Here is a 227,431-nt window from a genome sequence, read left to right on the forward strand (position 1 = left end):
GGCAGCAGCGCGGCCAACGCGGCGAGGGCGCCGCGCGCCTGCCCGATCGCCTTCATCTCCTGCCAGTGCCCGAGCAGCATGATGGTGACCAGGGCGGCCAGCTCCCACCAGAAATCCAGGTCGAAGGCGCCCAGGCTGGTCGCCAGCGAGGCGGCGTAGGCGACCGTGATCGCCATGGCGACCAGCAGCATCATCCCCGGCGCCCGATCGCGCACCTCCCGCACGGCGCCGACCAGGAACGGCCAGCCGCCCCACCAGAAGACCACCGAGCCGAGCACCGGGCCCACCCAGGACCGGCCGGGAAAGTCCAGCGAGTAGCCCAGCCAGTCCATCAGCAGGTGGCTGGTGGCCACCACCGGCAGGGTGAGCAGCAGGCAGAGCCAGAACCGGCGGCGGAACATCTCCGGGTCGTGCCCGGCGTGCTTGTCGTGCCCCCCGTGCCCGCCGCCGTGCCCGCTCTGCCCGCCAGCGTGCCCGCCCTGCCCGCCGTGCCCGCCGGCGTGCTCGTCGTGCTCCTCCCGCCCGCCGCCGTGGGGCGGGGTCTGCTCAGCCATGCCCCCAACATCCCCGACCGGGGGTCGCCCGCGCGGGCCAACCGCCGGGTCCGGTCCCGACGGACCCCGGCCGCGGGCCGACCGCCGCGTCCCGACCCACCCCCACCCGCGGGCCGACCGCCGGGTCCGGTAACCGACCGAGCCCGCCCGCGGGCCGACCGTGGGGTCCCGACACCCCCGCCCGCGGGCCGAGCGCCGGGTCCGGTGCCCGACACCACCCCGCGCGACCAGCGTCCGGATGCCGGGATGGCTACGATTCGGCACGATGGCCCTTCGGATCGCGCACCAGCCGACCCGCCGCCGGGCACCGGCGTCACCCGGCCGGCCGGCCGCCGGGCCGACGGTACGTGGTCGCGTCGCCACCCTCGGCCGATCCCACCCACTATTCCGGCCGGTCCGAGGGGGCCACTGAACCGACCGGCCCGCCGACACGTACCACGCCCCGGATTCGTTGGGAGACACTCAATGGGCGCCGACCACAACCGTCCCGCTCCGTCCACCCCGCCCCGGGTGCGGCGGATCCTCGTCGCGACGGTGGTCCCGCTCGTCGTGCTCACCGTGGTCGCCGCCCTGCTGCTCTGGCCCCGCGACACCCCCGGGGTCGACCAGGCCACCGACCCGCCCCGCTACCACGGCACGGTGACCCGCGTGGTGACCGAGTCCTGTCCGCCGACCCCGGAGACGCCGGAGGGGGGCGGCGCCGAGGGACCGTGCGGCACGGTCACCGTCAAGGTGGCCGACGGCCCGGACGCCGGCCAGGAGGTGCAGACGCCGGTGCCGACCGGTCCGGGCGCACCGACGGTCGCGGTGGGCGACGAGATCATCCTGGTCGAGCTGACAGACCCGGCCGACCCGACGGCGAGCAGCTACAACATCGCCGAGCACCAGCGCGGCAAGCCGCTGGTCTGGCTGGTCGTGCTCTTCGCCGCGGCCATCGTGGCGTTCGGCCGGTGGCGCGGGCTGGCCGCACTGGCCGGCCTGGCGGCCAGCTTCGCGATCCTGCTCGCCTTCGTGCTGCCGGGGATCAGCGGCGGCGGGTCGCCCCTGCTGGTCGCGATCGTCGGCGCCGCACTGATCATGTTCGTGGTGCTGTACCTGACCCACGGGGTGACCGCGCAGACCTCCGTGGCGGTGCTCGGCACGCTCGGCAGCCTGGTGCTCACCGGGGTCCTGGGCACCCTCGCCACCGCCGCCACCCACCTCACCGGCTACGGCTCCGAGGACGCCACCACGCTGTCGATGTTCCAGGCCGACGTCGACCTGCACGGACTGCTGCTGGCCGGGATCATCATCGGCTCGCTCGGCGTGCTCGACGACGTCACGGTGACCCAGGCCGCCACGGTGACCGAACTGGCGCACGCCAACCCCGGCCTGTCCCGACTCCAGCTCTACCGCGCGGCGACCCGGGTCGGCCGGGCGCACATCGCGTCGACGGTGAACACCATCGTGCTGGCGTACGCGGGCGCCTCGCTGCCGCTGCTGCTCCTGCTCACCGCGGATTCGCGGTCGGTGACCCAGATCCTGACCAGCGAGTTCCTCGCCCAGGAGATCGTCCGCAGCGCGGTCGCCACGCTCGGGCTGATCGCCGCCGTGCCGCTGACCACCGCGCTGGCCGCGCTGGTGACCACGGCCGGCCGGGCCACCGCCCGTACCGGCGACGGCGACAGCGACGCGCCGGCGCGTACCCCTGAAGGTTCCCGGCCGGCCACGGACCGGGCCGAGGCGCTGCGGGCGCTCACCGCGCCGCGCGCCGGAAACACGTCCCCCGCCACCTCCACCGGGTGGCCCGATCCGGACAGGAGCACGGACGCCGCATGGTGAGACTCCGCAGTGTGACCGTCCAGGCCGGCGAGCTTGATAAACGCGTCACTGATCACCCTCCGCCATTACGAAATGACGCATTTAGTCGGCTTAGGGACGTAGATCCACCGGTGGCCTCTCGGGTAACCTCGCTGCCGGTCACCGCCGAAGGCGCGCAGCGGCGCCTGCGGTGCCGCCGCCCAATCGCCGCCAGGCGAGCCGGGGACCCAGGTACGTGGGGTGAGTCCGCGACAGCGGTAGGGGCCACTTCCGCCCCGAACCCGTCAGCTAACCCGGTCGGCGGTCGACGGAAGGGAACACTGTGACGGCACCCCTACGCCGCTGGTTGACACCTGTGGTGGCCGTGTTCGCCGCCTTGGCCGTGCTCGCCGGACCCCTCCCGGCGTCGGCCGCACCCAACACCCCCAAGCCCTCGGGACACGAGGACGGCGACTCGAAGCTGATCACGGATGTGATCGAGTCGACCAACCGGAACTACTCGCAGGCGAAGTCCCGGCTGGAGAAGTCCAAGAAGCGCCAGCTGGAACTCGCGCTGGAGGTCGACCGGGCCCAGGCCGAGCTGGACGCCCTCGCGCCACAGGTCAGCCAGCTCGCCACCCAGTCGTACCGGACGGGACGCATCGGCGCGGTGGCCATGCTGCTGGAGGCCAACAACCCCGACACGTTCGTCAAGCGGGCCACCGCCCTGGACGAGCTGAACATGGTCAACGCCAAGAAGCTCGCCGAGATCAACGAGGTGAAGACCCGCGCCGAGCAGGCGAAGCTGGCGCTCGAGGCGGAGATCCGCGAGCAGCAGAAGCAGACCAACCTGATGGCCAAGAACAAGCGCGACGCGGAGAAGGCGCTGGCGCTGGTCGGCGGGATGGGCTTCACCGGCGGCCTGGTGTCGGCCACCTCGCCGGTCGCCCGGATCGCCCCGGGCCGCACCGCCGACGGCGACTGGAAGGCCGAGTCGTGCAGCGAGAACGACCCGACCACCTCCGGCTGCGTGACGCCTCGGACCTTGCACATGTACAAGGAGGTCAAGCGGGCCGGCTTCAACCGGTTCGTCGGCTGCTACCGCCCCGGTGGCCCGTGGGAGCACCCGAAGGGCCGGGCCTGCGACTGGTCGCTGCAGAAGAGCGGCTTCTCCCCCTGGCACAACCGGGACACCCGGATGTACGGCAACAACCTCGCCGCGTTCCTGATCCGGAACGCCGACCGGCTGGGCATCTACTACGTGATCTGGAACCGCCAGATCTGGTTCCCGGCCACCGGCTGGAAGTCGTACAGCGGGCCGTCGAACCACACCGACCACGTGCACGTCTCGCTGCTGTAGCGACAGCCGAGACCACGCGAAGCGAGGGCCGTTCCCGGTGGGACGGCCCTCGCGGCGTTTCCGGCGCTACCTCGGGATGCGCTCAGGCGACGGCCGCGGTCTGGTCCGCCGCCGCGCCGGCCAGGTCGCCGGCCGGCACCGCGGCCACCGTCCGCACCTCGCCGGCGGCCAGCCGGTACGACATCCCGACCACCGCGCAACGCCCGGCGGCCACCTCGGCGGCCAGTACTGGCGAGCCGTCCAGCATCGCCTCGACGGTGTGCGCGATGTGGATGTCGACGATCCCGTTCACGTCGGTCACCCCCTCGGCCGCGGCCCGCCGCAGGCTGGGCATCATGGCGTCCACCACCGCCCGCAGGTGACCGGCCGGGGAGGTGTCGGTCTCCACCGCCGTCTTCGCCGCCTGCACCGCACCGCACGAGTCGTGCCCGAGCACGACCACCAGCGGCGTGCCGAGCACGGTCACCGCGTACTCGACGCTGCCCAGCACCTCGGGGCCGGTGGTGTGCCCGGCGGTCCGGACCACGAAGAGGTCGCCCAGGCCCCGGTCGAAGATGATCTCGGCGGCCAGCCGGGAATCGGAGCAGCCCACGATCACCGCGAAGGGGTGCTGCCCGTCGGCGACCGCGGCGCGGTGCCCGGCGTCCTGGTTGGGATGGCGCGGGATACCGGTGACGAATCTCCGGTTGCCGGCCGACAACTCGGCCAGCGCCTGCGCCGGAGTGGCCGGCGCGACCGCCGGCACGGACTCCCGTGACGGACCCGGCTGGGCGCCGGGCGAACCGGGGCTGCTCATCCCCTCACCTCGTCCCTCGACGTACCTGACCTGGGCAATCCCGGCCGACGGCGGACGCGGGCTGCCACCACGGTCACACTGAGCGAAAGATACGTCAAGATATGCGTGATATGCATTTCATGTATTCCAGAACGCTTGCGCGCGGCCGGCGACCCCGTCGGAGCACCCCCGGCGACGTCAGCGGCCCGGCGCTGGCCGGGCGAGGGCGTGCCCGGTGGAGCCGCGCCGCGGGAAATACCATGGCGGGCATGGCGACCACGAGTGGCGAGAACGGGAGCGGCCGGAACTGGACGTTCCTCACCAACCACGGGCACGTGCTGCTCGCCATCGCCCGCAACCCCACCGCCCGGCTGCGTGACGTCGCCGACGAGGTGGGCGTCACCGAGCGGGCCGCCCAGGCGATCGTCGCCGACCTGGAGGCGGGCGGCTACCTGCACCGCACCCGGGTGGGTCGGCGCAACGAGTACACCCTCAACCCGGCCGGGCGGTTCCGCCACCCGGCCGAGGCGGACCGTCAGGTCGGTGCCCTGCTGGCGCTCTTCACCGAGGAACCGGTGGCCGGCGGCGCCGACCATCCCTGACCACCGCCTGCCCGCCCGGCGGCGCCGACCGCCCCTGACCACCGCCTGCCCGCCCGGCGGCGCCGACCGCCCCTGACGCCGCCTGCCCGGCCCGGCACGTGCCCGCCGGCACCGGGTTTCCCGGATCGGCGGTACCGGGGTGCTCCCGTCACCGCACCGCGGGCGGCGCGGCGGTAGTCTCAGCCCGTGCGCGAGAGCTTCCGACCGGATGGGACAGCGCCGGTCCGCCGTACCGGGCGCGCGGTCCGCGCCCTCCTCAGTGGAGCGGCCGCGGCGCTGCTCGCCACCCTGGTCGTACCGCCGGCTCCGGCCGCCGCGGCGCCGCGCTGCGGTCCGGCCGGGCAGGCCGCCCCCGCCGGGGTGCCCTGGCCGCTGCGGCGGCTGGAGCCGTCGTCGGCCTGGCGGCTCTCCCGCGGCGCCGGCGTCACGGTCGCGGTCATCGACTCCGGCGTCTCGGCCATCCACCCCGTCCTCAAGGGACAGGTCCGCCAGGGCCGGGACTTCAACGGGCTGGCGCAGCAGCAGGGCCAGTGCGACCTGGCCGGACACGGCACGATGGTGGCCGGCATCATCGCCGGCCGCGACGGCACCGGGCAGCCGTTCAGCGGCATCGCGCCGCAGGCGCGGATCCTTCCGGTGCGGGTGCTGCCGGACACCCGGCAGACCAACGACGAGGCCCTGCCCGGGGAGATCGCCCAGGCGATCCGGTGGGCGGTGGACAACGGCGCCGACGTGGTGAACCTGTCGTTGGTGACGCTGCCCCGGCCCGAACTGGCCCAGGCCATCGAGTACGCCCTGGACAAGAAGGTCGTCGTGGTGGCCGCCGCCGGCAACCGGCAGGAGCAGCAGCAGGATCTGCCGGCGTACCCGGCCGCGTATCCCGGGGTCATCGCGGTGGCCGGGGTGGACGAGCAGGGCGCCCACGTGGGCAGTTCGGTGAGCGGCGACTACGTCGACATCGCCGCCCCGGGGCTGAACATCATCGGCCCGGCTCCGGGCGGTGAGGGCTGGCTGGCCGAGCCGCAGGGCGGCACCAGCTTCGCCGCCGCGTACGTCTCGGGGGCCGCCGCGCTGGTCCGCGCCGCCTACCCGGACCTGACCCCGGAGCAGGTCACCGAGCGGCTGATCCGCACCGCGGACAGCCCGCCGGACGGCCACAACGCCCAGGTGGGCTACGGGGTGGTCAACCCGTACCGGGCGGTGGCGAGCCTGCTGGGCACCCGGAGCGACCCGCCGCCCGGCGCGCTGCCGGCTCCGCCGCCCACCGACGATCCGCTCGGCTGGCAGCGCACGGTGGCGATCTGGGTGGCCGCGATCGGGGCGCTGCTGGCCGCCGTGCTGCTCGCGGTGAAGCCGATCCTGGTCCGCGGCCGGCGCCGCGGCTGGCGCCCGGGCCGTCGGCCGGCCGGCGCCGACCCGGCCGCGACCGGCTGACGCTCCGCCAGCCGCCCGGCTGCCGGCCCGGATCGCCGGCCCGTCCCGAAACGCCGAGCGCCGCCCAGCCGCCGGGGGGCGGTGGACGGCGCTCGGGTGGAGGTCAGCGCAGCACGCCGGGCGCGCCGTCGCCGTCCGCGCCCCAGACGTCCTCGTCCTCTTCCAGCCAACTGTTGCGCGGGGCCTCTTCCTCGCCGTAACCGGCACCGCCGGCGCCGCCCATTCCGGCGACCCCGCCGCCCCGGACGCCCGCGCCGCGCGCGCCCGCACCGGCCGCGCCGGCGGCACCGGCCCGACCGCCGCCGCGCGCGCCGCCAGCCATGCCGCCGCCCATGGCGGGCGCCATACCGCCGGCGAGCCGACCACCGCGGCCACCGCCCCGGCCGGCGCCACCCGCGCCGCCGCCCATCATCGGCGGCATGCCGGCCGCGACCGGACGGCCGAGCGCACCGCCGCCCGGGATCATGCCGCCGCCGGCCAGGCCGGCGCCGCCGCCGCCCAGGCCGCCGCCGCCCGCGCCGAGGCCGGACGTGCCGGGCAGGCCGCCGCCCAGGCCGCCACCACCGAGGCCGGGAGCGCCACCGCCACCGGCACCCGCCAGCCCGCTGCCGTAGTCGTCGGCGAGGCTGCCGGAGCCGGGGTAGCTCCCGGCGCCCCCGGAGCCGTACCCGCCGGAGAGGTCGGGGTGCGCGCCGGAACCGATCCCCGGCGAGCCGGTGTCGGGCATGCCGCTGGCGCTCAGCGACGGGCTGCCACCGATGCCGCCGGTCGACGGCGAGCCGCCGAGGCCCGGCACGCTGCCGGTTTTGCCGGCGCCGGGGCCGCCATCCAGATTCGGCGTGGTGACCGTCGGGTCGGTCGAGGTGAACGGGCCGGTCTGGCCCGGAGTGCCCGAGTCGATCGTGGTGTAGTCGCCACTGACCTGGTTGTAGACCTTCGCCGCTTCCTCGGACTTGTCGTTGATCCAGTCGGCGAGCGAGGTGATCGGGTCGAGGAAGCCGAGGAAGTCCGGCTTCACCTTCATCTCGAAGAAGCCGGTGTCGATCACCAGCCGGCCGTTGCGGGCCTCGAGCACGTCGTTGACGCAGCTGGCCGGGATCGGGAACTCCCGCTGCGCGGCGGTGAGCTTGTCAGCGGCGTCGTTCAGCGACCGGACGATGCCGTTGTGGTTCTCGGCGTCCTCGACGAGCTGACCGGCCCGCTTGGCGAGCCCGGTGATGTGGGTCTTGAAGGCCTCGTACGCCGGCCCCTTCCACACCTCGCCCAGGTCCTTGACGTTGGTCTCCAGGCTCTCCTTGACCGTGGTCAGGTTCTTCAGCAGCTGCTCCCAGCCGAGCGCGGCGCTGGCCACGTCGCCCGGTCGACCGTCGATGACGATCTGCTTGCACATCTCTTCCCAGCTCGGCACGGCCACCCTCCCCGTTTACGCCTTGCCCCGGTTGCTGGACGCGGTGTTGAAGGCGTTCTGCATCTCCGCCGCCGACATCGCGTTGGCACCCTCGGCCGTCTCGTAGTTCTCCTTGACCTTCTGCAACGCGTTCGCCGCCTTGTAGAGATCCTGGGCGAGCTGACGCATGCCCTGCTGGGTGCTGGTGAACAGGCCGCTGTGCTTGCGCGCCAGGTCACCGGCGCGGTCGAAGCTGCCGAGCGGGCTGGTGCCACCGCCCATCCCGGCGCCACCGGCCCCCGCCGCGGTGCCGCCCATCTTGTCGGAGATCTCCACCATCTCGTACGACTGGCTGTGGATGAAGTCGGCGGTCTCCTCCAGCCACTTCTTGGCCTTCTCCAGGCTGGAGGCGTCCCACTCGGTCTTGGCGCCGGCGTCGTCCGACCCCGGCACCAGCCCGGACGGCACCTCGGCCCGGTTGACGTTGTCCATGGTGACGGCGTCCAGCGTCACGAACGGCGGCACCATGTGCGGCGGCCCGATCGGTACGTTCGGTACGTCGATCCGGACGTCGTCCGGCTGCTCGGTCCTGTCCTTCGTCATCGGTTCCTCCCCGTCGCCGACTGAAGATCTGGCTTACTGCTGGTGCCCGCCCGGCGGGGGCGGGGGTGGCCCGGCCGGCCCCGGCGGCGGCCAGGCGGTGCCGGGCGCCGCTCCGGGCGGCGGAGGGTAGCCACCGGGCACCGGGGGCGGCGGGTAGCCGCCCGGCGCCGGTGCGCCCTGCGGTGGCACGTACGGACCGCCGGGCTGCCCGGGCGGGCGGGCGCCGAACTGCGGCGCACCGGGCGCGCCGGGCGGCGGGAAGCCGTGCGGCGCCGCGCCGGGTGGCGGGAAGCCGGGTGGTGGCCCGGCCGGGGTGGTGGCCGCGCGGCGCCGGGACCGGCGCACCAGCACGATCACCACGATCAGCACCACCAGCGGTACGGCGAGGCAGAGCGCCACCTGGATGATCGCGCCGGTCTTGTTGGTGACGCTGATCGAGACCGCCGGGTCGTCGTCCTCCGCGCCGGTGGCCGCCGGCCCGGCCGAGGCGCCCGCCGGGGCACCCTCGCCGGACAGCAGCGGATGCGCCGTGACGGCCGGCACCGTGTTGCTCAGCGCGGCGACCGGATCGACGGAACCGAAGCCGTACTGCTCGTCGCGGCCGGACGGGCCCTCGTCGCGGGCGGTGCGGATCAGCCGGTTCACCACGTTGGCGGCGTCGAGGTCGGGGTGCTTCGCCCGCACCAGGGCCACCACGCCCGCCACGATCGCGGCCGACTCGCTGGTGCCGCTGCCGACGCTGTAGCCGTTGGACGAGACCGACGTCGGCCGCGGAGTGATGATCTCCTCCATCGGCGCGGCCAGCACGGCCTCCGGCCCGGCCACGCTGCCGCTGAAGAAGTCGCCGTTCTTGGCCAGCCCGGTCACGGCGATGACGCCGGGAATGCTGGCCGGGTTGAGGACGCTGGTGTCGCCCTGCTCGCGGTTGCCCGCCGAGGCGACCAGCACCACGTTCTTGTCGAGGGCGTAGCGGACGGCGGCCTGCTCGTCGGGGCCCGGTCGGCCGCGGGCGCCGAGCGACATGCTGATCACGTCGGCGCCGTTGTCGGCGGCCCAGCGGATGCCGGCGGCCAACTCGTCGGCCTCCGTCCGGCTGCCGAGCGAGATCGGCAGGATCTTCGCCTCCGGGGCGATGCCGAGCTGGCGCATGCTGCCGCCGCCCCGGCCGGCGATCAGGCCGGCCATGCCGGTGCCGTGGCTGATCTTGTCGTCGGTGCCGCGCCCGTCGGCGGTCGCGTCGGCGCCGAACCCCTTGCCGGGCAGCACCTGGCCGCGCAGGTCGGGAACGTTCGGGTCGACGCCGGCGTCGATGACGGCCACCGTCACGCCGCGGCCCTTGCTGACCTTGTGGGCCTGGGGGATCTTCAAGCTGTCGAGGTACCACTGGAGGCCGCGTACCGTGTCGGCGGCGTGCGCCGGTTCGGGGGCCGCGAGCGCTCCCGACCCGGCCAGCGCGGCGAGCGCCAGCGTCGCGACGGCGGACCTCCACAGTGGGCGGAGACGCAGCTCCGTGTTCATCGCTCTCCCAGGACCTCGACGGCTGGTAACGCGCCGCGGCTCCGGCCCGGTCGAACCGGACCGGAGCCGCGTCGATGGTCGCTCAGCCCCACACCTTGGCGTTGCTCATCTCGGTGTTGACGTAGTTCTCGCGGGCGATGCCCACCGCGCCACCGATGTCGTTCAGGATCTTGTTGATGTCCCGAACGGCGGCGTCCCACTGCGCCTGGTGCTGCTCGTAGGCGGCCCGGTCCTGGCCGTCCCACTGGAGCTTGCTCAGCATCGACCGCAGCGTGTCCAGCTTCTCGTCGATCGTCCGCGAGATGGCCAGCATCTGCTGGTTGCTGCTCTCCAGGACTGCGTAATCAACCTTGATGCTCATCGGTTCCTCCCCTGCTCGTCTCGGCGGATCACGGGTTGAGTGCAGAGTGGAACTTGTCCAGCATCTGCTGCTGCTCTTCGTCGTTGACCTGGTGCGTCGTACCCGACTTGTCGAGCAGGTCGGCGATGTTGTCCATCGCCGTCAGCAGCTTGGCCGTGTCCTCGTTCCAGCGCTGCATGAGCTGCTGGAAGCCCGCGGACGCCTGGCCCTTCCAGGCGATGGCCAGGTCGTCGACCACGTTCCACAGCTTCTTCAGCTCGCCGTCGACCTCGCTGCGCGTGGACCGCACGTCACTCGCGGCGGTATGCAGAGTCGCTGCTTCGACCTCGAACGCCATGCTTCACACCCTTCCGTCTCCTTGTGGCGGCGGATCTGCCGCGCCCTCCCCCGCGGCAAGGCAAACACCCCACCGACGGACACTCCTCTGAAGACCGTAGCGGACCGCGTCCAGCGAGCGCAGCCCTGTCTCGCCCACTGTGACGCCAACGCGACCGATCCGGCGCGCCGTCCGGTCACGAGAAGCGTGAATATGATCTCACGTGCAGCACCGCGCCGACCACGAAGGTCACCGCGAGCAGCCCGACCAGGGCCCACCGCAGCGGGCTGGCGCCCGCGGTCGCGGCGAGCGGAGCGGCCAGCGCCGCGACCGCGCTGAGCACGACGATCTCCATCGCCCGCTTCACCCGCGCCGAGCCGCTGAGCTGCGCGACCAGCCCCAGCCCGAGGAAGACGGGAATGGCCGCGAGGGCGTACCCGAACGACCAGACCACCCACACGGCACACCCGCCTCTCACGTGCCCGGTCAGGGCCGCCTGACGCCGGATCAGACCGGCTCGGACCAGGCGGTCTGGATCAGCTGCTGGCCGTCGCGGCGGCGCACCAGGGTGCCCCGGCCCGGCGGCTGCGGGCTCGGCCGCAACGTGCCGAAGACCGCGCCCTCCTCCCGGTTGCCGGACATCAGCAGGCCGGGCGAGTCCAGCTCGCGCAGGCGTTGCAGCACCGGCTCGTAGAGCGCCCGGGCCACGCCGCCGACCCGGCGCGTGATGATCAGGTGCAGGCCGATGTCGCGGGCCTGCGGCAGCAGCTCGTGCAGCGCGCTGAGCGGGTTGCTGCCGCCCGAGGCGACCAGGTCGTAGTCGTCGACCAGGATGTAGAGGTCCGGCCCCTTCCACCAGCTGCGGTCGCGCAGCTGGGCGGTGGTGACGTCCGGCCCGGGGAGCCGGTTGGACAGCGCGCTGCGGATCGAGCCCAGCCCCTGCGCGAACGCCTGGTTGGACGGGGCGTAGTCGAGCAGGTGGTCGCCCTCCACGGCACCGAGCAGGCCGCGCCGGTAGTCCGCGATCACCAGCCGGGCCTCGGCCGGGGTGTACCGCTCGGTGATGCTCCGGGCGATCAGCCGCAGCAGGTTGGTCTTTCCGCACTCGGCGTCGCCGAAGACCGTCAGGTGCGGCTCGTTGGCCAGGTCGAGGTAGACCGGCGCCAGCGCCGACTCGTTGACGCCGATCGGCAGGCCGGGCGCCGACCGGTCGGCCACCCGGGCCAGCTCGGCGACGGGCAGCTTGCGCGGCAGCAGCCGCACCTTCGGCGCCGGGCGGCCGGGCCAGTTGGCCGCCACGTGCGCGGCCAGGGCGGCCGAGGCCTCGGTCAGGTCGTCGATGTCGCGGCGGCCGTCGATCCGCGAGATCGCGGCCAGGAAGTGCAACTTGTCGCGGGTCAGACCGCGGCCCGGGGTCTTCTCCGGGACGTTCGTCGCCGCCCGGCGGTCGATCTCCGACTCGGCCGCGTCGCCGAGCCGCAGCTCCAGCTTGGTGCCGAGCAGGTCGCGCATGTTGATCCGGATCTCCGCCCACCGCACGGCGGTGACCACCACGTGTACGCCGAAACCGAGCCCGCGGTTGGCCAGGTTGGTGATGGTCTGCTCCAGCTCCTCGTACTCCTGGCGCAGCGTGTTCCAGCCGTCCACCACGAGGAAGACGTCGCCGAACGGGTCGTCGGCGAACTCGCCGGCCGCCCGGCGCCGCCGGTAGCTGGCCACCGAGTCGATGCCGTGCTGGGCGAAGCGCGCCTCGCGCTCGTCGATGATGGCCACCACCTCGGCCACCGTCCGGCGCACCGCCTCGGTGTCCCGCCGGCCGGCCACCCCGGACATGTGCGGCAGCCCCTCCAGGCTGCGCAGCGCGCCGCCGCCGAAGTCGAGGCAGAAGAACTGCACCTCGCGCGGCGTGTGGGTGAGCGCCAGCGAGGCGAGCAGCGAACGCAGCATGGTGCTCTTGCCGCTCAGCGAGGCGCCGACGATCACCACGTTGCCGCCCGCGCCGGCCAGCTCGACCATCATCGGGTCGCGCCGCTGCTCGTACGGCCGGTCGACCACGCCCACCGGCACGGTGAGCCGGCCCCGGCCCTGCCAGGTGGCGGTGCACAGCCCGTACGTCGGGTCCGCCTTCAGCGGCGGGAGCAGCTCGCCCAGGCTCGGCGGCTCGGCCAGCGGCGGCAGCCAGACCTGGTGCGCCGGCTTGCCGCGCCCCTTGAGCCGGTCGATCAGCACGTCGAGCATGGCCACGGCCTTGCCGTCGGTCGGCTGCTCCGGCTCCGGTGTGGTCTCCACCGGCACCTGCGGCTGCCGCACCGGCACGAAGTTCACCCCGTACGGCACGATCCGGCGCTGCACCATCGCCTGCGACGCCGACGCCTGCTCGCCCGGCGCCCGGTACGGCCCGGACACGTAGGCGGCCCGGAACCGCAGCATGGTGCTGGTGTCGGTCTTCAGGTAGCCGTGACCCGGCGCGCTCGGCAGCTCGTACGCGTCCGGCACACCGAGCACGATCCGGCTCTCCACCGCCGAGAAGGTGCGCAGACCGATCCGGTACGACAGGTGGGTGTCCAGGCCGCGCAGCTTGCCCTCCTCGAGGCGCTGCGAGGCCAGCAGCAGGTGCACGCCGAGCGACCGGCCCAGCCGGCCGATCATCACGAAGAGGTCGATGAAGTCGGGCTTGGCGGCCAGCAGCTCGCTGAACTCGTCACAGATGATCAGCAGGCTGGGCATCGGGTCCAGCGGCTCGCCGGCGGCCCGGGCCTTCTCGTAGTCGAACCGGGAGACGTAGTTGCCGGCCGCCCGCAGCACCTCCTGCCGGCGGTTCATCTCACCGGCCAGCGCGTCCCGCATCCGGTCGACCAGCGGCAGCTCGTCGGCCAGGTTGGTGATCACGGCGCTGGTGTGCGGCAACGCCTCCAGCGACGCGAAGGTGGCGCCACCCTTGAAGTCGACCAGGACGAAGTTGAGCTCCTCGGAGGAGTGCGTCACCGCCAGCGCGGCGACCACCGTGCGCAGCAGCTCGCTCTTGCCGGAACCGGTCGCGCCGATGACCAGGCCGTGCGGGCCCATGCCCTCGTGCGCGGACTCCTTGAAGTCCAGCTCGACCACGTTGCCGTCCGGGCCCACGCCGAGCGGGATGCGCAGCCGGTCCCGGTGGCTGCGGGGCCGCCAGGTCTGCTGCACGTCGACCGCGGCGGCGTCGCCGACCCCGAGCAGGTCGGGCAGTTCCATGCTGCGGGCCAGCGGCTCGTCGCTGCTGGCCTGCTGCTGGGAGAGCCGGTAGGGGGCGATCTGCCGGGCCAGCCCCTCGGCGGCCGCGGCGCTGAGCCGGTCCGGCCGGCCGAGCCGGGACGTGGACGTCCCGCGGACCAGGTCGAGCGAGCTGCCGTCGCCCGCGTCGAGGCAGAGCAACCAGCGGCCGGCGTCGCGGGGCACGGTGCCGGAGAGGTCGATGACGGTGGCGCCGAGCAGCCCCGGCCCCATCAGCTGGCAGGTCGGCGAGACCTCGCCGCCGTCGATCACCACCACCACGTGCGGCATGGTGGTCAGCGGCTTCGCCTCCGGGGCGAACCGCGGCCGGCCGGTCAGCTCGGCGGCGAGCGCCTCCTCCGCCTCGGCGAGGTGGGCGAAGACCATCCGGCGGGCGCCGGCGGCGTCGGTGCGGGAGCTGTGCTGGGTGTGCGGCAGCCACTTCACCCAGTCCCAGGCGGCCTGCCGGTCCACCGCGGCGACCACCGCGATGACCAGGTCGTCGGGGGCGTGGAAGGTGGCCAGCTGGCCGAGCGCGGCCCGGGTCAGGTCGAGCACCGGCTCGCGCTCGCCGCGCAGCACCACCCGGCTGAACGCGCGCAGCGACAGCGCGGTGGGCAGGTCCGGCACTGTCGAGTGGGCGCGGACGAAGCGCCGCAGCGCGATGGCGCTCATCGGCTCGAGGTCCTCGACCGGCTTGGTCTCCGGCGGCACGATCTCCACCGCGAGGCGCTGCGGGCCGGTGGCGATCCGGGTCTCGCCGAAGTCGTCCTCGGTGATCCGGCGCTCCCAGAGCCGGCGGGACGCGGCGATCGACCAGAGCGCGTCCGGCTCCGGGTGCCGCCAGGCCATCGCGGCGCGCTGCTGCTCGGCCGCGCGCCGGGTGCGCTTGCGCATCTGGGCCAGGTAGCGCATGTAGTCGCGCCGGTCGGCGTTCAGCTCGGCCTTGTCGTTGTTGCCGTGGCTGAGCGAGCCGATCGCCATGCCCAGCATCGAGATGCCGAACAGACCGCCGGCGACGTACGTCATCATGCCGCCGCCGCGCCCGGCGTAGAGGAACGCCATCGCGCCCACGCCGCAGACCATCGGCAGGATCATCAGCAGCTGCCCCATCCCGCGGGGCGTCGGCTCCGGAAGCTCCGGTGGGGACTCCAGCAGCAGCTCACCACGCGGTAGGGCCGGTCCCGGCTGACGCGGGAGCCGGCGGAACACCACCGTGCTCACGGCTGTCTCCTCCCCAGAAGCGGCCTGACGAAGCACCTGCGAACGACCGGAGTCGTCGGGTGGGCATCGTACGTGCCCGCCATCGTAGGTAATCTCCCGTGGGCGTCAGGGACCCACGGGGACGACGTGCCGGCCCCGGGTCATCGTAGAAGAGCGCGAGGAGGCCACAGTGGCGACGAAGACGGCGACCGGCGGCCTGAGCCGGATCACCATCGTGGCTCCGCGGACCCGGATGGACCTCGCGCTCCCGTCCGACGTGCCGCTCGCCGACCTGCTCCCCACCCTGCTGCGCTACGCCGGTGAGGACCTGGCCGACGAGGGCGTGCGGCACGGCGGGTGGAGCCTGTCGCGGCTCGGGGGTCCGCCGCTCAACGGCGGCCGTACCCCCGCCCAGCTGGGCATCCGCGACGGCGAGGTGCTCTACTTCAACCCGCGCGCCGCCGCCGCGCCGGAGATCGTCTTCGACGACGTGGTGGACGCGGTGGCGACCGCCACCAACCAGCGCCCGGGCGCCTGGCAGGTCGGCACCACCCGGTCGTTCGCTGTGCTGTTCGCCGCGGCGGCGCTCGGCGCCGGCGCGCTGGCCGCGCTCTTCCTCGGCCCGCCGCACCTGCCCGGCGCGCTGGCCGCGCTGGTCGTCGCGGTGGCCCTGCTGGTCACCGCCGCGGTGCTGTCCCGGGCGGCCGGCGACAGCGCCACCGGCGCGGTGCTCGGGGCGGTGGGGCTCGGCCACGCCGCCGTCGGCGGCCTGCTGCTGCTCGCCGGCGACCGGCCGCTGTCCGACCTGGCCGCGCCGCACGTGCTGCTGGCCGCCACCGCGGTGGTGGTCTGCGCCGCGGTGGCGGTGCTGGCGGTGGGCGACCGGCTGCCGCTCTTCTTCGGCGCGGTCGGGGTCGGTGCCGCGGTCGCCTTCGGGGCGCTGCTCTCCCTCGCCTTCGGCATCGGCGCGCCGGCCGCCGCGGCGGTGGTCGCCGCTGTCGCGTTCGGCGCCGTGCCGGCGCTGCCGATGGCCGCCTACCGGCTGGCCCGGCTGCCCGTCCCGTCCATCCCCACCGGCCCCGACGACCTGAAGACCGACGCCGAGTCGGTGGACGGGCGCCGGGTGCTCCAGCTCAGCGAGCGGGCCGACGCGTTCCTGACCGGTCTGCTGTGGATGGTGTCGCTGCTGGTGCTCGGCGCCCAGGTGGTGCTCGCCCTCGACGGCGGCCTGGCGGCGGTGCTGCTCTGCCTCGTGCTGGCCCTGCTGTCGCTGCTGCGGGCCCGGCCGTTCCTCGGCCGCGCCCAGCGCACCCCGGTGCTGGTCACCGGCACCGCCGGGCTGGGCCTGGCGGCCGCCGCCGCGTTCGCCGGCGGCTCGCTGGCGGTACGTCTCGGGGTGGTCCTCGGCGGCCTGCTGCTGGCCGCCGTGGTGAGCCTGATCTACGGGCTGACCGTGGCCGGCAAGCGGATCTCCCCGGTCTGGGGCCGGCTGCTGGACATCGTGGAGATCATGCTGATCATCGCGCTGGTGCCGCTGGCCGTCTGGGTCCTCGGCCTCTACGGCTGGATCGTCAACCTCCGCCCCTGACGCCGGGGTCGCTCCCGGCGACCAGGGGGTTCGTGTCGGGAATCCGACTCCGGCGACGCGAACCCCTTGGTCACCGACAGTGCGTGGCGGTCAGCTGGTGGTGGTGACGGTGGCGGCGACCGGGGCGGTGGCGTAGACGCCCGGCGCGTGCTGGCCGTCCAGCAGGCGGCCCGGCGCGCCGCTGCGGCGGGCCACGTCCCGGACCACCTTCACCAGCGCCTCGACGTGGTTGTCCAGCGCCGCCACCCGCAGCAGCGGGGCGGTCCGGCCGCCCGGCAGCACCGCGGCGGCCAGCGTGTGCGACGGCGCGGAGGTCGCGGTCACCGCGTCGACCAGGGCGCCGAACGGGGTGCCGGCGCGGGCCCGCAGGGCGAGGCAGCGCTGCGTCCAGCCGCCGCCGCGCAGGCCGGTCCAGGTCTCCGCGGGCGGCGCCGGGGCGAGGTCCAGCCCGGCCGCCGAGATCACCGCCGCACGCAGTTCGTCCCGGCCGAGCGCGCGGTGGGCCAGCCCGGCGGCGTTCAGCGCCTTGCCGAGCCGGCCGATGCCGGCGGCGAGGGTGCGGTGCACGCCGGGCATCCCGCCGCCCCGGCTGACCGCCTCCACCCGGGCGTCCCGCACCGAGAGCCGCAGCGCCACCCAGACCGTACGGTGGGCCGCCGGCGGCGCGCCCGGCGCCGGGTACCAGACCAGGGTGTGCGAGACCACCTGGGCGAGGGTGACCGGCCCGCTGAAGTCGGCGAGCACCCGCAGCGCGCGGTCGACCACCGACGACTCCACCGATCCGGCCGGCGCGCCCGGCCGGCCCTGTAGCGCGACCGCGGCGAACCAGCCCTGCCCGTCCTGCCCGATGCCGAGCCGGGTGCCCCGGTCTGTGAGTTCGATCACATTAAGTTCGGGAGCGAGGGCGGCCAGCCGCGGATCCCCGCCACCGCCGGCCGCGACCGTGCTGCGGGCCTGCTCCCGCCGGCGGCGCAGCCGGCGCCGCAGCATCAGGTCCTCGTACCACCAGCGGCCGCCCCGGCGGGCGAAGACGGCGATCAGCACCAGCAGGGCCACCGCGATCACCGTGCCGGCCAGCCAGGTGGGCCCGCCCAGCGCCGCCCAGACGGCCACCGCGCACAGCTCCACCACCACCAGCTGGCCGACCACGACCGGGCCGATCCGCCCGCGTTCGCGCCGGTCGGCCGGGCTGACCGGCCGCTCCGCGCCGCCGGACGGGTCCGTGGCCGTACGGCCGGGTGGCGCCTGAACCTGCGTCATCGGTGGCAGTCCCTTCTGGACGGTGCGGCATCCCGTCGTGACCGGGCCCGGGGCGCTGGTCCCGGTGACCCGTCGACGGCCCCTTATCGTAGGGAAGCCCGCGACACGACTCGGACCTGATCGTCGCGGACCCACCCCGCCGGAGGTAAGTCATGCGGACCCGCCGCGATCAGGTGCAGGCGTACCGCTTCGTCACCCGCCGGATCGTCTCGGCGTTGCTGTCGGGCGACCCCGAGACCAGCAACCTGCCGATGCGGCGCCTCGGCATGGCGGTCTTCGGCAGCGTGATCGCGGCGGCGGTGGTGCTCGGCGGCGCCGGCGCGTACGGGCAGCTCACCGGCAACGCCGCGCCGTTGGAGCCGAACACCCTGGTGATCGAGCGGGAGACCGGGGCGACGTACGTCTTCCTCGACGACGGCAAGCTGTACCCGACGCTCAACTACGCCTCCGCCCGGCTGATCCTGAACACCGCGGACCCGCAGATCCGGACCATGTCGCAGGCGTCGATCCGGGACCGCTCGCGCGGGCGCACGGTCGGCATCGTCGGCGCGCCGGACGCGGTGCCCGACCGCAAGTCGCTCACCGGCCTGCCGTGGTCGGTCTGCGACGTCCCCGACCCGGCCGATCCGCGCCGGTCCAGCACCAAGGTGGTGATCGACCGGCCGCTGCCCGGCGGGGCGCCGCTGGGCGACCGCGCGGTGCTGGTGTCGGTCGACGGCCAGCGGCACCTGCTCACCGGCGACGCCCGGCTCCAGGTGGTCGGGGGCGACCCGGCGATCGCCGCGCTGCGGATGGCCGGCGCGGCCACGCTCACCGTCGGCCAGCAACTGGTCAACGCGGTGCCGGCCGGCCCGGCCCTGCGCAAGCCCACCATCGCCGGCGATGACGAGAGCAGCACCGTCGAGGTCGGCGGCGAGCCGGCCCGGATCGGGCAGGTCTTCCGGGCCGCCGGCAAGCACTACGTGCTCACCCGGGAGGGCCTGGCCTCGATCGGCGAGCCCACCGCGCTGCTGCTGCTCAGCGACGGCGGCTCGGTCACCGACATCACCCCGGACCAGGCCGGCCGGCTGCTGACCGAGGAGCGGGTGGAGGAGACCGGGATGCCGCAGGCACTGCCCGCGCTGTACCCGGTCCGCGCCGGCCAGACGGTGCTCTGCGCGACCTACCGGTCGGGGGCGGGCGGCGGGCCGCCCACCACCACGCTGGAGGTCTTCGACCGGGCCCCGGCCGAGCTGACCGCGAGCCAGGCCGGCCCGGTGCCGGTCCGGCAGGGCAGCCGCGACGCGGTCCGCACCGCCGACGCCGTGCTGCTCCCCGGCGGCAAGGGCGTGCTGGTCCAGGCGGCGCCGGGCGCCGGGGAGACCGGCACGGCCGCACCCGGATCGACGGTCTACCTGATCAGCGCGCAGGGCGTCCGCTACCCGCTGGGCACCCGCTCCGGCGACGCGATGACCGCCCTGGGCTACGGCGGTGTCACCCCGCTGGCGGTGCCGGCGTCGCTGCTGGCGCTGATCCCCACCGGGCCGACCCTGGAGCGGGAGGACGCACTGTCCTTCTTCGAGCCCGACGCGAAGGGGGCGCCGGCGCCGGCGGCCCCGGCGCGGCCGACCGCGACCGCCACGCCGGAGGCGTCCGGATCGGCGGTCCCGTCGGGCACGACCGGCACCGCGTCGCCGGCCGCCGGCGGGTGAGCGTCCCGCTGGGCGAACGGCGGGTCGCCCGGCTCGCGGGCGTGGACTAACCTGAGCATCGGCAACGGTTATCGACCAGACGTACGGGGATGCTGCCATGACCGGGCGCACGACAGTCGACCTGATGTCCCTGGAGGACTTCCACCAGCGGTTGGCCGACCGGCTGACCCAGGCGGAGACGGTGTTGCGGAAGCTCAACACCGAGATGCAGTGCCGGCCCCCGGCGCTGGGCACCTTCGCCGACGCCACCAGCAACGCCCGCAAGTACTCCGACATCCACCTGTCCTATGTGGAGAAGGTGGGCCGGCTGCGCGAGGCGGTCGAGGCGGCGCAGACCGCCACCGCGACCATCCTGAACAACTACCGCACGGCGGAGGCCCGCAACGCGGCCAACGCCGCCGACATCGCCGCGGCGTTGACCGGCGTCGACAACGCGCTGAAGCGGCAGGAGGACCCGCGTGTCTGAGTACACCGCGCGCTACCAGGGCGTCAGCCACGAGGAGCTGTACAACGCCGTGATGGCCGGCAAGCCGAGCCAGATCGACGACCTCGCCGCCGACTGGACGTCGCTCAAGGGCATCCTCGACGGCCTCGGCCGGGAGCTCGGTGGCGACCTCGACAAGCTCGCCAACGCCTGGACGGGCGAGGCCGGGCAGGAGTTCCAGCGCCGGCTCGACTTCATCGTCTCCTACGCCGACACGCTCGGCGAGGGGATGGCCGACCTCAGCCGGGCGCTGACCCTGATGGCCGACCAGCTCCGCACCGCGCACCGGGAGGCGGAGAGCCCGGAGAAGACCGACGACCACGACAAGGCGGTCTCCGGTGCGATGAAGGGTGCCGCCTTCGGCCTGCCGGGGGCGATCGTCGGCGGGCTGCTCGGCCACCAGCAGGACAAGGCCGAGCAGGAGAAGGCGCACCAGCGGATGGTCAACGTGGTGGCCGAGCTGGCCGCCGGCTACGACCTCTCGGCGTACGGCCGGATGGTCGCGCCGCCGCCCCCGCCGGTCGACACCCCGCGCCCGATCACCGGTGGCACCACCACGCCGCGCGGCGGCCCCGGCGCGACCACGCCGACGGCCGCGCCGACCAGCACCGGCCTCACCCCGCAGACCGGCGGCCACACCGTGGCCACCCCCGACCAGGTCGGGTCCGGTCCGGGCACCGGTTCCGGAGCGGGCGGCTCCGCCGGCGCGGCTCCCGGCACCATCGGCGGCACCACCGATCCCGACCTCGGCACCTCCCTCGCCGGGGCCGGGCCGCTGACCACCAGCCCGGTGCTCGGCGGCGCGCCCCCGGCCGGCCTGGGCGGCGGCACCGCGACGGCCTCGGCCGGTGGCGGATTCGGCCCGCTGCTCGCCGGTGGTGGCGGGCTGGTCGGCACCGCCGCGCTGGCCGGCTCGGCCAGCAGCGCGCCGACCAGCGTGGCCCGGCCCACCGGCGGCACGGCGGCGGCCGAGACCAGATCCGCCAGCGGCGCCGGGCGCAGCATGGACGGGCGGCGTGGCGACGGCGCGGCCCGCGACGCCGCCACCGCGCGGCAGGGCCGGGCGGCCAACCGGGCCGGCGTCCTCGGCGGCCGCGGGCAGCACGACGACGACACCTCGGACGACCGGCTGACCTGGCTCACCGAGGACGACATGGTCTGGCAGGACGGCGCGGACGCCGCGCCGCCGGTGCTCGGCACCGATCGCTGACCGGCGACATCCGGCACACGACGGCCCATCCGGCGGGCGACCACCGGGTGGGCCGTCGTCGTGTCCGCCGCGGCTGGGTCGCAACCCCCCGGCGGGCTCCCCCACCCGCTCCGGCCGCGCCCTCGTCTCCCCGGTGACCGTCCACACCGCACCCGGGTGGCGTCGGTCACCGTCCCCGTCGCCGTGCTGCGACCACCCGAATCGGGCGATAGGTTGGTCTGGTGCCGTCCGTAGCCTCCGCCCACCCGCTGTGGTCGGTCACGCTGCGCGCGCTACGGACGATGACCCGCCTGGCGGCGACCGCGCTGGTGCTCGTCGTCGGTCTCGGCGGGCTGACCGCCGGCACCGCCACCGAACCGGCCACCACCGCCGCCCAGCTCCGGCCGCTCGCCGTGACGAGCCGGGTCGACGAGCTGCGTCCCGACGCCGCGGCCAGCGCGGCGGCACGGAGCATCGACGCCGACACCACTGAGCCGGGCCCCGCCGAGGCCACCCCGGTCACCGCCGACGTCGTGGCCACCGCCCGGCTCGCGGGCCCGGCCACCGATCCCGGACGCGGGATGCCGGCCCGGCGCGGTCCACCCACCGCCTGACCGTCAGCCCCGTCGCCGCGTAGGTGCCCACCCGGGGCTGAGGGCGCGCGACCCGTCGGAGCGCCGGCCCACCGCCGAGGACGCCCGACCGCCCGCGCATCCGTACCACCGGGCCCGTGACCGTCGACCCCTCTCTCTGCCGCCGTGAGGTGCTGCTGATGCGAACCGTGCTCTCCGCCGTCCTGCCCGACGTCCCCCGGGCCGCCGCGATCTGGCTGAGCCTGCTCGGCGTGGTGGCCGTCATCGTCGCCGGCCTGCTGCTGCGCCCGGGCCGCCTGCGCTTCGACGCCGGCGCCCGGATCCGGCAGGCCGCCATGCCCAGCCAACTCGAACTGGCCGAGGAGGAGCGTGAGCGGGCCCGCTACGCGGCGGAGGTCGCGGTGGCCGCCGAGCGGGCGACCGCCACCGCGCAGCGTCGCCGGGCCGAGTGGGTGGCCGCGCAGGAGGAGGTCGAGCAGGTCTGGCAGGCGTACGAGGCCGCCGAGGCGGACGTGCGACGGTTGGCGGCGGCCGCGGCGCTGCCCCTGCCCCGCACCGCCCGCACGCCCGCCGAGTACGCCGACCGCGAGCGCTTCCTGCATCGCACCGCCCTGGACGCCTACTGGCGCCGGGAACTGTCGGTGGAGCAGCTCAGCGACGTCTTCGCGCACCGCAACGGGTGGGACCCGCGGCTGCACCCGGTGGAGCAGGAACTGGTGCTGCGCCGGGCGGTACGGGACAACCTGCTCGCCCGGCAGCGGACGGCCCGGGAGCGGGAGCAGGCCGCCTGGCGCGCTGCCGAGCTGGCCGCCGCCGCGGCGCGCAGCCTGCGGGAGGAGGCGTTCGCCGCGACCCGCCGCCGCACCGAGGAGGCTCCGTCGGTGCTGCCGCTGGCTGAGCTGCCGCGCGGCTCGGCGAGCGAGCAGACCCGGGAACTGCCCCCGGTCGCCCGGGGCCGGGCGGCGGTGGCCGCGTACTGATCGGGCGGGGCTGGGCGGGCCGGGCTAGCGTGTGGGTATGTCCAGTGAGGCGTGGCTCGTCGTGGCGGTCGTCGGCGTCCTGGTGGCCGCCATGCTCACCGGCGCCGTGCTGCTGGCCGTACGGGTGGTCCGGGCCCGGCGGATGCTCGGCGAACTCGGCGGCGGCGGCAAGGTCGCCTTCTACGGCGCGCTGATCTACGCGATCTTCCCGGTGGACCTGCTCCCGGACCCGATCTACCTCGACGACATCGGCGTGCTGGCCGGCGCGCTGATCTATCTCACCCGGCTGATCAGCAAGCGCCGGGCCGCGAGCCGGCCGCTGCCCGGGCGCCCCGGCCCGCCGCCCGCCGATCCGGGCCGGATCCGCCGTCCCGTCTCCTGAGCCACCACCGGTGCCGCGTGTCATGATCGGTGCCGCACCGGGAGACAGGGGACGGGCATGCCGGACGCGCATCGGTTGGACCTTCGGGACGAGCGCGTCGTGGCGTTCTGCCGGGAACGGCGCCTGGCCACGCTGACCACCCTGCGCGCCGACGGCACCCCGCACGTGGTACCCGTCGGGGTCACCCTCGACCCGGCGGCGGGCCTGGCCCGGGTCATCACCAGCGGCGGCTCGCACAAGGCCCGGCACGTCGCCGTCGCGGGCCCCGACGGCGCCCCGGTGGCCGTCTGCCAGGTGGACGGGCGGCGGTGGCTGACCCTGGAGGGGCGGGCACGGCTGCGGTCGGATCCGGCCGCCGTGGCCGAGGCCGAACGCCGGTACGCCGAGCGCTACCGGACGCCCCGGGCCAACCCGGAACGGGTGGTCATCGAGATCACCGTGACCCGGGTGCTCGGATCGCTCTGAGCCCCGCGTAGCTCAACCGGCCGGGACATGCCGAACCGGTCACCGCCGTTTCCTGCCCGCATGTCGCGGATGACCGGTTCCGCGTCGGAGTCGAGGATTCGGTGCGGCGGGCCGCCGAACCGCCGGAATCCGGCCGCCGCGGCCGCTGTTGGACCTGGTCGGACCGGCGGAACAGGCTGACCGGCCGGGCGGAATGCCGGTCGGAGCAGGACCGTTACATCCCCGGCACGCCCGTGGCCGACGCGGCCCGGGCGATGCGGATTCCCGTTGAGCCGAGCGCCTTTCCCGGTGCTTGCGGCACCGATCCCGGAGCCGACAAACCCCCGATTGGAGCCCGACCCATGAACTCCATCCTGAAGAAGAGTGGTCTGTCCGTCGCCGGGCTGCTGGTGGCCGGCAGCTGCGTCGCGGGCGCCACGACGGCCGCCCAGGCCGCGCCGACCGGCACTCTCCCGGTCGCCGCGCCGCACACCGACAAGGGCGGCCGCGCGGACAAGCGGGCCGAGCGCATGGTCGGCATCGAGTACCAGGCGCAGCCCAACTTCTACTACTGCGGCCCGGCCGCGACCCGGATCGCGCTGTCCGCGCAGGGCAAGGCGCTGTCCCAGGACGAGGTCGCGAAGCGGCTGGGCACCACCGAGGCCGGCACCGACTCGGCGCTGGACACCACCCGGGTGCTCAACGAGCTGACCGGTGGCCGGTACAAGACCACCGAGATCCGGGGCCCGGTCGCCAAGCCGGAGGAGATCGACCGGCTGCGTGCCGATGTACTGGCCGCGCTGGACGCCGGCCGGCCGGTGGTGGCCAACGTCAAGGGCACCGCGGTGGACACCGACGGCAGCCCGCACTCGTACGAGGGTGGCCACTACCTGACCCTGGTGGGCTACCGGGACGGCGCTGACCTGATCCGGGTCGCCGACCCGGCCAGCCCGGTGCCGGAGTACTGGATGACCCTGGAGAAGGTCGCCAACTGGATCGCCGAGCGCGGCTACTCGTCCTGACCGACGGGCATCAGCGGGCCGGTCTCCCCCGTTCGGGGAGGCCGGCCCGGCGCCGTCCGCGGTGCCGGTGCGTGCGACGGGCACGGCGGGACCGGGCCGGCGGGGTCCGGCGCTCCATCCGGCGCCGGGCCGGTGGCCGGCCGGCGAACTCGCCGGCACCGGCCGCCCGGCGGACCAGCCGGTTGGCCTCGTCCGGCTCGCAGCCGGTCGCGCGGAGCAGGTCGCTGGCGGCGGTACGCAGGTCCGTCACCACCGTGTCGCCGAAGCTGCCCACCCCGTCGGCCCAGGCCCGGCCGGCCAGTTCGGCGGCCTCCAGCACCAGTTGCCGGGCGCGTTCGGGCGGTTCGCCGCGCTGGCACTCCCGCCGCAGTTCGCCGATCGCCGCCGCGAGCCGGGCCACCGCGTCGGGCAGCGGCCCCGGCACCGGTTCGCCGTACTGGAGCAGGGTGGCCGACCGGCGGGTCAGCGCCCGGCTGTCGAGCACCATCCGCTCCAGGTGCTCGGCGCTGCGCGCGTAGCGGTGGTATTCCTGGCGCCGGTGCCACCGGGCCGGCGCGATCGTGACCACCTCCTCGGCACCGCTGAGCGACTCGTTCAGCCGCCCGACGTCGGCGTCCAGGCCGCGCAGCCGCTCCAGGGCCCGCACCACCCGGTCCGCGTCCCGCTGGTCCAGGCCGGTGGCGACCTCGTGCAGCCCGTCGGTGACCTGCGCGAAGATCGGCGCGGTGGCCCGGTCCAGCACCCGGATCGGGTTGATCGGCACCAGCAACGCCACCACCAGCAGCCCCACCACGCTGCCGACCACCGCGTCGAGGATCCGGGGCATCTCCAGGTTGCGCTCGGACGGGGAGAGGGTGGCGATCAGCACGGCGGTACCGCCCGCCTGCCCGACCAGGGAGCCGCTGCGCCCGGCGACCAGCAGCGCCGCCGCGATCGCCAGGGCGACCACCAGGCCGGTCTGCCACGGACCGAAGCCGAGCCAGAACAGCAGGACGTCGCCGATGACGATGCCGAGCGCCACACCGACCAGCAGCTCCAACGTCCGCCGGGTGCGCTGGCCGATCGCGGCGGCGATGGTGCCGACGGCGGCGGCCGGGGCGAAGACGTGCGGGCCGGGCCCGAGCAGCTTCTGCGCGATCAGCGCGGCCAGCGCGGCGGCCAGCCCCGCCTGGAGGGCGATCACCAGGGTGACCTCCAACTGCCGCAGCCGCAGCCGGCCCGCCTGCGCACCGCGTTGCCGGGCCCCGGCCACCGCCCGACCGCCCCGGTCCCGCACCGTGTCCAGCGGTGACCGGGGGGAGTCGGTCGTCCGGCGGTTCTCGGCCATGGCGGCGGTTACCCGGCCCGGAGCGGGTGAATCGCCCCCGATCGGGACGGGGCGCTGCCGTACTCCGTCGACACCAACCGGTGCTGGCGGCCACCGCCCGGCACCCGCCGGCCGCGCTCCTCGACGGCCGCCCATGACCGGGCGCGGAGACGGCGGTGGATGCCCGGCCTCCGGTCTGGTGGTTCGCCCGCCCGGCCGGGGGTACCAGGCCCGGCAACCGACCGTTTCCGCAACCGGTAAGGGGCCATCATGACCGAGACACAGACCACCGCCGGCCAGGACGTCGTCGACGTGCTGACCGCCGACCACCGCGAGGTGGAGACGCTCTTCGTCGAGCTGGAGACCCGGCAGGGCACCCCCGAGCACCGCCGGCAGCTGGCCGACGTGGTGATCGCCGAGCTGGTCCGGCACGCCGTCGCCGAGGAGATGTACGTCTACCCGCTGGCCCGCAAGGCGCTGCCGGACGGCGACCAGATCGCCGAACACGAGATCAGCGAGCACTCCGACGCCGAACGGACCATGAAGGAGCTGGAGTCGCTGGACCCCTCCGACCCCCGCTTCGACCCGCTGCTGACCCACCTGACCAGCACGATCCGCCACCACGTGCAGGACGAAGAGAGCGACCTCTTCCCCCGGCTGCGCGCCGCGGTGGCCCGTGAGGAGCTGGTGGAGCTGGCCGGCAAGGTGACCGCGGCGAAGAAGGCCGCGCCGACCCGGCCGCACCCGGCCGCCCCGGACCACCCGCCGGCCAACCGGCTGCTCAACCCGGGCACCGGCCTGGTCGACCGGATGCGCGATGCGCTCAGCGGCCGCCCCACCTCCATGTCGGACCTGCGCGACAAGCAGAGCTGACCGACCGGGCGCCGGTGGCCCCCGGCGGAACCCGTTCGCGACCTCGCGGTTGTCGACCCTTCGGCGACATGGGGTCGACGCGACGGGGCCCGCCGGGGGCCACCGCGTGTTCCCGGCCCACCGTCCCGGTCGGCGCGGGCCACCTCGGGGGCGTCGGCTTGGTAGAGTCGCGCTCCCCCAGCGCTGCGTAACCTCGTGCAGCGCTGACAACGGTCACGGGCGCTCCGGAAAGGACTGTCCCGGGCCACCGCGCGCGGCGACCCGGGACGGCAGGGCAACTCAGCGCACCTGGTCGCCCTCGCCGGTACGCGCCTGGGCCTGGTCCACGCCCTTGTCGATCTGGTCGTCGTACTTGCCGCCGGTGCGCTGGTCGGCCATGTCGCCGCCCTTCTCCAGCCCCTGGTCGACCTGCTTGTCGTGCTTGTCGGCGAAGTCCTTGGCCTTGTCCATGAAGTCGCTCATCACGGTTCTCCTCGCGTCGGGGTCTAGCATCCTGGGTTCCCCGCGACCCTGGGCGCAAACGCCGACCGGCCGGACAGACCGTCACGGACCGGACGCGCCGGCGCACCGGCCGAACCGGGTCGACACCGGCGCCGCGGCGACCGGCTCCCGCCCCCGCGCCACCGTGGACGGTCCTCGGCCCCGCCGCCGGGAACACCGATCCGCTCCCCCGCGCCCGGCGGGCCGCCTAGCGTGGGCACGGGTGTCGGACGGACGCCGGCCGGGTACGGACCACGCCGGAGATCGAGGAGGGCCGACGTGAGTGACGACGGTGCCGGGCGGACGCCCGAGACGACGAGCCGGGACGGCAGTCCCCGGCAGGCGTGGGCGACCCTGCCGTGGCTGGTCCGTACCGCTGTCGTGTGGAGCGCCTGCCTGGTGGTCGTGGCCGCCGGGCTCTACCTGGTCGGCCGGATCGCCGTCCTGCTCGCACCGCTGGCCATCGCGCTGGCTGCCACCGTCTTCCTGACCGCCCTGCTCGACCCGGTGCTGCTCCGGCTGCGCCGGCTCCGGCTGCCCGCCGCGCTGGCCGCCCTGCTCACCGTGCTGCTCCTGCTCGGCATCCTGGTCGGGGTCGGGGTGCTGGTGTGGAACCTGACCGCCAGCCAGTTCAGCGAGTTGAGCGAGGAGCTCCAGCGTGGCCTGGACCGCAGCCGGGACTTCGTCACCTCCACCCTGCCGGTGACCGACCAGCAGCTCGACCGTCTCGTCGAGCAGGGACGCCAGGCGCTCAGCCAGGGCTCGCTGGACCCGGTGGCGGGCGCCCGGACGGTCGGCGAGGTCCTCGGCTCCGCGCTGCTGGCGCTGGTGCTCCTTTTCTTCCTGCTCAAGGACGGCCGGTCGATGTGGCACTGGGTGCTCGACCGGGCGACCGGGCCGAACCGGGCGGTGGCCGCCGAGGCGGGCCGGGTCGGCTGGCGCACGCTGGGCGCGTACAGCCGGGGGACGATGATGATCGCGGCGATCGACGCGATCGGCATCGGTCTGGCCCTGGTGGTGCTCCGCGTCCCGCTGGCGCTGCCGCTCGCGCTGATCACCTTCCTCGGCGGGTTCGTACCGATCATCGGGGCCACCGTGGCCGGCGCGGTGGCGGTGCTGGTGGCGCTCGCGGCCAACGGGCCGGGCACCGCGCTGCTCACCCTGGCCGCCGTCATCGCCGTGCAGCAGATCGAGGGCAACCTGCTGGAACCCCTGATCATGAAGCGCCAGGTACGCCTGCACCCGGCGGTGATCCTGGTCGCGGTCACCGCCGGCACCCTGGTCGCCGGGATCGCCGGCGCCTTCGTCGCGGTGCCGATCACCGCCGTGGTTTGGCGGATCGTGGAGACCGTGCAACAGCACCGCGACGCGCCGTTGGAGCCGGCGGAGTCGAGGTAGGCCAGCGTGCCCCCGGGACCGGTTGACCGCCTCGCGGCGCGTCCCCGGCCGGTCAGGAGGGGATCGGGTGGCGCAGGTGGGTGGTGAACCAGCCGGTGGCGGCGTCGGACACCTCCTCCAGCGTGCCCGGTTCCTCGAACAGGTGGGTGGCGCCGGGGACGATCCGCAGCTCGGCGTTGCCCCGCATGGCGTCACGGGCCTGCTCGTTCAGCGTGATCACCTGCTCGTCCAGGCCGCCGACCAGCAGCAGCGTCGGCGCGCGCACCTGACCCAGGGCCGGGCCGGCCAGGTCCGGCCGGCCACCCCGGGAGACCACCGCGCGCACCAGGTCCGGCCGGGCCGCCGCGGCGACCAGGGCGGCGGCCGCGCCGGTGCTGGCGCCGAAGAGACCGATCGGCGCCGGGCCGAAGGGACGCTCGGTGTCCAGCCAGTCGACGATCGCGGCCAGCCGGTCGGCGAGCAGGCCGATGTCGAAGCGCAGCTCAGCGGTGCGGGCGTCCAGTTGGTCCTCGGTCGCGGTGAGCAGGTCCACCAGCACGGTGCCGAGCGCCTGCCGGTTCAGCACGTGGGCCACCGCGACGTTGCGCGGGCTGTGCCGGGAACTGCCACTGCCGTGCGCGAAGAGCACCACCCCGGCGGGTTCCGCCGGGACGAGCAGGTCGGCGGTGAGCTCGACCGCCCCCGCCGGGATCGTCACCTCGCTGCTGCGCACGTCCATCTCGACCTCCACCCCGCCGGCCGGACCACCGGCTGCGTCACCGGGCTTACCCGGCGCCGCGCGCGGCACGCCGGCGTTTGTCGGCCGGGTGGTCGGGTAGCCGGCGGGTGACCGCAGACCGTACCGGCGCGAGGGCGCCCCGACGGATCGCGAGGATCGCCATGGCGCAGCAGCAGCGAGGGTCCCGACCGCAGACCGCCGAGCAGGAACGGCGGGAACAGGACGAGGAACGCAGCCGGGACTGGGGGGACGAGGCCGCCAAGGCCCGGGTGGCCGACGATCCGCGGGCGATGGCGCCGCGGGACGCCGCGGGCCGACCGTCCCAGGGCAGGTCGCTCTAGACCGACCGCCGCCGGCCCGCCACGTCGCGGGCCGGCGGCGCCGTCCGTCCGGTTCGTCGTGGTACGCCGCCCGCCCGGCGTGGGCTCCTCCCCTACGGCTCGTGCTCCGGCAGCCGCAGCAGCGGTGACCGGCCGGGGGCCTGTTCCGGCGCCGGACCGGAGACCTCCAGCGGCGGCACCGGCACGGTCACCGGCTCGTCGCAGGTGACCCGCACCTTCTCGCCGTGGTGGCGCAGTTCCAGCACGTCGTCCGGGTCGCCGTGGCGCAGCGCGTACGTCACCTGGTGCGGCCGCACGTCGACCCGCAGCCGCATGTCCCGCCACTGCAACGAGAACTCCAGCCGGCTCAGCCGGCTGGAGAGCCGGGGCGAGAAGGACAGCGTGCCGTCGTGGTCGCGCAGCCCGCCGAAGCCGGCCACCAGCGCGATCCACGCCCCGGCCAACGCCGCCATGTGCACCCCGTTGCGGGTGTTCTCGCTCAGGTCGTGCAGGTCCATCAGCGCGGCCTCGCGCAGGTAGCTGTGCGCCAACTCGGGATGGCCCACCTCGGCCGCCAGCACCGCCTGCGTGCAGGCCGACAGCGACGAGTCCCGCACGGTACGGCGCTCGTAGTAGAGGAAGTTGCGCAGCTTCTGCTCCGGGGTGAACGCGTCACCCCGCCAGTGCATGGCCAGCACCAGGTCGGCCTGCTTGACCACCTGCTTGCGGTACAGGTCGAAGTACGGGTAGTGCAGCAGCAGCGGGTACTTCTCCGCCGGGGTGTGCGCGAAGTCCCACTCCTGCAACCGGGTGAAGCCCTCCACCTGCTGGTGGACGCCGAGTTCCTCGTCGTACGGGATGTGCATGTCCACCGCGGCGTCCCGCCAGGAGGCCGCCTCCTCGTCGGTGACTCCGAGGCGGAGCGCCTCGTCCCGGTGCCGCATCACCGCGTCGGCGGCGGTGAGCAGGTTCCGCTGCGCCATCAGGTTGGTGTAGATGTTGTCGTTCTTCACAGCGGTGTACTCGTCCGGGCCGGTGACCCCGTCGATGTGGAACTTTCCGCGCCGGTCGTGGTGGCCGAGCGAGCGCCACAGCCGGGCGGTCTCCACCAGCAGCTCCAGCCCGATCTCCCGTTCCAGCTCGACGTCCCCGGTGACCAGCACGTAGCGCCGCAGCGCGTCGGCGATGCCGGCGGTGACGTGAAAGGCCGCCGTACCCGCCGGCCAGTAGCCCGACGACTCCGGCCCCTCGATGGTCCGCCAGGGGAAGTCCGCACCCTCCAGGTTCAGCGTCCGGGCGTGCTCGCGCGCGTAGGGCAGCGTGCGGTGCCGCCAGTGCAGGGCGTCCCGCACGGCGGCGGGATGGGTGTAGGTGAGCACCGGCAGCACGAACATCTCGGTGTCCCAGAACGCGTGCCCGTCGTATCCGGTACCGGTCAACCCCTTCGCGGGGATCGGTCGGCGCTCGGCCCGCGCGCCGGCCTGCAGCACGTGGAAGAGGCCGAAGCGGACCGCCTGCTGCACCTCCGGGTCGCCCTCCACCACCACGTCGGCGGCGTCCCAGAACTCGTCGAGGTACTCCCGCTGCTCCCGGCGCAGCCCCTCCCAGCCGTCCAGCTTCGCCCCGGCGAGGGCGGCGTTGACCTGGTCGCGCAGCGCCGGCAGCGAGCGCCGGCTGGACCAGCCGTACGCCAGGTACTTGACCACCCGGAGCGTCTGGCCGGGCTCCAGCACGCACGCGGTGGTGGTACGGACCCAGTCCTCGTACCCCTCGGACTCGATGGTGGTGCGGGCCGGCGCCTGCACGTCGTGGTCCATCGCGGCGGCCACCCGCAGTCCGGAGACCTTGGTGCGGTGGATCAGCAGCCCGCCGTCGTCGGTGGTCAGCTCCTCCTCGGCGAGCAGCGGCGATTCGAGGACCGCCGCCACCCGCGGGTCCTTGCTCTGCGCCGGCAGCGTCTCGTTCGCCACCAGTTCCGACTGGACGATCAGCCGCAGCGGCCCGTCGACCGCCTCCACCTCGTAGTTGATCGCGGCGATCGCCCGCTGGGTGAACGAGACCAGCCGGGTGCTGCGCACCTTGACCTCTCGGCCGGCCGGGGAGCGCCAGTGCAGCTCCCGGTGCAGGGTGCCGGCGCGCAGGTCGAGGATCCGCTCGTGGGCGATCAGCTCGCCGTAGCGGACGTCGAGCGGCTCGTCGTCGACCAGCAGCCGGATCAGCTTGCCGTTGGTGACGTTGACGATCGTCTGACCCGACTCGGGGAAGCCGAACCCGGCCTCGGCGTACGGCAGCGGGCGCAGCTCGTAGAAGGAGTTGAGGTAGGTGCCGGGCAGGCCGTGCGGCTCGCCCTCGTCGAGGTTGCCGCGCAGCCCGACGTGGCCGTTGGAGAGCGCGAAGACCGACTCGGACTGGGCGAGCACGTCCATGTCCAGCCGGGTCTCCCGCACGTGCCACGGCTCGACCGGATAGGCCCGTTCCCTGATCATGCGCCCCGCCCCTCGTCGAGCAGTTCGGCGAGGTCGCCGACCACCACGTCCGCGCCGTGTGCCCGCAGTTCGTCGGCCTGCCCGACCCGGTCGACCCCGACCACGTAGCCGAACCCGCCGGCCCGCCCGGCGGCCACCCCGGCCAGCGCGTCCTCGAACACGGCGGCCTGCGCCGGCTCGACGCCGAGCAGCTTCGCGCCGGCCAGGAAGGTGTCCGGGTACGGCTTGCCGCGCAGCGCCTGGGCGCGCGCGACCAGGCCGTCCACCCGGGCCTCCAGCAGCGGCTCCAGGCCGGCGGCGGCGACCACCTCCGCGCCGTTGGCGCTGGCGGTGACCACCGCGCGGCGCAGCCCCGCCGCCGCGGCCGCAGTCAGGTAGTCGACCGAGCCGGGGTAGACGTCCACCCCGTGGGTTCGCAGTTCCTGCAACAGCCGGACGTTCTTCCGGTTGCCGACGCCGTTGACCGTCTCGGCCTCGGGCGGGTCGTCGGGCGTGCCCTCGGGCAGCACCACGCCGCGTGAGGCGAGGAAGGCCCGCACCCCGTCGGCGCGGGGCCGGCCGTCGACGTACCGGTTGTAGTCCGGCCCCGGGTCGAAGGGGCGGTACGGCTGACCGCTGATCGCGGCGTGCCGCTGGAGGAACTCGTCGAAGGTCGCCTTCCAGGCGGCGTTGTGCACCCGGGCGGTCTGCGTCAGCACACCGTCCAGGTCGAAGAGACAGGCGGTCACGTGAGCAGGCAGGCCCAGCACGGTACGAATCTATCCAGACCGCCGCCGGGAGAAACCCGTTTCGGCCCCGTCGGGTCAGTTCGGCCGCAGCGTCCAGACCACTGTCAGCGTGGAGGTGGGCTTGCCCTCCTCGGTGGCGATCTCCACCTGGACCGGGAACTCCGGCCGCTGGCCGGCCTCCAGCTCGGCGATCACCTCGGCCGGCGGGCGGCCGAGCCGGGCGGTGGCCAGCACCGGACCCATCGCCAGCTTCCGGTACGCGATCTCGGCGCGCACCGCGAGCGGCACCGCGCGGTCGAGCAGGTGCCCGAACGCGGCCATCACCACCGTGCCGGAGGCGGTCTCGCCGAGGGTGAACATCGCACCGGCGTGCGGACCGCCGACGTGGTTGTGGGTGGCCGGCGTGTCGGGCAGCCGGACGACCGCCCGCACCCCACCCTCCGCCTCGGGGGCCACCTCGAGGATCTCCAGATTCAACGTACGGGCGAACGGCACGGCCTCGAGCATGGCCGCCGCCACCTGGCGCGAGTCGATGGTCATACCCCGGAACGTTACTCGCCGGTAACTTCCCGGACAAGCGGCTGCGCCCGCCGATCCGGGAGCAGTGCGCCCCGCGATGGCTTCGGGTGCGTCTGTGGTCGTCGGAGCGACCACCGACGCGCCCGGACGACCCGCCACCGACCCGCTCACCGGCGACGCGCCCCGTCCCGGGAGCGGGGGCGGGGGCGTCGGGGTGGTGGCGGGTCAGAGGTTGGCGATGGTGCGGAGGATCTCGGCGTAGAAGTTGCCGTCGATGCTGCGGAACAGCGCGAAGCCCTGGCCCGGGTCGCCGAAGAACGGGCGCAGCGTCCAGGCGAGCTGGGTGCCGACGAAGCCGAAGAGCAGGATCCAGATGTAGAGCAGGGTCATGCTGGCCGGGCGCTGGCCCGGCTCACCGCGCCGGGCCGGCGGGGTGCCCCAGGGCCGCTGCGGGTAGCCGGGCGGCACCATCCCGGCCGGGTAGCCCGCCGGCACGAGCGCCGGCTGCCCGGCGAAGGCCGGCTGCGCCACCAGCACCGGCTGCGCGACCGGGCCGGGCTGCGCCGGGGCCGGCTGGCCGGTGGTCGGCGCGGCGGACCCGTCGCCGGCCGGCGTGCTGCCGTTGGCGGCGACCGGCGCGCCGCCGACCGTCGCACCCGCCGGCACCGGCTCGGCGACCGCCGGGGCGGGCTGCACCGCCTCGGCGGGCACGGCCGGCGCGGGAGCGGCCTGGGCGGGCACCGCCTGGGCGGCGGGGGTGGCGACGTTCGCCGCCTGGCCGGCGGTGGCCGGGGCGAGCAGGCCGTGCTCGTTGAGCACCTGCATGCCACCGGTCAGGAAGCGCAGGCCGACCACCGCGGACAGGGTCAGGATCGCCACGTTCAGCAGCTTGAAGAAGCCGTAGTCGGGGGCGGTGATCAGGAAGAACAGGCTGATCGGCGCGAACGCCACGGCGAGCATCGAGGTCACCGTGATGGCCACCATGACCAGGGCCACCGACTGCCGTACCGAGAGCCGGGCCCCGAAGACCAGGTTGAACAGGTAGAGCGTGGGCAGGCAGATGACCAGCGTGACCAGGAAGAGCAGCGGCAGCTTCACCGCCGAGGTCAGCGCCATCAGTGGGCTGTGGAACGCGCCCAGCACCGCGCCGTAGCAGGCCAGCGCCACGGCCGAGCTGGCCAGCATCCGGCCGGTCAGCGTGTTCAGGTCGCGCTCGGCCACGATCTGCTGCCAGATGCCTTGCCGGTCGCGCAGGATGCGCTCGATGACCAGCGGGCTGGGACGGTCACCCGACACGGGCGCACCCCTTCCGGTTCGATGCTCTGTGGATTGTGGTGCGCTGACGGTAGGGCACCGGGCCGGTCACCGCCACCCCACGTCGATCCGGTCGCCGCGCTCGTCGAAGAAGTGCAGCGCGTCCATGCGTACCGCTACCGAGAGCGGGTGACCGGCGGAGACCGCCGGGTACGGAGCCAGCCGGACGGCCAGCTCGGCCGGGCGCCGGTGGTGCCGGCCGGGGTCGTTGAGCACGCTGGTCCGCGTGCCGACGGACGCGCTCGGCGCCTCCCCCTCCCCGGCCCGCCCGGCGAGCCGCTGCATGACCTGGCCGAACCGGCGCAGCCCGCGCTGGCCGGCGACGTCGGCGGTCTCGCCGCGCGCGCCCATCTCGTCGACCACGATCGCGGTGGCCCCGATGTCCAGGAAGGCCAGCGACTCGTGCCCGTGGTGCTCCAGGTAGCGGATCCGGCCGTGCAGCACGTCGCCCGGGCTGTCCGGGGTGACCGGGGTGAGCGCCTCGGCCCGCATCCCGACCACGATCCGCTCCCCGTGGTAGTGCGCCACCGCCCGGCTGCGGATGTCGTCCCAGGGCAGGTAGAGCGCCTGCTCGCCGAGGGTGAGCGTGACGTAGCGGTCGAGGTGGACGTAGACCGAGGCCTCCAGCAGGTTCATCCGCGGGCTGCCGAGGAACGCGGCCACGTAGAGGGTGGCCGGCCGCCCGTACACCTGGGTGGGGGTGCCGACGTCCTGGAGGACCCCCTTGCGCATGATCGCGACCCGGTCGGCCATGGTCAGTGCCTCGGCCTGGTCGTGGGTGACGTAGATGGTGGTGACGCCCAGCTCGCGGGTGAGGCCGGAGATCTCCGCGCGCAGCTCGGCGCGGAGCCCGCTGTCGAGGTTGGACAGTGGCTCGTCCATCAGGAACAGGCCGGGCCGGCGGACGATCGCCCGCCCCATCGCCACCCGCTGGCGCTGCCCGCCGGAGAGCTGGCTGGGCTTGCGACCGAGCACGTCGCCGATGCCCAGGGCGCTGGCCACGTCGGTGACCCGCTCGCCGCGCGGCACCGGCTCGATCCCGGCCAGCCGCAGCGGGAAGGCGATGTTGTCGCCGACCGTCATGTGCGGGTAGAGCGCGAAGTCCTGGAAGACCATGGCGATCCGCCGGTCCCGGGGCGGCAGGTCGTTGGCCAGCTCCCCGTCGAGCATGATGGCGCCCGAGCTCGGATCCTCCAGCCCGGCGACCATCCGCAGCACTGTGGACTTGCCGCAACCGGACGGGCCGAGCAGCACCATGAACTCGCCGTCGTTGACGTCGAGGCTGACGCTGTCGACGGCGCGCGTGCCGTCATCGAAAACCTTGGTCACATCCTTGAGCGCGACGGTAGTCACCGTCTCCTCCCCCAGCTCATCGACCGAACCCCGAATGACTGTGACGAAACTCATGCGCTCCGCACATCGGGTAAACGTGCCATGTTCAGCCAGTGACAGACCTATTACGCCGTATCGAGCGCCGGCGATCGACCTGAGCGATGGTTCAGCAGGCCGGACGGGTCTCCGGCGACTCGTCGAGGAAGACCCGGCGGACCACCCGCTCGGCGGCGTGACCGTCCTCGAGCGAACAGAACCGGGTCCGGAACTGCTGGCGGGCCTTGCCGGCCGCGTCCGAGCCGTACTCGCCGGAGCGGAACAGGTCGAGCAGGTCGGCGAAGGTGCGGGCCACCGCACCCGGCGGCTCCGCCGTCACGTCGAAGTAGACGCCGCGGGCCAGCCGGTACGCGTCCCAGTCCGGGGCGTAGACGACGATCGGCCGGTCCAGCACCGCGTAGTCGAACATCGCCGACGAGTAGTCGGTGACCAGCACGTCGGCGGCGAGGTAGAGGTCCTCCACCCGGGGATGGCCGCTGACGTCGCGGATCCGGTCCCTCGACAGCGGCCGCCGGGTCCGCCGGTCCCGGTCGTGGAAGTAGTGGCTGCGCATCAGCAACCGGCCGGTCGGGCCGAGCACGTCGAGGAACCGGTCCGGGTCGAACGGCGGCCGGTAGCCGGGCAGGTGCTCCCGGTGCGTCGGCGCGTAGAGCACCACCTGCTCGTCGGGGCCGAGGCCGAGGTCGACGCGGATCCGCCGTACCTCCTCGGCGGTGGCGGTGACCAGCCGGTCGTTGCGCGGGTAGCCGACCTCCAGGGTGGTGTACGCGGCCGGGTAGGCGCGCTCCCACATCTGGGTGGAGAAGCTGTTCGCGCTGACGCTGTAGTCCCAGCGGTCCACCCGGCGCAGCAGCCCGGCGAAGTCCATCCCGACCGCGCCGAGCGGGTAGCGCTGCTGGTCCAGCCCCATCACCTTGACCGGCGTGCCGTGGTGGGTCTGCAGGTGCACCTGCTCGGGTCGCTTGCGGACGAAGTCCGGGAAGTTGACGTTGTTGACCAGCCAGCGGGCCCGGGCCAGCACCCGGTGGTACGCGGGCGTGCCGGCGACGACGTACTCGACGCCGTCGGGCAGCGTGTGCACCCGGTCCCGGCGGACGATCCACACCCCGCGCACCTGCGGCGCCAGCCGCCGCGCCGCCTCGTAGACGGCCGCCGGGTTGCAGGCGTAGCCGCGATACCAGTAGGCCGCGTACACCGCCAGCGTCGGGTCGACCGGTCGGCGCAGCTCGGCCCGGTAGTACTCGCGCAGCAGCGCGTCCCGGGCCGTCCGGGCGGTACGCCGGGCCACCGGCGCGACCCGCCGTTTCGCGCCCCGGGCGGTGCGCCGGGCCGCGTCCCGGGCCTGGCCGGCGGTCCGCAACGCGCTGAAGGTCCGCCAGCGCCCGGCCGCCACCAGCCGGTACTTGAGCCCCTCCACCCCGGCCGGGGTCGGAGGGCGCTCCGGCGGGACCCAGCGGGCGTAGTCGGCGGTGATCTGGCGGAAGAAGCCGGGACGCAGGTCGGGCGCGATCCGCTCGCCGTTGCCGAGCACTGTCAGGTAGTGCCAGATCATCCGCTCGAAGACCGCCGGGCGCAGCTCGTCGACCGCCGGCCCCCAGGAGTCCATCAGCCGGAACACCCGGTGCCACTGCTCGAAGACCTCGAAGTGCCGGTCGCCGCGGGTCCGGGTGATCGCCCCGGCCCGCCGCTGCCGGTAGTTGACACACACCCGGTCCAGCACGGCGATCCGCTCGGCGGCCATCAGCACCGGGTAGCTGAACGAGACGTCCTCGTACCAGCCCGGCGCGAAGCGCAGCCCCAGCTCGACCAGGAACCGCCGGCGGACCAGCCGGTTCCAGGCGGTGTGCAGCAGCCGCAGCGTCTCCGGCCGGTCCCGCAGCCGGAAGGTCCCGGCGCCGGGCGGCTCCGGGAACACCTCGGCCATCGCGCTGCGGGTGGCGGTGTCGTTCCAGTGCGTCCGGACGTGGTCGACCAGCAGCACGTCCGGCCGGTCGGCGCGCAGCCGCTCGGCCACCTCGACCAGGCAGTCCGGCGCCAGCCAGTCGTCACCGTCGACGAACCAGACGTACTCGCCGGCGGCCCGGTCCAGCCCGATGTTGCGGGCCGGACCGAGCCCGACGTTCTCGGTCAGCCGGATCGCCTGCACCCGCTGGTCGCGGGCCGCGTACTCGGCCAGGATCTCGCCGCCGTCGTCGGGCGAGCAGTCGTCGACCCCGATCACCTCGATGTCGGCGACCGGCTGGCCGAGGATGGAGTCCAGGCACTCGCGCAGGTAGCCCTGCACCCGGTAGGCCGGTACGACGAAACTGATCAGGGTCATCCGGCCGGCCCCTCCGTCAGCCCGGCGAGCGCCCTCCCGCACCGACCAGGCCCGCCGTCGCCCGCGCGGCGCGGGCGGGCAGGACGGCCCAGGCGAGGACCACGCTCCCCACAAAAACCACGAGAAGGTACGTACCGAGTGTAGCCATCCCGATACCCGCAATTCCGACGATCGCCGCGAGGGCCAGCAGCGCCGAACGGCCCTCCCAGCCCAGCGTGGCCGGGTGCAGCGGCGGCGCGGCCTGCCGCTTCTCCAGCCGGGCGGTGAGGTCGTAGTGGTGCAGGGTGAGCACGAAGACGTAACCGAAGACCAGCCACGCCGGCACCCCGCCGATCACCCCGACCGCGATGGCGAACAGGTACTCGGCGGCCCGCAGCGCGGCCGGCACCAGCCAGTCCAGCGGCCCGTTGTGCGCCGCGCCGGCGCCGAGGCCGCCGACCAGCAGCACCAGCAGCGCGACCGGCACCACCCAGCGCAGCCCGTCCGGGTCGCCGCCGTCGGCCGCGAGCAGCGCCGCCACCAGCAGCGCCGCCGACCCGAGCGCCGCGACCACCGCCAGGGTGAGCGGCCCCATCGGACGCAGCGCCGGCAGCCGGCGGGCCAGCGGGCCGTCGTCGCGGTGCAGGGTGGCGTCGACCGTGTCCAGCACCGGCACCCACATCCAGCGGGCGCGCAGGGTGCGCAGCGCCCCGGTGTACGCGAACGCCAGCACCCCCCAGGTCAGGACGGCGACCAGGCTGACCAGCGGGCCGAACAGCGCCACGGTCACCGCGATCAGCGCCCACCGCTCGCCGATCGGGAACACCACCGTCCGCTTCAGCCAGTACGACACCGAACCGGTGTCCGCCTGCACCCGGGTGGAGGCGGCGTTGAGCTTCCCGCCGATGCCGCCGGTGGCCCCCGCCGCCGGGCGGGGACGGCGGGCCGCCTCGTCGTGCAGCACGCCGTACCAGGTGTCGGTCATGTGCCGCACGGTCTGCAACGTCATCGCGGCGATCGCCAGCGCCCAGCCGTACCGGAACCCGGCCTGGGTCGCGCCGTAGCCGAGGCCGGCGTAGACCAGGTACTCCTTGGCCCGGTCGGCCATGGTGTCCAGCCAGCCGCCCCAGGCGCTGAAGTGCCGGGTGTAGCGGGCCAGCTGGCCGTCCACGCAGTCGAGGACGAAACCGAGGTAGAGCAGCACCGCCCCGGCGACCAGCGCCGGCCGGCCGCCGACCCCGAACAGCACCGCGGCGGCCACCGCGAAGGCCACCGAGATCATCGTGACCGCGGTCGGGCCGAGCCCGACCCGGGCCGCCGCCTTCGTCACGTACGGCGACCAGGTGCTGACGAAGAAGGTGGTGAAGAAGTCGTCCCGCTCCTTGACCGAGAGCTTCAGCTCGGCCCGGTCCTCGTCGACGGCGGCCACGGCCGCCTCCGCGGCGGCCAGCCCGGCGGCGTCGGTGACCCGGTGCGCGACGAGCAGGCGTACCCGGTGGGCGAAGGTCAGGGTGCCCAGCCCGGCGAGGCCGGCGAAGAGCCGGTCCACGGCGGGCCCGGCGACCGCCGGGGCGGTGCCGGCGGCGACCGCGCGGGCCGCGGCGGCGAGCACCGGCAGGTCGTCGGCGCCGACCCGCAGCGCGCCGCCGAAGATCCCGGTGGCCGCGCCGACCAGCCCCTCCGGCGGCCCGGCGTCGACCACCTGACCGCGCTCCTCGCGCACCGCGACCCACCCGGCGTCCGGCGGGTCGGTGAGCACCAGCGCCACGGTCGGCCCGACCGGGCTGGTGGCCAGGTGCCGCAGCACGGCGGTGTGCGCGACCAGGTCGGCGCCGGTGACGAGCACCGGCCCGGTGGCGGCGTCGGCGAGCGCGGCCAGCTCGTCGAGGTCGGCGGCGAACCGCACCTCGGCCGCCCCGGCCCGGCGCAACTGCGCGGCCAGCCGGTCGGCGAGCGTCCCGCCGGTCGTCGCCGCCGGCAGGCCCGCAGCCGGCGTGGTGGTGGGCAGGCTCGCGGCCGGCGCTCCGGCGGCGAGCACGATCGCGAGGGTCACCGCGGGACCGCGCTGTGGTACGCGTCCAGCGCCTCGGCGATGGTCCCGTCGACGCTCAGCCGGCCGCCGTCGAGGAAGAGCCCCCGACGGCAGAACCGGGTCAGGTCCTTTTCGTTGTGTGACACCAGCACCAGAGTGCGCCCCTCCCCGAGCAGACGGTCGATCGTCGCATAACACTTCTTCCGGAACTCCGCGTCACCGACCGCTGTCACCTCGTCCATCAGCAGGATCGGGTGCGGCAGGTGGGAGATGATCGCGAAGCCGAGCCGGACCTTCATCCCGGACGAGTAGTGCCGGACCGAGGTGTCGATGGCCCGCTCCACCTGCTCACCGGCGAACGAGACGATGTCGTCGAAGTGCCGTTTCAGGTAGCTCGACGACAGCCCGTGCAGCCCGCCCACCAGGTACAGGTTCTCCCGCCCGGTCAGGTCGTTGGAGAACCCGGCGGAGAGCTCCAGCAGCGGCGCGACATCGCCGCGGACCCGGATCCGGCCCTCGTCCGGGATCAGCACGCCGGCGATCAGCCGCAGCAGCGTGCTCTTGCCGGTGCCGTTGCGGCCGACCACACCGACCGTCTCGCCGGCGGAGATCGCGAAGGACACGTCGCGCAGCGGCCAGAACTGCCCGCTCCCCGCGCCCCGGGCGCCGCGGTGGATGAACAGCTCGCGCAGCCGCAACTGCCGCCGGCGGTTGCGGACGAACCGGATGCCGAGGCCCTCGGCCTCGATGATCGGGTCGGCCATTCACAGTTCCTTGAGCACGGCGGGCTCCAGCCGGCGGAACGACCACCAGCCGACGACCAGCACCAGCAGGCTGCCGCCGACCGTGGTGGCGAGCAGCCGGGCGTCCGGGAACTCGGCCGGGTACCAGATCGCGTGGTGCAGCTGGAAGATGCCGACCAGCGGGTTCAGCTCGTAGCCGAGCTTGAGCCAGCCCGGCAGGTCGGAGTCGCGCACCAGGCTCAGCGGATAGATGATCGGCGTGGCGTAGAAGAGCACCCGGATGATCAGCCGCATGAACCGCTCGACGTCGCGCATCAGCACGTTGAACGCCGACAGCAGCAGCGCCAGCCCGACCAGCAGCACCGCCTGCACGACCACCGCCAGCGGCAGGGCGAGCAGCGACCAGCCGAGGGTGACCTTGCCGTGCGCCGCGTACACCACCGCCACCGTGGCCAGGATCGGCAGGCCGGCGGCGTACTCGGCGAACCGGCCGGTGACCCGGCCGATCGGGAAGACCTGACGCGGCACGTTCATCGTGGTGATCAACCGCGACTGGCCGGTCAGCGCGTTGGTCGCCTCGCTCAGCGCGGAGCTGGTCCACATCCAGGCGAAGATCCCGGTGATCAGGAAGAGCGGGTACGAGTCGGCCGCCTCGCCCAGATGCCGGGTGGTGTCCCGGGAGTAGAGCACGCCGAAGACGAACCAGTAGATCGCGCCCATGCCGAGCGGCTCGATGAGCGACCACAGGTAGCCGAGCACGGACTGCTGGTACTTCACCGCGAGGTCGCGTCTGACCAGGATGCGCAGCGAATTGCGGTGCGACCACAACGCGCCGACGCCCGAGGTCACCGCCGCCTCCCGCCTCAGTGAACGGACGACAGGTTAGCAGTCGGTGAACGAACGCCCGCTCAGCACTCGATCACGTTGACGGCCAGGCCGCCGCGTGCCGTCTCCTTGTACTTCACCTTCATGTCCGCGCCGGTCTCCCGCATGGTCTTGATGACCTTGTCCAGCGAGACGGCGTGCACCCCGTCGCCGCGCAGCGCCAGCCGGGCGGCCGTGATCGCCTTGATGCTAGCCACCGCGTTCCGCTCGATGCACGGGATCTGCACCAGGCCACCGACCGGGTCGCAGGTGAGCCCGAGGTTGTGCTCCATGCCGATCTCGGCGGCGTTCTCCACCTGCTCCGGGGTGCCGCCGAGCGCCTCGGCCAGCCCGGCGGCGGCCATCGAGCAGGCCGACCCGACCTCGCCCTGGCAGCCGACCTCGGCCCCCGAGATGGAGGCGTTCTCCTTGAACAACACGCCGATCGCGCCGGCGGCGAGCAGGAAGCGCACCACCCCGTCCTCGGAGGCGCCCGGGGAGAAGCGGTCGTAGTAGTGCAGCACCGCCGGGATGATGCCGGCCGCGCCGTTGGTCGGGGCGGTGACCACCCGGCCGCCGGCCGCGTTCTCCTCGTTGACCGCGAGGGCGAACAGGGTCACCCAGTCCATCGCGCGCAGCGGGTCGGCCGCTCCCCGGCCCGCCGCGCCCGCCGCCGACCGCACCGGGTCCGCGTCCGCCATCAGGCCGCGGTACAGCTCGGCCGCCCGCCGCCGGACCTTCAACCCCCCGGGCAGTACGCCGTCCCGCTCGCAGCCGCGGGTGACGCACTCCCGCATCACCCGCCAGATCTCCAGCAGGCCGGCCCGCACCTCGCGCTCGCTGCGCCAGGACAGCTCGTTGGCGAGCATCACCTCGCTGATCGACAGCCCGGTCTCCCGGGTCACCGCGAGCAACTCCCCGCCTGTGGAGAAGGGGTACCGCACGGCGGTGGTGTCGGGCTTGATGCGGTCCGCCCCGGCCGCCGCCTCGTCGACGACGAACCCGCCGCCCACCGAGTAGTAGGTCCGCGTCCGGAGCGGCTCCCCGGCGGAGTCGTAGGCGGCGAAGGTCATCCCGTTCGGGTGGTACGGCAGCGACCGGCGGCGGTGCAGCACCAGGTCCCGGTCCGGGTCGAAGTCGATCTCGTGCGCGTCGAGCAGGCCGATCCGGCGTTCCGCCCGGATCCGGGCGACCCGCGGCTCCACGGAGTCGGTGTCGACCGTCTCCGGCGCCTCGCCGGCCAGCCCGAGCAGCACCGCACGGTCGCTGCCGTGGCCGTGCCCGGTGGCGCCCAGCGAGCCGAACAGCTCCGCCTGGATCCGGGCCGTGTCGGCGAGCAGCCCGTCGGCCTTGAGCCCGGCGACGAAGGTGCGGGCGGCCCGCATCGGCCCCACCGTGTGCGAGCTGGACGGCCCGATGCCCACGCTGAACAGGTCGAAAACGCTGATCATGCTGCTCTTCCTCGCCGTCGTCCGCCTCGCGCGGGGTGGTGGCCCGGCCCGGTGCCGGCCGCCCCGGTCGGGCGGCGGTCGGGCATCGCAGGGTGTGGACGCCCGACCTGCCAGCCTACCTGCCCAGGTCAGCCGCCGCCCCGGTGCGTCGCCGGCCACCGCCGTCCGGCCGGCGGCCAACGATCCGGATGGCGAGTGCGGCGCGGCGGCGCGGGTGGCCAAGCGCGGCGTGGTGCGGAGGCCGAGTGCGGCGCGGCGGCGCGGATGGCCAAGCGCGGCGTGGTGCGGAGGCCGAGTGCGGCGCGGCGGCGCGGATGGCCAGGCGCGGCGCGGCGCGGATGGCCGAGTGCGGCGCGGCGGCGCGGATGGCCAGGCGCGGCGCGGCGCGGATGGCCGAGTGCGGCGCGGCGGCGCGGATGCCAGGCGCGGCGCGGCGCGGATGGCCGAGTGCGGCGCGGCGGCGCGGGTGGCCGAGTGCGGCGCGGCGTCCGGTCCGGCGGCGGTCCGCGACGGCTGGCGCCGCTGCGGCGGTGCGCGACGGGCGGGTGCGTCGATCGGACCCCGCCGGGTAACCACCTACGGGTGACCGGGTGTCCGATCCTCCCGCAGGCCGAGGGCGGGATCGCCACCCGTTCCTACCGTTGATGACAGACGCGGCGGATCCGCCGCAGAGTGGGAGTACGACGATGAGTCGCAAACTGGTCCGGCCCCGCCAGGGGCGCATGCTCGCCGGTGTCTGCGCCGGCCTGGCCCAGCGGTTCGGCACGTCCGCCAACTTCGTCCGGCTGCTGTTCCTGCTGTCGCTGCTGCTGCCCGGCACCCAGGTGATCGTCTACCTGGTGCTCTGGATCCTGATGCCGAACGAGGACCGCTACCTCGCCACCGCCCGTCACTGACCTCTCCCGGCGCCGAGCGCGCAGCGCGCCGCCAGCACGAACAGGGAAAGAGTGGCCGTTCCAGCGCTGGAGGCCACTCTTTCTCTGTACGTACGACCCGTCGGGGCGGGGTCAGGGGGCGGTGTAGGTGACGGTGACCTTCTCGTAGCCGAGGGAGCGCAGGAGGCCCTCGAGCATCTTGCGGGTGTTCTCCTCGGCCCGCTGGGTCAGGCCGCTGTCCCGGGCGGCGGCGGTGATCCGTTCCTCGGCGAGCTGGTAGACCTGCTGCTGGCGGTTGGGATCGCCGCCGACCAGGTCACCGATCCGGTTGAGCAGGCCGCGCTGCTCGGCGAAGACGTAGCTCTTCTCCAGGTCCAGGTTGGTCTTGCCGAGCTGCGGCGCCGGCAGCTTGATCTCCACCGACTTGCCGTCGGCCGACTCGACCACCGCGCCTTCGGAGATCTTGGTGAAGTCGACGTACGCCTCGACGCTGCCCGCCCCGACGAAGAGCGTCCGCTGGTTGATCAGCCAGTCCGGCACGTTGCGCCGGTCGTTCTCCAGGTCGACGACGACCTGGAAGTTGCCCTCGGCGGCCACGTAGCGGCTGAGATCCTGGATCGACTTGAGCAGCGGCGGCTGGCTGCGGTCGGTCTGCTGCTTGGCGAACGGGTTGCGGAACTCCGGCAGGATGCCGGTCGCCTGCACGCCGAGGAGCACCACCACGGCGAGCGCCGCCGCGCCGAGCACCCAGAGCAGGCCGCGGGCCGGGCCACCGGGTGACGGCGGCACGCCGTCGGCGGGCCCGGTCGGGCCGCCCGACCGGTCGCGCAGGTCGTCGCCGGTGGGATAGCCCGGGAACTCCCTGGTGGGCTCGTTGATGCCAGCGTCGCGCGCCATCGCCCTCACCGTCCTCGTCAGACATGTCGTCCTCAGATGACGGTACGTCCCCGGTACGACACGCGCGCGGCGAGCGGCCAAGCCGCCCGTCTGCCCAGCTCAGCGCCGCTGCGCGGGGGCCGCCCGCCCGGTCGTCGGCGGGGCCGCCGGAGCGCCGGAGCGCCGGAGCGCCGCCGCCGGTCAGGCGAAGGCCGAGATGCCGGTGAGCTGCTGCCCGATCACCAGCTGGTGGATCTCCGAGGTGCCCTCGTAGGTGAGCACGCTCTCCAGGTTGTTGGCGTGCCGCATCACCGGGTACTCACCGGAGACGCCGTTCGCGCCGAGGATGGTGCGGCACTGCCGGGCGATCGCCAGCGCCTCCCGCACGTTGTTCAGCTTGCCCACGCTCACCTGCGCCGGGCGCAGCCGGCCGGCGTCGGCGAGCCGACCCAGGTGCAGCGCCAGCAGGTAGCCCTTGTGCAGCTCGACCGCCATGTCGGCGAGCTTGGCCTGGGTGAGCTGGAAGCCGGCCAGCGGCCGGCCGAACTGGGTGCGGGTGGCGGCGTACGCCAGGGCGGTCTCCAGGCAGTCGCGGGCCGCGCCGAGCGCACCCCAGACGATGCCGAACCGGGCCTCGGTGAGGCAGCTCAGCGGTGCCTTGAGGCCGACCGCCTCGGGCAGCCGCGCGGCGTCCGGGAGCCGGACGTCGTCCAGCGTGATCTCCCCGGTGACCGAGGCGCGCAGCGACATCTTGCGGGTGATCTCCCGCGCCGTGACGCCGGGGGTGTCCATCGGCACGGCGAACCCGCGCACACCGTCCTCGGTGCGGGCCCAGATCACCGCCACGTCGGCGATCGGCGCGTTGGTGATCCACATCTTGCCGCCGGTGAGCACCCAGTCGTCGCCGTCACGGCGGGCCCGGGTGGCCATCGACGCCGGGTCGGAGCCGTGGTCGGGCTCGGTCAGCCCGAAGCAGCCGACTGCCTCGCCGGTGGCCATCGACGGCAGCCAGCGCTGTTTCTGTTCCTCGCTGCCGTAGCGCCAGATGGCGTACATGGCCAGCGAGCCCTGCACCGAGACCAGCGAGCGCAGGCCCGAGTCGCCGGCCTCCAGCTCCAGGCAGGCCAGCCCGTACGCGACCGCGGACGCGCCGGCGCAGCCGTAGCCGTCCAGGTGCATGCCGAGCAGGCCGAGCTTGCCGAACTCGCGGGCCAGCTCCCGGGCGGGCACCCGGCCCTCCTCGTACCAGCCGGCGACGTGCGGGCGGACCCGGTCGTCCACCAGCTGGCGCACGACCGCGCGGATCTGCCGCTCCTCCTCGCTGAGCGACGAGTCCAGGTCGAGCAGGTCGAGCGGGGCGGTAGGGCTCATGGCAGCCACCTTAACGAAGGCTCAGGCGAACTCACTCCACCGGCTCGGAGAGCACCAGCACCCGGGCGTGGATCTGGTTGCGCTGCTGCAGCGCGGCGCGCAGCGCGCGGTGCAGCCCGTCCTCCAGGTAGAGCCCGCCGTTCCACTGCACCACGTGCGGGAAGAGGTCGCCGTAGAAGGTGGAGTCCTCGGCGAGCAGCTTGTCCAGCGCCAGTTCGCGCTTGGTGGTGATCAACTGGTCCAGGCGCAGCGGCCGCGGCGGGATCTCCGCCCACTGCTTGAGCGTCAGGTTGTGCTCCGGGTAGGGACGCCCGTCCCGAACCGCTCTGAAGATCACGACGGCACGCTCCCCTCCCCGTGGCCGGGCCGACCCGCGGCACCGTGCCGGGTCGCGGCGTGGCACCGCGACCTGCGGTACCGATGACCGTGCCAGCCTAGCCGGCCGTACCACACCGCGTTCTGCTCCCTGATGTCAGTTTCGCTACCGCTGGTCCGTTCCTCAACCCGGCGAATCCTCCGCAACCGGTCAGCTCCACCGGCCGCGCCGGACCACTTCGTCGACCGGACGGCGCCCTCGACGCAGCGACGGTGACCGATGGTCGAGCGCCCGGTAACCGATGGTGATGGCGCCGACGGGCTGGTACGCCGCGGGCACCCCGAACGCCTCCCGGTAGGCGTCGAGCCGGTGCGGCGGGATGCCGAAGAAGCACGCCCCCAGCCCCTCGTCCACGGCGGTCAGCAGCATCAGCAGCGCGGCGAAGCCGGCGTCGACGTACCAGTAGGGCACCGGCCAGCGCTCCGGCGAGCGGTCCGTCCAGCCCTTGTCCGGCTCGGCGTACCGGTCCAGGTAGGCGTCGCGGTTCGCGTGCGGGACGACGATCAGCGGCGCCCGGCGCATCCCGGCCAGCCAGCGCTCCCGGCCGCCGCCGGCCGGGGTGGTCGCCGCCCAGAACCGGTCCCGGTCCGCCGGCGTCTCCAGCACCAGGAAGCCCCAGCCCTGGGCGAAACCGGCGGACGGCGCGCGGACCGCGTGGTCGAGCAGGCGGTCGACCACGTCGGGCGGGACGGGGCGGTCCGGGTCGTAGTTGCGCACCATCCGGCGCCGCCGGACCACCTCGGCGAATTCCATTGCCGCCCCCGCTCAGGCCCCCGGCCGGACGCCCCAGGCGCCCCGCCAGGTCTGGCCCGGCGCCAGGGTGATCACGTCGCGGCCGGAGCGGAACGCGTCCGGCGGGCAGGTCATCGGTTCGACCGCCACCGACCGGCGGTGCCGTTCCCCGGTGAGGGTGTCGCCGGTGAACACCTGCCACCAGCCGAACTCCCGGTCGGCCCAGACGCGCACCCCGGCCGAGCCGTCCGGGGCGGCCAGGCTCACCGCGGAGCCGCCGTCGTCGTCGCGGACCACGTCGCCGAAGGTCAGGTCGAGCCGGGCGGCGCCGATCCGGCGCCGGCTGGTCCAGTCGTACGCGGTGCCGGCGACCGGGGTGGCCCCGATCGGCAGCAGCCGGGAGTCCAGCAGCAGCCGGTTGCGGGCCGGCAGCAGCATCGCCAGGTCGTCCACCGCCACCCCGGGCAGCCGCAGGTACGGGTGCACGGCGAAGCCGAACGGCGCGGGCTCGCCGCCGGTGTTGGTCACCTCGTGCTCGGCGCGCAGCCCGTCCGGCCCGACGCTCCACCGGCTGCGCAGCCGCAGCGGCCACGGGTAGCCCGGCTGCGCCGGCAGGTCGTAGCCGAGCGTCACCGCGTCGGCGGCCTGCTCCAGCAACTCCCAGGGCACCCAGTTGACCAGCCCGTGGATGGCCACCCCCCGCTCCGGCTCGGTCAGCGTCAGCTGCAACGACCGGTCGCCGAAGGCGTACCGCCCGTCCCGGATCCGGTTCGGCCAGGGGGCCAGCACCTGGCCGGCGCAGCCCGGGCAGAGCTCGTCCTCGGCGTACCCGTCGAGGTAGTCGACGCCGTCGTGCCGGTACGCCCGCACCCCGCCGCCCACCTCGACGATGACGGCCTCGTGGCCGGCGGCGGCGATGGTCCACTGCGCGCCCGAGAGCGGGCGCTGGTCGGGGCTGTCCATGCGGGGGACCCTAACCGCTCAGTCCCGGTCCCCGCTCGACGCGGTCGCCGCCCGGTAACGCAGCAGGGCCGGGAAGGCCACCGCGAGCAGCACCGCCAGCGCGGCGGAGAGCAGCCCGCCGCTGACCCACGCGACCCCGCCGCCGAGCCCGGCGGCCATCGCGCCGGCGCGCAGGTCGCCCAGGCGCGGGCCGCCGGCGATGACCACCGTGTTGACGCCCTGGAGCCGGCCGCGCATCCGGTCCGGCGCGTAGACCAGCAGCATCGACTGCCGCAGCACCGCGCTGACCAGGTCGGCCGCGCCGGCCACCGCGAGCAGCACCACCATCAGCCAGAGCTGACCGGCCAGCCCGGCCGCCGCCACCGCCAGGCCCCAGGCGATCACCGCCGCCACCAGCGCCAGCCCCTGCCGGTGCAGCCGGCCGATCCAGCCGGAGGTGAGCCCGCCGATCATCGCCCCGATCGCGATCGAGCTGTACAGCCAGCCGACCGCCGCCCCGCCGCCGAACCGCTCGTCGGCGATCTCGGGGAAGAGCGCCCGGGGCATGGCCAGCACCATGGCGATCAGGTCGATGGCGAACGAGAGCAGCAGCACCGGCGTGGTGGAGAGGTAGCGCAGCCCGTCCACGATGCTGGCCAGGCCGGCCTTGCGCGGGGTGCCGTCGCCGTCCGGGTCCGGCTCGGGCGGCAGCGCGGGCAGCCGCAGGGTGGCCCAGAGCGAAACGGTGAAGAGCAGGGCGTCGACGCCGTACGCGATCGGCAGCCCCACCCCGGGGTCCTGCCAGGTGGCGAAGATCAGGCCGGCGGCCAGCGGGCCGAACACCGCTGTCGCGGTGAAGGTGGTGAAGTTCAGCGTGCTGGCCGCCGGCACCAGCTCCAGCGGCACCAACCGGGGCAGGATCGCGTTGCGGGTGGGCGAGCTGATCGCGAACGCGATCGACTGCACGGCGATCAGCGCGAGCAGCAGCACCGGGCTGCCCACCCGCAGCAACGCCTGCAGCAGCAGGCCGAGCGTCGAGACCCAGAGCAGCACCGAGGTGACCAGCAGCACGCTGCGCCGGTCGCGGGCGTCGGCCACCGCGCCGCCCCAGAGCCCGAAGACCAGCAGCGGTACGAACGCCGCGATGCCGATCAACCCGACCCAGAGCGAGTCGCGGGTCAGCTCGTACATCTCCACCGGCACGGCCACGGCGGTGAACTGCATGCCGAACATGGCGATGCCGTTGCCGAGCCAGATCCGCCGGTACGCCGGCACGGCCAGCGGGCGCAGGTCGATGGCGAAGCGCCGCAGCCGACCCGGCCGCGGCTGCCTGACCTGGGTCACGGCGCCAGCCGCTCGACGGTCCAGGCGCCGCTGTCGGTGTCGTCGGTACGCCGGAAGCGCAGCCGGTCGTGCAGCCGGCTGGCCCGCCCCTGCCAGAACTCCACCGAGTCGGGCCGCACCCGCAGCCCGCCCCAGTGCGGCGGGGCCGGGATCGGGTCGACGTCGGCGAAGCGCTCCGCCGCCGCCCGGTAGCCGGCGTCCAGCGCGTCCCGGTCCGGGATCACCCGGGACTGCTCGCTGGCCCAGGCGCCCAGTTGGGAGCTGCGCGGCCGGCTGGCGAAGTACGCCTCGGTCCCGGCCCGGTCGATCCGCTCCACCCGGCCGGCGACCACCACCTGCCGGTGCATGGCGAACCAGGGGAAGACCAGGCTGGCGTACGGGTTGCCGGTCAGCTCGACGCCCTTGCGGGAGCCGTAGTTGGTGAAGAAGACGAAGCCCGCCGGGTCGTACCCCTTGAGCAGCACCGTGCGGGCGCTCGGCCGGCCGGCGGCGTCAGCGGTGCCGACCACCATCGCGTTCGGCTCCGGCAGCCCGGCGGCCACCGCGTCGGCGAACCAGCTGTCGAACTGGGTGTGCCAGTCGTCGGCCAGCTCGGCCTCGGAAAGGCCCAGGTCCCCGTCGTACTCGTTACGCATCGCGGCCGGGGGCACTGTGTCGCCCGTCACGTTCTCTCCCCTCCCCGTGGCGCCTGCCGACGCCACCCGGCGCAGGCCAACCCACGTCACATTGTCTTCCTCGTCCGTCCGGGCCGGATACGGCGGGGGATGTCGCGTGCGGCACAACCGCCGCGGGTCGCGGATCCGGTTACCCAGCAGGCAAGATGTCACGAACACATCCCTGAGGGGTCGCCTGAGGAGCTCGGCCGGCTGGGCCGGAGGAGAGCCCGAGCGGGCGCACCGAGCAGATCCAGGAGAGCGACATGGCCGATTTCAAACCCGGGCTGGAGGGCGTCGTAGCCTTCGAGACCGAGATCGCCGAACCCGACCGGGAGGGCGGTGCCCTGCGCTATCGCGGGGTGGACATCGAGGATCTCATCGGCCAGGTCTCCTTCGGCAACGTGTGGGCGCTGCTGGTGGACGGGCGGTTCGGCCCCGGCCTGCCGCCGGCCGAGCCGTTCCCGGTGCCGGTGCACTCCGGTGACATCCGGGTGGACGTGCAGTCCGCGGTGGCGATGCTGGCCCCGTACTGGGGGCTCAACCAGCTGCTGGACATCTCCGACGAGCAGGCCCGCGAGGACCTCGCCCGGGTCTCGGTGACCGCGCTCTCCTTCGTCGCCCAGTCCGCCCGCGGCCTGGGGCTGCCGGCGGTGCCGCAGAAGGAGATCGACAAGGCCTCCACCATCGTCGAGCGCTTCATGAAGCGCTGGCGGGGTGAGCCCGACCCGCGGCACGTCAAGGCCGTCGACGCGTACTTCATCTCGGCCGCCGAGCACGGCCTGAACGCCTCCACCTTCACCGCCCGGATCGTCGCCTCCACCGGCGCCGACGCCGCGGCCTGCATCTCCTCCGGCATCGGCGCGCTCTCCGGCCCGCTGCACGGCGGCGCCCCGTCCCGGGTGCTCAGCATGCTGGAGGCGGTCGAGCGCAGCGGCGACGCCGAGGGCTACGTCAAGGGCGTGCTCGACCGCGGCGAGCGGCTGATGGGCTTCGGTCACCGGGTCTACCGGGCCGAGGACCCGCGCGCCCGGGTGCTCCGCCGCACCGCCAAGGAGCTGGGCGCGCCGCGCTTCGAGGTCGCCGAGGCGCTGGAGAAGGCCGCGCTGGCCGAGCTCCAGGCCCGCCGCCCGGACCGGGTGCTCGCCACCAACGTCGAGTTCTGGTCGGCCGTGGTGCTCGACTTCGCCGAGGTGCCGGCGCACATGTTCACCTCGATGTTCACCTGCGCCCGGATGGGCGGCTGGAGCGCGCACATCCTGGAGCAGAAGAAGCTCCAGCGGCTGGTCCGCCCGTCCGCCCGGTACGTCGGCCACGGCCCGCGCAAGCCGCAGGAGGTCGACGGCTGGGACGCCATCCCGCACGGCGTCTGACCGCGCACCGCGTACGCCGAGGGCCCCGTCCGCGCCGGACGGGGCCCTCGCGCGTCTCCCGCGCGGCCCGGCCGCCCGTCCCGGCCGCTCCGGGTGCACCTGTGGTCGCCCCAGCGGCCACGGCGGCACCCGGAACCAGGGCACATGTGGTGCAGGACTCAGCCGCGGAGCCGGGACCGACCGGCCGGCGGCCCGCCCGGGATGGGAGGATGAGGTTTCGGCAGTGCCGCCGGACCTTGCTCGGATCCCGGCCGCCGTGTGCCCACACGCCGCCGCCGGTCCGCGCCCCGCCAGCTCACCGGGCCCCGGCCCATGCGGAAGGATCTTGAAAACCGTGGCTGACGCACCGACCATCCGGATTCCCGACGAGATCAAGCCCGCCGACGGGCGGTTCGGCTGCGGGCCGTCCAAGGTCCGTCCGGCGGCGGTGTCCGCCCTCGCCGACGTGGCGACCAGCTACCTGGGCACCTCCCACCGGCAGAAGACGGTCCGCGACCAGGTGGCCCGGCTGCGCCGCGGCATCGCCGAGTTCTTCGCCCTGCCCGAGGGCTACGAGGTGGTCCTCGGCAACGGCGGCACCACCGCGTTCTGGGAGGTGGCGGCGTTCGGGCTGATCCGCGACCGGGCGCAGTTCGCCAGCTTCGGCGAGTTCGGCGCCAAGTTCGCCAAGTCGGTCAAGGACGCCCCGTTCCTCGGCGAGCCGACCATCCGCAAGTCGGACGCGGGCAGCGCCCCCACCCTGGTCGCCGAGGCCGGCGTGGACGTCTACGCCACCCCGCACAACGAGACCTCGACCGGCGTCGCGGTGCCGATCTCCCGGGTGCCCGGGGCGGACGAGGGCTCGCTGCTGCTGGTCGACGCCACCTCCGGCGCCGGCGGGCTGGAGGTCAACGTCGGCGAGACCGACGTCTACTACTTCGCCCCGCAGAAGTGCTTCGGCTCGGACGGCGGCCTCTGGCTGGCGCTGATGTCCCCGGCCGCGCTGGAGCGGGCCGCCGAGATCAAGTCGTCCGGCCGCTACATCCCGGCCTTCCTCGACCTGGTCACCGCGATCGACAACTCGCGGCTGGAGCAGACGTACAACACCCCGGCGCTGGCCACCATCTTCCTGGCCGCCGAGCAGACCGACTGGATGAACGCCCAGGGCGGGCTGGCCTGGGCGGCCAAGCGCACCGCGGAGAGCGCCGCCATCGTCTACGGCTGGGCCGAGCGTTCCGCGGTGGCCACCCCGTACGTCGCCGACCCGGCGCTGCGGTCCAACGTCGTCGCCACCATCGACTTCGCCGACGGGGTGGACGCCTCGGCGATCGCCAAGGCGCTGCGCGCCAACGGCATCGTCGACACCGAGCCCTACCGCAAGCTCGGCCGCAACCAGCTGCGGGTGGCGCTCTTCCCGGCCGTGGAGCCGGCCGACGTGGAGGCTCTCACCGCGTCCATCGACTACGTGGTCGAGCGCCTCTAGGCATCGACACGGTGGGTGACCGCCGGGGCGACGGCGGCCACCCACCGTGATCATCGCCGCAGCTCAGTCGCGACATGCGGGCGTGGCGTCTCCCACCTCGCGGCGGATACGCGTACCGTGGTGCGAGACGCCCGGGTGGCCGACCCGTGGCGTGCGGCCAGCGAAGCGGGACGGAGGCAACGCTAATGCGCCCAGTACGCTTCGTCGCCCTCTCCGAGGACGGCCAGGCCCTGGTGCTCGCCGACGAGGTCGGGCGACTGCTCGCCCTGCCCATCGACGAGCGCGTCGCCGGCGCGCTGCACGCCGAGCCCGGCGCACCGCCGCTCGCGGTGGCGCCGGCCGCCGCCGACCCGGCGCCCTCCCTGTCTCCCCGCGACATCCAGGCCCGGATCCGCTCCGGGGAGTCCGCCGAGGACGTCGCCCGGATCGCCGGCGTGCCGGTCGACCGGGTGCTGCGCTACGCCGGCCCGGTGCTCCAGGAGCGCGCGATGCTCGCCCAGCACGCCCGGCGCACCCGGCTCAAGGGGGCGGAGAAGCCCACCCCGCTGGCCGAGGTGGTCAACGGCCGGCTGGCCCAGCACGGCATCGACACCGAGAAGATCTCCTGGGACGCCTGGCGGCGCGACGACGGCACCTGGCGGATCGTCGCCACCTGGCCGTCCGGCAAGGCCACCGCGCAGGCCGTCTGGGATCTGGACAAGACCCGGCAGGCGGTCACCCCGCACGACGACATGGCGCAGTACCTCTGCGCCGAGCGTCCCACGCCGATCCTCGGCCAGGAGCCGGCGCCGGAGCGGGGCGGGCACGCGCTGCCCGGTCCGTCGCGCGGCGAGCCGAGTCGCGGCGGGCACGGCCTGCCGACGCCGGCCGAGCACAGCCGCCCCGGCCGGGATCCGATCCGGGCCGGGCGGGACGCCCTGCTCGCCTCGCTCGACCGGCCGCTCGGCGCGGCCTCCGGTCGCGGGCTCGACCCGCGCTCACCGGCCGCGCTGGCCGGCCCCTCCGACGCGCCCCGGCAGCGGGCGGTCGGTGGTGGCGCCGCGGCGCTGCTCGGCGGCGGCCAGGGTTCGGCCTTCGACGACGACTCGGACGCGCCGAAGGAAGTGCCGGCCGTGCCGTCCCTGGCGGTGCTCCGGCCCCGCCGCACGGGTGCCGCGGCGGCTGCCGGCGGCGAGTCCACCGAGGCCGGTGGCAAGCCGCGCAAGCGCCTGCCGAGCTGGGACGACGTGCTCTTCGGCAGCGGCCCGGCGGCCCGCGAGTCCTCCTGACCTGCGTCGGCCTGGCGGCCCTCCGGTCGCCGGAGCCGACGCGAGGCACCCCGAAGGGGCCACCGTGGCAGGGTGGGCCGTATGGACTACACGAACCTCGGCCGCACCGGCCTGTCCGTCAGTCGTCTCTGCCTCGGCACCATGAACTTCGGGCCGCAGACCAGCGAACCGGACAGCTTCGCGATCATGGATCGGGCGCTCGACCACGGGATCAACTTCTTCGACACCGCCAACGTCTACGGCTGGCAGACCGGCGAGGGGATCACCGAGCAGATCATCGGGCGCTGGTTCGCCCGGGGCGGCGGCCGGCGGGAGAAGGTCGTGCTGGCCACCAAGGTCTACGGCAAGATGGGCGACTGGCCCAACGAGCGGGGCCTCTCCGCCCGGCACATCGTCCGGGCCTGCGAAGGCTCGCTGCGCCGCCTGCGGATCGACACCATCGACCTCTACCAGATGCACCACATCTCCCGGACCACGCCCTGGGAGGAGATCTGGCAGGCGATGGAGACCCTGGTCGCGCAGGGCAAGGTGCTCTACGTCGGATCGTCCAACTTCGCCGGTTGGCACATCTCGGTCGCCCAGGCGGCGGCCGGCCGGCGCAACTTCCTCGGCCTCGTCTCCGAGCAGTGCATCTACAACCTGCTGACCCGGCACGTCGAGCTGGAGGTGATCCCGGCCGCCCAGCACCACGGGCTGGGCATCATCCCGTGGTCGCCGCTGCACGGGGGGCTGCTCGCCGGGCTGCTCCGCAAGATGGCCGAGGGCGGCGCGGCGCGGGGCACCAGCGGCCGCTCGGCCGAGGCGCTGGCCGCGCACCGGCCGACCATCGAGGCGTACGAGAAGCTCTGCGCCGACCTCGGCCACGACCCGGCCGACGTGGCGCTGGGCTGGTTGCTCTCCCGGCCCGGGGTGACTGCCCCGATCATCGGCCCGCGCACCGTGGAGCAGCTCGACCGCTCCCTCGGCGCCCTGGAAGTCCGCCTCGACGAGCCCACCCTGAACCGCCTCGACGAACTCTTCCCGCCCCTCGGCAACGGCGGCCCCGGTCCCGAAGCCTGGGCCTGGTAACTCCCCCGCACCGGCACGTCGACCAAGGGGTTCGCGTCAGGATCCCGCCCCGGGAGCTGACGTGAACCCCTTGATCACCGGGGGCGGTCGGGGGCCGGGGTCAGAGGGGCCAGGCGGCCAGGCGGTCGTAGGTGGGGTTGGGACCGGGGTGGCTGCGCATCAGGACCATCTCGGTGGCCGGCCAGGCCGGGCCCTGGTAGCCGTGCAGCGTCTCGACGTCGGCCGCGACGTCCTCCGGAGGCACCCGGTCGCCGGGTCGGGCGATGGTCAGGTGCGGGCGGAACGGCTTGTCGTCGTGCGGCAGGCGGGCCTTGCGCAGCCGGGACCGGATCAGCCGGGCGAGCACCACCAGCGCCTCCACCTCGCCCCGCACGTCCACCCAGAGCACGGTGAACCGGCCCTGCCCGAACCGGCCGCCGCCGGCCAGCCGCAGTCGCGGCGTCGCCGCGCGCGCGTCCCGGGACCACTCGGCGGCCAGCCCCAGCGAACTCTCCACGTCGACCAGCCGGGCGGCCTCCACCTCGCCGAGGAAGGCGAGGGTCACGTGCGCCTGGGTCGGGTCGGCGAGCCGGACGTTCGTCCCGGCGGCGGCCGCCGCGCCGATCCGGAGCCGGGCCACCTGCGTGGTCAGATGGTCGACCGCCTCCGGTGGCGGGTAGACCGCGACGAAGAGCCTCAACCGCCGCTCACCGGTGGCGCTGGCGGTCGTCGGCCCGGGCGGCGGGCAGCGTCAGCCCGGCGGCGTGCAGCAGCCCCTCCACCCGGACCCGCTCGATCTCCAGGTCGACGCCGGTCAGCTCGGTGAGGTGCTCGGGGATGTCCAGCGCCTGGCAGGCCCGGCGGAGCCGGTCGTCGTACGCCTGGAGGACCGCGCCGTGCCAGACCATCGAGCGGCCCCCCACGCCGATCCGCTGACTGCCCAGCCGGCGCAGGTCGGCGGCGAGCTGTTCCAGCGGACGCCGGTCGGTACGGTCGAAGTCGCTGAGGTCGATGTCGCGGGTGAGCGAGTCGGCCTCGATCGCCCGGTCCAGCCGGGCGATGGTGCGCCGCTCGCGCCGGCGGTCGCGCCACTCGGCGATGCCGCAGACGATCCGGTCGATGATCTCGTCGGCGCAGAAGAGCAGGGCGATCGCCGCCGGCAGGCTGGCCACCGCGAGGAACGCCAGTGCCAGCAGCAGCACGCGTCCGAGCTCCACACATAGACGCTAGGCCGCATCCTGCCGCCCCGCCACCGGATTGGCGGCATCCGCGTCATCCGTGTATCGGGACGGATCGGCCGGCCGGTGGGCACGTTCCCACCGGCCGGTGGCGCCCCGGGGCCGGCCCGGGCGGCCGGCAGCAACCGGGGTCAGCAGTCCGTCGAGGTGACGTAGAACCGGGGCATCGGCAGCACCCGGAACCGGAGCCGGGCGCCGGAGCGGCGCAGCTGCCAGGTCAGCGCGAGCAGCGCGGTGGCCAGCGAGATCAGCCCGCCGATCCAGATGCTCGCGCCGGCGCCGTAGGTCTCGGCGAGCCAGCCGATCACCGGCGCGCCGACCGGGTTGGTGCCGAGGAACACCAGCACCCAGAGCGCCATCACCCGGCCGCGGAAGGCGGCGTCGGTGCCGAGCTGGATCCGCTGGTTGGCGGCCTGGGCGAAGAACACCATGAAGAACCCGGTGGGCAGCAGCAGCGCCACCACCAGCCAGTACGCCGGCGCGAGCCCGACCAGGGTGCCCAAGGTGGAGCAGGCGACGGCGGCGCCCAGCACCACCCAGACCGACGGCCGGCTGCGCCGCCCGGTACCGGCCAGCGCACCGGCCAGCGCGCCCACCGCGAGCGCGCTGCTGAACAGGCCGAACGAGGCCGCCCCGGTGTTGAAGACGGTCTTGGCCAGCGCGGCCAGGGTGAGCTGGAAGTTGAACAGCGAGGTCGCGATGATCGAGATCATCACCATCGGCAGCAGCAGGTCGGGACGGCGCCGGACGTAGCGCAGCCCGTCGATCACCTTCGCCTGGGCCCGCTCGTCGCGCGGCGGGAGCGCCTCTCGGTGCAGCTCGGAGGTGCGCATCCGGACCACGTTGACCAGCGGCGCGATCGAGCTGAGCGCGGTGACCAGGAAGACCGGCCCGACGTCGAACGCGGCGATGGCCAGGCCGGCGAGGGCCGGCCCGACGATCCGGGCGGAGTTGAAGGTGGCCGCGTTGAGCGAGAGCGCGTTCGGCAGCAGCGAGGTGCCGACCAGTTCGGAGACGAACGCCTGCCGGACCGGGGTCTCCACCGCGTTCGCCGTGCCGAGCAGGGCGGCGAACGCGAAGACGTGCCACAGCTCGACCAGGCCGGTGATCACCAGCAGGCTCATGGCCAGCGCCAACACCGTCCAGAACGCGTTGGCGACGAAGAGCAGCATCCGCTTGTCGTAGCGGTCGGCCAACCGCCCGGAGATCAGCGTGAGCAGCAGCACCGGGGTGAACTGGAGCGCGGTCACCACGCCGAGCGCGGTGGCCGAGTTGTCGGAGAGCTCGAGGACGAGCCAGTCCTGGGCGATGAACATCATCCAGACGCCGATCAGTTTGATCAGCTGCCCGGACGCGAATAGCCGGTAGTTACGGACCTGTAGGGACTGGAACATCGTGCTCAGCTTCGCCTGCACTCTTGGTGCGCCTCCTCGCCGTGGTACGCGTCATCGACGTCGGACGGCGCGGAACCGGTGGCGCGGGGCGCGGTCAGCCGCGGGCGATCTGCTGGAGGATCTCCGCGGCCTGCCGCAACGTGTCCCGTTCGGCTTCGGTCAGTTCGGCCAGCCGGTCGGCCAGCCACGAGTTGCGGGCCCGCTCGAACTGGTCGAGCACCGCCCGTCCCCCCTCGGTCGCCGCCAGGATGACCTGCCGCCCGTCGGTCGGATGGGGGCTGCGCTGCACGAGGCCGCGCTCCTCCAACTTCGCGACGATCTTGGTCATCGTCGGCGGCTGCACCCGCTCTATGTCGGCCAGTTCCCGAGGCGTCAGCGCGCCCGCCAGCTTGAGGCTGGTGAGCGCGGAGAGCTGGGTGACCGTCAGGTCGCCGACCGGCCGGGCCTGGCGGACCCGTCGGTTGAGCCGGGTGATCGCATCACGCAGCTGCGGTGCCAGCTGCGCCGGTGGCACGCGTTTCGCCGTCACCGTCCGCTCCGTCACGATAGTTAGCCTAACTAATGAGCCTGGCTAACGACACCTGATATGACCACGCTCACGAGAAGTTCGCCCTGCTCCGGGCCGGGTGACCGGTTGGTCACCCGGCCCGGAGCGGAGCCTCAGAGCACCACGGACTCGATCGGCCCGCGCAGGAAGTACAGCACGAAGAGTGCGGCCACGCCGTACAGCAGCGGGTGGATCTCCCGCGCCTTGCCCTTGGCCAGCTTGACCACCACGTACGTGATCAGGCCGGCGCCGATGCCGTTGGAGATCGAGTAGGTGAACGGCATGAGCACGATGGTGAGGAACGCCGGGATGGCGATCTCGTAGTCGGACCAGTCGATGGTCCGCACCGCTGTCATCATCAGGAAGCCGACCACCACCAGCGCGGTGGAGGCCGCCTCGAACGGCACCACCACCACCAGCGGCGCCAGGAACATGGCCAGCAGGAAGAGCGCGCCGGTGACCAGGTTGGCCACGCCGGTCCGGGCGCCCTCCGCGACACCGGCGGCGCTCTCGATGTACGAGGTGTTGCTGGAGGTGCTCGCCGCACCACCGGCCGCCGCCGCGATCGAGTCGACCAGCAGGATCTCCTTGGCCCGCGGCGGGGTGCCCCGCTCGTCGAGCATGCCGCCCTCCTGGCCGACCGCGACCATCGTGCCCATGGTGTCGAAGAAGTCCGTGATCAGCAGCGTGAAGACGAACATCAGCACGACCAGCCAGCCGGCCCGGCTCCACGAGTCGAGCACGTTGAAGTTGCCCAGCAGCGACAGGTCGGGCACGTCCATCCAGGTCTTCGGCAGCTCCGGGACGTTCAGCGACCAGCCCGTCGGGTTGGGCTTGCCGTCGACGAACGACGGGCCGATGTTCCCCACCGCCTCGACGATCACCGCCAGCACGGTGGAGGCCAGGATGCCGATCAGGATGGCGCCCTTGACCCGCCGTACCACCAGCACCAGGGTCAGCAGCAGACCCACCACGAAGACCAGCATCGGCCAGCTGACCAGCTTGCCGCCGATGCCCAGGCCGACCGGCACGGTGGTGTTCGCCTCGTCCGGGATGCGCCGGACGAAGCCGGCGTCGACCAGGCCGATGATGGTCAGGAAGAGGCCGATGCCGACGCCGATCGCCGTCTTCATCTGGGTCGGCACCGAGCGGAACACCGCGGTGCGCAGGCCGGTCAGCACCAGCACGGCGATGATCACACCTTCGATCACCACCAGGCCCATCGCGTCCGCCCAGGTCATCTCCGGGGCGATCTCGTACGCGACCAACGCGTTGACGCCGAGGCCGGCGGCGAGCGCCAGCGGGAACCGGCCGACCACCCCCATCAGGATGGTCATCAGGCCGGCGACCAGCGCGGTCACCGCGGCCAGCGCGGGAATGGGCAGGGACTTGCCGTCACCGTCGACGGCACCACCAAGGATGAGCGGGTTGAGCACCACGATGTACGCCATCGTGAAGAAGGTCGCCAGGCCACCGCGTACCTCGCGGCTCATCGTCGAGCCGCGGGCGGAGATCTCGAAGAACCGGTCGAAACCGTTACGCGGATGAGCGGGGTCGGGTGGTGTGCCGTTCTCGGGCGGCTCTACTGCCATCAGGTCCTCGCAGGTGATCTTCCGTTGTCGCGCGCATCGTCCCAGATCACCGGCGGGCAGGGAAAGCCGGTCACGTACGCTTGCCGGGTGCCGAAGCAGCAACCGCCGCGGCCGGAGCCGCTCGATCCGCCGATGGTGCCGTTCGCGCTCGCCGGGATGGCGATCTGGGCGGTCGTCGGGCTGGTGCTGCTGCTCTTCTTCCGCGACTGGCTCACCGAGAGCGGGCGCGAGAACTGGCTCTGGATCTGCCTGGCCGGTTTTCTGTGGGGTATCCCCGGTCTCGCGGTGATGATGCGGCACGACGCCAACCGGCGCCGCCGCCGGGCCGCCGCCCGTTGAGCGGCGGCGTCGGGCGACCCGTCAGGGGTGGCCGTACGGCTCTGCCGGCTCCCCGGCCTCGACCGAACCGGGCGCCCGGCTGACCGACACCGTCTCCACCGCGCTGTCGTCGTAGACCGTGGGCAGCTCGTCGACCGGGGTCTCGGCGGCCTCGACCAGCGTCTCCGAGTGCGCGCCGCAGCCGTGGTCGGCGCTGACCACCCGGCCGTCGTCGGGGGCGTAGAAGTTGCCGCAGACGCCGAAGCACTGCCGCAGGGCGCCGGCGAGCGGCAGGTAGAAGCCGCAGGTCCCGCAGCGGGCCGCGGCCGGCGCGGCGGTGGAGATGGGCGCGGACGGGCCGTGGTCGCCGTCGTACCAGCGCTGGGCGGCGTCGCTGCGCCCCTCCCGGGAGAGCACCCGGGCCCGGCCGAGGCCGAGCTCCCACGCGGTCTCCTCGACCGCCGGGTCGTCGGAGAGCAGGTAGCCGGGCTGGAGCCGCTCGTCGTCGGGCGGGGTGGGCAGCAGGTCACCGGGGCCGAGGTCGCCCGGCTTGAGCCGCTCCTGCCAGGGCAGCCAGCCGGGGGCGAGCAGCGCGTCCGGACCGGGCAGCAGCACCGTCTCGCAGATCGTCACATTCCGGCTGCGGGGCACCCGGGTGACGGTGACCGCCCAGCGCCAGCCCCGGTAGCCGGCGAGCCGGCACTCGAAGTAGTGCGTGACGAGCCGGTCGCCCTCGGCGACGGCCTGGAGGTGGTCGCCGACGTCGGTGGGTTCCACCTCGGTGATGGCGTCGCGCGCCAGCTCGACGGCGGCGGCGCAGACCTGGTCGAGACGGGCGGCACGGGCGGAGGCGGGCCTGGTCACCCCACCATTGTTCCCCATGCGGGCGGCCGGCTGTCAGGCACTCCCCGAGGACGTTCTGGCCAGTGGTGCGGCGTACGCCGGACGGATGGGCGAGGATGGTGCACATGCCGCTGTTCTCCCGCTCCGAGCGGTCCCTCCTCGGGCGGACCGTCGGCACCGGCATCAAGGGCGTACGCCTGCTGCTGCGCGGTTCGTTCAGCAGTGGCCGCTGGATGACCCGGCGGGCCGGCCGGGCCCGGGCCCGGGGTGCGGGCGGCGAGGTCGGCATGGTCCGCCTCTTCGACCTGCACGCGATCTCGTGCGCCGGCGACACGCTGATCGCCATCGGCCTGGCCGGGACGATCTTCTTCAACGTGCCGCTCGGCGAGGCGCGCAGCAAGGTCGCGCTCTACCTGCTGGTCACCATGGTGCCGTTCGCCATGCTGGCCCCGGTGGTCGGGCCGCTGCTCGACCACTTCCGGCACGGCCGCCGGTACGCGCTGGCCGCCACCATGCTCGGCCGGGCCTTCCTGGCCTGGCTGATCTCGGACTACATCCACGGCTTCGGGCTCTATCCGGCGGCCTTCGGGGTGCTGGCGCTCTCCCGCGCGTACGGCGTGGCCCGTTCGGCGGCGGTGCCCCGGCTGCTGCCCGAGGGGCTCGGTCTGTCCCAGGTGGGCGCCCGGGCCAGCGTCTACGGCACGGTGGCCGGCGCGCTGGTCGCCCCGATCGGGCTGGCCGCGTTCTGGTTCGGCCCGCAGTGGCCGCTGCGGGTGGCCTCGGTCATCTTCCTGGTCGGCATGGTGATCTCCCTGCGGCTGCCGCCGAAGGCGGACTCGGAACCGCCGGAGCGGGTGCCCCGCCCGCTGCGGGCGCTGTACGGCCGCTCCGGTGACCGCCCGCTGGGCCGCGGCCGGCCCGCCGGCCGGCTGGTGATCGCCACCCTGGTCGGCGCCGCCGGGCTGCGCGCGATCTACGGCTTCCTGTTGCTCTTCCTCGCCTTCGCGATCAAGGCCGGCGACCTGACCACCGTGGTGTTCGGCCGCGACCTGGGCGCCGAAGGCGCGCTGGGGCTGGTCGGCGGGGCGCTCGCGGTCGGCACCTTCCTGGCCACCGCGGTCGGCACCCGGCTGCGCATCCACCGCCCCGCCGCCATCCAGTCCAGCGGCATGGTCATCGTGGCCGGCGTGGGGGTGCTCACCGCGCTCAAGTTCTCGCTGCCGATGGTGGCCCTGCTCTGCCTGGTGGCGGCCCTGATCAGCGGCATCGCCAAGCTGGCCGTGGACGCCTCGATCCAGGAGCGCATCCCGGAGCGGCTGCGGGCCAGTTCGTTCGCGCACTCGGAGACGGTGCTGATGCTGGCCTTCGTCGCCGGTGGCGGGCTCGGGCTGGTGCCGTTCGAGGGCCGGGTCGGGATCGCGGTGGTGGCCGGGGTGGGTGCGCTGGCCGCCGTCCGGGCCGTGGTGATGGCCGGGCGGCTGCGCGCCGAGCGGCTGGTCGGCCGGCCGCTCGGCGACGACGAGCTGACCGAGGACGAGTCCGACGGCGGCGATCGGAACGGCCAGCCGGCGGAGGCCGCGCCCACCTCACCGGCCCCCACCCAGGGCGGTTTCCTGGACGATCCCGGGCTCGCCCCGCCGGGCTTCCACATCTACCGCCCGTCCTCGGCCGTGGGCGGCCCGGGCGGGACCGACGACGAGACCCGGCGCGAGCCACGGGGGCCGGTGTCGTGACCGGTCTGCTCGTGGTGACCGCGGTACCGGCCGAGGCGGAGGCGGTCCGCGCCGGCCTGCCGGAGGCGGACGTCGTGGTGGTGCCGGTGGGCGTCGGCCCGGCCGTCGCCGGCGCGGCCACCGCCCGGCTGCTGGCGCTCGCCGAGGCCGCCGGACGGCCGTACCAGGGCGTGCTGAGCGCCGGCGTGGCCGGTGGCTTCGCCGGCGCCGTGGCGGTGGGCGGCACCGTGCTGGGCACCCGCAGCGTCGCGGCCGACCTGGGCGCCGAGTCGCCCGCCGGGTTCATCCCGATCGACGAGCTCGGCATGCCGCCGGAGCTGCTCGGCGGCGGCATCGCGGTCGCCGCCGACCCCGACCTGCTGGCCACCCTCCAGTCGGCCCTGCCCGAGGCGACGGTCGGCGCGGTGTTGACGGTCAGCACGGTGACCGGCACGGCGGAGAGCACCGAGGAGCTGCGCCGCCGGCACCCCGACGCGGTCGCCGAGGCCATGGAGGGGTACGGCGTCGCCGTCGCCGCCAGCCACGCCGGGCTGCCCTTCGTCGAGCTGCGTACCATCTCGAACCCGATCGGCCCCCGGGACCGCGACGCCTGGCGGATGCGCGAGGCACTGGCCGCCCTCACCACCGCCGCCGCAGCCCTGGCCTGACCCAGACCGCCACCCGCCCGGCCCGACCTCGGACGGCCCCGGTCAACGGCGCGGCAAATCGAACCGCAAGGCCGACGGCCGGCTCGTCTGCAGTTCCCCAGATCGGTCACGCCCAGGTCGGCTGCCGTCGTCCCCTCTGCCACCCGTCGATGTTCCCCACGCCCGACGGCTTCTTCAACACCCTCCGGGAACCTGTGGACAGTGCTGTGGATAAGCGGTCCAGCAGGGGTCATCGCCTGCCCTTCCGGGCCCTGTAGAGCTGATTCGCCTACGACATCAAGCCCGCTGGGCGGGCCTCGCACCCCACGCCACCACCACTAGCCGTCGCTGAGACATCTGCCGATCCTCGTGCGCAGCGAGAGAAACGCTTCCCTGAGCTCCGCTGGTTCGACGTCGGTGATGTCGGCGTCGAAGGTGAGGAATAGACCTGCCAACCCCGGCCACGACCATGCACCGAGCGTGAGACGGCAACTGTGTTCGGTGTCGTACTCCACCGCCGATCCGCCGGGTGCGAACCGAGCGACGACGGAGGCGGGCAGGGCCAGGATCACCGACCCGCGGCATCGCCATTCCGCTGCGGCGTCACCGCGGTCGGGTGTGGTCATGACGAAGGCGACGGGATCGCCGTGCGGGATGTCGCGTCGAGCGAAAGGCGTACGCATGGGCGTGCGCGGGGTGATGCGGTCGACCCGCATCGCGCGCCACCGGTGCGCGTTCACGTCGAAGGCGATGAGATACCAGCGCGCCGCCCAGACCACGAGCTCGTGCGGTTCCAGCGTGAGCGTGACCGGTTCGTCGTCGCCGGTGTAGTCCACCTGAAGGAGGTGTTGCCGGTTGATCACGCTGCCAAGGGTGTGGACGATCTCGGCGTCGATGGGCGGTGCGGGAAACTCCCAGTAGTTGCGGGCGGCGGAGACGGTGAACGCTTCGGCGTGGATGCGGCTGCGGGCGGGCATCGCCTGGTGCAGCGTGGCGAGGGCGCGGGCGGCGTTCTCGCGAATGCCGGAGAGGATCGTAGGGACGGTCTGGAGGGCGACGGCCGCGGCGACGGCCTGGTCCTCGTCGAAGACGACCGGCGGCAGACGGGTGGCGGGGCCGAGCCGGTATCCGCCCCCCGATCCGCGGACGGCCTGAATCTCGTACCCGAGGTCTCTGAGCGTGTCGATGTCGCGCCGCACGGTACGGACGGACGCCCCGAGTCTGATGGCGAGTTCCCCGGCTGTCAGCGTCATGCCGATTCCGAAGATGGACAGCAGCTTGAGCGCCCGCGCGGAGGTTGTCGCCATGGTCTGGATCATCCCAGCCAAAGCGGCCACTCGGTGGCCGCTATGCCTGCCATCCTCGCCGCCATGAGTGATCTACAAAGCTCGCACGAGGCCACCCGCACATCCGACGCTGCTCCGACACTCATCGCCGGCACCGGCGCGACGACGGCGCTCCTGGTGGTGCTCTTCGGCTCCTTCATGGACCTTCTCGACGCGACGATCGTCACCGTCGCGGCCCCGGCGATAGCTGAGGATCTGGGGGCCAGCGACGCACAGATCCAGTGGACGATCGCCGCCTACGTCCTCGCCCTGGGCGCGGGCCTGATCACCGGCGGACGGCTCGGTGACCAGTTCGGTCGTAAGCGGCTGTTCATGATCGGGCTGACCGGCTTCATGGTCACCTCCATGCTCTGCGCGCTTGCCGTCGATTCCGGAATGCTCATCGGCATGCGCGCGGCGCAGGGACTGGCCGCGGGGATCATGGTTCCACAGGTGTTCGGGATCATCCGAGCGTCGTTCGCTCCGGGCGAGCGCGCCAGGGCGTTCGGCGCTTACGGGGCCGTCCAGGGTCTCGCCGCGGTCGCTGGCCCACTGCTGGGCGGGCTGCTCGTCGACGCCGACCTGTTCGGCCTGGGATGGCGCGCCATCTTCTGGGTCAACGTGCCCGTCTCGATCCTGGCGCTCATCATCGGCACGAAGGTTCTGCCGGAGTCCCGGTCCGCCTCGACCGCACGACTGGACCTCCCGGGCGCGCTGCTGGCGGCCTCAGGCATCCTTCTCCTGCTGCTGCCGATCATCCAGACCGAGACCTGGGGATGGACCTGGGCAAGTTTCGGCGTCCTCGCGGCCGGGATCGTCGTGCTCGCGATGTTCCTCGCTTACGAGCGCCGGCTCGCCGGACGCGGGAACGAACCCGTCTTCGACCCGGCTCTGCTCAGAATCCGCGCCTTCGCGACCGGCCTGGCCGCTTCGGTGCTCTTCTTCGGCGGCATCGGATCGTTCTTCCTCTGCCTGTCCGTCTACCTCCAGAACGGCACCGGCCGAACCGCGTTGGGGACCGGCCTGGTCATCCTGCCCTATGCGATCGGCTCGATCATCACCTCCGGCCTCGGCGTCACGCTGGCCGCCAGGGCGGGCAGAGCCCTGCTGATCACAGGGTCGCTCACCATCGCGGCATCCCAGCTCGTGCTGTGGGCCGTCGTGAAGGACGGCAACGATCCCGGATACTGGCTCCTCGCGCTCGCCCTCTTCATCGGCGGCCTCGGGCTCGGTCTGGCCGCACCCATTCTTGTCAACGTCGTCCTCGCGGGCATCCCAGGACGCAACGCAGGCGCGGCGGGCGGCGTGCTCTCCACCGTCAACCAGATCGGTGCCGCCGTCGGCATCGCCGTTCTCGGCACGATCTTCTTCACCGCGGTCACCGAATCGGCCACCGGCGCGCCGGTCCTGCCCGACTACAGCCACGCGCTCAGCATCGTCCTGGTCGTCTCCGCTGCGCTCTACGTGATCACGGCGCTCGTGATGCTCGCGCTACCCAGAGCCGCAGCCGCACACACCGGGTAGCGAACACCTGCCTGAGTGGCGGATCTCAGCTGGCCCGTGGTCTCCGACATGCGGCCCGCCGCGTAGTGCGCGTGCGAGCAACCGGCACGGCACCGGCTGAGTCGTTCGCGACATCAGCTCTGAAGGACGCGGAACCCTACCGGCGACCGACGAGGAACGAGCGGGTGCGCGTCACAACCGGCAGCCGGGCGGAGAACTGGTCCGGGGGCGGGGCTACGGTGGGGGTGTGGCGCTCTCGCTGGCGATCTCGCCCTGCCCCAACGACACGTTCGTCTTCCACGCCCTGGTGCACGGTCAGGTGCCCGGCGCCCCGCCGGTCGAGGTGACCTACGCCGACGTGGACGTCACCAACACCGCCGCCGAGCGCGGCGCGTTCGACCTGGTCAAGGTGAGTTACGCGGCGCTGCCGTGGCTGCTGGAGGACTACCACCTGCTGCCCTGTGGCGGTGCGCTCGGCCGCGGCTGCGGGCCGCTGGTGCTCACCCGGGGTGACCGTGACCGGGCCGGTGGCCCGGACCGCACCGACCGCACCGACCTCACCGGCGCCACGGTGGCGGTGCCGGGCGACCGGACCACCGCGTACCTGCTCTTCCGGCTCTGGTCGGCCGGCCGTCCGCCGGCCCGGATCGAGGTCGTGCCGTTCCACGAGATCATGCCGGGCGTGGCCGCCGGCCGGTACGACGCGGGCCTGGTGATCCACGAGGCGCGGTTCACCTACCCACGGCACGGCCTGACCGCCCTGGTCGACCTCGGCGAGTGGTGGGAGGCCGACACCGGCCTCCCGATCCCGCTCGGCGCGATCCTGGCCCGGCGCGGCAGCGTCGACCCGGAGGCCGCCGCCGGATGGATCCGCGACTCGGTGCGCCGAGCCTGGGCCGACCCGGCGGCCAGCCGGGACTACGTGCTCGCGCACGCGCAGGAGATGGAGCCCGACGTGGTGGACCGGCACATCGGCCTCTACGTCAACGAGTTCACCGCCGACCTGGGCGACGCCGGGTTCGCGGCCGTGGAGGCGCTGCTCGGCCGGGCCGCCGACGCCGGGCTGGTGCCTCAGACCTCCAGCTCGCGGGCGACCGCGTGGACCAGCTGAGCGATCTTCTGCGCGGTCTTGCGGTCCGGGAACCGGCCCCGACGCAGGTCCGGCTGGACCTTCGCCTCCAGCACCTTGATCATGTCTTCGACCAGGCCGTGCAGCTCCTCCGCCGGCCGGCGGCGCAGCTCGGCCACCGAGGGCGGGGCCTCCAGCAGCTTGACGCCCATCGCCTGGGCGCCCCGGCGGCTGTCCACCACGCTGAAGTCGACCCGCTGACCACCCTTGAGGTCGGTGACACCAGCGGGTAGCGCGCCCTTCGGCAGGAACACGTCGCCACCCTCGTCACTGGTGACGAACCCGTATCCCTTGGCCGCGTCGTACCACTTCACTCGACCCGTAGGCACCTGAGATCCCCTGCTTCGCTTGAACCGTCTACTGCTCCAAGGCTAGCCGGATCATGCCGTCCAGCGCCGCCGGGAATCCGGTGAGATCATCCAGCACCAGTTCCGCCCCGGCCGCGCGCAGCTCGTCGGCCGAGCACGGGCCGGTGGTGACGCCGATCCCGGGCACCTCCGCCGCCCGCGCGGCCACCATGTCGGCCACGTGGTCGCCCACGTAGTGGGTCGCGCCGTGCGCCCGCAGGGCGGTCGCCTTCTCCTCGGCGAACAGGTCGCCGGCCACCTCGTCGACGGTGATCCCGAGGTGGTCGAGGTGCAGCCGGGCCAGCCGGCCCAGCTTGGAGGTGACCACCAGGACCCTGCCGCCGTGGCGGCGTACCGCCTCGATGGCGGCCAGCGCGCCGGGCAGCGGGACGGTGGGCGTGATCGCGTACGCCGGGTAGAGCTCGCGGTACGTGTGGACAGCGGCGTCCACCTGCTCGGGCGGGAACCAGTGGGCGATCTCGGTGCGCAGTGGCGGGCCGAGCCGGGACACCGCCACCTCGGCGTCCACCGGCACGCCGGTGCGGGCGGTCAACGCCCGGAAGGCGGCGGCGATGCCGGGGCGCGAGTCGACCAGGGTCATGTCGAGGTCGAAACCGACCGTTGGTGCGGGCATGCCGAGAAGGTACCCGGTCAGCCCGGGCGAGCCGGACGTCCGAGGGGCGCGACGGCCCCCCGCCGGGCTAGCGTGGAACGACGATGACCACCTCACTCGCCGACCACCTCCGGTCGCTGCCCGACGAGTCGCTCGCCGCCCTGCTCCAGCTGCGGCCGGACCTCGTCGTACCCGTGCCGGCCGACGTCTCCGCGCTCGCCATCCGGGCCCAGTCGCGGGTCTCGGTGGCCCGCGCCCTCGACGGGCTGGACCAGTTCACCCTGCAGATCCTGGACGCCGCCCGGCTGACCCGGGACCCGGCCGACGGCACCACCTCCACCGACGCGGTGCTCGCCATGGCCACCGCCGGCCCGCACCCGCCGGCCCCGACCGCCGTCCGGGCCGCTGTCAACCGGCTGCGCGCGCTCTTCCTGCTGTACGGCCCGGAGAGCAGCCTCCAGATCGTCGGCGGCATCGACGAGGTCTCGCCGTACCCGGCGGGGCTCGGCCGACCGGCGGCGGAGCTGGACCCGCGGACGGCCGCGCTCTGCGCGGACCCGGCGAAGCTGCGGCGCACGCTGCTGGCCGCGCCGCCCTCGGCCCGGGCGATCCTGGACCGGCTGGCCGCCGGCCCGCCGGTGGGCAGCGTGCCGCCCGGCGCGCTCCAGGCGCCGCCGGTCGGCGCGGAGGACGCGCTGCCGCCCGACCCGACCAACGGCGGGGCCCCGACCGGTTCCCCGGTGCGCTGGCTGGTCGACCACCGGCTGCTGGTCCGGATCTCCGGCGGCGCGGGCGGCACCGGCACGGTCGAGCTGCCCCGGGAGATCGGCCTGCTGCTGCGGCGGGACAGCGGCCCGCTCGGCCCGCTGCGCACCAGCCCGCCGCCGGTGACCGCCGCGCCCCGGGAGCCGAAGGCCGCCGACTCCGCCGGCGCCGGCCAGACCATGGAGGTGGTACGCCTCACCGAGGCGCTGCTGGAGAACCTCGCCGCCGAGCCGGTGCCGGTGCTCCGCTCCGGCGGGCTGGGGGTACGCGAGCTGCGCCGGCTGGCCCGGGTCGGCGGGGTGGACGAGCCGACGGCGGCGCTGCTGCTGGAGGTGGCGTACGCGGCCGGGCTGCTCGGCGAGATGGACCTGCCCGGCGCGACCACCGCCCGGCACGGCGCCGACCAGCAGGTGCTGCCGACCGCCGGCTACGAGGTGTGGCGGGCCAGTTCGCTGGCCCAGCGCTGGGAGCAGCTGGCCCGGGCCTGGTTGACCATGACCCGCCAGGTCGGGCTGGTCGGGCAGCGCGACGACCGGGACCGGCCGATCACCGTGCTCTCCGCCGAGGCGGAACGGGCCGGCGCGCCGCTCGCCCGGCGGTCGGTGCTGGGGGTGCTGGCCGACCTGGAGCCGGCCACCGCGCCCACCCCGGAGGAGGTGCAGGAGCTGCTGGACTGGCGGGCGCCGCGGCGCAGCCGGGGCCGGGAGGCCGCGCACCGGGAGGTGCTGGCCGAAGCCGCCACGCTGGGCGTCACCGGTCTCGGCGCGCTCACCTCGTACGGGCGGCTGCTGCTGGCCGACGTCACGGCGGGCGACGAGCGGGGCGCGGACGACCCGCTCGGGCTGCGCATGGAGGCCGAGGAGGGCGAGCCGTCGACGGCGGTACGGGCGCTGGACGCCCTGCTCCCCGCCCCGGTCGACCACTTCCTGGTGCAGGCCGACCTGTCGGTGGTGGTGCCCGGCCCGCCCGACCCGGCGCTCGCCGCCGAACTGGAGGTGGTGGCCGAGCAGGAGTCGGCCGGCGGGGCCAGCGTGTACCGGGTCACCACCGCCAGCGTGCGCCGCGCCCTGGATGCCGGCTACTCGGCCGACGACCTGCACGGGCTGTTCCGGCGGCGCTCCCGCACCCCGGTGCCGCAGGGGTTGACGTACCTGATCGACGACGTGGCCCGCAAGCACGGCGGGTTGCGGGTGGGCTCGGCCGGCGGGTACGTGCGCAGCGACGACGAGGCGCTGCTCACCGAGGTGCTGGCCGACCGGCGGCTGGAGTCGCTGGCACTGCGCCGGCTGGCGCCGACGGTGCTGGTCACGCCGTACCAGGTGAACCGGATGCTGCTCGCGCTCCGCGACGCCGGCTACGCCCCGGTGCCGGAGGACGCCAGCGGGGCGGCCGTGCTGTCCCGGCCGAAGACCCGGCGGGCGCCGGCCCGGGTGTCGGTGGCCGCCCGGACGCTGGACCCGCTGGCCACGCCGAAGCTGTCAATGCCGCGCCTGCTCGGGGTGGTGGAGCAGATCCGGCGCGGCGACGCGGCGGCCCGGGCGGCCCGGCGCGCGCCGGCAGTGGTCCGGGGCGTCGCCGACCGGACCGGTCCGGTGGCGGTGCCGAGCCACAGCGACGCCCTGGCGGTGCTGCAACAGGCGGTGCGCGACAAGGCGCTGGTCTGGGTGGGGTACGTCGACGCGCACGGGGCGACCGCGTCCCGGCTGGTCCGGCCGGTGTCGATCGGGGCCGGCTACCTGCGGGCCGAGGACGAGCGGACGGAGATGCTGCACACCTTCGCGTTGCACCGGATCACCGCGGCGGTGCTCCAGGAGTGAGCCGGGGTCAGCGCCGGCTGCGCCGCACCGTCCCGACCACGGAGACGATCAGCAGCAGCGCGAAGCCGGCGCCGGCCGACTCGCCGATCGAGTCCACGAAGCCCTGCTGGAGCACCAGCCAGCCGAAGAGGAACCACCCGACGAGCACCACCGCGGCGAGCGTGTAGGCGACGACGGTGGCCGTGGAGACCTCGTCGGCGGGCGCGTCGTCGTGCTGGGGGATCACTTCACGGTCGACGGTCATCCTCCGCCCCTCCCCGTCCGGTACGGCCCCTGCCGTCCCAGCGTGTCACTCGCGTGACCGGAGTGACAGGGGATAAAACCCCGATCGGACGTGATGTGCGACCCCGATCCGGTTCAGGGGCGGCGGCTCAGGTGCCGGGGCGGCGACCCATCAGCACCACCTTGCTGCCGACCCTGCCGAGTTCCCAGTACCGGACCGCGTCGGCGTGCAGCAGGTTGACGCAGCCGTGCGAACCGATCGACTTGTTGTGCAGGTAGGTGGTGGTCTCGTGGAAGCCCATCCCCTGGGTGAAGTGCTGCCAGTAGGGCAGCCAGACCTCGTACGGGTTGGACCACTCCTTGATGTTGCGGTAGTTGATGGTGAAGGTGCCGGCCGGCGTCCGGTAGCCGGGCATCCCGGTGCGGGTCACCGTGGGCTTGACGATCACCTTGCCGTTGCGCATCACCCAGGTGGTCTGCCGGGTCAGGTCGATGCAGAAGGTGGTGCCCGAGCCGGCCTTGCACCGGCTGGTGTCGGTGGTGGCCAGCCGCTTCGCCACGTCGTACGTGGTGGGGCCGGCGCGGCCCTCGGCCGGGCGGATGTCGTACCGCTTCTGGAACCTCTTGATGGCGGCGCAGTCGGCGGCGGACTGCCGGCCGTCGGCGGTCAGCGTGCCGAACCCGCCGAGCTGCGCGAGGTACGTCTCCACGGCGCGCTGGTGCTCGCCCTGCGGGCAGCCGGTGAACGACGGCGAGCGGGTGGGCTTGGGCTTCGGCGGGGTGCTCCGGGTCGGTTCCGCCGCGGGCTTCGGCTTCGTGGTCGGCTTCGGCGGCGCCGTGGTGGGCCGGGTCCGCTGGTCCGGCCCGGGCGCACCGCTCGCCCCCGTTACCTGCTCCGCGGCACCGGCCGGCACGGGCTCGCCGCCCCTGCCGGCCTGCGGATCGAACGTGCACGCACCGGCGCCGACCAACGTGACCACTGCCAGGGCGAACAACCGGGTGGTGATCCGGACACGCTTCATGAGCCCTCCCCTGGACAGCCGTCCCCTTGGTAGACGTTCGCGAGTACCGCGACGGTTGCGTGCGGTGAGCATTTTCTTGGCTCACCCCGGTACGTGCAACACTGGATGGTCGGCCTGCGGCGGGTGACCGCCGTTCGTGGCGGCCGGCGAGCAGCCCGAGGAGAGGACGCTGGCGTGAGCGGTGGACCACTGATCGTGCAGTCGGACAAGACCCTGCTGCTGGAGATCGACCACCCCGACGCGCAGGCCTGCCGGATGGCCATCGCGCCCTTCGCCGAGCTGGAGCGCTCCCCGGAGCACGTGCACACCTACCGGCTCACCCCGCTGGGGCTGTGGAACGCCCGGGCCGCCGGCCACGACGCGGAGAGCGTGGTGGACGCGCTCATCAAGTTCTCCCGCTACCCGGTGCCGCACGCGCTGCTGGTCGACGTGGCCGAGACGATGGACCGCTACGGCCGGCTCCAGCTCGCCAACGACCCGGCGCACGGCCTGGTGCTGCGGGCGCTGGACCGGGTGGTGCTGGTCGAGGTCGCCAAGAGCAAGAAGCTCGCCGGGATGCTCGGCAACAAGATCGACGCCGACACCATCGCGGTGCACCCGTCGGAGCGGGGCCGGCTCAAGCAGGCGCTGCTCAAGCTCGGCTGGCCGGCCGAGGACCTGGCCGGCTACGTCGACGGCGAGGCGCACCCGATCGAGCTGGCCGAGGCCGGCAAGGACGGCCGCAAGCCGTGGACGCTGCGGTCGTACCAGCGGGAGGCGGTCGAGGCGTTCTGGGCCGGCGGGTCCGGCGTGGTGGTGCTCCCCTGCGGCGCCGGCAAGACGCTGGTCGGCGCGGCGGCGATGGCCGAGGCGAAGGCGACCACGCTGATCCTGGTCACCAACACGGTGGCCGGCCGGCAGTGGAAGCGCGAGCTGATCGCCCGTACCTCGCTGACCGAGGAGGAGATCGGCGAGTACTCGGGCGAACGCAAGGAGATCCGCCCGGTCACCATCGCCACGTACCAGGTGCTCACCTCACGGCGCGGCGGCGCGTTCACCCACCTGGACCTGTTCGGCGCCCGCGACTGGGGCCTGGTCATCTACGACGAGGTGCACCTGCTGCCCGCGCCGATCTTCCGGTTCACCGCGGACCTCCAGGCCCGCCGCCGGCTCGGCCTCACCGCCACGCTGGTCCGCGAGGACGGCCGGGAGGGTGACGTGTTCAGCCTGATCGGCCCCAAGCGGTACGACGCGCCGTGGAAGGACATCGAGTCGCAGGGCTGGATCGCCCCGGCCGAGTGCATCGAGGTACGCGTGACGCTCACCGACGCGGAGCGGATGGCGTACGCGACGGCGGAGGCCGAGGAGCGCTACCGGATGGCGGCGACCGCCCGCACCAAGCTGCCGGTGGTTCGCGCCTTGGTGCAGCGGCACCCGGAGGAGCAGACGCTGGTGATCGGCGCGTACATCGACCAGCTGCACCAGCTCGGCGAGTACCTGGACGCGCCGATCGTGCAGGGCTCCACCACCAACAAGGAGCGCGAGCGGCTGTTCGACGCGTTCCGCTCGGGCGAGCTGCGCACGCTGGTGATCTCGAAGGTCGGGAACTTCTCGATCGACCTGCCGGAGGCGGCGGTGGCCATCCAGGTGTCGGGGACGTTCGGGTCGCGGCAGGAGGAGGCGCAGCGGCTGGGGCGGGTGCTCCGGCCGAAGGCGGACGGTCGGCAGGCGCACTTCTACACGGTGGTGTCCCGGGACACGATCGACACGGAGTACGCGGCGCACCGGCAGCGCTTCCTGGCCGAGCAGGGGTACGCGTACACGATCGTGGACGCCGATGACGTCCTCGGCCCGAAGCTCCCGAGCGTGGACTGAACCGCGCTGGTCAGGCCGCCTTGAGCTTCCGCAGGATGTACTGGTTGAGGCTCAAGCCATCCTCGGCGGCCTGGATGGCTAGCTCGCGGTGCAGGCTCTCACCGATGCGCAGGTTGAACTTGCCCGAGTAGCTGCGCTCAGCGAACGGCTGCGGCACCTGCTCCCCCTGCTCCTCCATGTCCGCGATCACCTCACGCAGCATGTCCTGCAGCCCCTGCAAAGCCTCGATCTGCGAGGACGCCAGCCAGGAGAGCGACGGAAACTCGGCGCAGGTGGCGAGGAACTCGTCGTCCTGGGCCGACCAGGTGACGCGATAGGTGTAGTGGGACACGTCGGGGTGAGGATCGGTCTGCATCACATGGCCTCCTTCTTGTCGATCGCCTTGAGCACCTGCCGGACCTGGTACACCTTCGCCTCGCCCTTGTCGTTCTGGATGTTGACGCGTGGGTCGCCCGCCCAGGGCATCTTGAACACCGCATGGGACGTGCCGGCTTGGCGCGGCTTCCCGAAGTAGTGCTCGCACACCCGATAGAGATCGTTGTAGGCGATGTTCTGCTGGTTCTTCCGCATCGCCGCGACGAGCTTGTCTATGGACGGCACAGCACCGGTAGTACCGTCAACGGTACCATCGAAACAATGCCCTGCCGGCCGTCCGAGGCCCACGCTGTACGTGGAGACGGCCGAATGTCGCATCCGCATCGCCGCTGAGGGCTGACGTGCAGCGGCCGCGCCCCCGACACGGGACGCGGCCGCTGCCGGACGGTCAGTACTGCGGGGTGATGAAGATGCCCGCCTGGTCGACGATCGCGTGGGTGGTGCCCGAGCTGCCGTTGTAGAGCTTCAACCCGCCACGGGTATCAACGATGGCGAGGTTAGACGCTGTCTCGCCCGGCACGAAGTTGACATTCGACGCCGTCGGGCGCGCCTCATTGCCCGGATGGGCGATGAGGAAGCCGGAGGCGGTCGGCTTGGTGACGGTCAGGTTCGCCACCACCGCGGCGGCGCTCACACAGCAGGCCAGATCGGCGACGTGCGGGCTGACGGTGACCGTCTCCCGCGGCTGAAGCGGCTTGGCGCCCCCGCGGTTGGGGAGGCCGGTGGCATCCCGGCTGTCGGCGATCCGCAGCGGCCCGTTCGGGACGTAGCTGAGCTGGCCGTCGGACCCGAAGTACCCGGCCAGGTCCGCGATCACGTGCGTGCTGCCGGGGCTCTGGTTGTAGATGCTCGCCTTGAGGTCCGTCACCGGCACGATCACCAGGTTCGGGATGGTCTGGCCGGTGACGAAGTTCAGGTTCGACGCGTTCGGCACCGGCGAACCGTGCGGGAAGAGCTTCAGCACGCCGTTGGCCTGCGGCGCGGTGACGGTGACGTTGAGGACGACGGCCGTGGCGCCCGGGGAGACCTTCCGGTCCAGATCGAGCGTCCGGGTGCTGTTCGGCGCAAGCGCGCCACCCTCGGTGCGGGTGTCCAGGACCCGCGTCGGCGTCTGGGTGGCGAAGCCCTGGCCGGTTTCCCCGTACCAGCCCTGCAGGTCAGCGACGACATGCACCGTGCCACTGCCACTGTTCCGGATCCTGATCTTTCCGTTGCTCATCGGGACGGTCACCAGGTTCGGCACCGTCTCCTTGGCCACGAAGTTGACGTTCGAGGCGCCGGGCAGGCTCGTGCCGTCGGGATAGACAGTGAGGAAGCCGGCGGCCGTCGGCTGGGTCACGGTGACGTTCAGCACCACCGCGCTGATGTCCGCCGCCGGTACCCCGCCGATGCTGTTGATCGGCAAAACCACCTCGGAGTTCGGCGCCACCGGGGTGGTGGTGTCCACGCCGATCGCGGACCGGGTGTCCAGCAGGCGGGTCGGCGCCACCGCCGTGTAGTGCGCCCCGAGCGTCGTGCAGGACGGGAAGCTGACACCGGCGCTGGACCGGAAGCCGTTCGAACTCGAGTACACCTGCACACAGGCGCTCCCCGCCCGACGGAACCGGTGGTTCACGTTGATCGACGGCCCGTCGACCCGCCAGAGGGGTGAGTCACTGAACTTGTAGGCGAAGGAGCCGACGGGTCCGTCGGTCGTCCACTGGTTCGAGGTGCTGGCCCGAAGCGTGGTGTCCAGCGGGCCGGCGCCGATGGTGCGGTGGAGAGGCTCGATACGCGAACTGTCCGCCCCGATCCGCTCGACCGCCCCCCGGTCGTGGAAGCCGTTGCCCGTGCCGGTGTTGGCCCACGTCGGATCGTCGGCGTGCGAGTTGCCCAGCATGTCGGTGGCCGGCACCCCGCGCGCGGATGCGTCCGCCGAGTCGACGGCCGGGGAGCTCTGCTTCAGTGCCAGGTAGCCGCGGACGCCGGACCCCTTGCCTTCGAGCAGCGGGTCGGCGGCGATGTCGAACGCGCCCTGCCCCGTGGCCGCCTGGAAGTCGCCCAGCGTGCGGTAGGTGGTCGCGCCCCATCTGTAGAGGGCCCAGCCGGTGGTGGGGTCAATCAGGTTGTGGTGGGCGACCGTGGCCGGCGCCGGATCGGGCACCACCACGATGGCCGTCTTGAGCGTTGGTTCGCCAGCGCATAGATCCTGATCGGCCAAGGGTTTGACGATGTTGTTGGCAACGACGGCCCCGGGTGAGGCGACGAGCATGATTCCCGGTGCGCACCCGGCCTGGATGGTGTTGTTGGTGATGGTCGATTCGAGGGCGTCGCCGAGGTACATCCCGCCGTTCGGGATCTGGTTGGCAACCACCGTCGTGCCCGTCGCGTCCTCGACGACCAGCGCCGTCCTGCCGCGAGAGTGCAACCAGTTCCGGCTCACGGTCACGTCCTGGGAACCGCCGGTGACGTGGATGAGGGGCCGGGCGGCCCCCTGGATGATGGACGTGCCGTCGATGGTGACCCGGGACGAGGCGTCGACCACGACAGCCGAGTCCTGCCGGCCAAAGACGGTGAAGCCCTCGACGACCACATCGTGCACCTGGCGGAGGGTGAAAACGGTGCTGGTGCCGGCGGTCGTGTTGTAGCTGTCCACCTGCACACTGCCGGTGCGGGTGTTGACCGCGCGGAAGGTGATCGGTGCCGCCTCGGTGCCCGACCGGGTGATGGCGACGTTTTCCTGGTAGAACCCTGGCTGCACCAGCACCGTCTGACCGGGCTGCACGACGGTTGCAGCCGCTGAGATCGTGCAGAAGGGTGCCTCTGCGCTGCCGTCACCGTCGGGCGTGCAGCTCGTCTTGCTGACGAACAGCTCCGACCCGGTGGACCCCGCCGAGGCCGGGCCCGGCGCGGGGGCCGCGACGGCGGCGGGAGCCCCCGGCCCGACCAGACCTGCGGCTCCGATCAGTGGTACGAGCGCGAACAGGTAACGGACGGCTTTCCTCATGAGCACCCCGTGAAGATCAATGAGTGACGTGCCGCGGCAGCGTACCCCGGTGGACGGGAGCGCGATGTCCGCCGATCGGCGCATCTCGGCGGGCTTCAGCCTCCGCATCGGACCGGAGGCGCCTGGCAGATCCGCGACCGGTGTTTCAACGTCCGTCGAGGCGGCCTCAACCCGGTCGAGATCCGCGCCTTCCTGCACCAGGTGGCCGACGAACTCACGGTCGCGCAGACCGCCCTGGCCGCGGTGCAGGAGGAGAACGTACGGATCAAGAACGCGCTGCGCTCCTGGCAGAGCGCCCAGTCGGCCCACCACCGCTACCGATGAGCGACCGCTGGGTGATCCACCTGCCGGTCACCGCGCCCGACCTGCACCGGGCCCGGATCTTCGCCCGGTCCGCCGCGCGGTTGCTGGCCGGGCTCACCGCGCGGGTCGAGCCGGGCGGCGTCACCGTCTCGGCCGAGGACCAGCAGGGCGTACGCCACTGGGTCTTCTGCGACCGGCCACTGCCTGGCGGCGCGCGCTGCACCCTGCCGGTCGACCACACCGCGCCCTGCTCCCGCCGGTGAAGCATCGGGTCGCCAGGTCGGCGATATGGCGGTATCCGCATGGCCTGGATACCGCCATATCGGCGAAATGGAGTGGATCAAGCCGGCGACACCGCGTCGATCAAGCCGGCGGCGTGGGGCGTATCAAGCCGGGCACGAGGAGGGGTTGGCGGGCCGCCGAAAGCCGGCCCGCCAACCCCCAACCGAGACCTACTTGCCGCCGCCGGCTCGGAAGGCGACCCAGGCGTCGCTCATCCGGTCCGCCTGACCCGGCGTGAACATGTTCATGCAGGAGTCCTGCGTGTAGTCCATGAAGTTGTGGATCGGGTCCAGCCCGGGAGCGGTGCAGGTGTCCGCGCCCACCGGGCAGTTGAACTGCGGCGCGGCCTCGCGCGGCGTGTCCGCGACGAAGTCGCCGGAGGCGGAGCAGCCGTGCGCGAAGGTGTGCTCCAGCATCAGCCAGTGCCCGACCTCGTGGGTCAGCGTGTCACCGAGGGCGTACTTGCCGGCCGTGCCGCCCGGCATCGACTCGTCGAGCATCACCACGCCGTCGATGTAGTCGCGGCCGTTGTTGTAGCCCTTCGGGAAGTACGCCCAGCCGAGCAGGCCGCCGCCGATGTTCGCCGCGTACACGTTCAGGGTGCGGGCGTCGCCGGTGTGCAGCGCCTTCTTCATGTCCCGCTCGTTCTTGCCCGGCACCACGGTGTACCAGTCGCTGTTCACGGTCCAGGTGGTGTCGACCAGGTCGAACCGGAACGGCGTGTCGGAGGCGTCCGGCGCGGTGCTGCCCGAGAACGAGTCGTTGAGCACCTCCATCTGGTCCGCGATCATGGTGTTCCACCGGGCCGTCTCGGCCGCGGTGAGCGGGTGGTCGGAGATCATGTGGAAGACCGTCGGCACGGTGACGCTGCCGTTCGCCAGCCGCGGCGAATCCTTGATCACGCCGTACGCGTTCGCCTCGTTCTTCGAGTACAGCTCCGGCTCCTGGGCGGTGGCGCCCTCGGCTACCCGGGCCGCGCTGTGCCCGTGCCCATCCGGCTCGCACGCCTCGACACCCGGGGAGGCGGTCACGGGTGCGGCCGTGGCCACCGCCCCGGAGGCCCCACCGGCCGCCAGGAAGGTCGCAGCGGTAGCGGTGAGCACCGCCGCTCGGAAAGTTCGTCTCCTGTGCATCGTTGCACCTTTCAGGGGATGGTAAACGGTGCGGAATCGACGCGGGGTTGCCACGACCAGGTCGATGACGTCGTCGTCCCGGTATCAGACCACGTGGTTGCCGTGCGGCAACAGACCCTCAGCAGACGAAACGCCTGACCAACCCGGTGCGTCCGCGCAGCGGTCCGGCCGATGCTCGCGCATGGCCGCCGCCTCCGGGGGTACGCGAGCCGCGAGACCGGAACCGCCGTCTCCGATCTGGCGTAACCGGGAAGAGAGGCAACCGATGAAGGACAGAATCCTCCGAGGGCTGAAGAAGGGCACCAAGACCATCATGGTGCGCCGCCGGCGCGGAGACGCCATGATCAGCAAGCCGACCCGCTCCAGACGCCCCGGCCGACTGTTCCAGTGAGCCTTCCGCGCCCGGCCGCGTAAGGGGCACGCGCTGTGCCGGCCACCGGACAGGTGGCGGCCGGTGGCGTCAGAGCACCCGGGTGACCTGCTCGGCGGCGATCCGCGCGTCCCGCCGGGCCGGGTCGAGGTTGGCGCAGACCACCACCGACGCGCCCACGCTCAGCGGGGCGAGCAGCCACTTCACCGGCTGCTCGTGCTCGGCGGCGTCGACCAGCAGCCGGTCGCCGGCGCGCAGGTCGAGCTGGTCGGCCAGGCTCAGGGCGAGCTGCCCCCACTCGTCGTAGCTGGTGCCGTCGGGGCTGGCCGGGTCCGTCGCGCGGATGGCGGCGTGGTCGGGCGGGGCGTCGGTGTGCCGCAGCACCTCGGCGGACCAGTCGAGCCAGCCCACCGGCACGTCGGCCAGCCGGCCCGGCCCGGTGCCGACCAGGTAGCGGTGGGTGCCGTCCGGCACGTCCTCCAGCCAGTCGTCCAGCCGTTCCGGGGTCACGAACACCGCGTCGTACGGCCGGTCGGCGCCCGGTTCGAGTACCGGCAGCCCGGCGGTGGCCCGCGGCCGGTACGACACCGCCAGCCCGGCCGCCCACGCGCCGAGCAGCACCGCCGCGGTACGCCAGTGCGGCGGCAGCAGCACCGCGACCCGGTCGCCGGGGCGCAGCCGGCAGCCGTCCCGCAGCAGGCCCGCGCTGCGCGCCGCCCAGTCGCCGAGCTGCGCCGCGGTCAGGTCGACCCGCTCGCCGGTCGCGTCGTCGCACCAGCTGAGCAGCGGACGGTCGGTCGTGCGCAGCGCCTCGGGCGCGACGGTGACGGGCGTACTGGCAGCCATCGGGCGCTCCTCCCTGCCGGTGCGTCCACCCTAACCACCGCCGGCCGTCCGGCCCGCCCCCGGACCGACCAGAGGTGCCCGCGACCGTCGGGTCGCGGACACCCCGTCGCCGTACCGGGCTACTCCCTGACCATGACCACGTCGGTCGGGCGCTTCACCGTCACCTCGACGCCGTAGTCGAAGATTTCCAGGGTCGCGTTGGCCGTGCCGGTGTCGAGCCGGCCCTTCGCCGTGGACTGCCACGTGCTGCTGAGCACCACCGTGGCGATCCGCCCGTCGGCGTCGAGAGTGATGTCGCCGGACGTGCTGGTCGACCCGTCGCGATACTGCGTGCCGTACTGGAAGTGCAGCGTGCCGTCCGGGTTCTCGCTGATCGTCGCGTTCGCGCCCTTCAGCGCCCTGAGCAGGGCCGCCGGGTCGGGTGCGGCGGCACCCAGCACGCCGCTGCCGTCGTCGTACAGCGACAGCCGGTCGTACGTGCCGGGGTACTGGCCGTACCGGCCGTACGTCTCGCCCGGGCCGGTCTTGTCGGCCGGCAGCTCGCCCTGCGGTCGTTCCCCGCCCACGTACCGGGTGCCGTTGATCAGCAACTCGGTCATCACCGAGTCGTCCTGCGGCGCGCGGACGTACCCGGTGCGGGTCTTCGGGTCGAACGCGCCCTCGTACGTCAGCCCTCCGACGTAGCTCAGCCGCATGCGGTAGCTGATGTTCTCGCTGGCGGTGACCGCCGCGACCAGCTTCATCTGCGGCGAGACCGGGGCCGGCCGGGGCGCCTCCTGCGCGGCGGTGCCGGCCGGGCGGCCCGTCCCCGGCAGCGTCGCCACGGTCGCCGCCGTGCCGATCCCCAGCGCCAGCAGCGCGCAGGTCGCGCCGACCATCGTCGTGGTCCGGCGCCGCCGGGCCCGCCGGCCCCGGTCGAGCAGCACCCCCACCGGGGGTACGGAGTCCGGCTCGCCGTCGACCATGTCGTGCATCCGGTGGGCGAGGCGCTCGTCGAGCGTGTCCATCACTGATCACCTGCTTACCTGGTAGGTGGGTTTATCGAGAAGGTGGCGGAGCTTGTCCAACGCCCGGGCGTTCTGGCTCTTGACAGTGCCGAGCGTGCAGCCGAGCACCCGGGCGACCTCGCGCTCGGTCAGGTCCTCGTAGTGGCGGAGCACCACGACCGCGCGCTGCCGGGCCGGTAGCGACATCAGCGCCCGGCGCAGCACGTCCGCGTCCGGGTCGAGGTCACCGGCCGGGGCGGCCCGGTCGGGCACCTCCCCGACGAGGTTCTCCCGGCGACTGCGCCGCCAGCCGGACGTGTTGTTGTTGACCAGGGCCCGGCGCAGGTACGCGTGCGGGTCGTCGAGCCGGGACAGCCGGCGCCACCGCTCGTACACCTTGACCAGGCTGTCCTGCAGCAGCTCCTCGGCCCGCCACCGGTCGCCGGTGAGCAGCATGGCCAGCCGGATGTGGCGTTGCCAGGCCACCTCGACGAACGCCACGTACGACCGGTCCGCACTGGAGAGCCGTTCTGTTTGGTCGGTCACGCCCCTAACACGTGGCGGTGCCGCAGAAGGTTGTCAGCGTTTCTCCTCGGCGGTGCGTCGACTTTGGTTACCGCCCGGCCGGCCCGGTGGCGGTATCGGCGGGCCGGGTGGCCAGGGCAGGGTGCGGGTGGTCCCCACCGCAACGCCGCGAGGAGTGCCGATGCCGGCCGAGCGTCACCCCGACCGCCTTCCCCTGCGTCGCCGGCTGTTGCCGGCCGTGGCGCTGCTGCTGCTCGCGCCCTGGACCGCCGAGTGCTCCTGGGGCGGCTTCACCGCCGACGAGTTCCTGGTGGTGGTGCTCGTGCTCGCCCCGATGTACGGCGGGGCGGCGCTGCTGATCCGGGAGACCGCCCGGCGCCTGGGCGCGGGCTGGCCGGCGATCGTGCTGCTCGCCGCCGCGTTCGGGGTGGTCCAGGCCGGTGTGGTCGACCAGTCGCTGTTCAACCCCGACTTCCTGGACGACACCGAGTTCGCCGACACGCAGGCCGCCGCCGAGGCCACCCGGGTACCGGTGCTCGGCTTCAGCGCCCGGCAGATGGTCGACTACGTGGGCAACCACGTGCTGCTGAGCATCTGCGCGCCGATCGCGCTGGTCGAGTCGTACCTCGGGGCGGGCCGGCGGCTGCGGCCCTGGCTGGGCCGGCCGGGTCTCGCCGTGGTCGCGCTGCTCTACCTGGCCGGCAGCGTGCTGATCTTCTCCGACACGCGCGGCAGTGCGGGCTTCCTGGCCAGCCCGGTCCAGCTGGGCTTCGCCGGCACGCTGGCCCTCACGCTGATCGGCGCGGCCCTGCTGCCCCGCTGGCGGCACCGCCCCCGCCGCACCGACATGCCCGGCTGGCACACACGGCCGCCCACGCCCGTCCACGCGCCGCAGCCGGCCGGCGCTCCGCCGAAGCTGGTCGAGGCGCCAATGGCCACGCCGTCGCCGGGCGCCGGGCGGGCACCGCGACCGGTCCTGGTGGCGCTGCTGGGGCTGGTCGGCTATTCCAGCCTGGGCCTGGTGCCCGGCTGGCCCGGGATCGCCGTCGCGGCCGCGGTCGCCGCCGTCGCCGGCGGATTGGTGGCCCGCTGGTCCGGCCGGGCCGGCTGGGGGCAGCGGCACGTGCTGGCCGCCGCCTCGGCCAGCCTGGTCGTCGCGGCCGGGTTCGCGTACGCCGTGCCGACCTACGCCCCAGCGACGCCGGCGGCGGCCCTGGCCGGCGACGTGGCGATCAGCGTCATCACGCTCAGCCTGGTCGGCGGCGCCTGGTGGCGGCTGCGCCGGCCTGCCGACGATCCCGTGGCCGCCCGCTGACGCACCCTGCGACGCCCGCCTCCGGCCTCGAAGAACCCGGCGGGCCGGGGCGCGGTCTCCGGCGGCCGGGATCCATTGACCGGGGTTGCCAGAATCGGGCCGCACCCCGGCGGTCGGCCCGCCGGGCCGGCTGGTTCTGGGAGGTCCGGGATGCTGGGGTCACGGGAACGGGGCGCAACGGGGCGGCGGTGGCGTACCGGCGCGGCGGTGGTGCTGGCGGCGGTGCTGCTCGGCTCGGCGGCCCGGGTGGCGCCGGCCGCCGCGGATCCGCTGCCCGTGCTCAACCCGACGGTCACCGCCACGGTCTGGGCCAACTCGCCGACCACCGCCGAGTACCGGATCACCGGCGGCTACAGCGCCAACTCCGCCGAAGGCGACATCGTCGTGCGGCGGACCGGCACCGGGGCGTACACGGTGACGCTGGAGGGGGCGGCGACCACCGGCGGGGTGGCACACGCGGTGGCGTACGGCGGCGGGCCGGTGCACTGCACGGTCGCCGGCTGGTACCGCAGCCTGGTCGGCCCGGACCTGCTGATCCAGGTGCGCTGCTTCGCGGCGACCGGCGCGCCGGTGGACAGCCGGTTCGTGGCCACCTTCACCAACCGCAAGCAGATCCACCAGGGCCGGCTGGCCTGGTTCGTCACCGACCAGGCGGCGCCGACCGGGCTGCGTACGCTGCCCGCCACCTACCGGTACGACTCCACCGGCGGCGAGGTCCGGTACGAGCGGCTGGGCACCGGCCGTTACCAGATCCACGTGAACCCGAACCCGCCCAGCGAACTCGGCCACCCGTACTTCCCGATGACCCACGTCACCGCGCTCGGCACCAGCGCGGTGAACTGCCAGATCTCCTGGCCGGACCACTGGCAGGTGCGCTGCGCCAACGCGGCGGGCACCCCGGTCGACGCCCGCTTCGTGGTCACCTACGGCGTCCGCGTCGACCTGCTGGGCCACTCGACCGGCCCGCGCTTCGCCAGCGGCACGCTCTACGGCGAGGAGGCGAGCGGCGGGGTGATCAGCGGCGACTCGTACAACTCGGTGCTGGCCGACTACGGCGGCGCCCACGGCACGCTGCTGGGCACCGGCCGCTACGAGATGACCTTCCGGGGCACCGGCGCGGCGTACGGCACCGCCTTCGTCAACGCGCACGCGCCGCACTTCGACAGCCAGCCCACCCGCGGTCACTGTGTGCTCGCTGGTTGGGGTCGGGTGGGCGCGGACACGGTCGTCCGGGTCAACTGCTACGCCTGGCTCGGCGTGCCGGCGAACCTGAACGCGCGGATCTCGTACACCACCTGGCCGGCGGCCTGACGAGTCGGCCGGCTGACCGGGCCCGGCCCGGGCGGCGTGCGGGCGGGCCGCCCGCCCGTTGGTCAGCGGCGACGGAGCAGGTAGCGGGCCCGCCGGCCGGCGTCGGCGAACCCGAGCCGCCGGTACAGCCCCGCCGCCGGGTTGTTGTCGTTGACGCAGAGCCAGACCTCCCGTGCCCCGTCGCGGGCGAGGCCGCGCAGCGCACAGGCCACCAGGTACGCCCCGACTCGCCGCCCCCGCCACCCGGGCACCACACCCACCTGGTCGACCCAGTTGTCGATGACGTTGACGAAGCCGACGGCGGCACCGTCGGGACCGCGCGCGACGAGCGACAGGTCCCGCCGGTACTCGTCGTCCTCTCCCAGCTCACCCAGCCACTCGTCGGCGGTGGGCGAGGCGAAGCCGGGCCGGTCGGCGAACGACGCCCGGTAGGTCTCGAACAGCTCGGCGTCGAGCGTCACGGGCTCGGTGGTCACGCCGTCGGGGCGAGCGACATCGGGAAGGGAACCGAGGTCGTGCCGCTGCACCCACTCGGTGAACGTCCGCTCGAAGCCGTGCGCCGTGAACAGGGCTTCCGCGCCCGCGCTCCACGTCTCGGTGGTCACCAGCAGGTCGGCGTCGCCCGCCTGCTCGCCCGCCCAGCTCAGCAGCCGCCCGCCGAGGCCCCGCCCCCGCCAGGCCGGGTGCACCAGGCCGGTGCTGGTGGCCGGCCGTCCGCCCAGGCCGACCGCCACGGCCGCGACCAGGCCACCGTCGTGCCAGGCGCCGAGGGTACGGGACTGAAGCAGCCGCGCCCGCACCAACGGCGTACGGGCGAACAGCGGCAGCCCGCCGTCGACGCCCAGGCACGCCTCGGCCAGCCGGGTCAGCTCCGGCAGGTGGTCCTCACCGAACTCTTTCCAGGTCAACCCGCCTGTCCCGGCCATCCCCACCCCTGTCGTCAACGCCCACCGACCGACCGCCAACCATCCGTCAACCGGTGAAGGCCCGGCAGGCAGTAGGCACCGCGCCCCTGGTGGGTGTCAAACAGATTCCACCGCATACCCGCCTCGGAGCGTCAGCGCATGGCGACCTCGAAGCAGAGCGCCTCGTGGATCACGACGTCGACGTGCCTGGCGGGGCGAACCGGTCGACCAGCAGGGCCAGCCGTCGCTCGTGTTCCTCCCGCCGGAGCCGGCCGTTGCGCATCAGCGTGACCAGCCCGTGCAGCCCACTCCAGAAGGTCTCGGTGAACGTCTCCAGGTCGTCGTCACCGGCGAAGGGGCGCAGCGTCTCGGCCAGCTCGGCGAAGGCCCGGGCCAACTCGACCGGGGTGTCCTGGCTGGCGAAGGAGAGGTCGACGGGGAGGGTGAATATCGCGTCGTAGAGCGCGGGCCGGCGTTCGGCGAACGCGGCGTACGCCGTGGCGATGCCGGCCACCGCGTGCCGCGGGTCGGTCGCGGCGGCCCGGGCGGCGGCGAGTTCGACGGCCAGATCGCCGCAGCCTTCCACGGCGACGGCCGCCATGATGGCGTCCTTGCCCTTGAAGTGGCTGTAGAGGACGGGCTGGCTGTATTCGATCTCGGCGGCGAGCCGGCGGGTGGTGACGGCGTCCCAGCCCTCCGACTCGGCCAGCTCCCGGGCGGCGGCGATGATCGCCCGCTCCCGCTCAGCCCGCTCCCGCTCGCGCCGCGCCTGAGTTGACATACCGGAACTCTAGCACCGCTAGCCATTCTGTCGACGCTCTGCTAGCGTCGCTCTCGCATCTAGCACTGCTAGCGTTCGGAGTCAGCCATGCTCAGCACCATCGCCTACGGGCTCGCCGTCGTCCTCAGCCTCTTCTGTGTGCTCATCGGCGCGCGGTTCCTCCTCGCGCCCCAGGCTTCCGCCGCCGGCTACGGGGTCCCGGCCAAACCGGGCGGGGACGCCGCCTACCTGACGATCAAGGGCGTGCGCGACCTCACCTACGGCCTGCTGGGCCTCGCGCTGATCGCCTTCGCCAGCGCCGACGCCGTCGCCTGGTACATGCTGATCGTCGCGATCATCCCGTTGGCGGACACCCTCATCGTGCTGCGGCACGGCGGCGCGAAGGCCGTCGCCTTCGGCATCCACTTCGCCACCGCCGTGGTCATCCTGCTCGACGCCGTCCTGCTCTTCGCCCGCTGAGCCGGCCGCCGTCAGGCGTCGGGGAGTTCGGGCCCGCCCTCCAGCAGCGGGGCCAACAGGTCGCCGGACTTCTCCACCCGCTTGAGCACCTCGGCGGAGGTGTAGGGGCGGGTGGCGGGACGCTTGCCGGCCGCACCGGCGGCGACCTCGTCCCAGGTCAACGGCGTGGACACCGACGGCACCGCCTGGGCGCGCAGCGAGTACGGCGCCACCGTGGTCTTGGCCGCGTTGTTCTGGCTCCAGTCGATGAAGACCTTCCCCGGCCGCAGGTTCTTCGCCATCTTCGACACGATCAGCTTCGGATGGGCCCGCTCCAGCTCCTGGGCGATCCGCTTGGCGTAACCGGAGACGACGTCGGCGTCCTGGGCGCCGGCGATCGGGCAGCAGAGCTGCATGCCCTTCTTGCCCGACGTCTTGGGATAGGACGAGATGCCGTCGGAGGCCAGCCGGTCGCGCATCAGCAGCGCCACCTCGCAGCACTGCTGCAGCGCCGCCGGTGCGCCCGGGTCCAGGTCGACGACCATCATGTCCGGGTGCTCGCCGATCTTCCACTGCGGCGTGTGCAGCTCCAGCGCGGCCAGGTTGGCCAGCCAGACCAGGGTGGGCAGGTCGTCGGCGACCACGTAGTCGATGGTCTCCCGGCCCTTGGTCGACCCGGGCGCGGGCAGCGTCTCCACCCGTACCCAGTCGGGGGTCGAGGCCGGCTTGTTCTTCTCGAAGAAGGACTTGTCGTCCACCCCGTTGGGGAAGCGGATCCGGGTCAGCGCCCGGTCGCTCAGGTGCGGCAGGAGCACCGGGGCGATCCGGGTGTAGTAGTCGATCACCTCGCCCTTGGTGAACCCGGCCGCCGGATAGAGCACCTTGTCCAGGTTGGACAGCTCCAGCGGGCGGCCCTCGACGTCCACCCGGAGCCGGTCAGCCGGCATCGTCGACCTCCTCGGCGGGCTTGTCCGGTCGCAGCCGGAGCACCCGGGGGAACCGCAGTCGCCCGTCCGGGGTGCGCTGGCCGTACTTCACCTCCACCACGACCCGGGGTGTTACCCAGATCGCTCCCCGGGCATCCTCGCGCGGCACGTCTCCGGCGAACGGCGACGCGCCGGTGCGCAGCGGCTCCAGCTCACGCAGCAGTTCCCGCTCCAGGGCCGCGCCGATGCCACCGCCGACCCGGCCCCGGTAGGTGAGCCGGCCGGCCGGGCCGGGCACCCCGACCAGCAGGCCGCCGATCCGGCGGGCGCCCGGCCGCCAGCCACCCACCACGAAGTCGCCGGTGACCTCCAGCTTGACCTTCACCCAGTCCGGCGAGCGCACCCCCGGCCGGTAGACCGAGTCGACCCGCTTGGCCATCACCCCCTCCAGGCCGTGCTCGCCGGCGGCCTCGTAGGTGGCCGGGCCGTCGAGGAAGAGCGGCGACACCGCCCACCGCGCGCCGCCCAGCATCAGGCCGTCCAGGGCCTCCCGGCGGCGGGCGTACGGCCAGCCGGTCAGGTCCTCGCCGTCGAGCCGGAGCAGGTCGAAGATCATGTACGTGACCGGCATGACCGCCGCCAGCCGGGCGGCCTTGTTCCGGTCGCGGACGTGCATCCGCTCGGCGAGCGCGGTGAACGAGGGCTGGCCGGTCTCGCCGAGCAGCACCACCTCGCCGTCGAGCAGCGCGTCGTCCACCTGGGTACGCAGGGTGGCCAGCTCCGGGTACGCGACCGTGATCTCCACGCCGGAGCGGGCGTAGAGCTGCTGGCGCCCGCCGGAGATGTCGGCCAGGGCGCGGACCCCGTCCCACTTGAACTCGTACGCCCAGCCGTCACCCGCCGGGAGCTGCCCGGTCATCGCGAGCATCGGCTTGAGCGGTGCGCCGGGCACCTCATGACTGTAGTTGCCGGCCGAAGCGCTCGCGCCCGCTTCGATCATTTGCGATCCTGGGCTGTACCGGGGAGAGGAGCACGGGATGCGAGCCATCTGGAAGGGTGCCGTCTCGTTCGGGCTGGTCTCGATCGCGGTGAAGCTCTACTCGGCCACCGAGGAGAAGGACATCCGGTTCCACCAGGTGCACCGGGAAGACGGCGGCCGGATCCGCTACAAGCGCACCTGTCAGATCTGCGGCGAAGAGGTCAGCTACGACGACATCGCCAAGGGCTACGACATCGGCGGCGGCGAGATGGTGATCCTCACCGACGAGGACTTCGCCGAGCTGCCGCTGAGCACCTCGCACGCGATCGACGTGCTGGAGTTCGTGCCAGCCGAGCAGGTCGACCCGATCCTCTACAACAAGGCCTACTTCCTGGAGCCGGACGGCGCGGCGACCAAGCCGTACGTGCTGCTGCGCGACGCGCTGACCGACTCCGAGCGGGTGGCCATCGTCAAGGTGGCGCTGCGCCAGCGGGAACAGCTCGCCACGCTGCGGGTCCGCGAGGGCGTGCTGCTGCTCAACACCATGCTCTGGCCGGACGAGATCCGTAAGCCCGACTTCGGCTTCCTCGACGAGGACCTGAAGGTCCGGCCGCCGGAGCTGGCGATGGCCAGTTCGCTGATCGACTCGATGGCCGGGGACTTCCACCCGGACGAGTTCACCGACGACTACCGGGCCGCATTGCAGGAGGTCATCGACGCCAAGGTGGAGGGCCGCGAGGTGGTCCAGCCGGAGGAGGTCGAGGAGGCCCCGGCGGCGGCGGTGGACCTGATGGCCGCGCTCAAGGCGTCCGTGGAGCGGGCCAAGGCGGCCCGGGGCGAGGCGCCGGCCCGGGGCGGCGGCGCGGAGCCGACCCCGATCTCGGCGGCCCGTTCGGCGAAGAAGGCGGCCGAGAAGAAGACCGCCAAGGCGCCGGCCAAGAAGACCGCCGAGAAGAAGGCGGCCCCCAAGAAGGCGGCGGAGAAGAAGGCCGCGCCGAAGAAGACCGCCGCGGCGGAGAAGAAGACCGGGGCCAAGAAGGCCGCCCCGAAGAAGGCCGCCCGCAAGACCGCCTGACCCCGGTCCCCCGCGTCAGCCCCGGCCGAGCTTCTGCGTGGGGGTGATCCGCACGATCACCCGCTCCTCCCCGACCTGCCGGAACGGGTAACGGTCCTGGCCGAGGTACTTCTGCGCCATCCGGTCGATGTGCTCGTCGGCCCCCTCCTCGACCAGCTCGGCCGTGCCCTTCACCCACAGCGTGCGGAAGTCGTTGGCCTTGTCCGCCACGGAGATCGCGACCTCCGGGTTGCGCCGGATGTTCTCGTACTTGACCCGGCCCTTGGCCGTGTTGAACAGGATGTGCTCGCCGTCGGTGTCCACCCAGACCGGGGTCACGTGCGGCGAGCCGTCGGCCTCGACGGTGGCGACGTGGGCCAGCTGTGGTTCGGCGAGCAGGGCAAGGTCTTCGTCGGTGAGGATCGCCATGGTCGGAATCTACCGGCGGAACCGCCCGGGTGCCCGGCATCCGACGTTGCCTTGACGTCGGCGGCAAGGTCTAGCGTGGGCCGCGACGCCACCGGCGAGGGAGGGTCGGATGCTGATCGGCGAGTTGGCTGAGCGCGCCGGCACGAGCACGCGCGCGCTGCGCTACTACGAGACGCACGGGCTGGTCCGGCCGGGCCGCTCGGCGAACGGCTACCGGGTCTACGACGAGGCCGAGCTGGCCGTCGTACGGGAGATCCGGTCGCTGCTCGCGGTGGGCTTCGGCCTCGACGACATCCGGCCGTTCGTCGCCTGCCTGCGGGCCGGCAACAGCTCCGGCCACGTCTGCCCCGACTCGGTGGCGGTGCTGCGTCGCAAGCTGGCCGAGGTCGACGCCGGCATCGACCGGTTGCGGACGGTCCGGCAGGGGCTGCGGGAGCAGCTCGCCCACGCCATCGCCCAACGGGAGGAAACATGCCTGAGGTTGCGCAGAGCGGCTCGCTGACCACTGTCACCGACGCCACCTTCCACTCCGCCGTACTCGCCGCCGACCGGCCGGTGGTGGTCGACTTCTGGGCCGACTGGTGCCCGCCGTGCCGGGCCATCTCCCGCAGCCTGGCGGAACTGGCCGTCGAGTTCGCCGGCCGGCTGGACATCACCACGATCAACTCGGACGAGAACCCGGAGACCACCCGCCGGTACCGGGTGCTGTCCCTGCCCACCCTGCTGGTGTTCGACCGGGGTGAGCTGGTCGACTCCATCGTCGGGGCGCGCCCGAAGAACCACCTGCGGTCGGCCCTGGGCCGGCACGTCGGCGACGCCTGACGGGGGTGTCGGCCGGGCCGGTTACGCTCCGCCGGCCGACACCGCCCCCGGAAGGACCGTCCATGCCGTACGTCCCCGACCTGCACCGGCTGCTGACCCCCGGCGCCCGCTACGCCGACGAGCACGGTGCGTACGTCATCCAGGCGCACCCGGTCGACGACGTCGTGCTCCCCACCGGCCAGGTGGTCGGCTGCGACCCGCTGGTCTGCCCGGAGGCCGAACCGTTCACCGTCACCGTGCCGCCCGGCCGCTACCCGGCCCGGGCCTGGGTGGCGGCGGTGCTGCGCGACGGCGCGGAGGCGGACCGGCGGGTGGCCGCGCTGGAGCTGGTGGTGCACGACGAGCCGGCGGTGCGCTGGGAGCTGGCGCTGGTCGGCGACCAGGACGTCAGCACCCTCGACGACGACGGCTACTTCGGCTTCGGGGTGGACGCCGGCATGGCCACGCTGGCCGATCCGACCGCCCTGGAGGTGCTGTCGGGGTGGGACTACGACCAGGTCGAGGAGGTGTTCATCCCGGCCGAGTATCCCGAGACCCCGGTGCCCGGGCTGATCACGGCCGTGCTCGACGAGGCGTCCGGCGCCAACGTGGTGACCGTCTCCTCGGGCTGGGGTGACGGCTGCTACGGCACCTGGATCGGGCGCGCCGCGGACGGCCGGGTCACCTCGTTCGTGACCGACTTCATGGTGGTCCCCGACCCGGACTGAGCCGCGCGCCGCCGGCCCGCGCCGCGGCGGTTCGTGCCGGCCCGGCACCGGCGTCCGTTCCGGCCGGGCGGATGCGGCACGGTGGGCGTCCGGCCGGGTACCGTGTGCGTCGGCTTTCCCCCCGGCAGCGATGCCGGCCACCACCTCGCAGCAGGGAGTCGACGAGTGAGCGAAGGCACGCAGAACCGGTCGAAGTCGGAGCGGCGGCTGGCCGCCCAGTTGGCGGCGCAGAAGGCCGCCGAGGCGAAGCGGCGCCGGCAGGCGTGGCTCGGCGGGCTGGCCGGTCTCGCCGTGGTGGCGGTGCTGATCACCGTCTTCGTGATCGTCGGCCAGGGCGACGACGACCCGGCCCAGCCGGCGGCCGGCAGCCCGTCGGCCTCCGCCCCGGCGGACGACGCGGCGGCCCCCGCCGCCCCGCAGCTGCCGGAGGGCGCCGATCCGGCGCTGAAGACCAAGCCGGCGGTGAGCCCGGGCAAGGGCGAGCTGACCAAGCTCACCGTGACCCCGCTGATCAAGGGCACCGGCCCGGCCGTGCAGGCGGGCCAGACCATCACCACGAACTACGTGGGCGTGTTCTACTCCGACGGCAAGGAGTTCGACTCGTCGTGGGAGGGCGGCCAGCCGGCCAGCTTCGCGATCGGCGTCGGGCAGGTCATCAAGGGCTGGGACCAGGGCCTGGTCGGGGTGACCGTGGGCAGCCGGGTGCAGCTGGACATCCCGGCCGAGCTGGCGTACGGCAACGACTCCTCCGGCGGCCGCCCGGCCGGCCCGCTGCGCTTCGTCGTGGACGTGCTCGCCGCGCAGTGACCCGACCGGTACGCCCGGCTTGTCACCCGGGATCGATGCAGTTGCCCACACAGGGCTTCCGAGCCGTCACCGGACGGCAGTAGGTTCAGCGTCACCCCGGGCGGCCCGCTGCCCGGGGTGACGACGGACCGGACGTGGAGGGGCCCGTGACGGACGACCCGGGGCGGACCGCCCGACTGTTGTGGACGCACTTCGAGCCGGTGCACGCGATCACCTACTTCCACCCGCGGGCCCGCGCCGCGTACGAGGCGGTCGGGTTGCGCGGCTATTGGCGGGGCTACTTCGCCGGTCGGGCCGCCCCGCTGGGCCCGACCGACGCCGCCCCGGTGATCGCGGCGTTCTTCAGCTTCGCCCCGCACATGGTCGCCCGGGCGCTGCCGGCCGTCTGGCGGCTGGCCACCCCGGCGGAGGCGCTGCGCGCCCGGCTCACCGGCGCGGTGCAGGCGCTCGCCGAACTCACCTACGAGCTGCCCGAGTCGCACCTGGCCGAGGCCGCCGACCTGCTCGAGGAGGCGGCCGGCACGCTGGAGCCCGCCGGCCGGGTGCTCGGCGCGGCCAACGCCGCCCTGCCCGCCGGCGAGTACCCGCTGGCCCGGCTCTGGCAGGCCGCCACCACGCTGCGCGAGCACCGCGGCGACGGGCACATCGCCGCGCTGGTCGCCGCCGACCTCGACCCGGTCGAGACGCTGGCCTGGCGGGTGGCGGTCGACCTGGCACCGAAGAACCTGCTCGGCCGGGGCTGGTCGGAGGAGCAGTGGGCGGCGGCCCGCGAGCGGCTGGCCGAGCGGGGCTGGCTCACCCCCGACGGCGAGCCGACCGAGCGCGGCCGGGCCGGGTTCCAGGCCGTCGAGGACGCCACCGACGCCGCCGCGGCCCGCCCCTGGCGCGTGCTCGGCCCGGACCGTACCGACCGGCTGCGCGAACTGCTCGACCCGATCGCCCGCGCCGGGCACACGGTGATCCCGCCGGACAGCCCCATCGGCCTCCCCGCGCTACCGGCCTGACCCAGGCGGCTGTGCCGGGTGCGCCTATCGTGCCCCACATGTGGATCGTGGAACTCGCCTTCACCGACGCGCCGGAACGGCTCGCCGCCCGTCCGGCGCACCGGCAGTTGCTGACCGCCCTGCACGCCGAGGGGATCGTCCGGATGTCCGGCCCGCTGGCCGACGACTCCGGCGCGGTGCTCGTCTTCGACGTGCCCGACCGGGCGGCGCTGGACCGGCTGCTCGCGCGGGACCCGTACTACTCGACGCCGGGGGTGCGGATCGTCGGGGCGCGGGAGTGGGCGCCCTTCCTCACCTGAGGCGGCCGGTCGGGCAGGATGGGCACGTGGTGGATGCGGTGGTCTTCGACCTGGACGGCGTGATCGTGGATTCCGAGCCGGTCTGGGAGGAGGTCCGGCGGGCGTACGTGGCGGAGCACGGCGGGACGTGGCAGGCCGACACCCAGCGCCGGCTGATGGGGATGAGCACCGGCGAGTGGTCCCGCTACCTGAGCGCGGAGCTGGGCGTCGGGCGGAGCCCCGAGCAGGTCGCCAGCGAGGTCGTGGAGGAGATGACCCGGCGCTACGCGGCCCGCGTACCCGTCATCGACGACGCCCCGGAGGTGGTGCGCCGGCTGGCCGCGCGGTGGCCGCTCGGCCTGGCCAGCTCGTCACCGACCCGGCTGATCGCGGCGGCGCTGGCCGCCACCGGCCTGACCGACGCGTTCCGGGCCACCCTGTCGACCGAGGAGACCGAGCGGGGCAAGCCGGCGCCCGACGTCTACCTGGCCGTGGCGGAGCGGCTCGGCGTCGACCCGGCCCGCTGCGTCGCGGTCGAGGACTCCTCCAACGGGGTGCGTTCGGCGGCCGCCGCCGGGATGGCCGTGGTGGCGATCCCGCACGGGGCGTACCCGCTGGACGACGACGCGGCCCGGCTGGCCGCGGTGGTGCTCGGCTCGGTCGACGAGTTGACGGCGGAGACCGTGGCCCGGCTCGGCTGACCGGTCCCTCCCCCGCACTGTCCGGTTGTACGGTTTGCGGGGCGGCCGGCATGAGCGCGATCCGGTCGGGTACCGCAGCCGACGGCGCGAGCCCGGCAGCGGGCGTTCGCGGGTGAGGAGACGGCGATGAAGGCGATCGTGTACGAGCGCACCGGCGACGTCTCGGTGCTGCAACTGGTGGACCGGCCGGTGCCGGAGCCGGGGCCGGGCGAGGTGCTGGTGCGGGTGGCCGTCTCCGGGGTGAACCCGACGGACTGGAAGGCCCGCCGGCAGTGGCCGCTGCCGGCCGGCTGGCAGACCCCCGGGCAGGACGGCGCCGGGGTGATCGAGGCGGTCGGCGAGGGGGTCGACCAGGAGCTGATCGGCGAGCGGGTCTGGCTCTGGGAGGCCGCCTGGCAGCGGCCCTGGGGCACCGCCGCCGAGTACACGGTGGTCCCGGTGCGGCAGGCGGTACGCCTCGGCGACGCCTCCTTCGACCTGGGCGCCTGCCTGGGCATCCCGTTCCTCACCGCGCACCGCTGCCTGACCGCCGGCGAGTACATGCCGGACAAGCTGCACGCCGGCGCGCTCAGCGACCACACCGTGCTGGTGCAGGGCGGGGCGGGCGCGGTCGGCAACGCGGCCATCCAGCTCGCCCGCTGGGCCGACGCCTGCGTCGTCGCCACCGTCAGCAGCGCGGAGAAGGCGCAGTTGGCGGCAGCGGCCGGGGCCTCCTTCGTGGTCAACTACAAGGAGCAGGACGTGGTCGAGGAGGTCCGCAAGATCGCCCCCGACGGGGTGCAGACCATCGTCGAGGTCTCCGCCGCGCGCAACGCCGCCACCGACGTCCAGCTGCTGCGCAACGGTGGCGCGGTCTGCGTGTACGCCGACGACGGCGGCGCCGAGGTCACCCTGCCGATCCGGCCGTTGATGATGCCGAACGCGCGCTGGCAGTTCGTGCTCGTCTACACCGAGCCGAAGGCCGCCAAGGCGCAGGCCGTCCGGGACGTCGCCGCGGCGGCGGCCCAGGGCGGGATCCGGGTCGGCGAGGAGGCCGGCCTGCCGCTGCACCACCACCCGCTCTCGGCCACCCAGGCGGCGCACCGGGCGGTGGAGAACTCGGTGGTGGGCAAGGTGCTGATCACCACCAGCGAACAGTGACGGCGGGTCAGCCGGCGGGGTCGCCGGAGTGGGCCTGGGCGGCCGCCGCGCGCACCAGTTCGGTGAGCACCTCGACGTCGACGTCGGCGAGCCGCTTGACGTAGAGGCAGCCCTTGCCGACGGTGTGCCGGCCGAGCCGGGCCAGCAGCTCCGGCTTGCCCGGGAAGTCCTCCGGCAGGTAGAGCGTGGTGGCCGCCTTGCGCGGCGAGAAGCCGACCAGGAACCAGTCCAGCTCGCGCCCGGTGGCGTAGCGCAGCCGCCGCCGGCCGAAGCCGACGATGCTGTCGCCCCACATGGTCGGCGGCTCGCCGGTGACCTCCCGCATGAGGTCGCGCACCGCCGTCGCGTCGCTCCGGCGCGCCTCGTCGGGCACGGCGGCCAGGAAGTCGTCGACGCTCGCGCCGGTGGGGGCGGTCTTGAGGGTGGCCATGGACGCCTCCTGGGCTGCGGTCGACCGGTGGACGCCCGGATCGTACGAGGGCGCCCTGACAGGACCGCCGTCAAGCCCGTGAGCTGCGGAAATCCGAACCTATTTCGTCGTTCCGCAGGACAGAGGCGAACAAGTTTCGCAAGAATGACGGTGCGGGTCGCCCCGCATGGAACGGGCGGCCCCGGCGCGGTGCGAACGCCGGGGCCGCCCCTGGGGAGGGATGTCTCTCAGGAGTGTGTCCCTACCCAAGAGGCGACACTGCCCGAGAAAACGTTACGGCGCTGCCAGTTCCCGGACATCCAGGTCGCCCTCGGCGTAGCGGGACCGGACCACCTTCTTGTCGAACTTGCCGACGCTGGTCTTCGGCACCGCGTCCACGAAGGCCCAGCGCTCCGGCAACTGCCAGCGGGCCACCGACCGGCCGAGGAAGTCGCGCAGCTCCTCCACCGTGACGCTGGCCCCCTCGCGCACCACCACGGTGGCCAGCGGGCGCTCGTCCCAGCGCTGGTCCGGCACGCCCACCACGCAGGCCTCCAGCACCGCCGGGTGGGCCATCAGGGCGTTCTCCAACTCGACCGAGGAGATCCACTCGCCGCCCGACTTGATCACGTCCTTGGCCCGGTCGGTGAGGGTGATGAAACCGTCGGCCGACAGGGTGCCGACGTCCCCGGTACGCAGCCAGCCGTCGCGGAACTTCTCCTCGTCGGGGGCGTCGTCCCCGACGTACCGGGCGGTCACCCACGGCCCCCGGACCTCCAGCTCGCCCACGGAGCTGCCGTCGGCGGGCAGCGGCTCGCCCAGCGGGCCGACGATCCGCGCCTGCACGCCGGCCGGCACCCGGCCCTGGGTGTAGCGGTAGCGCCAGGCCTCGTCGCCGGTCGCCCCGGCGGGTGGCCGGGAGACCGAGCCGAGCGGGGACATCTCGGTCATCCCCCAGGCGTGGATGACCTCGATGCCGTGCCGGTCGGTGAACGCGTGCATCAGCGCCGGCGGGCAGGCCGACCCGCCCACGATGACCTCCTTGAGCGAGGAGGTGTCCACGTCGTGGCTGTCCAGGTGGGCCAGCAGGTCGGTCCAGATGGTCGGCACCGCGCCGGCCAGGGTGGGCCGCTCGGCGGCGATCATCTCGGCGATCGGCGCGGCCTGGAGGAACCGGTCCGGCATGATCAGCGACGCGCCGGAGAGGAACGCCGCGTACGGCAGCCCCCAGGACATCGCGTGGAACATCGGCACGATGGCCAGTTCCCGGTCGGTCGGGCCGAGCCCGAAACCCTCCGGCATGCAGACCTGGAGCGAGTGCAGGTAGATCGAGCGGTGCGAGTAGGCCACGCCCTTCGGGTTGCCGGTGGTGCCGGAGGTGTAGCAGAGCGCCGCGGCGTCCCGCTCGTCGACCTCGGGCCAGTCGTACGTCTCGGGCCGGCCGGCCAGCAACTCGTCCCAGTGGTGCACGGTGATCCGGTCACCGGCCGCGGCGACCAGCGGCGCCGGGTCGCCGCCGCCGACCACCACCACGTGCCGCACCGTGGTCAGCTCGCCGATCACCCGGGCCAGCAGCGGGATCAGCGTGCTGTCGACCAGCACCACCTTGTCCTCGGCGTGGTTGGCGATGTAGGCGACCTGGTCGGGGAAGAGCCGGATGTTGAGGGTGTGCAGCACCGCGCCCATGCTGGGCACCGCGAAGTAGGCGACCAGGTGCTCGTTGTTGTTCCACATGAACGTGCCGACCCGCTCGTCGCCGGTCACGCCGCACTCGTCGCGCAGCGCGTGGGCCAGCCGGGCGGCCGTCCTGCCGACCTCGGCGTACGTCATCCGGCGGGGTTCGGCGCCGGTCCAGGTGACCACCTCGGCCGTGCCGTGCACGGTGGAGCCGTGGTCGAGGATCCGGGAGACCTGGAGAGGGGCGTCCATCATCGTGCTACGCATGGGTAACAAGCTAGTGTCGCCGGTCACACCTTGGGAACCCTGGAAAACCCGTCCGGCCTCGGCCTGCCCCGTAAATTGTCCGGGTGAGCATCTCCTGGGCTGATTCGTACGTCGGGCAGCTCCGCGCCCTGGCCGGTGACCGGACGCTGATGTTCGTCGGCGCCCGCGCGGTGGTGCGCGACAACGCCGGACGGGTGCTGCTGATCCGCCGCTCGGACAACGGCCAGTGGGCGATGCCCGCCGGCGCGATGGAGCTGGGCGAGTCGATCGCCGACTGCGCGGTCCGCGAGGTGCGCGAGGAGACCGGGCTGCGGGCGCTGCGGGTCAGCGCGTTCGCCCTCTACACCGGCCCGGACCGCACCCACACCAACATGTACGGCCACACGTACCAGATCTTCACCACCGCGTTCCGGGTGGAGGAGTGGGACGGCCAGCTCGCCCGGGTGACCGACGAGACGATCGACGCCGGCTTCTTCCGCCGCGACCAGCTACCCGCCCCGATCTCCGCCAGCGTCCCGGAGACCCTCGCCGACCTCGACGTCTTCGAGCAGACCAACCGCCTGATCCTGAAGTGACCGCCGCGGTGTGAGGGGACCGCCGCGGCGTGAGGGACCGCCGCGGCGTGAGGGGACCGCCGCGGCGTGAGGGGACCGCCGCGGCGTGAGGGGACCGGCCCCACCGGCCCGGCCGGGGCGGATCAGAGCAGGGTCTGGCTCTTCGCCTCCATCTCGGCGGCCGCCTCCTCCTTCGACCCCCGGGTCAGCGGCTTGCCGCCGGGGGCGGGCGCCTCGCCGCCCAGGCCGTCGGTGCCGCCGGTGGCGCCCTCCGGGCCGGTACCGCGCAGCCGGTCGTCCGGCAGCGCCAGGGTGACCAGCACCGCCAGGATGGCGATCACCCCGGCGGTCAGGAAGACCCGGTCCAGCGACTCGACGAAGGCCGTCTGGACCGCGGCGCGCACCGGGGCGGGCAGGGCCATGATGGTGGCCGGGTCGTTCACCGAGATGTCCGCGCCGCCGCTCGCCGCGACCGCTGCCTGTTCCGGCGGCGGCAGCTGGGCGATCGCCGCGGGCAGCCGGTCGGCCAGCCCGGAGGTGAGCCGCGCGGAGAGCACCGCGCCGAGGATGGCCACCCCGAACGCGCCGCCCAGCGACCGGAAGAAGGTCGCCGCGGAGGTGCCCGCGCCCAGGTCCCGCATCGAGACGGCGTTCTGCACGGCGAGGATCAGCGACTGCATGCAGAGGCCGAGGCCGACGCCGATCACCACCATGAAGCCGAAGGCCAGCCAGAGCGAGGTGCCCACGTGCAGTTGGGTGAAGAGCAGCATGCCGACCAGCAGCACGACCGAGCCGATCACCGGGAACCACTTGTAGCGGCCGATCCGGCTCATCGCCCGCCCGGTGAGCACGGAGGTGACGATGATGCCGGCCATCATCGGCAGCATCAGCAGGCCGCTGCGGGTGGGCGAGGCGCCCTTGACGATCTGCAGGTAGAGCGGGATGAAGATGATCGACCCGAACATCACCAGACCGAGCACGAAGCCCGCGCTGTTGGCCAGGGCGAACGTCCGGCTGCGGAACAGCCGCAGCGGCAGGATCGGCTCGGCGACCCGGGCCTCCTGGAGCACGAAGAGCACACCGAGCACCGCGCCGGCCGCGATCAGCCCGATGATCACCCCGGAGCCCCAGGCGTACTCGTTGCCGCCCCAGCTCAGCGCGAGCAGCAGGCAGCTCACCCCGGCGACCAGCAGCCCCGCGCCGAGCCAGTCGATGGCGTGCTCGCGGCGGGTGAACGGGACCAGCCGCATCACCCGGGAGCAGACGACGATGGCCAGGATCGCCAGCGGCACGTTGATGTAGAAGATCCACCGCCAGTCGGTTTCCGCGAAGTAGCCGCCGACCAGCGGGCCGGCCACCGAGGAGATGCCGAACACGGCGCCGAACAGGCCCTGGTAGCGGCCGCGCTCCCGGGGCGACACCACGTCCGAGATGATGGTGAACGCGAGCGTCATCAGACCGCCGGCGCCGAGGCCCTGGATGCCGCGGGTGACGATCAACTGGGTCATGTCCTGCGACAACCCGGCCAGCAACGAGCCGACCAGGAACGTGCCGATCGAGAAGAGGAAGACCGGCCGGCGGCCGAACAGGTCGGCCATCTTCCCGTACAGCGGGGTCGAGGCGGTCGAGGCCAGCAGGTAGGCGGTCACCACCCAGGAGTAGTGGTTGATCCCGCCCAGCTCACCGACGATGGTCGGCAGCGCGGTGCCGACGATTGTCTGGTCGAGCGCGGCCAGCAGCATGCCGGTCATCAGGCCGAGCATCAGCAGGCGGATCTGGCGACTGTTCAGCGCGGGTGGGGCGTGCTCCTCCGTCGTCATCCCCGCCCCTTTCCCACCCCCCGCAGAACATGCCCCGCACCGCCCACTTCCCGGTCGATCATGAGGTTGGCGGCACGCCTGGAGATCGACTTCGCCGCCAACCTCATGATCGACGCGGTGCGGGTCAGGCGGTGGCGAAGCGGTCGACGAGGGCCTGGCAGAAGGCGGGGAGGTCGTCGGGTCTGCGGCTGCTGATCAGGTTGTCGTCTGTTACGACTGGCTCGTCCAGCCAGGTGGCGCCGGCGTTGGTGAGGTCGGTGCGCAGGCTGGGCCAGGAGGTGATCCGGCGGCCGCGCACCACGTCCGCCTCGATCAGCGTCCAGGGCCCGTGGCAGATCACCGCGACCGGCTTGCCGGCGTCGAAGAACGCCTTCACGAACCGCACCGCGTCCGGATCGGTCCGCAGGAAGTCCGGGTTCGCCACACCGCCCGGCAACACCAGCCCGTCGTACCCGCCGGCGTCCGCGTCGGTTGCCGCCACGTCGACGTCGTACGTCTTCGACTGGTCCAGGTGGTTGAAGGACTGGATCGAGCCCGGCTTCAGCGAGACCAGCTCGACCGTCGCGCCGGCCCGCTCGACCGCCTCGCGGGGCTGGACGTACTCGACCTCCTCCACGCCGTCGGCGGCCAGGAAGGCGATCCGCTTGCCCTGAAGTTTCGTCGCTGCCATCTGGGTACTTCTCCTTTCCGGGGTACCCGAAACCCCTTCCCGCGCCCCGGTGTCCGAAACCGCCGACGCCGGCGGCCGCTCACCACCGTCGATCGCTGGGCGGCCCGGGCCCGGGGGTACGCAGGTTTGACCCGCCGGACCGGGGGGACCCCGAAGGGCATGGCAGGAGCAGCAGCGGAACAGCGCCGGCTCGCCACCGTCGTGGAGAGCTGGTCGGGTCGTCCCGTCCTGGTGATCGGCGACGCCATGCTCGACGAGTGGCGGTTCGCCGAGTCCGACCGGCTGTGCCGGGAGGCGCCCGCCCCGGTCCTCACCCTGCGCCGGCGGATCTCCGCGGCCGGCGGGGCCGCCAACACGGCGGTGAACATCGCCGCGCTCGGCGGCCGGGCCGTGCTGGTCGCCCCGATCGGCGCCGACGTCGCCGGCGACGAACTGCACGACTGTCTCGACCGGGCCGGCGTGTGGGACCGTACTGTCAACCAGCCGGGCCGGCCGACGCCGGTCAAGCGACGGATGCTGGCCGGCAACCAGATCCTGCTGCGGGAGGACTCCGGCGACCCGGACGACCCGCTCACCGACGACGGGGTGGCCCGGCTGCTCACCGCGCTGGACTGCGCCACCGAGGAGTTGCGCGCGGCCGCCGGCGGCGCCGCCCCGACCCTGGTGGTCTGCGACTACGCGCTGGGCGCACTGCCCGCCCCGGTACGCGCCTGGCTGGTCGCCAACCGGGACCGGTACGCCACCGTGGCGCTGGACGCGCACGACCTCGCCGACTGGCGGGGCCTCGCGCCGACCGTGGTGACGCCGAGCTTCGCCGAGGCCACCCGGCTGCTGGCCCGGGCCGCGGGTGCCCGCGGCCGCGGCACCGAGCTGCACCTGGACCACCCGGACGGGGACCCGGCGGAGGGCCCCTCCGAGCTGACCGTCGGCGCCGCGCCCGGTGGTGCCGGCCTGCCCGACAGCCCGGCCGGGGTGCCGGACCGACCGGACGAAGCGGTCGGCCTGGCCGCCGGAGCGGGGCCGACCGGGGAGCCGACGCCCGGCGAGGGCCGGGTGGCGATGACCGGGGACGGGCTGAGCGTCACCGGTACCGGGGTGACCGTGAACGCCACCGCCGGCGAGGGCGTCGACCGGGCGGTGCTGGCCGAGTCGCGCCTGGCCGAGCTGCGCGCGCACACCGGCGCGGACGTGGTGGCGGTGACCCTGGACACCGAGGGGGCGGTGGTCGGCGGCGCCGACGGCGAGCCCCGGCGCAGCCACAGCACCCCGGTGCCGGCCAGCCACGCGGTCGGCGCGGGGGACGCGTACCTGGCCGCCATGACGCTGGCCCTGGCCGCCGACGCGCCGTTGTCCACCGCCGCCCAGTTGGCCCAGCTCGCCGCCACCATCACCGTCTCGGACACCGGCACCTGCGTGTGCCGGCGGGAGGACCTGCTCAGCGCGCTGGACGTGCCGGCCGACACCGGGCACCCGGCGCTGGTGGGCGCCGGCGAGCTGGCCACGATCGCCGCCGAGCACCGCGCCGCCGGGCGCTCGATCGTGTTCACCAACGGCTGCTTCGACGTGCTGCACCGCGGCCACGTGCGCTACCTGGAGCAGGCCCGGGCGCTCGGCGACCTGCTGGTGGTGGCGGTCAACTCCGACGGCAGCGTACGCCGGCTCAAGGGCGCGGACCGGCCGGTGAACCCGGTGGAGGACCGGATCGCCCTCCTCGCCGCGCTCTCCTGTGTGGACCACGTGGTGGTGTTCGAGGAGGACTCGCCGGCCTCGCTGATCGAGACGGTCCGCCCCGACGTCTACGTCAAGGGCGGCGACTACCCGCCCGAGATGGTGCCGGAGGCCCCGCTGGTGCGGCGGCTCGGCGGCCAGGTGCGCACCCTCGGCTACGTGCCGGACCGGTCCACCTCGGCGATCATCGACCGGATCCGGGCGCACGGCCAGGACCGCGAGACGGATCCGTCGCTGACGAGCAAGCGGTCGTGAACCGGCCGCTCGACCCGGGTTCGGCCGAGGGGTTCCGCGCCGACCGCCTGCTCGACGTGCTGATCCCGACCCGCAACCGGCCGGCCGAGCTGGCGGTCACCCTCGCCGGGCTGGCCGCCCAGGAGGGTGTACCGGGGTTCGGTGTGGTGGTCAGCGACCAGTCCGACGACGGCCCCGCCTTCACCCACCCGGCGGCCGCCACCATGGTCCGGGCGCTGCGGCACCGGGGGCACCCGGTGCTGCTGACCCGCCGGCTGCCCCGGCGCGGGCTGGCCGAGCACCGGGCCTACCTGCTGTCCGCCTCCGCCGCCCGGTACGTGCTCTGCCTCGACGACGACGTCTGGCTGGAGCCGGGCACCCTGCGCCGGCTGGTCACCGCGATCGGCGAGCTGGGCTGCGGTTTCGTCGGCAACGCGGTGCACGGCCTCTCCTACCTCGACGACGTCCGGCCGGAGACGCACCGGCACTACGAGGAGTGGATCGGCCCGCCCACGCCGGAACGGATCCGGCCCGGCACGCCGGAGTGGGACCGGGCGCAGATCCATCCGGCGGCGAACCTGCTGCACGTGACCGGCAAGCTGGACCTGCCGCCGGGGGCGTGGCGGGCGTACAAGGTCTCCTGGATCGGCGGGTGCGTGCTCTACGACCGGGCGAAGCTGGTCGACTCCGGCGGCTTCGACTTCTGGCGGCGGGTGCACGAGAAGCACCAGGGCGAGGATGTCGCCGCCCAGCTCGCCGTGCTGGCGCGCTTCGGCGGCGCCGGCGTCCTGCCCAGCGGCGCGTACCACCTGGAGTCGCCGACCACTGTCACCGACCGGGAGGTGGAGGCGTGGGAGGTCGTCCTCGCCGAGGAGGATGAGGCCCAGCGGGTCTGAGGCAGTGGCCCGACCGGGCCTCGCGCGGACTTCGAACCCGATCGCGCCACCCGCAACGCTGACCCGCGGCCACGGCGGTGCCGGGCCGCTCAGGGTGCGCCGGGCTCGGGGCGGAGCAGTTCCCGGGCCGCCTCCAGCACCTCGACCACCGGCACGTCGGTGACGAACGAGTCCCGGTGCGGGCACTCGCCGTCGCCGGGGCGGTGCGGGTAGATGCCGGGCGTGCAGTCCACCCCGCAGACCGGGCAGTGCACCGTCCAGGAGCTGATCGGGCGGTGCCGGCCGCGCAGCGGGTGCGCCACGTTGATCAGGTTGCCGACCCAGAAGACGCCGACCGTCGCGGTGCCCACCGCGGCGGCCAGGTGCAGCGGTCCGGTGTCGTTCGACACGACCAGCTCGCAACCGGCGTAGCAGCCGGCCAGCCCGCCCAGGCTGAGCGTGCCCACCTGCGGTCGCAGCGGCACCCCGGCCGCCGCCACCACCCGGTCCACCACGTCCTGCTCGGCGGCGGTCCCGGTGACCAGCACCTCGTACCCGTCGCCGACCAGTTCGCGGGCGACCTCGGCGAACCGCTCGGCCGGCCAGCGCCGGCGGGTGTCGGTGGCGCCCGGGTGCAGCGCCACCCGGGGCCGCTCCGGCGGGCCGAGCACCTCGGCCGCCTCGGCCCGGTCCGCGTCGGTGACCGCCAGCGTCGGCACGATGGTGGTGGCCGGCGCGCCGACCAGCGCGGCCACCTCCAGGTAGCGGATCACCTCGTGCTGGTAGTAGACGTAGCGGATCCAGCGGTCCAGCGGCGGCGCGTCCTCGGTCCGCAGTCCGGCGGTGACCCGGGCGCCGAGCTGGCTGACCAGCGGGTTGGAGTTGCCGCCGCCACCGTGCACCTGCAACGCCAGGTCGAAGCGCTCCTTGCGGGCCGCGGTCAGGAAGTCCGCCATCCCGGATGCCGGCTCGCCCGGGTCGGGGCCCCGGATCCCGGGGGCCGCGGGTACCACCAGCACCCGGTCCACCGGGCCGGGCCGGTCGCGCCAGAGCTTCGCGTGCCACGGCGCGCCGAGCAGCACGATCTCCGCCTCGGGGTACGCGGACCGCAACGCGTCCAGCGCCGGCAGCACGAAGATGAAATCGCCGAGCGCGTTGGCCCGCAGCACGGCGATCCGCTCGACGTCGGGCACGGGCTCGGCGGGTGCGCCGAGCAGGGCCGGGGTGACCACGCGGCCCCGTTACGGCCGGTCGAGCCCGCCGGCGGCGGTGTCCGGGTGGTGCAGCTCCCGGTCCGCGGCCGGGTCGATCGGCGTACCCTCGCTGTCGGCGCGGAAGCCGGTGCGGCCGACGGTGATGGTGCGCGGCGCGGGCCGGGCGGCCCGGGGCAGCCGCACCCGGAGCAGGCCGTGGTCCATCACCGCGTCGATGGCGTCCGGGTCCACCCGGGAGGGCAGGTCGACGCGGTACTCGAAACCGCGGGTCTCGAAGCCGCCGGGGATGCCGTGGTCGGCGTTGACCTCGGCCTCGGTGCGGGCGCGGACGCAGAGTTCCCGGTCGTCCAGCTCCACGGCCACCTCCTCCGGCGCCACCCCGGGCAGCCGGACGACGACCTCCCAGCCGTCGGCGGTCTCGGCCAGCTCGACCTCCGGCGGGCCGGACCGGCCACCGACCAGCCGCCGCAGCTCGGAACGGAGCGACTGCAACTCGCCCATCGGGTCCCAGCCCTGCTGCCGGCCCCGCCAGCCCCGGCCGAACCCACCCTGCTCGCTCATGCCGGCACTCCGCTTCGCTCCGTGCCGCCATGAGGCACCACCGCGCCGCACCGATGATTCGCTCGCTCACGCTCGCTCATGCCGGCACTCCGCTTCGCTCCGTGCCGCCATGAGGCACCACCGCGCCGCACCGATGATTCGCTCGCTCACGCTCGCTCATGCCAGCGCCTCCCCTCGCTCCGCCCGGGCCTTCGACCCGGTCACGCCGTCCCTGCTGATCCGTCCGTCGCGCCGGCTCATCGCGCCTCGCGGACCCGGGTGGGCGTCGGGGACCGCAGCGAGCTGGGCGCGTTCAGGCCCGCGTCCCGGTCCACGCCGACGCCGAGCCGGTCGACCAGTTCGCCGCCGAGCCAGGCGCTGATGCCGAGGATCGCCACGGCGACCACCTCGATCGCGATCAGCGCGCCACCGGCGGCCCGGGAATCGGCGTTGAGCCGGACCACCCAGATCGCGGCGAAGAGCAGGATCACCGCGACGTTGGCGGCGGCGTGGGTGAGCGCGACCCGCTTGGCCCGCGTCCCGGTGGGGATCGCCAGCAGGTCGAACGCGCCGGCCGCCGCGGCGAGCAGGCCGCCGATCAGGCCGACGGCGATGTTCCAGTACGCCACCTCGCCGAGGAAGTCCGGGCCGCCGACGGTGTCGATCACGTCGAAGAGGACGGCGGTGACCAGCAGGGCGACCGGAAACATGACCAGCATCGGGTGCACGGGGTGGCCCAGCACCTTGAGTCGGCTCTCCATCTCCGGGCCTCCACTGTTCTCCGGCGAGTGTGGTCACGCGGTACCCCCGACACCGCGGGGCAAACCTCGCGCCGGACCGTGCTGCCTAGGCTGTAGCCGACGGCGCGCCGGGGCGGGTCGTCACCGAGATCAACGGACGGGGGAGGACGACGTGACGGTGGAGATCACTTCGGCGGAGGAGCTGCGCGAGCTGCTCGGCACGCCGACCGCGCGGGCGGCGGCCAAGGAGCGGACCAGCCTGCACGAGCGCGACCGGCAGTGGCTGGCGGCGTCGCCGTTCTGCCTGGTCGCCACGGCCGGCGCGGACGGCAGTTGCGACGTCTCGCCGAAGGGCGACCCGCCCGGGTTCACCCTGGTGCTGGACGACCGGACCGTCGCCATCCCGGAGCGGCCGGGCAACCGGCGGGCGGACGGCTACCGCAACATCCTGGAGAACCCGCACGTCGGGCTGATCTTCCTGATCCCCGGCCGGACCGACTCGCTGCGGATCAACGGTCGGGCCCGGCTGGTCCGCGACGCGCCCTGGTTCGACGACATGGTGGTCAAGGGGCACCGGCCGGTGCTCGCCGTGGTGGTGCAGATCGAGCAGATCTTCTACCACTGCGCCAAGGCGTTCCTCCGCTCCGAGCTGTGGCGGCCGGAGAGCTGGCAGCCGGACGCGCTGCCGTCCCGCGCCCGGCTGGTCAAGGAGGTGGAGTACCCGGCGGCGGACCTCGCCGACCTGGAACGCCACTACGGCCCGGACTACGTCAACACCATCTACACCTGACCCGGTAGCGCGGCCGTCCGCGCCGGCGCGGACGGTCCGGCCGCTGATCCCGGTGCTGCGGACTGTCGCGTCGACACTTGCTAAAGATATCTTTATAAAGATAGCTTTAGCGTATGTCGCTGTCCCGGGTGAAGCTCTCCGACCCGACCGCCCTGCGGGGGTACGCCCACCCGCTGCGGATGAGCCTCGTCGGCCTGCTCCGTCAGCACGGTCCGATGACCGCCACCCAGGCCGCCGCCCGGCTCGGCGAAAGCGTGCCGAACTGCTCGTTCCACCTGCGCCAGCTGGCCAAGTACGGGCTCGCCGAGCGGGTGCCGGGTGCCGACGCCCGGGAGCGCCCCTGGCGGGCCACCGCGATGGTCACCTCGTGGGACGACGCCTCCGACGACCCGGTGCTGCGCGCCGCCACCGACGAGCTGACGGCCACCCAGCTGGCCCAGTACACCCGGCGCGCCGAGGAGTACCTCGCCCGGCGGGCGGGCGAGCCGGCGGCCTGGCGGGCGGTCACCGGGTTCAGCGACCTGACGCTGCACCTCACCCCCGACGAGCTGGGCGAGCTGACCGGCCGGATCGACGCCCTGCTCGCCGAGTACGAGGACCGGATCACCGACCCGACCCGGCGTCCCCCCGGCAGCCGCAAGGTCAGCCTGATCCATCTCGCCCTGCTGCCCGAGCCGGCCCCCGCCGGACCGGAACCGGCCGCCGCCGAGCCGGCACCGGCCCCCGCCGAGCGGGAACCGACCACCGCCGAGCCGGCAGCGGCCTCAGCCGGGCCGGGTTCAGCGCCGGCCTCAACCCGGCGCGGTCCCGCGCGGACCGGGCGGGAGCCGGCCGCCGCCACCGACCCGACCGAGCGGGGCGACGACGGCGGCCCCCGGTGAGCGGCACGGCCGCCCCGGCCACCGCCCCGGCCACCGCCCCGCCCGCCGGCCCGGCCCGGCACCGCCGGTTGCCCCGGCTGCTGCGCGAGCGGGCGTTCCGCCGCTACTGGTCGGCCCAGACCGTGTCCTACTTCGGGGACGAGATCTCCACCCTGGCGCTGCCGCTGCTGGCCGTGCTCGGCACCGGCGCCGGGCCCGCCGAGATGGGCTACCTCACCGCCGCCCTGCTCGCCCCGAACCTGCTCTTCTCGCTGCTCGCCGGCGCCTGGGTCGACCGCTACCCGCACAAGCGGCGGGTCATGATCCTCACCGACCTCGGCCGGGCCCTACTGCTCGCCACGGTGCCGGCGGCGTACCTGCTCGACCTGCTCGCCCTGCCGCAGCTCTACCTCGTCGCCTTCGGCGTCGGCACCCTCGCCGTGCTCTTCGAGGTGGCCCGCGGGCCGCTCTTCGTGTCCCTGGTGCAGCGACGCGACTACGTCGACGCGAACACGCTGATCAACGGCAGCCGGGCGATGTCCCTGGTCGCCGGGCCGAGCATCGGCGGCGTGCTGGTGCAGGTGCTCACCGCGCCGATCGCCCTGCTCGCCGACGCGCTGTCGTACGTCGTGTCCGCGTACTTCCTGGCGCGGATCCGGCCGACGGAGCCGGCGCCGGCGCGCGGCGGCGGCCTGGGGATCGGCGCCGGGCTGGGGTTCCTCGCCCGGGCGCCGATGATGCGCGCGATCCTGCTCGGCACCACCACGGTGAACCTGTTCAACTTCATGTTCGCCGCGCTCTTCGTGCTCTACGCCACCCAGGAGCTGGGCCTGGCGCCGGGCATGCTCGGCCTGGTGCTCGGTGCCGGCGCGGTCGGCGGGCTGTGCGGGGCGGCCGTCACCGGGCGGCTGACCCGGCGCTTCGGCATCGGGCCGACGCTGGTGGCCAGCTTCGTGCTCTTCCCCGCGCCGCTGCTGCTCGTGCCGCTCGCCGGCGGGCCCACGCCGCTGGTGCTCGGCATGCTCTTCACCGCGGAGTTCCTCTGCGCCGTCGGGGTGATGCTGCTCGACATCGTCTCCGGTTCGGTGCAGACCGCGCTCACCCCGGACGCGATGCTGGCCCGGGTGACCGGGGCCCGGCGCACCGTCAACTACGGGATCCGGCCGATCGGCGCGCTCATCGGCGGCGCGCTCGGCACCGCCCTCGGGGTACGCGAGGCGCTCTGGATCGCCACCGCGGGCGCGCTGACCGGGGTGCTCTGGGTGCTCTTCTCCCCCGTCCGGCGGCTGCGCGACCTGCCCGAGCAGGCGACCTGACCCGCCGAGCCGCCGGTGGTTACGGCGTGTCCGGTCCGGCGGTCGCCCTGCGCCGTCGGACGGCGTACGCCCGGCGCATCTTGACGTAGTTGCCGCAGCCGGCCATGGAGCACCAGCGGCGGGCCTGGTTCCGGGAGGCGTCGTAGTAGGCCCAGCGGCAGGTGTCCCGGGCACACGCCTTCAACCTCGCCCAGCTCTGCTCCGCCCCGCACTGCCGGACGGCGTCCAGCAGGGCGGCCAGAGCCTGGTCGAACACCGCGTCGCGGACGGCGACGAGGCGGGGGCCGGTCTCGGTGAAGGTCATCCGGACGGGCACCTCGGCCAGGGCCTGGTCGAGCCGGCTCAGCGCGGCCGGGTCGGCGGGATGGCCGGCGTGGCCGAGCAGCACCGCACGCAGACCCTCGCGCACCGCCCGGGCGACGGCGAGGTCGGCCGCCCGCAGCCGGGCGCCCGGGGGGAGGAGCCCCCGTCCGGCGAACCAGTCGCGGAGCTGGTCGGGGGTGGTCAGGCTCTCCTCGTCGACCTGCGGCTCGAAGGTGTTGACGAAGTCCCGGACCAGGCGGGCGGCGGGCGGGATCACGTCCTCCTCGCTCATCACCACCCCCTCACGTGACACCAGCGTATCGCCTTGACAGGTGTAACAGCCTTGTACACCATCAAAGTGCGTTTGATGGTGTAGCACGGATGCGACCGAGGGAAGGCGATGTCCACCACGCTCCGCGACGTGGCGCGGTTGGCCCAGGTTTCGGTGAAGACCGTCTCCAACGTGGTCAACGGGTATCCGCACGTCAGCGACGGGATGCGGCGCCGGGTGGAGGCCGCCCTGGCCGCGCTGGACTACCACCCGAACCGGGCCGCCCGGACGCTGCGAACCGGCCGGACCCGGGTGCTCGCCCTGACGGTGGCGGAGGCCGACGGGGTGGGCGTGCTCGCCCGGGCCGTCGTCCGGGCGGCGGCCCGGCACGGCTACCGGGTCGTCATCGACCCGGTCGACCCGGAGTGCCAGGGTGTCGCGACTCCTCCGCTGTCGGTCGACGGCTGCCTCCTGCTCACCGACCTTCCGGCCGAGCCACCCACCGGCGGGCCGCCCGTCGTCCGGCTCGGCCAGGCCACCGCCGGCGGGTCCGCCGACCGGGTCGGCATCGACCACGCCCGCGCCACCCGGGACGCCGTCGACCACCTCGTGGCCACCGGCCGGTCGCGGATCGCCGCCATCGGCGTCGCACCGGGCCAGCCCTCCGCCACGATCGGCCGCCAGGGATACGCGGAGGTGCTCCGCGCCGCCGGCCGGGACCCGCTCCCCGGTCACCTCCAGCAGGTCCCGGCGGACCAGCGCTCGGACGGCTACCGGGCCGCCCGGGCGCTGCTGAGCCAGCGCCGACGACCGGACGCCGTCGTCTGCGCCTCGGACGCCCTGGCGATCGGCGCCCTCTGCGCCGCGGCCGACGCCGGTGTGCGTGTTCCGCAGGACCTCGCGGTGATCGGCGTCGGGGGCAGCGAGGAGGGGCGCTGGACGCGGCCGGCGCTCAGCACCGTCGCCGCCGACCCCGCGTTCCTCGCCCGCCAGGCCGTGGCCCGCATCGTCGCCCGCATCGCCCGCCCGGACGCGGCCCCGGTCACCGTGGTGACCCCGCACACCCTGCTGGCCCGGGAGAGCACGCGGACATCGACCTCCGGGTAGCGGCATCCGGGGTCACGACGATCCGCGCCGCTCGGCTGGTGGTGGCCGAAACGCGGCGGCGCTCGGCGTCGCGCCGCCTGCCGGTCGTCCGGCGACGCTGCCGACCGCGTCAGTTGCCGGGGCCTCCTACCTTGATGGCGCCGCGGTCCGGGCACTCGGTCGGCCCATCCCGCGGACCCCTCGCAGCACTACGCCAGGAGGCCGTGTGAGAAGCAGGAAGTACGCCCCGGTCGCGGTGCCGGTCGCGATGGCCCTGGTGGCCCTCGCCGGTTGCGGCAGCGACGGTGACGCCGGGAAGGAGTACGCGAACAAGCTGAGCAAGGCCGGCTTCGACTCGGTGCGGGTGTCCCCCGAGACGAAGACCTCCATGCGGAAGAACAAGAAACGCAAGAGCACCGTGGCGTACGTCTTCACGTGGACCGTGAACACCGACGCGGACCCGACGAGTTGCGAGGTCACCCTCCGGCACCCCGCGTACAACTCGGACTCGCTGCGCGGCGACCACTGGAACATCGAGGAGGTCAACGACACCGACGTGGACGGCTGGGGAGGCAACAGTCCCGGCCCCGACAGGGTGCGACAGTTGCTCCGGGAGCACAACTACGACTGCTGACCCGCCGCGGCACGGGCGGCGGGTCCCCGGCCGGGTCGCCGTCCGTGCTTGACTGCCGGCCATGGAGCTGACCATCGAGGTCGACGGCGTACGGCTGCCGGCCACGCTCGACCTGCCGGCCGGCCCGGTCCGCGGGGCGGTGGTCGTGCTGCACGGGGCGGGGGCGGGGCAGCGGTCGTACTTCTGCTACGCCCACCTGGCCGGGCTGCTGCCCGGCGCCGGTGTCGCGGTGCTGCGCTTCGACCGCCGCCCGCGCGTCAACGACCGGGACGTACCCCTGGTGCGGCAGGCCGACGACGCGGCCGCGGCGGTCCGGCTCCTGCGCCGGCACGTCGGCGACGCGCCGATCGGGCTGTGGGGGTGGAGCCAGGGCGCCTGGGCCGCCCCGCTGGCCGCCACCCGCCATCCCGACCTGGTGTCGTTCCTGGTCCTCGTCTCCGGCAGCGGCGTCAGCCCCGCCGCCCAGATGCGCTACGGCACCGCCGAGCAGCTCCGCCGGCACGGGTACGCCGACACCGACCTCGCCGAGCTGGGCCGGCTCCGGTCCACGGTGGAGGAGTACCTGCGCGGGCGGCTGGACCGGCAGACCGCCCAGCGGGCCGTCGACCGGGCCGCCGGCCGGGTCTGGTTCCCGCTGGCCTGGGTGCCCCGCGAGCTGCCCGACCAGCCCGGCACCTGGGCCGACATGGACTTCGACCCGGCACCGGTGTTCGCCCGGGTCACCTGCCCGGTGCTGCTGTACTACGGCGCCACCGACGCCTGGGTGCCGGTGGACGCGAGCATCGCCACCTGGCGGCGCGCCACCGCCGGCGGCTCGGCGCGGCTGAGCGTCTGCCGGCTCGACGGCTGCGACCACCTGCCCATCCTCGGCGGGGGCGAGGATCTGGCCAGCATCAGTGAGCAGTACACCCGCACGCTGCTCGACTGGCTCGACGCCGAGCTGACCCGCCCGGCGGCGTGGCGGCCCGCGCCCCCGGGCGCGGGCCGTCCCCACGCTCAGTCGAGCCAGCGGGCCTCGTCGCCGACGCGAACCTGACCGGGTGACTCGACAGCGGCGTACACGCCGAGGGTGTTGCCCAACTCGCGGGCGACCCAGCGCAGCACCCCGCGGTCGTGCGGCACCGTCGGGGTCTCCTTGGTGATCATCACGCACCGGTCGCAGCCCCCGGTGAAACGCAACCGCAGCGCGCCGATCGCCATCCGGCGGCCGAGCCAGTCGTGCTCGGGGTGCCCGGCCCCCGGCACGCCGTCCAGCACGAGGTTGGGCCGGAACCTGGTGACGTCGATCGCGCTCTCCGGCAGCGCCCGGTCGAGGCTGCGCAGCGAGGTGGTGGTCAGGACGTGCAGCGCGGCGTCCGGCTGGTCCGGTCGGTGCGCGGCCAGGGTGACCTTGGCGTTGACCGCGGCGCTGAGCCGGGCCCCGGCGTCGGGCGCGTCGGAGCGGAACCGCTCGCCGTCCGGCAGGACCAGCTCGGCCACGCCCTCGCCCACCGTGACCGCCCGCACCCGCATGAGCCCCGGGATCGCGCCGGCCCAGGTGACCTCGTCCCGCTCGTCGTGCACGGCGATCACCCGGTCACCCTCGATCCCGTACGCGCCGACGGTGGCGGAGGTGAGGGACTCGCCGCCCACCGACTTCACCGGATACCGCCACAATTGATCGACCCGCATCCGGCCCCCGATCGGGTGTGCTGGACCTGCCGCCCCCGATCGTAGCCAAGCCGACGGTCGGGAATCCCCTGTGGAATCGGTCGCCTCCGGCGCGCCGGGCTGGGGTGCGCGCTGACCTCGGCGCACCCGGCGCGGACCGCGCCAGACGGCTCGCGGCGCACGCGACGTCCTCGCTAAACAGGATGACCTGCGGGGTTCGAAACATCGGACGCCTCCTCGGCGACTGTTACTCGCTCACCGACAGGTCATGCAATCACGCGGGTCCGGGCCAGGTTCATCGCGACCGTCCGCAACCAGGTCTCCGGGTCGGCCACGGCCAGGAACCGGGCCGGCCGGGCCAACGCTCCCGCGTACGCCTTGCCGTGAGGTAACCAGCACGGGCGTACCTCCTGGTACCGACCGGGCTCAGCTGAGCGGGGGCGAAACTACTTCCGGCGCGGGATCGGGGTGCCACCTCCGGCCCCGGGCCGGATGCCGGCCGCGCTACCGGGGCCGGTCAGCGGCGGCCGCGGCGCGCTCGTAGGCCAGGGTGAGCTCGGCGAGGACGCCGTCGGCGGGTTGCGGGCGGCCCTTGAGGTGGACGGCGCGGAGTTCGTCCATGAACCGCTGCCACATCTTCGGACCGCCGGCGGCGAGGAGTTCGGCGCGGATCGACAGCTCGGGTGTCGTGGGGAGCCATCGGGAACCCCAGGCACCGAGCTGTGCCATGACCGGAACGAGTTCGATGGCCGCCTCGGTGAGCCGATAGTCGATCTTCTGCCGGTGGCTCGGGTCGTCGTGTCGGCTGAGCAGGCCCGCTTCCACGAGCTTCGACAGGCGGCTGGCGAGGATGTTCGACGCGATGCCCTCGACGGAATGCGTGAGCAGCTCGCGGAAGTGCCGATGACCGCCGAACATGACGTCCCGCAGCACGACCAGGCTCCATCGGTCGCCCAACAGTTCGGCGGTCAGATTGATCGGGCACCCCGACTTCCCCTCGGGCACGGGAAGGCGACGAGCACCAACTGCTTGCGGCATGCAACCAGTGTATTTGGGTCCAACCGGTTGTAGATTGCAACCGGAATTGCCTGAGGGAGGATCGGTGTCGCAACTGTTGAGGGTGCAGTGCTTCAACCTGTCGCGTGACGGGTTCGGCGCCGGTGAGGGGCAGAGCCTGGAGCGGCCCTTCGGCCACGCCGACCCCACCCCGCTGTTCTCCTGGCGCGCCGCCACCGCCAGCTTCGTGTACCGCACCGAACCCGGCGGCACTCGCGGCCTGGACGACCTTCTGACCCGCGACCACGACCACAACATCGGCGCGGAGATCATGGGCCGGAACAAGTTCGGCCCCCAACGTGGCCCCTGGGAGAACCACGAGTGGCAGGGGTGGTGGGGAGACAACCCACCCTTCCACACGCCGGTCTTCGTCCTCACCCACCACGAACGCCCGTCGTTCACCCTGTCCGACACCACGTTCCACTTCCTCGACGCCAGTCCGGCGGAGGCGCTGGCCCGGGCCAAGGAAGCCGCCGCCGGTCGGGACGTACGGCTCGGTGGTGGGGTCGCCACCATCCGCGAGTTCATCGAGGCCGACCTGGTCGACACCATGCACATCGCCGTCGCGCCCGTCGACCTCGGCCGCGGCGAACGGCTGTGGTACAGCCACACGGAGCTTCTCGACCGCTTCCACCTCGAGTCCGTGCCGAGCCCCAGCGGGGTCACCCACCTCCTGTTCTGGAGACGATGACCACGATCCGTGTGGATCAGCCCCGGTGGGTGAGGACGTTGACGACCCTGCCGTTGGGGTCGCGCACGAAGAAGCGTCGGACTCCCCATGGTTCGTCGGTGAGCGGGTGCACGATCTCGGCGCCGGCATTCCGGGCGGCCTGATGCGCGGCGTCGACGTCATCGACCTCCACCGACACGTCGGGGACGACCGGCGCGGTGGCGTCGTGGGTCAGGAGACTCAGCTGGGCTCCCGGGTTGGCGCGATCACTCAGGGTGACGATCCAGCCCATGTCCATGACGACCTCGAAGCCGAGTACCTCGACGTAGAAGGCGGTGGCCTCCGCGATGTTCTCGGTCGCGAAGTTGGGCACTGTGCGCTTGATGGCCATGAGGACATGCTGCCGGCCGGCAGCCTCATCGACCAGCAGGGGGTGGTCGACCTCGAGAAACCGGTCGCGTCGGCCCCGGCCAGCTCCGCCTCTCCGACAGCCCGTACTGTCGCGTGGTGAACCTGGAGCAGGTCCGGCAGGCATACGGGTCCGTCGCGGAGCTCTACATCGAGCTGTTCGGAACACGGCAGCAGGTACACCCCGACGACCTCGCCTTCATCGGGCGACACCTGGCGGGCCGGCCGGGCACGGTGCTCGATCTGGGCTGCGGGCCCGGCCATATCACCGACTACCTTCGCTCGCTGGGCGCCGACGCCACGGGGATCGACATGGTCCCCGAGTTCATCGCCCATGCGCGGGCAGCCCACCCGGGCGGCAGCTACCAACTCGGGTCGATGGAGAACCTCGCCGTTGCCGACCGATCCATCGCCGGCATCCTGGCCTGGGGCTCGTTGATCCACCTGCCGCCGGACGATCTCGACGGCCAGCTCGCCGAGTTCCGGCGGGTGATGGCCCCGGCCGGACGGTTGGTGCTCGGTCTCTTCGTGGGTGACGAGGTCGAAGCCTTCGACCACAAGGTGGTTACCGCCTATCGCTGGCCCGTCGACGAGTTCTCCGAGCGACTGGCGCGAGCCGGCTTCGCGGAGGTCGAGCGCCTGCAACGGCCCAGCGAAGGCACTCAACGGCCACACGCCGCCATCGCGGCAATCGCGGCGGACGGATGAGCTGAGGCGGCGAGCCACCTGTCACCCACATCGACATGGCGCCACGTCTGTCGGCAGCCGGTGCACGCTTCGGCGGTCGCCACCCGACGTCCGCCGCGTGCCGCCGCCCTGGAGCGCCCCTGATCCAGCGCGCTTCCGCACCGAGGGGGCAAGGGTTCCGGAAGTCCGGCAGGCGGCTGCCGAACTGCCGGATAATGCGGGAGTTGGCCTGCGGTTCATCGCCAAGGGGCGGCCGGTGGCTGATCGAATGCGGTGGGAGGGAGCAGCCGTCGGATGAGCACGATGCACGCCGTGCGAGCCCACACCAGGGGCGGGCCGGAACAACTCGTGTACGAGGAGGCGCCGCGGCCCGAGCCGGGGCCCGGAGAGGTGTTGGTGGCCGTGAAGGCCGCTTCCATGACACCCCATGAGCTCACCTGGCCGGAAACCTGGACGCACACCTCGGACGGGACGGGACCCGAGCGCACCCCGATCATCCCGTCGCACGAATTCTCCGGAGTCGTCGCGGCGTCCGGCGCGGGGGTGGAGAGCCCCGCCGAAGGGGAGGCCGTCTATGGCTTGATCCCTTTCACTCGCGATGGCGCGGCCGCCGAGTACGTCGTCCTGCCCGCGGCCGTCGTGGCGGCCAAACCCGCCACCGTCGACCACGACCACGCCGCGGCGCTCCCACTGGCTGCCCTGAGTGCCTGGCAGGCACTGGTGGACCACGCCGACGTGCAGGCCGGCCAACACGTGCTGGTGCAGGGCGGCGCCGGCGGCGTGGGGATTTTCGTGGTGCAACTCGCGGCCGGTCTCGGTGCTCGCGTGAGCGCCACGGCCGCGGCGGCCGACCTGGAGTTCGTCAAGGGTCTGGGTGCCGAGCAGGTCATCGACTATGCGCACGACCGCTTCGAGGATCACGTCGGCGACGTGGACGTGGTCGTCGATCTCGTCGGAGGGGCCACACAGGCGCGGTCCTGGTCGGTCCTGAAGCCGGGCGGTGTCCTGGTCACCCTCGCCGCGCCTCCCGACGAGCAGGAAGCAGCCCGGCATGGCGTTCGTGGGGTGTACTTCATCGTCGAGCCCGACCAGAACGCGCTGCGGTCCATCGCCGAGTTCGTCGACAGCGGCCGGCTGAGGCCGGTGCTGGACCGCGTGCTGCCCCTCACTGAGACGCGCTCAGGTTACGAGGCGCTCGAGACGGCCAAACGCCGCGGCAAAGTCGTCATCCACGTCGCTGACTAAGGGATGTCTCGTAACCCCGGCCAGCCCGAATCAACGGCAACGCTGGTCGACCGATCGGCGGCGCGAGCGACATCGCCGCCCTGCGGTACCGGCACTGACCAGCGTTGTCGTTGATCTTTCGCTGATTACTAGCCGGGAGGCGGATACCAGTCTGGGATCAGGGGCCGGGTGAGCCGTCCGGGATGAGCATCTTGCCCTGACCCTCGGGCCAGGGGGCACGCCGGAGGATCAGAAGTCTCAGAAGGTCACGGTGATCTTTCCTGCCAGGCTGCCGTGGAGGAAGCGTTCGTGTGCGGCTTGGATCTCGTGCAGGCCGAAGGTGGAGTGCACACGCAGGTGCACAGAGCCGCGGTCGACGAGCTTGGCGAGCTCGTTCAGTCCCGCGCCATCCTCCTGCACCTGGTGAACGGTGGTACGGACACCGCGTGCGGACAGGTCGGGGACCGGCCCGGCTTGGGTGGCGATCGACGCATATCGGCCGCCGTCAGCCACAGCCTCGGTCACGAAAGCCCCGAAGGTGTCGAAGACGGCGTCATAGCTGCGCTCTTGTAGATCGCGGCTGTCGGTGGTGACGAGGCCCGCGCCGTGCCCATGGGCGAAGGCGACCTGCGCGTCCCGGGAGACCAGAGCGTCGACTTCGACGCCACGTGTGCGAGCGATCTGCAGTGCCAGCCCTCCAACTGCGCCTGCGGCACCGGCGACCAGCAGTCGCTCCCCGGCAGACACCGCAAGCCAGTCCAGAGTCTGCAACGCCGTCAGCCCGGAAAGCGGCAGGGTCGCTGCCTCGACCAGGCTGACCGCCTCCGGCGCGGGGGCTACCGCCAGCGCAGGAAGCGCAACCAGATCGGCCCAGGTTCCCCGGCCGGCGCTGAGCTGGTGCGACATCGCGATGACGCGTTCCCCGGCGCGCAGACCGCTGTTGCCGCCGTCGACCACGATGCCAGCCAGGTCCCATCCAAGCGTCATCGGCAGCGGGGGTGTTCCCTCGCCGATGGCGCCCCTCCGCGTCTTGTCGTCGACCGGATTGATGCTGGTCGCGACTGTCCGGATCACCACCTCCTCAGAACCTGGTTCAGGCTGGGGAGCCTCGACGAGACTGAGAACGTCGGGTGCGCCGAAGCGATTGATCTGTATGGCACGCACGGGAGAGCCCTTCACGCGACTGCTGTTGACGGGCGGTGCAACACCTCCAGCGATCATGAAATTCCGACCCTGCCGCTGTTCAGTGCGCCCCAAGGCGTGCCTCCGGTGGCGGTTGGGCGGCCGGCTCCGGTAGACCATCTCTACTGTGGACGCGCGGTTGATCCTGCAATGGATGCCTGACGATTTGTGGAACCTGGCCGGCCCGCTGATCCCACCGCCGCGACCTACGGTACGGATCAACAGCCGACCGTAGGGTTATGGGCTGGTCACTGCCGTCAGTGCCGCTGTGGACGTGTGGCCCGCTTCCGGTGACGGGTCCGGTCGGCCCGCAGGCCCCGGTGGTCATGGAGATCCCCGGCCACTCCCGGATCAGCGCCACCCTCAACATCCATGCACACCTGGCTCCGGAGATCGCGCGGGAAGCCGCGTCACGACTGGAGGGGGCGCTGTGGTCGGGTGAATGATGTTTGGCTGCCGCCTCTCGACAACTCCCATCACTCCCCCGCTGTCGGTCGGCCCCTTGCGGACTAGGTGCGGACTGCCCGGCCAGGCGGCCCGGAGCGCCAGTTCAAAAGGTGATCGACCGCTCGCGTCCCCCTCGATTTGCACACACGTCAGCAATGGGCCCCTGAGTCGGGCGAATCGGCGATGTGCAGATCGAAGGTGCCCGGCAACGGAAACGAAAGGTTCATATAGACCGTGCCACTGCCAACGTCCTTTCTCGCGCACAGTTTGGCAACGCCTGCACCGGAGGGCGTCACCAGCCACGCATCCCTTTCCGCTATTTGTTGGTAGAAAGAGACGATGGCCTGCTCGCTAGCTTCGCCTTGATACTGGCGGCCTGCGTAGGCAACTAGCCGGTCCACGTCGCATCCCGAGTACGGCGTGTCTGGCTGCACTCCGTTTGGCTGCTCCATCAATAGCGAGACGGCCCCCAGCGTAGTGGCTCGTCTCTGACACTCAGTGAATCTGGCGTCCTGCCACCAGACATACGCAATAACACCGCCGGCGACCACCAGAGCGACGACTGCCGAGATGGCCATGCGCCTGAACATCTCGCCACGGTATCGGCATCAAACCCTAGGAGGAAGGCCCGACCTGATCTACGACCGTGGTTGGCACACCGAGCCTTCATGAACCGACTAGCGGCTGCTCTACGGCGTCCAGCCGAAGAAGGCCCGGCGCGGGTTGAAGCCGGGCAACTGCAAGAACAAGGTCCACAAGCGCGACACCCTCGGCATCGACGGCCGGCGCGTCCTCATCTTCCGCCAGTGGTCCGGCAAGACCCTCGCCGACCGCCGCGAGTGGGTCAAGGCCCTCCTTGGCGTCACCACCGACGCTGCCACCGCCCCGGCCGGCGGGTAACAACGGCATGCCTGGGAACTGCGGTGGGAGACGGCGACCAAGGCGGCCATCTCGCGCGGCGACTGGATCGACCCGGCTCGGGCGCGGGTGTCGGTGGGCGCCTGGGCCACGCAGTGGATGGCGGCTCAGGTGCAGCTCAAGCCATCGACTCGCGGCGTCGATGACGCTGGACGTGTGCGCGGGCCTGTTCGGTGCCGACCTGGACGCGGTCGCCAACCGGCTGGACGAGGCGGTCGCGGCGCGGGATGCGGACTATTTGCGGACTGGCACGGCGGCGCGGTTGTCGACCTTGAAAACGGCGAAGCCCAGGCCGTTGACCTGGGCTTCCGTACCGAGCCGCCTGACGGAATCGAACCGTCGACCTACGCATTACGAGTGCGTCGCTCTAGCCGACTGAGCTAAGGCGGCAACGATCGTCAAGTGTACGGCACCCGACCCGCCCCGACCGAACGGGATGCCCACCCGACGCCAGCGACCCCGACATCCGGCACGATCCGTACGTTCGCCGGACAGCGATGCCGGCCGGGCGGGACTACGCTGCGGCGGGTGACCGACGATCACCCCCCGGTGCCCGCCCCGGACGACCCCGACGGCAGCGAGGCGACCGGCGGGCGGCTCGCCCGCCGGCCACGCTCGACCGACCCGCTGGAGCTGGGCTTCACCCCACGCAAGCCGGTGCCGTGGCTCGCGCCGTTCCTGCTGATCAGCACCGGCATCCGTACGCTGCTGGCGATGCTCTTCGGGGCGTACCTGGACAAGCGGGAGTTGCAGAACTCGCTGGAGGCCCGGATCGAGCGGCAGGTCGGGCCGGACGGCGGGCTCTGGCTGGACTACGTGGCCGACCTGGGCGACGGCTTCAACGCCACCTACTCGGTCGCGTACCTGCTCGCCCAGCCGGAGCTGGAGGTGGACGGGCACCGGCTGCCCCGGGCGCAGACCCTGGTGATGGGGGGCGACCAGGTCTACCCGTCGGCCGCCTTCGAGGCGTACGAGGACCGCTGCAAGGGCCCCTACCAGGCCGCGCTGCCGGGCACGCCGCCGGAGAAGCCGACCCTCTTCGCGGTGCCCGGCAACCACGACTGGTACGACGGGCTGACCGCCTTCCTGCGGCTCTTCGTCCGGTCCCGGGACCGGCACTTCGGCGGCTGGGCGACCGGGCAGTCCCGCTCGTACTTCGCCGTCGAACTGCCCGCCGACTGGTGGCTGCTCGGCCTGGACGACCAGTCCGGCTCGTACCTGGACGACCCGCAGCTGACCTACTTCGACACGGTGGCCGAGAAGCTGGGCCCGCAGAGCAAGGTGATCGTGGCCGTGCCGGCGCCGACCTGGGTCAAGGCCGTCGACCACCCCACGGCGTACGACTCGATCGACTACTTCATCCGTACGATAGTGGCGCCGACAGGGGCGCAGGTGCGACTGCTCATCTCCGGCGACCTGCACCACTACGCCCGGTACGCCGGCCCGGATCGCCAGCTCGTCACCTGCGGCAGCGGCGGCGCGTACCTCTACCCGACGCACAAGCTCCCGGAGCGGATCGAGGTGCCGCCGCGGGACACCCTGGCCCGGCGGGCCAGCCCGAGCCGCCCGTACGACCTGGCCGGCCGCTACCCGGACACGGCCCGCTCCCGGCGCTACGCCTGGGGCATCTTCCCCCGGTTGCCGTTGCGCAACCCCGGCTTCACCACCCTGCTCGGCACCCTGCACACGCTGCTGATGCTGGCCATGGTGGGGGTGGTGGAGAACCGCACCGGCACCGAGCAGCGGCTGTTCAGCCTGCCGCTGGTGCTGATGCTGCTGGTGACGCTGCTCGGCGCGGCCTTCTTCGCCAAGCCGCCCAGTTCCGGCGGCAAGCGGCACGCCCGGCACTGGATCCTCGGCGTCGGCCACGGGTTGGCGCACGTCGGGCTGGCCGCCGCCGGCACCTGGGGGTGGCTGGCGCTGCCCTTCCACGACTGGCCGTGGCCGCTGCCGGTGGTCGCCGCGGCGGTGCTGTACGGCCCGGTGAGCGGGCTGGTGGCGAGCCAGTTGGTGGCGGCGTACCTGCTGGTGGCGGGGGCGTTCGGGGTGAACGTCAACGAACTCTTCGCCGGTCAGGGCATCGAGGACGCGAAGGCGTTCCTCCGGCTCCGCATCGACCCCGACGGAACCCTCACCATCTACCCGATCGCGGTGGACCGCGTAGCCCGCCACTGGCAGGTCAACCCCGACCCCTCCCCCACCGCCTCCTGGCTGACTGCCAAGGACCCCCTGACCCCCCGCCTGGCCGAACCCCCCATCACCCTCCCCAACCCCACCCCGACGCCGGAACCGGCGCGTTGATCATGAGGTTGGCGGCGCCATCGGCGATCACCTTCGCCGCTAACCTCATGATCAACGCAGGAGGGGTGGGGAGGGGGGTGGGGTTGGGGGGTGGCGGTTGTCGTAGGCGTGGCGGGAGCCGCAGACGTCGGCGCGGGAGCACATGGAACGCGAGCCGTCGGCGTCGAGCCGTACGAGCACCGCGTCCCTCGGCACGTTGTGCCCGACCACCCGACCGCTGCCCTCCGGTGTGGTGACCCGCTCGCCGGTCGCCGGCGCGGACTCCTGAAACCGCGCGTACAAGGGATGTTCGTACTTCAAACAGCACATGAGCCGGCCGCACGCCCCGGAGATGCGCAGCGGGTTGAGCGGTAGGTCCTGGTCCTTGGCCATCCGGATGGTGACCGGCTCGAAGTCGGTGAGGAAGGTGGCGCAGCACAGGTCCCGACCGCAGGAGCCGATGCCGCCCTGCACCCGGGCCGAGTCGCGGGCGGAGAGCTGGCGCAACTCGACCCGGCAGTGCAGGGTCGCGCCGAGGTCGCGGACCAGCGACCGGAAGTCCACCCGGTGCGGGGCGGTGAAGTAGATGGTGCTCCGTTCGCCGCCACCCTCGCCACCGCCGAGCACGTGGTCCACGGCCACCACCTTCATCGGCAGCCCGTGCTCCCGGATCAGCCGCTTGGCGGCGACCTTCGCCTCGGCCTTGCGGCGGCGCAGCGCCTCGTCGCGGCGCAGGTCCTCCTCCTGGGCCAGCCCGGCCAGCTTCGGGAAGCCGGCGGTGTCCTCGGTGACCCACTGGGCGGCCCAGACGCACTCGGCCACCTCGGGCCCGTCGTCGGTGGGCACCAGCACCTTGTCGCCCACCTGTGGATTCAGCTCGCCCGGGTCGAGGTAGTAGAGGCGCCCGTACCGCTGGAAGCTGACCGCGCAGAGCATGCCCATGGCTCCCACCCTACGACGACCGCCCGACTCCGGCCCGCCACAGCCGTCGCCGGCCGACTACGCCGTGCAGCCATCCATGTCCGTCGACTTGACCGATGCCCCGCCCGTCTCGTCGTGCCGTTGATCCTCGCCCGGACGGCTGATTCCTGCCGCGGGTGGGGGACAAACGCCCCCGGGAGGCGTTGAGTGAAGACAGACCTGCGGGGGGTGCAGGGAAAGGCCACGGCGTCGGCGCCGGAGCCCGATCGAACGGGGCCCCGAGCGCGACGCCGTGCGCCGTGCACCGCCGACGCCGCCCCGAGCCGGCACCCCGGCCCAAATCAGCGGATGGTCACCAGCCGACCCGGGTGGGGCTGTCGTTGCGGGTCCGTTCGGCCACCGGCGCCCGCCAGCGGGATTCGGCCAGACTCGGCCCCCACTGGCGCAGCAACGTCTCGGCGCCGTCGTACGCGACGCAGAGCACGGCGAGCACCCGGGTGGCGATCTCGGCCGCCGCCGCCCCGCCGGGGCCGGCCGGCCGGGGCCGGGTCACCGCACCCGGGATCCCGGTCGCGGCGACCACTGTCACCGCCTCGGCCGAGCGGAGCACGTCGGCCAGGGCCCGGGCCAGCGTGAGCCGGCTGCCCTCCACCCAGTCGGCCAGGGCGTCGGCGTAGCCGGCCGTCGACTCCAGCCGCCCGACCAGGCTCTCCGGCCCCTCGTCGAGGTGACGCAGCAGGGCCGTGCGGGCCTGCCCGTACCGGCTGGCGGCCGGCCCGGACCAGAGGAGCGGATCGGTCAGCGCGGCGCCCACCTCGTCGTACGCCCGGACGTGCCGGCGTACCGCGTGGCCGGCGGTGGCCAGCGGCGCGGGACGCAGGTCGAGGAAGCCGCGGACCGCCTCCCCGGGGAGCACCTGCATCCGGCGCAGCAGCGGCCAGACCGGGTGCCCCTCGGGCGCACCGGTGGCGAGCAGCGTGTCGACCCGGCGCAGCAGGTCGAGGCCGGGCTCGGCGAGCCGGTCGAGGGCGTCCATCACGCCTCCCCGGCCAGCCGGCGGCGGGCCGCGTCGTCGGCGGCGGTGTAGCCGTCGGCGGCGCCCCGCACGGCGGTCGCGGCCTCGGCCAGCCGGGTGGCCGCGGCGTGCGCCTCGCGGGCGCGGTCGGTGGTGGCGGCCACCCACTGCCGGTGCAGCGCCCGGCCGATCTCGCCGGGGCGGCCGGCCGCGTCGGCGCCGAACGCGGCCTGCGGGGGGTCGCCGGCGGTGACCGTGCGGGAGAGAGCGGCCAGGGTGGCGCCGGCCTCGTCGAGGCGGGTGGCGAGGGCGCGCAGGGTCTCCATCTCAGGCCCCCGCCAGCGGCCGGTAGGCGGTGAACGTCTCGTTGTGCAGCTTCTCCCGGGCCCACTGGGCGGCGTCCGCGGCGGCGGTGACCGCTGCCTGCACGGAGCCGGCGACGTCGCGGGGGTGGCGGGCGTGCAGCGGACCGAGGAAGCGCACGTCGGTGATCCGCCCACCGGCGGTCACCACCACCTCGACCAGCCCGTCCGGCGACCGGACGGTGACCTCGACCGTCGACACCGCCTGGTCGAACTCGGCCTGCAGGGACTCGATCCGGCGGTAGCGCCGCACCGCCTCCTCGATCCAGGCCTCGTCGATCTCCCCCCGTGGCATCGGCGGACTCCTCCCGGAACAGTCATCACTCTGCGTGCCGCCACCGTCACGGCACACCGGACCGTACCGCACAGCAATTGCGCCTGTCGATGCCTGTGGACGACCGGTCCGGCGCGCGGGACCACCGGGGGAGCCTTCCGGGACTCAGCCCTTCCAGAGGGCGAGCATCATCGCCTCGACGGCGATCCGGGGCTTCACGTTCGCCTCGATCGCCGCCCGGCAGGCCAGCACCGCCTCCAGCCGGCGCAGCGCGCCCTCGGCGTCCCACCTGCGGGCGCCGGCCTCCGCCATGGCGGCGGTGTCGCTGTGCACCGGCGCGACCGGGGCGTCGAGCGCCTTGGTGAGCGCGTCCCGGTAGAAGCCGGCCAGGTCGACCAGCGCCCGGTCCAGCGCGTCCCGCTGGGCCCGGGTGGCCCGCGACTTCTGCCGCTTCTCCAGGTCCTTGAGCTGCCCGGCGGCACCCCGCAGGGCACCCGCCGCGCCCCGCCCGGTGCCGCCCGCGCCGAGCGCGGTCTCCAGGGCCGCCCGTTCGGCCGCGTCGGCCTCGGCCACCGACGCCTCGGCCTCCGCCTCGGCCGCCTCGATCAGCGCGGACGCCGCGTCGAAGGCGGCGCCCACCCCGGTGAGCCGGCGCGGCACCGCCAGCACCGCCTCCCGCCGGCTGCGGGCCTCCGGGTCGCGGGCCAGCCGCCGGGCCCGCCCCACGTGCCCCTGGGCGGCCGCCGCCGCCCAGGCCGCCACGTCGGGCGCGACGCCGTCCCGGCGCACCAGCACCTCGGCCACCGCCTCGGCCGGCGGCTGCCGCAGCGGTACGACCCGGCAGCGCGACCTGATCGTCACCGAGACGTCGTCCGGGTGGGTGGACGGGGCGCAGAGCAGGAAGACCGTCCGGGGCGGCGGTTCCTCGACCGCCTTGAGCAGGGCGTTGCCGGCCGCCTCGGTGAGCCGGTCGGCGTCCTCGATGATCACCACCTGCCAGCGGCCGCCGGACGGGGTACTGGCCGCCCGCAGCACCAGGGCACGCATCTCGCCGACGCCGATGGAGAGCCCCTCCGGCACCACCAGCCGTACGTCGGCGTGGGTGCCGGCCATGGTGGTGTGGCAGCCGGGGCACTCGCCGCAGCCGGTGCCGTACGCGCACTGGAGGGCGGCGGCGAAGGCGCGGGCGGCCACCGACCGGCCCGATCCCGGCGGCCCGGTGAAGATCCAGGCGTGCGTCATCCCCGCCCCGGGATCGCCCGCCGCGCCGCCGGCCGGGGTGGCCGCGGCGTCGGCCTCCTCGGCGAGGGCGGCCAGGTCGTCGTCGGCGGAGTCGGGCACCGGCCCGGCGGCGGGGGCGCGCAGCACGGCGGCCGCCGCGGCGGCGGCCCGGCGCAGCGTCTCCACCGCCTCGTCCTGCCCGACCAGATCGGCGAAGACGTCCGGCATCAGGTCCGATGCTCCATCGTCACCAGCTCCGTTTCGGATAACTCGGGCTGCACCGAGGTGTCCGGCCCCTGCGCCGGGCGCGGGTGGACGATGCCGCCGGGGGTGCCGAGCAGCTCCTCGATGCGGCGGGCCACCCGCTCGGCGATCTCCTCGACCGGGCGGGACGCGTCCAGCACCAGGTAGCGCTTCGGGTCGGCGGCGGCGAGGTCGAGGAAGGCGTACCGGACCCGCTCGTGGAAGGCGACCGACTCGGCCTCCACGTGGTCGGCCTCCTCGTTGCGCGCCGCCACCCGGGACAGGCCGGTGCGCGGGTCGACGTCGAGCAGCACCACCAGGTCGGGCTTGAGCCCGCCGGTGGCCCAGGAGGAGAGCCAGGAGACCTCGTCGACCGGCAGCGTCCGCCCCGCTCCCTGGTACGCCAGGGACGAGTCGACGTACCGGTCGCTGATCACCACCGCGCCCCGGGTCAGCGCCGGCCGGACCACGGTGGCCACGTGGTGCGCCCGGTCGGCGGCGTAGAGCAGCGCCTCGGCGCGCGGCGACGGCACGTCCGAGCCGGGCGCGCCGAGCAGCAGCGAGCGGATCCGCTCGCCGACCGTGGTGGCGCCGGGCTCCCGGGTGACCACCACGTCGCGTCCCTGCCCGCGCAGCCGCTCGGCGAGCGTGGCGAGCTGGGTGGACTTGCCGGCGCCCTCGCCGCCCTCGAAGACCACGAAGAGCCCGGCGGAGACGAACGGCTCGGCCGGCATCAGCGGGCGGCCGCGGATCGAGCCCCAGAGGTCGGCCAGGACCGGTACGCCCTTCTTGTCGTCCATCTGGCCGAACGCGCTGATCCCGGCGAAGATGCCGGCCGCGCCCGCGGCCAGCAGCAGCAACCGGGTGGACGAGATGGAGACGCCCAGGTCGGCGATCTCCAGCTTGCGGGAGCCGCCGACGCCGGCGAGCAGGCTGCTCAGGCCGATGGCCAGGATCAGCACCAGCCGGGTGCCGATCTGCACCACCGCGAAGACCCGGCCGCGTACCTCGTCGGCGATCTCGCCGCCGAGCAGCGTGGTGCCGGAGAGGAAGGCCATCCCGGCGCCCGCGCCGACCAGGATCGCGCCGACCATCGCCATCGACAGGTGGATGGCGAACGCCAGCGCCATCACCGACGCGCTGGCCAGCACGATGCTCATGCCGAACCAGCGCCGCCGGGACATCTCCTTGACGATCATCGGGCCGAGCCCGATGCCGAGGGCCAGGCCGATGAAGATGGCGCCGAAGAGCAGGTAGAAGGCGGCGTCGCCGGCGCCCAGCGAGGTGGCGAAGAACTTGGCGGTACCGATCACGATGCCGCCGCCGGCGAAGGCGCCGAAGATGCCGAGCACCAGGCCGCGGACCAGCGGGGTCTGGCCGATGTAGCGCCAGCCCTCCTTGAACTGGCGCAGCATGCTCTGCTCGGTGCGCTCCCGCTCGTCGGCCTGCCCGTGGCTGATCTCCTTGATGCCGTACGCCACCACCAGCGCGGTGGCCAGCCGGGAGAACGCGTTGAACCAGAGCGCGAGCTGGGCCGGCTCGGCCCAGTCCGGCGTCGAGCCGCCGGTGGCCGCCCGCACGATGCCGTCGAGCGCCGCCAGGATCAGCGCGGCGAGGACCGGCGTGAGGCCGTACGTGGTGATCAGCGTGAGCTGGTTGGCGGCCTCCAGCCGGGCCCGCGGGATCAGGTTGGGGACCGCGGCCTCCTTGGCCGGGATCCACAGCAGGGTGAGCGACTCGATCAGGAAGGTGGCGATCGCCGCCCAACCGACCACCACCCCGCCGGGGGCGCCGAGCAACGCGGCCAGCGGAATCGAGGCGAAGAGCAGGAACCGCAGCACGTCGCAGATGACCATCGTCCAGCGGCGGTCGAAGCGGTCCGCGAGCACGCCGGCGATCGGGCCGAGCACCAGCGCCGGCAGCAGCCGGACGGCGATGACGCCACCGAAGGCTGCGCCCTTGGCGGTGCTCCCCTCGACCTGGGCGGCGGCGAAGACCGACGTGGCGAGCAGGCCGAACCAGTCACCGAAGGAGGCCGCGCCGAGCACGATCCAGAGCCGGCGGAACGGGGTGATCCGCAGCACCGAGCGGATGCCCGCGTAGCCGGACAGGTCGTTGCCGGACTTCTCGGCGGCGGCGCCGGACTTGTTCGAGGACGGCGACACGCCGGGCGACTCGCCGTTGAACTGGCTTTCGATGGCCGTACCTCCACGTGCCGGCCCATCGCTGGGCATCCCCGGTGCAACACTCTAGACCCGGTGGGACCCCGTCCCACCGATGACATTCTCCTGCTCGCCGAGCCTAGGCCGCCGGCACCACGGCGCACACCCGGCGTACGCGAGGGTGTTTCGCATTGACCGCCGGACAGTTAGCGTGCACACGTGGCCACCGAAAGCGACAAACTGCGCGAGCGCCTCGATCGGGCGACCGCCCACCTCGACCCCCCGTACGCGGTCGTCGACCTGACCGCCTTCGACGCGAACGCGACGGCGCTCGCCGACCGCGCGGCCGGCAAGCCGCTCCGGGTCGCCAGCAAGTCGGTCCGCAGCCGTGACCTGCTCAGCCGGGCGCTCGGCCGGCCGGGCTGGCGGGGCGTGATGGCGTTCACCCTGCCCGAGGCGATCTGGCTGGTCCGCCAGGGGGTGAGCGACGACGTGCTGGTCGCGTACCCGACCGCCGACCGGGGCGCGCTCGCCGAGCTGGCCGGTGACCCGGCCCTCGCCGCCGCGATCACCCTGATGGTGGACGGCACCGAGCAGCTCGACCTGGTCGACGCCGTGCGGGCCCCGGCCGGCCGCCCCGAGCTGCGGGTCTGTCTCGACCTGGACGCCTCGTGGCGGCCGGTGCGCGGGGTGCACGTCGGGGTCCGCCGCTCGCCGGTGCACAGCGCCCGGGCGGCCGGCGCGCTCGCCGCCACCGTCGCCGGCCGCGCCGGCTTCCGGCTGGTCGGCCTGATGGCGTACGAGGCGCAGATCGCCGGCCTGGGCGACGCGCCGCCCGGGCAGGCGCTGCTCGGCGCCGCGATCCGGCTGACCCAGCGCGGCTCGTACCGTGAGCTGCTGGCCCGCCGGGGGGCGGCGGTGGCCGCGGTCCGCGAACACGCCGAGCTGGAGTTCGTCAACGGCGGCGGCACCGGCAGCGTGGCGGCGACCAGCGCCGATCCCGCGGTCACCGAGGTCACCGCGGGATCCGGCCTGTACGGGCCGACGCTGTTCGACGCGTACCGGGCGTGGCAGCCCACCCCGGCGGCGTTCTTCGCCTGCGCGGTGGTCCGCCGGCCGGCGCCGGGGCTGGCCACCGTGCTCGGCGGCGGCTGGATCGCCTCCGGCCCGGCCGCGCCCAGCCGCCTGCCCCGGCCGTGGCTGCCGGCCGGGCTGAAGCTGATCGGCACCGAGGGCACCGGCGAGGTGCAGACCCCGCTGGCCGGCACCGCGGCCGCCACCCTGCGGGTGGGCGACCGGGTGTGGTTCCGGCACGCCAAGGCGGGCGAGCTCTGCGAGCACGTCAACGAGCTGCACCTGGTGGAGGGGGACGAGGTCGTGGCGACCGTGCCCACCTACCGGGGCGAGGGCCACGCCTTCCTCTGAGCCACCGGCCCCGCACGCCGCGGGGCCGGCTCGCGCCGACTCCCCGCGCACCCGGGTCGTTCCGCACCGTCACCCGGTCGCACCCCGGGCGTTCCGCTGTCGCACCTCGCCCGGCGCACCCCGGGCCGATCGTCCTGTCGCACCGTGCCCCGGTCGCACCCCGGGCCGATCGTCCTGTCGCACCGTGCCCCGGTCGCACCCCGGGCCGATCGTCCTGTCGCACCCTCGCCCGGTCGCACCCGGGTGGTCCGCCGCGCCGCACCGACGCCGGCGGCGTGGATCAGCTGGACCGCGCGGCGTCCACCGGGCTCTCGACCTGCTGGTGCAGGTACTCCCGGATGAGCGCCTTCGCCTCGGCCAGCACCCGCTCGTCGCCGTCCGGCTTGCGGCGGAACGCCAGCTTGATCAGCGCGTCGGCCACCTCCACCGCGATCTCCAGGTGGAAGCGCAGCTCGGGCACGTTGGTGAGCCCGAACCGTTCGGTGAGTACGCGGGCCAACTGGTCCGCGATCACCCCGTTGTTGTCCCGCTGCTCATCGAGCAGGTGCAGGTCGACCACGTCGCCGAAGTGCAGGGTACGGAACCCGGGAACGGTGCGGTGCATCGTGATGTACTCGTCGATGCCCGCGTCGACGCCGTCCCACCAGTGGGTCAGGTCGTCGGAGGCGAACCGCTCGTCGAGCCGCTGGAGGTAGGACTCCATCGTGCGCAGGGTCAGCGCCTGCACGATCGCCCGCTTGTCCGGAAAGAACTGGTAGACCGACCCGATCGCCACCTCGGCACGCTCGGCGAGCAAGGTCGTGGTCAGCCCCTCGTACCCCACCTCGTCGACGAGCTCGGCGCAGGCGTCCAGCATCCGCTGGACCCGCGCGACACTTCGACCCTGCACCGGTACGCGGCGCAGCGGCCCGGTCGTGGCGGCTGGTGTGGACACTCGGCGCCACCCCCCTTCGACGGATGAACATATCTGCACGTCACATCTTCGTGACTACCGGTACAACGAGCGGACCTCGGTTGCGGTATTTACCAGGTACAACGTTCCTGATATGAAGTCAGTTCATATTCATGTCGAGGAGCGCGAATGGCCGCCACCGCACCGCTCACCACCGCCTGGACCAACTGGGCCGGCAACCAGCGCAGCACCGCCACCACCATCCTGCGCCCCACCTCGGTGGCGGACGTCGCCGAGGCCGTCCGGACCGCCGCGGCGAGCGGCCAGCGGATCCGGGCGGTCGGCAGCGGCCACTCCTTCACCGCCGTCGCGGTCACCGACGGTCACCGGATGGAGTTGGACGCGCTCGACACCGGCGTCCGGGTGGACGCCGAGCGTCGGCTGGTCACCGTACCGGCCGGGATGACGCTGCGCACGCTCAACGGGCTGCTCGCCGCGCACGGGCTGGCGCTGCCCAACCTCGGCGACATCGACGCGCAGACGATCGCCGGCGCGATCTCCACCGGCACCCACGGCACCGGGTCCGGCTACGGCTGCCTCTCCACCTTCGTCGAGGCGCTCACCCTGGTCACCGGCACCGGCGAGGTGCTGCGCTGCTCGGCCGACGAGCACCCGGACGTGTTCGCCGCCGCCCGGGTCTCGCTCGGCGCGCTCGGCGTGCTGGTCGAGGTCACCCTGCGCTGCGTGGACGCCTTCGTGCTGCACGCGCACGAACGGCCGGCCCCGCTGGACGCGGTGCTCGGCGAGCTGCCCGAGCTGATCGAGGCGCACGACCACGTGGAGTTCTACTGGTTCCCGTACACCGCGCGGGTGCAGCTCAAGACGAACGACCGGGTGCCCGCCGACGACCGCCCGCTGTCCCGGCTGCGCGGCTGGCTGGACGACGACTTCCTGGCCAACACCGTCTTCGCCGGGGCCTGCCGGCTGGGCCGCGCCGTGCCGGCGCTCGCCCCGGGAATCAGCGCGGTCTCCGCCCGGGCGCTCACCGAGCGCCGCTACACCGGCCGCTCCGACCGGGTCTTCTGCACCCCGCGCCGGGTCCGCTTCGTCGAGATGGAGTACGCGGTGCCGCGCGCCGCGCTGCCCGAGGCGCTGGACGGACTGCGCCGGATCGTGGACGGGCTGCCGTTCAAGGTGCTCTTCCCGGTCGAGATCCGGTTCACCGCCGCCGACGACATCTGGCTGTCGCACGGCTACGGCCGCGACTCGGCGTACCTGGCCGTGCACCAGTACGTGGGCATGCCCTACGAGCCGTACTTCCGCGCGTTCGAGCAGGTCGCCGCCGGCCTGGGCGGACGCCCGCACTGGGGCAAGCTGCACTACCGGGACGCGGGGTCACTCGCGCCCGCCTACCCCCGCTGGGCCGACTTCCAGTCCCTCCGCACCCGCCTGGACCCCGACCGCCTCTTCACCAACCCCCACCTCACCCACATCCTCGGCTGAGCCCACCCGAGATCTTGGCGGGGAATGGCCCCTTGAGGGGCCGCTTCCTTCCAAGATCTCTGGTCAGCGGACCGTCAACCGGGCCAACCTGCGGCGCGTAGGGCGGAGCGGAGCTGATCGATGACGTCGTGTGGGCGGGCGCGGACGGCCCAGGCGGGGAACCGGAGCATTCGGTCACCCTCGGTCCAGACAGCGTTCTGCCGACGCATGTCCGCCCACGCGTGGGCCGGGTCCAGATGCTGGCCGCCGTCGATCTCGACGTGCACCCGCCACTCCTCGAAGTAGGCGTCGAGGTAACGGCGTCGGCCAGCGGAGTCCCGTCGGACCTGCTGGCGCGTCGGCTCGGGCAGCCCGGCGCGGCGGACGAGACGCAGGAAATCGAGTTCGCTCAGCGAATGGGCACCACCGGCTGCGTCGGTGGCGGTGTCGAGAATCAGCCGTCGGCGCCGGATGCGGGGCAGCCGCTCGACCACCAGATGCAGCTCGTCACCGCCGACGAGGCGCTGCTGGAACGCGGCGGCGACGATCGACCGGGCCTCGTCGTCGGTGGCCGCCCACTGGGCGGCGTCCGCGATCGAACGGGCCGGCATCGTCCGGCGCGGCTGCCCGGCGGCGTGCACGTCCTCCGACGGCAGGCGGGTCGTGCGGTGTGCCACGACACCCGGCGGTAGCGGGCCCCTCCGGCACGTCGCCGGCAGCAACACGTGAACGATCCGGTGCGGGAAGCCGCGCAGCCCGCCGGCCTGGGCAGCGGTCAGTCCACCCAGCACGGCCGACGGCCCGGCGGCGAGCACCGCCGCCCACCGGAACTGGTCGGCGTTCACGGGGCCGTTGTGCGTGACGAACACCGCCCGGTGGACCTGACGCCAGCGGCCGGTCGCCACCCGGTGCCGGATCGCCTTGCGGGACAGGTGCCGCAGCGCCTGGCTGAGGCTGATCACGTCGTCCTGCCGGAAGAGCAGCCAGGTCAACTCGTCGGCGTCATCGGCCGGCAGACGCCGATTCAACGCCCCCAGCGTCACTCTTCGCCGTGCCCCCACCCCACCGAGTCTCCGCGAAGCGACCACTCCCCGTCCGCCCCTGTGGACAACGTCGAGATCTTGGAAGGCTCTGGCCCCTCCAAGGGCCGTTTCCTTCCAAGATCCCTGAGGGAGGCGTTACTCGGTGGGGGTGGTGGCCTTCTTGGGGGCGGCCTTTTTGGGGGTGGTGGTTTTGGCGGTGGTGGTCTTCTTCGCCGTGGACTTGGTGGCGGCGGCCGTCTTCTTGGTCGCCGTGGCCTTCTTGGCGGGGGCCTTCTTCGCCGCCGCCTTCTTCCGCGGGGCCGGGCCCTTGGCGCGCTTCTCGGCGAGCATCTCGGAGGCCTCCTCGAGGCTCAGCGCCTCCGGAGTCTGGCCGCGACGCAGCGACGCGTTGGTCTCCCCGTCGGTGACGTACGGGCCGAACCGGCCGTCCTTGATCACCAGCGGCTTCTCGGTGAGCGGGTCGACGCCCATCTCCCGCAGCGGCGGCGCGGCGGCCCGACGCTGGCGGGTCTTCGGGGCGGCCAGCAGGGCCAGCGCCTCGTCCAGTGTGACGGTGAACATCTTCTCTTCGGAGTCCAGCGAGCGGAACTCCTCGCCGCGCTTGACGTACGGGCCGTAGCGGCCGTTGTTGGCGAAGACCTCGTTGCCCTCCGGGTCCACCCCGACCAGCCGGGGCAGGCTGAGCAGCTTCAGCGCCTCGTCGAAGGTGAGCGAGTCCGGCGACTGCGAGCGCAGCAGGGAGGACTTCCGCTCGCCGCTGGCCACGTACGGGCCGAACCGGCCGGACTTGAGCAGGATCGGCTCGCCGGTGGCCGGGTCGTCGCCGAGCTTGCGCTCGCCCCCGCCACCGAGGAACAGCTCGTGCACCTTCTCCGGGGTCAGCTCGTCCGGCGCCAGGCCCTCCGGGATCGGGGCCCGGTCGCCCTGGGCGCCGCCCTCCTCGCCCTCGGCGGCCGGCGCCGGCGCCTCGCCCGGCACCGCCCGCTGCAGGTACGGCCCGTAGCGGCCCACCCGGACGACGACCTCGCGGCCCTCGTCGTCGGTGAAGAGCGGGATCGAGTTGACGCTGCGCGCGTCGATCTCGCTGAGGTTCTCGGTGACCAGCTTCTTCAGCCCGCCGGAGCGGGCGATGTCCTGGTCGCCGGCGCCGTTGGCGCTGCCGAAGTAGAAAGCGGTCAGGAAGTCGACCGCCGCGTGGTCCCCGCCGGCGATCTCGTCCAGCTCGTTCTCCATGCTGGCGGTGAAGTCGTAGTCGACCAGCCGCGGGTAGTGCCGCTCCAGCAGCCCGATCACCGCGAACGCCAGGAAGGACGGGATCATCGCCTGGCCGCGCTTGAAGACGTAGCCGCGGTCCTGGATGGTCTGCATGATCGACGCGTACGTGGAGGGGCGGCCGATGCCCAGCTCTTCGAGGGCCTTGACCAGCGACGCCTCGGTGTAGCGCGACGGCGGCTGGGTGTGGTGGCCCTGCGCGGCCAGCTCCTCGGCGGTCAGCGGCTGGTCCTTGACCAGGGTGGGCAGCCGCCGCTCGGCGTCCTCGGCCTCGGCGTTCTCGTCGTCGCTGGACTCGACGTACGCCCGCAGGAAGCCCGGGTCGGTGATGGTCTTGCCGGTGGCGCCGAAGTCGGCCTCCTCCTGCGCGGAGGACACGGCACGGATGCGCACCGAGACGCTGGAGCCGACCGCGTCGGTCATCTGCGAGGCGATGGTGCGCCGCCAGATCAGCTCGTAGAGCTTGAACTCCTCGGCGGAGAGTTCCTTGGCCACCTCGCCCGGGGTGCGGAAGTTGTCCCCCGCCGGGCGGATCGCCTCGTGCGCCTCCTGCGCGTTCTTCACCTTGCCGGTGTAGCGGCGCGGCTCCGGCGGCACGCTCCGCTCGCCGTACAACTCGACGATCTGCCGGCGGGCCGCCGCGATGGCGGTCTCCGACAGGTTCACCGAGTCGGTACGCATGTAGGTGATGTAGCCGTTCTCGTAGAGCCGCTGCGCGGTGCGCATCGTCTGCTGCGACGAGAACCGCAGCTTGCGGGCCGCCTCCTGCTGGAGCGTCGAGGTGATGAACGGCGCGTACGGGCGGCGGCGGTAGGGCTTCTCCTCGACCCGGGTGACGGTGAACGGCCGCCCTTCCAGACGGGCCGCGAGACCCCGGGCACCTCCTTCGTCGAGGTGGACCACCCCGGCGCCCGGCTTCACCCGGCCCGTGGTGGGCTCGAAGTCCTTGCCGGTGGCGATCCGGTCACCGTTCAGCGCGACCAGGGTGGCGTTGAAGCTGCGCGGGCCCTCGCCGGCGTTCCCGACCGCCAGGGTGGCCAGGATGTCCCAGTACTCGGCGGTGCGGAAGGCCATCCGCTGCCGCTCCCGCTCGACCACGATCCGGGTCGCCACCGACTGCACCCGGCCCGCCGAGAGCTTCGGCATGACCTTCTTCCACAGCACCGGGGAGACCTCGTAGCCGTAGAGGCGGTCGAGGATGCGCCGGGCCTCCTGGGCGTCAACCAGGTCGCGGTCGATCTCGCGCGGGTTGGCCACCGCCGCCTGGATGGCCGGCTTGGTGATCTCGTGGAAGACCATCCGCTTGACCGGCACCTTGGGCTTGAGCGTCTCCACCAGGTGCCAGGCGATGGCCTCGCCCTCGCGGTCCTCGTCCGTCGCCAGGAAGATCTCGTCGACCTCCTTGGCCAGCTTCACCAGCTTGCTGATCTGCTGCTTGCGGTCGGCGGAGACCACGTAGAGGGCGTGGAAACCGTTGTCGACGTCCACCCCGAGCCGGGCCCACGGCTCGCCCTTGTACTTGGCCGGCACGTCGGCGGCGTTGCGCGGGAGGTCCCGGACGTGGCCGAAGCTGGCCTCCACGACGTACCCCGGGCCGAGGTAGCCCGAGATCGTCTTGGCCTTCGCCGGTGACTCGACGATGACCAGACGGGTGGTTCCAGCGTTGCTCGGCACGTTTCTCTCCGACCTCACTCCTGCTCACTGCCGCCCGCGTCCCGTTCGGGCCGGCTTCGACCCGCCGATGCCCGGCGGTCCGGATGTCCAACGTAACGCGCCGTCCGCGTTTCGGGTTTCGCGGGCGGCAAACCACCCGGCGGGGCGGTCGCCGCCGCCGAAACGCGGCCGGGGTTGCCGGACGGCGCCACCGTACACCGTGGGTAGGCCCGGAAGCGGGACACTGTGACGATGGCGGACCCTCGGCCGAGGCGCCACCCGGCCGTTTTCCATGCCAAACCACCCCCACTGTCGCCGACCGGACAGCCCACCGCCACCCGGCGCGTCCCGGCGACGCCGGCGCCGGGCGGTCCCGACGCAGGTCAGGGCGGCGCGACGCGAATCGACAGCGGTGCGGGCGGAGGCGGTGGCGGCGGAGGTCCGGGTCGCCGGACCGGGCGGCGAACCGGCCCGGGCGGTGACGCCGGCGGTCAGGGCCGCCAGGCCGCGTCACCCGGGCGGTCCGGGCCGCGGGGCCGGGCGGCGAGCCGAGCGGTCAGGGCCGGGCCGGCCAGGCGGTGACGGGCGCGGCGGGCGGCCGGTCGCCGACCAGCTCGGCCAGCCGGGCCAGCCGGCGGCGGCCGGTGATCCGGTACGCCGGCCCGTCGGCCTCCGCAACCACCGGCGCCCCGGCCAGCCCGGCCGCGGCCAGCGCCGCGCCGACCGCCGCCCGGCACTCGGCGTCGGCCGGGCCGAGCCGGAGCAGGAACCCGGCCGGCTCCGCCACCCCCGCCGCGGCCAGCCAGAGCCGCAGCCGCCGGCCGGTGAGGTGGAAACCGGCGGGCGGCCGCTTCACCGTGCCGCGCAGCCAGGCCGCCGCGAGCGGCTTCAAGGTCCGGGTGTACGAGGTCCGCACCGCGTGCCGCTCGTCCCCGGTCGCCTCCCAGCTGGCGGCGAGGCCGCGCAGCGCCAACTCGGCGACCAGGACGTGCACCCGCCAGGCGGCGTCCACCACCACCGAGAGTCGGGCGGTGCCCCCCATCACGGCCACCTCGCCGGGCCCGGCGAGCAGACCGGCGAGGTCGGCGACCGACGGGTCCGCCGCCTCCGCGCCGAAGAAGACCAGTTGCCGCCGGGCGTCGTCCCGGCCGCCCTCGGCAGGGGCCGGATCGGCCGGGTCGCCCTCGGCGGTCGCCGCGCCCCGGTCGGCCGTCGCGGTCGACCCGGCGTCGCGGGACCGACCGCCCGGCCGACGCCGGCCACCACCGGCAGCCGGCCGCCCGGGCCGACCCCGCGGCGGCGGGGCCGGCTCGGGCACCGGGAACAGCGCCGGGGGCGGTTGCCCGTCCGGCGGCTCACCGGTCCCGCTCAGCGACACTCCGGCACCTCGGCGAAGGCGCGTTTCAACTCCTCGGAGTTGAGCCGGCTGGTGTCCAGCGCGCTCGCGTCGTACTCCTTGTTCAGGGTGTCCACGGCGGCGCGGACGCCGTCGTAGAAGGGCCCGGCCTGGCCGGTGCTCAGCCCGTCGATGGTGTCCCGGGCCTTGCCGTAGGCGTCCCGCATCTTCGCCAGCGAGGTGCGGAACCCCGCCGACACCTCGGCACCGTGCTCGGCCTCCGGGATGCCGGCCTGCTCGACCTTGCGCCGGGCCGTCTCGCTGGCCTGCTCGGCGCCACCGAAGAGCCGCACCAGGTTCTCCTTGGCCTGCGCCGGCGTGGTCTGCGCGGTCATCTGCTGGTCGGTGCTGCTGGTCAGCTTGCTGATCTCGGCCCGCCACGGGGTCAGCGCCGAGCAGACCGACGCCGCCCAGGCGCGCGCGCTGGGCCCGCCGCCGCAGCCGGCGACGATGAGTACGAGCGTGGCCACGACCACCGTGAGCTTTCCGGCGGCTGCCGCCCGGCACGTACGCATGCGTTGCAGCGTACGACCTCTGTCGAGTGGTGGCACCGGTCAGGCGCGGTGCCCCGACGCCGCCCCGGCGGCCCGGACGGACCGGTCCCCGGCCGGCGGGTTGCCGACCGGGGACCGGGTGGGAGGTACGGATCAGGCGTTGACCGGCTCCGGTCGCTGATCCGGGCTGCCCGCGCCGGCGTCGGTGTCCGAGTCGGACATCGCCACGCCCTTGCGCTTGCTGAACACCACGGCCGCCACGATGATCAGCGCGGCCACCACGGCGATGGCCACCCGCAGGCCGGTGTTCCGGTCGTCGCCCACGCTCCAGGCCACCACGGCCGGGGCGATCAGCAGCGAGACCAGGTTCATCACCTTGATCAGCGGGTTGATGGCCGGGCCGGCGGTGTCCTTGAACGGGTCACCGACGGTGTCGCCGATGACCGTCGCGGCGTGCGACTCGGAGCCCTTGCCGCCGTACGCGCCGTCCTCGACCAGCTTCTTGGCGTTGTCCCAGGCGCCCCCGGAGTTGGCCAGGAAGACCGCCATCAGCGTGCCGGCCCCGATCGCGCCGGCCAGGTAGGACGCCAGGGCACCCGGGCCGAGGCCGAAGCCGACCGCGATCGGCGCCAGGATGGCGAGCAGCCCGGGAGTCATCAGCTCGCGCTGCGCGTCCCGGGTGCAGATGTCGACGACCTTGCCGTACTCCGGGCGCTGGGTGCGGTCCATGATCCCGGGCAGCTCACGGAACTGCCGGCGGACCTCCATCACCACGGCGCCGGCCGAGCGGGAGACCGCGTTGATGGCCAGGCCGGAGAAGAGGAACACCACGGCCGCGCCGATGATCAGGCCGACCAGGTTGCGCGGGTTGGCCACGTTCAGCGAGTTGAGGATCTCGCCGCCCACGTCGCCGACCCCGGCGTCCGCGTACGCGGTGCGCAGGGTGTCGGTGTACGAGCCGAACAGCGCGGTCGCGGCGAGCACCGCGGTGGCGATCGCGATGCCCTTGGTGATCGCCTTGGTGGTGTTGCCGACCGCGTCCAGCTCGGTCAGCGTCCGCGCGCCGTGCTCGTCGATGTCGCCGGACATCTCGGCCACGCCCTGCGCGTTGTCGGAGATCGGGCCGAAGGTGTCCATGGCGACGATCACGCCGACCGTGGTGAGCAGGCCGGTGCCGGCCAGCGCCACCGCGAACAGGGAGAGCGTGATCGAGCTGCCGCCGAGCAGGAAGGCGCCGAAGACGCCGGCGCCGATCAGCAGCGCCGAGTAGACCGCCGACTCCAGGCCGACGCTGATCCCGGCGAGGATGACGGTGGCCGGGCCGGTCTGCGAGCTCTTGCCGATGTCCTGCACCGGGCGCCGGTTGGTCTCGGTGAAGTAGCCGGTCAGCGCCTGGATCGCGGCGGCCAGCACGATGCCGATCACCACCGCGCCGATGGCCACCAGCCGCGGGTTCCCGTCGATCGGGCTGCCGTCGGAGTTGGTGAGGCCGCCCTCGAGACCGTCGAAGGTCGCCGGCAGGTACGCGAACGCGGCGATCGCCACCAGCACCGCCGAGATCACCGCGGAGAGGTAGAACGCCCGGTTGATCGCGGTCAGGCCGTTGCGGTCGGAGGTGCGCAGCCGGGTGATGAAGACCCCGATGATCGCCACGAGCACGCCGATGGTGGAGATGATCAGCGGGAACACCAGGCCCTCGTTGCCGAACGCGGCCCGGCCGAGGATCAGCGCGGCGACCAGGGTGACCGCGTACGACTCGAACAGGTCGGCGGCCATGCCGGCGCAGTCACCGACGTTGTCGCCGACGTTGTCGGCGATGGTGGCGGCGTTGCGCGGGTCGTCCTCGGGGATGCCCTGCTCGACCTTGCCGACCAGGTCGGCGCCGACGTCGGCGGCCTTGGTGAAGATGCCACCGCCGACCCGCATGAACATGGCCAGCAGCGCGGCGCCGAAGCCGAAGCCCTCCAGCACGGTCGGCGCGTCGCCCCGGAAGATCAGCACGACCAGCGCGGCGCCGAAGAGGCCGAGGCCGACGGTGAGGAAGCCGACCACGCCACCGGTGCGGAAGGCGATCTTCATGGCCGCCTCCCGGCCGCCCTGTCGCTCCCGCGCGGCGGCGGCGACCCGCAGGTTGGCCCGGGTGGCCAGCCACATGCCGGCGCCGCCGATGAACGCGCTGAACAGCGCGCCGACCACGAAGAAGAGCGAGCGGCCGATCTTCACAGCGGTCTCGCTGCCGTCGGTGTCGTGCACCGGCAGCAGGAAGAGCAGCACCACGGCGATGACCACGAAGATGGCCAGGGTGCGGAACTGCCGGAGCAGGTAGGCCGAGGCGCCCTCCTGGACCGCCCCGGAGATCTCCTGCATGTTGGTGGTGCCCTTACCGGCCGCCAGCACCGCCTTCGTCAGCGCGGCGGCGAAGGCGAGCGCCACCAGCGCGATCACCGCGGCGATGACGACGTAGGTGATATTGGCTCCGGTGAGGGAGATCCCGCCGCTTTCGGCGGCGGCCAAGGTATCGGACATCTGTGTCCTCCTGTACCGACACTCGCGCCGGCCGGTGGAGACGCACCGACCGGCGCCTGGATGCGGATTCGCAAGCGCGCGCCAACCCACCCCGGCGGACCAGCGATGAACACCCGTTCCCGCTGGCTGCGGGATGGATCACTTGCTGACAACCCGCGTACTGTAGCCCTCTGTCGTGTCGGAGGTCACACCGAGGGGGCACCCTCTCTCGATGATCTTCGTCGCTGTGTTATGAACCGAAATCTGATATAGGAGCGGGTCCATGCCAGACAGGCCGCGCCCCGAGCTGGGGACGCGGCCTGAAACGGCGGGTGAGCAGGTCAGCGGCCGACGGGCCAGACCATCCGGACCTCGGTGCCGATGCCCTCGTCGACCGGGCGTACCTGGAGGTCCTCGACGAAACCGGCGAGCAGCGCGAAGCCGACGCCGGTGGTGAGCGCCTCGTCGGTGAGCGACTCGTCGGCCAGCTCGTCCGGCGGCAGCGCGGCCAGCCCGATGCCGGCCTCGATCGGGGCGCGGTCGATCACCCGGACGGCGTACTGCCCGGCGTCGGACATCTCCACCAGCACCGGGTCGGCCAGCCCGTACTGGCGGTGCAGGGCGACCGCCCGGGTGCACGCCTCGCCGATCGCCAGGCGCACCTCGTCGAGCAGGTCCTCGCGTACCCCCGCCCGCCGGGCGACCGCCACGCCGACCAGGCGGGCGGTGCGGACGTGCACCGGAGCCGGCGAGAACGAGAGCCGGACCGTGGCCATCACGCGCCGGCGCCGGTCGGTCCCGCGGCCACCGCGGCGTCGACCGTGGGGTGCAGCGGGAAGACCTGGTCGAGCGCGGTGATCCGGAAGATCTTGAGCAGCGGTTCCTTGTCGCAGACCAGGGCGAACGAGCCGCCGGCCGAGCGCAGCCGCTTGAGCGCGCCGACCAGCACGCCCAGGCCGGTGGAGTCGAGGAAGTCGACCCGGCCGAGGTCGACCACGACGTGGCGGGCCCCGCCGTCGATCAGTTCCAGGAGCCGCTCGCGCAGCCGGGGGGCGGTGTAGACGTCCACCTCACCGCCGACCTCGAGCACCGTGTGTTCCCCCACGGTGCGGGTCGCCAGCGACAGCTCCATCGGTCCTCCTCGCAAGAGCCGTAAACTCTCCTGGGCATCTAACCACTACCGCCGGTGCCGCCCGACGGCTCACCGGCGAAGCCTCCCCCTTACCCAGCGCCCCGGCTTTCATTTCCGAACACCAGTGCGAGAGTGCAGGTCGTGACCACCGACAGCTTCAGCTCGGCCCGTCTGACGCCGCGCGACGACCTGAAGCCGTCGACCGACAGCTCCGGCTCGCCCCGCCTGACGCCGCGCGACGATCCGGAGCCGTCGCCCGCGGCCACCGTAGCCGCCGGCTCCGGGCGGTCGCCGGCGGAGCTGCTGGGGCGGCTGCGTGGTCGGCACCCGGCCGACCCGGTCACCCACGTCGAGCGGGTGCCGGCCCGGCCCGGCGTGCCCGCGCCCTGGCCGCAGTGGGTCCCGGCGGAGCTGCGCGCGGCGTTCGCCCGCCGCGGCGTGGTCGCGCCGTGGCGGCACCAGGCCGAGGCCGCCACCCTGGCGTACGACGGGCAGCACGTCGTGGTGGCCACCGGCACCGCGTCCGGCAAGTCGCTGGCGTACCAGGTGCCCGCGCTCTCCACGCTGCTCGCCGACCCCCGGGCCACCGTGCTCTACCTGGCCCCGACCAAGGCGCTCGCCGCCGACCAGCTGCGCGCCGTCGCCGAGCTGGAGCTGGAGGGGGTACGCCCGGCCTGCTACGACGGGGACACGCCGCGCGCCGAGCGGGAGTGGATCCGGCGGCACTCCCGGTTCGTGCTGACCAACCCGGACATGCTGCACCACGGCATCCTGCCCGGGCACGCCCAGTGGTCGGGGTTCCTGCGCCGGCTGGCGTACGTGGTGGTCGACGAGTGCCACACCTACCGGGGGGTGTTCGGCTCGCACGTCGCGCACGTGCTGCGCCGGCTGCGCAGATTGAGCGGAGCTACGGGCCGCGCCTCCTCCCCCGCGCTCGCGGGCTCCCGCAACACGCCGGTCTTCGTGCTGGCCTCGGCGACGTCGGGTGACCCGGCGACGGCGGCCGGGCGGCTCACCGGCCTGCCGGTGGCCGCGGTCACCGAGGACACCTCGCCGCGCGGCGGGGTGACCTTCGCGCTCTGGGAGCCGCCGCTGCTGCCCTCGGCCGACACCTCGTCCGACGCGGTGGACCTCGCGCCGGTCCGCCGGTCGGCACTGCGGGAGACCGCGGACCTGCTCGCCGACACGGTCGCCGAGGGGGTACGCACGCTCGCCTTCGTCCGGTCCCGCCGGGGCGCCGAGGTGGTGGCGGCCAACGCGCGCCGGGCGCTGGACGAGGCGGTGCCGGGGCTCGGCGGCCGGGTGGCCGCCTACCGGGCCGGCTACCTGCGCGAGGAGCGGCGGGAGCTGGAACGGGCGCTGCTGCACGGCGAGCTGCTCGGGCTGGCCTCCACCAACGCGCTGGAGCTGGGCGTCGACCTGATCGGCCTGGACGCGGTGCTGATCTGCGGTTACCCGGGCACCCGGGCCTCGCTGTGGCAGCAGGCCGGGCGGGCGGGGCGCTCCGGGCAGGAGGCGCTCGCCGTGCTGGTGGCCCGGGACGACCCGCTGGACACCTACCTGGTGCACCATCCGGAGGCGGTGTTCGGGGCGCCGGTGGAGGCGACCGTGCTCGACCCGGCCAACCCGTACGTGCTCGGGCCGCAGTTGGCCTGCGCGGCGGTCGAGGCCCCGCTCACCCCGGCCGACCTGGCGCTCTTCGGCGACGGGGCGAAGGAGGCGGTGGACGCGCTGGTCGAGGCGGGGGCGCTGCGGCAGCGCCCGACCGGCTGGTACTGGCGGCACCGGGAGCGCCCCGAGGTGGACCTGCGTGGCGAGGGCGGCGCCCCGGTCTGCGTGGTGGAGGCGGCGACCGGGCGGCTGCTCGGCACCGTCGACGGCGGCTCGTCGCACTTCCTGCTCCACCCCGGCGCGGTCTACCTGCACCAGGGCGTCTCGTACGTGGTGGACGAGCTGGACCTGGCCGACGGGTGCGCGCTGGTGCACCCGGAGGAGCCGGACTGGTCCACCCACGCCCGCGACGTCACCTCGCTGTCGGTGGTCAGCGTCCGGTCCTATGTCGACGCCGGGCCGGTGGGGCTCTTCCTCGGCGAGGTCGACGTGACCAGCCAGGTGGTCTCCTACCAGCGGCGCCGGATCGCCACCGGCGAGGTGATCGACACCCGGCCGCTGGACCTGCCGGCCCGGGAACTGCGCACCGTGGCGGTCTGGTTCACCCTGTCACCGGAGTCGCTGACCGGGGCCGGGGTGGAGCCGGCCGACGTGCCGGGGGCGCTGCACGCCGCCGAGCACGCCGCGATCGGGCTGCTGCCGCTGATGGCGACCTGCGACCGGTGGGACATCGGCGGGCTCTCCACCGCGGCGCATCCGGACACCGAGGCCCCGACGGTCTTCGTCTACGACGGGCACCCCGGTGGGGCGGGTTTCGCCGAGCGCGCGTACGGCACGGCGGCGGCGTGGCTGCGGGCCACCCGGGACGCGATCGCGGAGTGCGGTTGCGAGGCGGGCTGCCCGTCCTGCGTCCAGTCGCCGAAGTGCGGCAACGGCAACAACCCGCTGTCCAAGCCGGACGCGATCCGGGTGCTCGACGTGGTGCTGGCAAACCTGCCGTCCTGAGCCGATCGGATGCATGAACCGCGGGAGTGCCGGGCATAGATGCGTGGGAGCGCTTCCATCGACGGAGCTGACTCGGGCCATCGATGGCGTCCCCGCTGTCGTGGTCGCCCTGGCCCGTCCGTTGTGCGTTCGTCCCCCGCTGTTCGTTCGTCGCTCGCCCGGAGGAGGAGTCGTGGCCGACACCATCGCCGAGACCGTCGACCTGCTCTACACCATCGACCAGGAGAACCTCACCCCCGACCAGCAGATAGCGCTCGGCGCCGCGCTCGCCGCGCTGGCCCAGGCGGAGCGGCTGGAGCAGATCAACGAGCGGCTGCGCGGCATCCACCAGGTGCTCAACAGTTGGGCGTTGCGCGCCACCGTGGACGGTTGCCGCTGACGCCGCTCCGGGCGGCTGACGCCACTCCCGGGGCGGCTGGCGCCGGTCCGGGCGGCGGAGGCGGCCGGGCTGTGCGAGACTCCGGCGGATTATCGGTGAGGAGACGAATATGCAGCTCGACAACTTGCAGGCCCAGCAGCAGTTCCACATCCGCCAACGGGTGCGGATGATGGTCAACCAGTACGAGGTCCACGCCGTCGCGCCGGACGGCTCCGAGGGCGGCCTGCTGGCGTTCGCCCAGCAGAAGCGGCTCGCCTTCAAGGAGCAGGTGACCATCTACACCGACGACTCGAAGCAGCAGCCGCTGCTCGGGTTCAAGGCCCGCCAGCGCCTCGACCTCGGCGCCACGTACGACGTGACGGACGCCGCCGGCAACCCGATCGGCGCCTTCCGCAAGGACTTCGCCCAGTCGCTGCTCCGCTCCACCTGGCACGTGGAGCAGGCCGGACTGCCGCAGGTCACCGGACAGGAGCGGAGCCTGCCGGTGGCGCTGCTGCGGCGCTTCGTCGACTCGCTGTCCTGGCTGCCGTACCACTTCGACTTCACCGCGAACGGCCAGCCGGTCTTCACCGTGGTCAAGAAGTGGGGCCTGCGCGACCGGTACGTCGTCGAGATCCAGCACCCGCAGATCGACCGGCGACTGGTGATCGCGATGGCCGTGGCGCTCGACGCCCTCCAGGCCCGCTGACGCCCGGGGCCCGGGGCCCGGGGCGCGGGCAACCGCTGACCCCGGGCTCCCGCCGCCCGCAGGTCACCCGCGCACCGGGCCGGCTCGGGCACTGACCCGGACGACGCGGGTCAGGCCGGGTAGCGGCGCGACGGTCACCTCCGCCGTGACCAGGACGTCCAGGCCGTCGAGCCGGCAACCGACCAGGTGCCCACCGTTGGCGGCGGCGATCTCGGCCGCGTGTCCGCAGGCCGCCGTGGTCCCGCCGAGCGCGCGGGCGGCGCCGGCGAGCGCGGCGAAGTCGGCCGCCGCCCGGGCCTGCTGCCGGGCCGCCCGGGCGCTGGTGACCGCCGCGCCGAACACGCCGACCACCACGAACACCAGCCCGACGGCGAGCAGGCAGATCGTTGCCCCGCCCCGTTCCCCGGCCCGACCGCCGGGCCCCCGCCGCAGCGCACCCATCGCCGCGGCGCCGGCCCGGGCAGCCCGAGCGGGCCGACGCCCGAGCGCACCGACCGCCGGGACGCCGGCACGAGCAGCCCGAGCGGGCCGACACCGGAGCGCACGAACCCCCGGGACGCCGGCACGATCGGCGCGCCCGGCGTCAGCGCCGGAGCCATCCCGTGGGCGGGGGTTGCCGGCGGCGATCACGGCTGCGGACCCGGCGCGCCCGGTTCGACCGCGGCGACCGCGGTGGCGACCACGGTGACCCGGGGCAGCCGGGCACCGAGGCTGCGGACCGGGGCCCGGACCGTGGCATGGACCCGCTCCCCGACGACCGCCACCGACACCTCGGCGCCCGACGGAGCGGAGCGCCGCCCCGCGGCCGTCCCGTCCTCGCCCCGGGAGGCGGCGAGCGCCGCCTCCCGGGCCGCGTCCAGGCAGCCCGCCCTGGTGCTGGCCGCGCTGACCGCGGTCAGGCCGGCGAGCAGGAGGAGGACCAGCGCCGGCAGGCCGGCCGCCAGTTCGGCGGTGAAGGACCCCCGGTCGTGGCCGGCCGGCCGGCGCCGGGTCACTTCAGCGCCCGGTCGATGACGGCGGTCAGCGCCGACTGCACGTTGCCCGAGGTCAGCACCTTCAGCAGGATGCCGGCGAAGGCCACCGCGGCCAGCGTGCCGACCGCGTACTCGGCGGTGTTCATCCCGGCGTCCCCGCGCAGGCGGGTGAGGAGTTTGCGCACGTGCTGGTCCTTTCTCTAGGGATCTCAGAGCACGTCACCGAGGACGGCGACGATCACCGGCACCAGGCCGGCGAGAATGAAGGCGGGCAGGAAGCAGAGCCCGAGGGGCAGGACGACGAGCACCCCCGCCCGGCGGGCGGACGCCTCCGCCGCGGTGGCCCGGTCGGCCCGCAGGTCGTCGGCGAGCCGGGTCAGCGCCCCGGCCAGCGCGGCTCCGCTGTGCGAGGAGCGCAACGCCGCCGCGGTCAGCCGCTCCGCGCCCGGCACCGGCCCGAGCTGGGACCACGCCTCCTCGGGACCACCACCGAGCAGCAGCGTGCGGCCGACCCGGCCCAGCCGCCGCGCCAGGGGGCCGTCGAGCGCCTCGGCCACCGCCAGCACCGACCGGTCGACCGGCGCGCCCGCCCGCATCGCCGCGGCCAGCAGGTCGGCGGCGAGGGGCAGGTCGCCGGCCTCGCGGAGCCGACGCTTGCGTACGGCGGGTGGCTCGATCCGGCGCAGTGCCCGGTCGAGGACGATCGCCGTGGGCGTCGCCGCGATCAGTCCCGGCCAGCCGCCGACGACCACGGCGACCGCCAGGCCGGCCAGCCCCGCCGCGAGCCGGACCGCGTCCGGGCGCCGGCCCACCCGCCGCGCACCGTCTCCGTCATCCGCTCCGGCGGGCAAACTTCCCGGGCCGGGTGGAGCGGAGTTCAGTTCCCGCAGCCGGTGCCGTGGGCGACGCCCGGCCCCGGCCGTCACCGCGAGCAGGGCCGCCGCGACCAGGCAGCCGGCCGCCAGGGCGGTCCGGGACATCAGCCGGCCCGCCCCGGCGTCCCACCGAGCCGCTCGGTCCAGAGCAGTCCGGCGATCTGGAGCACGATCGCGCCGACGGCACAGACGCCGCCGATCGGGGTGTGCAGCAGCACGGCGACCGGGTCCACGCCGATGCCGTAACCGAGGCCGACGCCGCCCAGGGGCAGTGCGGCCAGCAGCCACGCGGTCGCCCGCGCCCCGGCCGCCTGGGCCGCCGCCGCGGCCAGGCCACGATCGGTCGAGCGGGCGTCGGCCTCGATCCGCTCCACCAGTTCGGCCAACGGCGCGCCCGTCCGGTCCGCGAGACGTACGGCGGCGAGCGCCAGCCGCAGGAGACGGTCCGGCTCGCCCGGCTCCTCGCCGGAGCGGGGACGCCACCGGCCCGGCCCGTCACGCCGCGACTCGGCCCCTGCCGGCTCGACCGCCGGCCCGCCCGCCGCGTCGACGGTCGACGCCGGCTCCGGGCCCACGGCCGACCAGGCCGGGGCGTGCGGGACCGGTCGGGACGGAACCCGCTCGGTGCCGTCGATCATCGGCCAGTCGGCCGGGCCGTGGACGATCGGAGCGGCATCCGCGACGGGCAGTACCTCCCCCGCCAGTGCCGGGCCCGAGCCGCCACCCGCGCCGGCGCGCGACGGCGCCCGTCCCGGGCCGGTGTTCGTCACCGGCAGGCGTGGTGCCGCACGGTCTCGTCCTTCCGCCCTGCCGGCGCGCGCCGCCGGCCGGCCCGCCAGGCGGGTGCTTTCCGGGTGGCTTGCTGCGCCGGTCCTCGTCGGGCCCGGGCCGACGCTCGCCCAGCCCTGAGCGTCGGCGGTCTGAGCGGTGGCCAGTCCCAGGCGCTCGGCGGCCACCAGCACGGGCAACCCGGCGCGCAGGTCGGCGGCGAGGCCGCAGAGCTGGTCCAGGCGCTTGCGACGGAGCCGATCCGCCTGCCGTGCCGCCTGCCGCCGTACCAGGGCGCGGGTGCCCAACCACCCGTACCCGGCCAGGGCCACCGCGGCCACCGGACCGCCGAGCAACACGCCGGTTCCGGCACCGGCCAGCCCGGCCAGGAGCAGGGTGCGCCTCGGCGCGGCGATGACCACCGCTGCCATCCGGCGCCATCCGGGACCGGGGTGCCGGCCCGGACCGGTGGAAGTTCCCGGCCGCCGTTCCGCCGGAGCTGTCGCGCTCGGCGGCCCGACCGGCCCGGCCGGGCGGCGGGGATCCCGGCGGCCTGGCGGTCGCGGTGAGCCGGTCGGACGCACGGCCACCGATGCCGCTCCGGCGGCCGGCGGGGACAGCGAGGCGAGTGCGCCGGACGGGCGGGCCAGCGCCCCTCGGCGGGCCACGTGCCGGGCGGGCAACCCCGGCACCTGACGGCGCACCCGGGTGTCGCCGTCGACCCCGCCGGCCGAGCCGCGCAGCTCCGCCACCCAGTCCAGCAACGGGTCGTCGGACCCGGCCGCCCGGCCAGCCGGGGCGGTCAGGGCGCGACGGCCGAGCCGGTAACCCCGCCACAGCGGCCTGGCCGACGCCACAACAACGGTGGCCAGCAGTGCCAGCAGCGCCGCCCAGTAGCCGGCGCTCATGCCGGTCCCGCCGATCCGGGCCAGGGCTCGCAGAGGATCGGCGGCAGCGCGACGTCGCGTTCCCGCAGCAGTGCCCCGAGCGGCCGGGCGGCCAGGCCGAGCCCGCGTCCGCGTACCCAGGCGGGAACCGCGGTGACCAGCCGTTCCGGGCCCTCGGGGAGCAACAGGCAGATCGACTCCAGCACCCGCTGGCCGGACCTGCGCCGGACCTGGAGCACCACCTGGAGCGCGGCGGCCACCTGGGCGTGCAGCGCGGCGCGGGGCAGGCCGCCGAGCAGGCCGAGGGCCTCCAGCCGGGCTGGTACGTCCGACGGCGCGTTGGCGTGCAGCGTCCCGGCCCCGCCGTCGTGGCCGGTGTTCAGGGCGGCGAGGAGGTCGACGACCTCAGCGCCCCGGCACTCACCGACGACCAGCCGGTCCGGCCGCATCCGCAGTGCCTGCCGGACCAGGTCGGTCAGCCCGACCGCACCGGAGCCCTCCACGTTGGCCGTGCGGGCCTGGAGCCCCACCACGTGCGGGTGCACCGGGTGCAGCTCGGCGGCATCCTCCACCAGCACGATCCGCTCGGTCGCGGGCACCAGCCCGAGCAGCGTGTTGAGCAAGGTGGTCTTGCCCGAGCCGGTGCCCCCGGTGACCAGGTACGCCAGCCGGGCCTCGACGAGCGCGGCGAGCACCGGCGCCACCGGCCGTGGCACGGTGCCCTGGCGTACCAGCTCGTCGAGGGTGAACGGCCGCTGGCGGAAGGTGCGCAACGACAGGTACGGCCCGTCGGTCGCCACCGGTGGCAGCACCGCGTGCAGCCGGGTGCCGTCGGCGAGCCGGGCGTCCGCGTACGGGGAGCCGTCGTCCAGCCGCCGGCCGGCACCCGCGGTGAGCCGCTGCGCGAGCCGGCGTACGTCGTCGACCGAGCCGACCGGCACCGCGACCTGGTGCAGGCCGTGCCCCCGGTCGACCCAGACCCGGGTGCCGTTGACCAGCACGTCGGTCACCTCCGGATCGGCCAGCAGCGGGGCGAGCGGACCGGCACCGACCAGGTCGTCGCGCACCCGGTCGGCCATCCGCAGCACGGCGTTGTCGCCGAGGACGGCGGCGCCCGGCTCGGCCCGTACGGCGGAGACGATCGCCGCCGGGGTGACCGGGGCGGCCGTGGCGGCGATCCGCTGCCGGACCCGGGCGGCGAGACCGTCGCCGCCGGCCGGGCCGGTCATGCCGCACACGGCACGGGCACGCCGGTGAGGTCGGCGACGATCCGCTGGCAGAGCGCGGCCAGCGGGCCACGGCCGTTGGCCGCCGGCGCCTCACCCCGTTCCAACCCTCGGCATAGTCCGGGCTCCGGACGCAGCGTGCCGGCGAGCGGCAGCCCGAGCGCCCGCGCCACCTCGGCCGCCCGCAGCCGACCCGGGGCGGGGCCACGGACGATCACCGACAGGTCGGCGCAGTGCGCGGCGGCGGCGGACACCACGCGGGCGGCGGCCGCGGTGGCCCGCAGTTCGGCGGGCACCACGACGAACACCCGGTCGGCCGCCTGGAGCGCGGTCACCGCCGCGTCGTCCAGGTGGCGGGGAAGGTCGACGACCACGAAGTCGCGACCACGCCGGGCGGCGTCCACGGTGGCCGCCATCGCCGGCACCGGGATGGTGAGCAGATCCCCGCGATCCCAGGAGAGCACCACCAGGTCGCCCCGGCTGGGCAACGACCGCACCAGCGCCGGGGCGTCCACCCGGCCGTCCGCGTCGGTGAGCGCCGGCCAGCGCAGCCCCTCCAGCTGTTCCCAGCCGAGGACCAGGTCGAGCCCGCCCCCTAGCGGATCCGCGTCGACCAGCAGGGTGCGCAGCCGGGCCCGGGCGGCGGTGACCGCGAGCCCACCGGCGAGGATGCTGGCGCCGGCGCCGCCGCGCCCGCCCAGCACCGCGGTGACCCGCGCCTCGCCGTTGCCGGCCCGGTCGGGGCCGCACTCGGCGAACCGGTCGACCAGCCACGGTTCGGCGGCGGGCAGGGTGGCGACGTGCTCGGCGCCGATCAGTTCGGCGACCTGCCAACCGGGGTCGAGTTCGCCGGACCGGCCCACCAGGACCAGCCGGGGCCGCTGCGGCAGCCGCGCTCGCAGGCAGGGTTGCGCCTGGTCGCAGCCGACCAGCACCAGCGGCGCGGGCAGCCAGCGGGTCCGGGCGGCCACCGGGTCGGCGGCGAGTTCCACCTCGACGTCGCCCGCCGCGGCGAGTCGGAGCAGGTCGTCGAGGAGTTCACCGTCCGAGGTGACGACCAGCGGCAGGCGCCGGTGCGCTGAGACGGAGGTACGGGGCGGCATCGCGGCCTCCAACGGTCGGCGGGGGTTGCTGACCGCCGACACTGCTCCCCGTTCCGCGCCGCCCGCCGTCCGCGTACCGCCGCCTGTGGACGACGCGACGCCCTGTGGACAACGCCCACCGAACCAGTCGATCTGCTATGCGCTGCTGCTCGTGGCCCGGCGCCCGCACGTCGACCGGGCGGTCCTGCGGGCGCTGCTCCGACACCGCGCGGGCGGGCTCGCCGCCGACGAGAGCCGCCCGTGCCCGGCCACCGCACCAGCCGGCCGCCCGTCGACCCCGCCGGCCGGCCAGCCCGATCAACCCTCCCGCGCCATCCGGTACTGGTCGGCCAGGTCGGCGGCGAGCCCGTCGAGCCAGGGCCGAGCGTCGGACCGGGTGACGTCGAACCGACCCCGAAGCCGGAACGCCGCGAGGAACGTCTCCGCGACCAGTTCGTCCGCGGCCGGCACACCGAGGCGTCGGGCCAGGCGACGATGGATGCGCCGCGCGTGCCGGTCGATGATCGTCCCGAAGATCTCGGAGTCCAGCGCGGACCAGGCGATGATGTCGGCGTCTGTCAGTGCGCTGTCGTCGGCAGTCGTCCGCCGCAGGAGTCGCATGGTGGGCCTCTCACGGAAAGAGCGTCATCGGTGCTCGCATCCCGCTCGCGGGGCGGGTTCTCGGCTTCGGCCATGCCGCTCGGGCGCGTGCCGGGCCTCCGGGCGGCGCGGAGACCCGGCACGCCCCGCGGCGACCGGCCGCTGGGAGCGGACGTCAGGCCGGCTGGCCGACTCGGTCGACGATGGCGACGGCCAACACGGCCGACCCTCCGGCCGGGCCGCCCACGCCGAGGAAGGTGTGGGTCTCGGGGTGGAAGACGAGCACGATTTCGCCCGGGCCGTTCGTCGAGGACCAGGTGACGCCGATGCCCGGCCGGCCCGCGGCGTCCTTGGCGGACGGCACGGCTTGCAGGTCCGGCATCGTCGCCGCGGCCTCGTAGAGCGCGGCCCGGGCCCGGGGGCGCAGGTAGCTGTCGCTGAGGTAGTGGAGGACGTCCTTGCCGAGGGCATTGGCGTCGCCCGGGTCCCCGCTGGCATTCTTCGCCAGGAAGGCCCGCATCGCGGCGGCGTCGGTGGGCAGGTCGGCGCGGTAGGCGGGCTCCGGGGTGCACGGCTCGGTCTCGCCCGGCACCACCGTGTTCCCCTTCACCGGCACCGCCCGCCCGTTCCGGCAGCCGGGAACGACCCATTCCGTACGCCCGGCGGCAGCGGTCTCGACGATCAGACCGTCCCGCGTCCCGTCCACCGACCTCCAGCTCTCCCGCAGCTCACTCCCCTCCTGGGAGCGGATGTAGACGAACTGGTCCGGCCGGGGCTCGACGTCGGGCACCCGCAGCGCGGCGACCGCCGCGTTGCGCAGCACCTGGGTGGCATCGGCCTGTGCGGGCGGCGTGCTGCCACCGAACCGGTCCGGTACGAGCACCAGCGCCGAGGCGATCGCCGCCGCCAGACCGACCGCTGCCACCCCGCTGAGCACCAGCCGCCGGGGCGTGCGCCGCGGGCGGGAAGGCATCGGGCGTACGGTGGACGCCGCGGGCGCGGACGATCCGGCAACCGTCGCGGCCATGGCGGTCGCCAGCCGGCTGCGGGCCGGCGCCAACCGCTCGGCCGCCGGCAGACCGGTCTCCTCGCCGAACTGCTGGAGCAGTCGCATCTCATCCATTTCCCAGTACCTCCTCGATCGTGCTGGCGGGTGTGCCGCCCAACCGCTCACGGAGCAGCCTGCGGGCTCGGTTGAGTCGTGATCGCACGGTGCCGACCGGGATCGACAGTGCGGTGGCGACCTCCTCGTACCTGAGTTCCTCCCAGGCGATCAGCAGCAGCACGTCGCGATCCCCGTCGGAGAGCCGGGCCAGCGCCTCCAGGAGGGGCCGGCGTAGTGATTGCGCCGTCACCACGGCGGCGACCCGGTTGGCGTGCGACGCCTCGCTCGTCGCGGGGACGTACGCCTGCCGCAGCCGGTACTCGCGCTCCTCGTTCCGCCGGTGCTGGCCGACGATCCTGGTGGCGATCCCGTACAGCCACGGCCGCGCGTCCGGGTGGGTGGTGTCGAAACGGTCCCGGCCGCGGAACGCGGCGAGGAACGTCTCCGCGACGAGGTCGTCGGCAGCCGGCACACCGAGGCGCCGGGCCAGGTAACGGTGGATGTACGGCGCGTGCCGGTCGAAGATCGCCGAGAAGGCCTCCGGGTCCCGCACCGACCGCTCGATGATCACTGCATCCGTCACCGCACCGACATCGGCGTCCAGGGGTGGTCTGAGTTCTCTCACACAGGGCCTCTCGCGGAGTAGGAAAGCGTCACCTGTTATCCGCACTCCGCGGAGAGACGGTTCACGCGGCGCTCTGGCCAGCGCGGCGTTCCACGATCCGGGACGCGCCTGCGCCACCCGGCTGGTCGCCGGCGGCGTCCCGGTCGACCCGGTGCCGCGGGTCATGGGGTACGCGCAGGCGTCGACGACGCTGAATCGTTATACACGCTGGGGCCGACCATGCCGCTCGGATCCTGGATACCTTCGCCTCGGCCCCGCTGACGGTCTGCCGACTCGGCGGCCGAGCCGCCCGGCGAGAGCCTGCCCGCCGGGCGGAGGATGGGGCGTGACCTGCGACGCTGCGTTGTCCGGAAAGGGACGACCCCCGTCGGGGGGAGACGGGGGTCGTCGTGAGGTTCGGCTCCGGGGGGGTCGAGCCGAACCCACTCAGCGGTCACGGGGGGTGCAACCGCCGAGGGTCTGGGCGTTGTCCGAGATATGAGTTCTCGTCGTGCCGACAAGTCTGCCTGAGCGGACCTGCTCACGTCGAGTGGTGTCGCCTCCACTCGCTGCGAAATCCTGTTCGCAGAGTGTGACCGCCGTCACGATGCGCGGAGGTTGTGGGGCCGGCCCGTGGGTCGCAGGGGGCATTGGAACCCCGGGCACCCGCCGACCATAGACCATCGGGCTAGACTTTCGCGCCGTGGGCCGAAGTGCCGCTTTTTTCGATCTGGACAAGACAGTCATCGCCAAGTCGAGCGCCCTGGCGTTCGGTCGGCCGTTCTACCGGGACGGCCTGATCACCCGGCGTGACGTGGTCAAGTCGGCGTACGCGCAGCTGATGTTCCGGCTGGGCGGCACCGACGAGCAGACCATGGCTCGGACCAGGGACTACCTCGCCACGCTCTGCAAGGGCTGGCCGGTGGAACAGGTCCGCCAGATCGTCGCGGAGACACTGCACGAGCTGATCAACCCGTACGTCTACGCCGAGGCCGCCGCCCTCATCGAGGAGCACCAGGCGGCCGGCCGGGACGTCGTGCTGGTCTCCGCCTCCGGCGAGGAGATGGTCCGGCCGATCGGCGCGCTGCTCGGGGTCACCGACGTGATCGCCACCCGGATGGGCGTGGTGGACGGGCGCTACAGCGGCGAGGTGGAGTTCTACGCGGCCGGGCCGAGCAAGGTCGACGCGGTCAGCGAGCTGGCCACCGCGCGCGGCTACGACCTCGCCGACTCGTACGCCTACTCCGACTCGTACAGCGACCGTCCGCTGCTGGAGTGCGTCGGGCACCCGACGGCGGTCAACCCGGACCGGCAGCTGCGCAAGCTGGCGGCGGAGAACTCCTGGCCGGTGCTGGAGTTCCGGCACCCGATCCCGCTGGGTCGGCGGCTGCGCGAGCGCCCCGCCGTGCCGGTCGCCGCGGCGGCGCTCGGCGTCGGGGTCGGCGTGGCCATCGGCATCGCCTGGTACGGCCGGCACCGCCGCACCCGCACCGCCCCCGCCGCCTGACCGGCCCCGGCAGGACGGCGCGGACGACCAGCCAGCGTCCAGACCCAGCGCGCTCGGTCGGGGACGACCGGCCCGCTCAGGCGGCGGCGAGGATCTCGTCGCCGATGGCGGTGAGCTGGTCCGCGCCGACCTCGACGGCCGCCATGTAGTGCCGCAGCCAGGAGCGCAGCCCGTCCGGGGTGCCGGTGGCGAAGGCACCGGCCGAGCCGACGTACTCCGGCTCCCGCTCGTGGTGGCCCACGTCGACGGCGAGCAGGCCACGCGGGTCGAGACCGCTGGAGAGCAGCACCAGGCGGGCCGCCCCCCGGGCGACCAGCCCGGAGGGTCCGGCGAACGGGCGCAGGTTCAGCAGCTCGCCGTGCACCACCGCGGCCACCACCAGCGGGGAGACCTTCGTGCCGCCGGCGACCAGCCCGGCCAGCCCGTCCAGCCGGGTGGCCACCACCGGGTCGGCCACCGGGCGGCCCAGCTCGGCCTCGGCCACCACGTCCCGGGCGGCGAGCACGTGCAGCTTGGCCAGCGCCTGCCGGGGCGCCTTGGGCCAGAGCTCACTGAGCCCGGGCAGCGCCCCGGCCACCCGCAGCGCCCCCTGCAGCACCGGCTCGGTCACCGTGCCCGCCCGGACCGCCTCCCGGTCGTGGGCGTACCCCTCCAGGGCCGCGCTGGCCACCGCGGAGCGGAGGCTGACCTCGGCCGCGACCTGGCCGCCGTGCCGGCGCAGTGCGCGGTGCCGCAGCGCCTGGTCGAAGCGCTCGCGGGCCCGCTCGACGGCGGGGGCGATGTCGGCGAGCTCCAGCAGCGGGGCGAGCGGGTCGGTGGTCACCCCGTCACGCTAGCGACCCGGCCGTCCGCCGCGGGCCGCACCCGACCGGAACGCGATCCCGGCCACCGGCCCGCCCGGGCGAACCGGCGCACACCGCGGGCCGCACCCGGTCCCGACCGCCACCGCCGGGCCCGGGCGAACCGGCGTACCCAGCGGCCGGGCCAGACCGGCGGCGTGATCCCGGCCACCACCGGCGGGACGTCCGCCGGCCCGGCAGGCCGGGCGGAAGCAGCGGTCCACCCGGCACGATCCGGACCGTCACCGGCCGGACAAGCGGGCCGGCGGGAGCGGCGGAGCCGTCGGCGACAGCGGCCTGACCTCCGGCTCGGCGGGTGACACCGCGAAGCGCGTCGAAGCGCCGCCGTGACCGGTCCCGATCACGGCACCCGGCGCGGCCGGGACCGGGCGGCGCGGCCGGCACCGCGCCGTCCGGCGCGCGTCGCGGGCCGCTCGGCGCGATCCGGCCGGTGACCGGTCGCCGCCGCCCCACGGTGCGGACTAACCTCTCCTGCAACGAGACGCAGGTCACCCGAGCGACGAGGGAGCACGGCATGAGCGAGGCATTGGCCAATCTGCTGAACGAGACGCGCCAGTTCCCGCCGCCGGCCGAACTCGCCGCCGCCGCCAACGTCACGGCGGAGGCGTACGCCGAGGCGGAGGCGGACCGGCTGGCCTTCTGGGAGCGCCAGGCCGGGCGGCTGACCTGGGCGAAGCAGTGGGACCAGGTGCTGGACTGGTCGAACCCGCCGTTCGCGAAGTGGTTCGTCGGCGGCCAGCTCAACGTGGCGTACAACTGTCTGGACCGGCACGTGGAGGCCGGCCGGGGCGACAAGGTCGCCATCCACTGGGAGGGCGAGCCGGGCGACACCCGGACCATCACCTACGCGGAGCTGCACAAGCTCACCTGCCAGGCGGCGAACGCGCTGACCGACCTCGGCGTCACGGCCGGCGACCGGGTGGCGATCTACCTGCCGATGGTCCCGGAGGCGGCGGTGGCGATGCTGGCCTGCGCCCGGATCGGCGCCACCCACAGCGTGGTCTTCGGCGGCTTCTCGGCCGACGCGCTGACCAACCGGATCCAGGACGCCACCGCCAAGGTGGTGATCACCGCCGACGGCGGCTTCCGGCGGGGCAAGCCGTCGGCGCTGAAGCCGACTGTCGACGAGGCGGTGGCGAAGTGCCCGTCGGTGGAGCACGTGCTGGTGGTGCGCCGCACCGGTGAGGACGTGGCCTGGTCCGAGAAGGACCACTGGTGGCACGAGACGGTGGAGACCGCCTCGCCGGAGCACGCCGCGCAGCCGTTCGACGCCGAGCACCCGCTCTTCATCCTCTACACCAGCGGCACCACGGCCCGCCCGAAGGGCATCCTGCACACCACGGGCGGCTACCTGACCCAGACGTCGTACACCACGCACGCGGTCTTCGACCTGAAGCCGGAGACCGACGTCTACTGGTGCACCGCCGACATCGGCTGGGTGACCGGCCACTCCTACATCGTCTACGGCCCGCTCTCCAACGGCGCCACCCAGGTGATGTACGAGGGCACCCCGGACACCCCGCACAAGGGCCGGTTCTGGGAGATCGTCGACAAGTACCGGGTCACCATCCTCTACACCGCGCCGACGCTGATCCGCACGATGATGAAGTGGGGCGAGGACATCCCCGCCGGCTTCGACCTGTCGTCGCTGCGCCTGCTCGGCAGCGTCGGCGAGCCGATCAACCCGGAGGCGTGGATCTGGTACCGGCAGCACGTCGGCCGGGGCGAGCTGCCCATCGTGGACACCTGGTGGCAGACCGAGACCGGGGCCATCATGATCTCCCCGTTGCCCGGGGTGACCGCCGCCAAGCCGGGCAGCGCGATGACGCCGCTGCCGGGCATCGTCGCCGACGTGGTGGACGACCAGGGCCAGTCGGTGCCCAACGGCGGCGGCGGTTACCTGGTGCTGCGCGAGCCGTGGCCGTCCATGCTGCGCACCATCTGGGGTGACGACAACCGGTTCATCGAGACGTACTGGTCGCGGTTCGAGGGCATGTACTTCGCCGGGGACGGGGCGAAGAAGGACGACGACGGGCACATCTGGCTGCTCGGCCGGGTGGACGACGTGATGCTGGTGTCCGGCCACAACATCTCCACCACCGAGGTGGAGTCGGCGCTGGTCTCGCACCCGTCGGTGGCCGAGGCGGCGGTGGTCGGCGCGACCGACCCGACCACCGGGCAGGCGATCGTCGCGTTCGCCATCCCGCGCGGCAGCACCGACACCGCCGGCGACGCCGGCGAGCAGCTCATCGCCGACCTGCGCAACCACGTGGCGAAGACGCTCGGCCCGATCGCCAAGCCGCGGCAGATCATGCTGGTGCCCGAGCTGCCCAAGACCCGCTCCGGGAAGATCATGCGCCGGCTGCTCCGGGACGTCGCCGAGCACCGGTCGCTGGGCGACGTCACCACGCTCCAGGACTCCTCGGTGATGGAGCTGATCGCCTCCGGCATGGGTGGCGGCAAGTCCGACGAGGACTGACGGCAGGCGTACCCCCGGCGAGGGTGGCGGTCCGGACGGGCCGCCACCCTCGCTCGCTTCTTACGGGTACGAACCGGACCGCTCCACCAGCGTCACATCGGTCGGTCGGGGGAGTTCGGAGAAGCTGAACGGACACAGGCGACGGTCGCCCCCTGTCGTTCGGAACCGTTCTGATTTAGGTTCACGCACGTCGGACGGTTTCGATGTGCGTCACTGTAAGTGAGGCCGGCCGACTCCCTCCTCCCATGCCCGAGAAATGGAGCGGCATGAACAGAAAATCGCAAGTCGGGCCGCGTCGACGCCTACTCGTCGCGCTACCCGCCATCGCCCTCGCGGCCACGTCACTGACCGTGACGGGTAGCGCGGCAGCCCAGACGCCCGCCGTGCCGAAGGCGACGATCGGGGCCGACGAGTTCTACATCAACTATGCCGAGCCGGAGGTGCAGCCGGACACCACCGGCCGCGAGGTCAAGGGCAAGGAAGGCATCTACACCTCGGCCGCCGACGAGGCGCGGGCGTTCGACCGCAAGTACGCCCGGGGCAACCCGGTCACCGCCCGGGAGCTGGCCCGGCTGGAGGCCAAGTCGATCAAGTCCGGGAAGAGCCCCCGCAAGATCAAGCAGGCGCCGAGCACCCAGACGGCGAAGCTGCTGACCCTGCTGGTGGAGTTCAACGACCAGGCCAACGACGACTTCACCGACGTCATGGTGCCGCGGACCGTGTTCGAGGACCGGACCTGCGTGCCGGGCACCGTGCAGAACGGCCCGAAGCACAACAACATCCCGAACCCGGCGACCCTGCCGCACAAGGACAACAACTCGTTCTGGGTGCCGGACTTCTCGCCCGCGCACTACGACAAGATGCTCTACACCAAGACGGGCATCACCGAGCGGGTCCGCAAGGACCTGAAGGGTCCGGACGGCAAGCCGGGCATCGACCTGCGCGGTCGCACCATGCACAACATGTACCTGGAGATGTCCAAGGGCGCGTACACGGTGGACGGGCAGGCCAGCCCGTGGATCACCGTGCCGCACTCGGAGGGCTGGTACGCGGCGTCGCGCTGCTTCCAGGACGAGAACGGCAACTGGGTCGCCGGTCGCCAGCAGGCGATGAACGGCCACCCGGACAACCCGCAGGGCGCCGGCCGGCTGGCCACCGACGCGATCGACGCGCTGGCCGCGATGGACCCGAACTTCCCGTGGGCCGACTACGACATCGAGGACCAGGGTGACCGGGACGGCGACGGCAACTTCTTCGAGCCGGACGGCGTGATCGACCACCTGGTGCTGGTGCACGCCGGCCAGGGCAAGTCGCGTGGCGGCGGCGCCGAGGGCATCTACGCGGTCTGGGCGCACTCCTCCTCGATCGCGGGCGGCTACACCATCCCCGGCACCAACCTCCAGGTGTCGAACTACATCGTGCAGCCGGAGGACGCCGGCGTCGGCGTCTTCGCCCACGAGTACGGCCACGACCTGGGTCTGCCGGACCTCTACGACACCAGCGGCAACGCCGACTCGGACGTGGACTTCTGGGACCTGATGGCCTCGGGCTCGCACTCCGGCGAGGTCTTCCAGGCGCTGCCGACGCACATGGGTCTGTGGGACAAGTGGGTGCTCGGCTGGGCGGACCCGCTCACCCTGGCCCCCGGCACCGACCCGCGCAGCGTCAAGCTCGGGCAGACCTCGCGCACCCCGGTCGGCACCCAGGACGGCATCAAGATCGACCTGCCGGACAAGGTGATCACCCTGGCCACGCCGCACAGCGGCGCGAACATGTGGTACACCGGCGCGGACCAGGACTGGGCGGACGTCAAGATCACCCGCCAGGTCGCGGTCCCGGCGGCGGCCGACGCGAAGTTCTGGATGTGGAACAACTTCGTCATCGAGGCCGACTGGGACTACGGCTTCGTCGAGATCTCGACCGACGGCGGCGCCACCTGGGCCGAGCAGAAGGTCTACGACTCGACCGGCAAGCTGGTCACCACCGACGACGGCTACGCCGACCCGAACGGCCGGATGGTGGACTTCGGCAACAAGAAGTACGGCCTCACCGGTGACACCCACGGCTGGCGGCACGACTACGTCGACCTGTCGGCGTACGCCGGGCAGACCATCCAGCTGCGGCTGCGGTACGCCACCGACGAGGCGTTCGTGGAGCGGGGCTGGTTCGCCGACGACTTCTCGGTGACCGGCGGCGGCGCCACCACCTGGAGCGACGACGTCGAGGGCGGCGCCAACGGCTGGACCGCGACCGGCGGCACCTTCGTCGACACCACCGGCGCGGGCTGGCGGATCGACGGCGGCACCTCGGTGCAGGCGCACTACTACCTGGCCGAGTGGCGCAACTTCGACGGCTTCGACAAGGGCCTGAAGTACACCTACGACACGGTCTACTCGCGGGACGCCTGGAAGGTCGACAAGATCGCGTACAACGCGCCCGGCATGCTGGTCTGGTACCGGGACACCGCGCTCGGCGACGTCAACCACGTCACCGCGCAGTTGACCGCCCTGCCCAGCTACGGCGCCAAGGGCGGTCTGCTGATCGTCGACTCGCACTTCGACCCGTTCCGGCGGACGGGCGAGGCGGCGGTCAAGGACCCGTCGGTGCTGGACAACCTGCCCAGCCGTCCGCAGTCGGCGAACGCGGCGTTCTCGCTCAAGCCGACGTACCCCTTCAAGGAGTGCCTGGAGGCGGCGGACGAGCCGTACAGCGAGTACTGCACGACGTTCGGGTCGCAGCCGCCGGTGAAGGGCTTCACCGACGCCAAGGGCTGGTACCCGGGCATCGAGATCCGCGACGGTGCGGCGTACGCCCGGGACAGCGACGCCTCGGTGGTGCTGCCGTCGCGGGACAACGCGCGGTACACCACCCGGGTGACCCACCCGGACGGCACTCCGGCGCCGGAGTACTACGGCCAGACCCTGGGCGGCGGTGCCATCGTGCTGGGCACCGGCAACCCGGGTGACCTGGGCGTGAACTACGGCGTCTCGATCGTCATCAAGAAGGCCGCGAAGGACAACTCGTACGCCATCGTGTACGTCACGCCGGCGGGGAGCTGACCCGAACGGTCCCGGCGACGGGGCACCAGGGGGCCCGTCCGGAGCACACGCTCCGGACGGGCCTCCGCTCGTTCCGGCCGCCGGCCTCGCTCGTTCTCACCGATCCGGCCGTCCGGCGTCGCCGGCTGTGACACTTTCCCGACCGGCGGCGCTCTCCTCATGGGACCTCATAACCACTCTCACTCCGAGTGATCGTGTCCAAACCGTAACGTGAACTCGCGCTGTCACAGCGCGCACTTTAGCCCGTATTTTTCCTGACATGTCGCCTGCGGATCGTCGCCCGAGGCGCCAATTGACCCGTGACAACCGGCTACTCCTCTGTCAGGGTGAGTGGCGCATCACATGACAGTCACGGCCCCGGCCGCGCCCGTCATGTAACAGATCCACAAAGGAGGAGGACCTTTGAGGAGACGAGTCACAGCCGGCCTGGCCACCGCCACGGCCGCGCTGCTGGCGGCGGGAGTCGTGTCGGCGCCGGCCTCCGGCGCTCCGGCCGCGGGCCCGACCCCCGGTTCCGACAAGGCGAAGCACGGCAAGGACAACCTCCCCGATCCGATGGCGGATCAGCACCGGGAGGTCCGGAAGCAGGCCATCGCCGACCTGCTCTCCGGCAAGGCCAAGCTGCAGACGCGCAACGGTTCCAAGGTCATCCAGGTCAAGGACGACCTGTTCGTGGAGTACCAGCAGGCGCCGAAGACCGACCCGATCTTCACCATGCTGGTCAACTTCGGCGACCAGATCGACCCCCGGACCGGTGGAGCTGCCGGCCCGGTGGCCAACCAGATCGCCGAGCCGGACCGGAACTGGGACGGCAACGCCACGGACGACAACAGCACCCTGTGGCGGCCGAACTTCGACCGGGCCCACTACCTGGACATGTTCTACGGTCCGGGCGAGTCGATGCGGGACTTCTACCTGAAGCAGTCCGGTGGCCGCTACACGGTCAACGGCGACGTCACCGAGTGGGTGCAGGTCCCCTACAACGAGGCCCGGTACGGCAGCAACGCCATCCCCGAGTCGGACGGCTACTGGAACTTCGTCAAGGACAGCGCCACCGCCTGGTACGAGTCCCAGATCGCCGCCGGCAAGACCACCGCGGAGATCAAGCAGTACCTGACCCAGTTCGACATCTGGGACCGGTACGACTTCGACGGCGACGGTGACTTCAACGAGCCCGACGGCTACATCGACCACTTCCAGGCGGTGCACGCCGGTGAGGGCGAGGAGGCCGGCGGCGGCGCCCAGGGCGAGGACGCCATCTGGTCGCACCGCTGGGCCGCGTTCCCGAACCTCGCGGGCAGCGCCGGTCCGGGCGAGAACAAGGCCGGCGGCGTGCAGATCGGCGACACCGGCATCTGGATCCGGGACTACACCACGGAGCCGGAGAACGGCGGGCTGGGCGTGTTCGCCCACGAGTACGGCCACGACCTCGGTCTGCCGGACCTCTACGACACCGCCGGTGGCGACAACGGCGTGGGCTTCTGGAGCCTGATGGCCTCGGGTTCGTGGCTGAGCCACGGCACCGACGACATCGGGTCGACCCCGGGCTACATGGACCCGTGGTCGAAGCTCTACCTCGGCTGGCTGAACTACTCGGTGGTCGAGGAGGACAGCGGCACCACCCAGGTGACGCTCGGGCCGGCCGGTGACAGCGACGGGCCGAAGGCCCAGGCGGTCGTGGTCAACCTGCCCGCGCAGACCCAGACCACGAGCTACAACACGCCGTTCGGCGGGTCGTACGAGTGGTGGGGCGGCAGCGCCGACGACCTGAACACCACGCTGACCCGTCAGCTGGACCTGACCGGTGCGACCTCCGCGTCGATCACCGCGAAGGCCTGGTACGACATCGAAGAGGACTACGACTACCTCTACGCCGAGGTGTCCACCAACGGCGGGTCCAGCTGGACCCCGCTGAGCAACTCGGCGATCGACGCCGGGGAGACCGGCGTCGACGGCTCGACCAGCGGCAACTGGGTCGACCTCGGCTACGACCTGTCCGCGTACGCCGGGCAGAACGTGCTGTTCCGCTACCGCTACCAGACCGACGGCGGCGTGCACCTCGCCGGCGCGTTCCTGGACAACGTCTCGCTGGTCGCCAACGGCGCCACCGTCTGGACCGACGACGCCGAGACGCTGGCCGCGGAGTGGACCGCGAAGGGCTTCACCCGGATGACCGGCTCGGTCACCGACTCGTACCCGCGGTTCTACATCGCGGAGAACCGCAGCTACTACGGGTACGACGACACCCTGCGCACCGGCGGCTACAACTACGGGTTCAACAACACCCGGCCGAACTGGGTGGAGCGGTTCGCCAACCACCCGGGCATGCTGGTCTGGTACGTCAACTACGCGTACGGCGACAACAACACCTCGGAGCACCCGGGCTACGGCCTGAACCTCCCGGTGGACGTGCGGCCGGGCCAGATCAAGGTGGGCCAGGGCAGCATCACCAACCGGCGCAACGGTTACGACGCCACCTTCAGCAAGTTCGGCAAGCCGGCCCAGACGTTCCACGTCAACGGCGTGCCGGTCACCGTCCCGGCGCTGGACCCGAACCCGGTGTTCAGCGACAGCGGGCCGAACAAGTACTGGAGCGGCGGCAACCCGTGGAACTCGGTGAAGGTGGCCGGTAGCGGCACCCGCATCGAGATCATCCAGCAGGGCACCAACCCGACCGACGACATGGTGGTCCGGGTCAGCAACTGACGACAGCGGTAACCGTGGGGCCGGTGGCGGCGACGCCACCGGCCCCACTTTTTTGGGTACGCCACCGAAATGATCGAAAGGCGTCGCTTGACACCCTTCGCGGTCCGTCCATCCTGCTCACCACCGGCGGCGAAAGTCCGGGATGTGACAGTGAGGAGCGTTCCCAACAAAATCTTGCAACAAATCGACGCACGCATCTTCCCAGCGGTCCCACCAGTGTCTATGTTCACCATTGGTCCCACTAGTGGGATCGATTTCCACCGGCCCGTACCCCCGTAGGGCCGGTTCCCTCACACCGGAGGTACCACGTGCGCAAAGTCGCAGTGGGTCTGCTCGGGCTTGGGCTGACAGCGTCGGGGCTGGCGTTCACCACGTCGGCCAGCGCCGCGCCGCAGCCGAAGCTGCCGACGGCCGCTCCGTCGGTTGCCGAGCCCGCCCATGTCGACCACGACCTGCCGAACCCGCTCGAGGACAAGCGCCGCGCCCTGCGCCAGGAGGGCCTGAGCAAGGTCCTCGCCGGCAAGGCCAAGTCTCAGCGGATCAACGGCAGCACGGTGGTCAAGGTCGGCAAGACCCAGGCCGAGGGGGCCACCGCCCGCTCCGCCCGGGCCGGCTCCGCCGACCAGACCGAGGACCAGTACGTCGAGCTCTCCCGGGAGAAGACCGACCGGATCTTCGTGATCCTGGCCGAGTTCGGCAACGAGCGGCACCCGAACTACCCGGACCAGGACACCGACCCGGGCACGCCGGGTCCGACCCGGTTCGACGGGCCGCTGCACAACGAGATCCCGGCCCCCAACCGGGCGGTGGACAACTCCACCGTCTGGCAGGCGGACTACAACGCCGACCACTACCGCAAGCTCTACTTCGGCACCGCCCCGGGTGACGAGTCGCTGAAGCAGTACTACGAGGCGCAGTCCTCGGGCCGCTACAGCGTCGAGGGCACGGTCACCGACTGGGTCAAGGTCCGCTACAACGAGGCCCGGTACGGCCGCTCCGGTGGCTACCCGTGCGCCGACAACGTCTGCACCAACACCTGGGCGCTGGTCCGCGACGCCGCCAACCAGTGGGTCGCCGACCAGAAGGCCGCCGGTCGCAGCGACGCCGAGATCGCCGAAGAAGTCAAGGCGATGGACCAGTGGGACCGCTACGACCACGACTCGGACGGCAACTTCAACGAGTCGGACGGCTACATCGACCACTTCCAGATCGTCCACTCCGGCGGCGACGAGGCCGACGGTGACCCGTACCAGGGTGAGGACGCCATCTGGAGCCACCGCTGGTACGCCTACATCTCCGACCAGGGCTCGACCGGCCCGGTCAACTTCCCGGCCGGTGGCACCCAGATCGGCAACACCGGCGTCTGGATCGGTGACTACACCATCCAGCCGGAGAACGGTGGCCGGAGCGTCTTCTACCACGAGTACGGCCACGACCTCGGCCTGCCGGACGACTACAACAACATCAACGGCGGCGACAACAACAACGAGCACTGGACGTTGATGGCCCAGAGCCGCCTCGGCGGCAAGAACGACGGCGGCATCGGCGAGCGCGGTGGCGACCTGGGCGCCTGGAACAAGCTCCAGCTCGGCTGGCTCGACTACGAGGTCGTCGTCGCGGGGCAGAAGCGCACCATGACCCTCGGGCCGCAGGAGTACACCTCCAAGGAGGCCCAGGCCGTCGTGGTGGTGCTCCCGCCGCGGGACTACACGTTCGACAACGGCAAGCCGTTCGAGGGCACCAAGCAGTTCTTCTCGGGTAACGAGGACGACCTCAACAGCACCATGACCCGGGCGCTGGACCTCACCGGCAAGTCGTCGGCGGCGCTGTCGATGAAGGGCCGCTACGACATCGAGGCCGGCTACGACTACCTGTTCTTCGAGGTGTCGGTCGACAACGGCGAGACCTGGACCCCGCTGCCCGGTACGGCCAACGGCCAGCCGTTCGCGGAGATCTCGCCCGGGCGCTTCGCCCTGGACGGCAGCAGCGCCGGCGCGTGGGTGGACATCAACGTCCCGCTCGACGCGGCGGCCGGCAAGGCGGCGCAGTTCCGGCTGCGTTACCAGACCGACGGCGGTGTCTCCGAGGGCGGCTTCTACGGTGACGCCATCACCGTGACCGCCGACGGCCAGACCGTCCTCTCCGACGGCGCCGAGACCGGTGCCGAGGGTTGGACGTTCGCCGGCAAGTTCCAGATCGCCGAGGAGACCTACACCGAGGCGTTCGAGAACTTCTACATCGCGGGCACCCGGCACTACATCTCGTACGACAAGTACCTGAAGACCGGTCCGTACTTCTTCGGCTACGCGAACACCCGCCCGGACTGGGTGGACCACTACGCGTACCAGGAGGGTCTGCTGATCTCGTACTGGAACACCCGGTACGCGGACAACGACACCTTCGAGCACCCGGGTGAGGGTCGGAACCTCTACATCGACGCGCACCCGCGGCCGATCTACAACCTGACCGGGCAGCCCTGGCGGGCCCGCGTCCAGGTCTACGACGCGCCGTTCGGGCTGCGGAAGGCGGACTCCTTCACGCTGCACCTCAACAGCCAGCCGCAGTACATCCGTGGCCAGGCCGCGCAGCCGCTGTTCGACGACACCCAGAAGTACTGGTACGAGGAGCTGCCGAACCACGGCGTCAAGCTCCCGGCCGTCGGTGTCAAGATCCGCGTGCTGGAGGAGAACGGCAACTACACCAAGATCCGGATCTCCTGATTCGCTGATCCCGCACCACCACGCGATGCCCGGGCAGGCCACCTGCCCGGGCATCGCCCTTTTCCCCGGGGCGGATCCGCGCAGCGGGCACCGGGGTCCCGGCAGCGCTCCGGCGCAGGTGACGCACCGGGGCCGCAGCGCTGCGGCGGCGGGCGCACCTCGGCGGCGGTTTCCCGGGGCGCCGTGGCGGGAACCCTCCGTCGTGCCGGCACGTCCGATCGGCGTGCGTCGTGCCATCCGTACCACCGTCGCCAGCCTGGCCACCGTCCTCGCCCTGGCCGGCTGCGCCGGCTCGCAGGAGGAGAGTGCCGTGCCCACAGAACCCACGCCGTCGGCCTCCCCGGCGGACCCTGGCCCGGCCTCGACGGCCGCCACCCCGTCCACCGGGCCCACCCCGGCGGCGCCCTCGGGCCGACCCTCCCGCGCGACGACGGACCTGCCCACCATGGGTCCGCCGACCGCGCCGCCGAGCCAGCCCACCGACCTGCGCAAGGCGAACCTCGTGGCCGGCCGGATCACTCGGGGCGGCGCGGGCCCCTGCTACGGCCTGGTCACCGACGACGGCCGCGAGTACGCGCTGCACGGCGCCGGCAAGGGCGACTTCGCCACCGGCACCTGGGTCCGGGTGACCATCGGCCCCGCCGACCCGACCGTCGACTGCGGCCCGGGCACCCCGGCCAGCATCGTCACGATCAGCCCGGTCGGCTGACCGGGAACGAGCGATCCGACGGCCAGCCGGGCCGGCGGACGGGCCCTCCGGCACCGGGGTCCTAGGCTGTCTGCCATGACCGAGCAGCACGACGGGCCCGTCGACGAGTCCTGCGTCCTCACCGAGGGGCCGTGGACGCACCGGTTCGTCGGCGCCAACGGCAGCCGCTTCCACGTCGTCGAGGCCGGTGCCGGGCCGATGGTGCTGTTCCTGCACGGCTTCCCCGAGCACTGGTGGGCCTGGCACGAGATGCTCCCGGCGGTCGCCGACGCCGGCTTCCGCGCCGTCGCGGTCGACCTGCGCGGCTACGGCGCCAGCGACAAGCCGCCCCGGGGGTACGACGGCTACACGCTGGCCGCCGACATCGCCGGGTTGATCCGCGCGCTCGGCGAACGTTCCGCCACCGTGGTCGGCACCGGCGCGGGCGGCCTGATCGGCTGGACCGTGGCGTCCTTCCACCCCGCTCTGGTCCGGCGACTGGTGGTGCTCGGCGCGCCACACCCGCTGCGGCTGCGGGCCGCCATCTTCGCCGACCCGCGCGGGCAGTTCGCCGCGTCCACCCCCACCCTGAAGTTCCAGCTGCCCCGCTACGAGCACGTGCTCACCCGGGACGGCGCGGCGGCGGTCGAGGAGATGCTGCGCCGCTGGGGTGGGCCGCGGTGGGTGTCCGGCCCGCACTTCGGGGCGTACGCGCAGCGCTGCCGGGAGGCGATGCGGATCCCGCAGGCCGCCTTCTGCGCGCTGGAGGGCTACCGCTGGGCGTTCCGCTCCGTGCTGCGCCTGCACGGCTACCGGTTCGTCCGGCTGATGCAGAAGCCGCTGATCACGCCGACCCTGCAACTGCACGGCGCGCTCGACCGGGCGTCGCTGCCGCGCACCGCCCAGGGCTCCGGCCGGTACGTGGTCGCGCCCTACGAGTGGCGGCTGCTCGACGGCGTGGGCCACTTCCCGCACGTGGAGGCCCCGGAGGTGGTGCTCGGCGAGATCCTGCGCTGGGCGAAGTCCTGACTCAGACCCGCTGCTCGCGCAGGTCGGCGACCTCGGCGGCGGGCGCCCAGCCCTGGTAGACGCCGAAGTCGAACACCTCCAACCCCATCGACCGGGCGACCGGCCAGCGCCCGCCGGTGTACTCCACCCGCAGCCAGCCGTCGTGCTCGCCGAGCACGATGAACGGCTGGCCCTGCCAGGTGCAGGTGGTCCGCACGTACGCCAGGTCCTCCACCTCGGTGGCCGGGAGCACCCGGACGTACCGGCCGGGGCGTACCTCCGCGAAGCCCTCGCCCGGTTCGGGCTGGTAGAGCCGGACGGCGTCGCCGTCCGGGCTGGCCTGGTACTCCCGCCCGCGCCACCGGGCCACGTAGCCGTCCCGGATCACGACGCCTCCACCCGACGCCAGAGCAGCGCGTCGGTGTCGAGCACGGCGAGCATCCGCTCGGTGCCGTCCGCGCCGATCCGCCACAACTGCGCCCCGTGCGGCAGCCGGGCGCTGTCCACCTTGAACTCCGCCACCACGTCGCTGCTCTCACCGGGGGCGAAGCCGTTGCCCCGGAAGGGCGGGCGTTCGATGACCCAGCCCTCCATGGCCCGCATGGCGGCCTCGTTCTGCCCGCCGTAGGGGATCCGGTAGAGGCTGGGCCGGTGCGCCGGCCAGCGCAGCACGTAGATCTCCTCCGCGTCCCGGGCGAACGGCGAGTCGGGATAGCCCAGGCCGAGGGCCTCGTAGAGCTGGGCCGGCGTGGTCAGGTGGGCCAGCTCGCTGGCCCGGTGCACGAACCCGGAGACCCGGTCGTAGCCGCGCTCCAGGTAGTACCCGAGCTGGCTGGGGGCGACCGCCTTCTGCATCACGACCGGGCGGGCCGGGTCGGCGGCCGGCGGGGTGTACCGGGGGCGCTCGGCGGTCTCCGGGGCCTTCGACGCCTCCGGCTCGGTCTCGGCGTCGTCGCCGAGGCCCACCTCGGCGGCCCAGTTGGCCAGCCCGACGATCTGCTCGCCGGGCAGCTTGGCACCGACCGGGGTACCCGGATTGACCGCGAACGACCACGCCTCGTCCGGCCAGCGCCGGATCAGCTGCACGAAGCGGACCCGTACCGTCTCCACCGGGGCGTCGGTGTGGTCGGCGAGCCGCTCCGGCGAGGTGTAGACCACGACGAAGGTCTCCCCGTCCAGCTCCTCCGTACGCCAGACGAAGCCGGGCTCGCCGGGCCGGCTGCCCGGCACGGACTCCGGCGACACCGGCAGCAGAACCCGGGCCAGCAGCAACGTGGAGAGGAAGGTGTCCGTGCTGCCCGCCCCGGCCGCCTCCAGCAGGTCCTCCTCGACCGGGTTGGCCGGCTGGAACTCGGCGGCGACCGGCGCCGGGGACGGCTCGGCGGCCGGTCGCGCCGCCTGCGGGTCGGGGTCGGCTCCTCCGACCTGGGCGTCGGCGGTGCCGGCGGTCCGCGGGCCGGCGTCGGGGCTCGGCACCGTCCACAGCGGGCCGGTGTCCGCGAGGTCGGAGGCGTTCTCCACCGCCGGCCCGGTCGCCGGCGGCTCGGGTCCGGTCCCGGCGTGCGGCGTCTCGGTCCCCGTCCGGGCGGGCCTCCAGGGGGAGTGCCCGGCCGCGGCCGGCTGCTCCGGGATCCACCCGGCCTGCCGCTCGGTCGGCGCCGCAGCCTCGACGCCCGGCCCCGCCGTTCCGGGCGCCGGCGAATCGGTCGGCCGGTCCGGCAGCCACCCGGCGGACTGCTGGTCGGCGGACGCCGCAGCCTCGACGCCCGGTCCGGTCGGGTCCGTGCCAGCCGCTGGTGAGGCGGTCGACGGATCCGGAAGCCAACCGCCGCCCTGCCGGACGGTCGAGGCCGGCACCTCGCCACCCGGCCCCGCCGTCGCGGGTGCCTGCGGTTCGGTCGACGCCGGCTGGCTCGGGATCCATCCCGCGCTGCGTTGCTCGGCGGGCGCCGACACGACACCGGGCCGGTCGTCGCCTTCGAGCCCGGCGTCACCGGTCGGCCCGGACGGATCGTCCCCCCGGTCCCGCGCCGGAGCGCCGCTCTCCGTCGGCCGCCCCGACCAGGCCGGCGGGCCCGCCACCCCGGTGTTCGCCGGTGCCGCCGCTCCGGCCGGGAAGGGCGGCGGTGCGGCGGCGGACGGCGCCGATCCGGTGCTGACCGGTCGGACCGGTCCGGCGTCGGACGAGCCGGGCACGGATGGACCGGACGCCTCGGGGCCGGGTGGGCCCGGGACGGGTGCGGCGGAGGCCGGCGGCCCGGCGTCGAGCGGCTCGGTGAGATCGCGGGACTCGACGATGGTCCCCTCGATGACGATCGGGGTGAACCCGCGCCGTGGTGCGGGCGGCCCGGAGACCGGCTCCGCGGCCGACGGAGACAGGTCGTCCGCCGGGTCGGCCGGCGCCGGGGTGGGTCGGCGGCGCGGCAGCGCCTGGGTCGTCTCCTCGTCCGGCGGCGGGTACGCCCGCTCCGCCGGAACCGGGATGGCCCGGGTCACCTCCTCGGGAGGCGGCGGCCACCGGGTCGAGCCACGGGCCGGATCCGGCCGGTCGGGCGCGGCGTACGGCTGGCTGGTCGGGAACGCCTCGGTGGGCCCTTCCGGCACCGGATCGCCGACGGGGCGGCGGCGCGGGAACGGCTGGCTGCCCCGCACGAAGCGGGACGGTGGCACCGCCCGGTCGGCGGGCCGGACCGGATCGTCCCGGTAGGCCGAGCCACGACCGGACGCCGGTTCGAAGAAGGAGCGGGGCGGGGTCCGGACGGGGGCGTCCCCGGTGGACCGACCGTTGGCCGGTGGCCGGCCGGGCTCGGCCAGCGGCCCGGGGACGCCGGGCCGGGCGGGCGCCGCCGGGTCGCCGGTGCCGGGCGGCGGGAAGCCGGGCGGGGCCGGGCGGGCGGTCCGCCCCGGGTCGGCGCGGTCCCGCGGGGCCGGCTCCGCCGGGTAGGGCGGCGGGACCGGCGGGCGGAGGGCCTCCACCGAGCGGCGGTCCCGCACCGATCCGACCGGCCCGGCGGGGGTGGCGACCCGGGGCGGCAGCGGCACGGTGGGTGGCTCGGGGCGGGGCGGGGCGGGGGCCTCGGGGCGGCCCGCCGCAGTCGGGGCGGTGGGGGCGCTTCCCGCGCCGGCGGCCCGGGCCCGGGCGACCGTCTCCGCCCGCTCCAGTCGGGCGCGCGCCCCCATGGTGCGGCCGGGCAGCCGGACGTCACCCCGGGAGAGCTGCGCGACGTACCAGGCCGGCAGGTAGCCCTCGATGGGCAGGCCGGGGTTCACGGCCAGCCACCACTCGTGGTTGGGCCAGCCGCTGGCGAGGTCGGGATAGCTGGTGAGCCGGCTGGCGCCGGCGTGTTCGCCCAGGCAGGCACGCATGGCGGCGGCGGAGGTGAAGGCCAGCACGTGGGTGCGGCCGGCCGTGGTCCAGGTGCCCCAGCCCGATGCCTGCCCGAGCGCCGGCTCGGGCACCGGCAGCAGCAGGTCGGTACGGGCCAGGATCCGGAAGTATCGCTGCTGGTCGTTGGCGCGCAGGGCGTCCCGCAACGCGGCCTCGGCCTCGGTGGCCGGCTCCCATCCGGTCACGGCCACCCCTCCTCCCGCGCACAGGCCATAGGCATCGCGTACAACCTACAAGGTAGTAACAAGATCACAATGGCAGGCCGGCGGCGGTGCGCCGGTTCTCGAAGAAGGCGCTAACATCCCGTTCCGGAGTCGACACGATACGGAGGCGGTCGATGTCCCGGTCCCCCGCGCGCCCGCTCCTGGCGGCCCTCGCGGCCGTCCTGGCGACCGCGCCGGCCGCCACCGCCACCGCACTCCCCCACACCCCCCGGCCGGCCGGTCAGGCCGCCGCCGCGCCGCGGCACGAGCGCACCGCCGAGCCGGCCACCCCGGCCACGCCCGCCGCCGCCACGCCGAGGCACGCGCGCACCGCGCCGGCCGCGCCGGTCGCGGCCGGACTCCACCTGGCCCGGGCGGCCGCGCCGGACTGCGCGACGCCGCCGGCCCCGGCCCGGCCGGTGTCCGCGCCGCCCTGGCCCCAGCAGCGGTACGCCCCGCAGCGGCTGTCGCCGCTGGCCACCGGGGCCGGGGTGACGGTGGCGGTGGTCGACTCCGGTGTGGACCGGCGGCATCCGCAGCTCGCCGGCCGGGTGCTCGACGGCACCGACCTGCTCGACCCGGGTGGCGACGGCACCAGCGACTGCGCCGGCCACGGCACCGGCGTGGCCAGCATCATCGCCGCCGCGCCGCGGCCCGGGATCGCGTTCCACGGGCTGGCACCGGGTGCCCGGATCCTGCCGGTGCGGGTGAGCGAGCAGCAGGTCGTCGAGGGGCGGGAGTCGGGGCGTACGGTCGGCGCCGAGGAGTTCGCCCGGGCGATCCGCTGGGCCGTCGACCACGACGCCGACGTCCTCAACCTCTCCGTCGTGCTGTACGCGGACAACCCCGCCGTCCGCGACGCGATCGGCTACGCGGTGGACCGGGACGTGGTCGTGGTGGCCGCCGCCGGGAACCTGCACGACAGCGGCGACCCGCGGCCGTACCCGGCGGCGTACGAGGGGGTGCTCGGGGTCGGTGCGATCGGGGTGGACGGCCTGCGTTCCGCCTTCTCCCAGACCGGCCCGTACGTCGACCTGGTCGCCCCGGGCAGCGACGTGCTGATGGCCGCACCCGGTCGGGGCCACCACCGCGCCGAGGGGACCAGCTACGCCGCGCCCTTCGTGGCGGCCACCGCCGCGCTGCTGCGGCAGTACCGACCCGAGTTGACCGCCGCCGAGGTGGCGCGGCGGATCCTCGCCAGCACCGACCCGGCTCCCGGTGACGGCCGGGGCGGCGGGTACGGCGCCGGGGTGCTCAACCCGTTCCGGGCGGTCACCGAGACCGGGGGCGGCGGCGCCGCGCGGCCGCGCCCGGCCACCGCGCTCGCCGACGACCGGCCCGATCCGGCCGCGCTGGCCGCGCGGGCGCGTCGGGCCACGGCGCAGGACCGGGCCCTGCTGGTGGCCTCGCTCGCCGCGGCGGTGGTGGCCGTGGCGGCGCTGGCCGCCCTGGTGGTGCCCCGGGGGACCCGCCGCCGGTGGCGCCCGGCCGACCCGGCCTGAGCCCGCTGGGCGGCGTGCGTCGGGTGGCGCCGGCCGGGCCGGTCGCCACCCGACGGGCCGGGATCACTGGAACAGGCCGACGTTCTTCTTCTCGGTGTCGAGGTAGTCGGCCGCGGAGTCGTCCACCGCGAGCCGGATGTCGCGCAGCATGGCCTGCAGGTCCTGCGAGGCGGAGCGCCACCGGGCCTGCCGCTGCTCGTACGCCTGCCGGGCCTCGCCCGTCCAGCCGGCCACCAGCGGGGCGGCGTCCCGTTCCAGCTGCCCGAGCTGCGAGTCGAGCGTGTTCAGCGCCTTCTGGATGTCCGCGCTGGCCTGCTGTAGCGCGGCGAAGTTGACGACCAGCACACCGTGGTCCATCGGATGGCTCCCTCCCCCGGTTCCGGGTCTACAGCGGCAGCTGGATGCCGCCGCGGTTGGTGGTGGACACCCGGCCGGCGGCCTCGGTGTCGGCGACGTCGTACTGCTTGCCGGCGGTGCGGATGGCGGAGGCGGTCTCCCGCAGCGCCCGCTGCAGGGTGGCCTGGTCCTGCGCCCACTGCTGCTTGACCTGCTCGAAGGAGCGCCCGCCGGCGCCCCGCCAGGCCTGCTGCAACACCTCCAGCTCGGCCATCAGGCTGCTCAGCATGGTCTGCAACGACTGGTCCACCTGCTCGAACTTCGCGGCGGTCTGCTGCATCACCGCCGCTTCTGCCTGGGTCTGGGACACCCGGACGTCACCTCGTCTCATCGGTCGTGGCTGGCCGTCGGCACGCCCGCCTCAGGACGCGCCGCTCGCGCCGCCCGGTTCACGAACTCGGCGGGCGCGGGTCAGCGGAACTCGTCGCTGACGGTAGCGGTCCGATCGCTGTCGTGCTACCCCGCCCGATCCCCTGTGGACAACGGCGGGACCCGCGAGTCCCGCGCCCGCCGTTACGATGGGCGGCAGCAACGTCGCGGTCGGTGATCGGGAGGAGGCGGGGTGCCGGCGACCACCAGCACGAGCCCGCACCGGTTCGCTCCGCTGCCCGGCTCGCCGCCGGCCGCCCCCGTCGCCCACCCGGCCTCCGAGTCGGCGATCGGCCGGATGGCCACTGCCGGCTCGACCCGGCGCGCGGCCCTGCCGGCACAGTGGATCCCCGCCGGGCGCCGGCCGCACACCGGCGTGCGGGCCGGTCAGATCGTCGCCGCGCAGGTGGCGGTGGCCGCGCTCGTCGCCGCCGTGGGCCAGGGGCCGGTCCCGGCCCTGGTCGCGGTCGTGGTGGCCGCGCTGCTGGTGCCGGCCGCCTGGCTGCGGGTCCGCGGCCGCTGGCTCTTCGAGTGGCTGGCCACCGCGCTCGGCTACCTGACCCGGCGGCGCGGGCTGCCCGGGCCGGCCGGTCCGGCGGCGCTGCTCGACCTGGTCGACCCGGCCGCCGTGGTGCGCTCCGCGGAACTCGGCGGCGGGCCGGCGGCGCTGGTCGACGACGCGGCCGGCCTGGTGGCCGTACTGGAACTCGGCGAACCGGCCGACCTGCTCGGCGATGGTCCACGGCAGCTGCCCGCGCCGGGGTCGCTGCTCACGGCGGCGCCGCCGGACGGGCCGCCGGTGCGGGTGCAGCTGCTGCTCACCGGGGCGCCCGCGCCGACCGTCGACGCCGGCGGCGGCACCGTCGCCACCTCCTACCGGCAGCTCACCGACGGGCGGCTGGCCGGCCGGGAGCGGGCCGTCCTGGCCGTCCGGGTGCTCCGCGTGGCGGGCTGGTCCGACGGCGAGCTGCGGCGGGCCCTGGCCGGCACGGTCCGCCGCCTGGTGCGCCGGCTGGGGCCGGTCACCGCCCGCCCGCTGGGCGAGCACGCGGCGCTGCGCGTCCTCGCCGAACTGGCCCACCACGACGGGCGGCCGGCGCACGAGTCCTGGCAGGTGGTGCGCTCCGGTGGCCTGCTCCAGGCCAGCTTCCGGCTGCGCCGCTGGCCCGATCCGCGGGTCGAGGCCGGGCGCCGGCTGGTGCCCCGGCTGCTCGCGCTGCCGGCCACCGCCAGCACGGTGTCGCTCTGCGCCGGGCCGTGGGCCGAGGCCGACTCCGCCGGCGCGCCGACCGAGCTGACCGTACGCCTGGCCGCGGCCACGCCGGTGGAGCTGGCACTGGCCGCCCAGACCCTCGACCGGCTGGTGACCGGCGCCGGCGGCGAGCTACAGCGGCTCGACGGCGCGCAGCTCGACGGGCTGGCCGCCACCCTGCCGCTCGCGGTGGCCGGCGCCGGGTTGCCCGCCAGCACCGGCCCCGAGCCGCCGGAGCTGCCGTTCGGCGAGGCGGGGCTGATGATCGGCAGCAACCGGCACGGCGGGGCGGTGACCGTCCGGCTGTTCCGGCCGGAGAGCACCCGGGTGCTGCTCGTCGGCGGGGTACGCGCCGCGCAGCTCGTGGTGCTGCGCGCGCTGGCGCTCGGCGCCCGGGTCGCCGTGCAGACCTCCCGGCCGCGCAGTTGGGAGCCCTTCGTCCGGGGCGCCGGCACACCGGGCGGCGCGATTCCGCTGCTCCCGCCGGGCCGGCCGGTCGGCGCCGCCCCCGGCACCCCGTTGCGCCCGCAGCTGCTGGTGGTCGACGCCGGGCCGCTGCCCGTCGAGTCCGAGCCCGGGCCGCCCTGGCGGGCCACCCTCCTGGTCCGCGACGAGCTGACCCCGGCCGACGCCGACGCGCTGGGCCGGGCCGACCTGGCGGTGCTGCAACCGCTCAGCCCGCCCGAGGCCGCCCTGGCCGGCACCGCGCTGGGCCTCGGCGCGTCCGCCGAGTGGCTGACCCGGATCCGGGACGACATGGTGGCGGTGGTGAACCGGCGCGCGCTGCGCTGGGCGCTGCTGTCGCCCACCCCGATCGAGTCGCAGCTGATCGGCCGGCCGTCCCGCCGCTGAGCCGGTCGCGCACCGCCGTCCCGCCGGCCGGCACCCCGGCGCGCCGCCGCCGGCCCGATTCGTCGATCTCCCGGGTTCCGCCGGTGGGTCGTCCGTGGCACGATCCCCGCCATGGGCTTTCTGAAGGGTCTGCTGATCCGCCTGGCCGTCACGGCGCTGGCCTTCTGGCTGGCCACCCTGGTCATCCCGGGCATCACGCTGGATTCCGACTCGGCGACCGAGACGGTCACCACGCTGATCCTGGTGGCGATCATCTTCGGCGTGGTCAACGCGGTGCTCCAGCCGATCATCAAGACCGTCGGCTGCGGCTTCTACCTGCTGACCCTCGGGCTGATCGCGCTGGTGGTGAACGGGCTGCTCTTCCTGCTCACCAGCTGGATCGCCGACCAGGCCGGGCTGCCGTTCCACGTGGACGGTTTCTGGCCGGCCGCGGTGCTCGGCGCGCTCTTCGTCGGCATCGTGACCTGGATCCTCGGCGCCCTCCTCGACCGCGACTGACCCGTCCCGGCCACGGCCTCGGTGGACCAGTGGGCGGGAATTGGCCGGCGTGCCGGGCGGGTGGCGGGACTAGCCTCGCAGGATGTTCACCCTGACCCGCGCCGACGGCTACCTGCTCAGCACCGACCCCGACCGGATCGACCTGGACCGGGTGCACCACTGGCTCTCCACCGACGCCTACTGGGCGCTCGGGCGCAGCCGGGAGACGGTGGCCCGGGCGTTCGCCGGCTCGCTGCCGTTCGGCGTCTACCGTCCCGGCGACGGGCAGCAGGTGGCGGTGGCCCGGGCGGTCACCGACCGGGCCACCTTCGCCTGGCTCTGCGACGTCTACGTGGACCGGGGCGAGCGCGGCCGGGGGCTGGGCAGTTGGCTGGCCGAGGCGGTCCGCGACCACCTGGACGCCCTGGGCGTACGCCGGATCCTGCTGGCCACCAACGACGCGCACGGGGTGTACGCGAAGGTCGGCTTCACCCCGATGTCGGACCCGCACCGGTGGATGCAGCTGGACCGGCGCGACCAGGCGGTGACCCAGCTCACTGGCAAGGAGCAAACCGGCGGTTCACCCCTTACGGTGGAGGCGTGACGCCACTCCGGCTCGGATACCTCTACGGCATCGGCGCGTACCTGCTGTGGGGGTTCTTTCCGCTCTACCTCAAGCTGCTGCGCCCGGCCGGGCCGCTGGAGATCCTCGCGCACCGGATCGTCTGGTCGGTGGTCTTCGTCGCGCTGCTGCTCGCCGCGCTGCGCAACATCGGGTTCCTGCGGGCGCTGCTGCGCCGCCCCCGGGCGCTCGCGGGGATCGGCGTCGCCGCCGCGCTGATCGCTGTCAACTGGGGCACCTACATCTACGGGGTGAACTCCGACCGGGTGGTGGAGACCGCGCTCGGCTACTTCATCAACCCGCTGGTCGTGGTGCTGCTCGGGGTCACCGTGCTGCGCGAGCGGCTGCGCCCCGCGCAGTGGGTGGCGCTGGGCATCGGCGGGCTGGCCGTGGCGGTGCTGACCGTGGACTACGGCCGGCTGCCCTACCTGGCGCTGACCCTGGCCCTGAGCTTCGGCGGGTACGGCCTGGTCAAGAAGCGGCTCGGGCTGCCCGCCGCGGAGGGGCTCTTCGTCGAGTCGGCGGTGCTGGCGCTGCCCGCGCTGGCGTACCTGGGGTGGCTCACCGCCGCCGGGGACGCCGCCTTCGGCCACGTCTCGGCGGGGCACACCGCGCTGCTGATGCTGGCCGGCGCGGCCACCGCCATCCCGCTGCTGCTCTTCGCCGGCGCGGCCAACCGGCTGCCGCTGACCAGCCTGGGCATGATCCAGTACCTGGCGCCGATCCTCCAGCTCGGCTGCGGCGTACTGATCTTCCACGAGCCGATGCCGCCCGCCCGGCTGGCCGGCTTCGCCCTGGTCTGGGCCGCGCTGATCGTCTTCACCGTCGACGCCCTCCACACGTCGCGCCGCCGCGCCCGCGCCGCGGCCGTGGCCACCGCGCCCGCCCCCGCGTAGCTCGGCGCGACCGGGCTCGACCTGCCGCTCGACGGCATCCGGGCGCTCGTCGCACGGCAGCGCCGGTGAGTCAGCGGACGTCGTAGGCGAGCACGGGGGTGCCGTCGGCGCGGAGCAGTTCCAGCCGCACCAGCTCCGCGTCGGTGAACCGGGTCGCGCCGCTGATCCGCAGGTCGTCGCCGGGGGCGGCGAGCCAGGAGCCGATCTGCTCGGTGGCGCCGTCCGGGCCGTGCGCCACCAGCCGGAAGGTGTACGCCTTGCCGTAGCCGGGCCGCGCCTCGTACCCGCAGCGCATGGTCACCTGCGTGCCCCACTCGGTGCCGGTCAGCGCGACCTCCGCGTGCACCGGCACCGTGCCGGCCACCGGCTGCATGGCGACCATCTGCAGGCCGGCGTCCGGCCCCGGCCCGGTACGGGGCAGCAGGGTGGCCGTGCCGACGCCGACCACCAGGGCGAGCGCGGCCGCGGCGAGCGCGGTGAGCGCGTACCGCCGGCGGCTGGCCGACCGCTCGCGGCGCCGGCGCTCCCGGGCGGCCGCGAGCAGCTCGGGCATCCGGGTGCTCTCCGCCGGTGGCGGCAGGAACTGTTCCAGGCCGGCCGGGTCGAGCCGGCCCAGCAGGCCGGGCAGTACGGCGATCTCGGCGACCGCCTGCTGGCAGGCGGCACAGCCGGCGAGGTGCCGCTCGTAGGCCGCCCGCTCGGCGGGGGCCAGCGCACCCAGCACGTACGCGCCGTCGTCGTGCGCGAACTCGCACCGGGTCATCCCGTCACCCCCATCTCGGCCAGGACCAACCGTAGTGAGCGCAGGGCGTAGTGCGTCCGGGACTTCACCGTGCCGGGCGGCACGCCCAGCCGGGAGGCCGCCTCGGCCACCGAGCGCCCCTGGTAGAAGCACTCCACCAGCACCTCCCGGTGGGTCGGGCTGAGCCGGTTCAACGCCTCGGCCACGGTCCAGGCCTCCACCGCACGCTCCGCTTCGTCGACGGTCTCGGGTGGCTCGGGCAGCTCGTCGGTGTAGACCTCGCCGACCCGGGTCGCCCGGCGCCGCCAGGCGTCGATGGCCAGGTTACGGGCGGTGGTGAAGAGCCAGGCCCGGACCGAGCCGCGCCGGGGGTCGAGGGACTCCGGGTGTCGCCAGGCCCGCAGCAGGGTCTCCTGCACCAGGTCCTCGGCCCGCTGCCGGTCGCCGTTGACCAGCCGCAGAGCGTGCGCGTACAGCGCCTCCGCGTGCTCGTCGTGCAGCGCGCGGAGCAGTTGGGCGTCGTGGTCGCTGATGGCTGTCTCCTCGCTTCCGGCGCGCGTCCGGCGGTGCGTTCGCTCGGTATTACGTGCGGTCACGCCGATCGGTTCAGCCGCAGGTCATGGCGGGCTTCCCGGCGAGGTGTTCATGCCCGGTTCACGCCGCCGCCGACGACCGCTCACCGCGCCCTCCTACCGTCCGCCGAGTACGCACCCAGCACCTTCCGGCGTGCATCGACCCCTTTCAGGAGGCTCCTCCCCATGAGCGACCGTCCCCGGCTGCTCCCGCTGCTCGGCGCCACCCGCCACGGCGGCCGTGACGCCATGACCTGTCTGTACCGGTGCGGCAACGCCTGTGACCACCCGGTGCCGAACACCTCCGACAACACGTACTTCGGCGATGTGGTCAGCGCCGAGGTGACCCGCCGCGGTGTGGTCCGGGCCGGCGCGGTCGGCGCCCTGGTCCTCGGTTTCGGCGGCGCCGCGGCCGGCGCGCTGGCCGGCGCCGGGCCCGCGGCCGCCGCCCCGGGCACGCCGGTGGTGCCCGAGGCCGCCGGGTTCGGCCGCCCGGGCCAGGGCGTGGGCAGCGGCGCGCTGACCTTCACGCCGATCCCGCCGAACAAGCTCGACACCCTGGTGGTGCCGAACGGGTACGACCACGCGGTGGTGATCCGCTGGGGCGACCCGGTGCTGCCGGGCGCGCCCGAGTTCGACCCGCACGAGCAGACCGCGGCCAAGCAGGCCAAGCAGTTCGGCTACAACAACGACTTCGTCGGTGTGCTGCCGCTGGACAAGCAGGGCCGGCGCGCGCTGCTCGTGGTGAACCACGAGTACACCAACGAGGACCTGATGTTCCCCGGCTTCACCAGCCAGGACGCGCTGACCGTGGAGCAGCTGCGGGTCGCGATGGCCGCGCACGGCATGTCCGTGGTGGAGCTGGAGCGGGTGGGTGGCACCGGGCAGTGGCGGCCGGTCGGCAAGGGCCGCCTGCCGTACAACCGGCGGGTCACCGCGCTCAGCACGAAGTTCGAGCTGACCGGCCCGGCCGCGGGCTCGGCCTGGCTGCGCACCGCCGCCGACCCGAAGGGCCGGACGGTGGTCGGCACGCTGAACAACTGCGCCGGCGGGGTCACCCCGTGGGGCACCGTGCTCTCCGGCGAGGAGAACTTCAACCAGTACTTTGTCGGCGGCGACGGCGCGCCCGCGGAGCTGAAGCCGAAGCTGGACCGGTACGGCATCACCACCGACGCCCGCTACCCCAGCGGCAGTCGCAAGTGGGAGCGGGCCGACGAGCGGTTCGACCTGGCGAAGCACCCGAACGAGGCGCACCGGTTCGGCTGGATCGTGGAGATCGACCCGTTCGACCCGGAGAGCCGCCCGCGCAAGCACACCGCGCTGGGCCGGTTCAAGCACGAGGGCGCGAACGTGATCATCGCGAAGAGCGGACACGCGGTCGCGTACATGGGTGACGACGAGCGGTTCGACTACCTGTACAAGTTCGTCTCCGACAAGAAGTTCATGCCGGGCAACTCCTGGGTCGCCCGCAAGCACAACCTGACCCTGCTGGAGTCCGGCACCCTCTACGTGGCCGAGCTCTACCCGACCAGCGCCGGCGAGATCGACGGCTCGGGCAAGCTCCCCTCGGACGGGGCGTTCAACGGCCGGGGTCGGTGGATCAAGCTGGTCAGCGGCAACCGCTCCTACGTCGCCGGGATGACCGCCGCGGACGTGCTCACCTTCACCCGGCTGGCCGGCGACAAGGTCGGCGCGACCAAGATGGACCGGCCGGAGGACGTCGAGCCGAGCCAGCTCACCGGCAAGGTGTACGTGGCGCTGACCAACAACACCAACCGGGGCGTGGGCAGGAACCCGAAGGCGGACGAGGCCAACCCGCGTACCGCCAACAAGCACGGCCACGTGCTGGAGCTGGTCGAGGACCGGGGCGACAACTCCGCCGAGACCTTCGCCTGGTCGGTGCCGATCGTGGCCGGCGACCCGGCCGACCCGTCGACCTACTTCGCCGGGTACGACAAGACCAGGGTCTCGCCGATCTCCTGCCCGGACAACGTCGCCTTCGACGCCACCGGCAACCTCTGGATCTCCACCGACGGCAACGCGCTGGGCAGCAACGACGGCCTCTTCGCCACCGCCGTCGAGGGCCCGGAGCGGGGGCACCTCAAGCAGTTCCTGACCGTGCCGCTCGGCGCCGAGGCGTGCGGCCCGTTCATCACCGGCGACAACCGCTCGGTCTTCGTGGCCGTGCAGCACCCGGGCGAGATCACCGGGGCGTCCCTGGAGAAGCCCGCCTCCACCTGGCCGGACGGGGACTTCGCCAAGCCGGGCGTGGTGGTCACCTGGCGGCTCGACGGCGGCCCGGTCGGCAGCTGACGTCACTCGGGCGGTCCCGGCGCCGGACCGCCGGCGGGGCCCTCTCCCAACCGGGGAGAGGGCCCCGCCCCGTTGCGGCCCGTCGTCGGTGGCCACCGCCCCGGGTCAGCCCTCGGCGGCGATGCCGTCGGCGATGGCCCGGGCGGCGGTGAGCAGTTTCGCGCGGACCACCCGGGCGGAGGTCATCATCTCGCTGGCCGGCAGCGCGCAGGCCAGCACCACCCGGCGTTCCATGTCCTTGTCCGGGGCGACCAGCACCGCCGCGCAGGCCACCCCCTGCCGGAACTGCCCCAGCTCCAGCTGCATGCCGCGCCGGTCACCGGCGGCCAGATCGGCCTCGAACGCCTCCACGTTGGTCAGGGTGGCACTGGTGAACGGCCGCATCCCGTACTCGCGCAGGTAGCGGAAGCGCTGCTCGGCGGTGAGCGTGGCGAGCAGCGCCTTGCCCAGCGCGGTGGCGTGCGCGCCCTCGTCGAACCCGGGGACCAGATCCTCCAGGTACGGCGTACGCGGCCCCTCGGCCACCGCGGTGATCGCCACCTGGCCACCCACGAACCGGCCCAGGTAGTGGCTGTAGCCGGTGTCGGCGGCGACCCGGCGCAGGCTCTCGCCGACCGCGGGCGGCCCGCGGAACGCGGTCACCAGCTCGCGGTAGCGGTCCGCGACCTCCAGGCCGACGATGTACGTGCCGTCCTCGCGGCGGATCACGTAGCCCTCGTAGGCCAGCGTGCGGACCAGGTGATAGGTCGTGGCCACGGTCAGCTCGCACCGCCGGGCGATCTGCTTCACGGTCAGCCCCTTGGGGGCACGGCCGACCGACTCGAGCACTCGTAGCGCGCGGGACACGCTCCGGATCAGATCCGAAGGTTCCGCCAGGGGGTCGCGCACAACCACCTCCGCCGCCGGGGACTTACACCATATGAAAAACCGGCCGGGCGCGAAATGCCTGTTCGGGTGGAGGATGCCAGATCGTCATAGACGAGTTGTGCTCCGGCGAACACGATGCGTGGCGTGAGCTGGCCTCGCGTAGGTTTGCCGCATCATGGCCGACACCGCATTGCACCCCGCTCCCACGCCGACCCGTCCCGTCCGGGCCGCCGCCGGGGCGGTCGTCGTCACCATCGCCTCGGTCCTGCCGGTCTTCCTGGTCGGCGGGCTCGCCGTGCAGCTCGGCGAGGATCTCGGGTTCTCCCCGGCCGGGCTGGGCCTGGCGGTCTCGGTGTACTTCGGGGTGGGCGCGCTGGCCTCGGTGCCCTCCGGCGCCCTCGCCGAGCGGTACGGGCCGGCCGTGGTCGCCCGGGCCGCCATCCTGATCTCCGCCGGCAGCCTGCTCGCCATGGCGACGCTGGCCCGCTCCTTCCCGGTGCTGCTCGGCCTGCTCGCGCTCGGCGGCACCGCGAACGCCCTCGGCCAGATGGGCAGCAACGCCGCGCTGGCCCGGCACGTGCCATCCCGTCGGCAGGGCCTGTCGTTCGGGGTGAAGCAGGCGGCCATCCCGGTCTCCACGCTGCTGGCCGGCGTGGCGGTGCCGACCGTGGCGCTCACCGCCGGGTGGCGCTGGGCGTTCGTGGCCGCCGCCGGGGCCGCGCTGGCCGCGTGGGTGGCCGTACCCGCGCGGGAGCCCCGCCCGGCGCGGCGGAGCGCCGACCCGCGTGCCAGCGGGGCCACCGGCGCCCTGGTGCTCGTGGGGGTGGCCGCAACGCTCGCCGCGGCGGCCGCGAACGCGCTCGGCACGTTCCTGGTCGACTCCTCGGTCGACCGGGGGCTGGCGCCCGGGCCGGCCGGCCTGACCCTGACCCTCGGCAGCGCGGTCTGCGTGGCCGCCCGGGTGGGCGCCGGCTGGCTCGCCGACCGCCGCTCCGGCGGCCACGTGGCCGTCATCGCCGGCATGCTGGTGGTCGGCGCCGGTGGGCTCGGCCTGCTCGCGGTGGCCGGCCCCGGGCCGCTGGTGGTCGGCGTGGTGCTCGGCTTCGGGCTGGGCTGGGCCTGGCCGGGGCTGATGAACTTCGCGGTGGTCCGGCTGCACCCGCAGGCGCCGGCCGCCGCCACCTCGATCACCCAGACCGGGGTGTACGCCGGCGGCTGCCTCGGCCCGCTCGCCCTCGGCACGGTCGCCGCCCACGCCGGCTACCCCACCATGTGGACCACCGCCGCCGCGGCGATGCTCGCCGCCGCCCTCCTCATGCTCACCGCCGCCCGCCTCCTACCCGCGCCCCGTTCAGCGGGTTGATCATGAAGTTGTCGGGGCGACCGCCGGTGCGGGCGGCAACAACTTCATGATCAACGGGCCGGCCCCGGGAGGGCTGGGTCAGCTGGTGCGGTCGGCTATGTAGTCGCAGAGAGATTCGAGGGCGCGGCGGGCCGGGTTGTCGGGCAGCGGGGCGAGCTGGGCGCGGGCGTCCTCGGCGTAGCTGCGGACGGTCTCCCGGGCCCGCTTGAGCGCCGGGCTCTCCCGGAGCAGGCCGAGCGCCTCCGCGTGCAGGTCGTCGTCGGTCACCGGGCCGGTGGCCAGGATCTCCCGCAGCCGCACCGAGGCGGCGTCGGCGTCGTCGGAGGCCAGCGCGTAGAGCACCGGCAGGGTCGGCACGCCCTCGCGCAGGTCGGTGCCCGGGGTCTTGCCCGACTGCACCGACTCGGAGGCGATGTCGAGCAGGTCGTCGGAGAGCTGGAAGGCGACGCCGATGGTCTCGCCGTAGCCGGCCAGCGCCTCGATGTGCTCGGGCGCGGCGCCACCGAACATCCCGCCGAAGCGGGCCGAGGTGGCGATCAGCGAGCCGGTCTTGCCGGCGATCACGTCGAGGTAGTGCGCCACCGGGTCGTCACCGGGGCGGGGGCCGACCGTCTCGGCGATCTGGCCGTGCACCAGCCGCGCGAAGGTGCGCGCCTGCAGGCGTACCGCCTCGGCGCCCAGGTCGGCCGCGATGTCCGCGGCCCGGGCGAAGAGGTAGTCGCCGACCAGGATGGCGACCGAGTTGGTCCACCGGGAGTTGGCGCTCGGCGCGCCCCGGCGCACGGCCGCCTCGTCCATCACGTCGTCGTGGTAGAGCGTCGCCAGGTGGGTGAGCTCCATCACCACCGCGGCCGGTACGACCTGCGCGCCGGCCGGATCGCCGAACTGGGCGCCGAGCGCCACCAGCAGCGGCCGGAACCGCTTGCCGCCGGCCTCGACCAGGTGCCGGGCGGCCTCGGTGACGAAGGGGTCGGCGCTGGCCACACTGGCCCGCAGCTCGACCTCGACGGCCTCCAGCAGGCCCAGCACGGACGCCTCGACGCGGGGATCGGCGAGATAGAGGCCGAGCGCGCCGAACTGACTCGTGCTCACCCGGCTCCGGCGGGGGCCGGAGCCGGTGGCACCTGAACGCTCGCCAGCCGGAATCACCACGCTATCCACCATGCCACACCCCCTCGACCTGCTCCGGACTGGGGATACGCACCGGGGGCCGGCCCGCCGTGGCGGACCGGCCCCCGTGGGCCCGGGCGACGGGTCACCGCACGAATTCGGCGGCTCCCGTGGCGAGGTCGAGCAGCGGCGCCGGGGCGACCCCGAGCACCAGGGTGGCGATCACGCCGATCATGAGCGCGGCCGAGGTGAGCCCGCCCGGCACGGTGACCGTCGGGGTGGACTCGCCCGGCTCGGAGAGCCACATCATCACCACGACCCGCAGGTACGGGAAGGCCAGCACCATGCTGGTCAGCACGCCGGCGATCACCAGCCACGCCTGCCCACCGTCGAGCGCCGGGCCGAACACCGCGAACTTGCTGGTGAAGCCGCTGGTGAGCGGGATGCCCGCGAAGGCCAGCAGGATGAAGGTGAACACCCCGGCGTAGAACGGCGAGCGCTTGCCCAGCCCGGCCCAGCGGGACAGGTGGGTGGCCTCCCCGTCGGCGTCCCGCACCAGGGTCACCACGGCGAACGCGGCGAGCACCGAGAAGCCGTACGCGACCAGGTAGAACATCGTGCCGGAGAGCCCGTCGCGGCTCGGCGCCAGGACACCGACCAGCAGGTAGCCGGCGTTCGCGATGGACGAGTAGGCGAGCAGCCGCTTGATGTCGGTCTGGGTGACCGCGAGCACCGCGCCGACCAGCATGGTCAGCACCGCGACCGCGCCGAGGACCGGGGTGAAGTCCCACCGGGCCCCGTCGAAGGCGACGTGGAACACCCGCAGCAGGGCGCCGAACGCGGCGACCTTGGTGCAGGCGGCCATGAAGCCGGTGATCGGGGTCGGCGCGCCCTGGTAGACGTCCGGGGTCCAGACGTGGAACGGGGCGGCCGCCGCCTTGAACAGCAGGCCGATGCTCAGCAGCGCCATGCCGGCGAAGAGCAGCAGCGGGCTGGCCGTGGACTCGGCCACGGCGGCGTTGACGGTGGCGAAGTCGACCCCGGCCGAGCCGTTCGGGATGCCCGCGGTGAAGCCGTAGACCAGGGCCACGCCGAACAGGAAGAAGGCCGAGGCGTACGCGCCGAGCATGAAGTACTTCAGCGCGGCCTCCTGGCTCAGCAGCCGCCGGCGGCGGGCCAGCGCGCAGAGCAGGTAGAGCGGCAGCGAGAAGACCTCGAGCGCGATGAACATGGTCAGCAGGTCGTTCGCCGCCACGAAGATCAGCATGCCGCCGATCGCGAAGGTGGTCAGCGGGTAGACCTCGGTGGCGCCGTTCACGCCCTCGGCCTGCCGCCGGTCGTCGGCGGACTCGGCGGGGAACGCGGCCTGGGCGACGAACGCCCCGCCCCGCTCCACCGAACGCTCGCCGATGAGCAGCAGCGCCATCGCGGCGAGCACCAGGATCGCGCCCTGGAGGAAGAGCGTCGGCCCGTCCACCGCGATCGCCCCGCCGATGGTGATCAGCCGGTCGTCGGCGTTGAGCACCACCATGGTGAGCGCGCCGAGCACCGCCAGCAGCGCCAGCGACAACTGCACCAGGTGCCGCAGCCGCCGGGGCACGAACGCCTCGACCAGCACGCCGAGCAACGCGGCGCCCAGCATGATCAGGCTCGGCGCGAGCGCCGCGTAGTCGATCGAGGGGAGTTTCAGTTCGTTCACTTCGCGGCCTCCTGCACGGTGCCGACCGAGGGCGCAGGGTCGGTGCTGCCGACGTCCTGCATGGTCGCCTGGATGGCGGGGTTGATCACGTCGGTGACCGGCTTCGGGTAGAACCCGAGCAGCACGATCAGCGCGATCAGGGGTGCGACCACGACCTTCTCGCGCAGGTTGAGGTCACGCCGCATGCCGTCGACCTCGGTCAGCGCCGGGTTGAGCGTGCCCTGCGTGGTGCGCTGCACCATCCAGAGCACGTACGCCGCGGCCAGGATGATGCCGAGGGTGGCGATCACCGCGACCGGCTTGTTCACCGTGAAGGTGCCGATCAGCACCAGGAACTCGGAGACGAACGGCGCGGTGCCGGGCAGCGCCAGCGAGGCGAGACCGGCGAAGAAGAGCACCCCGGCCAGCAGCGGCACCAGCTTGCCGGCGCCGCCGAAGTCGCTCACCAGCGCCGAGCCCCGCCGGGCCACGAACATGCCCACCACCAGGAAGAGCAGGCCGGTGGCGAGGCCATGGTTGACCATGTAGAGCACCGCGCCGGTGCCCGCCTGGGTGGTGAAGGCGAAGATGCCCACCCCGATGAAGCCGAAGTGCGCGATCGAGGTGTACGACACCAGCCGCTTCAGGTCGTTCTGGCCGACCGCCAGCAGCGCGGCGTAGATGATGCCGATCAGGCCCAGCGCCAGCGCCCACGGGGCGAACCACTTGGCCGCGTCCGGGAAGAGCGGCAGGCAGTAGCGCAGGATGCCGAACGTGCCGACCTTGTCCAGCACGCCGACCAGCAGCGCGGCAGCACCCGCCGGCGCCGCCCCACCGGCGTCCGGCAGCCAGGTGTGGAACGGGAAGAACGGCGCCTTGATCGCGAACGCGAGGAAGAAGCCGAGGAACAGCCAGCGCTCGGTGCCGGTGGAGATGTCCACCTGGGACAGCGCCTGCCAGTCGAAGGTCTTCCCGCCGACCACCCAGAGGCCGATCACCGCGGCGAGCATGAACAGACCGCCGACCAGCGAGTAGAGGAAGAACTTCACCGCCGCGTACTGCCGCTGGTGGCCGCCGTAGCTGCCGATCAGGAAGTACATCGGCACCAGCATGACCTCGAAGAACACGTAGAACAGGAAGACGTCGGCGGCGGCGAAGACGCCGATCATCGTGCACTCGAGGACGAGCAGCAGCGCGAAGTAGACCGGCACCGACCGCTTCGACGACTCGGCGTCGTGCCAGGACGCCAGGATCACCAGCGGCACCAGCACCGCGATCAGCATCAGCATCACCAGCGCGATGCCGTCGGCGGCGAAGGTGAAGTTGACGCCCCAGTTCGGGATCCACGGGTAGGACTCGCGGAACTGGAACCGGTCACCACCGACCTTGAAGGCCACCCACATGACCACCGACAGCGCCAGCACCAGCAGCGACCAGCCGAGCGCGACCTGCTTGGCCAGCTCCGGCCGCGACCGCGGCACCAGGGCCACCACCAGGGCGCCGACCAGCGGCGCCACGGTGAGCACCGAGAGGAACGGGAAGTCGGACATTATGCGGCCTTACCTCCGTCGTCACTGCGCGGTCCGCCGGTGACGGCCGCCTGGAAGAGGTCGATCACGCCAGCCACCCCGCCTCGACGGCCAGGAAGGCCGCCAGCACCAGCAGCGCGCCGGTCAGGATCGAGGTGGCGTACGACCGGACGAAGCCGGTCTGCAGCCGCCGGAGCCGGCCGGAGCCGCCACCGACCGCCGCGGCGAGGCCGTTGACCAGCCCGTCCACGCCCCGGTTGTCGAGGTAGACCAGCGCCCGGGTGAGGAAGATGCCCGGCTTCTCGAAGACCGCCTCGTTGAAGGCGTCGGTGTAGAGGTTGCGCCGGGCGGCGGTGACCAGCACCCCGGCCGGCTGCGGCTCGGTGGCCGTGCCGGCCCGGAACAGGAACCAGGCGAGCCCGGCGCCGAGCACGGTGACCAGCAGCGAGAGCACGGTGATCACGGTGTGCGAGAGCACCGCGTGGTGCCCCTCCTCCTGGCCGCCCAGCCCGGCGGTGGCCTCCAGCCAGTCCGGCACCGAGGTGGCGAGCAGGAAGCCGGCCCCGACCGAGCCCGCGGCGAGCAGGATCAGCGGGATGGTCATCAGCTTCGGCGACTCGTGCGGGTGCTCGATGTCCTCGGTCCAGCGCTTCGGCCCGTGGAAGGTGAGCACGAAGAGCCGGGTCATGTAGAACGCGGTCAGCCCGGCGCCGAGCAGCGCGGCCATGCCGAAGAGCCAGGCCGTCCAGTCCTCCCGCTCGAACGCGGCCACGATGATCGGCTCCTTGGAGAAGAAGCCGGAGAACGGGAACATGCCGATGATGGCGAGCCAGCCCATCATGAAGGTGAGCCAGGTGATCTTCATGTACCTCGACAGCCCGCCGAAGCGGCGGATGTCGACCTGGTCGTTCATCCCGTGCATGACCGAGCCGGCGCCGAGGAACATGTTGGCCTTGAAGAAGCCGTGCGCCAGCAGGTGCACGATGGCCAGCGCGTACGCCGCGCCACCGAGCCCGACGCCGAGGAACATGTAGCCGATCTGGCTCACCGTCGACCAGGCCAGCACCCGCTTGATGTCGTCCTTGGCCGCGCCGATGACGCAGCCGATCAGCAGGGTCAGCGCACCGACGCTGACCACCACCAGCTGGAGCGTCGAGTTGGCCGAGAAGATCGGGTTGGACCGGGCGATCAGGTAGACGCCGGCGGTGACCATGGTGGCGGCGTGGATGAGCGCCGACACCGGGGTCGGGCCCTCCATCGCGTCCGGCAGCCACGCCTGGAGCGGGAACTGGCCGGACTTGCCGGTCGCGCCGAGCAGCAGCAGCAGGCCGAGCACCAGCACGGTGGTCGCGGTCAGCGAACCGACCCCGGTGAAGACCTCGTCGTACTGGGTGGTGCCGAGGGTGGCGAACATGATGAAGATGCCGATCGCCAGGCCGGCGTCGCCGACCCGGTTCATCAGGAACGCCTTCTTGCCGGCGGTGGCCGCGCTCGGCCGCTCGTACCAGAAGGAGATCAGCAGGTACGACGCCAGGCCGACGCCCTCCCAGCCGAAGTAGAGCATCACGTAGTTGTTGCCGAGCACCAGCAGCAGCATGGCGGCGACGAACAGGTTGAAGTACCCGAAGAAGCGCCGCCGGCCCGCGTCGTGGGCCATGTACTCGACCGCGTAGAGGTGGATCAGGAAGCCCACCCCGGTGATCAGCAGGACGAAGACCGCGGCCAGCGGGTCGAAGAGCAGACCGAAGTCCACCCGCAGGTCGCCGACCGTGATGAAGTCCCAGAGGCTCAGCTCGACCGACTTGTTCTCCAGGCCCCGCAGCTGGAAGAAGTAGGTCAGGCCGAGCACGAAGGCGGCGCCGATGGCCGCCACGCCGAGCCAGTGCCCCCAGCGGTCGGCCCGCCGGCCGAGCAGCAGCAGGACCGCCGCGCTGACCAGCGGGATGGCCACCAGCAGCCAGACGCTGCCCAGCAGCCCGTCCGCCGCCGCATAGGTGACGGCGCCGGCCGGCTCGGCCGGGGCGTTCGCAAGAATCTCCACCACCGCAGGCCCCTCAGTACTTCAACAGGTTGGCGTCGTCGACGCTCGCGGAGCGCCGGGTCCGGAAGATCGACATGATGATCGCGAGCCCGACCACGACCTCCGCGGCCGCCACCACCATCACGAAGAACGCCATGATCTGGCCGTTGAGGTCACCGTTGATCCGGCTGAAGGTGACCAGCGTCAGGTTGGCCGCGTTGAGCATCAACTCGACGCACATGAACAGCACGATCGCGTTGCGCCGGATCAGCACCCCGGCCGCGCCGATGGTGAACAGCACCGCGGCGAGCACCAGGTAGTAGCTCGGTTCGACCGAGAAGAACCCGTCCATTACCGAACCAACCTTTCGTTCGCGACTGCGGGGCTCGCAAGCTCACTCCTCGCGCTCACCGGTCCGTCCCCTTCAGCGCGGTCTCCTCGGCGGTCAGCTCGCGCACCGGCAGGATCTCCGGGGTGCTCCGCTCGGTCAGCCGGCCGTCCGGCAGCCGGGCCGGGGTGGCCACCGAGGAGGAGGTGGCGAAGACGCCGGGGCCGGGCTTCGGGCCCGGGTAGTTGCCCGGGCGGAAGCGGGCCCGCATGGTCGCCGGCTGGTCGAGCTTGTCCTGCTTGCGCCGCTCGACGTGGGCCAGCACCATCGCGCCCACCGCCGCCGTGATCAGCAGGGCCGAGGTGAGCTCGAAGGCGAAGACGTACTTGGTGAACAGCAGCCGGGCGATGCCCTGCACGTTGCCCTCGGCGTTCGGCTCGGCCAGGCCGACCGCGGTGACCCCGTCCAGGCCCCGGTAGAGGCCGGTGCCGACCAGGCCGGCGAAGCCGAGCGCCAGCACCAGCGCCGCGGTCCGCTGCCCGCGCAGCGTCTCGATCAGCGAGTCCGACGCGTCCCGGCCGACCAGCATCAGCACGAAGAGGAACAGCATCATGATCGCGCCGGTGTAGACGATGATCTGCACCATGCCGATGAACGGCCCGGCCTGGAGCACGTAGAACACGCCGAGGCAGAGCATGGTCAGCACCAGCCAGAGCGCCGAGTGCACGGCGTTGCGCGCGGCGACCATCCCGATCCCGCCGATCAGCGCCAGCGGGGCGAGGATCCAGAAGGTGACCGCCTCGCCAGTGGAAACCGAGCCCGCCGCGGCGAGCACCGTCTGCGTGGTCATGCTCCGTCTCCCTTGCCCGCGGTGGCCCGCTGGGCGTGCTGCTCGGCGCCGGGGAAGGTCACGCCGGGGTGCTCCTCCACCCGGTACCGCCCGGGGCCCATCGGGGAGCGCTCGGCCCCGGCCGAGGTGCCCGGGTTCTCCAGCGCGCCGACGTAGTAGTCCTTCTCGCTGTCGCCCAGCCGCATCGGGTGCGGCGGCTGCTCCATGCCCGGCAGCAGCGGCGCGAGCAGCTGCTCCTTGGTGAAGATCAGATCCTGCCGGTTGTCCCGGGCCAGCTCGTACTCGTTGCTCATGGTGAGCGAACGGGTCGGGCAGGCCTCGATGCACAGGCCGCAGAAGATGCACCGGGCGTAGTTGATCTGGTAGACGCTGGCGTACCGCTCACCCGGCGAGAACCGCTGCTCGTCGGTGTTGTCGCCACCCTCGACGTAGATCGCGTCCGCCGGGCAGGCCCAGGCGCACAGCTCGCACCCGATGCACTTCTCCAGCCCGTCCGGGTGCCGGTTGAGGATGTGCCGCCCGTGGTAGCGCGGCGCCGAGACCGGCGGCTTGAACGGGTAGTCGGTGGTGACGACCTTCCTGAACATGTGCGAGAAGGTGACCCCGAAGCCCTTGAACGTTCCGGTGATCGCGCCCACGTCACACCTCCCTGGAGTCCGGGCCGGCCGCGACGTTGGCCGGCTCCCGCTCGGCGACCACGCGCCTGGTGCGCGGGCTCGGTGGTACCTGCAGGTCCATCGGGGGCAGCGGGAAGCTGCCGTGCGGCCGGTTGTTGACCTGTTCCTGGAGCGTCGGCTTCGGCTGCGGCTTGCGGCTCGGCCACAGCAGCGTGGCGACCAGCAGCACACCGGCCGGGATGCCGACCGCGATCAGCTTGCCCTGGGTGTCCCAGTCCTCGATCGAGCGCAGCCCGGCGAGCACCAGGATCCAGACCAGGTTGATCGGCAGCAGCACCTTCCAGCCGAACCGCATGAACTGGTCGTAGCGCAGCCGGGGCAGCGTGCCCCGCAGCCAGACGAAGACGAAGACCAGGGCGATCACCTTGCCGAAGAACCACAGCATCGGCCACCAACCGGAGTTGGCGCCCTCCCAGAGGGTGATCGGCCACGGCGCCCGCCAGCCGCCGAGGAAGAGCGTGGTGGTGACCGCGGACATGGTCACCATCGAGACGTACTCGCTGAGCATGAAGAGCGCGAACTTCAGCGAGCTGTACTCGGTCATGAAGCCGGCCACCAGCTCGGACTCGGCCTCGGGCAGGTCGAATGGCGCCCGGTTGGTCTCGCCGACGGTGGCGATGAAGAAGATGACGAAGCTCGGCAGCAGCAGGATCGCGTACCAGCCGGGCGCCGGCAGCTCGGTGCCGAAGACGGTCAGCCGGGTGGCGTCGCCCTGGGCGGCGACGATCCCGCTGGTCGACATCGTGCCGGCGGTCATGAACACCGCCACGATGCTCAGCCCCATGGCGACCTCGTACGAGATCATCTGGGCGCTGGAGCGCAGGCCGCCGAGCAGCGGGTAGGTCGAGCCGGAGGCCCAGCCGCCGAGCACGATGCCGTAGATGCCCATCGAGGAGCAGGCCAGCAGCACCAGCACCGCCACCGACACGTCGGTGACCTGCAACGGCGTCCAGTGGCCGAAGATGCTCACCATCGGGCCGAAGGGCACCACCGACAGCGCGGTGACCGCGCAGATCACCGAGATGGTCGGCGCGAAGAAGTAGACGACCTTGTCGGCCGCCTTCGGCAGGATGTCCTCCTTGAAGGCCATCTTCAGGCCGTCGGCGAGGGTCTGCAGCAGACCGAACGGGCCGACCTGGTTGGGGCCGGGCCGCACCGCCATCCGGCCCACGACCCGCCGTTCGAACCAGACGCCGAGCAGCGTGGCGAGCACGGCGAAGACGAAGGCGAAGAGGACCTTGCCGAGGACGAGCCACCACGGGTCCCGGCCGAAGTCGGCCAGCGTCGGGTCCTGCGCCAGGTAGACCGCGTTCACTGGATTGCACCCCCTGCGTTGAGGAGCGGGCCGGGGCGGCCGGCGGCGTCCGCGGCCACCGCCGCGGCCGAGATCCGGACCACCGTGCCGGAGCTGGCGCCGAGGCTGCGCCGGACGGTCGAACCGGGTGAGTTGGTGGGCAGCCAGACGACGCCGTCCGGCATCTCGGTGATCGCCGCCGGCAGGGTCACCGCCCCGCGGTCGGTGCCCACCGTCACCGGGTCGCCGTCGGCGACGCCGAGCGCCTCGGCGGTGCCCTTGCCCAGCCGGACCACCGGCGGGCGGGCGGTGCCGGCGAGGTGCTCGTCGCCGTCGGTGAGGCTGCCCAGGTCGATCAGCTGGTGCCAGGTCGCCAGCACGGCCTCGCCGGCGCCGGGCGTCGGCACCGCGGCCGGCTCCACCGCCGGGGCGGCCGGCCGCTCGAGCCGGGTCGGCGGCAGCCCGCCCAGCTCGCGCCGGACGCTGAGCACGTCACCGGTGCCCAGTCGCACGTCGAGCTGCGCGGCCAGCGCGTCCAGCACCCGGCCGTCGTTCATCGCGGCGGTCCGCAGCACCGCCTCGAAGGTGCGCAGCCGGCCCTCCCAGTCCAGGAAGCTGCCGGCCTTCTCGTCCACCGGGGCGACCGGGAAGACCACGTCCGCCCGCCGGGCCACCGCGCTGTTGCGCAGTTCCAGGCTGACCAGGAACGGCACCGTGTCCAGCGCCTGCTCGGCCAGTCGCGGGTCGGCCAGGTCGGCCGGGTCGACGCCGGCCACCACCAGCGCGCCGAGCTGGCCGGCGGCGGCCGCGGCGATGATGCCGTCGGTGTCCCGGCCGGCCTGGCTGGGGATCACCCCGGCCGCGATGTCCCACGCCTCGCCCAGCTCGGCCCGGGCGGCCGGCTCGGTGACCAGGCGGCCGCCGGGGAGCAGGTTGGGCAGGCAGCCCGCGTCGACCGCGCCGCGGTCACCCGCGCGCCGCGGCACCCAGGCCAGCCGCGCTCCGGTACGCCGGGCCACGTCGGCCGCCGCGGAGAGGCCGCCCGGCACCTCGGCGAGCCGCTCGCCGACGATCAGGATGGCGCCCTCGGCGCTCAGCGCCTCGGCGACCGTGGCGTGCTCGGCGAGGACGCTGGCCTCCTCGCCGGGCACCACCCGGGCCAGCTTGGCGCCGAGCTTCTCCAGGCCGCGCGTGGCGAACGGCGCGATCGCGTACACCGTCAGCTTCTTCTTCAGGTACGCCTTGCGCAGCCGCAGGAAGAGGATCGGGCACTCCTCCTCCGGCTCCAGGCCGACCAGCACCACGGCCGGCGCGTTCTCCACGTCGGCGTAGGTGACGTCGGTCCGCCCGGCGACCGAGCTGGCCAGGAACTCGGCCTCCTCGCGGGAGACCGGCCGGGCCCGGAAGTCGATGTCGTTGGTGTTCAGCGCGACCCGGGCGAACTTCGCGTACGCGTAGGCGTCCTCGACGGTCAGCCGGCCGCCGGTGAGCACCGCGGTGCCCTGACCGCCGTCCCGGGCGGCGCGCAGCCCCTCGGCGGCGACGGTGAGCGCCTCGCTCCAGGACGCCTCGCGCAGCTCACCGGTGCGCCCGTCGCGCACCAGCGGGGTGGTGAGCCGGTCGAAGGCGCGGGTGTACTGGAAGCCCCACCGGCCCTTGTCGCAGTTCCACTCCTCGTTCACCGCCGGGTCGTCGCCGGCCAGCCGGCGCAGCACCTTGCCCCGCCGCCAGTCGGTGCGCTGGGCGCAGCCGGCCGAGCAGTGCTCGCACACGCTCGGGCTGGAGACCAGGTCGAACGGGCGGGCCCGGAACCGGTACTGGGCGCCGGTCAGCGCGCCGACCGGGCAGATCTGCACGGTGTTGCCGGAGAAGTACGAGTTGAACGGCACGTCGCCGTCCCCGTCCTCCGCGCCGTACGCGTCGTCCCGGTAGATGTTGATCTCCTCGGCGGACGACCGGTTCATCAGGTCGATGAACTTGTCGCCGGCGATCTCCTCGGAGAACCGGGTGCACCGCTGGCAGAGCACGCAGCGCTCCCGGTCCAGCAGCACCTGGGTGCTGATCTCCAGCGGCTTCTCGTACTCCCGCTTGTGCTCGTGGAACCGGGAGTCGGTGCGGCCGGTGGACATCGCCTGGTTCTGCAGCGGGCACTCGCCGCCCTTGTCGCACATCGGGCAGTCGAGCGGGTGGTTGAGCAGCAGCAGCTCCATGACCCCCTCCTGCGCCTTCTTGGCGACCGGGGAGGTGAGCTGGGTGCGGACCACCATGCCGTCGGCGACGGTCTGGGTGCAGGAGGCGACCGGCTTGCGCTGGCCCTCCACCTCGACCAGGCACTGCCGGCACGCGCCGGCCGGGGCCAGCAGCGGGTGGTCGCAGAACCGGGGGATCTCGACCCCCATCTGCTCCGCGACGCGGATCAGCAGCGCGCCCTTGGGGGCGGTGACCTCGACCCCGTCGATGGTGAGCGTGACGGTCTCGGTCTGCTTGGCTACGTCGGTCATTAGTGGGCTCCCACCAGCTGCTTGTCCGACAGCTTCGGCGCGGTACGACCCTCGATGTAGTCGAGGTAGTCCTGCTTGAAGTACTTCAGCGACGAGGTCACCGAGCTGGTCGCGCCGTCACCCAGGCCGCAGAACGAGCGGCCGAGGATGTTGTCGCAGGTGTCCAGCAGGGTGTCCAGGTCCTCGTGGGTGCCCTGACCGGAGAGGATCCGCCGGTAGACCCGGACCATCCAGTAGTTGCCCTCGCGGCACGGGGTGCACTTGCCGCACGACTCGTGGTGGTAGAACTCCAGCCACCGGTAGGTCGCGTAGACCGGGCAGTCCTGGTCGGAGAAGATCTGGGTGGCCGTGGTGCCGAGGATGGACCCGGCCGCCGCCACCGACTCGAAGTCCAGCGGCACGTCCAGGTGCTCGGCGGTGAGCAGCGGCGTCGACGAGCCGCCCGGGGTCCAGAACTTCAGGTTGTGCCCCGGCTGCATCCCACCGGCCAGCTCCAGCAGCTCCCGCAGGGTGATGCCCATCGAGCACTCGTACTGGCCGGGGTTGGCGATCCGGCCGGAGAGCGAGTAGATCATCGGCCCGGAGGACTTCTCCGTGCCCATGGTCTTCCACCAGTCGGCGCCGCCCAGCACGATGTACGGCACGCTGGCGATGGTGCCGACGTTGTTCACCACCGTCGGGCTGGCGTACAGGCCGTGGGTGGCCGGGAAGGGCGGGCGCAGCCGGGGCTGGCCGCGGAAGCCCTCCAGCGAGTCCAGCAGCGCGGTCTCCTCGCCGCAGATGTACGCCCCGGCGCCGGAGTGCACCACCAGCTCCAGGTCGAACTTCGAGCCGAGGATGTTCTTGCCGAGGTAGCCCTTGGCGTACGCCTCCTGGACCGCGTTGCGCAGCCGCCGCGCGGCGTGCACCGCCTCGCCCCGGATGTAGATGTAGGCGCGGTTGGCCCGGATCGCGTACGACGCGATGATCACGCCCTCGACCAGCGAGTGCGGGTCGTGCGTCATCAGCGGCAGGTCCTTGCAGGTGCCCGGCTCGCCCTCGTCGGCGTTCACCACCAGGTAGTGCGGCTTGCCGTCGCCCTGCGGGATGAACCCCCACTTCAGGCCGGTGGGGAAGCCGGCGCCGCCGCGACCGCGCAGCCCGGAGTCCTTGACCAGCTGGATCAGGTCGTCCGGGTGGGCCTTGAGCGCCTTGCGCAGCGCCGCGTAGCCGTCCAGCTTCTCGTAGGTGCCGATCCGCCAGGCGTCCGGCGACAGCCAGCGCTTGGTGAGCACGGGAGTGAGCTTCGCCAGCGTCTCCCGTCGAGGCGTCGTCACTTCTGAGCCTCCGCTTCCTTGAGGTTGCGCTCCTGCGCCCCGGCCTCGTCGCCGGCGGGCTTGCCGTCACCGGCGGGCGGGTTGGTCCCCGCGCCGGCTGCCTCGGCCTCCTGCGCGTCGCGCGGCGCCGGGGGCGCGGTGTCCACCGGGACCTTGGTGCCGGGGGCGTCCGGCACGGCGGTCGCCGCGTCCGGCTGCCGGGTCTCGGCCGCCCGCACCTCCGGCGACTTGTCGTCCGGTGCCTTGACGTCCCGGGCGGTGCTGCCGGTGGCCTGCTCCGGCCGGGCCGGCTCGCCGACGCCCGCGTTGCCGGCCGTACCGGTCGGGGCGGACGCGCCGTCGCCGCCCCGCGCCGGCACCGGGGCCGGCTTCTCGGTCTCGGCCTTGGCCTTGGCCTTCGCGGCCGCCGCGTCGGCCTCCGCCTTGCTCCGGATCGGCGTGTTCGGGTCGAAGCCCGGCACCGAGATGCCGTGCTCCTGCGCCAGCCGCAGGCCGCGCAGGGTCGGCTCGCCCGGTCCGCCGTCGGCGACCGCGCCCTCCCGCTCGTCGGCGAAGCCGGCGAGCTGGACGGCCATCTCCTTGAGCGTGCAGAGCCGGGCGCCCCGGGTCGGCATCGGCCGGCCACCGGCGCGCAGCTCGTCGACCACCCCGACGGCCGCCTGCGGGTCCACGTTGTCGAAGAAGTCGTAGTTGACGGTCATCACCGGGCCGTAGTCGCAGGCCGCCAGGCACTCGGCGTGCTCCAGGGTGATCTTCCCGTCGGCGGTGGTCTCGTCGTGCCCGACGCCGAGGTGCTCGGCCAGCGTGTCGTAGACCTCCTGGCCGCCGAGCACGTTGCACATCGTGTTGGTGCAGACGCTCACCAGGTAGTCGCCGGTCGGCCGGCGCTTGTACATGGTGTAGAAGGTGGCCACCGCGCCGACCTGGGCCTTGTTCAGCCCGAGCACCTCGGCGCAGAACTCGACGCCGGCCGGGGAGACGTAACCCTCCTCGGACTGCACCAGGTGCAGCAGCGGCAGCAGCGCCGAGCGGGACCGGTCCGCCGGGTAGCGGGCGATGATCTCCCGGGCCCGCGCCCGGGTCTCTTCGGTGAAAGTCGTCGTCATCGGTCACAACCACCCATCACGGGGTCCAGCGAGGCGCCGCCGGCGATCACGTCGGCGATCAGGCCGCCCTCGGCCATCGCCGGGAGGGCCTGGAGGTTGACGAAGCTCGGCTCCCGGTAGTGCACCCGGTAGGGCCGGGTGCCACCGTCGGAGACCGCGTGCACGCCCAGCTCGCCACGGGGCGACTCGATGCCCACGTAGACCTGGCCCGGCGGCACCCGGAAACCCTCGGTGACGAGCTTGAAGTGGTGGATCAGCGACTCCATCGACTGACCCATGATCTTCGCGACGTGCTCCAGCGAGTTGCCCATGCCGTCGACGCCGATGGCCAGCTGGGCCGGCCAGGCGATCTTCTTGTCGGCGACCATCACCGGGCCCGGCTTGAGCCGGTCCAGCGCCTGCTCGACCAGCTTGAGCGACTCGCGGATCTCGGCCAGCCGGACCAGGTAGCGGCCCCACACGTCGCCGTCGGTGTGCGTCGGGACGTCGAACTCGTACGTCTCGTAGCCGCAGTACGGCATGGTCTTGCGCAGGTCCCAGGCCAGCCCGGCGGAGCGCAGCACCGGCCCGGTCACGCCGAGCGCGACGCAGCCGGTCACGTCGAGCACCGCCACGTTCTTGGTCCGCTCGATCCAGATCGGCTGGCCGGAGAGGAGGTTCTCGTACTCCTTGAGCTTCTTCGGCATCAGCTTCAGGAACTCGCGGATCTTGACGATGGCCTCGTCCGGCACGTCCTGGGCCACGCCGCCCGGCCGGACGTACGCGTGGTTCATCCGCAGGCCGGTGATCATCTCGAAGATCTCGAGGATGTACTCCCGCTCCCGGAAGCCGTACAACATCATGTTGATGGCGCCCAGCTCCATGCCGGTGGTGGCCAGCCAGACCAGGTGCGAGGAGATCCGGTTCAGCTCCATCATCAGCACCCGGATGGTGGTCGCCCGCTCGGTGACCTGGTCGGAGATGCCGAGCAGCTTCTCCACCGCCAGCGCGTACGCCGTCTCGTTGAAGATCGGCGAGAGGTAGTCCATCCGGGTCACGAAGGTGCTGCCCTGGACCCAGTTGCGGTACTCGAGGTTCTTCTCGATGCCGGTGTGCAGGTAGCCGACGACCGAGCGGGCCTCGCGGACCGTCTCACCCTCGAGTTCGAGGATCAGCCGGAGCACACCGTGCGTGGACGGGTGCTGCGGACCCATGTTGACGACGATCCGCTCGTCGTTGATCGGGTCGGTGCCGGAGACCACGTTGTCCCAGTCCCCACCGGTGACGGTGAAGACCTTGCCCTCGGCGGTCTCCCGCTCGGTCGCGTAGTTGGACGTGCTCATTGGTACGACCTCCTCCGGTCCGGCGGCGGGATCTCGGCGCCCTTGTACTCCACCGGCACGCCGCCGAGCGGATAGTCCTTGCGCTGCGGGTGCCCCTCCCAGTCGTCCGGCATCAGGATCCGGGTCAGGTTGGGGTGGCCGTCGAAGACGATGCCGAACATGTCGTACGCCTCGCGCTCCTGCCAGTCGGCCGTCGGGTAGACCGACGTGACGCTGGGCAGGTGCGGGTCCTCGGCGGAGACCGCGGCCTCCAGCCGCACCGTGCGGCGGTAGGTCATCGAGGTGAGCTGGTAGACGACGTGCAGCCGGCGGGCGTCGGCGCCCAGGTAGTCCACCCCGGACACCGACGAGCAGAGCTCGAAGCGCAGCGCCAGGTCGTCGCGCATCACCTGGCAGACCTCGGCGATCCGCTCGGGGCGTACGTGCAGGGTCAGCTCGCCCCGGTCGACCACGACCTTCTCGATCGCGTCGGCGAAGGCCGGATACGCCTCCTCCAGCGCGTCGCGCACCTCGTCGAAGTAGCCGCCGTACGGCCGGGGCGAGTCCTCGATCGCGCGGCGCGGGCGGACCAGGCCGCCGAAGCCGGAGACGTCGCCGGTGCCCTGGTTGCCGAACATGCCGCGGCCGGCCGGGCTGGCCGGCGGGTACTCGGCGGGTGCGGTGCTGCTGGCGCCGGCCGGCGTGGTCGGCACCGGTACGCCGCCGCCGTCGATCCGGTCGTTGGGTGCGGTCACTTCTGGACACCCCCGTGCTGGTGCAGGTGGTTCTGGGCCTTCATCCAGTTCTCGATCCGCAGCTGCTCCTCGCGGCCCTCGCGGACGGCCTGCGTCCACTCGGCCCGCCGGGCCTTGTCGCTGCGGTACGACGAGGGCATCGCGCCGTACGGGACGACCGGGACGTCACCGCGGGCCTTGCGCGCCTCGAGCATCTTGCGGCCGTTCGGGCCGAGCGGCTCGTACATGATCTTCTCGCGCAGCTTGAGCACCGCGTCGATGAGCATCTCGGGCCGGGGCGGGCAGCCGGGGAGGTACATGTCGACCGGGACGATGTGGTCGACGCCCTGCACGATGGCGTAGTTGTTGAACATGCCGCCGCTGCTGGCGCAGACGCCCATCGAGATGACCCAGCGGGGCTCGGCCATCTGGTCGTAGATCTGGCGCAGCACCGGGGCCATCTTCTGGCTCAGCCGGCCGGCCACGATCATCAGGTCGGCCTGCCGGGGCGAGGCGCGGAAGACCTCCATGCCCCAGCGGCCCATGTCGTAGTGCGGGCCGCCGGCGGCCATCATCTCGATCGCGCAGCACGCCAGGCCGAAGGTGGCACCCCAGACCGACGACTTCCGCGACCAGTTGACCAGCTTCTCCACCGAGGTGAGCAGGACACCGGCGGGGAGCTTCTCCTCGATACCCATCTGAGGTTCCTCCCTCAGTCCCAGTCCAGGCCGCCGCGCCGCCACACGTAGGCGTACGCGACGAAGACCGCGACGATGAACAGGACCATCTCCACGAAGCCGAAGATCGGCAGGGCGTCGAACGAGACCGCCCAGGGGTAGAGGAAGATGATCTCGATGTCGAAGACGATGAAGAGCATCGCCGTCAGGTAGAACTTGATCGGGAACCGCCCGCCGCCGACCGGCTGGGGGCTGGGCTCGATGCCGCACTCGTACGCCTCGAGCTTGGCCTTGTTGTAGCGCCGGGGGCCGGCGAAGCGGGCGGCCGCCACGGAGAACAGCGCGAACGCCGCGGCGATGGCGAACAGCCCGATGATCGGTGCGTAAGGCGAGAGCGTCATCGTTATCTCCTGCTCGTCCTTCCCTGCCCTCGGTGCTTGACAAAAATCACACTATTCACGTCCCGTCCGGCGACCTGCGCCGGGGGGCCGATCTCTGGGTGCCGGACCGGCGATCGTCACCGACCGTGGATCCGGCGGTCACACGGCGGGTGCCACCTTCGTCATCGCGTTGATGACCCGGTCCATCGCGTCCCCGCCGCGCGGGTCGGTCAGGTTGGCCAGCAGCTTGAGGACGAAGCGCATCAGCATCGGGTGCGGCATGCCGTGCTTGGTGGCCATCCGCATGATCTCCGGACGGCCGATCAGCTTCACGAAGATGCCGCCGAGCCGGTAGTAGCCGCCGAACCGCGCCTTGAGTTCGGTCGGGTACGCGTTCAGCGCCCGCTCCCGCTCGGCGCCCGCCGGCCGGGCCAGGGCCTGCACCGCGATCTCCGCGGCCAGCTCGCCGGACTCCATCGCGTACGCGATGCCCTCGCCGTTGAACGGGTTGACCATGCCGCCGGAGTCGCCGACCAGCATCACCCCGCGGGTGTAGTGCGGCACCCGGTTGAAGCCCATCGGCAGCGCCGCGCCGAGGATCGGACCCTCCGCCTTGGACTCGTCGGTCATGCCCCAGTCGGCCGGCGTGTTGGCCAGCCAGTCGGTCAGCAGCCGCCGGTAGTTGGTCTTGCCGAAGGCGGACGAGGAGTTGAGCACGCCGAGGCCGACGTTGACCCGGCCGTCGCCGAGGCCGAAGATCCAGCCGTAGCCCGGCAGCAGGTTGTCGCCGCTGTCCTTGCTGCGCAGCTCCAGCCAGGACTCCAGGTAGTTGTCGTCGTGCTTGGCCGGGCAGCGGTAGTAGCGGCGCACCGCCACCCCGATCGGCCGGTCCTCCCGCTTGGCCAGCCCGAGGGCGAGCGGGAACCGGCCGGAGACGCCGTCGGCCGCGACCACCAGCGGCGCGTGGAACGTCTCGGGGGCCTTGTCCGGGCCCACCTCCGCCTCGACGCCGATCACCCGGCCGTCCGGGTCGAGCACCGGGCCGGTGACGTTCACGCTGGTGCGCAGCTTCGCGCCGGCGGCGACCGCCCGCTGGGCGAGCAGGTCGTCGAAGTCGAGCCGGGTGCGCACCAGCCCGTAGTTGGGGAAGCTCGCCAGGTCGGGCCAGTCCAGCTCCAGCCGGACCCCGCCACCGATCACCCGCAGCCCCCGGTTGTGCAGCCAGCCGGCCTCTTCCGAGGTGTCCACACCCATCCGGACCAACTGCCGCACCGCGCGCGGGGTCAACCCGTCCCCGCAGACCTTCTCCCGGGGGAACTCGGTCTTCTCCAGCAGCAGCACCCGTACGCCGTGCCGAGCCAGGTGGTACGCGGTCGCCGACCCACCGGGACCGGCGCCCACGACGATGACGTCGGCGTCGTGCTCCACCGCGGTCATCCGCGCCTCCTCCCGCATGCTCGTGAATTCCTTCACAAGCCAGTCGGGAGCGAGTCTATGACCGGGGTAACACCGACGCCCGCTGAGGGGTACCTAACTTGCCGGAAACCCGGTTGACAGGCGTTCACCAGGGGCGGAGCGCCCGCCGATCCGCGCTCGGCGGGGCGTTGTCAGCGCCGGGCGGGGCTGGCCGGATCCAGGCCGGCGTCGTGCCGGATGGTCTCCGGCAGGTGTTCGCGCAACGCGCCACCGGCGGCGCGGTCGAGCGCGGCCAGCACCTCGGCCACCACCTGGCGGACGTCGGCGGGATCGGCGCCGGCCAGCGCCTTGAGCTGGGCGATCAGTTCGGCCGCGTCCTCGTCGGTGGCCGCCACCTCGTCCGGCCGCTCGGGTCTCATGCCGCCGAGCGTACGTAACAAAATGGACTAAAGACGGATATTCACGAAATCAACCGACTGGGCGGACCGCCCGTCAGGGGCGGATGCCGCGGTGCAGGGCGACGATCCCGCCGGTCAGGTTGCGCCAGGCCACCTTGCCCCAGCCGGCCGCACCGATCCGCGCCGCCAGCGCCGCCTGGTCGGGCCAGGCCTGGATCGACTCGGCCAGGTAGACGTACGCGTCCGGGTTGCTGGAGACCGTGCGGGCCACCGCCGGCAGCGACCGCATCAGGTACGACAGGTAGACCGTGCGGAACGCGGGGTTGACCGGCCGGCTGAACTCGCAGACCACCAGCCGACCACCGGGCCGGGTCACCCGGGCCAGCTCGCGCAGCGCCGCCCCGGTGTCCACCACGTTGCGCAGCGCGAAGGAGATGGTCACCGCGTCGAAGCTGGCGTCGGCGAAGGGCAGCTTCAGCGCGTCCCCGGCCACCAGCGGCACCAGCGGGCGGCGGCGCTTGCCGGCGTGGAGCATGCCGAGCGACAGGTCGGCCCCGACCGCGTACGCCCCGGACTGGGCCAGTTCCTCGGTGGAGACACCGGTGCCGGCGCCGACGTCCAGCACCCGCTCGCCGGGTCGCAGCCCGAGCGCGTCCCGGGTCGCCCGGCGCCAGAACCGGTCCTGGCCGAAGGAGAGGACGGTGTTGGTCAGGTCGTACCGCGCGGCCACGCCGTCGAACATCGCGGCGACCTCGTGCGGCTGCTTGTCCAGGCTGGCGCGCTGGCCCTGGGGGGTACGGCTCACCCCTCCACTCTGCCAGCCGGGCGGCCACCGACCGCCGCAGGGTCGCCCGTCGGGCCGGCCGTCGCCGGGCCGGCCTCCGCGCGGAAACGCGAACGGGCGGGGTGGTCGCCCACCCCGCCCGTTCCGTCTCACCCGTCAGTCGGTCGACTTCTCGTCGCCGGGCGCCACCAGGACCACCCGGCGCCGCCGGGAGATCAGCAGCAGCGCGCCGCCGACCAGCAGGACGGCCGCGCCGATCCCGCCGATCAGGCCGGCCTGCACACCGGTCACCGGAAGGCCACCGCCGCCGCCACCGGTGCCCGGGGTCGGCGAGGTCGTCGGGCCGCCGGTCGGCGTCGGCGTCGGGGTCGGCCCCGCCGTCAGGTCGACGAACACGTCGAACTGGGCGGTGTTGTCACCCTGGTCGGTCTCGGTGAAGGCCTTGCGCTGCGTCCCGCTGGCGACCCGCGGCGCCTCCTCCGGCGCGCCCTCGGCGGCGTCCAGACCGGAGGCGAAGAGGAAGCCGGGGCGCAGCACCGGCTCGGTCACGTCCGCGCCGATCCTGACCCGCACGTCAGCGGTGTAGTACTGGCCCGGCTTCAGCACCACGCCGGAGTCCTCGCAGTACGCGTGGGCGAGGCCGCCCAGCGTCTGCTCGACGCAGCCCTCGGGCAGCTCGGCGAAGGTCACATCGGCCGGCAGCGTGATGCCGTACGCGATCCCGGTCGCCTTGCGGCTGCCGTCGTTGAAGACCGCCCAGTCCAGCGGCGCGGTGTCGCCCGGCCGGACCGGCTTGAGCCCGGTCTCGCCGGCCTCGTCGCCGTCCACCTGCACGTCGGCGTAGACGTCCTGCACCCAGGTGGTGAGGTCGTAGCCGGGCTTGGCGACGGTGATGTCGTGGTCGACGCTGTCGCCCTCGGCGTTGGCCGCGCTGATGGTGACCTTCAACGTGCCGGCGGCGCCGCGCCCGCCGGTGGAGAAGATCGGGATGCCGAAGTCCTCGGTGGTGCCGGCCGTCAGGTCGCCCAGCAGGCAGCTGAACGTGCTGCCCTCGACCTCGCAGCCCTCGGGAACCACCACGCCGACCTTGGGCTTCTTCGGGTTGAGGCCCTTGGTGTCCACCACGACCCGGACGTCCTCGGCGTCCACGGTGCTGGTGTTGGCGACCTGGAACTTGAACGGCTTGGCCTTGGCCTCCTTGACGCCCTTGGCCAGCTCGTAGCTGAGCGGGATCAGCTGGAGCTCCGCCTGGTCGGCGGCGTGGGCCGGGGCGGCCGCGACGGCCACGCCGCCGGCCGCGAGCAGGGCTGCGACGCCGGCACGGGCCAGCGCGGAACGGTGGAACGGTGTCATCGATCCCCCGGGGTTAGGGAAGAAACTGATGGTTGCGGAACCGAGCGGACGCTATCGGAGATCGAGCGGCGTACGCCAGCGCCGCCGTCCGAGTCGCGACCAGGGATGCCCGGACGGACGAACAGTGGGGGCGGGATGGTCACCCATCCCGCCCCCACTGCCGTGCGTCATATGTGAACGGCCCTCGTGGACCGATGGAGGACGTGCCTGGACCCGCCGGGCATCCGCCCGTCAGGCGGCCGGCTTCTCGTCGCCCGGGATCACCAGGACCACCCGGCGACGCCGCGCCAGCACGAACAGTGTGCCACCGACGGCCAGCACCGCGACGCCGATGCCACCGATCAGGCCGGCCTGCGGGCCGGTGAGGGGCAGGCCACCGTCGCCACCGCCCCCACCGCCGGTCACGGCGGCCACCTCCACCGTGAAGTCGTCGCTGTTGTCGCTCGGGTCGATGTCCTCGACCAGGTCGATCTTCGTGGTGGTCAGGAACGGCGGCAGCTCGCCGGCGGCCGCCCGGGCCAGGCTCTTGTCGGTCACCGGCAGGGCGCCCCGGGAGGTCGCCGACACGGTGCCACCGGAGAGGAGCACCGGCGCCGGCACGTCCGCGGCGACCTTCACCGCGAAGACGCCGTACACCGTCTTGCCCGGCATGAGCCGGGTGGTGCCCGCCGCACAGGTCGCCCGGCGCCGGTCGGCGCTCACCTCGCACCCCTTCAGTCGCTCGCTGAAGGCGACCCCCGCCGGCAGGGTCGCGACGAAGTCGAGGCCGTCGGCGATCATGTCGCCCTGGTTGCCGAAGCCCGCGATGACGACGGTCTCGTCACCCGGGTTGAGCGTGTCCTTCAGCAGCTCCAGCTCGCCGCCGGGCTCCCAGGCCAACTGGGCGTCGACGTCCGGGGCCCACACCTCCAGGTCGACGCCGTTCTCGGCGGTGAGTTCGATCTGGACGGTCTTGGAGTCGTTCTCGGAGTTGGTGTCGCCCGGCGCCACCACGGTGAACGTGACGGGCGCCGAGTACGCCTCCTTCAGCCCCTCGGCGGCGCGGAACACGACCAGCGGCAGGTCGGACGTGGCGCCCGGCTCCGGGACGGCGAAGTCGTGGATGGCGCACTCCCAGATCCGCCGGCCGGCGGACCCGGTCTCCGCGCACTTCTCCTTGGCGAACGGAGCGAGCGTCACCTTGTCCAGGTCGAGCTGGGTGACGTCGATGTTGATCTTTACGCCGGTCGGGGTGTCCTCGCCCCGGTTGGTGAGCTTGATGGAGCCGAGCTTGTCGGTGGTGCCCGCGGCCAGGCGGGTGCCGGCGACGTCGATCGACAGGTCGGTGCCGGCGTCCGCGGCGTACGCGGGAGCGCCGAGCGCGGCGAACGCGCCCGAGGCGAGCAGGGCGGCCGCGCTGAGCCGTGCCAGGTTACGGAAGGTCATGGAAGGTTTCCCCCGTGGGCCGGATGATCGGTAGGCCGCACCATAGCCACGCTCACCCGCCCACGCTGTCCCGGACGCCGCCGGCCGGCCATCGGCGACCGTCTCGGCGACGAGCGGCACGCCGTCCGTCCGACGCGGCGGTGCCGCACGGACACCACCGCCTGCCCGAACGGCCCGGTGAACCGCCCGTCAGCGGGCGTCGACCAGCGGCAACTGCCGGCCGGCCCCGCCACCGGGCAGGGCGATCGAGGAGAAGTGCGAGACCACCCGCTCGTCGGTCGGGTCGTCGGCCGGGGTCCGGTGCACCGCCAGCCGGTTGTAGAGGGTGTCCCGCTGGGCCGGGATCCGGTCCGCCGCCCGGATCATCCCGATCAGCTCGTGCAGGTTGGACCGGTGCCGGGCGCCCGCGGAGGAGATGACGTTCTCCTCCAGCATGATCGAGCCCAGGTCGTCCACGCCCATGTGCAGGGCGAGCTGGCCGACGTCCTTGCCGGTGGTCAGCCAGGACGCCTGCAGGTGCGGCACGGTCTCGAAGAACAGCCGGGACACCGCGACCAGCCGCAGGTACTCCAGGGTGGTGGCCTGGGTGCGGCCCTTGAGGTGGTTGTTCTCCGGCTGGTACGTCCACGGGATGAACGCCCGGAAGCCGCGGGTGCGGTCCTGCACGTCGCGGATCATGCGCAGGTGCTCGATCCGCTCGGCGTTCGTCTCGCCGGTGCCCATCATCATGGTCGCGGTCGACTCCAAGCCCTGCCGGTGGGCCAGCTCCATGACCTCCAGCCAGCGCTCGCCGGACTCCTTGAGCGGGGCGATCGCCTTGCGCGGCCGCTCGGGCAGCATCTCCGCGCCGGCGCCGGCGATCGAGTCCAGGCCGGCCGCCTTGATCCGGGCGATCGCCTCGTCCAGGCTGACGCCGGAGACCTTGGCCATGTGCAGGATCTCGCTCGGGCCGATCGAGTGGATCGCCAGCTGCGGGTACGCCTTCTTGACCGAGGAGAAGAGTTCCTCGTAGTACTCCACGCCGTAGTCCGGGTGGTGCCCGCCCTGGAGCATGACCTGGGTGGCGCCCAGCTCGACCGCCTCGCCGCAGCGACGCAGGATCTCCTCGGTGGGGTGGGTCCACCCCTCCTTGTGCTTGGGGGCCCGGTAGAACGCGCAGAACTTGCACGCGGTGACGCAGACGTTGGTGTAGTTGATGTTGCGATCGATCAGGTACGTGACGATGTTGTCCGGGTAGCGCCGCCGGCGTACCGCGTCGGCCGCCTCGCCCAGCGCGTGGAAGGGCGCCTCGGTGTAGAGCAGCAGGGCCTCCTCGGGCGTGATCCGCCCGCCGTCCGCGCCGCGCTGCAGGATGTCGTCGATCTCCCGGCTCACCGTCACGCCCCCGAGCCTACGTCGCCCCGAATACCTCTCCCCCACGGTGCCCCGCCCCGTGTCACCCATCCCACGCGCCCGCCCGCCGCGATCTTGCACTTCAGGCCCTCGTTTCGCCCGGATGGCGGCAGATGTCGGGGCGACAACTGCAAGATCGCGGGGAGGGCGGGCGTCACGCGTCGTAGTCGACCGTGAGGGTGTCAGTGGTGGGGCTGGACTGGCAGGTCAGGACGTAGCCGGCGGCCACCTCGTCGGGCTCCAGGGCGTAGTTGCGGGCCATCGTCACCTCGCCGTCGACCACCTTCGCCCGGCAGGTCGAGCAGACCCCGCCCTTGCAGGCGTACGGCAGCTCGCCGCGCACCCTGAGGGCCGCGTCCAGCACCCGCTCGTGCCGGCCCATGGTGAAGCTCGACGAACGGCCGTCCAGCAGGATGGTCACCTCGGTGCCGGCGCCCGGCTCGTCGGCGGCCCGGCGCGGTGGCTCCGGCGGCGCGTCGACGTGGAACAACTCGGTGTGCACCGCCGACTCCGGCAGCCCGCGCCCGGTCAGCACCGCCTTGGCGTCCACCACCATGCCGTACGGGCCGCAGAGGAACCACTCCTCGATGGCGTCGCCGGGCACCACGGTGTCCAGCAGCCGGCCCAGCCGGTCGGCGTCGATCCGGCCGGAGAGCAGCGGCGACTCCCCCTGCTCCCGGGAGAGCACGTGCACCAGGTGCAGCCGGGTCGGGTAGCGGTCCTTCAGGTCGGCCAGTTCCTCGGCGAACATCACCGTGTTCGCCGTGCGGTTGCCGTACACCAGGGTGAAGGTGCTGGCCGGCTCGACGGCGAGCGCGGTCGCGACCAGCGCGAGCACCGGCGTGATGCCGGACCCGGCGACCACCGCGCCGTAGTGGCGCACCCGGCCCGGGTCGAACGCCGTGGTGAAGTGCCCGAGCGGGGGCAGCACCTCGACGGTGTCGCCGCCGCGCAGCGCGCCGCAGGCGAACGCGGAGAACGCGCCGCCGGGGATCTCCCGCACCCCGATCCGCAGCCGGCCGTGCCGGGCCAGGTCGTCCGGAGTGGAGCAGATCGAGTAGGACCGCCGCACGTCCTCGCCGGCCTCGCCGGTGCGCCGTACGGTCAGGTGCTGGCCGGCCCGGAACGCGAAGGTCTCCCGTAGCTCCTCGGGCACGGCGAAGGTGATCGCCACGGCGTCGTCGGTGAGCCGGTCGACGGCGGCGACCGGCAGCGGGTGGAAGACCGGCCGGCGGCGGACCGGGCGGGTGATGGTGACTGTCACAGCGCCTTCAGGTGGTCGAAGGGTTCGGTGCAGGAGCGGCAGCGCCACAGCGCCTTGCAGGCGGTCGAGCCGAACCGGCTGACCTGCTCGGTCTCGGGTGACCCGCAGCGCGGGCAGCGGACCGCCAGGGTGAGCGGCACGGCGCCGGTCGGGCGCACCGGGGCCGGCGGGGCGATGCCGGCGGCGGCGAGCTTGGCCCGCCCGCTCTCGGAGATCCAGTCGGTGCTCCACGCCGGGCTGTAGGTGGTGCGGACCTCGGCGTCCGGGTGGCCGGCGGCGACCAGCGCCCGCCGGATGTCGGCCCGGATGACGTCCATCGCTGGGCAGCCGGTGTAGGTGGGGGTGATGGTCACCACCACCCGGCCGGTGGCCGGGTCCTCGTCGACCGCCCGCAGGATGCCCAGCTCGTCGATGGTGACCACCCGGATCTCCGGGTCCACCACCGCCGCCACGGCCTCCCTCGGGTCGGTCACCGGGGCCAGCTTTCGTTCGCGACTGCGGGGCTCCGCTTCGCTGCACTCCTCGCGCTCACCAGCGTGCCCCCGGGTGGGCGCGGTGCAGCACCTGCATCTCGGCGAGCAGGTACGACAGGTGCTCGGTGTGCACGCCGTCCCGCCCGCCGGCCGGCGCCCAGCCGGTCTCCGGGCGGGTGAGCGTGGCCTCGCCAAGCACCGCCGCCACGGTGGCGTCGAACTGCCCGCGCAGCGTCGCCGGATCGACCGGGGCGTCCGGCGCCGGCGCGAAGAGTTCCGCGGTGTACGGCCAGACCTGGTCCACCGCCGCCTGCATCCGGCGGTGCGACTCCTCGGTGCCGTCGCCGAGCCGCTTCACCCAGAGCGAGCTGTGGTCCAGGTGGTAGGCCGACTCCTTGCGGGCCTTGGCACCGATCGCGGCCAGCCGCTCGTCGGCACAGCCGGCCAGCGCGGTGTAGAGCGGCAGCTGGTAGGCGGCGAGGAAGAGCAGCTTCGCCATGGTCACCGCGAAGTCGCCGTTGGGCAGCTCGACCAGGAGGCAGTTGCGGAACTCGCGGTCGTCGCGGAGGAACGCCAGCGCGTCCTCGTCCCGGCCGGCCCCCTCCAGCTCGCCCGCGTACGTCAGCAGCAGCCGGGCCGCGCCGAGCTGGTCGAGGGCGATGTTGGCCAGCGCGATGTCCTCTTCCATCTCCGGCGCGCGGGTGGTCCACTCGGCGAGCCGCTGCGCCGCGATCAGCGCGTCGTCCCCGAGCGCGAGGGTGAAGTCGAACGGGCCGTTCACAGGTGGGCCACCCCGTCCGGCACCTCGTAGAAGGTGGGGTGGCGGTAGACCTTGTCAGCGGCCGGATCGAAGAAGGCGTCCTTCTCGTCCGGGCTGGACGCGGTGATCGCGGCGGCCGGGACCACCCAGATCGACACCCCCTCCTGCCGGCGGGTGTAGAGGTCCCGGGCGTTGCGCAGGGCCAGTTCGGCGTCGGGCGCGTGCAGGCTGCCCACGTGGGTGTGCGACAGCCCGCGCCGGGCCCGGACGAAAACCTCCCACAGCGGCGCTTGTTCCTTGCTCACGCGGCCACCTTCTCCTTCTGCTGCTGTGCCCGCTTGGCGGCGTACGCCGCGGCGGCCTCCCGGACCCACGCGCCCTCGCTGTGCGCGGCCCGCCGGTGCGCCATCCGCTGCCGGTTGCACGGCCCGTCACCGGAGATCACCCGCATCAGCTCGGCGTAGTCCGGCTGGGTGAAGTCGTACGACTGCCGCTCGTCGTTCCAGCGCAGGTCGGGGTCGGGGATGGTGAGCCCGAGGACCTCGGCCTGCTGCACGCACATGTCGACGAAGCGCTGGCGCAGCTCGTCGTTGGAGAAGCGCTTGATCTTCCAGGCCATGGACTGCGCCGAGTGGGTGGAGTCGGTGTCCGGCGGGCCGAACATGGCCAGCGACGGGTACCACCAGCGGTCGACCGCGTCCTGGGCCATCGCCTTCTGGGCCGGGGTGCCGTGGGCCAGGGTGTGCAGGATCTCGTAGCCCTGCCGCTGGTGGAACGACTCCTCCTTGCAGACCCGGATCATCGCCCGGGCGTACGGGCCGTAGGAGCAGCGGCACAGCGGGACCTGGTTGACGATCGCGGCGCCGTCCACCAGCCAGCCGATGGCCCCCACGTCGGCCCAGGTGAGGGTCGGGTAGTTGAAGATCGAGCTGTACTTCTGCCGGCCGCTGAGCAGGAGGTCGACCAGTTCCTCCCGGCTCACCCCGAGGGTCTCCGCGGCGGCGTAGAGGTAGAGGCCGTGGCCGGCCTCGTCCTGCACCTTGGCGAGCAGGATCGCCTTGCGCTTGAGCGACGGCGCCCGGCTGATCCAGTTCCCCTCCGGCTGCATGCCGATGATCTCGGAATGGGCGTGCTGGGCGATCTGCCGGATCAGCGTCTTCCGGTACGCCTCGGGCATCCAGTCGCGTGGCTCGATCTTCTGGTCGGCGTCGACGACCGCGGCGAAGTACGCCGCCAGGTCCTCGTCCGGCGCGGGCCCGCCGCGCCGCCCGCGCTCGGCGGCCGCCCGCAGCGCCGCCTCGGCCGCCTCGACCTCGCCGAGCAGACCACCGCCGGGCGCGTCCTCGGCGGAGAAGTCGTTGCCATACATGAGGTCAAGTGTTACAGCTGTGGACTCAAGAAACCAGAGGGTGTAACAGGATTGTGGTGACACGTTCGGTCACCGGACGACTGCTCCTGGTGGACGGTGCGGCTATGACTTGGCTCACCCGCCGAAGATGAATCCCCCCAGAAAACGCATACCGGTCTGATCTCCCGCCTTCATGGCAAGTTGCCAGGTGTGGGGTTCTGGCGTGGCGTCGATCCGGACGTAGACTTTCGCCGTCACACCGATCGGCTGCCGACGATCGCCAGCCAGCAGGCCGTCTCCCCCGGCCTCGGCGGTCCGCCGATCCGTCCGGGCAACACAGCCGGTTCCCCCCGGCCCTGACATCTGGAGCTCACCCACTCATGCGTTCCCGCGTGACCATGGTGCTCGCCGTCGTGGCGGTCCTCCTCGGCGGCGTCCTGCTGGTTCCGGCCGCGTACGCCCGGCTCGCCGGTGACGGCGAGGACAGCGGTGGCGGTGGCGGCGGCAGCGTCGCGGCGCCCGCCCCGGTGCCACCGCCCCCGCCGACCCTCGCCACGGCGCCGGTCGCGGTGAACTTCAAGGGCGAGTTCTTCTCCTGGGCCCTGCTGGACCGGGAGAGCGGCGAGATCTCCGGCTCGAAGAACATGGCCTCGACCAGCTCCACCGAGTCGATGATCAAGTCCTGGTTCGCCGCCGACTACCTCAACCGGCTCGGTGACAAGGACCTGCCGGCCAGCTACAAGAGGGACATCACCACGGCGATCCGGGACAGCAACGACGACGCCGCCAACCGGCTCTACAAGGCGATCGGGGGCTCCGCGAGCATCAAGCGGATGACCAGCACCTGCGAGCTGACCGACACCAAGCCGGGCAACGTGCCGGGCTACGTCGGCTGGTGGAGCTTCACCCGGATGTCCCCGCGGGACGCGGTCCGCCTCGGCGACTGCATCGCCGACGGCACCGCCGCCGGGCCGAAGTGGACCAGGTTCCTGCTGGACGAGATGGCCAAGGTCCGGGGCACCACGGCGGCCAAGGACCAGAAGGCCCGCCAGGGCGGTGGCCGCTGGGGGATCATCGACGGTTTGCCTGAGTCGATCACCAGCCAGGGCCCGGTCAGCATGAAGAACGGCTGGACGCCGCTCAACTACGACGGCAACTGGCACGTCAACTGCCTCGCCGTGACGGACCGGTGGAGCCTCGCGGTGATGCTGCGCTACCCGATCAGGAGCGGGCTGAAGTACGGCGCGCAGGTCTGCGCCAGCGTCGCCAGCCAACTGGTGACCCCGCAGCCCGGCGCCGCGCTGAAGGTGCCGCAGCAGCCGGTCGGGAAGCTCTGATGGCCGGCCGCCGGAGCGAGCGCAGCGATTCCTCGCCGCTGAAGTTGGTCGCCTTCACGGCGATCCTGATCGGCCTGGTGCTGGTGTCCCTGCGCCTGCTCCCGGGCTCGCCGTTCGAGTCCGAGGCGGCCGCGAGGTGGGGCGAGGCCGGCGACCGCTCCACCGGTACGCCCACCGACCGCAGTTCGCGTCCGGCGCCCACGCCCAGCCCGAGCGAGACGCTGGAGCCGCTGCCGTTCGAGGCCCGGGACCTCGACCTGGACATCGAGGGCTGGTACGCCTGGAGCGTGCTGGACCGGCGTACCGGCGAGATCATCGGCTCGGACAACATGGACGAGACCAGCACCACCGCCTCGCTGATCAAGTCCTGGATCGTCGCCGACTACCTGCGCCGGGCCGACGAGAAGGACCAGACTCCGAGCGACGCCAAGCTGGCCGACGCCACGAAGATCATCCGAGACAGCGACAACACCCGGGCCCAGCAGTTCTACAACGCCATCGGCGGGTCCGCGTCGATCAAGCGGCTGATCTCCATGTGCGACCTGACCGACAGCAGCGTGGCCAGCGACGGCGGCTGGAGCCGGACGAAGCTGTCCCCGCGGGACACCGCCCGGCTGGGCAACTGCATCGCCGACGGCAGGGCGGCCGGGCCGAAGTGGACCAAGTGGCTGCTCAGCGAGATGCGGCTGGTGCGCGGCGCCGGTGACTTCGGCATCCGCAAGGCCTTCCCGGCCGCCGAGCGGAAGACCATCGCCATCAAGAACGGCTGGATCGACCGGACCAGGGAGCAGGAGATGCACATCAACTGCCTGGCCATCGGCGACACCTGGACGATGGGTGTGATGGTCCGCTACCCGATCGACATGGGCTACGACTACGGCATGAAGAACTGCCAGAAGATCACCGCTGCCCTGCTCCGCGACGCCACCTGACCCCCTCGGCGGCCCGGCCGGGCGGCGTCAGCCGGTGAAGAAGGCGGGCCCGCCCTCGGGAAGGGCCGGGGCGGCGCCGAGGGCCGCCGCCCGGCGGGCGAACTCCCGCAGGCCGGCCACCTGGCGCTCGCCGAGCGAGAAGTCCAGCGCCCGGAAGTACGAGGCCAGCGTGGCCGCGTCGAACGGCTCCCAGCGGGCACCCGCCTCGGCCACCTGGTCCAGCTCGACCAGGCAGAGGTCGCGCGAACGCAGGAACGCCTCGTGCACCTCCTTGACCAGCCCGGGGTGCGCGGCGGCGAAGTCACGGCGGACCGCCCAGACGGCGAAGACCATCGGCAGCCCGGTCCACTCCCGCCAGGCCTGCCCCAGGTCGGTGACCTCGAGCCCCTGCCGCGGCGCCTCGTAGAGCGCGCGCAGCGCCACGTCGCCGATCAGCACGGCGGCGTCGGCCTCCAGCAGCATCTGGGTCAGGTCGGGTGGGCAGCGGAAGTACTCCGGCCGGACGCCGTACCGCTCGGCGAGCAGCAGCTGGGCCAGGAGCACCCCGGTCCGCGAGGTCGAGCCGAGCGCGACCCGGGCGCCGTCCAGCTCGGCCAGCGGCCGGGTGGAGACGACGTTGACCGAGAGCACCGGGCCGTCGCTGCCGACCGCCAGGTCCGGCAGGAGCAGCAGCTCGTCGGCGTGCCGCAGGTACTCCACCTGCGAGATCGGGCCGATGTCCAGGTCGCCGGCGACCAGCGCCGCGCTCAGCCGGTCCGGCGAGTCCTTGTGCAGGTCGACGTCGATCAACGCGCCGGAGCGCATCAGGCCCCAGTAGATCGGCAGGCAGTTCAGGAACTGGATGTGCCCGACCCGGGGGCGCGCGACGTGCTCGACCATGGCCCGACCGTATCCCGGCCGGCGTACCGCGGCTCAGCGGGCCGGTCGCGGAGTGGCCAATTCCGCAGCCGGCCCGCCGGCCGGCCGCGGGCCACCGGCATCCGGGTCGGCCGCCGGTGCCACCGGCACGGGCGGCGGACCGATGGGCGCCGGGCCGAGGGCGGGCGGCGGGGTCGCCGCGCGGACCGCCCGGCGCAGGGGCAGCGCGATGGCCGCGACCACCAGCAGGCCGGCCACCCCGCAGGCGGCGACCAGCGGTCGCGGCGCGGCCACCTCCAGCAGCAGGCCGCCGACCAGGTAACCGCCCATCGCCGCGCCCTGGGCCGACGCGCCGAAGAAGGCGAAGGCCCGCCCCCGCGCCGCCTCGGGCACCCGGCGGGCCATCAGCACTGTGTTGAAGACGTTGTTGCCGCCGTTGAAGACCCCACCGACCAGCCAGATCGGCACCAGCAGCAGGGCGGTCGGCACCGCCGCCGAGGCCAGCACCATCAGGCAGCAGCCGCCGAGCAGCAGCACACCGGCCCGGACCAGCGTGGCGTCCCGGTCGAGCCGCCGGACCACCCGCGCGAACAGCCACCCGCCGGCCAGGATGCCGAGCGTCCAGGAGCCGGTGACCAGGCCGTACATGGTGGTGGAGCTGCCCAGCGTCTCGCGGATGAAGAAGACCTCCACCACGTTGATCGCGCCGACCGCGCCGATCACGCCGGCGACGGTGGTCACCATCGCGACCAGCAACGGGTCCTGGCGCAGCCGCCAGCCGGTCGCGGCGACCGCGCCGCCGGGCAGCGCCGGGTCCGTGCTCCGCCGGCCGCCCCGGCGGGTACGGATCAGCAGCCCCGCCACCACCAGCGCGAGGTAGCTGCCGGTGGCCAGGAGCAGCGGCGGGCGGGCACCGAACTGGCCCACCAGCAGCCCGGCCAGGGCCGGACCGGCGAGCGCGCCGAGCGTGCCGGCCGACTGGTTGAGCGCGCTGGCCCGGGGCAGGTCGGCGGGCCGGACCATCACCGGCACCAGCGCGGAGATCACCGGTTGGGTGGCGGCGAGGCCGGTCGCCAGCAGCGCCACCAGCACGATGACCAGCGCCGGGTGCCCGGCGTACGCGAGGGTGAGGCAGATGCCGGCCTGGGCCAGCCCGGCGACCACCAGGATGGCGCGGCTGTCCACCCGGTCGGCGAGCCGCCCGGTCAGCGGAGCGAGCACCACCAGGGGCAGGGTCGCCGCGAGGAGCACGCCGGAGACGGCGAGCCCGCCGGCCCCGGCCGACTGCAGGGCCAGGGTGAGCGCGCTGGCGACCAGGAAGTCGCCGCAGCTGGCGATGCCCCGGGCGGCGGTGGCGAGCCAGACGTCGGACCAGCGCGACCGGGTAGATGTGAAGGACATATTTCGAAAATAATCCTTCACACCTGATCGACTCAACCCCCTTTAGTCCAGCGGCACCGCCTTGTACTGGATGGCGACCGTGCGCGCCCCGGCCGGCGGGTCCACCCGGGACCGCTTCCGGTACGGCTCCAGCAGGCGGTCCACCGCGTCGTTGAGTTCGCTCAACTCGGCCGCGGTGAGCAGCAGTTGGCTGTCGGCGAGGCGGCTGGCCGCGTACCACTCGGGCGGCTCCTCGGCCGCGCGCCGCAACCAGGCCCGGCTGCGCTCCAGGTCGCGGGCCAACCACGCCTCGACCAGCGCGCGCTCCGCGGCCTGCGCCTCCGGCTCGGTGGCCCGCCCGGCGTCGACCGTCCAGCTCGGGCTCACCGTCCGCCAGACTCGCTCCCGCGCGTCGCCCCGGCTCGGCGCCTGCTCCACCAGCCCCGCCTTGGCGAGTTCCCGCAGGTGGTAGCTGGTGGCGCTCGGGGAGAGACCGGCGATCTCCGCACACTCGGTGGCGGTCGCCCCGCCCTCCAACCCACTGAGGTACTCGGTGATCGCGAGTCGGGCCGGATGCGCCAGCGCCCGCATCACCCGCGGGTCGCTGATCGTCACCCGACTACGCTCGGCACGCGGCTCGGTCATCCCCTCATGATCCCCGCCCACCCCGCGGCCGCACCATCACCCCGCGCGAACCGGCACCACGACCAGGCACGACGCGGGAGGAGGACGATGAAGACGGGACGGCGCGGCCGAGCTGCGGGGCGGCGTGCCCGACGCTGGACACGGCCTCCGACCCGGATCGCCCCGAGCGCATGGTCCGCACATGCGACCGCGCATCCCCTCCGGACCGCGCCGGCCAGCTCATGGTCTTCGATGTATGAGGTTACGACGCGGTCGCCGGTCAGGGTCGAGCCAGGCAGGCGGAAGGAAATCCGGCCGGGCGTCGGCGCCCATCCGTACCGTCCATTCGCCCCGGTGGACGAGGCGGTGGTGGTGGCCGCAGAGCAGCACGGCGTTGGCCAGGGCGGTGCTGCCGCCGTCGACCCAGTGGCGGACGTGGTGACCGTCGCACCAGCGCGGTGGGCGGTCGCAACCGGGGAAAGCACAGCCACCGTCGCGCAGAACGAGTGCTCGGCGCAGCGGCCCGGTGATGAGGCGCCGCTGGCGGCCGAGGTCGAGGACCTGGCTGTCGCCGCCGAGCACCGCGGGCAGGACGGCGGCGTCGCAGGCGAGCCGGCGTAGCGTGCCGGGAGTGACCCGGAGGCCGGTGTCGAGGGTGCCGGCGCCGAGCCGGTTGGTCAGTGGGTCGAGCGGCACGGTGACGACGAGTTGTGGCCGGTCGCCGCCGTTGGTCGGGAGTGCGCCGGTGCGCAGGGCAAGGCGGCAGACCTCACCGAGAGCGTCGGCTCGGCGCTGCCCGGGCGCCCGGTCGTCGAGCGGACCGGACGGGGCGCAGAGCGGGTCGATGGCCGCGCGCAACACGGCCGCCGTCTCGGCGTCGAGGGTGCCGGTGAGCCGTACCTGACCATCGGCTCGGTCGGCGAGGGTCAGGTGCCGTCGTGCCCCGGCACGGGCTTCGGCCGCCTCCAGCGCCGCCAACTCGGCGCGGTCGGCGAGGTCGGGGGCGACGTGGGCGAGCACGCGCTCGCCGAGGCGGCGCAGGATCGCCGGCTCGAACCGGTCGGACCAGTCGACCAGGAGCTGGGCGGCCTTGTCCGCCACCTCGGGTCCGGCCTCGGTGGGCAACGCGGCGACCGCCTGCGCCACCACCATGCCCTGCTCGACCGTCATGGCCCCGGACAGCAGCGCCTCGCGGGCGACCGGAGGAGCGGCATCGACAGCGGCGGCGACCTCGACCAGGCGACGCGCCGACCGGCCCGAGACGCGCAGCCGCTCCCGCAACCACACCGCCGTCGAGGAGGCGCCCTGCGCGATCGCCAGGCCGCGGCCGTCGACCTCCCGCACCAGGCTCAGCTTCACCGCCGCCAACCGCTGCTCCATCAGGTGCACCGCATCGAGCGCCGCCGTCAGCTCGGCGTCGGACATGGCCCAGGCGGCAGTGTCGGCGCACCGGCCCACCACCTCGCCGACCTGCGCCAACGCCACCATCATGAGCCAACGTTAGAACACACGTACGACACTTTCGGCTGAGCTGCGGACACCGCCGGCGGGACGTGACCGGCTCACCACCGGCACCCAACGCAGGGCAAGCCGCCTCCAAGCACCGAGCACACACACCCGTCTGGCCTACGCGCCAAGCACAACCGGCGCCGCGACACGCCAAGGCCCGCATCCGCCGGACCGACGCGGCCGGGTGTGCCGCGACACTCACCCACCGGCCCACGCACGGCACAGCCCGCGGTGGGGGTCGGCGGTAATTCGGTGGAGGAGTGTCGGGGCGGTGCGTAGGCTGTCAGGTCGCTTCGACGGCCAGGGTGCACCGGCACCGGAACGGACGTCCCGCGCCGGAGGCCGGCCCATCCGCCTACCGGACACGCGAGCGATCAGCAGATGACCTCGAGGGGAAATCAGCGTGACCGCACTCGACCTCGACCTCGACACCGACCTCGCCGCGGAGCGGGAGCACCTCGCCGCCTCCCGGGCCGCCCTGAAGCGGATGCGGGAACGCGCCGAGGCCCTCTTCGCCACCGGTGACCAGGTGGCCGGCGACGCGTACGCGGCCGAGACGCTGGGCCGCACGCTGGCCCGTCGGGTCGCCGAACTCGCCGACGACCCGACCACGCCGCTCTTCTTCGGCCGCCTCGACTTCGCCGGCGACGCCGCCCCGACCGACGGCGGGCCGGGCGGCGAGGTGGACCTGGACCACGCCGGGCGCCGCTACCACGTGGGCCGGCGGCACGTGACCGACGAGCGGGGCGAGCCGCTGGTGCTGGACTGGCGGGCCCCGGTCTCCCGGGCGTTCTACCGGGCCAGCGCCCGGGATCCGCAGGGCCTGGCGGTCCGGCGCCGGTTCGGCTTCAACAACGGCCTGCTCACCAGTTTCGAGGACGAGCACCTCGACCGGGGCGAGGAACTCGGCACGGCCAGCCGGATCCTGACCGCCGAGATCGAGCGGCCCCGGGTCGGGCCGATGCGCGACATCGTGGCCACCATCCAGCCCGAGCAGGACGAGCTGGTCCGGGCCGAACTGGCCGACTCGATCTGCGTGCAGGGGGCGCCGGGCACCGGAAAGACAGCCGTCGGCCTGCACCGCGCCGCGTACCTGCTCTACCTGCACCGGGAACGGCTGCGCCGGGCCGGCGTACTGATCGTCGGGCCGAACCGGGCCTTCCTGGCGTACATCGCCGCGGTGCTGCCGGCGCTCGGCGAGGTGGAGGTCGCCCAGGCGACCGTGGAGGACCTGGTCGACCGGGTGCCGGTGCGGGCGGTCGACGACCCGGCGGCCGCGGTGGTCAAGCACGACGTACGGATGGCGGAGCTGCTCCGCCGGGCGGTGCACGGCCAGATCGGCGAGCCGACCGAGCCGATCACGGTCTCGGACGGCTCCTACCGGTGGCGGATCGGCCTGGAGCCGCTGCACCGGGTGGTCCAGGAGACCCGCCGGGAGAACCTGCCCTACGCGGTCGGCCGGGAGCGGGTCCGCGCCCGGGTGGTCAGCCTGCTGCAACGGCAGGCGGAGGCGCGGCGGGCCGAGTCGCCGAGCGACGCCTGGCTGCGCCGGATGGGTCGCTGCCGGCCGGTCGTCGACTTCCTCGACGCGGTCTGGCCGGCGCTCACCCCGGAGGGGCTGGTGCACTCCCTGTTCGCCGACCCGGCCCGGCTGGCCGCGGTGGCGGAGGGCCTGCTCACCCCGGCCGAGCAGGCGCTGCTGACCTGGGCGAAGCCGGCGCGCACCGCCAAGGCCACGAAGTGGACCGCCGCCGACGCGGTGCTGATCGACGAGGCGGCCGGGCTGGTCGAGCGCCCGGCCGGCTTCGGGCACGTGGTGGTCGACGAGGCGCAGGACCTCTCCCCGATGCAGTGCCGGGTGATCGCCCGGCGCAGCGAACACGGGTCGATCACGCTGCTCGGGGACCTCGCCCAGGGCACCGCCCCGTGGGCCGCCACCGACTGGCGCGAGTCCCTGACCCACCTGGGCAAGCCGGAGGCCACGGTGGTGCCGCTGACGGTCGGCTTCCGGGTGCCCGCCGCCGTGGTCGCTTTTGCCAACCGGCTGCTGCCGGCGCTCGCCGTCGACGTGCCGCCGGCGGAGTCGCTGCGCCGCGACGGCGCGCTGGACGTGCGTACTGTCGATGATCTTTCCGCCGCGACGGTGGCCGAGGTGCGCGCGGCGCTGGCGCACGAGGGGTCGATCGCGGTGATCGCCGCGGACGAGGCGGTGGACGGGCTGCGCGGGGCGCTGGCCGCCGCCGGGGTCGAGGCCGCCACCGCCGACGACCCGGCGGCCGGGGCGCGGGTCACCGTGGTGCCGGCGACGCTGGTGAAGGGCCTGGAGTACGACCACGTCGTCGTCGTCGAACCGGCCGCCATCGTGGCCGCCGAGCCGCGCGGCCTGCACCGGCTCTACGTGGTGCTCACCCGGGCGGTGTCCCGGTTGTCGGTGCTGCACGCCGCGCCGCTCCCCGCCGAGCTGCGGTGAGCCCGGCGGCCGGCCGGGTCAGCCCAGCAGCTGCCGGCCGGCGGACGTGATCCGGTGCGTCGGCGGGCTCGACAGGTCGTCCCAGTACCACTGCCCCACCGGGTAGAGCAGCCACGGCGAGACGGCGGGGGCGGAGCCGCCCGGCGGGACCGGGCCGGAACGGACCGGCGCCCTCCCCACCGCGAGCTCGGTCAGCAGGCCGGACGTGTTCTCGTAACGGGCGCCGACGACGATCTCCAGCGGGCCGGTGCCGTCGAGGTCCAGGACGGCCACCGCGCTGCCGAACCAGTCGCCCTGCTCCGGCTGCTCCGCCGGGCCCCGGTAACCGGGCGTCGCCATGCCCTGGTGGTACGCCACCGCGACGCCGAGCCCGCGCGGCCCGCCCGGGTAGAGCACCACCCCGCCAGCCCCCGCCACCCCGGCGGCGATGCGCTGTGACGCGCCGACCAGCACGTCCGGGTAGCCGTCGCCGGTCACGTCACCGGTGGAGAGCGAGTTGCCGAAGTCGGCGCCGGTGACGTCACCGGCGACGTACTCCTCGGCCGGCCGGCGCACCTGCGCGCCCTGCGCGGTCAGCCCGCCCGCCGACCCGCGGAGGTGGACCAGCGCGCCGTGGGCGGAGCGGGGCGCTCCGGCCAGCACGTCACCGTGGCCGTCCCGGTCCAGGTCGGCGATCCGCAGGGTCTCGCCGAGGGCGCCCACCCCGAAGTCGACACCCGCGACACTCGTCGCACCGTCGCCGCGCAAACCGTCCGGGCCGCCGGGCAGCAGGATCACCCGGCTGCCGTCGCCGGCGCCGTCGATGCCCGGCGCGCCGACCGCCACGTCGGGATGGCCGTCGCCGGTCACGTCACCGGCCGCGACGGCGAAGCCGAAGTGGCCCCGCCCGGCAGCTTCGCCGGGTACGCCCGGTGAGTCCTGGTCGAGCCGCTGGGCGCCCTCGGTGGTGGCGCCGCCGGCGCTGCCCCGCAGCACGGTCACGGTGCCGGCCAGCGAGTACCCGGCCACCGCCTCGCCCGGCGCGCCGATCACCAGGTCCGCGTACCCGTCGCGATCGAGGTCACCGACGGCCAGGGAGTGGCCGAACTCCGCGCCGCCCGTCGCCACGCCGGGGACACCCGGCGTGTCCTGGGTGAGCTGGCGGGCGGCGGCTGGGTCGAGGCCGTACCGGCCGCCGGGGTAGATCCAGACGTCGCCGGCCCGGGCGTTCGCCATCGAGTCACCGACGACCAGGTCGGCGTAGCCGTCGGCGTTCAGGTCGCCGGCGGCCAGCGCGTCGCCGAAGCGGGAGTTGAGGCGGGGTCCACCCGGCGGGAGCAGGTACTGGCGCCAGTCCGAGCCGGAGTAGTCGATCATGATGCCGTAGCCGCTGCTGCCCTGGACGGTGACGAGACCCGCCACGACCAGCTCGTCCCGGCCGTCGCCGTCGAGATCGAACCGGGCCCGCCCGTCCGCCGGCGCCGCGCCGGCCCGCGCGGCCCGGGGCGCGACGGCAGTGGCCGTACGGCCGGTCGGGGCGGGCGCGGCGGCGGTGCGCGGCCCGGACGTGCCGGTGGTGGGCGCCGCCGCAGCGCGGTCGCGGGGCGCCGGCCGGGGCTCGACGACGGATCCGGCTCGCGCGTCAGCGGCCGGTACGGGTGCCGCGTCGGCGGCCGGCGTGAACCGCGGATCGGCGGCCGGCGCGGGCGACGAGGCCGCGACCAGCCCGAGACTCACCAGGACCGTCCCGGCCGCCAGCACGTTCCTGGTCCGGATCCCCCGCACGGCGACCACCTTCGTTGAAGCGGAAACAGTCAGCGGCAGCGTAGACGGCGCCGACGGCGGCGTACATCCTCCGGTGGTGGGCGGTTGGCCCCCGCTGTCCATGGTCGTGCGGGGGCTGGCGGGGCTGGCCGGGTGGGCGTGCCGGCGGGACGAGGGTCGGCGGTTCAGTTGACGATTCGCCCGATCCGCCCCGTACGGCGCGCGAACGGTGCCACGATGCCGGCAGGGCGTGCCGGCGTGGGCCGCCCCAGCCGAGAGGGGTCGACGTGAGCACCGTGCCGCCGGGTACGCCCTGCTGGGCCGACCTGGCCACCCCGGATCTCGCGGACGCTCGGCGCTTCTATCCGCAGCTGTTCGGCTGGACCGGGCAGATCACGCCGGAGCCCGAGGCGGGCGGCTACACCGTCTTCCACCTGGACGGTCGGGCGGTGGCCGGAGCCGGTCCCCCGGCCATCCCGGAGCAGGTGCCGATCTGGTCCACGTACGTCGCGACCGACGACGCCGACCTGGTGGCCGGGCGGGTCGAGCGGGCCGGCGGGCAGGTGGTGGTGCCGCCGTTCGCGGTCTTCGACCGGGGGCGGATGGCGGTCTTCGCCGACCCGGCCGGCGCCACCTTCAGCGTGTGGCAGCCGATGGCGATGCCCGGCGCCGAGGTGCTCGGCGTACCCGGCGCGATGAGCTGGAACGAGCTGGTCACCCCCGACCCGGACGGCGCCAAGGTCTTCTACGAGCTGGTCTTCGGCTGGCGCCCGGACGACCAGCCGGTGGGACCGGTCACCTACACCGGCTGGCGGCTCGGCGCGCAGATCGTGGCCGGGATGATGCCGCCGCTCGGCGACGAGTTCCCGGCGGACTCGCCCGCCTACTGGTCGGTGTACTTCGCGGTGGCCGACGCGGACGCGGCGGCCGCCCGCGCCGGCGAGCTGGGCGGCAGCGTCCTGGTCCCGCCCCAGGAGATCCCGGCCGGCCGCTACGCCGCCCTGCGCGACCCGCAGGGCGCGCTGTTCAACGTCATCGCCCTCGCCCGCCCCGGCTGACCGCCGTGGCGCCCGCCGCCGTCCCGCCGCGCAGAGTCGCCCACAGCAGAGGAAGCCGAGCCGAAGCCATGACGGACATTCCACCGGGGGCACCCGCCTGGGTCGACCTGGTCACCACCGACCTCGCCGGCGCGGCGCGCTTCTACGCGCCGCTGTTCGGCTGGGCCGTCGCCGGGGCGGACGGGCAGCCCCCGGCCGACGGTCACCTCGTCTTCCACCAGCAGGGCAGACCGGTGGCCGGGGTCGGACTGGGGGCGGGCCCGCAGCGGCCGGCCGCCTGGCTGCCGTACCTGGGGACCGACGACGTGGACGGGGTCGCCCAGCGGGTGACCGCCGCCGGCGGACGGATTCTGACCGAGCCGTCCGACGTGACCGGCTCCCGGCGGACCGCGGTCTGCGCCGACCCGGCCGGGGCGTCGTTCGGGGTGTGGCAGTCGCTCGGCATGCCGGGGGCCGAGGTGTTCGACGTGCCCGGCTCGCTGACCTGGGCCGAGCTGACCACCCGGGAGTGGGACCGGGCGAAGGAGTTCTACGGGGCGGTGTTCGGCTGGACGGCGGACGAGCAGCCGATGGGCGAGATCACCTACACCACCTGGCAGCTGGACGGCCGCCCGGTCGCCGGGATGATGCCCATGATCGGCCAGGACTGGGGTGATCTTCCGTCGCACTGGATGGTCTACTTCGCGGTCACCGACACCGACACCGTCGCCGCCGAGGCGCTGCGCCTCGGCGGGGCGCTCGCCGTCCAGCCGACCGACCTGCCCCGGGGGCGGTTCGCCGTGCTCACCGACCCGCAGGGGGCGTTCTTCTCGATCCTGGGGGCTACTCCGCCGTGACCGGACGCGGTTCCGGCCGCACCGGCACCACCAGCGGCCCGTGCTCCCCGTCCACCACCCGCACGCTGGCCCGGTAGTGCTCGGCGAGCAGCCGCTCGGTGAGCACCTCGCGGGGGGTGCCGCTGGCCACCACCCGGCCGCCGGCGAGCAGCACCAGCCGGTCGGCGTACTCACCGGCCACGGAGAGGTCGTGCATGGTGGCCAGCACGGTCAGGCCGTGCGCCCGGCGCAGCTGGTCGACCAGCTCCAGCACCTCCTGCTGGTGGCCGATGTCCAGCGCGCTGGTCGGCTCGTCGAGCAGCAGCAGGGTGGCGCCCTGGGCCAGCGCCCGGGCCAGGAAGACCCGCTGCCGCTCGCCGCCGGAGAGGGTGGCCAGTTCCCGGTCGTGGAAGCCGGCCAGGTCCAGCCGGTCGAGCACGTCGTACGCGGCGGCCAGGTCGGCGGCGGACTCCCGGCCCAGCGGCGGGATGTAGGGGGTGCGGCCGAGCAGCACGTAGTCCAGCACCGGCATGCCGGGCGGCACGACCGGGGACTGGGCCACGGTGGCCACCACCCGGGCCCGCTCCCGGCGGCGCAGCGACTCGCTCGGCGTACCGAAGAGGGAGATGGCGCCCGGCGCGGGCAGCAGGCCGCCGACGGCGCGCAGCAGGGTCGACTTCCCGGCGCCGTTCGGGCCGATCACGGTGACCCACTCGCCGGTGGCGACGGTCAGGTCGACCCCGCTCAGGATCGGCGCGCCGTCCAGGCGGACGCGCAGGTCCCGCACCTCGACGGCCGGCGTGCTCATCCGATCACCCGCCGGGTGGTGTGCAGGACCAGCACGAAGAACGGGCCGCCGAGCAGCGCGGTGACCACGCCGATCGGGACCTCGGCGGGGGCCGCCGCGGTGCGGGCCACCACGTCGGTCAACGCCAGGAAGGCGCCGCCGAAGAGCAGCGAGAGCGGCAGGATCACCCGGTAGCTCGACCCGGCGAGCAGCCGTACGGTGTGCGGCACGATGATCCCGACGAAGCCGATCAGGCCGGAGGCGGAGACCGCCGCGGCGGTGCCCAGCGAGGCGGCGGCGATCAGCAGGTAGCGGGAGCGCTGCGGGTGCAGCCCGAGGCTGGTCGCCTCGTCGTCGCCGACCGAGAGCACATCCAGCTCGCGCCGGTGCAGCAGCACCACCACGGCGGTGAGCAGGAAGTACGGCAGCACCAGCCGGACGTCGTGCCAGCCGGCGGTGGCCAGCCGGCCGAGCAGCCAGGAGTAGACCTGCTGGATGCTGTCGGAGTTGCGTTGCAGCAGGTACGTCTGCCCGGCGGAGAGGAACGCGGAGACGGCCACCCCGGCCAGGATCAGGGTGGCCGGGGACCGCCCGCGGCCGCCGGCGGCGCCGAGCAGGTAGGTCATCGCGACCGCGCCGATCGAGCCGACGAACGCGGCGAGCGGGATGGTCGGCGGCAGCCCGGTCAGCGCGCCGCCCGCGCCCACCCCGAGGGTGATCACGGCGGTGACCGCCAGGCCGGCCCCGGCCGCCACGCCGAGCAGGTACGGGTCGGCCAGCGGGTTGCGGAAGACGCCCTGGTAGGCGGCGCCGGCCAGGGCGAGCAGCCCGCCGACCAGCAGGCCGAGCACCACCC

The 227,431-nt window shown here is 73.5% G+C and carries 209 protein-coding genes, 1 tRNA gene, 4 pseudogenes and 1 riboswitch (2 of these 215 running past the window's edge); of the genes and pseudogenes, 81 read left to right on the top strand and 133 right to left on the bottom strand.

The genetic code is table 11. The features are described 5' to 3' along the window. Nucleotides 1–554, bottom strand: partial view of a heavy metal translocating P-type ATPase gene (locus Q3W71_RS07170; RefSeq protein ID WP_302918468.1) — the 5' portion only. Its footprint begins 1,606 nt before the window's first position; 554 of the gene's 2,160 nt are visible here — the first part of the coding sequence; its start codon is at nt 552–554; the stop codon falls past the left edge of the window. Between the two features lie 465 nt (nt 555–1,019). Between Q3W71_RS07170 and Q3W71_RS07175 the strand changes: the two genes are divergently transcribed. After that, the gene (locus Q3W71_RS07175; protein WP_302918469.1) at nt 1,020–2,375 is read left to right on the top strand and encodes a YibE/F family protein; all 1,356 of its coding nucleotides are present in this window, start codon (nt 1,020–1,022) and stop codon (nt 2,373–2,375) included. Nucleotides 2,376–2,541: 166 nt separating this feature from the next. After that, nucleotides 2,542–2,672: riboswitch (cyclic di-AMP (ydaO/yuaA leader) on the top strand. A 4-nt stretch (nt 2,673–2,676) separates the two neighbouring features. Continuing rightward, nucleotides 2,677–3,693 carry a hypothetical protein gene (locus Q3W71_RS07180; protein ID WP_302918470.1) on the top strand — a complete coding sequence of 339 codons (1,017 nt, stop codon included), beginning with the start codon at nt 2,677–2,679 and terminating at the stop codon, nt 3,691–3,693. Nucleotides 3,694–3,775: 82 nt separating this feature from the next. Here Q3W71_RS07180 and Q3W71_RS07185 read toward each other — a convergent pair whose 3' ends face one another. Then, nucleotides 3,776–4,489: a carbonic anhydrase gene (locus tag Q3W71_RS07185; protein ID WP_302918471.1), complete on the bottom strand. Its 714-nt coding sequence runs from the start codon at nt 4,487–4,489 to the stop codon at nt 3,776–3,778. A gap of 239 nt (nt 4,490–4,728) precedes the next feature. On the opposite strand from Q3W71_RS07185, the gene Q3W71_RS07190 reads away from it, so the two are divergent. Together Q3W71_RS07190 and mycP (Q3W71_RS07195) are read left to right on the top strand one after the other, a co-directional pair. Beyond that, the gene (locus tag Q3W71_RS07190; RefSeq protein ID WP_302918472.1) at nt 4,729–5,070 is read left to right on the top strand and encodes a MarR family winged helix-turn-helix transcriptional regulator; all 342 of its coding nucleotides are present in this window, start codon (nt 4,729–4,731) and stop codon (nt 5,068–5,070) included. Nucleotides 5,071–5,256: 186 nt separating this feature from the next. Next, nucleotides 5,257–6,504 carry a type VII secretion-associated serine protease mycosin gene (gene mycP / locus Q3W71_RS07195; protein ID WP_302918473.1) on the top strand — a complete coding sequence of 416 codons (1,248 nt, stop codon included), beginning with the start codon at nt 5,257–5,259 and terminating at the stop codon, nt 6,502–6,504. A gap of 103 nt (nt 6,505–6,607) precedes the next feature. On the opposite strand, the gene Q3W71_RS07200 is transcribed toward mycP (Q3W71_RS07195), so the two are convergent. The 7 genes from Q3W71_RS07200 to eccCa form a co-directional block, all read right to left on the bottom strand. Beyond that, entirely contained in the window at nt 6,608–7,912 is a 1,305-nt protein-coding gene (locus tag Q3W71_RS07200) for a WXG100 family type VII secretion target (protein ID WP_302918474.1), read from the bottom strand. A 15-nt stretch (nt 7,913–7,927) separates the two neighbouring features. After that, nucleotides 7,928–8,494, bottom strand: a complete 567-nt coding sequence (locus Q3W71_RS07205; RefSeq protein ID WP_302918475.1) for a hypothetical protein — start codon at nt 8,492–8,494, stop codon at nt 7,928–7,930. A gap of 33 nt (nt 8,495–8,527) precedes the next feature. Beyond that, nucleotides 8,528–10,012, bottom strand: coding sequence for a S8 family serine peptidase (locus tag Q3W71_RS07210; protein ID WP_302918476.1), 1,485 nt, complete (start codon nt 10,010–10,012; stop codon nt 8,528–8,530). A gap of 82 nt (nt 10,013–10,094) precedes the next feature. Next, entirely contained in the window at nt 10,095–10,373 is a 279-nt protein-coding gene (locus Q3W71_RS07215) for a WXG100 family type VII secretion target (RefSeq protein ID WP_088997174.1), read from the bottom strand. Nucleotides 10,374–10,401: 28 nt separating this feature from the next. Continuing rightward, nucleotides 10,402–10,710 carry a WXG100 family type VII secretion target gene (locus Q3W71_RS07220; RefSeq protein ID WP_167181107.1) on the bottom strand — a complete coding sequence of 103 codons (309 nt, stop codon included), beginning with the start codon at nt 10,708–10,710 and terminating at the stop codon, nt 10,402–10,404. Nucleotides 10,711–10,885: 175 nt separating this feature from the next. Continuing rightward, nucleotides 10,886–11,143 carry a hypothetical protein gene (locus Q3W71_RS07225; RefSeq protein ID WP_302918477.1) on the bottom strand — a complete coding sequence of 86 codons (258 nt, stop codon included), beginning with the start codon at nt 11,141–11,143 and terminating at the stop codon, nt 10,886–10,888. Nucleotides 11,144–11,196: 53 nt separating this feature from the next. After that, nucleotides 11,197–15,159 (bottom strand): type VII secretion protein EccCa, encoded by a 3,963-nt coding sequence (gene eccCa, locus Q3W71_RS07230; RefSeq protein ID WP_302918478.1) that lies wholly within the window; start codon nt 15,157–15,159, stop codon nt 11,197–11,199. A 169-nt stretch (nt 15,160–15,328) separates the two neighbouring features. Between eccCa and eccD the strand changes: the two genes are divergently transcribed. After that, nucleotides 15,329–16,726, top strand: coding sequence for a type VII secretion integral membrane protein EccD (gene eccD / locus Q3W71_RS07235; protein WP_302918479.1), 1,398 nt, complete (start codon nt 15,329–15,331; stop codon nt 16,724–16,726). Nucleotides 16,727–16,816: 90 nt separating this feature from the next. Here the strand turns inward: eccD and Q3W71_RS07240 are convergent, their stop codons facing one another. Next, entirely contained in the window at nt 16,817–17,986 is a 1,170-nt protein-coding gene (locus Q3W71_RS07240; RefSeq protein WP_302918480.1) for a type VII secretion protein EccE, read from the bottom strand. 152 nt (nt 17,987–18,138) lie between these two features. Between Q3W71_RS07240 and eccB the strand changes: the two genes are divergently transcribed. The 8 genes from eccB to Q3W71_RS07280 all read left to right on the top strand — a co-directional run bounded on the left by eccB (nt 18,139) and on the right by Q3W71_RS07280 (nt 24,771). Further along, on the top strand, nt 18,139–19,677 hold the full coding sequence (eccB, locus tag Q3W71_RS07245; RefSeq protein WP_302918481.1) for a type VII secretion protein EccB: 1,539 nt from the start codon (nt 18,139–18,141) through the stop codon (nt 19,675–19,677). Between the two features lie 97 nt (nt 19,678–19,774). Continuing rightward, on the top strand, nt 19,775–20,143 hold the full coding sequence (locus Q3W71_RS07250) for a hypothetical protein (RefSeq protein ID WP_302918482.1): 369 nt from the start codon (nt 19,775–19,777) through the stop codon (nt 20,141–20,143). After that, the gene (locus tag Q3W71_RS07255) at nt 20,136–21,371 is read left to right on the top strand and encodes a WXG100 family type VII secretion target (RefSeq protein WP_302918483.1); all 1,236 of its coding nucleotides are present in this window, start codon (nt 20,136–20,138) and stop codon (nt 21,369–21,371) included. Before Q3W71_RS07250 ends, Q3W71_RS07255 begins: the two co-directional genes overlap by 8 nt. 221 nt (nt 21,372–21,592) lie before the next feature. Next, the gene (locus tag Q3W71_RS07260; RefSeq protein ID WP_302918484.1) at nt 21,593–21,964 is read left to right on the top strand and encodes a hypothetical protein; all 372 of its coding nucleotides are present in this window, start codon (nt 21,593–21,595) and stop codon (nt 21,962–21,964) included. 158 nt (nt 21,965–22,122) lie between these two features. Then, nucleotides 22,123–22,923 (top strand): hypothetical protein, encoded by an 801-nt coding sequence (locus Q3W71_RS07265; protein ID WP_302918485.1) that lies wholly within the window; start codon nt 22,123–22,125, stop codon nt 22,921–22,923. Between the two features lie 37 nt (nt 22,924–22,960). Continuing rightward, nucleotides 22,961–23,305 carry a YkvA family protein gene (locus Q3W71_RS07270; RefSeq protein ID WP_302918486.1) on the top strand — a complete coding sequence of 115 codons (345 nt, stop codon included), beginning with the start codon at nt 22,961–22,963 and terminating at the stop codon, nt 23,303–23,305. Nucleotides 23,306–23,362: 57 nt separating this feature from the next. Further along, complete coding sequence (locus Q3W71_RS07275) at nt 23,363–23,770, top strand: pyridoxamine 5'-phosphate oxidase family protein (RefSeq protein ID WP_302918487.1); 408 nt, start codon at nt 23,363–23,365, stop codon at nt 23,768–23,770. A gap of 341 nt (nt 23,771–24,111) precedes the next feature. Then, nucleotides 24,112–24,771 carry a C39 family peptidase gene (locus Q3W71_RS07280; RefSeq protein ID WP_302918488.1) on the top strand — a complete coding sequence of 220 codons (660 nt, stop codon included), beginning with the start codon at nt 24,112–24,114 and terminating at the stop codon, nt 24,769–24,771. 10 nt (nt 24,772–24,781) lie between these two features. Here Q3W71_RS07280 and Q3W71_RS07285 read toward each other — a convergent pair whose 3' ends face one another. Then, nucleotides 24,782–26,098 (bottom strand): FUSC family protein, encoded by a 1,317-nt coding sequence (locus Q3W71_RS07285; RefSeq protein ID WP_302918489.1) that lies wholly within the window; start codon nt 26,096–26,098, stop codon nt 24,782–24,784. A 249-nt stretch (nt 26,099–26,347) separates the two neighbouring features. Between Q3W71_RS07285 and Q3W71_RS07290 the strand changes: the two genes are divergently transcribed. Beyond that, nucleotides 26,348–26,950 (top strand): hemerythrin domain-containing protein, encoded by a 603-nt coding sequence (locus tag Q3W71_RS07290; protein ID WP_302918490.1) that lies wholly within the window; start codon nt 26,348–26,350, stop codon nt 26,948–26,950. A 279-nt stretch (nt 26,951–27,229) separates the two neighbouring features. Here Q3W71_RS07290 and Q3W71_RS07295 read toward each other — a convergent pair whose 3' ends face one another. Beyond that, nucleotides 27,230–27,412 carry an antitoxin gene (locus Q3W71_RS07295; RefSeq protein WP_302918491.1) on the bottom strand — a complete coding sequence of 61 codons (183 nt, stop codon included), beginning with the start codon at nt 27,410–27,412 and terminating at the stop codon, nt 27,230–27,232. A gap of 297 nt (nt 27,413–27,709) precedes the next feature. Between Q3W71_RS07295 and Q3W71_RS07300 the strand changes: the two genes are divergently transcribed. Further along, nucleotides 27,710–28,828 (top strand): AI-2E family transporter, encoded by a 1,119-nt coding sequence (locus Q3W71_RS07300; RefSeq protein WP_302918492.1) that lies wholly within the window; start codon nt 27,710–27,712, stop codon nt 28,826–28,828. A gap of 52 nt (nt 28,829–28,880) precedes the next feature. Here Q3W71_RS07300 and Q3W71_RS07305 read toward each other — a convergent pair whose 3' ends face one another. Then, nucleotides 28,881–29,546, bottom strand: coding sequence for a dienelactone hydrolase family protein (locus tag Q3W71_RS07305; RefSeq protein WP_302918493.1), 666 nt, complete (start codon nt 29,544–29,546; stop codon nt 28,881–28,883). Nucleotides 29,547–29,707: 161 nt separating this feature from the next. Here Q3W71_RS07305 and Q3W71_RS07310 point away from each other — a divergent pair, with 161 nt between their 5' ends. Then, on the top strand, nt 29,708–29,887 hold the full coding sequence (locus tag Q3W71_RS07310; protein ID WP_302918494.1) for a hypothetical protein: 180 nt from the start codon (nt 29,708–29,710) through the stop codon (nt 29,885–29,887). Nucleotides 29,888–29,979: 92 nt separating this feature from the next. Here the strand turns inward: Q3W71_RS07310 and Q3W71_RS07315 are convergent, their stop codons facing one another. From Q3W71_RS07315 to Q3W71_RS07360, 10 genes are all read right to left on the bottom strand, one after another. Then, nucleotides 29,980–32,352, bottom strand: a complete 2,373-nt coding sequence (locus tag Q3W71_RS07315; RefSeq protein WP_302918495.1) for a glycoside hydrolase family 65 protein — start codon at nt 32,350–32,352, stop codon at nt 29,980–29,982. After that, nucleotides 32,349–33,101, bottom strand: coding sequence for an HAD-IA family hydrolase (locus tag Q3W71_RS07320; RefSeq protein WP_302918496.1), 753 nt, complete (start codon nt 33,099–33,101; stop codon nt 32,349–32,351). Before Q3W71_RS07320 ends, Q3W71_RS07315 begins: the two co-directional genes overlap by 4 nt. A 54-nt stretch (nt 33,102–33,155) precedes the next feature. Continuing rightward, nucleotides 33,156–33,620: a DUF4442 domain-containing protein gene (locus Q3W71_RS07325; protein WP_302918497.1), complete on the bottom strand. Its 465-nt coding sequence runs from the start codon at nt 33,618–33,620 to the stop codon at nt 33,156–33,158. A gap of 204 nt (nt 33,621–33,824) precedes the next feature. Continuing rightward, entirely contained in the window at nt 33,825–34,895 is a 1,071-nt protein-coding gene (locus tag Q3W71_RS07330) for a hypothetical protein (protein WP_302918498.1), read from the bottom strand. 66 nt (nt 34,896–34,961) lie between these two features. Continuing rightward, complete coding sequence (locus Q3W71_RS07335; protein ID WP_302918499.1) at nt 34,962–36,266, bottom strand: ABC transporter ATP-binding protein; 1,305 nt, start codon at nt 36,264–36,266, stop codon at nt 34,962–34,964. Nucleotides 36,267–36,411: 145 nt separating this feature from the next. Beyond that, entirely contained in the window at nt 36,412–38,622 is a 2,211-nt protein-coding gene (locus Q3W71_RS07340) for a bifunctional glycosyltransferase family 2 protein/CDP-glycerol:glycerophosphate glycerophosphotransferase (RefSeq protein WP_302918500.1), read from the bottom strand. Nucleotides 38,623–38,638: 16 nt separating this feature from the next. Further along, nucleotides 38,639–40,582 carry a DUF5941 domain-containing protein gene (locus tag Q3W71_RS07345; RefSeq protein WP_302918743.1) on the bottom strand — a complete coding sequence of 648 codons (1,944 nt, stop codon included), beginning with the start codon at nt 40,580–40,582 and terminating at the stop codon, nt 38,639–38,641. Between the two features lie 68 nt (nt 40,583–40,650). Next, a complete protein-coding gene (locus Q3W71_RS07350) occupies nt 40,651–41,397 on the bottom strand; it encodes an ABC transporter ATP-binding protein (RefSeq protein WP_302918501.1) in 747 nt (248 codons plus the stop codon). Continuing rightward, nucleotides 41,398–42,225 carry an ABC transporter permease gene (locus tag Q3W71_RS07355; RefSeq protein WP_302918502.1) on the bottom strand — a complete coding sequence of 276 codons (828 nt, stop codon included), beginning with the start codon at nt 42,223–42,225 and terminating at the stop codon, nt 41,398–41,400. Between the two features lie 59 nt (nt 42,226–42,284). Continuing rightward, nucleotides 42,285–43,691 carry an L-serine ammonia-lyase gene (locus Q3W71_RS07360; RefSeq protein ID WP_302918503.1) on the bottom strand — a complete coding sequence of 469 codons (1,407 nt, stop codon included), beginning with the start codon at nt 43,689–43,691 and terminating at the stop codon, nt 42,285–42,287. Nucleotides 43,692–44,377: 686 nt separating this feature from the next. On the opposite strand from Q3W71_RS07360, the gene Q3W71_RS07365 reads away from it, so the two are divergent. Next, the gene (locus tag Q3W71_RS07365) at nt 44,378–44,587 is read left to right on the top strand and encodes a PspC domain-containing protein (RefSeq protein WP_302918504.1); all 210 of its coding nucleotides are present in this window, start codon (nt 44,378–44,380) and stop codon (nt 44,585–44,587) included. Between the two features lie 111 nt (nt 44,588–44,698). Here the strand turns inward: Q3W71_RS07365 and Q3W71_RS07370 are convergent, their stop codons facing one another. The 7 genes from Q3W71_RS07370 to pdxH all read right to left on the bottom strand — a co-directional run bounded on the left by Q3W71_RS07370 (nt 44,699) and on the right by pdxH (nt 50,842). Next, nucleotides 44,699–45,463, bottom strand: a complete 765-nt coding sequence (locus Q3W71_RS07370) for a DUF4230 domain-containing protein (RefSeq protein WP_302918505.1) — start codon at nt 45,461–45,463, stop codon at nt 44,699–44,701. Between the two features lie 180 nt (nt 45,464–45,643). Continuing rightward, nucleotides 45,644–46,813 (bottom strand): acyl-CoA dehydrogenase family protein, encoded by a 1,170-nt coding sequence (locus Q3W71_RS07375; RefSeq protein WP_302918506.1) that lies wholly within the window; start codon nt 46,811–46,813, stop codon nt 45,644–45,646. 31 nt (nt 46,814–46,844) lie between these two features. After that, nucleotides 46,845–47,150, bottom strand: a complete 306-nt coding sequence (locus Q3W71_RS07380) for a type II toxin-antitoxin system VapB family antitoxin (protein ID WP_076470742.1) — start codon at nt 47,148–47,150, stop codon at nt 46,845–46,847. Between the two features lie 189 nt (nt 47,151–47,339). Continuing rightward, nucleotides 47,340–47,942, bottom strand: a complete 603-nt coding sequence (locus tag Q3W71_RS07385) for a nitroreductase family protein (RefSeq protein WP_302918507.1) — start codon at nt 47,940–47,942, stop codon at nt 47,340–47,342. 12 nt (nt 47,943–47,954) lie between these two features. Continuing rightward, a complete protein-coding gene (locus tag Q3W71_RS07390; protein ID WP_302918508.1) occupies nt 47,955–48,884 on the bottom strand; it encodes an aldose 1-epimerase family protein in 930 nt (309 codons plus the stop codon). A gap of 18 nt (nt 48,885–48,902) precedes the next feature. Continuing rightward, nucleotides 48,903–50,207, bottom strand: coding sequence for an MFS transporter (locus tag Q3W71_RS07395; RefSeq protein WP_302918509.1), 1,305 nt, complete (start codon nt 50,205–50,207; stop codon nt 48,903–48,905). Then, the gene (gene pdxH / locus Q3W71_RS07400; RefSeq protein ID WP_302918744.1) at nt 50,204–50,842 is read right to left on the bottom strand and encodes a pyridoxamine 5'-phosphate oxidase; all 639 of its coding nucleotides are present in this window, start codon (nt 50,840–50,842) and stop codon (nt 50,204–50,206) included. The genes Q3W71_RS07395 and pdxH overlap by 4 nt, the downstream gene beginning before the upstream one ends. Before the next feature lie 284 nt (nt 50,843–51,126). Here pdxH and Q3W71_RS07405 point away from each other — a divergent pair, with 284 nt between their 5' ends. The 4 genes from Q3W71_RS07405 to Q3W71_RS07420 all read left to right on the top strand — a co-directional run bounded on the left by Q3W71_RS07405 (nt 51,127) and on the right by Q3W71_RS07420 (nt 56,031). Further along, nucleotides 51,127–52,233, top strand: a complete 1,107-nt coding sequence (locus tag Q3W71_RS07405; RefSeq protein WP_302918510.1) for a citrate synthase 2 — start codon at nt 51,127–51,129, stop codon at nt 52,231–52,233. A 334-nt stretch (nt 52,234–52,567) separates the two neighbouring features. Then, complete coding sequence (serC, locus tag Q3W71_RS07410) at nt 52,568–53,695, top strand: phosphoserine transaminase (RefSeq protein ID WP_302918511.1); 1,128 nt, start codon at nt 52,568–52,570, stop codon at nt 53,693–53,695. A gap of 185 nt (nt 53,696–53,880) precedes the next feature. Then, on the top strand, nt 53,881–54,963 hold the full coding sequence (sepH, locus tag Q3W71_RS07415) for a septation protein SepH (RefSeq protein ID WP_302918512.1): 1,083 nt from the start codon (nt 53,881–53,883) through the stop codon (nt 54,961–54,963). Between the two features lie 81 nt (nt 54,964–55,044). After that, the gene (locus Q3W71_RS07420) at nt 55,045–56,031 is read left to right on the top strand and encodes an aldo/keto reductase (protein WP_302918513.1); all 987 of its coding nucleotides are present in this window, start codon (nt 55,045–55,047) and stop codon (nt 56,029–56,031) included. A gap of 100 nt (nt 56,032–56,131) precedes the next feature. Here Q3W71_RS07420 and thpR read toward each other — a convergent pair whose 3' ends face one another. The 5 genes from thpR to Q3W71_RS07445 form a co-directional block, all read right to left on the bottom strand. Next, entirely contained in the window at nt 56,132–56,710 is a 579-nt protein-coding gene (gene thpR / locus Q3W71_RS07425; RefSeq protein ID WP_302918514.1) for an RNA 2',3'-cyclic phosphodiesterase, read from the bottom strand. Nucleotides 56,711–56,717: 7 nt separating this feature from the next. Beyond that, nucleotides 56,718–57,227 carry a hypothetical protein gene (locus tag Q3W71_RS07430; protein WP_302918515.1) on the bottom strand — a complete coding sequence of 170 codons (510 nt, stop codon included), beginning with the start codon at nt 57,225–57,227 and terminating at the stop codon, nt 56,718–56,720. A 152-nt stretch (nt 57,228–57,379) separates the two neighbouring features. Beyond that, the gene (locus Q3W71_RS07435) at nt 57,380–58,663 is read right to left on the bottom strand and encodes an MFS transporter (RefSeq protein ID WP_302918516.1); all 1,284 of its coding nucleotides are present in this window, start codon (nt 58,661–58,663) and stop codon (nt 57,380–57,382) included. A 73-nt stretch (nt 58,664–58,736) separates the two neighbouring features. Beyond that, nucleotides 58,737–59,186, bottom strand: coding sequence for a MarR family winged helix-turn-helix transcriptional regulator (locus Q3W71_RS07440; protein WP_172899439.1), 450 nt, complete (start codon nt 59,184–59,186; stop codon nt 58,737–58,739). A gap of 116 nt (nt 59,187–59,302) precedes the next feature. Beyond that, nucleotides 59,303–60,781 (bottom strand): NCS2 family permease, encoded by a 1,479-nt coding sequence (locus tag Q3W71_RS07445; RefSeq protein ID WP_302918517.1) that lies wholly within the window; start codon nt 60,779–60,781, stop codon nt 59,303–59,305. Nucleotides 60,782–60,868: 87 nt separating this feature from the next. Between Q3W71_RS07445 and Q3W71_RS07450 the strand changes: the two genes are divergently transcribed. Continuing rightward, nucleotides 60,869–61,120: a DUF2530 domain-containing protein gene (locus Q3W71_RS07450; RefSeq protein WP_302918518.1), complete on the top strand. Its 252-nt coding sequence runs from the start codon at nt 60,869–60,871 to the stop codon at nt 61,118–61,120. Nucleotides 61,121–61,141: 21 nt separating this feature from the next. On the opposite strand, the gene Q3W71_RS07455 is transcribed toward Q3W71_RS07450, so the two are convergent. After that, entirely contained in the window at nt 61,142–61,981 is an 840-nt protein-coding gene (locus tag Q3W71_RS07455) for a DUF3027 domain-containing protein (protein WP_302918519.1), read from the bottom strand. Between the two features lie 86 nt (nt 61,982–62,067). Here Q3W71_RS07455 and Q3W71_RS07460 point away from each other — a divergent pair, with 86 nt between their 5' ends. Together Q3W71_RS07460 and Q3W71_RS07465 are read left to right on the top strand one after the other, a co-directional pair. Further along, nucleotides 62,068–63,675 carry an MFS transporter gene (locus Q3W71_RS07460; protein WP_302918520.1) on the top strand — a complete coding sequence of 536 codons (1,608 nt, stop codon included), beginning with the start codon at nt 62,068–62,070 and terminating at the stop codon, nt 63,673–63,675. Beyond that, complete coding sequence (locus Q3W71_RS07465; RefSeq protein ID WP_302918521.1) at nt 63,672–64,322, top strand: futalosine hydrolase; 651 nt, start codon at nt 63,672–63,674, stop codon at nt 64,320–64,322. The genes Q3W71_RS07460 and Q3W71_RS07465 overlap by 4 nt, the downstream gene beginning before the upstream one ends. Before the next feature lie 317 nt (nt 64,323–64,639). Here the strand turns inward: Q3W71_RS07465 and Q3W71_RS07470 are convergent, their stop codons facing one another. Next, nucleotides 64,640–65,608: a YafY family protein gene (locus Q3W71_RS07470; RefSeq protein ID WP_302918522.1), complete on the bottom strand. Its 969-nt coding sequence runs from the start codon at nt 65,606–65,608 to the stop codon at nt 64,640–64,642. Nucleotides 65,609–65,650: 42 nt separating this feature from the next. Between Q3W71_RS07470 and Q3W71_RS07475 the strand changes: the two genes are divergently transcribed. Together Q3W71_RS07475 and Q3W71_RS07480 are read left to right on the top strand one after the other, a co-directional pair. Further along, nucleotides 65,651–67,150 (top strand): MFS transporter, encoded by a 1,500-nt coding sequence (locus Q3W71_RS07475; protein WP_302918523.1) that lies wholly within the window; start codon nt 65,651–65,653, stop codon nt 67,148–67,150. A gap of 226 nt (nt 67,151–67,376) precedes the next feature. Further along, nucleotides 67,377–68,240 carry a 1,4-dihydroxy-6-naphthoate synthase gene (locus Q3W71_RS07480; protein WP_302918524.1) on the top strand — a complete coding sequence of 288 codons (864 nt, stop codon included), beginning with the start codon at nt 67,377–67,379 and terminating at the stop codon, nt 68,238–68,240. Here Q3W71_RS07480 and Q3W71_RS07485 read toward each other — a convergent pair. Next, nucleotides 68,201–68,587 (bottom strand): cold-shock protein, encoded by a 387-nt coding sequence (locus Q3W71_RS07485; RefSeq protein ID WP_088997128.1) that lies wholly within the window; start codon nt 68,585–68,587, stop codon nt 68,201–68,203. The genes Q3W71_RS07480 and Q3W71_RS07485 overlap by 40 nt on opposite strands. Nucleotides 68,588–68,615: 28 nt before the next feature. Then, nucleotides 68,616–69,239, bottom strand: coding sequence for an HAD family hydrolase (locus tag Q3W71_RS07490; RefSeq protein WP_302918525.1), 624 nt, complete (start codon nt 69,237–69,239; stop codon nt 68,616–68,618). 83 nt (nt 69,240–69,322) lie between these two features. Here Q3W71_RS07490 and Q3W71_RS07495 point away from each other — a divergent pair, with 83 nt between their 5' ends. Continuing rightward, complete coding sequence (locus tag Q3W71_RS07495) at nt 69,323–71,800, top strand: helicase-associated domain-containing protein (RefSeq protein WP_302918526.1); 2,478 nt, start codon at nt 69,323–69,325, stop codon at nt 71,798–71,800. A 7-nt stretch (nt 71,801–71,807) separates the two neighbouring features. On the opposite strand, the gene Q3W71_RS07500 is transcribed toward Q3W71_RS07495, so the two are convergent. Beyond that, the gene (locus tag Q3W71_RS07500; protein WP_302918527.1) at nt 71,808–72,044 is read right to left on the bottom strand and encodes a hypothetical protein; all 237 of its coding nucleotides are present in this window, start codon (nt 72,042–72,044) and stop codon (nt 71,808–71,810) included. A gap of 127 nt (nt 72,045–72,171) precedes the next feature. Beyond that, nucleotides 72,172–73,044: a L,D-transpeptidase family protein gene (locus tag Q3W71_RS07505; protein ID WP_302918528.1), complete on the bottom strand. Its 873-nt coding sequence runs from the start codon at nt 73,042–73,044 to the stop codon at nt 72,172–72,174. A gap of 174 nt (nt 73,045–73,218) precedes the next feature. Here Q3W71_RS07505 and Q3W71_RS07510 point away from each other — a divergent pair, with 174 nt between their 5' ends. Continuing rightward, the gene (locus tag Q3W71_RS07510; protein WP_302918529.1) at nt 73,219–74,898 is read left to right on the top strand and encodes a DNA repair helicase XPB; all 1,680 of its coding nucleotides are present in this window, start codon (nt 73,219–73,221) and stop codon (nt 74,896–74,898) included. A 10-nt stretch (nt 74,899–74,908) separates the two neighbouring features. Here Q3W71_RS07510 and Q3W71_RS07515 read toward each other — a convergent pair whose 3' ends face one another. From Q3W71_RS07515 to Q3W71_RS07525, 3 genes are all read right to left on the bottom strand, one after another. Beyond that, entirely contained in the window at nt 74,909–75,253 is a 345-nt protein-coding gene (locus tag Q3W71_RS07515) for a type II toxin-antitoxin system HicB family antitoxin (protein ID WP_302918530.1), read from the bottom strand. Then, complete coding sequence (locus Q3W71_RS07520) at nt 75,253–75,498, bottom strand: toxin HicA (protein WP_302918531.1); 246 nt, start codon at nt 75,496–75,498, stop codon at nt 75,253–75,255. The genes Q3W71_RS07515 and Q3W71_RS07520 overlap by 1 nt, the downstream gene beginning before the upstream one ends. Nucleotides 75,499–75,661: 163 nt before the next feature. Further along, the gene (locus Q3W71_RS07525) at nt 75,662–78,367 is read right to left on the bottom strand and encodes a right-handed parallel beta-helix repeat-containing protein (RefSeq protein WP_368050389.1); all 2,706 of its coding nucleotides are present in this window, start codon (nt 78,365–78,367) and stop codon (nt 75,662–75,664) included. Between the two features lie 15 nt (nt 78,368–78,382). Here Q3W71_RS07525 and Q3W71_RS07530 point away from each other — a divergent pair. Continuing rightward, nucleotides 78,383–78,583 (top strand): annotated as a pseudogene (locus Q3W71_RS07530) (hypothetical protein); the annotation flags it as partial. Further along, entirely contained in the window at nt 78,580–78,825 is a 246-nt protein-coding gene (locus Q3W71_RS07535) for a hypothetical protein (RefSeq protein ID WP_088997118.1), read from the top strand. The pseudogene Q3W71_RS07530 and the gene Q3W71_RS07535, both read left to right, overlap by 4 nt. A gap of 189 nt (nt 78,826–79,014) precedes the next feature. On the opposite strand, the gene Q3W71_RS07540 is transcribed toward Q3W71_RS07535, so the two are convergent. Continuing rightward, nucleotides 79,015–79,977 (bottom strand): zinc metalloprotease, encoded by a 963-nt coding sequence (locus Q3W71_RS07540; protein ID WP_302918532.1) that lies wholly within the window; start codon nt 79,975–79,977, stop codon nt 79,015–79,017. A gap of 265 nt (nt 79,978–80,242) precedes the next feature. Here Q3W71_RS07540 and Q3W71_RS07545 point away from each other — a divergent pair, with 265 nt between their 5' ends. Further along, a complete protein-coding gene (locus tag Q3W71_RS07545; RefSeq protein ID WP_302918533.1) occupies nt 80,243–80,368 on the top strand; it encodes a hypothetical protein in 126 nt (41 codons plus the stop codon). A 69-nt stretch (nt 80,369–80,437) separates the two neighbouring features. On the opposite strand, the gene Q3W71_RS07550 is transcribed toward Q3W71_RS07545, so the two are convergent. The 3 genes from Q3W71_RS07550 to Q3W71_RS07560 all read right to left on the bottom strand — a co-directional run bounded on the left by Q3W71_RS07550 (nt 80,438) and on the right by Q3W71_RS07560 (nt 82,725). Then, nucleotides 80,438–81,193 (bottom strand): TIGR03089 family protein, encoded by a 756-nt coding sequence (locus Q3W71_RS07550; RefSeq protein WP_302918534.1) that lies wholly within the window; start codon nt 81,191–81,193, stop codon nt 80,438–80,440. Between the two features lie 119 nt (nt 81,194–81,312). Then, a complete protein-coding gene (locus tag Q3W71_RS07555) occupies nt 81,313–82,200 on the bottom strand; it encodes a hypothetical protein (protein ID WP_302918535.1) in 888 nt (295 codons plus the stop codon). Nucleotides 82,201–82,206: 6 nt separating this feature from the next. Further along, nucleotides 82,207–82,725 (bottom strand): SigE family RNA polymerase sigma factor, encoded by a 519-nt coding sequence (locus tag Q3W71_RS07560; protein ID WP_302918536.1) that lies wholly within the window; start codon nt 82,723–82,725, stop codon nt 82,207–82,209. 160 nt (nt 82,726–82,885) lie between these two features. Between Q3W71_RS07560 and Q3W71_RS07565 the strand changes: the two genes are divergently transcribed. Both Q3W71_RS07565 and Q3W71_RS07570 read left to right on the top strand, forming a co-directional pair. Continuing rightward, nucleotides 82,886–84,019 (top strand): hypothetical protein, encoded by a 1,134-nt coding sequence (locus Q3W71_RS07565; protein ID WP_302918537.1) that lies wholly within the window; start codon nt 82,886–82,888, stop codon nt 84,017–84,019. A gap of 150 nt (nt 84,020–84,169) precedes the next feature. Then, the gene (locus Q3W71_RS07570) at nt 84,170–85,330 is read left to right on the top strand and encodes a hypothetical protein (RefSeq protein WP_302918538.1); all 1,161 of its coding nucleotides are present in this window, start codon (nt 84,170–84,172) and stop codon (nt 85,328–85,330) included. 62 nt (nt 85,331–85,392) lie between these two features. Here the strand turns inward: Q3W71_RS07570 and Q3W71_RS07575 are convergent, their stop codons facing one another. Both Q3W71_RS07575 and Q3W71_RS07580 read right to left on the bottom strand, forming a co-directional pair. Beyond that, nucleotides 85,393–86,256, bottom strand: coding sequence for a GNAT family N-acetyltransferase (locus tag Q3W71_RS07575; RefSeq protein ID WP_302918539.1), 864 nt, complete (start codon nt 86,254–86,256; stop codon nt 85,393–85,395). A 169-nt stretch (nt 86,257–86,425) separates the two neighbouring features. Further along, entirely contained in the window at nt 86,426–87,016 is a 591-nt protein-coding gene (locus Q3W71_RS07580) for a TetR/AcrR family transcriptional regulator (protein WP_302918540.1), read from the bottom strand. 87 nt (nt 87,017–87,103) lie between these two features. Here Q3W71_RS07580 and Q3W71_RS07585 point away from each other — a divergent pair, with 87 nt between their 5' ends. Beyond that, nucleotides 87,104–87,475, top strand: coding sequence for a DUF4267 domain-containing protein (locus Q3W71_RS07585; RefSeq protein WP_302918541.1), 372 nt, complete (start codon nt 87,104–87,106; stop codon nt 87,473–87,475). An 11-nt stretch (nt 87,476–87,486) separates the two neighbouring features. Here the strand turns inward: Q3W71_RS07585 and ligD (Q3W71_RS07590) are convergent, their stop codons facing one another. Together ligD (Q3W71_RS07590) and ligD (Q3W71_RS07595) are read right to left on the bottom strand one after the other, a co-directional pair. After that, a complete protein-coding gene (gene ligD / locus Q3W71_RS07590) occupies nt 87,487–88,401 on the bottom strand; it encodes a non-homologous end-joining DNA ligase (RefSeq protein WP_302918542.1) in 915 nt (304 codons plus the stop codon). Beyond that, nucleotides 88,391–89,332 (bottom strand): non-homologous end-joining DNA ligase, encoded by a 942-nt coding sequence (ligD, locus tag Q3W71_RS07595; protein WP_302918543.1) that lies wholly within the window; start codon nt 89,330–89,332, stop codon nt 88,391–88,393. The genes ligD (Q3W71_RS07590) and ligD (Q3W71_RS07595) overlap by 11 nt, the downstream gene beginning before the upstream one ends. Nucleotides 89,333–89,417: 85 nt before the next feature. Between ligD (Q3W71_RS07595) and Q3W71_RS07600 the strand changes: the two genes are divergently transcribed. After that, nucleotides 89,418–90,434 (top strand): Ku protein, encoded by a 1,017-nt coding sequence (locus Q3W71_RS07600; protein WP_302918544.1) that lies wholly within the window; start codon nt 89,418–89,420, stop codon nt 90,432–90,434. 15 nt (nt 90,435–90,449) lie between these two features. On the opposite strand, the gene Q3W71_RS07605 is transcribed toward Q3W71_RS07600, so the two are convergent. Continuing rightward, on the bottom strand, nt 90,450–90,842 hold the full coding sequence (locus Q3W71_RS07605) for a PPOX class F420-dependent oxidoreductase (RefSeq protein ID WP_302918545.1): 393 nt from the start codon (nt 90,840–90,842) through the stop codon (nt 90,450–90,452). 109 nt (nt 90,843–90,951) lie between these two features. Between Q3W71_RS07605 and Q3W71_RS07610 the strand changes: the two genes are divergently transcribed. From Q3W71_RS07610 to Q3W71_RS07645, 8 genes and pseudogenes are all read left to right on the top strand, one after another. Then, entirely contained in the window at nt 90,952–91,344 is a 393-nt protein-coding gene (locus tag Q3W71_RS07610) for a MerR family transcriptional regulator (RefSeq protein ID WP_302918546.1), read from the top strand. After that, the gene (gene trxA / locus Q3W71_RS07615; protein WP_302918547.1) at nt 91,314–91,664 is read left to right on the top strand and encodes a thioredoxin; all 351 of its coding nucleotides are present in this window, start codon (nt 91,314–91,316) and stop codon (nt 91,662–91,664) included. The genes Q3W71_RS07610 and trxA overlap by 31 nt, the downstream gene beginning before the upstream one ends. A 62-nt stretch (nt 91,665–91,726) precedes the next feature. After that, on the top strand, nt 91,727–92,371 hold the full coding sequence (locus Q3W71_RS07620; protein WP_302918548.1) for a DUF4241 domain-containing protein: 645 nt from the start codon (nt 91,727–91,729) through the stop codon (nt 92,369–92,371). A gap of 130 nt (nt 92,372–92,501) precedes the next feature. Then, a pseudogene (locus Q3W71_RS07625) lies at nt 92,502–93,178 on the top strand (FKBP-type peptidyl-prolyl cis-trans isomerase). Between the two features lie 146 nt (nt 93,179–93,324). Beyond that, nucleotides 93,325–94,182 (top strand): hypothetical protein, encoded by an 858-nt coding sequence (locus Q3W71_RS07630; protein WP_302918549.1) that lies wholly within the window; start codon nt 93,325–93,327, stop codon nt 94,180–94,182. 38 nt (nt 94,183–94,220) lie between these two features. Continuing rightward, nucleotides 94,221–94,481 (top strand): YciI family protein, encoded by a 261-nt coding sequence (locus tag Q3W71_RS07635; protein WP_302918550.1) that lies wholly within the window; start codon nt 94,221–94,223, stop codon nt 94,479–94,481. A gap of 26 nt (nt 94,482–94,507) precedes the next feature. Continuing rightward, nucleotides 94,508–95,161 carry an HAD family phosphatase gene (locus Q3W71_RS07640; RefSeq protein ID WP_302918551.1) on the top strand — a complete coding sequence of 218 codons (654 nt, stop codon included), beginning with the start codon at nt 94,508–94,510 and terminating at the stop codon, nt 95,159–95,161. 126 nt (nt 95,162–95,287) lie between these two features. Then, on the top strand, nt 95,288–96,301 hold the full coding sequence (locus tag Q3W71_RS07645) for an NADPH:quinone reductase (protein WP_302918552.1): 1,014 nt from the start codon (nt 95,288–95,290) through the stop codon (nt 96,299–96,301). Between the two features lie 7 nt (nt 96,302–96,308). On the opposite strand, the gene Q3W71_RS07650 is transcribed toward Q3W71_RS07645, so the two are convergent. Then, entirely contained in the window at nt 96,309–96,731 is a 423-nt protein-coding gene (locus tag Q3W71_RS07650) for a DUF1801 domain-containing protein (protein WP_302918554.1), read from the bottom strand. Between the two features lie 273 nt (nt 96,732–97,004). Beyond that, nucleotides 97,005–98,654: a fatty acid--CoA ligase gene (locus tag Q3W71_RS07655; protein WP_302918555.1), complete on the bottom strand. Its 1,650-nt coding sequence runs from the start codon at nt 98,652–98,654 to the stop codon at nt 97,005–97,007. Between the two features lie 83 nt (nt 98,655–98,737). Between Q3W71_RS07655 and Q3W71_RS07660 the strand changes: the two genes are divergently transcribed. After that, nucleotides 98,738–99,229 (top strand): NUDIX domain-containing protein, encoded by a 492-nt coding sequence (locus Q3W71_RS07660; RefSeq protein ID WP_302918556.1) that lies wholly within the window; start codon nt 98,738–98,740, stop codon nt 99,227–99,229. Nucleotides 99,230–99,351: 122 nt separating this feature from the next. Here Q3W71_RS07660 and Q3W71_RS07665 read toward each other — a convergent pair whose 3' ends face one another. Together Q3W71_RS07665 and Q3W71_RS07670 are read right to left on the bottom strand one after the other, a co-directional pair. Continuing rightward, nucleotides 99,352–101,028 (bottom strand): MDR family MFS transporter, encoded by a 1,677-nt coding sequence (locus Q3W71_RS07665; protein WP_302918557.1) that lies wholly within the window; start codon nt 101,026–101,028, stop codon nt 99,352–99,354. 124 nt (nt 101,029–101,152) lie between these two features. Then, nucleotides 101,153–101,698: a type 1 glutamine amidotransferase domain-containing protein gene (locus tag Q3W71_RS07670; protein WP_302918558.1), complete on the bottom strand. Its 546-nt coding sequence runs from the start codon at nt 101,696–101,698 to the stop codon at nt 101,153–101,155. Nucleotides 101,699–101,857: 159 nt separating this feature from the next. Between Q3W71_RS07670 and rfaE2 the strand changes: the two genes are divergently transcribed. Further along, nucleotides 101,858–103,681 carry a D-glycero-beta-D-manno-heptose 1-phosphate adenylyltransferase gene (gene rfaE2, locus Q3W71_RS07675; protein WP_302918559.1) on the top strand — a complete coding sequence of 608 codons (1,824 nt, stop codon included), beginning with the start codon at nt 101,858–101,860 and terminating at the stop codon, nt 103,679–103,681. Continuing rightward, nucleotides 103,678–104,556, top strand: a complete 879-nt coding sequence (locus Q3W71_RS07680) for a glycosyltransferase family 2 protein (RefSeq protein WP_302918560.1) — start codon at nt 103,678–103,680, stop codon at nt 104,554–104,556. The genes rfaE2 and Q3W71_RS07680 overlap by 4 nt, the downstream gene beginning before the upstream one ends. Nucleotides 104,557–104,645: 89 nt before the next feature. Here Q3W71_RS07680 and Q3W71_RS07685 read toward each other — a convergent pair whose 3' ends face one another. The 3 genes from Q3W71_RS07685 to Q3W71_RS07695 form a co-directional block, all read right to left on the bottom strand. Then, nucleotides 104,646–105,767 carry a glycosyltransferase family 9 protein gene (locus Q3W71_RS07685; protein WP_302918561.1) on the bottom strand — a complete coding sequence of 374 codons (1,122 nt, stop codon included), beginning with the start codon at nt 105,765–105,767 and terminating at the stop codon, nt 104,646–104,648. 9 nt (nt 105,768–105,776) lie between these two features. Continuing rightward, entirely contained in the window at nt 105,777–106,310 is a 534-nt protein-coding gene (locus tag Q3W71_RS07690) for an Hsp20/alpha crystallin family protein (RefSeq protein ID WP_302918562.1), read from the bottom strand. Nucleotides 106,311–106,546: 236 nt separating this feature from the next. Beyond that, nucleotides 106,547–107,050 (bottom strand): DUF2231 domain-containing protein, encoded by a 504-nt coding sequence (locus tag Q3W71_RS07695; RefSeq protein ID WP_302918563.1) that lies wholly within the window; start codon nt 107,048–107,050, stop codon nt 106,547–106,549. A 151-nt stretch (nt 107,051–107,201) separates the two neighbouring features. On the opposite strand from Q3W71_RS07695, the gene Q3W71_RS07700 reads away from it, so the two are divergent. The 3 genes from Q3W71_RS07700 to Q3W71_RS07710 all read left to right on the top strand — a co-directional run bounded on the left by Q3W71_RS07700 (nt 107,202) and on the right by Q3W71_RS07710 (nt 109,995). Beyond that, on the top strand, nt 107,202–107,819 hold the full coding sequence (locus tag Q3W71_RS07700) for a pyridoxamine 5'-phosphate oxidase family protein (protein WP_302918564.1): 618 nt from the start codon (nt 107,202–107,204) through the stop codon (nt 107,817–107,819). A gap of 113 nt (nt 107,820–107,932) precedes the next feature. Beyond that, a complete protein-coding gene (locus tag Q3W71_RS07705) occupies nt 107,933–108,700 on the top strand; it encodes a winged helix-turn-helix domain-containing protein (RefSeq protein WP_368050341.1) in 768 nt (255 codons plus the stop codon). 68 nt (nt 108,701–108,768) lie between these two features. Continuing rightward, nucleotides 108,769–109,995, top strand: a complete 1,227-nt coding sequence (locus Q3W71_RS07710) for an MFS transporter (protein WP_302918746.1) — start codon at nt 108,769–108,771, stop codon at nt 109,993–109,995. Between the two features lie 19 nt (nt 109,996–110,014). On the opposite strand, the gene Q3W71_RS07715 is transcribed toward Q3W71_RS07710, so the two are convergent. Continuing rightward, nucleotides 110,015–110,590 carry an ABATE domain-containing protein gene (locus tag Q3W71_RS07715; protein WP_302918565.1) on the bottom strand — a complete coding sequence of 192 codons (576 nt, stop codon included), beginning with the start codon at nt 110,588–110,590 and terminating at the stop codon, nt 110,015–110,017. 108 nt (nt 110,591–110,698) lie between these two features. Here Q3W71_RS07715 and Q3W71_RS07720 point away from each other — a divergent pair, with 108 nt between their 5' ends. The 3 genes from Q3W71_RS07720 (at nt 110,699) to Q3W71_RS07730 (ending at nt 113,325) form a co-directional block, all read left to right on the top strand. Then, entirely contained in the window at nt 110,699–111,676 is a 978-nt protein-coding gene (locus tag Q3W71_RS07720) for a LacI family DNA-binding transcriptional regulator (protein WP_302918566.1), read from the top strand. A 205-nt stretch (nt 111,677–111,881) separates the two neighbouring features. Continuing rightward, on the top strand, nt 111,882–112,289 hold the full coding sequence (locus Q3W71_RS07725; protein WP_302918567.1) for a hypothetical protein: 408 nt from the start codon (nt 111,882–111,884) through the stop codon (nt 112,287–112,289). 61 nt (nt 112,290–112,350) lie between these two features. Further along, nucleotides 112,351–113,325 carry a S9 family peptidase gene (locus Q3W71_RS07730; RefSeq protein ID WP_302918568.1) on the top strand — a complete coding sequence of 325 codons (975 nt, stop codon included), beginning with the start codon at nt 112,351–112,353 and terminating at the stop codon, nt 113,323–113,325. On the opposite strand, the gene Q3W71_RS07735 is transcribed toward Q3W71_RS07730, so the two are convergent. Then, nucleotides 113,286–113,960 carry an MOSC domain-containing protein gene (locus Q3W71_RS07735; protein ID WP_302918569.1) on the bottom strand — a complete coding sequence of 225 codons (675 nt, stop codon included), beginning with the start codon at nt 113,958–113,960 and terminating at the stop codon, nt 113,286–113,288. The two genes, Q3W71_RS07730 and Q3W71_RS07735, sit on opposite strands and share 40 nt — an antisense overlap. Nucleotides 113,961–114,443: 483 nt before the next feature. Beyond that, complete coding sequence (locus Q3W71_RS07740; RefSeq protein ID WP_302918570.1) at nt 114,444–114,977, bottom strand: helix-turn-helix domain-containing protein; 534 nt, start codon at nt 114,975–114,977, stop codon at nt 114,444–114,446. Between the two features lie 64 nt (nt 114,978–115,041). On the opposite strand from Q3W71_RS07740, the gene Q3W71_RS07745 reads away from it, so the two are divergent. Then, entirely contained in the window at nt 115,042–115,686 is a 645-nt protein-coding gene (locus Q3W71_RS07745; protein ID WP_302918571.1) for a dihydrofolate reductase family protein, read from the top strand. A 16-nt stretch (nt 115,687–115,702) separates the two neighbouring features. Here Q3W71_RS07745 and Q3W71_RS07750 read toward each other — a convergent pair whose 3' ends face one another. Continuing rightward, nucleotides 115,703–116,056 carry a VOC family protein gene (locus tag Q3W71_RS07750; protein ID WP_302918572.1) on the bottom strand — a complete coding sequence of 118 codons (354 nt, stop codon included), beginning with the start codon at nt 116,054–116,056 and terminating at the stop codon, nt 115,703–115,705. Nucleotides 116,057–116,172: 116 nt separating this feature from the next. Between Q3W71_RS07750 and Q3W71_RS07755 the strand changes: the two genes are divergently transcribed. Both Q3W71_RS07755 and Q3W71_RS07760 read left to right on the top strand, forming a co-directional pair. Next, nucleotides 116,173–116,781, top strand: coding sequence for a bifunctional 2-polyprenyl-6-hydroxyphenol methylase/3-demethylubiquinol 3-O-methyltransferase UbiG (locus Q3W71_RS07755; RefSeq protein WP_302918573.1), 609 nt, complete (start codon nt 116,173–116,175; stop codon nt 116,779–116,781). Between the two features lie 273 nt (nt 116,782–117,054). Continuing rightward, nucleotides 117,055–118,005, top strand: coding sequence for an NADP-dependent oxidoreductase (locus Q3W71_RS07760; RefSeq protein ID WP_302918574.1), 951 nt, complete (start codon nt 117,055–117,057; stop codon nt 118,003–118,005). 237 nt (nt 118,006–118,242) lie between these two features. Here Q3W71_RS07760 and Q3W71_RS07765 read toward each other — a convergent pair whose 3' ends face one another. Beyond that, nucleotides 118,243–119,148, bottom strand: coding sequence for an NADP-dependent oxidoreductase (locus tag Q3W71_RS07765; protein WP_302918575.1), 906 nt, complete (start codon nt 119,146–119,148; stop codon nt 118,243–118,245). Between the two features lie 614 nt (nt 119,149–119,762). After that, complete coding sequence (locus Q3W71_RS07770; RefSeq protein ID WP_302918576.1) at nt 119,763–120,203, bottom strand: hypothetical protein; 441 nt, start codon at nt 120,201–120,203, stop codon at nt 119,763–119,765. 94 nt (nt 120,204–120,297) lie between these two features. On the opposite strand from Q3W71_RS07770, the pseudogene Q3W71_RS07775 reads away from it, so the two are divergent. Then, nucleotides 120,298–120,480, top strand: a pseudogene (locus tag Q3W71_RS07775) (replication initiator); the annotation flags it as partial. Between the two features lie 367 nt (nt 120,481–120,847). Here Q3W71_RS07775 and Q3W71_RS07780 read toward each other — a convergent pair. Continuing rightward, nucleotides 120,848–120,921, bottom strand: a tRNA-Thr gene (locus tag Q3W71_RS07780). Nucleotides 120,922–121,080: 159 nt separating this feature from the next. Between Q3W71_RS07780 and Q3W71_RS07785 the strand changes: the two genes are divergently transcribed. After that, nucleotides 121,081–122,832: a metallophosphoesterase gene (locus Q3W71_RS07785; protein WP_302918747.1), complete on the top strand. Its 1,752-nt coding sequence runs from the start codon at nt 121,081–121,083 to the stop codon at nt 122,830–122,832. A gap of 51 nt (nt 122,833–122,883) precedes the next feature. Here the strand turns inward: Q3W71_RS07785 and Q3W71_RS07790 are convergent, their stop codons facing one another. The 6 genes from Q3W71_RS07790 to tmk form a co-directional block, all read right to left on the bottom strand. Beyond that, nucleotides 122,884–123,753, bottom strand: a complete 870-nt coding sequence (locus Q3W71_RS07790; RefSeq protein WP_302918577.1) for a regulatory iron-sulfur-containing complex subunit RicT — start codon at nt 123,751–123,753, stop codon at nt 122,884–122,886. Nucleotides 123,754–124,084: 331 nt separating this feature from the next. Then, nucleotides 124,085–124,768, bottom strand: coding sequence for a hypothetical protein (locus Q3W71_RS07795; protein ID WP_302918578.1), 684 nt, complete (start codon nt 124,766–124,768; stop codon nt 124,085–124,087). Next, the gene (locus tag Q3W71_RS07800) at nt 124,768–125,073 is read right to left on the bottom strand and encodes a hypothetical protein (RefSeq protein ID WP_302918579.1); all 306 of its coding nucleotides are present in this window, start codon (nt 125,071–125,073) and stop codon (nt 124,768–124,770) included. The genes Q3W71_RS07795 and Q3W71_RS07800 overlap by 1 nt, the downstream gene beginning before the upstream one ends. 1 nt (nt 125,074) lies before the next feature. Further along, entirely contained in the window at nt 125,075–125,404 is a 330-nt protein-coding gene (locus tag Q3W71_RS07805) for a YbaB/EbfC family nucleoid-associated protein (protein ID WP_302918580.1), read from the bottom strand. Nucleotides 125,405–125,548: 144 nt separating this feature from the next. Then, a complete protein-coding gene (locus Q3W71_RS07810; protein WP_302918581.1) occupies nt 125,549–126,832 on the bottom strand; it encodes a DNA polymerase III subunit delta' in 1,284 nt (427 codons plus the stop codon). Then, entirely contained in the window at nt 126,832–129,081 is a 2,250-nt protein-coding gene (gene tmk / locus Q3W71_RS07815) for a dTMP kinase (protein ID WP_302918582.1), read from the bottom strand. The genes Q3W71_RS07810 and tmk overlap by 1 nt, the downstream gene beginning before the upstream one ends. Before the next feature lie 147 nt (nt 129,082–129,228). On the opposite strand from tmk, the gene Q3W71_RS07820 reads away from it, so the two are divergent. Next, nucleotides 129,229–130,434, top strand: a complete 1,206-nt coding sequence (locus tag Q3W71_RS07820) for an amino acid deaminase/aldolase (RefSeq protein ID WP_302918583.1) — start codon at nt 129,229–129,231, stop codon at nt 130,432–130,434. A gap of 280 nt (nt 130,435–130,714) precedes the next feature. Here Q3W71_RS07820 and Q3W71_RS07825 read toward each other — a convergent pair whose 3' ends face one another. Beyond that, nucleotides 130,715–131,290: a TetR family transcriptional regulator gene (locus Q3W71_RS07825; protein WP_302918748.1), complete on the bottom strand. Its 576-nt coding sequence runs from the start codon at nt 131,288–131,290 to the stop codon at nt 130,715–130,717. A 225-nt stretch (nt 131,291–131,515) separates the two neighbouring features. On the opposite strand from Q3W71_RS07825, the gene Q3W71_RS07830 reads away from it, so the two are divergent. Next, nucleotides 131,516–132,829, top strand: a complete 1,314-nt coding sequence (locus Q3W71_RS07830; protein WP_302918584.1) for a D-arabinono-1,4-lactone oxidase — start codon at nt 131,516–131,518, stop codon at nt 132,827–132,829. 74 nt (nt 132,830–132,903) lie between these two features. On the opposite strand, the gene Q3W71_RS07835 is transcribed toward Q3W71_RS07830, so the two are convergent. The 7 genes from Q3W71_RS07835 to Q3W71_RS07865 all read right to left on the bottom strand — a co-directional run bounded on the left by Q3W71_RS07835 (nt 132,904) and on the right by Q3W71_RS07865 (nt 142,303). Then, complete coding sequence (locus tag Q3W71_RS07835) at nt 132,904–133,836, bottom strand: DUF559 domain-containing protein (RefSeq protein ID WP_302918585.1); 933 nt, start codon at nt 133,834–133,836, stop codon at nt 132,904–132,906. 150 nt (nt 133,837–133,986) lie between these two features. Then, the gene (topA, locus tag Q3W71_RS07840; protein ID WP_302918749.1) at nt 133,987–136,797 is read right to left on the bottom strand and encodes a type I DNA topoisomerase; all 2,811 of its coding nucleotides are present in this window, start codon (nt 136,795–136,797) and stop codon (nt 133,987–133,989) included. 535 nt (nt 136,798–137,332) lie between these two features. Beyond that, the gene (locus Q3W71_RS07845; protein WP_302918586.1) at nt 137,333–138,154 is read right to left on the bottom strand and encodes a hypothetical protein; all 822 of its coding nucleotides are present in this window, start codon (nt 138,152–138,154) and stop codon (nt 137,333–137,335) included. Beyond that, a complete protein-coding gene (locus Q3W71_RS07850) occupies nt 138,145–138,687 on the bottom strand; it encodes a hypothetical protein (protein ID WP_302918587.1) in 543 nt (180 codons plus the stop codon). Before Q3W71_RS07850 ends, Q3W71_RS07845 begins: the two co-directional genes overlap by 10 nt. Before the next feature lie 132 nt (nt 138,688–138,819). Then, nucleotides 138,820–141,192: a sodium-translocating pyrophosphatase gene (locus tag Q3W71_RS07855; RefSeq protein ID WP_302918588.1), complete on the bottom strand. Its 2,373-nt coding sequence runs from the start codon at nt 141,190–141,192 to the stop codon at nt 138,820–138,822. 320 nt (nt 141,193–141,512) lie between these two features. Beyond that, nucleotides 141,513–141,950 carry an ATP-binding protein gene (locus Q3W71_RS07860; RefSeq protein ID WP_088997064.1) on the bottom strand — a complete coding sequence of 146 codons (438 nt, stop codon included), beginning with the start codon at nt 141,948–141,950 and terminating at the stop codon, nt 141,513–141,515. Next, nucleotides 141,947–142,303 carry an STAS domain-containing protein gene (locus tag Q3W71_RS07865; protein ID WP_109904225.1) on the bottom strand — a complete coding sequence of 119 codons (357 nt, stop codon included), beginning with the start codon at nt 142,301–142,303 and terminating at the stop codon, nt 141,947–141,949. Before Q3W71_RS07865 ends, Q3W71_RS07860 begins: the two co-directional genes overlap by 4 nt. A gap of 225 nt (nt 142,304–142,528) precedes the next feature. Between Q3W71_RS07865 and Q3W71_RS07870 the strand changes: the two genes are divergently transcribed. From Q3W71_RS07870 to Q3W71_RS07880, 3 genes are all read left to right on the top strand, one after another. Next, nucleotides 142,529–144,919: a DEAD/DEAH box helicase gene (locus Q3W71_RS07870; protein ID WP_302918750.1), complete on the top strand. Its 2,391-nt coding sequence runs from the start codon at nt 142,529–142,531 to the stop codon at nt 144,917–144,919. A 172-nt stretch (nt 144,920–145,091) separates the two neighbouring features. Further along, nucleotides 145,092–145,298, top strand: coding sequence for a hypothetical protein (locus tag Q3W71_RS07875; RefSeq protein ID WP_302918589.1), 207 nt, complete (start codon nt 145,092–145,094; stop codon nt 145,296–145,298). A gap of 109 nt (nt 145,299–145,407) precedes the next feature. Then, nucleotides 145,408–145,986 carry a hypothetical protein gene (locus Q3W71_RS07880; RefSeq protein ID WP_302918590.1) on the top strand — a complete coding sequence of 193 codons (579 nt, stop codon included), beginning with the start codon at nt 145,408–145,410 and terminating at the stop codon, nt 145,984–145,986. A 63-nt stretch (nt 145,987–146,049) separates the two neighbouring features. On the opposite strand, the gene Q3W71_RS07885 is transcribed toward Q3W71_RS07880, so the two are convergent. The 10 genes and pseudogenes from Q3W71_RS07885 to Q3W71_RS07930 form a co-directional block, all read right to left on the bottom strand. Next, a complete protein-coding gene (locus tag Q3W71_RS07885; protein WP_302918591.1) occupies nt 146,050–146,427 on the bottom strand; it encodes an Rv3654c family TadE-like protein in 378 nt (125 codons plus the stop codon). A gap of 185 nt (nt 146,428–146,612) precedes the next feature. Further along, the gene (locus Q3W71_RS07890; protein WP_302918592.1) at nt 146,613–146,981 is read right to left on the bottom strand and encodes a TadE family type IV pilus minor pilin; all 369 of its coding nucleotides are present in this window, start codon (nt 146,979–146,981) and stop codon (nt 146,613–146,615) included. Further along, complete coding sequence (locus Q3W71_RS07895; protein ID WP_013283643.1) at nt 146,978–147,145, bottom strand: DUF4244 domain-containing protein; 168 nt, start codon at nt 147,143–147,145, stop codon at nt 146,978–146,980. The genes Q3W71_RS07890 and Q3W71_RS07895 overlap by 4 nt, the downstream gene beginning before the upstream one ends. Before the next feature lie 24 nt (nt 147,146–147,169). Continuing rightward, nucleotides 147,170–147,940 (bottom strand): type II secretion system F family protein, encoded by a 771-nt coding sequence (locus Q3W71_RS07900; protein ID WP_302918593.1) that lies wholly within the window; start codon nt 147,938–147,940, stop codon nt 147,170–147,172. Then, nucleotides 147,940–148,275: pseudogene (locus Q3W71_RS07905) on the bottom strand (hypothetical protein); the annotation flags it as partial. The gene Q3W71_RS07900 and the pseudogene Q3W71_RS07905, both read right to left, overlap by 1 nt. Nucleotides 148,276–149,507: 1,232 nt before the next feature. Further along, the gene (locus Q3W71_RS07910; RefSeq protein WP_302918594.1) at nt 149,508–150,719 is read right to left on the bottom strand and encodes a TadA family conjugal transfer-associated ATPase; all 1,212 of its coding nucleotides are present in this window, start codon (nt 150,717–150,719) and stop codon (nt 149,508–149,510) included. Beyond that, the gene (ssd, locus tag Q3W71_RS07915) at nt 150,716–151,819 is read right to left on the bottom strand and encodes a septum site-determining protein Ssd (protein WP_302918595.1); all 1,104 of its coding nucleotides are present in this window, start codon (nt 151,817–151,819) and stop codon (nt 150,716–150,718) included. The genes Q3W71_RS07910 and ssd overlap by 4 nt, the downstream gene beginning before the upstream one ends. A 297-nt stretch (nt 151,820–152,116) precedes the next feature. Next, on the bottom strand, nt 152,117–152,419 hold the full coding sequence (locus Q3W71_RS07920; RefSeq protein WP_302918596.1) for a sigma factor: 303 nt from the start codon (nt 152,417–152,419) through the stop codon (nt 152,117–152,119). Between the two features lie 154 nt (nt 152,420–152,573). Beyond that, entirely contained in the window at nt 152,574–153,521 is a 948-nt protein-coding gene (locus Q3W71_RS07925; RefSeq protein ID WP_302918597.1) for a CU044_5270 family protein, read from the bottom strand. After that, a complete protein-coding gene (locus Q3W71_RS07930) occupies nt 153,514–154,128 on the bottom strand; it encodes an RNA polymerase sigma factor (protein WP_302918598.1) in 615 nt (204 codons plus the stop codon). Before Q3W71_RS07930 ends, Q3W71_RS07925 begins: the two co-directional genes overlap by 8 nt. Nucleotides 154,129–154,810: 682 nt before the next feature. Here Q3W71_RS07930 and Q3W71_RS07935 point away from each other — a divergent pair. Beyond that, nucleotides 154,811–155,614: an HAD family phosphatase gene (locus Q3W71_RS07935; RefSeq protein ID WP_302918599.1), complete on the top strand. Its 804-nt coding sequence runs from the start codon at nt 154,811–154,813 to the stop codon at nt 155,612–155,614. Nucleotides 155,615–155,690: 76 nt separating this feature from the next. Here Q3W71_RS07935 and Q3W71_RS07940 read toward each other — a convergent pair whose 3' ends face one another. Further along, nucleotides 155,691–156,437: an oxidoreductase gene (locus Q3W71_RS07940; RefSeq protein ID WP_302918600.1), complete on the bottom strand. Its 747-nt coding sequence runs from the start codon at nt 156,435–156,437 to the stop codon at nt 155,691–155,693. A gap of 551 nt (nt 156,438–156,988) precedes the next feature. Here Q3W71_RS07940 and acs point away from each other — a divergent pair. From acs to Q3W71_RS07970, 6 genes are all read left to right on the top strand, one after another. Beyond that, nucleotides 156,989–158,953 (top strand): acetate--CoA ligase, encoded by a 1,965-nt coding sequence (gene acs, locus Q3W71_RS07945; protein ID WP_302918601.1) that lies wholly within the window; start codon nt 156,989–156,991, stop codon nt 158,951–158,953. 383 nt (nt 158,954–159,336) lie between these two features. Continuing rightward, entirely contained in the window at nt 159,337–162,012 is a 2,676-nt protein-coding gene (locus Q3W71_RS07950) for an immune inhibitor A domain-containing protein (protein ID WP_302918602.1), read from the top strand. A gap of 402 nt (nt 162,013–162,414) precedes the next feature. Beyond that, complete coding sequence (locus Q3W71_RS07955; protein WP_302918603.1) at nt 162,415–164,718, top strand: immune inhibitor A domain-containing protein; 2,304 nt, start codon at nt 162,415–162,417, stop codon at nt 164,716–164,718. 323 nt (nt 164,719–165,041) lie between these two features. After that, a complete protein-coding gene (locus Q3W71_RS07960) occupies nt 165,042–167,438 on the top strand; it encodes an immune inhibitor A domain-containing protein (protein WP_302918751.1) in 2,397 nt (798 codons plus the stop codon). Nucleotides 167,439–167,661: 223 nt separating this feature from the next. Then, on the top strand, nt 167,662–168,147 hold the full coding sequence (locus Q3W71_RS07965) for a hypothetical protein (protein WP_302918604.1): 486 nt from the start codon (nt 167,662–167,664) through the stop codon (nt 168,145–168,147). Between the two features lie 75 nt (nt 168,148–168,222). Beyond that, nucleotides 168,223–169,155, top strand: coding sequence for an alpha/beta fold hydrolase (locus tag Q3W71_RS07970; protein ID WP_302918605.1), 933 nt, complete (start codon nt 168,223–168,225; stop codon nt 169,153–169,155). Between the two features lies 1 nt (nt 169,156). Here the strand turns inward: Q3W71_RS07970 and Q3W71_RS07975 are convergent, their stop codons facing one another. Together Q3W71_RS07975 and Q3W71_RS07980 are read right to left on the bottom strand one after the other, a co-directional pair. Further along, a complete protein-coding gene (locus Q3W71_RS07975) occupies nt 169,157–169,522 on the bottom strand; it encodes a hypothetical protein (RefSeq protein ID WP_302918606.1) in 366 nt (121 codons plus the stop codon). Continuing rightward, complete coding sequence (locus Q3W71_RS07980; RefSeq protein ID WP_302918607.1) at nt 169,519–172,707, bottom strand: SseB family protein; 3,189 nt, start codon at nt 172,705–172,707, stop codon at nt 169,519–169,521. The genes Q3W71_RS07975 and Q3W71_RS07980 overlap by 4 nt, the downstream gene beginning before the upstream one ends. Nucleotides 172,708–172,859: 152 nt before the next feature. Between Q3W71_RS07980 and mycP (Q3W71_RS07985) the strand changes: the two genes are divergently transcribed. Next, nucleotides 172,860–174,227 carry a type VII secretion-associated serine protease mycosin gene (gene mycP / locus Q3W71_RS07985; RefSeq protein WP_302918608.1) on the top strand — a complete coding sequence of 456 codons (1,368 nt, stop codon included), beginning with the start codon at nt 172,860–172,862 and terminating at the stop codon, nt 174,225–174,227. A gap of 63 nt (nt 174,228–174,290) precedes the next feature. Here the strand turns inward: mycP (Q3W71_RS07985) and Q3W71_RS07990 are convergent, their stop codons facing one another. Together Q3W71_RS07990 and Q3W71_RS07995 are read right to left on the bottom strand one after the other, a co-directional pair. Next, the gene (locus Q3W71_RS07990) at nt 174,291–174,584 is read right to left on the bottom strand and encodes a WXG100 family type VII secretion target (protein ID WP_088997044.1); all 294 of its coding nucleotides are present in this window, start codon (nt 174,582–174,584) and stop codon (nt 174,291–174,293) included. A gap of 28 nt (nt 174,585–174,612) precedes the next feature. Then, the gene (locus Q3W71_RS07995) at nt 174,613–174,933 is read right to left on the bottom strand and encodes a WXG100 family type VII secretion target (RefSeq protein ID WP_302918609.1); all 321 of its coding nucleotides are present in this window, start codon (nt 174,931–174,933) and stop codon (nt 174,613–174,615) included. Between the two features lie 252 nt (nt 174,934–175,185). Here Q3W71_RS07995 and eccE point away from each other — a divergent pair, with 252 nt between their 5' ends. The 4 genes from eccE (at nt 175,186) to rarD (ending at nt 179,091) form a co-directional block, all read left to right on the top strand. Beyond that, on the top strand, nt 175,186–177,096 hold the full coding sequence (gene eccE / locus Q3W71_RS08000) for a type VII secretion protein EccE (protein ID WP_302918610.1): 1,911 nt from the start codon (nt 175,186–175,188) through the stop codon (nt 177,094–177,096). A gap of 111 nt (nt 177,097–177,207) precedes the next feature. Then, nucleotides 177,208–177,594 (top strand): phage holin family protein, encoded by a 387-nt coding sequence (locus tag Q3W71_RS08005; RefSeq protein ID WP_302918611.1) that lies wholly within the window; start codon nt 177,208–177,210, stop codon nt 177,592–177,594. Nucleotides 177,595–177,676: 82 nt separating this feature from the next. Then, the gene (locus tag Q3W71_RS08010; protein WP_302918612.1) at nt 177,677–178,177 is read left to right on the top strand and encodes a GNAT family N-acetyltransferase; all 501 of its coding nucleotides are present in this window, start codon (nt 177,677–177,679) and stop codon (nt 178,175–178,177) included. Further along, nucleotides 178,174–179,091, top strand: a complete 918-nt coding sequence (rarD, locus tag Q3W71_RS08015; protein WP_302918613.1) for an EamA family transporter RarD — start codon at nt 178,174–178,176, stop codon at nt 179,089–179,091. The genes Q3W71_RS08010 and rarD overlap by 4 nt, the downstream gene beginning before the upstream one ends. Nucleotides 179,092–179,161: 70 nt before the next feature. Here rarD and Q3W71_RS08020 read toward each other — a convergent pair whose 3' ends face one another. Together Q3W71_RS08020 and Q3W71_RS08025 are read right to left on the bottom strand one after the other, a co-directional pair. Then, entirely contained in the window at nt 179,162–179,854 is a 693-nt protein-coding gene (locus Q3W71_RS08020; protein ID WP_302918614.1) for an anti-sigma factor, read from the bottom strand. Beyond that, entirely contained in the window at nt 179,851–180,366 is a 516-nt protein-coding gene (locus Q3W71_RS08025; protein ID WP_088998064.1) for a sigma-70 family RNA polymerase sigma factor, read from the bottom strand. The genes Q3W71_RS08020 and Q3W71_RS08025 overlap by 4 nt, the downstream gene beginning before the upstream one ends. Nucleotides 180,367–180,591: 225 nt before the next feature. On the opposite strand from Q3W71_RS08025, the gene Q3W71_RS08030 reads away from it, so the two are divergent. After that, the gene (locus Q3W71_RS08030) at nt 180,592–182,718 is read left to right on the top strand and encodes a PhoX family phosphatase (RefSeq protein WP_302918615.1); all 2,127 of its coding nucleotides are present in this window, start codon (nt 180,592–180,594) and stop codon (nt 182,716–182,718) included. Nucleotides 182,719–182,823: 105 nt separating this feature from the next. Here the strand turns inward: Q3W71_RS08030 and Q3W71_RS08035 are convergent, their stop codons facing one another. After that, a complete protein-coding gene (locus Q3W71_RS08035) occupies nt 182,824–183,606 on the bottom strand; it encodes an IclR family transcriptional regulator (protein WP_302918616.1) in 783 nt (260 codons plus the stop codon). Nucleotides 183,607–183,760: 154 nt separating this feature from the next. Here Q3W71_RS08035 and Q3W71_RS08040 point away from each other — a divergent pair, with 154 nt between their 5' ends. Beyond that, on the top strand, nt 183,761–184,948 hold the full coding sequence (locus tag Q3W71_RS08040) for an MFS transporter (RefSeq protein WP_302918617.1): 1,188 nt from the start codon (nt 183,761–183,763) through the stop codon (nt 184,946–184,948). 78 nt (nt 184,949–185,026) lie between these two features. On the opposite strand, the gene Q3W71_RS08045 is transcribed toward Q3W71_RS08040, so the two are convergent. From Q3W71_RS08045 to Q3W71_RS08175, 27 genes are all read right to left on the bottom strand, one after another. Then, nucleotides 185,027–186,112 carry a polyprenyl synthetase family protein gene (locus Q3W71_RS08045; protein WP_302918618.1) on the bottom strand — a complete coding sequence of 362 codons (1,086 nt, stop codon included), beginning with the start codon at nt 186,110–186,112 and terminating at the stop codon, nt 185,027–185,029. Between the two features lie 91 nt (nt 186,113–186,203). Further along, nucleotides 186,204–187,757, bottom strand: a complete 1,554-nt coding sequence (gene nuoN / locus Q3W71_RS08050) for an NADH-quinone oxidoreductase subunit NuoN (protein ID WP_302918619.1) — start codon at nt 187,755–187,757, stop codon at nt 186,204–186,206. After that, nucleotides 187,754–189,286, bottom strand: a complete 1,533-nt coding sequence (locus tag Q3W71_RS08055) for an NADH-quinone oxidoreductase subunit M (RefSeq protein ID WP_302918620.1) — start codon at nt 189,284–189,286, stop codon at nt 187,754–187,756. The genes nuoN and Q3W71_RS08055 overlap by 4 nt, the downstream gene beginning before the upstream one ends. Nucleotides 189,287–189,350: 64 nt before the next feature. Continuing rightward, entirely contained in the window at nt 189,351–191,306 is a 1,956-nt protein-coding gene (gene nuoL, locus Q3W71_RS08060; RefSeq protein ID WP_302918752.1) for an NADH-quinone oxidoreductase subunit L, read from the bottom strand. A 13-nt stretch (nt 191,307–191,319) separates the two neighbouring features. Next, entirely contained in the window at nt 191,320–191,637 is a 318-nt protein-coding gene (gene nuoK, locus Q3W71_RS08065; RefSeq protein ID WP_302918621.1) for an NADH-quinone oxidoreductase subunit NuoK, read from the bottom strand. 55 nt (nt 191,638–191,692) lie between these two features. Continuing rightward, nucleotides 191,693–192,463, bottom strand: coding sequence for an NADH-quinone oxidoreductase subunit J (locus Q3W71_RS08070; protein ID WP_302918622.1), 771 nt, complete (start codon nt 192,461–192,463; stop codon nt 191,693–191,695). Continuing rightward, nucleotides 192,460–193,101, bottom strand: coding sequence for an NADH-quinone oxidoreductase subunit NuoI (nuoI, locus tag Q3W71_RS08075; RefSeq protein WP_088997029.1), 642 nt, complete (start codon nt 193,099–193,101; stop codon nt 192,460–192,462). Before nuoI ends, Q3W71_RS08070 begins: the two co-directional genes overlap by 4 nt. Nucleotide 193,102: 1 nt before the next feature. Next, on the bottom strand, nt 193,103–194,455 hold the full coding sequence (gene nuoH, locus Q3W71_RS08080) for an NADH-quinone oxidoreductase subunit NuoH (RefSeq protein ID WP_302918623.1): 1,353 nt from the start codon (nt 194,453–194,455) through the stop codon (nt 193,103–193,105). Further along, nucleotides 194,452–196,935: an NADH-quinone oxidoreductase subunit G gene (locus tag Q3W71_RS08085; protein WP_302918624.1), complete on the bottom strand. Its 2,484-nt coding sequence runs from the start codon at nt 196,933–196,935 to the stop codon at nt 194,452–194,454. Before Q3W71_RS08085 ends, nuoH begins: the two co-directional genes overlap by 4 nt. Beyond that, a complete protein-coding gene (gene nuoF, locus Q3W71_RS08090; RefSeq protein WP_302918625.1) occupies nt 196,935–198,251 on the bottom strand; it encodes an NADH-quinone oxidoreductase subunit NuoF in 1,317 nt (438 codons plus the stop codon). Before nuoF ends, Q3W71_RS08085 begins: the two co-directional genes overlap by 1 nt. Beyond that, nucleotides 198,248–199,357 (bottom strand): NADH-quinone oxidoreductase subunit NuoE, encoded by a 1,110-nt coding sequence (nuoE, locus tag Q3W71_RS08095; RefSeq protein WP_302918626.1) that lies wholly within the window; start codon nt 199,355–199,357, stop codon nt 198,248–198,250. The genes nuoF and nuoE overlap by 4 nt, the downstream gene beginning before the upstream one ends. Further along, the gene (locus tag Q3W71_RS08100) at nt 199,354–200,679 is read right to left on the bottom strand and encodes an NADH-quinone oxidoreductase subunit D (RefSeq protein WP_302918627.1); all 1,326 of its coding nucleotides are present in this window, start codon (nt 200,677–200,679) and stop codon (nt 199,354–199,356) included. Before Q3W71_RS08100 ends, nuoE begins: the two co-directional genes overlap by 4 nt. Next, on the bottom strand, nt 200,676–201,413 hold the full coding sequence (locus Q3W71_RS08105; protein WP_302918628.1) for an NADH-quinone oxidoreductase subunit C: 738 nt from the start codon (nt 201,411–201,413) through the stop codon (nt 200,676–200,678). The genes Q3W71_RS08100 and Q3W71_RS08105 overlap by 4 nt, the downstream gene beginning before the upstream one ends. Continuing rightward, entirely contained in the window at nt 201,410–202,090 is a 681-nt protein-coding gene (locus Q3W71_RS08110) for an NADH-quinone oxidoreductase subunit B family protein (RefSeq protein ID WP_302918629.1), read from the bottom strand. The genes Q3W71_RS08105 and Q3W71_RS08110 overlap by 4 nt, the downstream gene beginning before the upstream one ends. Before the next feature lie 14 nt (nt 202,091–202,104). Next, the gene (locus Q3W71_RS08115) at nt 202,105–202,470 is read right to left on the bottom strand and encodes an NADH-quinone oxidoreductase subunit A (protein WP_088997021.1); all 366 of its coding nucleotides are present in this window, start codon (nt 202,468–202,470) and stop codon (nt 202,105–202,107) included. A gap of 138 nt (nt 202,471–202,608) precedes the next feature. Then, nucleotides 202,609–203,886: a geranylgeranyl reductase family protein gene (locus Q3W71_RS08120; protein ID WP_302918630.1), complete on the bottom strand. Its 1,278-nt coding sequence runs from the start codon at nt 203,884–203,886 to the stop codon at nt 202,609–202,611. Nucleotides 203,887–204,056: 170 nt separating this feature from the next. Next, a complete protein-coding gene (locus Q3W71_RS08125) occupies nt 204,057–204,284 on the bottom strand; it encodes a hypothetical protein (RefSeq protein ID WP_302918631.1) in 228 nt (75 codons plus the stop codon). Between the two features lie 73 nt (nt 204,285–204,357). Then, nucleotides 204,358–205,068: a demethylmenaquinone methyltransferase gene (locus Q3W71_RS08130; protein ID WP_302918632.1), complete on the bottom strand. Its 711-nt coding sequence runs from the start codon at nt 205,066–205,068 to the stop codon at nt 204,358–204,360. Nucleotides 205,069–205,203: 135 nt separating this feature from the next. Further along, nucleotides 205,204–206,400 carry a cell wall anchor protein gene (locus Q3W71_RS08135; RefSeq protein WP_302918633.1) on the bottom strand — a complete coding sequence of 399 codons (1,197 nt, stop codon included), beginning with the start codon at nt 206,398–206,400 and terminating at the stop codon, nt 205,204–205,206. A 231-nt stretch (nt 206,401–206,631) separates the two neighbouring features. Further along, the gene (locus Q3W71_RS08140; RefSeq protein ID WP_302918634.1) at nt 206,632–207,825 is read right to left on the bottom strand and encodes a cell wall anchor protein; all 1,194 of its coding nucleotides are present in this window, start codon (nt 207,823–207,825) and stop codon (nt 206,632–206,634) included. A 189-nt stretch (nt 207,826–208,014) separates the two neighbouring features. Then, nucleotides 208,015–209,205, bottom strand: coding sequence for a cyclic dehypoxanthinyl futalosine synthase (mqnC, locus tag Q3W71_RS08145; protein WP_302918635.1), 1,191 nt, complete (start codon nt 209,203–209,205; stop codon nt 208,015–208,017). 166 nt (nt 209,206–209,371) lie between these two features. Next, the gene (gene paaE / locus Q3W71_RS08150; RefSeq protein ID WP_302918636.1) at nt 209,372–210,481 is read right to left on the bottom strand and encodes a 1,2-phenylacetyl-CoA epoxidase subunit PaaE; all 1,110 of its coding nucleotides are present in this window, start codon (nt 210,479–210,481) and stop codon (nt 209,372–209,374) included. After that, entirely contained in the window at nt 210,478–210,954 is a 477-nt protein-coding gene (paaD, locus tag Q3W71_RS08155; RefSeq protein ID WP_302918637.1) for a 1,2-phenylacetyl-CoA epoxidase subunit PaaD, read from the bottom strand. The genes paaE and paaD overlap by 4 nt, the downstream gene beginning before the upstream one ends. 55 nt (nt 210,955–211,009) lie before the next feature. Then, the gene (gene paaC, locus Q3W71_RS08160; protein ID WP_302918638.1) at nt 211,010–211,735 is read right to left on the bottom strand and encodes a 1,2-phenylacetyl-CoA epoxidase subunit PaaC; all 726 of its coding nucleotides are present in this window, start codon (nt 211,733–211,735) and stop codon (nt 211,010–211,012) included. Further along, nucleotides 211,732–212,019 carry a 1,2-phenylacetyl-CoA epoxidase subunit PaaB gene (gene paaB, locus Q3W71_RS08165; protein WP_088997011.1) on the bottom strand — a complete coding sequence of 96 codons (288 nt, stop codon included), beginning with the start codon at nt 212,017–212,019 and terminating at the stop codon, nt 211,732–211,734. Before paaB ends, paaC begins: the two co-directional genes overlap by 4 nt. After that, nucleotides 212,016–213,083: a 1,2-phenylacetyl-CoA epoxidase subunit PaaA gene (gene paaA, locus Q3W71_RS08170; protein WP_302918639.1), complete on the bottom strand. Its 1,068-nt coding sequence runs from the start codon at nt 213,081–213,083 to the stop codon at nt 212,016–212,018. Before paaA ends, paaB begins: the two co-directional genes overlap by 4 nt. Before the next feature lie 114 nt (nt 213,084–213,197). After that, nucleotides 213,198–213,440 carry a hypothetical protein gene (locus Q3W71_RS08175; protein ID WP_302918640.1) on the bottom strand — a complete coding sequence of 81 codons (243 nt, stop codon included), beginning with the start codon at nt 213,438–213,440 and terminating at the stop codon, nt 213,198–213,200. Between the two features lie 2 nt (nt 213,441–213,442). On the opposite strand from Q3W71_RS08175, the gene Q3W71_RS08180 reads away from it, so the two are divergent. Then, nucleotides 213,443–214,399 (top strand): hypothetical protein, encoded by a 957-nt coding sequence (locus Q3W71_RS08180; protein ID WP_302918641.1) that lies wholly within the window; start codon nt 213,443–213,445, stop codon nt 214,397–214,399. Then, nucleotides 214,399–215,331, top strand: a complete 933-nt coding sequence (locus Q3W71_RS08185) for a hypothetical protein (protein WP_302918642.1) — start codon at nt 214,399–214,401, stop codon at nt 215,329–215,331. The genes Q3W71_RS08180 and Q3W71_RS08185 overlap by 1 nt, the downstream gene beginning before the upstream one ends. A gap of 27 nt (nt 215,332–215,358) precedes the next feature. Here the strand turns inward: Q3W71_RS08185 and Q3W71_RS08190 are convergent, their stop codons facing one another. The 4 genes from Q3W71_RS08190 to Q3W71_RS08205 form a co-directional block, all read right to left on the bottom strand. Next, on the bottom strand, nt 215,359–216,210 hold the full coding sequence (locus Q3W71_RS08190; protein ID WP_302918643.1) for a menaquinone biosynthetic enzyme MqnA/MqnD family protein: 852 nt from the start codon (nt 216,208–216,210) through the stop codon (nt 215,359–215,361). A gap of 33 nt (nt 216,211–216,243) precedes the next feature. Next, on the bottom strand, nt 216,244–217,590 hold the full coding sequence (locus Q3W71_RS08195) for an MFS transporter (RefSeq protein ID WP_302918644.1): 1,347 nt from the start codon (nt 217,588–217,590) through the stop codon (nt 216,244–216,246). 42 nt (nt 217,591–217,632) lie between these two features. Next, on the bottom strand, nt 217,633–218,214 hold the full coding sequence (locus Q3W71_RS08200; RefSeq protein WP_302918645.1) for a metalloregulator ArsR/SmtB family transcription factor: 582 nt from the start codon (nt 218,212–218,214) through the stop codon (nt 217,633–217,635). Nucleotides 218,215–218,433: 219 nt separating this feature from the next. After that, nucleotides 218,434–219,684, bottom strand: coding sequence for an HNH endonuclease signature motif containing protein (locus Q3W71_RS08205; protein WP_302918646.1), 1,251 nt, complete (start codon nt 219,682–219,684; stop codon nt 218,434–218,436). A 421-nt stretch (nt 219,685–220,105) separates the two neighbouring features. Here Q3W71_RS08205 and Q3W71_RS08210 point away from each other — a divergent pair, with 421 nt between their 5' ends. Beyond that, nucleotides 220,106–222,172, top strand: coding sequence for an AAA family ATPase (locus Q3W71_RS08210; RefSeq protein WP_302918647.1), 2,067 nt, complete (start codon nt 220,106–220,108; stop codon nt 222,170–222,172). Between the two features lie 18 nt (nt 222,173–222,190). Here the strand turns inward: Q3W71_RS08210 and Q3W71_RS08215 are convergent, their stop codons facing one another. After that, on the bottom strand, nt 222,191–223,936 hold the full coding sequence (locus Q3W71_RS08215) for an FG-GAP-like repeat-containing protein (RefSeq protein ID WP_302918648.1): 1,746 nt from the start codon (nt 223,934–223,936) through the stop codon (nt 222,191–222,193). Between the two features lie 266 nt (nt 223,937–224,202). Between Q3W71_RS08215 and Q3W71_RS08220 the strand changes: the two genes are divergently transcribed. Continuing rightward, nucleotides 224,203–224,973, top strand: a complete 771-nt coding sequence (locus Q3W71_RS08220) for a VOC family protein (RefSeq protein ID WP_302918649.1) — start codon at nt 224,203–224,205, stop codon at nt 224,971–224,973. A 68-nt stretch (nt 224,974–225,041) separates the two neighbouring features. Continuing rightward, nucleotides 225,042–225,809: a VOC family protein gene (locus Q3W71_RS08225; RefSeq protein WP_302918650.1), complete on the top strand. Its 768-nt coding sequence runs from the start codon at nt 225,042–225,044 to the stop codon at nt 225,807–225,809. Here Q3W71_RS08225 and Q3W71_RS08230 read toward each other — a convergent pair. Both Q3W71_RS08230 and Q3W71_RS08235 read right to left on the bottom strand, forming a co-directional pair. After that, nucleotides 225,796–226,596: an ABC transporter ATP-binding protein gene (locus Q3W71_RS08230; RefSeq protein ID WP_302918651.1), complete on the bottom strand. Its 801-nt coding sequence runs from the start codon at nt 226,594–226,596 to the stop codon at nt 225,796–225,798. The genes Q3W71_RS08225 and Q3W71_RS08230 overlap by 14 nt on opposite strands. Beyond that, nucleotides 226,593–227,431: the 3' portion of an iron ABC transporter permease gene (locus Q3W71_RS08235; RefSeq protein WP_302918652.1), read on the bottom strand. The gene runs 247 nt beyond the window's last position; only the last 839 of its 1,086 coding nucleotides appear in the window; the start codon falls outside the window, past its right edge; its stop codon occupies nt 226,593–226,595. Before Q3W71_RS08235 ends, Q3W71_RS08230 begins: the two co-directional genes overlap by 4 nt.

Origin of the sequence: Micromonospora sp. C28SCA-DRY-2, assembly GCF_030519475.1 — a bacterium.
In the GTDB taxonomy this organism is placed as follows: Bacteria; Actinomycetota; Actinomycetes; order Mycobacteriales; family Micromonosporaceae; genus Micromonospora.

Bases quoted from the DNA above. Each gene is read 5' to 3' on its own strand.
- Q3W71_RS07175 (WP_302918469.1), top strand. From the start codon at position 1,020: ATGGGCGCCGACCACAACCGTCCCGCTCCGTCCACCCCGCCCCGGGTG.
- Q3W71_RS07185 (WP_302918471.1), bottom strand. From the start codon at position 4,489: ATGAGCAGCCCCGGTTCGCCCGGCGCCCAGCCGGGTCCGTCACGGGAG.
- Q3W71_RS07190 (WP_302918472.1), top strand. From the start codon at position 4,729: ATGGCGGGCATGGCGACCACGAGTGGCGAGAACGGGAGCGGCCGGAAC.
- Q3W71_RS07205 (WP_302918475.1), bottom strand. From the start codon at position 8,494: ATGACGAAGGACAGGACCGAGCAGCCGGACGACGTCCGGATCGACGTA.
- Q3W71_RS07210 (WP_302918476.1), bottom strand. From the start codon at position 10,012: ATGAACACGGAGCTGCGTCTCCGCCCACTGTGGAGGTCCGCCGTCGCG.
- Q3W71_RS07215 (WP_088997174.1), bottom strand. From the start codon at position 10,373: ATGAGCATCAAGGTTGATTACGCAGTCCTGGAGAGCAGCAACCAGCAG.
- Q3W71_RS07220 (WP_167181107.1), bottom strand. From the start codon at position 10,710: ATGGCGTTCGAGGTCGAAGCAGCGACTCTGCATACCGCCGCGAGTGAC.
- Q3W71_RS07240 (WP_302918480.1), bottom strand. From the start codon at position 17,986: ATGACGCAGGTTCAGGCGCCACCCGGCCGTACGGCCACGGACCCGTCC.
- eccB (WP_302918481.1), top strand. From the start codon at position 18,139: ATGCGGACCCGCCGCGATCAGGTGCAGGCGTACCGCTTCGTCACCCGC.
- Q3W71_RS07250 (WP_302918482.1), top strand. From the start codon at position 19,775: ATGACCGGGCGCACGACAGTCGACCTGATGTCCCTGGAGGACTTCCAC.
- Q3W71_RS07265 (WP_302918485.1), top strand. From the start codon at position 22,123: ATGCGAACCGTGCTCTCCGCCGTCCTGCCCGACGTCCCCCGGGCCGCC.
- Q3W71_RS07270 (WP_302918486.1), top strand. From the start codon at position 22,961: ATGTCCAGTGAGGCGTGGCTCGTCGTGGCGGTCGTCGGCGTCCTGGTG.
- Q3W71_RS07275 (WP_302918487.1), top strand. From the start codon at position 23,363: ATGCCGGACGCGCATCGGTTGGACCTTCGGGACGAGCGCGTCGTGGCG.
- Q3W71_RS07280 (WP_302918488.1), top strand. From the start codon at position 24,112: ATGAACTCCATCCTGAAGAAGAGTGGTCTGTCCGTCGCCGGGCTGCTG.
- Q3W71_RS07285 (WP_302918489.1), bottom strand. From the start codon at position 26,098: ATGGCCGAGAACCGCCGGACGACCGACTCCCCCCGGTCACCGCTGGAC.
- Q3W71_RS07290 (WP_302918490.1), top strand. From the start codon at position 26,348: ATGACCGAGACACAGACCACCGCCGGCCAGGACGTCGTCGACGTGCTG.
- Q3W71_RS07295 (WP_302918491.1), bottom strand. From the start codon at position 27,412: ATGAGCGACTTCATGGACAAGGCCAAGGACTTCGCCGACAAGCACGAC.
- Q3W71_RS07305 (WP_302918493.1), bottom strand. From the start codon at position 29,546: ATGGACGTGCGCAGCAGCGAGGTGACGATCCCGGCGGGGGCGGTCGAG.
- Q3W71_RS07310 (WP_302918494.1), top strand. From the start codon at position 29,708: ATGGCGCAGCAGCAGCGAGGGTCCCGACCGCAGACCGCCGAGCAGGAA.
- Q3W71_RS07315 (WP_302918495.1), bottom strand. From the start codon at position 32,352: ATGATCAGGGAACGGGCCTATCCGGTCGAGCCGTGGCACGTGCGGGAG.
- Q3W71_RS07325 (WP_302918497.1), bottom strand. From the start codon at position 33,620: ATGACCATCGACTCGCGCCAGGTGGCGGCGGCCATGCTCGAGGCCGTG.
- Q3W71_RS07340 (WP_302918500.1), bottom strand. From the start codon at position 38,622: ATGACCCTGATCAGTTTCGTCGTACCGGCCTACCGGGTGCAGGGCTAC.
- Q3W71_RS07350 (WP_302918501.1), bottom strand. From the start codon at position 41,397: ATGGCCGACCCGATCATCGAGGCCGAGGGCCTCGGCATCCGGTTCGTC.
- Q3W71_RS07360 (WP_302918503.1), bottom strand. From the start codon at position 43,691: ATGATCAGCGTTTTCGACCTGTTCAGCGTGGGCATCGGGCCGTCCAGC.
- Q3W71_RS07365 (WP_302918504.1), top strand. From the start codon at position 44,378: ATGAGTCGCAAACTGGTCCGGCCCCGCCAGGGGCGCATGCTCGCCGGT.
- Q3W71_RS07370 (WP_302918505.1), bottom strand. From the start codon at position 45,463: ATGGCGCGCGACGCTGGCATCAACGAGCCCACCAGGGAGTTCCCGGGC.
- Q3W71_RS07375 (WP_302918506.1), bottom strand. From the start codon at position 46,813: ATGAGCCCTACCGCCCCGCTCGACCTGCTCGACCTGGACTCGTCGCTC.
- Q3W71_RS07385 (WP_302918507.1), bottom strand. From the start codon at position 47,942: ATGGAATTCGCCGAGGTGGTCCGGCGGCGCCGGATGGTGCGCAACTAC.
- Q3W71_RS07390 (WP_302918508.1), bottom strand. From the start codon at position 48,884: ATGGACAGCCCCGACCAGCGCCCGCTCTCGGGCGCGCAGTGGACCATC.
- pdxH (WP_302918744.1), bottom strand. From the start codon at position 50,842: ATGCGTAACGAGTACGACGGGGACCTGGGCCTTTCCGAGGCCGAGCTG.
- Q3W71_RS07405 (WP_302918510.1), top strand. From the start codon at position 51,127: ATGGCCGATTTCAAACCCGGGCTGGAGGGCGTCGTAGCCTTCGAGACC.
- sepH (WP_302918512.1), top strand. From the start codon at position 53,881: ATGCGCCCAGTACGCTTCGTCGCCCTCTCCGAGGACGGCCAGGCCCTG.
- Q3W71_RS07420 (WP_302918513.1), top strand. From the start codon at position 55,045: ATGGACTACACGAACCTCGGCCGCACCGGCCTGTCCGTCAGTCGTCTC.
- Q3W71_RS07445 (WP_302918517.1), bottom strand. From the start codon at position 60,781: ATGGCAGTAGAGCCGCCCGAGAACGGCACACCACCCGACCCCGCTCAT.
- Q3W71_RS07455 (WP_302918519.1), bottom strand. From the start codon at position 61,981: ATGGGGAACAATGGTGGGGTGACCAGGCCCGCCTCCGCCCGTGCCGCC.
- Q3W71_RS07460 (WP_302918520.1), top strand. From the start codon at position 62,068: ATGCCGCTGTTCTCCCGCTCCGAGCGGTCCCTCCTCGGGCGGACCGTC.
- Q3W71_RS07470 (WP_302918522.1), bottom strand. From the start codon at position 65,608: ATGGCGACAACCTCCGCGCGGGCGCTCAAGCTGCTGTCCATCTTCGGA.
- Q3W71_RS07475 (WP_302918523.1), top strand. From the start codon at position 65,651: ATGCCTGCCATCCTCGCCGCCATGAGTGATCTACAAAGCTCGCACGAG.
- Q3W71_RS07490 (WP_302918525.1), bottom strand. From the start codon at position 69,239: ATGCCCGCACCAACGGTCGGTTTCGACCTCGACATGACCCTGGTCGAC.
- Q3W71_RS07495 (WP_302918526.1), top strand. From the start codon at position 69,323: ATGACCACCTCACTCGCCGACCACCTCCGGTCGCTGCCCGACGAGTCG.
- Q3W71_RS07500 (WP_302918527.1), bottom strand. From the start codon at position 72,044: ATGACCGTCGACCGTGAAGTGATCCCCCAGCACGACGACGCGCCCGCC.
- Q3W71_RS07505 (WP_302918528.1), bottom strand. From the start codon at position 73,044: ATGAAGCGTGTCCGGATCACCACCCGGTTGTTCGCCCTGGCAGTGGTC.
- Q3W71_RS07515 (WP_302918530.1), bottom strand. From the start codon at position 75,253: ATGCAGACCGATCCTCACCCCGACGTGTCCCACTACACCTATCGCGTC.
- Q3W71_RS07525 (WP_368050389.1), bottom strand. From the start codon at position 78,367: ATGCGGAGGCTGAAGCCCGCCGAGATGCGCCGATCGGCGGACATCGCG.
- Q3W71_RS07535 (WP_088997118.1), top strand. From the start codon at position 78,580: ATGAGCGACCGCTGGGTGATCCACCTGCCGGTCACCGCGCCCGACCTG.
- Q3W71_RS07540 (WP_302918532.1), bottom strand. From the start codon at position 79,977: ATGCACAGGAGACGAACTTTCCGAGCGGCGGTGCTCACCGCTACCGCT.
- Q3W71_RS07545 (WP_302918533.1), top strand. From the start codon at position 80,243: ATGAAGGACAGAATCCTCCGAGGGCTGAAGAAGGGCACCAAGACCATC.
- Q3W71_RS07550 (WP_302918534.1), bottom strand. From the start codon at position 81,193: ATGGCTGCCAGTACGCCCGTCACCGTCGCGCCCGAGGCGCTGCGCACG.
- Q3W71_RS07555 (WP_302918535.1), bottom strand. From the start codon at position 82,200: ATGGACACGCTCGACGAGCGCCTCGCCCACCGGATGCACGACATGGTC.
- Q3W71_RS07565 (WP_302918537.1), top strand. From the start codon at position 82,886: ATGCCGGCCGAGCGTCACCCCGACCGCCTTCCCCTGCGTCGCCGGCTG.
- Q3W71_RS07570 (WP_302918538.1), top strand. From the start codon at position 84,170: ATGCTGGGGTCACGGGAACGGGGCGCAACGGGGCGGCGGTGGCGTACC.
- Q3W71_RS07575 (WP_302918539.1), bottom strand. From the start codon at position 86,256: ATGGCCGGGACAGGCGGGTTGACCTGGAAAGAGTTCGGTGAGGACCAC.
- Q3W71_RS07580 (WP_302918540.1), bottom strand. From the start codon at position 87,016: ATGTCAACTCAGGCGCGGCGCGAGCGGGAGCGGGCTGAGCGGGAGCGG.
- Q3W71_RS07585 (WP_302918541.1), top strand. From the start codon at position 87,104: ATGCTCAGCACCATCGCCTACGGGCTCGCCGTCGTCCTCAGCCTCTTC.
- ligD (WP_302918542.1), bottom strand. From the start codon at position 88,401: ATGCCGGCTGACCGGCTCCGGGTGGACGTCGAGGGCCGCCCGCTGGAG.
- Q3W71_RS07600 (WP_302918544.1), top strand. From the start codon at position 89,418: ATGCGAGCCATCTGGAAGGGTGCCGTCTCGTTCGGGCTGGTCTCGATC.
- Q3W71_RS07605 (WP_302918545.1), bottom strand. From the start codon at position 90,842: ATGGCGATCCTCACCGACGAAGACCTTGCCCTGCTCGCCGAACCACAG.
- Q3W71_RS07610 (WP_302918546.1), top strand. From the start codon at position 90,952: ATGCTGATCGGCGAGTTGGCTGAGCGCGCCGGCACGAGCACGCGCGCG.
- trxA (WP_302918547.1), top strand. From the start codon at position 91,314: ATGCCTGAGGTTGCGCAGAGCGGCTCGCTGACCACTGTCACCGACGCC.
- Q3W71_RS07620 (WP_302918548.1), top strand. From the start codon at position 91,727: ATGCCGTACGTCCCCGACCTGCACCGGCTGCTGACCCCCGGCGCCCGC.
- Q3W71_RS07635 (WP_302918550.1), top strand. From the start codon at position 94,221: ATGTGGATCGTGGAACTCGCCTTCACCGACGCGCCGGAACGGCTCGCC.
- Q3W71_RS07645 (WP_302918552.1), top strand. From the start codon at position 95,288: ATGAAGGCGATCGTGTACGAGCGCACCGGCGACGTCTCGGTGCTGCAA.
- Q3W71_RS07650 (WP_302918554.1), bottom strand. From the start codon at position 96,731: ATGGCCACCCTCAAGACCGCCCCCACCGGCGCGAGCGTCGACGACTTC.
- Q3W71_RS07655 (WP_302918555.1), bottom strand. From the start codon at position 98,654: ATGCGTAGCACGATGATGGACGCCCCTCTCCAGGTCTCCCGGATCCTC.
- Q3W71_RS07665 (WP_302918557.1), bottom strand. From the start codon at position 101,028: ATGACGACGGAGGAGCACGCCCCACCCGCGCTGAACAGTCGCCAGATC.
- Q3W71_RS07670 (WP_302918558.1), bottom strand. From the start codon at position 101,698: ATGGCAGCGACGAAACTTCAGGGCAAGCGGATCGCCTTCCTGGCCGCC.
- rfaE2 (WP_302918559.1), top strand. From the start codon at position 101,858: ATGGCAGGAGCAGCAGCGGAACAGCGCCGGCTCGCCACCGTCGTGGAG.
- Q3W71_RS07690 (WP_302918562.1), bottom strand. From the start codon at position 106,310: ATGAGCGAGCAGGGTGGGTTCGGCCGGGGCTGGCGGGGCCGGCAGCAG.
- Q3W71_RS07695 (WP_302918563.1), bottom strand. From the start codon at position 107,050: ATGGAGAGCCGACTCAAGGTGCTGGGCCACCCCGTGCACCCGATGCTG.
- Q3W71_RS07705 (WP_368050341.1), top strand. From the start codon at position 107,933: ATGTCGCTGTCCCGGGTGAAGCTCTCCGACCCGACCGCCCTGCGGGGG.
- Q3W71_RS07715 (WP_302918565.1), bottom strand. From the start codon at position 110,590: ATGAGCGAGGAGGACGTGATCCCGCCCGCCGCCCGCCTGGTCCGGGAC.
- Q3W71_RS07720 (WP_302918566.1), top strand. From the start codon at position 110,699: ATGTCCACCACGCTCCGCGACGTGGCGCGGTTGGCCCAGGTTTCGGTG.
- Q3W71_RS07730 (WP_302918568.1), top strand. From the start codon at position 112,351: ATGGAGCTGACCATCGAGGTCGACGGCGTACGGCTGCCGGCCACGCTC.
- Q3W71_RS07735 (WP_302918569.1), bottom strand. From the start codon at position 113,960: ATGCGGGTCGATCAATTGTGGCGGTATCCGGTGAAGTCGGTGGGCGGC.
- Q3W71_RS07740 (WP_302918570.1), bottom strand. From the start codon at position 114,977: ATGCCGCAAGCAGTTGGTGCTCGTCGCCTTCCCGTGCCCGAGGGGAAG.
- Q3W71_RS07750 (WP_302918572.1), bottom strand. From the start codon at position 116,056: ATGGCCATCAAGCGCACAGTGCCCAACTTCGCGACCGAGAACATCGCG.
- Q3W71_RS07760 (WP_302918574.1), top strand. From the start codon at position 117,055: ATGAGCACGATGCACGCCGTGCGAGCCCACACCAGGGGCGGGCCGGAA.
- Q3W71_RS07770 (WP_302918576.1), bottom strand. From the start codon at position 120,203: ATGTTCAGGCGCATGGCCATCTCGGCAGTCGTCGCTCTGGTGGTCGCC.
- Q3W71_RS07790 (WP_302918577.1), bottom strand. From the start codon at position 123,753: ATGGGCATGCTCTGCGCGGTCAGCTTCCAGCGGTACGGGCGCCTCTAC.
- Q3W71_RS07795 (WP_302918578.1), bottom strand. From the start codon at position 124,768: ATGGACGCCCTCGACCGGCTCGCCGAGCCCGGCCTCGACCTGCTGCGC.
- Q3W71_RS07800 (WP_302918579.1), bottom strand. From the start codon at position 125,073: ATGGAGACCCTGCGCGCCCTCGCCACCCGCCTCGACGAGGCCGGCGCC.
- Q3W71_RS07805 (WP_302918580.1), bottom strand. From the start codon at position 125,404: ATGCCACGGGGGGAGATCGACGAGGCCTGGATCGAGGAGGCGGTGCGG.
- Q3W71_RS07810 (WP_302918581.1), bottom strand. From the start codon at position 126,832: ATGCCGGACGTCTTCGCCGATCTGGTCGGGCAGGACGAGGCGGTGGAG.
- tmk (WP_302918582.1), bottom strand. From the start codon at position 129,081: ATGCCCAGCGATGGGCCGGCACGTGGAGGTACGGCCATCGAAAGCCAG.
- Q3W71_RS07825 (WP_302918748.1), bottom strand. From the start codon at position 131,290: ATGCTGGACGCCTGCGCCGAGCTCGTCGACGAGGTGGGGTACGAGGGG.
- Q3W71_RS07830 (WP_302918584.1), top strand. From the start codon at position 131,516: ATGGCCGCCACCGCACCGCTCACCACCGCCTGGACCAACTGGGCCGGC.
- Q3W71_RS07850 (WP_302918587.1), bottom strand. From the start codon at position 138,687: ATGCGTACGTGCCGGGCGGCAGCCGCCGGAAAGCTCACGGTGGTCGTG.
- Q3W71_RS07855 (WP_302918588.1), bottom strand. From the start codon at position 141,192: ATGTCCGATACCTTGGCCGCCGCCGAAAGCGGCGGGATCTCCCTCACC.
- Q3W71_RS07865 (WP_109904225.1), bottom strand. From the start codon at position 142,303: ATGGAGCTGTCGCTGGCGACCCGCACCGTGGGGGAACACACGGTGCTC.
- Q3W71_RS07880 (WP_302918590.1), top strand. From the start codon at position 145,408: ATGCAGCTCGACAACTTGCAGGCCCAGCAGCAGTTCCACATCCGCCAA.
- Q3W71_RS07885 (WP_302918591.1), bottom strand. From the start codon at position 146,427: ATGGGTGCGCTGCGGCGGGGGCCCGGCGGTCGGGCCGGGGAACGGGGC.
- Q3W71_RS07900 (WP_302918593.1), bottom strand. From the start codon at position 147,940: ATGTCCCGGACCGCCCTGGCGGCCGGCTGCCTGGTCGCGGCGGCCCTG.
- Q3W71_RS07910 (WP_302918594.1), bottom strand. From the start codon at position 150,719: ATGACCGGCCCGGCCGGCGGCGACGGTCTCGCCGCCCGGGTCCGGCAG.
- ssd (WP_302918595.1), bottom strand. From the start codon at position 151,819: ATGCCGCCCCGTACCTCCGTCTCAGCGCACCGGCGCCTGCCGCTGGTC.
- Q3W71_RS07920 (WP_302918596.1), bottom strand. From the start codon at position 152,419: ATGCGACTCCTGCGGCGGACGACTGCCGACGACAGCGCACTGACAGAC.
- Q3W71_RS07925 (WP_302918597.1), bottom strand. From the start codon at position 153,521: ATGGATGAGATGCGACTGCTCCAGCAGTTCGGCGAGGAGACCGGTCTG.
- acs (WP_302918601.1), top strand. From the start codon at position 156,989: ATGAGCGAGGCATTGGCCAATCTGCTGAACGAGACGCGCCAGTTCCCG.
- Q3W71_RS07970 (WP_302918605.1), top strand. From the start codon at position 168,223: ATGACCGAGCAGCACGACGGGCCCGTCGACGAGTCCTGCGTCCTCACC.
- mycP (WP_302918608.1), top strand. From the start codon at position 172,860: ATGTCCCGGTCCCCCGCGCGCCCGCTCCTGGCGGCCCTCGCGGCCGTC.
- Q3W71_RS07990 (WP_088997044.1), bottom strand. From the start codon at position 174,584: ATGGACCACGGTGTGCTGGTCGTCAACTTCGCCGCGCTACAGCAGGCC.
- Q3W71_RS08005 (WP_302918611.1), top strand. From the start codon at position 177,208: ATGGGCTTTCTGAAGGGTCTGCTGATCCGCCTGGCCGTCACGGCGCTG.
- Q3W71_RS08010 (WP_302918612.1), top strand. From the start codon at position 177,677: ATGTTCACCCTGACCCGCGCCGACGGCTACCTGCTCAGCACCGACCCC.
- Q3W71_RS08020 (WP_302918614.1), bottom strand. From the start codon at position 179,854: ATGACCCGGTGCGAGTTCGCGCACGACGACGGCGCGTACGTGCTGGGT.
- Q3W71_RS08030 (WP_302918615.1), top strand. From the start codon at position 180,592: ATGAGCGACCGTCCCCGGCTGCTCCCGCTGCTCGGCGCCACCCGCCAC.
- Q3W71_RS08040 (WP_302918617.1), top strand. From the start codon at position 183,761: ATGGCCGACACCGCATTGCACCCCGCTCCCACGCCGACCCGTCCCGTC.
- Q3W71_RS08045 (WP_302918618.1), bottom strand. From the start codon at position 186,112: ATGGTGGATAGCGTGGTGATTCCGGCTGGCGAGCGTTCAGGTGCCACC.
- Q3W71_RS08055 (WP_302918620.1), bottom strand. From the start codon at position 189,286: ATGTCCGACTTCCCGTTCCTCTCGGTGCTCACCGTGGCGCCGCTGGTC.
- nuoK (WP_302918621.1), bottom strand. From the start codon at position 191,637: ATGGACGGGTTCTTCTCGGTCGAACCGAGCTACTACCTGGTGCTCGCC.
- Q3W71_RS08070 (WP_302918622.1), bottom strand. From the start codon at position 192,463: ATGACCACGCAGACGGTGCTCGCCGCGGCGGGCTCGGTTTCCACTGGC.
- Q3W71_RS08085 (WP_302918624.1), bottom strand. From the start codon at position 196,935: ATGACCGACGTAGCCAAGCAGACCGAGACCGTCACGCTCACCATCGAC.
- nuoE (WP_302918626.1), bottom strand. From the start codon at position 199,357: ATGACGACGACTTTCACCGAAGAGACCCGGGCGCGGGCCCGGGAGATC.
- Q3W71_RS08100 (WP_302918627.1), bottom strand. From the start codon at position 200,679: ATGAGCACGTCCAACTACGCGACCGAGCGGGAGACCGCCGAGGGCAAG.
- Q3W71_RS08110 (WP_302918629.1), bottom strand. From the start codon at position 202,090: ATGGGTATCGAGGAGAAGCTCCCCGCCGGTGTCCTGCTCACCTCGGTG.
- Q3W71_RS08115 (WP_088997021.1), bottom strand. From the start codon at position 202,470: ATGACGCTCTCGCCTTACGCACCGATCATCGGGCTGTTCGCCATCGCC.
- Q3W71_RS08120 (WP_302918630.1), bottom strand. From the start codon at position 203,886: ATGACCGCGGTGGAGCACGACGCCGACGTCATCGTCGTGGGCGCCGGT.
- Q3W71_RS08125 (WP_302918631.1), bottom strand. From the start codon at position 204,284: ATGAGACCCGAGCGGCCGGACGAGGTGGCGGCCACCGACGAGGACGCG.
- Q3W71_RS08135 (WP_302918633.1), bottom strand. From the start codon at position 206,400: ATGACACCGTTCCACCGTTCCGCGCTGGCCCGTGCCGGCGTCGCAGCC.
- Q3W71_RS08140 (WP_302918634.1), bottom strand. From the start codon at position 207,825: ATGACCTTCCGTAACCTGGCACGGCTCAGCGCGGCCGCCCTGCTCGCC.
- paaA (WP_302918639.1), bottom strand. From the start codon at position 213,083: ATGTATGGCAACGACTTCTCCGCCGAGGACGCGCCCGGCGGTGGTCTG.
- Q3W71_RS08180 (WP_302918641.1), top strand. From the start codon at position 213,443: ATGCGTTCCCGCGTGACCATGGTGCTCGCCGTCGTGGCGGTCCTCCTC.
- Q3W71_RS08185 (WP_302918642.1), top strand. From the start codon at position 214,399: ATGGCCGGCCGCCGGAGCGAGCGCAGCGATTCCTCGCCGCTGAAGTTG.
- Q3W71_RS08190 (WP_302918643.1), bottom strand. From the start codon at position 216,210: ATGGTCGAGCACGTCGCGCGCCCCCGGGTCGGGCACATCCAGTTCCTG.
- Q3W71_RS08195 (WP_302918644.1), bottom strand. From the start codon at position 217,590: ATGTCCTTCACATCTACCCGGTCGCGCTGGTCCGACGTCTGGCTCGCC.
- Q3W71_RS08200 (WP_302918645.1), bottom strand. From the start codon at position 218,214: ATGACCGAGCCGCGTGCCGAGCGTAGTCGGGTGACGATCAGCGACCCG.
- Q3W71_RS08205 (WP_302918646.1), bottom strand. From the start codon at position 219,684: ATGATGGTGGCGTTGGCGCAGGTCGGCGAGGTGGTGGGCCGGTGCGCC.
- Q3W71_RS08225 (WP_302918650.1), top strand. From the start codon at position 225,042: ATGACGGACATTCCACCGGGGGCACCCGCCTGGGTCGACCTGGTCACC.
- Q3W71_RS08230 (WP_302918651.1), bottom strand. From the start codon at position 226,596: ATGAGCACGCCGGCCGTCGAGGTGCGGGACCTGCGCGTCCGCCTGGAC.